Genomic DNA, 230,686 nt, shown 5'->3' on the forward strand with positions numbered 1-230,686 from the left:
GCGGACTCTCCTGGAGCCCTTCCGCCGGGGAGACAACCCGACCCAGAAGCTCGAGGAGGTCGACGACGTCGGCCTGCTCCGTCTCCCGGAGCGGATCCGGTGACCGCCCCCGCTCGCTGGGAAACGGGATCCTCGTTCCCGCTGATCCTCCCCGCCGCTGACGACGACCGGAGCGGACCGGCGGAACCGTGGCACCGGTACGGCTCGGGTCGGCAGGCGCTGCTGGCACTCCTGACGTTCGGTCGGGACGTGCTTGGATGGCGCACCGCCCACCTGCCCACGTACTTCTGCCCACCGGTGGCCGAGGCGGTCGCGACCGTCCTGCCCGTGCACCGATACCCCTGCGGCCCCGGCGGTGGGGCCGCTCCGTCCGGGCTCGGCCGCACCGATGCCGTCCTCGCCGTGTCGTTCTTCGGCGAACGACCCGTCGTACCGGAGGGCGACCCGGCCGTGGTCGTCGACGCCACCCACGACCCGCTGGCACCCTGGCTGCCCGACGTCGGAGCGGACTACGTCGTCGCGTCTCTGCGGAAGACCCTGCCGCTGCCGGACGGAGGGGCGCTCTGGTCACCGGCCGGCCGCCCGCTACCGGCCGAGCCGACACTGGGCAACGTCCATCGGGCCGCGGCCGGCGACGTGCTGGCCGCGATGTGCCTGAAGTCCGCCTACCTCGGGGGCACGGACGTCGACAAGCAGCAGTTCCTGGCGCTCTACGCCGAGGGCGAGGAGGCACTGACCTCAACCGCGGTAAGTGCCATGTCCTCGTACAGCGCGCAGGTGCTGCCTCTGCTGCCCGTCGCCCGGCACCGCCGGCACCGCATCGAGAACGCCCACCGCCTCGCCGACCGGCTCACCGGGCTACCCGGCCTCACTGCCCGCGCCCATCCCTTCGGCGTCGTACTGGAGCTCGACTCCCCCGGCCGCCGGGAGGAACTGCGGGCCGGGCTCATCCGACGACAGGTCTACCCGGCCGTGCTCTGGTCGCTGACCGAGGGGCAGGCGCCCGCCGACCAGGTCGACTTCTCCCGTCGGATGCTGTTTCTGCACACCGACGCCCGCTACGACGCTGAGGACATGCGGAGGACGGCGGAGATCGTCCGCGAACAGTCGGCCGCCCGGCCCGCCCTTCGACCCGCCCCGTTGCCCCCGCCGCCGTTCGGGGCCATTCCCGCCGCGGCCGGCCGGCCCGTTTCCATCGGCTCAGGAGATCAGCCATGACCGGTCTGCGGATCGTCGTCGTCACGAAGACCAACGAGGGTGGCGCCTGGATCGCCACCCAGGCGCGGACCCTGCAGGCACGTGGTCACGAGCCGGTGGTCATCCTGCCGGCAGGGCCCGGCCGGCTCACCGCACGCCTGGAGGAACTCGGCGTACGGACCGTGGCCTCCCCGTTCGACTTCCGGTTCCGCCCCACACCGGCAACCGTGGTCCGCCTGTGGCGACTTCGGCGGCTGCTTCGTGGACTCCGGCCCGACGTCGTGAACTACCACCTGTACGCCGCCGCGCTCGCCGTCCGGCTCGCCTCCCTGGGGCTCCGGTTCCGCCGGGTGCACACCGTGGTGGGGCCGCTCTTCCTGGAGTCGCCCGTCATCCGCGCGGTGGAGCGGGTGCTCTGCCGGCTGGACCATCTCGTCGTCTGCGGCACCGCCTACACCTCTCGGCGCTACGGGGAGCTCGGCCTGCCGGTCGAGCGCCGCCCCACGGTGACGGTGGGGATCGACATGTCTCACTACACACCGCCGGAGCGCCGGGAGAGCGAGCGAGCCAAGGCCCGAGCCGAACTCGGCCTGCCGCAGCAGGCGTTCGTGGTCATCATGGTCGCGTTCGTCTATCCGCCGCGCCGGTTGGACGGGGCCCGCCGCGGGATCAAGGGCCACGACGTGCTGTTCGAGGCGTGGCGGGTGTTCCGCACCCGGCGGCCGGACGCGCACCTGCTGCTGGTGGGCGGCGGCAACGGCCCGGGTGGCGTGGCATACCGGAACGAGCTGGTCCGTCGCTACGACGTCACCGCCGACTCGAGCGTGACGTGGCTGAATTCGGTCGAGGACGTACGGCCGGCCTACCGCGCGGCGAACCTCAGCGTCAGCCCGTCCCTGTCCGAGGGACACGGGGCTCCCGTGGAGGCCCATGCCATGTCGGTACCGAGCGTGGTGAGCGACGCCGGCGGGCTGCCGGAGACCGTGGACGGGCAGTCCGGCTGGGTGGTGCCACGCGGCGACGCGACCGCACTGGCGGAAGCGTTGGAGGCGGCGTACCGCGAGTACGCCACCGGGCGACTGGACGCCCACGGTGACCACGCCCGCCGGTACACCGAACGACACTTCGACCGCCAGCAGGCGGAACACCGGGTGGTCGATCTCGTCGAGGAGACCGTCGGGCGACGGCGAGCCACCGATCCGCGGCGGCTCTCACCCCTGGAGGCCGGCGAGTGAGGGTCGTGGTCACCACGGAGAGCAGATTCATCCGCACGCCGGACGGCGGGGTGTGGACGCCCACGCCACCCGACCACCGGTTCTGGCAGCGTTACCTCAGCGTGTTCGACCAGGTCCGGGTCGTCGCCCGGGTGCAGGACCAGCACGAGGTGCCGGCCGGCCTGCTGCGCGTGGACGGCGAGGCCGTGGAGGTCCACGCCGTGCCCCACTACGTCGGTCCGTGGCAGTACCTGCGCCGCAGTCGGCACGTACGACGCGCGGTCGAGGCCTCGGCCGGCCCGGACGACGCCGTGATCCTCCGGGTTCCGTCCGTCCTCGGTTCGGCACTGCGCTCGGCGCGGGTCCGGCACGGCCTGCCGTTCGCGTTGGAGGTGGTGGGCGATCCGTGGGACGTCTTCGCCGAGGGTGTGGTCCAGCATCCGCTCAGGCCACTGTTGCGCCGGCGGATCACCGAGAGGCTGCGGCAGGAGTGCCGGACCGCGGCCGCGGTGTCGTACGTGACGGAGGAACACCTTCAGACCCGCTATCCGACCGCACCGGGAGTGCCGGTCGCCGCGGTGTCCAGCGTCGATCTGCCGGATGATGCCTTCGTCACGCGACCTCGTCAGGTGGTCAGGGCGGCCGGCGTGGCACCCACCGTGGTCACGGTGGGCACCCTCGAGCAGATGTACAAGGGGGTCGACACCCTCATCGAGGCGGTGGCACTGCTCGGCGACGACGGAGTGCACGTTCGGCTCGTTCATGTCGGACAGGGCCGGTACCGGAGTCGACTGGAGCGCCTGGCGAGGGAGCGGGGCGTCGCCGACCGGGTCACCTTCGCGGGTTGGGTCGGCCCGGGCGAGCCGCTGCGGGAGCGACTCGACCGCGCGGACCTGTTCGTGATGCCGTCGCGGACCGAAGGGCTGCCACGCGCCCTGATCGAGGCCATGGCACGCGGGCTGCCGGCCGTCGGTACGCGGGTCGGGGGGATTCCGGAGCTGTTGACCGCGGACGACACGGTGGCCCCGGACGATCCTTCCGCCATGGCCACCGCCATCGCGCGAATGCTCGACGAACCCGCTCGGATGAGCGCCGCCTCGGCGCGGAACCTGACCCGGGCGCGACAGTTCTCACGGGAGACGCTCATCCCTCGACGTACCGCCTTCTACCAGTCGGTGAAGGACGCCATGGGTGAGCAGCGTCCGAACGCGACCGGGCCGCTGTCGGAGCGACCGGTCGACGCGGCGAGCCGCACCGGCCGGTGAGGGCGCGGCGGGCGACCGCCACTTTCCGCACCTGCCCTCGTTACTCCTCCGTCAACTCACCGGCCCGCACGAGGCGCCGCTGTCCCGGTTCTTCCACAAAACCGCCGCAGACCCGGTCGTGACAGACCGGGATCAGCGGCCTGGCAACGAGGAGTACGACGATGCCGAGAGCGACTCCGACGGATCCTGTCGCGCGCCCCGACCGGGGTGACACCGAGCGCCGGCAGCCCGGGACCCGCCGATGAGCACACCGGCCGGCCTCGTCGTCCCCACGGGTCCCGGAGTGCCGGGCAGGGCGGGCGACGGGCGGAAGCGGGCCTGGGACCTCCTCTGGGCGGGTGCGCTCACGTCAGCGCTCACCGTGGCGCTCGTCGTCTGCGTGCCGTCCCTGCGCCATTGGCTCATGGCGCCGGTGACGGTGAGCGGCACCATCATCGGGGCCGAGGCCGTCCGCTGGTTCCGTCGCGATGTCGACGTCCTCGAACCGCGGGCCTGCGCGGGCTTGTTCGGCTTCCACTTCTTCTACGTGGCGCCGGTGCTCACGGTCGCTACGCGGATCTGGGCGCCGAGCTACTACAACCCTCCCGACTGGCCGGACGCCATCGGCGCACTGTCGGTGCTGAATGTCGTCGGGCTCTGCATCTATCGCCTGGTGGTAGCCGCACCGCCGTGGCCGCGTCGGCGCGACCGCCCGGCCCGGGCTCTCAATTTCCGGGCGTTCTACGGGCTCGGAGCCGCGGCGGCGGCCGTCAGCCTGGCCCTCTTCTTCGGCTACCAGGTCCGTTCGTTCGGTGGCCTCCCGGGGTTCGTGGCCGCCATGACGAACCGGGCGGATCCGCCGGACCTGAGCGAACTTGGCCCCGTCGTCCTGATCAGTCAGGCGTTTCCGGTGCTGATCTTCACCGTGCTGCTGGTGCGGTGGCGCGACACGCTCGCCCGGAGCCCGGTGCGGTTGACCCTGCTCCTGGCCGCTCTGGTGGTCGTGCAGTTCTTCGTGGCCGGCCTCGGTGGCCTCCGGAGCAACACGTTGTGGCCCTGCGTGCTGGGCCTGGTGATGATCCATCTCGTCGTGCGGCGCCTGACCCGACGTGCGCTGCTGGTGCCCGCGGTACTCGTGCTCGTCTTCCTCTACATGGCCGCATTCTTCAAGGAGGGCGGCGTCGACAGCATCAACGAGATCCGGCAGACCGGTTCGGTCACCCAGGCCGAGTCGGAGACCGGACGGAACCTGTCCGTGATGCTGGCCGGCGACCTGGGCCGCACAGATGTCCAGGCGCTCATTCTGCATCGTCTCCTGTCCGGTCAGATGGAGCCCGAGTACGGCAAGACCTACGCCGCGCCGTTCCGGCTCTGGCTACCGAACTCCATCGCCCCGCTCGACTTCGAGACCAAGCGTGACGTTGGCGCTCGGTGGCTCTACAACCCGCTGTACGGACGGGGAGAGCGGATCTCCAGCAAGATCTACGGAATGACCGGCGAGGGGATGATGAATCTCGGGCTGCTCGGCGGCGTGCTCTCGTTCGCCGTGTACGGCCTGGTCATACGGCTCATCGGACGCCTCTATCGGGGAGCGCGAACAGGTCAGGCCCTGGCCCCCCAGCTCTGGGCCGCGATGGTGTGGCCGATGACGATCCTGGCCCTGAGCGCCGATCTCGGCAATTTGATCGACTTCAACATGGGCTTCACCGTGCTGGTCGTGCTGCTGGTCCTCCTCAGCAGTCGACGACTCGGCGGCAGGCGTCACGCCCCGGGCCTGCTCGGGGCCGATCCGCACCGGCCGCCCTGGGCACAGCCGGCCGGCCCGGCAGAGCGGATGCCGACGGCCCTACGCGAGCGGCGCAACATCCACGTCTGAGGATTGGTGGCAGATGAACCACGCAAGGGTGGGGCGCGAGCCCGGGCAGCGCAGGACCGACCAGCGGGGCGGCGCGGCCGGAAAGACCGTCACGACGCCATCGCCTGCTCGGTACCGGGTGGTGCAGATCTTCGGCGTCCTCGACGTCGGCGGGGCGGAACTCCGGGCGATCGAACTGCTGCCAGAGTTGACCCGGGCCGGCGCGGACATCCATTTCGTCACGCTCACCGGACGTCGAGGGACCCTGGCGCCCACGGTCGAGGGTCTGGGCGCCGAGGTGCACCCGATGCCCGTCGACATCCGGTTTCCGGTGCGCTTCGTCCGATTCCTCACTCGGTTGCGGCCACGTGTCGTGCACTCCAACGTCGCGACGTTCTCCGGGGCGCTGCTCCTGCTCGCCGCGGTGGCCCGGGTACCGGTGCGGATCGCGCACTTCCAGAGCGACGGCGACGAGCACGGGAGCAGCCTGCGACGCCGGGTCCAACGGTGGCTGATGCGCAAGCTCATCCACTTCTGCGCCACCGACATCGTCGGTGTGGCGCCGAATGCTCTCCGCCACGGCTACCGGGCCGACTACCCGGCCGATCGGCGGTGCCGGGTCCTTCCCAACGGCTTGAATCTCGATCGGCTCACCGGAGCGTCCGGCTACGACCTCCGCCAGGCGATCGACGCCGCCCCGGGTGACGTGGTCTGCCTGCACGTCGGCCGTCCCTCGCCGGCGAAACGCCGGTGGCTCGTCCCACCGATCGTGGCGGAGGCGCTGGCATGCGGTGTCGCCGTCCGGGGGGTGCTGGTGGGGGCCCGGGACGACGACGACGATCGGCGTGTGCTCGACGAGGCACGTGCCCTCGGTGTGGCGGAGCGCCTCCATCTGCTCGGTCCCCGAGACGACGTGGGAGCGCTGATGCGCCAGGCGGATCTGCTGCTGCTCCCGTCCGATCGGGAGGGTCTACCCAGCGTGGTGCTGGAGGCGCTGGCGGTCGGCACCCCCGTCGTCGGCTCCGACCTGCCGGGCGTCTGCTTCATTGCCGGTGAGCTGCCCGGAGTGGTCACCGTGCCCCGCGACGCCGCACCGTCGGAGTGGGCCACGGCGATCGCCGACCTGGTCAGCCGGGAGGGCGGAACGGGCGACCGCGCGGCGGCCGAGGAGAGGTTCCGGGCGAGCGTCTTCTCGTTGCGGGCCGCCGCCGCGGAGCACCTACGGCTGTACCGGGCGCTCCCGACGTCGCCGGCCGTCGACCACCATGACGACCCGGCTTCCCTCTCCCCTTCGCACTGAGGCCTGCCGAGCCGGTCTCGCAGCGCCAGATTCGGCGCATGGACGGCGCCCGGCGCCCCGTCCCCGGCCGTAGCTGTCAGGTGGGCGGCGTGCCGTGGACCGGTTCCATGCACAGGCGGACGTGGCGCCGGAGGACGTTGCTCACTGGACGGTCACGACGTCGTCCGGGGAACCGGCGAGGTCGCTGTCACCGCGACCCCGCCGGAGTCTGCGGCTTCGGCCGCCGCACCTCGGTAGCGGCGGATCGTCCGTCGGTAGCCGTACCACACGGCGGGTCCCACGGTCAGGGCGTACGCGGCGCAGCCGACGAACGGCACCGCGTTCAGGCCGTATCTGGTCGCGGCGAACCACTTGGCCGGGACGGAGGTCCCGAGGAACAGGATCTGCCCGACCAACTGAGGCCTCACCACACCGGCGGCGTTCTGCACCATGGCCATCACCGAGAACATCCCGACCAGGACGAAGTAGAGTCCGAGCCCCGCCAGCAACCATCGGCTGCCGCCCCCCAGCGGCATCGGCAGCCAGACGGAGAAGATCCAGTCCCCGACCAGCGCGAGGACCGCCGTCGGCACCGCGGTGGCGAGCAGCGCCAAGGTGACCATCCGCCGGACCGTCTGGTGGACCCAGGTCAGGTCACCCCGGGCGAGCGCGTCGCCGTTCGCCGGCCAGAGCGGCACGTTGATCATGGATACCAGCATCCCCACCAGGGACACCATCTTCGCCGGCAACGCGTACGCGGTGACGCTCTGCGGCCCCAGGGCGTGCGCGATGATCAGGTTGTCCGCGTTGTACGACACCGCGTACAGCACGAACACCACGAAGAACCCACCGCTCAACCGGATCAGGACGGTGCTCAGTCGACGATCGATCGCGGCAAGTCGCGGGCGAAGTTCGGGCATCCGCCGGCGGAAGATCCAGATACTGACCGCGAGGTTGGTCAGGAGCGGGCCCAGGGCCGTCGCGGTGACCACCGCGAGGGGAGCGTACGGGCCACGGGCGGCGAGCAGCACGACCGGGACCGTCGCCAACGTTCCCGCCGCCTGCCAGATGGCGCAGCTGGCGACCTGCTGGTAGGCGTACTGGACCCGGACGATCAGGGCCAACGGGATGTTGAGCAGGAACGCGGTCAGACAGATCATGACCACGGCCGTGGTCTCCCGGGAACCAACCGCCCCGGTGACGTTGAAGACCGCAGTCCAGGGGACGAGGCCGGAGCCTAGCCAGAGCAGGCCGCACAGCCCGACCGCCACCGAGCTCAACAGGGCGTAGGCGGTGGAGATATAGCTGCGGGCCTGCGCGGCGTCGCCGTTCGAGTAGCAGGGTGCCAGTTTGGTCATCAGGCCCGCACCGAGCCCGAGATCAGCGAAGGTGACCATGCCGGTGAGAGCGAGCACCGACATCCACAACCCGTACCGGTCAGGTCCGAGGGTGGCCAGGGACACCGGTATGAGCAGGAGTGGTGCCACCAGGGCCGCCCCGCGGGCGAGCACCGTCGTGACGAGCCCTCCGACGAGCCGACGGCTGCGCGACGAACCAGGATCGGCCCCGGACGCCTGTTGTCGCTTCGTCGAGGACGGCCGACGGTGGGACCCTACCGGCGAGCGGGGCGTGACTGTCATGGTCAGCGGGCGGCGAGCAGGCGGGCCGACATCCAGTCCACGGTCGCCTGGAGGCCGGCGCGCAGGGGGTACTTGCGCGCGGTGGGGAAGAGCTCCCGGAGTCGCGAACAGTCGGCCTGCGAGTCGCGGACGTCACCGGGCCGGGGCGGCTGGAACTCGACCTCCAGCCGGCGGCCGAGAACCGTCTCGAGCTCGGCGATGAGCTGAAGCAGGGAGACGCGCTCGCCGAATGCCAGATTCACCACGTCGGGAGCGCTGACCCGGTTGAGGACGGCGTCGGTGATGATCGAGGTGACACTGTTGACGAAGGTGAAGTCACGGGTCTGGAGTCCGTCGCCGTGGACCTGCAACTCCCGGCCGTGCAGCGCCGCCGAGACGAAGCGTGGCACGACCGCGGCGTACGCGTGGTCGGATGCCTGGCGCGGTCCGTAGACGTTGAAGAACCTCAACGGCAACACCGAGAGCCCGTAACACGCGCCGTACGCGACGGCGTAGGACTCCGTCGCGAGCTTGGAGACCGCGTAGGGGCTCATCGGGACGGGACGCAGCGATTCGACACGGGGCAGAACCGGGTTGCTGCCGTACACCGACGAGGAGGAGGCAAGGACGATCTGCGGGACCCGGTGCCGCCGGACCGCCTCCAGCACGGTGAGGGTACCGGTGGCGTTGGCATGGTGGCTGCGCAGCGGGTCGTCGATCGACCTCGGCACCGACCCGAGCGCCGCCAGATGGACCACGGCCGCCGATCCGGGTACAGCCTCGTCCAACACGTCCGGATCGAGGATCGAGCCGATGTGCAACGACAACGGCAGATCCGGCACGTTGTCCATGGACCCGGTGGACAGGTCGTCCACCACCGCGATCTCGCTCACGCCCGGCGTCTCGGCCAACTGCCGTACCAGGTTGGAACCGATGAAGCCGGCTCCCCCGGTCACCACGACCTTCATGACTGACTCCTCGTCTCCTTGCGGTTTCCGGGCGGGGTCTGGCACTGGGGCGACAGGCTTGGGCCTTCCGGTAGCACGGCGAGCGCACCGTTGACGCCTCCGAAGCCGACGACCACGCGACACACGTTCACTTCTTCGGCAACGAGACCTCAGCCGTGCCGTCGACGTCTCGGTAGAGGGCCTTCACCGTGTCGTTCAGGTCGTACGACGGAGCCCAGCCGAGTTCCGACCCGGCGAGCGAGACGTCCGCGCAACTCCACGGCATCCTCACGGTCCGGGCCGACGGCCCACCGGCGCCGGCCTCCGTGAGTGTGCCGGAGAACCCGGCCACCGCAGCGAGCGCCCGCACGGCCTCCCGGACCTGCACGGCGTTCCCGCTCCCGATGTTCAGCACCGGCACGGTCAGCAACGGGCGCCGCACGGCGGCGCGGACCGCGAGCGCCACGTCGCGCACGTCGACCAGGTCGCGATACGCGCTGAGCGGATCGACCACGACGGTGTCCAGGCCCCGCATCAGCGCGGTCGCGATCAGCCGGGCGGCGCGACCCAGCAGGCTCGCCCCGGACAGACCGGGCCCCACGGCGTTGAAGACCCGCAGCACCACTCCGTCCAACCGGCCGGACCTGACCGCCAACTCCACCAGTCCGGTGGCGGTCAGGTGACTCAGGCCGTATCCGTCCACCGGATCGACCGGGTCGGTCTCCCGAACCGGATGTCCGGCCGGCGTCGGCCCGTACTCGGCGGCCGAGCCGATGCGCACCAGCCGGGCTCGGGGCGCCGCCAGCCCGATCGCCTCGATCAGCTTGGCCGTCACCAGGGTGTGCGCCTGGACCATCTCGTGGTCGGTGCCACCGACCCGTCCGGTGCAGTTGACCACGGCCGTGGGCCTGGCCGTCCGGATCAGGTCGGCCAGCTGCGGCAGGGTCACCTTGACAAGATCGCAGTCCGACCGGGGCGGGCGGATCAGCGTCGCCTCCGGGGCCAGGGTCCCGCTCACATGGCGGCCAAGAAAGCCCGAGGCACCGAAGATTAGGACTCTGCTCATGCCGGGGCGCCAATGGTCACGGCCCGCTGAGGCGGCCCGAGGCGGTCGCCGGTCGGCGCAGCGATCCCCGGCGCCGCCGGCGGCTCCGGCGGTGTGATGGCGCACGGCCGCGGGCGGGCAGCGACGCCACGCACCATGACCACCACGTGCATGGTGCCTCCTCTTACGGATCGGGCTGCGACGCAACGCCGGCCGTTTCCCGGCCGGTGCCATGGCTAACGGAAGAAAGCCGACTAAGTTGCGCAAAGCTTCGGATGCCCGGTCGTCCTCCCGACCGGCACGGCCACCGGCGTCGTCCCGTCGGGTGCCTCCGCGGCCGGCACCGTGACCCCACTCCGGCAGCCGCCCCGGCCAGGGCGGCTCCTCAGCTTCCGGTATGCCCGACGGCCCGCCCGCCGCTGTGGTGAGCTGTACCGATGGCGGGCTATGTGTTCGGGCTGGTGCTGCACCCCACCCGGGACGTCTCCGAGGTGGTGGGGACGATCGCGCGCTGGGCGGCGCAGCACGGCAAGACCCTGGCCGTCCGCTGCGAGGACCGGCACCGCGTGCCGACCTCGGTGGAGGCGGTGCCCGCCTGCGACCTGGCCGACCACTGCGACGCGCTGATCAGCATCGGCGGCGACGGCACCATGCTGGGCGCGCTGCGGATGGCCGTCCGCGACCCGAAGCCGGTGCTCGGGGTGCACCTGGGACGGGTGGGCTTCCTGGTCGAGGTGGAGCCGCCGGACCTGCCCCGGGCGCTGGAACGGCTGGTCGCGCGCGACTTCACCATCGAGTCGCACGCCTGCCTGGCCTGCGACGTGTGCGGCGACGACGTGGTGGCGTTCAACGACATCGCGCTGGTCCGCCAGCCCGGCGCCGGTTTCGTCACGGCCACCCTGGCGGTGGACGGCCAGCGGTACGGCTACTACCGGTGCGACGCGCTGGTGGTGAGCACGCCGACCGGCTCGACCGCGTACAGCTACGCCGCCGGCGGGCCGTTGATCTCGCCGGCGACGGAGGCGCTGGTGGTGACGCCGTCGGCCCCGATGGCGGGGATCTCCCGCTCGGTGCTGCTGTCGCCGCACGAGAGCGTGCACCTGGAGCTGCGCCCGGACTCGGCGCCGGTGGCGGTGGAGATGGACGGGCTGCTGATCCGCGAGGCGGCGACCGAGGGTTCGGTGCACGTCCGGTACGTCCCGGACGCCGGTCGGGTGGTCCGCCTCGACCCACGCCGCTACCAGGAGCGCAATCAGCTCAAACTGAGCCTGCTTGACCTGCCGCTGCTGCCCGACCAGCTCCGCGAGCTGCTGCCGGACGGGTTGCGGGAGCAGCTCAACCGCCGGGAGCTGCCCCCGCCCCGGTGACGTCTCAGGCGCCGAGCACGCCGTCGACCAGCGACTTGGCCTCCTCCTGGATCCGGGCCAGGTGCTCCGGGCCCTGGAACGACTCGGCGTAGATCTTGTAGACGTCCTCGGTGCCCGACGGTCGGGCGGCGAACCAGCCCGACTCGGTGGTCACCTTCAGGCCGCCGATCGCGGCGCCGTTGCCGGGCGCGGTGGTGAGGACGGCGGTGATCGGCTCGCCGGCCAGTTCGGTGGCGGTGACCTGCTCCGGCGAGAGCTTGGCCAGGACGGCCTTCTCCTCGCGGCCCGCCGGGGCGTCGATCCGGGCGTACGCGGGGGCGCCGAAGCGGTCGGCCAGGTCGGCCCAGTGCTCGCTCGGGGTCCGCCCGGTGGTGGCGATGATCTCGGCGGCGAGCAGGCAGAGCAGGATGCCGTCCTTGTCGGTGGTCCAGGTGCTGCCGTCGCGGCGCAGGAAGGACGCGCCGGCGCTCTCCTCGCCGCCGAAGCCGACCGCGCCGTCGAGCAGCCCGGGCACGAACCACTTGAAGCCGACCGGCACCTCCAGCAGCGGCCGGCCCAGGTCGGCCGCGACCCGGTCGATCATCGAGGAGGAGACCAGCGTCTTGCCCACCGCCGCGGCCGGGCCCCACTGCTCGCGGGTACGGAACAGGTGGCCGATCGCCACCGCCAGGTAGTGGTTGGGGTTCATCAGCCCGCCGTCCGGGGTGACGATGCCGTGCCGGTCGGCGTCGGCGTCGTTGCCGGTGGAGACCGCGAACCGGTCGCGGGCGGCGATCAGCGAGGCCATCGCGTTCGGCGACGAGCAGTCCATCCGGATCTTGCCGTCGCCGTCCAGCGTCATGAACCGCCAGGTGGGGTCCACGGTCGGGTTGATCACGGTGAGGTCGAGGCGGTGCCGCTCGGCGATCTCCCCCCAGTACGCGACGCTCGCCCCGCCCATCGGGTCGGCGCCGATGCGCACCCCCGCGTCCCGGATCGCGTCGATGTCCAGCGCGGCGGGCAGGTCGTCGACGTAGCGGGCGAGGAAGTCGTACTCCCCGGTGGTGTCGGCGGCGCGGGCCCGCGCGTACGGGATGCGCTTCACCTCCTTGAGCCCGGCGGCGAGGATGGCGTTCGCGCGGTCCTGGATCCACTTCGTGACGTCGGTGTCGGCGGGGCCGCCGTTGGTGGGGTTGTACTTGAAGCCGCCGTCGGACGGCGGGTTGTGCGACGGGGTGATGACGATGCCGTCGGCGAGCGCCGAGGTGCGGCCCCGGTTGTGGGTGAGGATGGCGTGCGACAGGGCCGGGGTGGGCGTGTAGCCGTCCCGGCTGTCGCGCAGCACGGTGACCTCGTTGGCGGCGAGCACCTCCAGCGCGTCGGCCTCGGCGGGCGCGGAGAGCGCGTGGGTGTCGCGGGCGAGGAACAGCGGGCCGGTCAGGCCCTGCTCCCGGCGGTAGTCGCAGAGCGCCTGGGTCACGGCGAGGATGTGGTCGGAGTTGAACGCGTTGCGCAGGCTGGACCCGCGGTGCCCGGACGTGCCGAAGGAGACCTGCTGCGCCGGGTCGCTCGGGTCGGGGTGCTCGGCGTAGTAGGCGGTGACCAGCCGGGGCACGTCGACCAGGTCGGCGGGCTCGGCGGGCTGGCCGGCACGGGGGTGGGGCACGACGGGATCCTCCTCGGGGACCGGTGGGACGGGTCAGGGCTCGACGCGCTGACCCTTGCCGATGACGACGATGCCGTTGTCGGACACGGTGTAGCGCTGGCGGTCCTTCTCCAGGTCGACGCCGATCTCGGCGCCTTCCGGAACGTAGACGTTCTTGTCCAGGATCGCGCGGCGGACGACCGCGTGCCGGCCGATCTCGACACCCTCCATCAGGACGGCGCCGTCCACGTGCGCCCAGGAGTGGACCTTCACCTTCGGCGACACGATCGAGTTCTCCACCAGCGAGCCGGAGATCACCGAGCCGGGCGAGACCATCGAGCTGACCGCCCGGCCGACCCGCTCGCCCCAGGCGTGCACGAACTTGGCCGGCGGGTACGGCGGCTGCTCGGTGTAGATCGGCCACTCGAAGTTGTAGAGGTTGAACACCGGGTGCACGTTGATCAGGTCCATGTGCGCGTCGTAGAACGAGTCGAGCGTCCCCACGTCGCGCCAGTAGCCGCGGTCCCGGTCGGTGCTGCCCGGCACCTCGTTGTCCTTGAAGTCGTAGACGTTGGCCTCGCCCCGCTCGACCAGCATCGGGATGATGCTGCCGCCCATGTCGTGCTTGCTGGTCTTGTCCTCCGCGTCGCGTTCGACGGCCTCGCAGAGCGCCCGGGTGGAGAAGACGTAGTTGCCCATCGAGGCGTAGATCTGGTCCGGCGCGTCGGGCAGCCCGACCGCGTCGGTGGGCTTCTCGCGGAACGCCCGGATCCGCCGGCCGTCCTCGCCGACCTCGATCACGCCGAACTGGTCGGCCATCGACAGCGGCTGGCGGATGCCGGCCACGGTCACCCCGGCGCCGGAGGCGATGTGGTCCTCCACCATCTGCCGGGGGTCCATCCGGTAGATGTGGTCGGCGCCGAAGACGATCACGTGGTCGGGCTGCTCGTCGTTGATCAGGTTGAAGCTCTGGTAGATGGCGTCGGCCGAGCCGGCGAACCACCACGGGCCGCGCCGCTGCTGGGCGGGCACCGGGGTGACGTAGTTGCCGAGCAGCGTCGACATCCGCCAGGTCTTGGTGATGTGACGGTCCAGCGAGTGGGACTTGTACTGGGTCAGCACGACGATCTTGAGAAAGCCGGCGTTCGCCAGGTTGGAGAGGACGAAGTCGACCATGCGGTACATCCCGCCGAAGGGGACGGCCGGCTTCGCCCGGTCGGTGGTCAGGGGCATCAGGCGCTTGCCCTCCCCGCCGGCCAGGACGATCGCGAGCACCTTGGCAGCCATGCTCAGACGCTATCCACCCCGCCGCGACTTCACCACTCGGACGGCACACTTACGCACCGGGTGCGATCCGGCGCTCTGCACTAGGGTGCGGGCATGGCACCGATGCGCGTCGACCTGCTCACCCGCGAGTACCCGCCGGAGGTGTACGGCGGGGCCGGGGTGCACGTGGAATACCTGGCCCGCGAGCTGCGCCGACTCGCCGACGTGCGGGTGCACTGCTTCGGCGCGCCGCGGGACGAGGCGGGCGTCACCGCGTACGCCGAGCCGGCCGCGCTGGCCGGCGCGAACGCGGCGCTGCGCGTCATGGGTGTCGACCTGGAGATGGCCGCCGGGGCCGCCGGCACCGACGTGGTGCACAGCCACACCTGGTACGCCAACCTGGCCGGACACACCGCCAAGCTGCTGCACGGGGTGCCGCACGTGGTGACCGCGCACAGCCTGGAGCCGCTGCGCCCGTGGAAGGCCGAGCAGCTCGGCGGCGGGTACGCGCTGTCGTCCTGGTGCGAGCGGACCGCGTTCGAGGCCGCCGACGCGATCGTCGCGGTGAGTGAGGGGATGCGGCGCGACGTGCTCACCGCCTACCCGGCGGTGAACCCGGACCGGGTGCGGGTGGTCTACAACGGCATCGACACCGCGCAGTACGCCCCGGACCACGGCACGGACGTGCTCGACCGGCTCGGCATCGACCCGGGGCGGCCCAGCGTGGTCTACGTCGGGCGGATCACCCGGCAGAAAGGCCTGCCGTACCTGCTGCGGGCGGCCCGGGAGCTGCCCGCCGACACGCAGCTGGTGCTGCTGGCCGGCGCGCCGGACACGCCGGAGATCGGCGCCGAGGTCGAGGAGCTGGCCGCCGAGCTGCGGGCGACGCGCTCGGGGGTGGTCTGGGTGGCGGCCATGCTGCCCAAGCACGAGGTGATCCAGGTGCTCACCCACGCCACGATCTTCGTCTGCCCGTCCGTCTACGAGCCGATGGGCATCGTCAACCTGGAGGCGATGGCCTGCGAGACGGCAGTGGTGGCCACCGCCACCGGCGGCATCCCGGAGGTGGTCGCGGACGGCGAGACCGGGCTGCTGGTGCCGATCGAGCAGGCCGGCGACGGCTCCGGCACCCCGCTGGACCCGGAGCGCTTCGTGGCCGACCTGGCGGCGCGGATGAACGAGCTGCTGGCCGACCCGGACCGGATCGCGGCGTTCGGCGCGGCGGGGCGGCGGCGGGCGGTCGAGCACTTCTCCTGGGACGCGGTCGCCCGGCAGACCCTGGAGGTGTACCGCTCGGTGGGGGCGTAAGGAAGGGCCCCTTCTTAACGCCTGCGGTAGAGGAAGGGCCCCTTCTTAACAGCCCGCCAGCGGCACGCCGCAGACGTCGCCCGGTCGCGGCCCGCGGCGGATACAGTCGCCGGATGCCGGATGCGATCTTCGCCCATCCTCGGCTCGCGTCGGTCTACGACGCGTTCGACGGCGACCGGGACGACCTGGACGCGTACCTCGCGATCGCCGACGAGCTGGACGCCCGCGTGGTGCTCGACCTGGGGTGCGGCACCGGGAACCTGGCCCTCCTGCTCGCCCGGCACGGCCGTACCGTCGTGGGCGTCGACCCGGCCGAGGCGTCGCTGGACGTCGCGCGGGCGAAGGACGGCGCGGACCGGGTCCGCTGGATCCACGGCGACGCCACCACGCTGCCGCCGCTGCGCGCCGACCTGGCCACGATGACCGGGAACGTGGCGCAGGTCTTCCGCACCGACGACGACTGGGAGCGGACCCTGCGGGGCGTGCACGCCGCGCTGCGCCCCGGCGGTCACCTCGTGTTCGAGACCCGCCGCCCGGGGCGCCGCGCCTGGGAGGAGTGGGCGGACACCGCGCCCGTCACCCGGGACGTGCCGGGCGTCGGGCCGGTGGAACAGCGTCTCGAGGTCACCGCGGTCGACCTGCCGCTGGTGTCCTTCCGGTGCACGTACCGGTTTCTCACCGACGGCGTGACCCTCACGTCGGAATCCACGCTGCGGTTCCGCGACCGCGACGAGGTCGAGGCGAGCCTGGCCGCCGCAGGCTACCGGGTGCTCGACGTACGGGACGCGTCCGACCGCCCCGGCCGGGAGTTCGTCTTCGTCGCGCGCCGCGCGGAACAGCCGCGTGGATCAGCCGCGCGATGAGGTGCATCGCGGGTGCAGCCGAGCGCGAGAGGATCTCGCGCAGTAGGTTGAGCGGGTGACTGGACGGTTCCCGATCGAAGACGTCTCCCCCGTCGTCTCCTGCGGTCGCTACCCGGCCAAGGCGGTGGTCGGTGAGCTGGTGCCGGTGTCGGCCCGGGCCTACCGCGAGGGCCACGACGCGCTGGGCTGCAACGTGGTGTGGCGCGGCCCGGACGGCGCGGCCCGCCCGTTCACCCGGATGCGGCCCGGCGAGCCGGGCCAGGACCGGTGGCACGCCACCATCCGCCCGGACGCTGTGGGCGAGTGGCGGTTCACCGTGGAGGCGTTTCAGGATCCCTACCTGACCTGGCAGAACGCGGTCACCAAGAAGCTGGCCGCCGGCCAGGGCGCGGCCGAGCTGGCCAACGACCTGGCCGAGGGCGTACGCGTGCTCACCGCCGCGCTCGACCTGGTGCCGAAGGCCGACCGGGACCGCGTACGCGAAGCCGTGACGACGCTGCGTGACGAAGACCTGGAGCTGCCGCGGCGGGTGAGCCCGGCGCTCGACCTGGCCGACCTGCTCTGGGAGCACCCGGTCCGCGAGCTGGTCACCACCGGCGACGAGCGCACGCTCTGGGTGGACCGGCCGCGGGCGCTCTTCTCCGCCTGGTACGAGTTCTTCCCCCGCTCGGAGGGCGCGATCCCGGCCACCGTCGACGCGCCCGCCCGCTCCGGCACGTTCGCCACCGCCGTCGACCGCCTGCCCGGCGTCGCGGCGATGGGCTTCGACGTGCTCTACCTGCCGCCGATCCACCCGATCGGCCGGGTCAACCGCAAGGGCCGCAACAACGCGCTCACCGCCGGGCCGGACGACGTCGGCTCGCCGTGGGCGATCGGCGCGGCCGAGGGCGGCCACGACGCCATCCACCCCGACCTGGGTACGCCGGCGGACTTCCGCGCCTTCGTCGCGGCCGCCGCCGAGCAGGGCCTGGAGGTGGCGATGGACCTGGCGTTGCAGTGCGCGCCGGACCACCCGTGGGTCACCGAGCACCCGGAGTGGTTCACCACCCGGGCCGACGGCAGCATCGCCTACGCGGAGAACCCGCCGAAGAAATACCAGGACATCTATCCGCTGAACTTCGACAACGACCCCGAGGGCATCCGGGCCGCGGTGCTGCGGGTGGTGCTGCACTGGGTCGGCGAGGGCGTGAAGATCTTCCGGGTCGACAACCCGCACACCAAGCCGTTCGACTTCTGGCACTGGCTCATCGCCGAGGTCAAGAGCGTCGACCCGGACGTGCTGTTCCTCGCCGAGGCGTTCACCCGGCCGGCGATCATGCACGGGCTCGGCAAGATCGGCTTCACCCAGTCGTACACCTACTTCACCTGGCGCACGACGGCGGCCGAGATGCGGGAGTACTGCGAGGAGCTGGTCGCCTCCGCCGACTGGATGCGCCCGAACTTCTGGCCCAACACGCCGGACATCCTGCACTCGTCGTTGCAGCACGGCGGCCCGCCGATGTTCAAGATCCGGGCGGTGCTGGCCGCGCTGCTCTCCCCCTCCTGGGGCATGTACGCCGGGTTCGAGCTGTTCGAGCACGTCGCCCGCCCCGGCGCCGAGGAGTACCTGGACAACGAGAAGTACGAGCTGCGGCCCCGGGACTGGGACGGCGCGCTGGCGCAGGGGCGGTCGCTGGCGCCGTTCATCAGCACGCTCAACCGGGTCCGCCGGGACAACCCCGCCCTGCACCAGCTGCGCAACCTGCGCTTCCACGACATCGACAACCCGGCGCTGCTGTGCTGGTCCAAGCACGACCCGGAGAGCGGCAACACGGTGATCGTGGTCTGCTCGTTCGACTCCCGCACCGTGCAGTGGGGCAACACCACGCTCGACATGCCGGCGCTCGGCTTCGACTGGCACGAGCGGTTCACCGTGCACGACGAGCTGACCGGCACCGGGTACGACTGGGGGCAGCGCAACGCGGTGCGCCTCGACCCGTACCTGCAACCGGCGCACGTGCTCACCGTGCGCCGCCCGGCGCCACCGGCCGCCGCCGAGCCGGAGCACCCGGCCGCGCCGGACCTGACCGTCGAAGACGTACCCGCCGACCTCTCCGGCGGCACCGCCCCGACCGCACCCGCCGACAAGGACGACGCACGATGGACCAGCTGATCGCCGGCGAGATACACGACCCGCACGCCGTGCTCGGCGCGCACCCGGCCGACGGGAACACCACGATCCGGACGCTGCGCCGGGGCGCGGGCGAGGTGACGGTGCTCGTCGACGGCGATCGGCACCCGACCAAGCGGGTGCACGACGTCGGCGTCTTCGAGGCGGTGCTGCCCGGCGAGGTGCTCGACTACCGGGTCGAGGTCGACGGCACCACGCACGACGACCCGTACCGGTATCCGCCCACGCTCGGCGAGCTGGACCTGCACCTGATCGGCGAGGGGCGGCACGAGCGGCTCTGGGCGGCGCTCGGCGCGCGGGTCTTCGACGAGGGCGTGGCGTTCACCGTCTGGGCGCCCAACGCCCGCGGCGTGCGGCTCGTCGGCGACGTCACCGGCTGGGGCGCGGACGACGGCTGGCCGATGCGCTCGCTCGGCTCCAGCGGCGTGTGGGAGATCTTCGTGCCCGGCATGCCGGCCGGCAGCCGGTACAAGTACCGGGTGCTCGGCGCCGACGGCCGGTGGCGGGACAAGGCCGACCCGATGGCCGCCCGCACCGAGGTGCCGCCGGCCACCGCGTCGGTGGTGCACGAGTCACGGTACGAGTGGAACGACGCCGACTGGCTGGAGCGGCGGGCGAGGCGGCAGCCGCACCAGGAGCCGATGAGCGTGTACGAGGTGCACCTGGGCTCCTGGCGCCCCGGCCTGAACTACCGGGAGCTGGCCGAGCAGCTCACCGCGTACGTGCTCGAGACGGGCTTCACCCACGTGGAGTTCCTGCCGGTGATGGAGCATCCGTTCGGCGGCTCGTGGGGCTACCAGGTCACCGGCTACTACGCGCCCACCGCCCGGTTCGGCGACCCGGACGACTTCCGCCACCTGGTCGACCGGCTGCACGCCGCCGGCATCGGGGTGATCCTCGACTGGGTGCCGGCGCACTTCCCCAAGGACGAGTGGGCCCTGGCCCGCTTCGACGGCACCCCGCTCTACGAGCACCCCGACCCGCGCCGCGGCGAACACCCCGACTGGGGTACGTACGTCTTCGACTTCGGTCGCAACGAGGTGCGCAACTTCCTGGTCGCCAACGCGCTCTACTGGCTCGACGAGTTCCACGTCGACGGGCTCCGGGTCGACGCGGTCGCCTCGATGCTCTACCTCGACTACTCCCGCGAGGAGGGGCAGTGGGCCCCGAACGTGCACGGGGGCCGGGAGAACCTGGAGGCCATCGCGTTCCTCCAGGAGGTCAACGCCACGGTCTACCGGCACCACCCGGGCGTGCTCATGATCGCCGAGGAGTCCACCGCCTGGCCCGGCGTCACCAGGCCGACCTCCGACGGCGGGCTCGGGTTCGGGTTCAAGTGGAACATGGGCTGGATGCACGACACCCTGCTCTACACCTCGAAGGACCCGATCTACCGGCAGCACCACCACCACCAGCTCACGTTCTCCCTGGCGTACGCCTGGAGCGAGAACTACGTGCTGCCGATCAGCCACGACGAGGTGGTGCACGGCAAGGGGTCGTTGACCGGCAAGATGCCCGGTGACACCTGGCAGCGGCTGGCGAACGTGCGGGCGCTGCTGGCGTACATGTGGGCGCACCCCGGCAAGCAGCTGCTCTTCATGGGCTGCGAGCTCGCCGACGACCGCGAGTGGAGCGAGGAGCGCGGCCTCGACTGGTACCTGCTGCACGACCCGGCGCGCGCCGGGGTGCAGCGGCTGGTCGCGGACCTGAACCGCGCCTACCGGGCCACGCCGGCGCTGTGGGCGCAGGACACCGACCCGGCCGGCTTCCGCTGGATCGCCGGGGACGACGTGGCCAACAACGCGGTCTCGTTCATCCGGATCGCCCCGGACGGCCAGACCCTGGTCTGCGTGGCCAACTTCTCCGCGCTGCCGCTGGAGGACTACCGGATCGGCCTGCCCGCCGGCGGGACGTGGACCGAGGCGCTCAACACCGACGCGCACCACTACGGCGGGTCCGGGGTGGGCAACCTGGGCGCGGTGCACGCGGAGAACGTGCCGTGGCACGGGATGCCGGCGTCGGCCGCGCTGCGGGTCCCGCCGTTGGGCGTGCTCTGGCTGACGCACGCACGATGAACTATTGAACCTGGCTGCCACCAAACTCCGGAACTACTCGGAACTAACTGGAGGAATCGCCCTTCGAGTATGCCAATTCTCGCATTGCCTCAAAGAGCGGGTCCCCATCTTCAGCCTCCATAGAGTTCAGAAATTCTTCGAGTTCATCGACTCTGCCTTCCTCAGCAAGCAGCCATGCCTTCACTTGCCAAGTTGCGTAATCCAATCCCAGTTCTTGGTCAACGAGATCGCGCAGGAAGCTGCGGTCGAGCAGACGAACGAACCCGCCAACCTCCCGGTCAAGCACCCGCGCGAGGGCTTCCAGGACAGCTTCGGCAGCCGGGCCAGGTCTCATCTCCCACCGCGACGATCCATTTGCGGGCTCGGGCCGAACTCTTGTCTTCCAGATACATTCCTCAACCTTGGGCGCTTCCGCTAGATTGAAGTACGATCTATCCCAACTCCATCTTGACCACAGCGTGAAACCAACGTTGATGAAGAACCTTGGCCTCTCAGGGATTGAACCGTCCGACGGCTGCAAATCGACAACGAGCCAATCTCCCAATGAGGAGCGAAGCCGAAACAGCCGCCCGTTCGCCTGAAACCCGTAAGGGACTAACACGGCCTCCATTTGAGCGCTCACAACTTCCATCAGCGATGAATTCCTCATGCATGACCCCCTCAGCACAAACCGCCAGACCAATCGGGAGAGCTCGAATTTGCGCTAGGCCCACGTTCGCGGCCGACCGTGGTCGACCACGAACGTGGGCCTGCAAGCACCACTGCTCTAACCTATCCCATCAGAAACAAACCAGAATGGTCGGGCAAACCATAACAGGGGGCCGCGGGACAGGCAGCGGTCTCGCCGGGACCGGCACTCTGCCAGGACCGCCCTTAGGTACTAGCGGCGACCAAGATCCCGAGCCCGAGCCACAGTTGCTGGTCGTCAGAATTCCACCACAAGGCTGGTAGGCAGGGGCAGTCGCTGGAGCCTCGGCCGGCGAAGGCTGACCCCACACCGAAGCCGGCTTTTTAGTGCGGTACACCGCGTAAACGATCGCACCGGGGCCGGGCCCGTTGGCCGCAATGACAACCTCACCCCTTACTGGAGCGAAGACCGTGTTGGTCATTGCAAATCCTGCCCGGACATTCTTAAACTCTCGCCGCTTCTTGAGTGCTGTCACATATCCTTGCACTTCAACAACGGCCTTCAACGGCCCGTCACCCTTTTCGTCCGTCCCGGCAAACTTGACCTCCCAGACATAGATAGTGCTCGTCCTGCGGTCAATATAGACGATATCCGCTTTCCCTGCATGACCACACTCACCACCATGCGACTTCGTCTTACACCCCCCGGGAATACTGTATTCCGTCTCAACGTCGTCCGGATCCCCGCCCATCTTTCGCACTTGTTCGCGAATCTGTTCGGCCGCCGCATCCCGAGCAGCGTTATGCCGATAGTTCTGCTGGGATTTGATCCAGTCATCATTTTTGTTCTTTTTCTTCTTTTCATATTCGATCTTGGCCCACTCTGCCGCACTATATTCCGGTGGCCGCAGGCCCGAAGGATCAGAATATGTAGCGGGATTGCCGTAGGCATAACCGTATGCATTAAAGGTTGCCGGCTCAGCCCACTCAACAAGGGGATCAACGGACACGAATTGTCCAATCGCCGGGTCCAAGGCGCGGGCCCCAACAATTGTCAAACCTGTGGGGGTCATCGGCTTATTTAGGAAGCCTCGGTTGTCCGGTGCCGTGACGGCAGCGCCCCGAGCAGCCCCGTACGGCGAGTACTGCCGCCAGGTCGGACTCTGTGCCGTGTTGTCCAGGTACAGCGACGGCGTGCCCTGGTGGTCGAAGACGGCGAACGTGTAAGCGCTGCTGCTGCCGGTCCGGACACAGCTACCGCCGCCCGGCAGCTCGTAGTAACGAGCACCGTCGACGGCGTTGGTGCCGGTGTTCAGGGTGAGCTGCTGCCCGGGCAGGTAGAGCGTGTTCTTGCCCGGCTCCTTCTGGAGCATCAGGTTGCCGTCAACGTCGTAGATGAAGGCGTTTGAGCCGCTCGTGCCACCAGTGACACCGCTGAGCTTGCCCGCGTCGTCCCAGGTGAGAGTCTGGTTCCCCTGGGCCGCGTTGCGGCCGGTGGTGTTGCCGGCGCCGTCGTAGCTGTACGAGCTGGTGCTGGTGGTCGTCGTCCCCGTCTTGGTGGTGGCCGAGGTCAGGGTGTGGGGCTTGTTCTGCCCGTTGCCGTCGTAGGTGTAGTCGGTGACGATGTTGGCCGCCGTCCCCAGACCGTGCTCGGTCTGCTGGGTCCGGTTGCCGATGACGTCGATGCTCCAGCTCGTCCAGTACGCGCTGCCGCCGCCGATGGTGTTCCCGACCATGCCCTTGCTGGCGTCGGTCGGGGTGGCGGCGCAGTCGTCGGTGGCGGTCCACGCCTCGGTGAGTCGGGCGAGGCCGTCGTAGCCGTAGCACTGGGTCTCGGCCGGGGTGCTCGCCCCGTACCGCTTGCTGGTCTTGCGGGTGATGTTGCCGGCCAGGTCGTACTCGTAGGCCTGCTCGTCGACGGTGCTCGGCGTGGTCTTGTTCCGGGTGACGAGCTGGTTCTTCAGCCGACCGTTGTGCGTGTCGTAGGTGTTGGTGACGTAGGCGGCACTGGTGGTGCTGCCCAGCGTCTGCTGGTTGACCCGCCCCCACGCGTCGTAGGTGACCCCACTGGCGTAGGCGTTCGTTCCCGCCAGTGTGGTCGGCAGGTCGAGCACGCCCGAGTAGCCGTGCAGCACCATCTCCGACGGCAGGCTGCCCTTGGCCGGGTAGCTGTCGATCAGGGGCAGTCCCAGCACCGAGGTGTAGGTGTGCCCGAACACGTACGAGCCGGCCAGCGCACCTTCGCTGTCCGGAATGGTGACCGTGACGCCGAGGCTGTTGCCGAAGACGTCGAAGGCCTTCTGCTGGCTCGTGTACGCCTGGCCGTCGCGGTAGGCGACGGTCGTGGTCAGCTTCCCGGTGGCGTTGGTGACGCCGGCGACAGCGTTGCTGTTGTCGTAGACCCACGCCGCCCGCTGATTCGCTGCCGACTGGTTGGTCACCGACGAGGCGAACTCACTGGTCTTGCGGTCCAGCGCGTCGTAGGTGTACGACAGCGTCTTGCCCCGACCGTCGGTGGTCTGGGTCAGGTTGCCGTTCGCGTCGTAGACCATCGAGCTGTTCCCGGCGTCCGGGTCGGCCTTGGCCACCACCTGACCGAGCAGGTCGTAGGTCGAGGTCCACACGTTGTTCTTGGCGTCGGTCAACGTGGCCTGGTTGCCGTGACCGTCGTAGCCGTACTTGCTGACGGTCGTGGTGCCGCCGGTCACGGTGAAGGTGCCGGTGAACGTGTCCGCCGGCGTGGCCACCGTCGGCTTCGCCGAGTACTCGCGCACCTCGGTGTTGCGGCCGAGCGGGTCGGTGACGGTCGTCTTGACGACACCGCCGGTGGGCGGCACGACGGTGGTCCGGTCGCCGCCGTGGACGGTCGTCGTCTTGGAGACGGTCAGGCCGTTCTTGGCGGCCTCGACGATCACCGCGCGGCCGAGACCGTCGTAGGTGTTGGACGTCTGGTTGGGCACCTGCTTGCCGAGGTCCGCCGCCGACACCGGCATGCCGACGGTCGGCAGGGTGGCGTCGTCCCACCAACCGTTGTACGTCGCCCTGGTCCAGCCCCGGGTGTCGTAGAAGGTGTCCGAGATCATGCGGCCGCCCTGCGGAGTGACCGCCTGGGTCTGACGCTCCCGCAGCAGAGCGTCGTAGAGCAGCACCGTCTTCTGGTACCCGTTGGAGTTGTTCAGCTTCTCGGTGGTGACGGCGCTGACGCCGGTCTTCGAGACCGTGTAGGTGAACTTCTGGTTGGCCGCGGTGCTGGTGGCCCGGTTGTTCAACCACACCGCGGTGCTGCGCCCCAACGCGTCGTACTGCTGTCGGGTGACCACCAGGTTGGCGTCGGTCGCGGTCAGGGTGCTTCCCCGACGGGGGTTCACCGTGGTGGACGCGCTCTGTTGCAGGGCATTGGTGGTCGTCACACCGGTGACGAGATTGACCGCGTTCATGGTGTAGGCGGTGGTCGACTTGTTGCCCTTGCCGTCGAACGAGTCCTTGGCCCGGCCGTACGAGTCGTAGGTCGTCCGGCCCGCGGTCTGCCAGACGTAGGCGCCGGAGGTGTAGTCCGTCGCGGTCCGGGTCATGGTGACGTCGCCCTCGGTCGGGGCGGCAGTCTGCGGGAAAGTGGTGCTGAAGTTGGTGTCGTCGTCGTAGAAGGTGCGTTCGGCCTTGACCACCTGCGCCGGTCGGCTGACCGTGCTCGGAGCGGAGAGCGTGTTGACGCTGCCCGGTTCCGAGGCCGGCGAGCCCTGGGTGAAGCCGCCGCACGCCACCGACACCGTTTCGGTCTGGGCAACCAGGCCGACCAGGTTCTTGCCGGTGTTGACCGGCGCGTAGGTGTAGGTGGTGCACTGGTCGTAGGCGGCGTTGGTCGGCACCGTGTAGGTGTAGGTGTTCTTCATTTCGCCGAAGGTGGCGCTGGCGGTGTCGGCGTCGTAGCTGTTCTCCGACGCCGTGTAGCGCCACGTCACCGTGCCGCTGCTGGTGACCGCCTGGCGGGTGTAGGTCTTGATCGGCTCCACCCACTTGGCGGCCAGCGCGCTCAGACCGGTGCGGGAACGGGTCGCGGTCGCGCCGGAGACCCAGTACGAGGTGATGGTCGAGGAGTCCACCCGCCCGTTCTCGCCGAGGTAGGCGGTGGTTTCGAGTTCCTTGCCGGCGAGTTCGTCGACGTCCTCGTGGGTGCCGCCGGCGGAATCGGTCAGGCTGACCACCGTGGAGTTGTTGTTCCTGCTCATGCCGCGGTAGTAGGCGGTCTCGGACTGGGTGCGGCGGTCGTTGACCCCGTCACCGTTGAACGTCCGGACCTTCGCGTAACCGCGGAACTGGCCGTAGGTGCGGTACTTGGCCTTCACGACCTCGTTGTCGTCGTGATGCCAGGCCGCGCCGCCGAGGTACTCGTAGCTGGTCGCCGTCAGCGGCGCACCACCGGTCGGGTCGCTGCTGGTGACCCGGGTGACCGCCCACTTGTTGAACCAGTCCTTGGTCGGGTTCGTGAAACCGTCCGGGGTCCAGTACACCGGGTAACAGGACCTGGTGTTCGTTGCGGGATCAGTCGTCACCGGTGCCGTGCACGGCACCGGCAGCTCGTAGCTGGGTGAGATCACCGACCCGGTCTCGGTGGTGATCGTGGCGACCCGCCGGCGGTAGAAGTTCGGCAGTCCACCGGTGACGTCGACCCGGTTGGCGAGCTTGATGTCGGTGAACGACACCGACGGCAGGGTGATCGGCGCCGAGGATCCACCGGCGGACGTGTCGTGGCCCGTGCGGGTGATCGAGGACAGCCACAACGTCGGCGACGTGGCGTCGCCGGTGGCCGGCAGCGACTGCGCCAACGCGTACGAGTCGACCTTCTCGTACGCCGAGGTCGCGGTGTTGTACTGCCGCGCCTCGATCGACGTCAGCCGGACCGTGGAGAAGAACGACGGGCTGAAGTCGTCGCAGTTCGCCCCCGACGCGCAGATGAGGTCGAACGGCACGTCCGGCCAGTTGGCCTTGTTCGCCGCGTTGAGCGGCTGGCAGGTACCGGAGAGACAGCGGTCACCGGTGTTGAACACCACCTGGTTGGGTGCCGTGCCGTAGGCGTTGCCATCGGTGAACCCGTAGTCGATCCGCGACAGGTAGCTGTCCCGCACGTACGAGACGTCGGTCGCGCCCTTGTTGCGGCCGTAGAAGTTGGTGTCCTGCTTGTAGTAGTACGACATCGCGTTGCCGTGGGCGTCGTACACGTAGTCCAGGTTCCACCGGTAGGCCATGGTGCAGACCGACGACGAGAACCCGGCCGCGTTGTAGCAGGGGTCCCCCGAGTGCGACGAGTACACCGGCACGGTGTCCACCGAGTTCGTCTCGGCCTTGTTCGACGCCCATCCGGGCAACCGGTTCCGGCCGAACTCGTAGGTGGTGCCGTCGCGCAGCGTCACCCGCCAGTAGTCGGTGTTGTAGGTGCCGGTGCCGTTGTTCGCGTTCTCGACGTGGGTGACCTTCTCCCCGTTGTCGGACTCCGGCTTCCACACCTTCTTCGTCGCATCCCAGACCAGCGACGTCGACGATCCGTTGAGCGCGAGGGTCAGGATCGGCCCGTCGTAGCAGTGGTCGTACGTCTTCACCGGTGATGCGCTGCCGCCCGGGTCGTCCATGCAGGAGGCGAAGCTCTGCTCCACGAACGAGCGCGGCGTCGACCATCCGTCACCGACCCAGGATGCCTGCGCGTTCGTCGAGGCGGTCTGACCGTCCACGCTGCCCGAGTCGTAGGACAACGCCACGGTGGGCGCGAGGCCGGAGGCCGCCGGCGGCACCGTCAACGGGTAGGAGTAGGTGAACGAGCCGGTGTTGCCGCCGCCGGCCCAGGATCCGGACGGCTTCAGGTCGGTCGCCTCGTAGGTGCCTCCCGCGCCACCGCCCTCGGCGGTGGCCGCCAACACCGTCATTCCGGCCGCGGCCGCCATCGACACCTCGGCCGACACGGTCCGTGCCGCCGGGTCGTTGGTCGACATCAGCGGCGTCGCCGTTCGGCAGTTCGGCACCGACGGCGTGGTCAACGCACAGGCCGGCAGCGTGACCAACCGCAACCGGGAGCCGAAGTTGCCGCCGTACGCCTCGGCGAACGCCGCGTAGTCCACGCCGACGCGCACCGCGCCGGCCCCCGCGTCCGGCCGCACCGACACCAGGACACCGTCGACGCCGGCCGCCTCCGTCGCACGTCGGTCGGCAACGGTCACCGCCAACCGGCTCGGGCCCGTCGACCGGGCGTTCCTCGCCGCGACCGGCTGGACCCACACAGGCGTTCCCCCCGCCCGCATCCGGCCGCCGGCCGTCCGTGCGGTGCTCGCCGACGCGGTCAGGTCCAGATCCACCGAGGCTGCCCTCGGCCAGGTCGTCCGTGTCGGCTTGTATGTCGTCCTTGCCGTGTCCTTCGGGGAGACGAACCGGGTCGGCAACGGCTTCACGCCCTTGACCGAAGGCCCCGGCGACACGGCCGGCGGCTTCGCCGGCTCGCCAGCCTTCGGCTTCGCCGACGCCGGCACTCCCACCATGCCACCTACCAGTGACGCCGCAGCGACCATCGCAACCAGGCGTCTAGGACGAGTCCACAGTCGTGGACCCCCGCGCTCGACCATTCGCATCCTCACCTCTACCGGACAGCAGAATCCACGCAGGGTGACAGGTCGCGCACCCCCGTGGCGCGAACAATCTTTCACGTCCCCATCCATCGAAGATCACGAGATCATAACGATGCCCGTCAGACGTCGACCAAATGATCAGCAGTGACGACAAACCCGGCGATGAGTTGTGACGGGAGGCGTTTCCCCCGGATGGCTGGGCTGCTTCACTGTGCCCTCGTATCGGGCGCGGCCGCGTCCGAGTCCACGAATACGGGGAGTCAGCAGGTGCTGTCGAGATCCACGAGTTCACGACGGAGGCGGTTGGCCGCCTCCGTAGCACTGGCGGGACTGGTCATGACCACCGCGCCAGCCGTCCTCGCACCTCCGGCCGTGGCCACTGGTCCGGGGGGCACGAAGGTCGCCGAGGGAGATCTCTCGGTTGCCCAGGCGGCGGCGCAGGCGCGTCGGTCTGGCCGGGCGGTGGAGGTGCCGTCGGCGGGTACGTCGTCCTCGCGGTTGAGTGTGTTGCCGGACGGTTCGATGGAGTTGACGCAGTCGGCGGTACCGACGCGGGCGCGTGTGGACGGCCGGTGGCAGACGCTGGACCCGACGTTGGTGCGCACTGCCGACGGTGGCGTGTCGGCGCGGGTGACGACGAACCAGGTACGCCTGTCGCCCGGTGGCACCGGCCCCTTGGCGGAGTTGGTCAGCGGCGATCGGGCGGTGGCGTTCTCCGCACCGATGGCACTGCCGGCACCGGTGCTGTCGGGTTCGACGGCCACCTATCCCGAGGTGTTGCCGGGGATCGACCTGACGGTGCGGGTGAGTCCGGAGGGCGGGTTCTCCCACGTGTTCGTGGTGAAGACCCGGCAGGCCGCGTCGGACAGGCGTCTGGCCGCCCTGGAACTGACCACGTCGGGCCGGGGGGTGTCGTTGGCCGCGGACGCAGCGGGCAACATCACCGGACGCGACCGGGCCGGCCAGGCGGTGTTGACCGCCCCCGCACCGACGATGTGGGACTCCAGCGCATCCCCCGCGTCGGCGTCGGGCACCGCCGGGCGAGGCGCCCTGTCCAGCACCGTCGCCCCGGGACGGACGGCACGGACCGCCCGGGTCGGAGTGAGCATCGGTGCGGGCAAGCTGCGACTGACCCCGGACCGGGCCATGCTGACCGATCCGAAGACCGTGTTCCCGGTCTTCGTGGATCCGGCCTTCTCCTGGACACCGGCCGGGTCGAAGATGTCCGGCTGGGCGTCCATCTCCTACCAGCACCAGTCCACGAACTACTGGAAGTCCACACCGGACCTCATCGGGCGGATGCAGGTCGGCAACGCCGGAAGCCAGCGCTCCAACACGCTGATCAACTTCCCCGTCCCCTACGGCACTCTCACCGACGCCGAGATCTACGACGCCATCTTCAAGATCACCAACACCCGGTCCTGGTCCTGCGACGACAAGACCGTCAACGTCTACGGCCCCTCGACGGTCCTGTCCTCCTCGAACGCCACCTGGAACTACTGGGAAGGCGTCAGCAAGGGCAGCGTCATCGCCTCGGAGAGCTTCGCCCACGGCTACTCCGGCTGCGACGCCGACGCCGTGTCCTTCGACATCACCGGCCAGATCCGCACCGACGTCACCAACAAGAAAGCCACCCGCACCCTCTGGATGGTCGCCGCCAACGAGGCCAGCGACCCCGAGAGCTGGAAAGAGTTCCTCGAAACCAGCCCCACCCTCACCATCCGCTACAACCACAAACCCAACACCCCCACCGGACTGACCACCTCCCCGAAGACCGCCTGTGCGGGCGGCTCCACCGTCGGTGACGGCACCGTCACGCTCTACGCCCCCGTCTCCGACCGCAACAACGGGACTCTCGGCACCACCTTCAGACTCTGGAAGACCAGCGACGCCAGCCAGACGCCCATCGCCACGTCCGACCCCAATCTCCTCACGTCCAGTTCCGGCAGCACCGCGGTGCTGGTCGTACCGGTCGACAAGCTCCGCACGGCAGCCAACGGCGCCATGACGAGCCTGTCCTGGAAGGTCCAGACCACCGACTTCCGCACGCCCAGCGCCTGGTCGACCACCTGTACCTTCACCTTCGACCCCACCCGACCGGGGCAGCCCGTGGTCGGTGAGCCGTCCGCCGGGGCGACCATCGGGCAACCGGTGACGTTCACCGTCACCAAGGGCACCAGCACCACGGTCCCGAGCAGCTACGTCTACCAGCTCAACGCCGCCGCGCCGGTCGAGGTCGACGCCGACGCCACGGGTGCCGCCACCATCACCATCTCGCCCACCCGCTTCACCAACACGGTCACCGTTTCCGCACGCTCGGCCGGCGGCAACTTCGGCGACAGCGCGAGCAAGACCTTCATGGCGATCCCCGCCGCCACCGCAACCGACGGTGATCTCACCGGGGACGATGTCGCGGACCTGCTCACCGTCGGCGCCTCCAACAACATCCCCTCCGGCCTCTGGCTCGCCAACGGCAAGGGCAGCACCGGCATCGACCGGATCGGCACCAACATCGGCGCCCGAGGTAACGGTGTCACCGGGGACAACGCACCCCAGGACTTCGACGGGGCCCAGGTGATCACCGGTCGCTTCGGCGGCACCGGCATGCAGGACCTGTTCGTCTACTACCCCACCGGCGCAAACGCCGGCGGTGCCGGCGTGCTGCTCGCCAATGGTGACGGCTCGGTCATCCGACCTCAGGAAAGCGGCAACCAGTTCAGCGTCGTCTCCGACCAGCTGCGCGACGAACTCGGGAACTCACCCCGGGAACTGGCGAACGCGGGCGACAGCCGGCACGTCGACTCCGCCTTTCCCGATCTGATCGGCATCAGCGGAGACGCGGGCAACAAGTTCCACCTGACCTACTATCCGGCTACTTTTCCGATGATCGGCGGTTACTACGGCACCGTCCGGACGACCGCTCTCACCCCCTCCGGTGGCGACGACTGGCAGAACTGGACGCTGGCGACCGCCCAGATGCCGGACGGCACAGCGATGTTCCTGCGCAACCGGTCCACCGGCGCTCTTCACCTGTGGACCAACCTCAGCATGAACCCGGACACGCAGCAGCTCACCTACACCGCCTTCCAGCTCAGTGCGAGCTGGAACCCGGGTGTCCCGCTGGTCCTCCGCGCGTCCGACATCAACTCCGACGGCATTCCCGACCTGTGGGCGGTCGGTGCGCAGAGCGAGGTGACCACGTGGACGGTCTCCAACCTGAACGCCACCGCGGGAAGCGGTGTCATCTCGGCCGCGCCGAAGCAGAACCTGATCACCGCGAATCACGCGTGGCAGCTCGCCGACGGGGAAAGTGGTCCGGTCGTGAACGAGGCGGCGGCCGCGGACGCGGTCGGGAACCTGGACGCGAGTGGAAGTGCCGCGCGTTGGCAGACGGGTGACCTCTTCGAACCCAGCGTGCTCTTCGGCGGCACCAGCAGCGTGCTCGCCACCACTGGCTCGGCCTTCGCCACGAATGCGGACTTCACAGTCTCGGCCTGGGTGAAGCCCAACGCGGCGGGCGGCACGGTGGTGTCGCAGAGCGGAGCGAGCGCCGCCGGATTCAAGCTCTGGATCGATGCGTCCGACAACAGTTGGCGAGCGGCGATGCCTCAGAGCGACGCGGCCAGCCCGGTCTGGGACACGGTCACGGCGGGCGCGAACAGCGCCCGACTCGGGGTGTGGACGCACGTCACCGTCAGCTACGAGCGGGCGAACGGGCGTCTCGGTCTCTACCTGGGCGCCGTCAACAAGGGCGTCGGCATCCACACCAGTGCCTGGAACGCGACCGGACCGTTCCTGATGGGCGCGCACAAGACGTCGGCGACCGCCACCGGCGGTTGGTTCTCCGGGCAACTCAGTGAGGTGCTCGCGTGGAACCAGGTCGTCAGCCCCGTGCAGGCGAAGCCGGCCGGACCGAACCGGGACTTCGACGGTGACTCAATCCCGGATGTCATGGCTCGGTACACGCCCACCAACGACATCTTGCTCTACAAGGGTGACGGTGCCGGTCGCTTCCAGTCGGGCTCCACGGTCATCGGCGGCAACTGGGTCAACTTCCAGGCGGCCTTCTCCCCCGGTGACTTCGACGGCGACGGCTACTCCGACGTGATCGCCTGGCACAAGAGCACCAAGGATCTCTACCTCTACCGGGGCAACGGTCGTGGTGGATTCATCCAGGGATGGACCATCATCGGGGCGAACTGGTCCGCCTTCGACACCGTCTTCTCACCGGGAGACTTCGACGGCGACGGCAAGGCCGACGTGATGGCCCGCTACACCGCGACGAAGGACATCTGGCTGTACAAGGGTGACGGCCGGGGCCACATCATCACCGACTCCGTGTCGATCGTGGGATCGAAGTGGTCCGCCTTCGACACGATCTTCTCACCGGGAGACTTCGACGGCGATGGCAAGACCGACGTGATGGCGCGCCATGCCACCACCAAGGACCTGTACCTCTACCGCGGCACCGGCAGTGGGCGGATCGCCACCGGCTACAGCATCGTCGGCTCCAACTGGGCCTACGTCGACCGGATCTTCTCGGTGGGTGACATCAACATGGACGGCAACGCGGACGTGATCGCCCGGTACGCCTCGACCAAGGACCTGTACCTCTACGAGGGCAACGGCATCGGACGGTTCAGATCCGGATACAAGGTCATCGGAGCAAAATGGTCGGCCGTTGACCTGATCTTCTGACGCACCGCCCTTGACGGGAGGACGCGGGGGTAGCCCTTGGGGCTACCCCCGCGTCCTGTACACCAGACGCACCTCATCGATACGCGTGTCGTTCATGTGCTCCGCGCGCAACAACCCTCCTACTGATCCACGGGATCTGACTCCAGCGGCCTTGAGGGTCTCCAAGGCGGCGGTGGACATCCGGCGTCGAGAACCCAACAGATGTACGTCGAGAACGAGTCGTGGCACGGGGTGCTGGCTCTACCGTCCTGCGCATGCCTGGCGCGACAACGTCACGGACACCCTCGGTCCGGATGTGACGCTGGGTCATCAGGCCTACGCGAGGTTATCTCCCCGACACCCTTATCCCTGAGCCTCGCAACTCTCAGCAGCCTAATCAGCTCCCCGCATCACTCTGCGTCGAGGTCGAACGCTCCCTGACCCATCCGCCTGAACCGGCCTGGCTCGACTCCTCGTATCCCCATACGGATGCCGGACACCCGTGACGACGAGGCGGAGGAGCTTCGATGGCGTGGAGCAGGGGCACAACCAGGCGGCGTAGGGCGACGGCGGGCCCGTCCCGCAACCGGAAGATCGCCGGCGGGGTGGCGTTGGCGCTGACGGCGGGGGCGGCGTTCGCGGTCGCCACGGGCACCGGCCAGGCGGCCGAGAACTGCGCCGGCCTGGACGGCGCGCTGCGCAACAACCTCACCTTCATCGCGGACCAGCGCCGCGACCCGGACGCCAACTCGGCCGACCGGATCGCCAACCGGCTGGCGGTGGTCGACCTGATCCGGCAACGGCGTGCCGCGGCCGGCTGCGCCGGAACGGTCGAGGTGGCCGGCGCCGCCTGCCCGGGCGTCCCCTGGGAGCAGGCCATGGCGATCGAACTCGACCGGGCGTGGGCGGTCACCGAGCAGATGCGCGGCGAGCGCTCCGGGCAGCTGGTCGACCCGCAGCTGACCCAGGCCCGGGTCCAGCGGCTCGGTGGCATCTTCGGCGGCATCCGGGGCATCGCGCGGGGCGCCCAGCAGGCACAGGCCAGCGCCGCCGGCAACGGCGCCAACGCGGCCGATAACGGCGCGGCCGGCAATGGCGCGGCCGGCAATGGCGCGGCAGGCCCAGGTGCCGGTGCGGTGGGCGGCGCGGGACGGGCCGCCGGCATCATCAACGCGGTCGGCGGGCTGATCGGCCAGATCGCCGGGATCGTGCAGGCGGTCCGGGCCGCACGCCAGCAGAAGCAGCAGGCCGCCGCCGGACAGAACGCCCAACAGGGCGACGCGGACCAGGGCGGCGCGGACCAGGGCGGCGCGGACCAGGGCGGCGCGGACCAGGGCGGCAGGGCCCAGGACGACCCCCAGGCCGGCGCGAACGACCAGGCCGGCGGGGCCGGACAGCAGGGCGAGGCGGGTGCCGGCGGGCAGCAGGACGCGGCCGGTGAGCAGGCGGGCGACGCCGGTGACCGGGTGGCTCAGCGGATCCAGCAGATCCGGGCGCGGATCCAGCAGCTACGCGCTCTGATCCAGCAGATCCGCGCCGCCCGTCAGGCCGCCCGCGATCAGGGCGCGGGTCAGGACCAGGGCGCAGACCAGGAAGCCGCCCAGAACCCGGGAGACGCGGCAGGCGCAGCCGGAGACCAGGACGGGAACGCGGCGGGCGGGCAGCCGGGTGCCGATGCCGGTCTCGTCCCGGGCCAGGACCAGAGCGCCGACCAGAACCAGGCGGACGAGAGCCCGACCGACAAGGACCAGGCCGGCCAGGGACAGGCGGGCCAGGGACAGGCAGGCCAGGTGTACCAGGTCGCCGACCCACGCGTCCCCGGCTGCGCCCCCGGCGACCCCGGATCAGACGCCGTCACCCCCGCATCCGCCCCGCCGACCCGCTGACCCCTGACGTCGATCATGAGGTTGGCGGCACTCCAGAAGATCCACAAGGCCGTCAACCTCATGATCGACGCGGCGGAGGTTGAGATCTTGGTACGAAATGGTCCCTCTGGGGGCCGTTTCATACCAAGATCTCGGGGCTTCCCGGGTTTTGGATTGGTGGTCTCGATAGGTGGATGAAGTGGGTCGGACGAGCAGTGGCCGGCTCGCGGAGAGCACGGTCCGGGCACCACCACGGCGAGCCTCTCCCGTCCCAGCGAAAGCCACCGAGGACCACTACGGACCACCGCGGAACCCGAGCCCGTAGGGCCACCGCGGATCCCGGACCCCGCCGAGGAACACCGACGACCCCCACCCCGCCCCGGACCGTCTGGCCACCGCCGACCAGCCAAGGGCAGGGGCCGGGTCAGACCAGGTCGGCTTCGCGGAGGAGCTTCCACAGGCCGGCGCCGTCGGGGGCGCTCAGCCACTTCTGGCCCACCGGGCCGGACGAGGAGCGACCCGCGGGCGCGGGCAGGCTGCCGGCCAGCACCGACTGGGTCGGCGACAGCCGCCGGATCGCCACGCCGGCCACGTTGTCCGGGTGGGCGGCGGCGAACTCCCGGTAGATCTCCGGGTCGTGCTGGCCGTCGTCGCCGATGAGCAGCCAGCGCACCTCGGGGAACTCGCGGGCCAGCCGGGCCAGCGTGGCCCGCTTGTGCTCCCGCCCGCTGCGGAACCAGCGGTCGGCCGTCGGCCCCCAGTCGGTGAGCAGCAGTGGGCCGGCCGGGTAGAGGTGGCGGGAGAGGAACCGGGTCAGCGTCGGCGCGACGTTCCAGGCGCCGGTGGAGAGGTAGAAGACCGGCGCGCCGGGGTGGGCGGTGGCCAGGCGCTCGTAGAGCACCGCCATGCCGGGGACGGCGGTGCGGGCGTGCTCGTCGAGGACGAACGTGTTCCACGCGGCGAGCAGCGGTCGGGGCAGCGCGGTCACCATGACCGTGTCGTCGATGTCGGAGAGGATGCCGAACCGGACGTTCGGGTCGAGGATGCGTACCAGCGCCTCCACCGGCTCGGCGTCGGCGACGCTGAGGCGTACGCAGCCCCAGCCGGGGGTGAAGTCGCCCTCGACGACGGTGTCGACGAAGCCGCTGCGGTCGGCGGTCACCTCGTGGCGCACGCCGTTGACCTCGACGGTCACCCGGGCGTGCTTGGCCGGCAGGGTGGCGAAGCTGCGCCAGCCCCGCACCTTGTCCAGCCGGCCCCGCCGGCGGGTGTCCGGGCGGCCGAGCAGCACGCGGCAGAGCACCCGCGCCCAGCCGGGGGCGCCGTAGCCCGCGTACGCGATGATGTTGGGCTGCCACCCGGTGCGCCGCAGCCGGCGTTCCACGAGCCCGTGCACGGCGTCCTCGATGCGGGCGGCGCGGTGCAGTTGCGGCACGGCCAGCTGGTCCGGTGGTGTGGGTGGCACGTAGCAACACTGCCACAACCGACGGGGGCCGGCCACGCGAGTGATCTACGCCGATCCGCCCCGGGCGCCGGCCGGCAGCGTGCCAGACTGCGTCGTGTCGCAGGTGAAGCGGGACGCGATGGGCCGGCCGGACGCGCCGGCGCTGGTGGCGCTGCTGCTCGGCGCGGTCGGGGTGGGTTACCGGCTGGTGCTGACCGTGCTCACGGTGCCCGCCTCGAACAGCGACGAGGCCACGTTCGGCCTGGCCGCCCTGCACATCGCCGGCGGCCACGAGCGGCCGGTCTTCCTCTACGGGCAGCGCTACATGGGCGTGCTGGAGTCGTATCTGGCGGCGCCGTTGGTGGGCTGGGCCGGACCGAGTTGGCCGTTGCTGCGGCTGCCGCTGGTCGCGCTCTACGCGATCTTCCTGTGGCTGGCGTACCGGCTGACCCGCCGGCTCCTCTCCCCCTGGCTGGCCGTGGTCGTGGTGGGCCTGCTGGCGCTCGGGTCGGAACGGGTGGTCCGCGACCAGCTCACCGTGGTCGGCGGCCGGCCCGAGGTCAAGCCGGCGGTGCTGGCGTTGCTGCTGATCGCGGTCGCGCTCGGTGAGGACCGGATCCGGCACCGCTGGCTGGCCACCGGCGGGTTCGGGCTGCTGGTCGGGCTGGCGCTGTGGTCGGACTGGCTGATCGCGCCCTACCTGCTGGTGGCGGCCGTGGTGCTGGTGCTGGCGGTCCCCCGCGAGCTGGTCGGCTGGCCGGGCGTGCTGCTGGTGGCGGGTTTGTTGGTCGGCATCGCGCCGGTGGTGAAGGACAACCTGGTGGCGCCGCCGGGGCAGGACTCGCTGTCGGTGCTGCGGGAGGTCAGCACGAAGGAGGGCGTGGCGCCGACGATCGTCGACCGGGTGCGCGGCGGGCTGCTGGAGGGGGTGCCGTTGGCCTCCGGGCTGTGCCCGATGGACGGCTGCGCGCGCTGGGCACAGTGGTTCGGCGTGCTCTACCCGGTGCTGCTGGTGGCCGCCGCCGCGCTCGGGCTGGTCGCGTACCGCCGGGCCGTCGACCACGCCGCGCGGGTCCGGGCCGCGGCGGTCCTCGCGCTGGTCGTCGGCGCGGCGTTGACCCTGCTGGTGTACGTGCGCAGCCCGCTCGCCGCGACCGACCCGCTGGGCAACGCCCGCTACCTCTCGGTGCTGCAGATCTCGTTGCCGGCCGTGCTCTGGCCGCTCTGGCTGGCCGCCGCGCACGCGCTGCGCGCCACCGCGGGCCGGGTGGCCCGGCTGGGTGGTGTCACGGCCGCCGCGGTGCTGGCCGGGCTGACCGCCGCGGCGGTCGCCGGCACGGCGGCGTTCCTGGCCCACGCCCCCGGGGTACGGGCCGAGGAGCTGTCCGCCCGCCGGCTGGCCGACACGGTGCTGCGGTCCGGCCTGCACGAGGTGTACGGCGACTACTGGACCTGCAACCGGCTGATCTTCAACACCGGCGAGGCGGTGGCGTGCGGGGTGCTGGACGGCAACCTGACGCCGGGGCAGAACCGCTACCCGGCGTACTGGCAGCGGGTGGGGCGGGCGGACCGGCCCGGGTACGTGGTGGCGGTCGGCTCGTCGGCGGAACGCGGCCTGCGGCGGCTGCTCGGCGACCGGGCCGACGCGGCGCTGGTGGCCGAGGTCGGCGACAGTCGCGTCTACCACCCGGACCGCGCCGTGCGACCGTGGCGCTGAGTCCGGCCCGTACGCTGTGCCGGTGCTCATCCTGCTCCCCCCGTCCGAGGGCAAGGCCGAGGCCGGCACCGGCCGGCGGCTGGACCTGTCGCGGCTGTCCCTGTCGGAGCTGAACCCGGCCCGGGAGGCGGTACTGACCGCACTGGTCGACCTCTGCGCCGGCCCGGACGAGGCGGCGGCCCGGGACGCGCTGGGCCTGAGTGAGGGCCAGCGCGGCGAGCTGCGGCGCAACGCCCGGCTGCGGGTGGCGGCCACCGCGCCGGCCGCCCGGCTCTACACCGGGGTGCTCTACGAGGCGCTCGACCTGGCCACGCTGCCCCCGGCCGCGGAGCGGGCCGCCCGCCGGTCGGTGCTGATCAGCTCCGGCCTGTGGGGCGCGGTCCGCCTCAGCGACCGGATCCCGCCGTACCGGTGCCCGATCGGGGCGCGCCTGCCGGGCGTCGGGGCGCTGTCGGCGTACTGGCGCCCGGCGTTGGGGCCGGTCATGACGGCGGCCGCGGGCACCGGTCCGGTGCTCGACCTGCGCTCCGGCGCGTACGCGGCCACCTGGACCCCGCGCGGGCCCCTCGCCGAGCGCACGGTGACCGTGCGGGTGCTGCACGAGCGGGTGGTGGACGGGACGCCGACGCGCTCCGTGGTGAGCCACTTCAACAAGGCGACCAAGGGCCGCCTGGTCCGGGACCTGCTGCTCGCCGGCGCCCGCCCGCGTACCGCCGACGCGCTGGTGGGCGCGCTGTGCGAGCTGAAGTACACGGTCGAGGAGGGTCCCCGGGCCACCGGCCGACCCCGGCAGCTCGACCTCGTCGTCGCCGATCTCTGAGGGCCGGCGTTCGCGCAAATTTTGCTCAAGGCTCGGGCGCAGCGGTTCCCCGGCCCGGCGGGGCAGGCCACGGTAGAGGGGCCCCGACGCCGACCAAGGAGCTGTGCCGATGCTCTCCGAGCCCACCACGCTGCTCGACCGGCCCCGCCCGTCGTCGCCGCCACCACCGCTGGACTGGCTGACCCTGGCCGACGCGTTCGAGGTCGCCTGCATGGTGCGGTGCACGCCGCCCCCGGCCGCGGACGTCCGCCGGTTCGACGTCGATCCCTACCGGGGCGGGGTCGCGGAGTTCAACCGGGAGGACGCGGCGCAGCGGATGCGGCAGCTGCTGGGCCGCCTCGACGTGCCGGTGGAGCACGAGCTGACCACGGGCGGCCTGCGCCGACGGTTCGAGCTGCACCGGCTGTCGGTGCCCCTCGAGCACCGGCCGGCGTACGCGGCCGTGCTGGCGGCCGGCTGGCGGCAGGGCCGACGCGAACTGCTCGGCGGGCCGGTCCCCGGCGCCTCGACGGCGCGCCGGATCTGGCGTCCGCGCCTGGCCGCGGCGGCCTGGCGGGCGGCGCTGCTCGCCGGCGGCCGGCACGTACGCCGGCACTGCCTCGGCATCCGGCTGGCCGACCGCGACCTGGCGGCGGTGCTGGTCCGCGGCGCGGCCCTGCTGGAGGTGCCGGCGGCGCTGCGGCCCGGTTCCGGGTGCTTCCTGGTGAGCGTGCCCAACGGTGAGCACCGGGCCCGGATCACCGAGAGCGCCGAACTGGGCTGAGGACCCCGCCCGCGCGGGCGGGCTTGCGCGGCGGCGGGTGCACGGCGCAGAGTGCAGCCCGTGAGCCGACACTGGTCTGTGCGCGGCCGGCGCCGGACCGCGGCCCCGCTGGCCCTGTTGCTGCTGCTCGTCACCGCCGTCGCCGGCTGCCGGGACGAGCCCACCGAGCCGGTGCGGATCCGGATCGCCACCGGCAGCCCGACCGCCGTCTACCACGCGTTCGGCCAGTCGCTGGCCGCTTTGCTCAACCGGGAGCTGCCCGAGGTGCGGGCGGACGTCGTGGTCACCGCGGCCTCCGCGCAGAACGTCCGGCTGGTCGGCTCCGGCGAGGCGGAGCTGGGCTTCACCCAGGCCGACGTGCTGCCGCCCCGCGAACCGGAGCACCCCCGCGTGCTCGCCGTGGCGCGGGTCTACGACGACCTCCTGCATTTGGTGACCACCGCCGGTGGTCCGGTGCGCACGCTCGCCGACCTGCGCGACCGGCGGGTGTCGGTGGGCGCCGACGGCTCGGGCACCGAGGTGACCGCCACCCGGCTGCTGGACGTGGCCCAGCTCGACGGCGACCGGGTCCGGCAGGAGCACCTGGGGCTGGACGACTCGGTGACCGCCCTGCGCGAGGGCCGGATCGACGCGTTCTTCTTCTCCGGTGGCCTGCCCGTGCGCGGCGTCGCGGAGCTGGCCCGGCAGACCTCCCTGCGGATGGTCGACCTGGGCGACTGGACCGAGCCGCTGCGGCGCGCGTACGGGGAGGTCTACGTGACCCGGGACATCCCCCGCTCGGTCTACCAGGCGGATCCGGTCAGCACGGTGGCGAACCCGAACTACCTGATCGTCAGCGCCGAACTGCCCACCACGCTGGTGCGTGAGGTGACCCGGCTGCTGATGGAGCGGCGGGAGGAGCTGGCCGCCGCGCACCCGGCCGCGGGGCGGATGAGCCCCCGGTCGGCGATCGTCACCACGCCGTTGCCGCTGCACCCGGGCGCGGCGCAGTGGTACCGCGCGGCCAAGCCCTGACCGGGCTCAGGTGCCGACCGGTCCCTCGGCGCGCCGCGGGGCGGGCGGTTCGACCGCGCCGCCCGGGTCGTCGGGCGGCGCCGGGAACCACAGCTCGGCGACCAGCCCGCGCGGCTCGCCCTGGCGCATGGTGAGCCGGCCGTCGGACGCGTCGACGAGCACCGCGGCGATGGTCAGCCCGAGCCCGGCGCCGTCCACGTTCTGCGCGTCCGGCGCCCGCCAGAACCGCTCCGTGGCCTGGTCCAGCTGGCTGGCCGTCATGCCCGGGCCGGTGTCACGCACGGTCAGCGCCGTCCCGCCGTCGGCCGGTCGGACGGTCACCGTCACCTCTCCCCCGGCGCCGCTGAACTTGACCGCGTTGTCGATCAGGGCGTCGAGTGCCTGGTCGATCGCGGTCGGCACGGTCCGGGCGTACGCCGGCGCCTCGCCCGGGTCGAGGCGGAGGGTGACCGACCGGTGTCGGGCCAGGGGCAGCCAGGCCGCCACCCGGGACGCGGCCGCCGCCGAGGCGTCCACGGTGACCCGCTGGTTCTCCTCCCGTTCGGCCCGGGCCAGGGTGAGCAGCGCGTCGAGGACGGTGGCCAGCCGGTCGGTCTCCTCCAGCGCCAGTTGGTGCTCGGCCCGGCCGTCCGGGTCGGTGAGGCTGGGTCCCAGCTCCTCCACCCGCAGCCGCAACGCGGTCAGCGGGTTGCGCAGCTGGTGGCTGGCGTGCGCGACGAAGGCCCGCTGGCGGTCCATCACGTCGGAGACCGCGTCGGCCATGTGGTTGAAGCTGGTCGCCAGCCGGCGCAGCTCCGGCGGGCCGAGCCGGGGCCGGACCCGTGCGGTGCGGCGGCCCTCGGCGATCTCGTGGGTCACCGAGTCCAGCTCGGTGACCGGGCGCAGCACCCACCCGGCCAGCCCGAACGCGGTGGAGACGCAGGCCAGCACCGCGAGCAGGCCGATGCCGGCGAGCAGCAGCCACCACGCGGTGACGGTGTGGCGCACCGGGTCCGCCGGGGTGGTGGTGACCACGGCGCCGAGCACCTCGCCGCCGTCGTTGATCGGGACCGCCGTCACCAGCGGGCCGTCCACCCAGGGCCAGACCGACTCCGGGCCGCTGAACTGCTGCCCGGACAGGGCCGTGTCGAGCGCCGGGCCGGTGCCCGCACCCAGCTCCCACCGGGGCGAGGCGGCGACGGTACGCCGGTCGCGGTCCACCACCGCCGCGCCGATGCCGTAGAGGTCGTCGTAGGCGGCCAGCTCCCCGCCGAGCGGGCCGGGACCGCCGCCGCGCAGCGCCGGACCGGCCAGCGACGCGAAGCGGGTGGCGTCGGCGAGCCGGTCGGCGCGTACCCGGTCGGTCTCCCGGGAGGCCAGGGTGACCGCCAGCGGGGTCTCCAGCGCGAACAGCACCAGCACCATCAGCAGCAGGTAGCTGATCACCAGCCGGCGGCGCACCGGGGCCTCCTCACGCGCCGCGGAGCCGGTAGCCGACCCCGCGCACGGTCTCCACCAGGGTCGGGTCGCCGAGCTTGCCGCGCAGCGACCCGACGTGCACCTCGACGGTGTGCCGGTCGGCCCAGGTGGTGCCCCAGACGTCGAGCAGGATGCGGTCGCGTGGCACGGCCGCCCCGGGCTGCCGGGCCAGGGAGAGCAGGATGTCGAACTCCTTGCGGGTCAACGCCACCGCCCGGCCGGACACGGTCACCGTCCGGCCGCCCACGTCGATGCGGACCTCGCCCGCCTCGATCAGGTTGCGCTCCGGGACGGTGTGCGCGGCCCGGCGCAGCACCGCCTCGATCCGGGCCTGCAACTCCACCATCGAGAACGGCTTGACCACGTAGTCGTCGGCGCCCAGCCGCAGGCCGAGCACCCGGTCGCGTTCCTCGCCCCGGGCGGTGACCGCGATGATGCCGAGCTGGCTGCTGCGCCGGCGCAGCTCCCGGCACAGGTCGGTGCCGTCGCCGTCGGGCAGCGTGAGGTCGAGCAGGACCAGGTCGCAGGGGGCGGCGGAGAGCGCGGCGGCGACGGTGGCGGCGTGTTCCACCTGGTAGCCGCGCCGGGTCAGCGCGGACGACAGGGCCGCGGCGACCCGACGGTCGTCCTCGACCAGGAGGATCCGCACCCGTGCCCCCTCTCGTTCGACGCGTCGTCCCGCGAAATGGTGGCAGACGCGCCGCCGGGGCGCGAGGCCGCTCTAGGCTGCGGTCGTGATCTACAAGATTCTCGCCGACGACGAGTGGCGGCAGGCGCGGGCGGCCGGGCGGTTCACCGGCACCGCGCTGGACCGGCAGGACGGCTACCTCCACCTGTCCGCGGCCGACCAGGTGGTGGAGACCGCGCGCCGGCATTTCGCCGGGGTGACCGGCCTGACCCTGCTCGCGGTGGACGAGAGTCGGCTCGGCGACGCGCTGCGGTGGGAGGTGTCGCGCGGCGGCGCGGCGTTCCCGCACCTGTACGCGGCGCTGCCGGTGGACGCGGTGGTCGCGGCGCACCCGCTGCCGGCGGACCGGCCGGCCGCCGACGTGGTGGCCGAACTGCTCGGCTAGGGGCTCGTTATGCTGCGTCGAACCCGCCCGACGGCGCGACGCAGCGCCCTGCCACGATGCGAGTTGAGATGACTGACAGCAACGACCGGTCCGCCTCCGTCTTCGTCCACCCGACGGCCGACGTGGAGGACGGCGCCCGGGTCGGTGACGGCACCAAGGTCTGGCACCTGGCGCACGTCCGGTCGAGCGCCCAGGTCGGCGCCGGCTGCGTGATCGGCCGCAACGTCTACGTCGACGCGGGAGTCACCGTCGGCGACCTGGTGAAGATCCAGAACAACGTCTCGGTCTACCAGGGCGTGACCATCGAGGACGAGGTCTTCGTCGGCCCGTGCGCGGTGTTCACCAACGACTTCCGGCCGCGCGCCCAGAATCCGGACTGGACGATCACGCCGACGCTGGTCCGCCGGGGCGCCTCGATCGGCGCCAACGCGACGCTGGTCTGCGGCATCGAGGTCGGTGAGTACGCGATGATCGCGGCCGGCTCGGTGGTGACCAAGGACGTCAAGCCGTACCAGCTGGTGGCGGGCAACCCCGCCCGGCCGAAGGGCTGGGTCGACGAGAAGGGCGAGGTCGTCTCCCGCGACGTCGACAACCCGCCGCACCAGGGCTGAACGCGCAGCAGGGGCGACGGCCGGTCGGTCGTCGCCCCCGCGCGTCGGCGCGTCGGTCAGCCGCAGAGCCGGCCGATCTCGTCCCGGAACCGGTCCATCGGGTTGGACCCGGCCGGGCCGAGCAGGTACTCCTTCAGCTCCCGCCGCGCCTCGGCCATCGGGTCGTCACCGGTCCGGGTCACGTCGAGGATCTTCGGCAGCTCGCCGCAGTCGGCCGACAGCAGGTACGCCGCCCGGGCGGTGGGGAACTGCCGGCGGAACTCGTCCTCCGGCAGGCCGGCCGGGTTGGCCACCACGTACGGCCGCTCACTCTGCACGAAGTCGGAGACCACACTCGACACGTCGCTGACCAGCAGGTCGGTGGCGTTGAAGCAGTCGAACAGCGCCGGCGTGCGACCGGTGACCACCAGGTGCGCGGTGCCGTCGAGCGAGGTGGGGTCGGTCTGACCGCCGGCGGCCCGGATCCGGGCGACGATCCGCTCGTGGACCGCCCGCGCCTTCGCCGAGCGGGTGCCGGTGAGCGGGTGCGGCTTGTAGACCACCCGCAGGTTCCCGGCGGCCAGCAGCCCGGACACGATCCGCTCCCCCATCAGCACCAGCGAGGTGTGGTAGGGGTCGTCGTCCAGCCAGCCCTCCCAGGTGGGGGCGTAGAGCACGGTGAAGAGGTGGTCGGCGACGCCGGAGCCGAACGTGTGCACACCGGCCAGCTGCGGGCGGCCGACCTCCACGATGTCGCGGTCCAGCACGCCCACCGCGGCCCGGGCGTACCGTTCCCGGCCGGCCGGACCGGCCACCCACACCTCGTCGTACACCTTGCTGTACGGGTTGACGCTGGCCTGTTTGTCGCTGTCGCCGTGCCCGACGAAGACGTGCTTCACGCCCGGCTCGCGCAGCAGGTGGATGTTGGCCCCGACGTTGGCCGCGTAGAGGGCGACCCGCAGCGAGCCGAGGTCGAGGTTCATGAAGTCGACGCCGGCCGGCACGCAGATCACCGGCAGCCGGGTGTCGGCCAGTTCGTCGAACGCGTCCGCGGCCCGCAGCAGCACCACCGCGCGCCGTCCGGTCGCCTCCACCGGCGCGAGCCACATGTTGGCCTGGTAGACGTCCTTGGCCGGGCCGGCGAAGTAGAGGGCCACCTCGGGCTGCTCCCGGGCCAGCCAGTCGTGCACGGCGGGCAGCTCCCCCGGGGCCTTGCCCCGGCCGCGCAGCGCGGTCGACGCCAGCACCGCGGCGGTGACCAGTCCGGCGACGAGCGTGACGGCCGCGGTGACCACGACCGGGGCGACCCGGTCGACGGCGACGGCCACCACGGCGGCCGGCACCAGCAGCACGTTGAGCAGCGGCAGCCGCAACCCGGCCAGCCGGCGCGCCCAGGCCGGCGGCACCGGCACCCGGCTCAGCGCGCCGAGGTCGATGTTGCGGGTGTAGGCCGGCGGGTCGACCCGCCCGTCGATCACCTTGGTCACCGCCGACGTGGCCACCGCCACGGTCCAGAGCGCGGCCGGCAGCAGCAGCACCGCGACGTCGCCGCCCACCCCGGGACGGACCGCGGCGACCACCAGCAGGACGACCGACAGGTCCCGGACCAGGCGGCGGAAGACCTCGCCGAGGCCGGCCTTGTCGAGCAGCTCGGCGGTCCCGGCGTACCGGGTGGCCAGGGCCGCCTCACCGGCCAGGGCGACCACGGCGGCCACCGCGTACGGGACCACCAGGCCGAGGACCCCGGAGAGGATCATGACCGCGTAGCCGAGGAGCGTCGCGCCGACCGCGACGAGACCCTGCTGGCTGCGTACTCTGCTGAACAACGACACGCTCCCTGTCTGCCCGCCGGTGTCGAAGGGGCCCGATACCGGACGGCTGCGACCTTAAACGGGCCAAGTGACACAAGTATTGCCGGGGTGTCCGGCAGGTGAACGACGGACGACGACTTTCACCATCGGTGCGCGCCGGGCCACGACACGCAGCGGGCCCCGGCCGGTCACCGGCCGGGGCCCGCTGCGCGGACGGGATCAGCCGCCGATGACCACCCGGCGGACGCCGGTCCAGCGCGCCGGGTCGGTGACCCGGCGGCCGTCGACCAGCACCGTCACGCCCGGCAGGTCGGCCGGGGCGAGGCTGCGGTACTCGGCGTGGTCGGCCTGGATCACCGCGGCGCCGACCGGCTCGCCGTCGTAGCCGGGCAGGCCGTGCGCGGCCAGTTCCTCGTTGGTGTACATCGGGTCGGAGACGTAGGGGGTCGCACCCCGCCGGCGCAGCGCCTCCACGGTCGGGAAGACGCCGGAGAACGCGGTCTCCTTGACGCCACCCCGGTAGGCGGCGCCGAGCACCAGCACTCCCACCCCGGTCAGGTCGCCGTACGCGGCGGCGAGCAGGTCCACCGCGTAGTCCGGCATGGCGGCGTTGGCCTCGCGCGCCGAGCGGACCACGGTGGCGGCCGGGTCGTTCCACAGGTACATCCGCGGGTAGATCGGGATGCAGTGACCACCGACCGCGATGCCCGGCGAGTGGATGTGGCTGTACGGCTGGGTGTTGCAGGCCTCGATGACCTTGGTGACGTCCACGCCGACCGTGTCGGCGAAGCGGGCGAACTGGTTCGCCAGGCCGATGTTCACGTCCCGGTAGGTCGTCTCGGCGAGCTTGGCCAGCTCGGACGCCTCGGCCGAGCCCAGGTCCCACACGCCGTTGGGCCGGTCCAGGTCGGCGCGCTCGTCGAAGTCGAGCACCGCCTCGTAGAACCGCACGCCGTGCGCGGCGGACGCCTCGTCGATGCCGCCGACCAGCTTCGGGTAGCGGCGCAGGTCGGCGAAGACCCGGCCGGTGAGCACCCGCTCCGGGCTGAACACCAGGTGGAAGTCGGTGCCCGCGGTGAGGCCGGAGCCCTCGGAGAGCATCGGCGCCCACCGGCTGCGGGTGGTGCCGACCGGCAGGGTGGTCTCGTAGCTGACCAGCGTGCCCGGCTTCAGGCCACGGGCGATGGCCCGGGTGGCGTCGTCCATCCAGCCGAAGTCCGGCACACCCTCGGCGTCCACGAACAGCGGCACGACCACCACGACCGCCTCCGACTCGGCGACCGCGGCGGCGGTGTCGGTGGTGGCCGACAGCAGCCCGGCGGCCACCGCCTCCTTCAGCTTGACGTCCAGGTCGGCCTCGCCCGGGAAGGGCACGGCACCGTCGTTGACCAGCTGGACGACCCGCTCGGAGACGTCGGCACCGATCACCCGGTGCCCCTTCGAGGCGAACTGCACGGCGAGCGGCAGCCCGATCTTTCCGAGCGCGACGACGCAGATGTTCATGAAACTACTCTCCTCCTCGGGGGAGACGGCGCCGAAGGCGGGCCGCGACCCGGCGAAGCGTCACCGGCCAGACGGTGAACGCCAGTTGACCTTTGTGGTTGTTGTTGATCGTGACCAGGTGCAGTCGGCTCCCGTCGCGGTGCATCGTCCGGTGCCGCACCGGCGGCCGGAGCCCCCGCAACGGGACGGCGACGCTGCCGGCCACCCGGATGCGTACCGCCCGGGCCGTCCCCTTCGCGGTGAGTTCCGCCGCTACGTCCTGGAGCCGGAAGGTGGCCTCCACGGTCGTGCCCATCGGGTCGGCGGGCAACAGCCGCACCACCGCCTCCGCCGCGCCCACCTGCACCGACAGGTCGTCGCCCACGAGATCGGCGAGGTCGGGCCGAGGGCTGCGGGCGAGGATCTGCACACGGCGGTCGCCGTCAGCTCCAGTCACCCAGCGTACCGACACCGCGTTGAGCGCGGCGAGCCAACGGCTCGCCGTCGGCTTCACCTCGTACCACTCCTCGCTCAGGCCCGCGTCCGGCTCGCCGAAACCCGGGTAGGCGGCGAACCACCGCTGGTCGCGGACGACGGTCGGCGGCAGGCCGTCGCTCGCGGTCTGCCGGATGATCGCGAGCAGGTCGGCCGGACGGCCATAGGCGGCCGCGCCCACCAGCACCCGGGCGTCCGGGTCGAGCTGGTCGCGGATGCGGTCGGTGAGGTACTCCCGGACCAGCTTGCCGACTCGGACGCGGACCTGCTCCTGAGTGTCGGCGTCCAGCGCCAGGAAGTCGGGGCGGAACAGCTTCGCGATCTCCCAGGCGAAGTGTCGCCGCAGCACCGCGTCGCGCCGTTCGCCCGGCTCGACCAGCTCGGCGACGAACCGGACGATGCGCTCCACGCACTCCAGCCGGGCCAGGTGGTCGCTGCGGTAGGTGATGTTGGTGGAGTTGAGCCGCTTGACCGCGTAGTAGTAGTCGTAGTCGGCCAGCACCGAGATGCGGGCGGCCCGCACGCACGCCTCCACCGTGAACGGCTGGTCGCTGCCGACCGCCATGTCCTCCGGGAAGCGCAGCCGGTGTCGCTCGACCAGCTCCCGGCGGAACAGCTTGGTGTTCGACAGCGAGAACGGCAGCGGCGAGTCGTACAGGTCGACGTCGGAGCGGGTGCGGTCGAAGATCTCCTGGTGCACGTACCGCTTGTTCACGCCCACCATCCGGCCGAGCACCACGTCCGAGCCCCACCGGTCGGCGGCCGTCACCAGCCGCTCCAACGCCTCCCGGCCGAGGTGGTCGTCCGCGCCGATGAAGAAGACGTACCGGCCGGTGGCCACGTCGAGCGCCCGGTTGCTGGGCGCGGCCGGGCCACCGGAGTTGGCCTGGTGCACCACCGTGATCAGGGAGGGATAGGCCGCCGCGAACCGGTCCAGCTCCGCGCCGCTGCCGTCGGTGGAACCGTCGTCGACCGCGACGATCTCCAGCCGATCGTGCCCGATCGTCTGGTTCACCAACGACGTCAGACAGGTGGTCAGGTCCGGCATGGTGTTGTAGACGGCGACGACGACCGTCACGTCCGGTTGCCTCACCGGGCGACCGCCGTCCGGAACGAGATGCCGTCAGAACCCATGCCCGTCCGTCTCCGTGTGAACCAGCGTCGCACCCCGCGACCGACCGGAGCGAGTGTACGACAAGCGCCACGCCGGAGACCGCCGCCACCGCGGCTGCCGGACCGCGGTGTCGCCGTTGCTACCCTGCACCCGACCCCGGGCCGCGACGGCGCTCCCGTCGCCCGAGGAGCAGTCACCGGCGGGCCGACGGGCCGGCCGACACCACTCGGACAGGACCAGACATGACCGCGCCGACCCGCCGCGAGCTGCCGTCACCGGAGACGGCGACCGGCGGCCGCACCGACCCGGCCGGCCGGACCGCCTCCGGCTCCGGCTCCGGCAACCGTCTGGTGGCCGCGTTCCGGTCGGCCTTACCCGCTCTCGTCGGCTACCTGGCCGTGCGGTCGCTGGGCCTGGTCACGCTCTGGCTCTGGGCACGCGCGGTCGGCGCCCGACCCGGCGCGCTGCTGACCGAGTCCGACGGCGAGTGGTATCTGCGCATCGCCCAGCACGGCTACGACGGGTACGAACGCACCCAGAGCGACATGGCGTTCTTCCCGCTCTATCCGCACCTGGTCGGGGCGCTGGAGCCGCTGACCCCCCTGGGTACCCGTGCCACCGCGCTCGCCCTGGCCGGTGTCGCGGCGCTCGCCGCCGCGTGGGGCCTGTTCGCGATCGGCGAGCGCCTGTACGACCGACGGGTCGGCATCCTCCTCGCCGTGCTGTGGGGGGCGCTGCCGCACAGCATCGTGCAGAACATGAGCTACAGCGAGGGGATCTTCACGGCGTTCGCCGCCTGGTGCCTCTATGCGCTGTTGCGCGGTGACTGGCTCGTCGCCGGGCTGCTCAGCCTCGCCGCGGGCCTGACCCGACCGACCGGCTCGGCGCTGCTCGCCGTGGTCTGCGTCGCCGCATCGATCGCGGTTCTCCGCCGTCGCGACGGCTGGCGTCCCTGGGCGGCGCTGCTGCTCGCGCCGGCCGGCTGGCTCGGCTACCTGGCCTGGGTGGGCTGGCGCACCGGCCGGCCGGACGGCTGGTTCCACATCCAGGACGCCGGGTGGGGCACCACTTTCGACCTCGGCGTCGACACGGTGCGGGTCGGCCAGCGGGTGCTGGCCCACCCCTCGGCGTTGGCGATGTACGTGGTGACATTGGTGGTCCTGGTCGCGCTGGCCCTGTTCGTGCTCGGTGCGCTCGACCGGCAGCCGTGGCAGCTCCTGCTCTACAGCGGACTGATCCTGCTCACCACGCTCGGCGCCGCCGGCTACTACCACGCCAAGGCGCGTTTCCTGCTTCCCGCGTTCCCGCTGCTGCTGCCGGTCGCGGTCGCGCTGGCCCGGGCCGGCTGGGCGCGCGCGGTGACCGTGCTGGCGCCGCTGGCCATCCTCTCCGCCTACTTCGGCGGTTACGTGCTGATGATCTGGAACCGGTCGCCGTGATCCCGGCCGTCACCGGTTGAACGGCCGGACGTCCCAGAGCCACACGTCGTCGACCCGCCGGCCCGGGCCGTAGCAGGCGTCGAGCACCGCGCGCAACTGCTCCTGCCGCCGGTGCCGGGGCAGCGCCACCGCGTCCGCCCGCCAGTGCCGCGCGTCGGCGCGCGCCTGCGCCACCTCGGCCGGCGTCACCTCGACGCCCCGACGGCCCTCGGCCACGAGGGTGAGCAGCTTCGCGGTCGGCTGCGGCTCGACTCCCCAGCGCCCGGTCGGATCTGTCGGCGACACCGGCGCGAGGAAGTAGCCCTGCGGCACCGCGAACTCGGCGAGCGCCGCCGAGCCCCAGTAGACCGAGGTCATGTTGGCCACCGGCACCGGCACCAGGGTGCGGCCGGGAGCCACATGGTCCCGCCACTCGCCCGCGGTCACGAAGTGCGGTACCGACGGACGCTTCTGCACCGGCAGCGGGGTGGGCAGGACCGGCACCAGGGCGGCCAGCAGAGCGACAGCGGCGACGCGGACCAGCATCGGGTTCTCCACCCGGGTCCGCAGCACCCGGTCGCCGGCAAGCGCCAGCAGCACGCCGACGGCCACGGTGGTGATCAGGCCGAACCGGGCCACCACCACCGCGTCGAAGATCGGCAGGTGCTGCACCAGCGCGAACGGCGCCGGCACGGTGGTGCGCTCGGTGCCCCAGGTCCAGGTGGTGCCGATGGACAACAGCGCGCAGACCACCCCGACCAGGGTCAGCACGCGCACCGCGACCTCCCGCCGTAGCCACCACGCGGCGGCCACCGCCAGCACCACGAGCGGCCAGCCGTAGAAACTCGCCTGCTCGGTGGTGTTCGGGCCCCAACCCCCGGCGCTGGTCGCGCTGCCGGCGATCGACTCCGTGGCGTAGCGCACGTAGGAGCCGAGCTTCAGCGCGTACACGTCCGGCCCACCGGGATGACCGAGGCGGTGCTGCGGCCCGGCGAACTGCATCCACAACGGGTACGCGGTCACCACCGCGACGAGCGCGCCGGCAACGAGCAGGCCGCCGGCGAGTCGGGGAGCGCGCCGCACGGCGACCCGGGGCGCCACGGCGAGATGGGCGAGCACCACCATCAGGCAGCCGAGCGCCAGCAGGAAGAGGATCTCCACGCTGATGAAGAACTGGGCGGCGACCAGCGCGCCGAGCACCAGCCCGTCGCGCAGCACCCGACCGTCCCGGGCCAGCACCAGCACCCGCCAACCGATGAACGGCACCAGCCACTGCGCGGTGATGTGCGGGTGGCCGTTGCTGTGCGACACCAGCGCCGGCGCGAAGGCGCAGAACAGGCCGCCGACGAAGGCCGCCGCGCGGGAGTCCACCACGTGCCGGGAGAGCACGTGGTACCAGGCGTAGCCGGTGCCGGCCAGGTTGAGGGTGATGAGCAGCACGTAGGCGGTGGGAGCGCCGAACAGCAGGGTGACCGGCGACAGCAGGATCCCGGGGAGCTGCATGCCGACGTTGGTCATCAGGTTCACCCCGTCGGGGGCGTTCTGCGCCGTCGTGAAGAAGGGGTTCTCCAGGTGCCGGACCGCGTGCGCCGCGTAGGCCAGCATCCACTCGTTGAAGCCCTGGTCGTCGGGGCGGCTGCCGAGGAGTCGGCCGTCCACGTCGCGCCAGCCGCGCGCGGTCACCATGAGCGCGCCGAGCAGGTAGACCGCCGCCACCAGCGCGTCCCATCGGCTCCGGCGGCGGCGCGTCGGCCGGTCGTCCGGCTCGACGGCGGGCCGGACGTCGCGCTCCGGCACGGCCGGGAGCGGCCCGGCCGGACCCGCCGCCGCGTCGTCCGGCTCGCGGTCGCCGGGCGCGGCGGGCCCGGTGGGAGCTGGCTCGGAACGACGGGTGTCCGGTGCGGTCATGAGGCAGGAGTGTACGGCCGCGGCGCGGCCTCACCCGACTCCCCCCGCGCCGACGCACCGGCGCGTTCCCTCCGCCGGGTGAGCCCCGCGTCGAGCGCCGCCACCGCCAGCACCACGAGGCTGATCCGCAGGTAGATGGCCTCCTGAATGCCGAACCGGGTGTACTCGCCGGCGGACAGCATGAGGCTGGCCAGCACGCTCGCGACACTCACCAGCCCGCCGACGACGCCGATCGCGGTCAGCCACCGCCGCCGTCGCACGGCCCCGGTGGCCACGCAGGCCAGGAGCGCCAGCGCGGCGGCGCCGCCGATCAGGGGCAGGGCCAGGTGACGTGGCGGGTAGAAGACCGACCCGACCGCCTCCGGCAGCATCGTCACCGGGCGACCGTAGGTGTGCAGCTCGGTGCTGCCCAACGCCATCGGCAGGATCCGGTGCCCCATGATCTCGCGGTAGTGCTCCGGCTCGGCCAGCGCGTACCGGAAGCCGACCCCCAGTTCGTGCTCCTCGGCCCAGGTCTGCAGCTCCCCGCACCGGGCGTAGGCCTCGGAGAACTTCCGTACGTTCCACCGCCGCACCAGCGCCGGGTCCTCGATCGCCTGACATTGCGGCATGCCGAGCTCGTCGTGGTACGCCCGGTGCATCGCCGGGTCGCGCTGGACCTCGACCATCAGCCGGTAGAGGAACGTCTCGTCGGTCTGGGAGCGCCCGGAGGCGCTCCATCGGGAGAACGTCTGGTCGGTGGGGCCGAGCAGCGCCGCGTTCCAGGCCAGCCCGGCCAGGAGCGCGCCGAGTGCCACCACCGCCGGCCACCGGCGCGAGCGGTCGCGCCACGCCAACACCACCAGCACCGCCGGCACCAGCGCGATGAACAGCAGCATGTCCTGCCGGACGAACATCCACCACACCGTCACCAGCACCGTCGCGGCGAGCAGCGGCCACGACCGCCGGCGCGCCCACAGCGCCAGCAACCCGAAGGCGAGCAGACCCAGGCTGATCGAGAGCGACTCCGCCGTCAGGGTGTGGTCCCAGACGTACACCGCCCGGGTCAGAGCCAGGACGAACAGCGCGGTCGCGGCACAGACCCGGGCGGTGGTGGTGCGCAACGCGATCCACAGCGCCAGCACCAGCAGCACCCACGCGGCGGTGCCGATCAGCGCCTGGGCCCACGCCCGCGCCGGGTCGCTGCCGGCGAGCGAGTAGAGCAGCGGTGTGCCCCACAGCCGCGGCGCGTGCCCGGTGAAGGAGACCGTCGCGGTCGGGTTCGGGCCGTCGAGCAGCCCGGCGTAGGAACGCGTGTCGAAGGTGCGGAACGCCTCGACCCGCGCCGCGATGCTCAGCCGCGCGGCGACGAAGGCGACCAGCAGGACCGCCAGCAGTGAGCGGTCGCCACGAAGCCACGACCGGAACCGGCCGACACCACGCCGATTCGCCGGCTCGGGACGGCGTCGTTCGACGACGGAAGAGTCGACCACCATGGGGATTCCTCGCGCTCGCGCTGGCCCTGTCGGCATCCGGAAGCGGGACGCAGCGATGTTAGCCTAGATCGCCCGCGTGGCGGTGCACGGTCGCCGGCCGTCGCGCGCCGCCGGCCCGCGGGGCGGGCACGACGCCGCCCCGGTCAGCGGACAGTCAATCGGAGGGATCATTCACATGAAGGTCGTCAGCATCGTTGGCGCCCGGCCCCAGCTGGTCAAACTCGCGCCGATCGCCGCGGCGTTCGCCGCCACCGACCACGAGCACGTCATCGTGCACACCGGGCAGCACTACGACGCGGACCTCTCCGACGTCTTCTTCTCCGGTCTGGGCATCCCGGATCCCGACGTGCATCTGGGTATCGGCTCCGGCAGCCACGGCGTGCAGACCGGCAAGACCCTCTCGGCCCTCGACCCGGTGCTGGCCGCCGAACGGCCCGACTGGGTGCTGGTCTACGGCGACACCAACTCGACGCTGGCAGGTGCGCTGTCCGCGGTGAAGATGCACCTACCGGTGGCCCACCTCGAGGCGGGGCTGCGCTCGTTCAACCGCCGGATGCCTGAGGAGCACAACCGGGTGCTCACCGATCACTGCGCCGACTTGCTGCTGGCGCCGACCGAGGAGGCGGTGCGCCACCTGTCGGCCGAAGGGCTGGCGAAGCGAGCCGTCCTGGTCGGCGACGTGATGGTCGACGTCTGCCTGCGGGTCCGCGACGCCGTGCTGGCCGGTGGCCAGACCCGCCCGGAGCTGCCCGCCGGCATCGACCCGGAGGCCCCGTACCTGCTGGCCACGCTGCACCGGGCGGAGAACACCGATGACCCGCGACGGCTGGGGGCGCTGGTGTCCGCGCTCGCCGAGCTGCCGGTGCCGGTCGCGCTGCTGGCGCACCCGCGCCTGCTGGCCCGCGCCGAGGAGCACGGCATCAAGCTGGGTGGGGGCGCGCTGCACGTCGGTCGGCCACTGCCCTACGCCGGCATGGTCGCCGCGGTGCTCGGCTCGGTCGGTGTGGTCACCGACTCGGGCGGCCTGCAGAAGGAGGCGTACCTGCTGGACCGGCCCTGCACCACGCTGCGCCCGGAGACGGAGTGGGTGGAGACGTTGGTCGACGACTGGAACCGGCTGGTGCCCGAGCCCGCCGCCCTGGGCCGGGACGGCTGGGCCGACACGGCCACCCGTCCCCGGCCGAGCGCCGGTCGGGGCACCCCCTACGGCGACGGCCGGGCGGCTGAGAACGTCGTACGGGTCCTCGCCGAACACGCGCGCTGAAACCCGGCCCGTCCGGGTGACCGCCGGTCGGCCGTCACCCGGACGGCCGGTCAGGCCGCGGCGGTGATCTGCGCCAGCGGCGGCGGATCGAGCGACGTGGTGGCGACCACGCCCGGATAGCGGCGGGCCAACTGCCAGCCCAGCGTGATCGACAGCGCGTCGGAGGCCACGATCAGGTCGGCCGGGTCGCGGTCGAGGTCCAGCTCGGACAGTCGCTTGAGGGCGAGCTTCGACAGCACCATCGGACGCACGTTCGTGTAAGCCTTCATGAACACGCGCTTGTGGAACGCACGGCTCAGGCGCTCCTGCCGCCGGCGCAGCCCGCCGGCCACGCTCTTGCCGGCGAGCCGACCGAGCCCGCCGGCCACCCGCCGGGGCCCGCTGGTCACCACCAAGCGCTCGGCGCGCAGCAGCGGGTGCCGCTTCTCGGCGGCCCCGATGGTGAACAGACGCAGACCGGGCCGCCCGGCCAGTTCGGCCCAGTTGCCCTCGCTGAGCACCACCACGTCCAGCCGGGCGCCCTCGTCGAGCAGCCGCTCGGCCAGCGCCAGCACCCGGTCGTGCGGCCTGTGGTTGAACGCCAGCAGCAGTGCCCGCGGCTGCCGGGGCGCGGTCACCGTCGCGGTCCGGGCTCCGTCTCCGTCGGCGATCGTCACGATCCCACCTCTCCCGTCTCGATCTTCCGCCGGACCATCGACCGCAGCCGGGCCTCCAGCGGCGCGGTGACCGCCTGCCGGGTGAAGGTGTCGGCGTGGGCACGGGCCTCGGCCCGCTGCTTGGTCGACATGTCCCGGGCGGCCTTGCCCGCGGCGATCATCGATTCGGCGATGTCGTGGACGTCGAGGCTCTCCGGGTTGAACCAGAGCGGATAGCCGGCCAGCACGTCCTGCGCGGCGATGCCCGGCGCGTGCACCGAGACGATCGGACTGCCGCTGGCCATGTACTCGAAGATCTTGCCGGAGGTGACGTACCGCGCGCCGCCGGCGAGGAACACGAGGACGTCACTCTCCTGGTAGACCCGGCCGACCTCGGTCTTGGACACCGGGCCGCGGTAGTGGATGCCGTTGTCCGGCAGGGAGCGACCGTCCTCGTCCGCGGTCAACCCGAGCCGCTCCATGAGCGGGGCCTTGCCCTGCGCGAAGTATCCGAGGTGCCCGTGGATGTTGAGCTCGGCGTCGGCCAGGTCGGGATGGCGCCGGGCGATCTGGAACGCCTCGGCGAGCTGCTCCACCGGCTGGGTGCTGTTCATGGTGCCGAGGAACGTGAACCGCAGCGGCTGGTCCCGGTCGGTGCCGGAGGTCGGCGTGGACAGGTCGAGTTGGGTCAGCAGATCCGGGTCCCAACCGTTGGGCACCACCATCATCCGGTCCGCGGCGTTCGGGTAACGGTCGGCGTACCAGGACAGCAGCGGCTTGTTGACGAAGACGGACGCGGACGCGTCCCGGAGAATCCGCTTCTCCCAGCGCCAGGCCGGGTGACCGGGCTCGTACCCGTCCTCCTCGGTGAACATGTTGAGCGTCCAGGCGTCGCGGTAGTCGACCGCGAACGGCACCCCGGTCGCCTTGTGGATCATCCAGGCGGCGGCGAACGACGCGAACGGGTTACCGGTGGCGAGCACCACGTCGAACCGGCGCCGGGCGTGCATCCGCAACGCCTTGCGCACCGACGCGACCGCCCAGGACAGGTAGTGCTCGGGGAAGATCTTCTTCAGCCCGAAGTTGTAGAGGTTGCGCGCCATGATGGGCGACATGCCCCGGAACCGGCCGTACTCGCGCAGGTCGCGTTCCCAGGCGAAGTGGCTGATGGCGGGCCGCTCCACCCGGATCGACGGGTGGACGGTCTCGGCGAGCTGCTCGTCCACCGAGCCGATCACCCGGTGCAGGAACGACAGCGGCGACGCGAACGCCGTCACCTCCCAGCCGTGCTCGGCGAGGTAGTTGGCGGTCGCCCGAGCCCGGTAGACGCCGCTGGCCCGCGACGGCGGGAAGTAGAAGGACAGGTAGAGGATGCGCGGTCGGCGCGGCGTGCGCGTCCGGTTCATGGAGTGTCCCCCTGGGCGGAATCCGGGTCGTCGGTACGGTGCTGGCGATCGGTCGCCTCTCCAGAGTAGTCGTAGCTGAAGCAGACTCTCGGACTCGCGTGCCCGGTCCGGTTCCCCACCAGGCGGGCCGCGTACGGCATCGCGATCGGGTCCGTGACGACGAGCACATCCACCGGGGTACGGGCGAAGAGCTGGTCGATCAGCCGGGGGCGCTGGTCGCCGCGCACCCGTAGGAACGCTCGGTGCGCCGGGTCGGCGAGGCGCCGCTGGTAGGCCCGCTCGGTCCGCTTCGAGATCCGGCGCAGCGGGCCCCGGCCGACGAGGCGCAGCAGCTTGCGCGGCGCCTTGTAGAGCGCCGCCTGCTCGAACCGGACCGTCGGCAGGCGCCGCAGGAGGGCGTCCAGCTCGACGACCCGGACACCGGGCGCGAACGTCTCCCGGCTCCAGGGGCCCAGCCGGTCGACCACCACCGTGGCGGCGCCGCCGTCGGCGACGGCCTGGCGGGACTCCTCCACGACGGCGCGCCGCCGGACTCCCCCGACGGACAGGAAAAGGACGTGCATCTCACTCCATCAGCTGCGGCGCCCCGGCGTCAGCGCGCCGGCGCGGCCTCGTCGGAAAACCACAGACGGCGGTGCATGTCGGCGACCGCGCCGTAGCCGTACCGGGCGGCGAGTGACGTGCGAACGAGGGCGGGATCGAGGTCGTGCGGGAACCGCGAGCGCAGCCGCCGGTAACCGGCCACGATCGTGTCCGGGTCGTCCGTGACATCGATCATCTCGCCGGCCGCCGCCTCGATGCCGGACAGTGTCCGCTCCGGGCCGCCGCAGCGGGTGACCAGGACCGGCAGCCCGGCGGCGATGCCCTCGACCACCGCGACACCGAACGTCTCCCGACGGCTCGGGTGCACCAGCAGGTCGTGCTCCCGCATCAGCCGCAGCGCCTCCTGCGGCGGCACCGCGCCGGTGAACGTGACCGCCTCGGCCACCCCGAGCTCGGCTGCCCGCGCGGTCAGGCTGGTCAGCAACGCGCCCTCACCCACCAGGGTCAGCGTCAGCGACGGGTCGTCCCGCCGGCAGCGCGCGAACGCCTCCAGCAACAGCGGTACGCCCTTGAGCTCGGAGAGCGCCCCGACGAAGAGCCAACGCCGCAGCGCGGTGATCGGCGTCGACCGGGGTTCGTCGAAGGAGATCGGGTTGGCGACGGCGCCGATCCGGTCCGCGTGGTGCGGGAACGCCTCGACCAGGGGGCGGCGGACGCCCTCGCCGACGGCGAGGAAGCCGGCGCACCGGTGGAGCACCTCGTCGTACATCTCCCGCCCGCGCGCGGTCTCCAGCACCCGGTCCAGGAAGCTGGCGTGCTCGGTGACGAAGACGCGGGTCTCCGGACCGGCGTTGCGGATCGCGGCCCAGCCGCTGGGCAGTCCCACGTGGGCGTGCACCACCGGCGCGGTGAGCGGCCGACCGCCGAGGGCGGCCCGGAGCGCGTCGTCGTGCCGCTCGGCGATCTCGGCGTGGCCGAGGCCACGCGGCACGGGCACGGGCACGTAGACCAGGTCAGCGCCGCCGACCGTCGGGGTGCGGTGCTGCGCGTGGCGGAGGAGCACGTGGTGGGCGTCCCGAACCCGGCGCTCGCCGTCGCCGTCCAGCGCGGCGACCCAGGCGTCGCAGTGGTAGACGGTCATCCGGTCGGAAACCGGAGCGGTCGCGCCGACCATCGCCTGCACGAACGAGCCACGGAAGGGCAGTTCGCGGGTCGGATACCAGGGCGTGATCACGACGACGTCCCGTTCAGAAGTTGCCGGCACCCGAACCTTCCTCGCCGCACGTAGGGACCGCGCCACGTTAACATGCACGCTGTCCTGCGCGCCCCGCCGACCCGCCGCCCCCACCGCCGGCGGGGCGGGCCACCGATCCCCGCGTCCGCCCGTCGAAAGGATCCCGCCCTGATGGGTAGCAAGCTCGCAGCCGGCGTGCTGCGTCGCGTGACGGCTCCCCGGGTGGTGCGGCACCGCGCGGCGGCCCGCCTGATCCACGGTCTCGCGGCCGCGCCGCTACTGCCGACCGGGGCGCGTGCCGCCCTGGCCCGCCGGCTGCGCGCAGGCATGATCGGGGCGGGCTGGCCGGCCGGCGAGTCGCGGGCGGCGCTGGTCACGGTGGCGGGCGCGGTGGACCCGGCGGCCCGCGCCGACCTGCTCGCCCAGGAGGCCGCGGACGACCTGGCCGAGGGACGCACCCCGGCGCACCTGCTGGCCGCCGTCTCGGCCGATTTGGGCGAGGCCGACCGCGCGTACGCCCGGGGCGACGGCGCCGCGGCGGCTCGGCGGCTCTACCGGGTCCTGCACACCCAGTTCCACCGGGTGATCCACTTCGACCAGCTCACCTCTCCCCTGGTCGAGGATCCGGCCGCCTTCCTCGCGCCACTGCACGGCAGCGCTGTGGGCCGTGCACTGCTCACTCCGCGCGGCCGCGCGACACCGGCGGCCCCCGCGCCCACCGACCGACCGCTGCGCCTGTTGTTGATGCTCAACGGCAGCGCGCACTTTCTCGGCGCCGTGCGCGAGCGGTACGCCGACCATCCCGGGGTCGAAGTGCGCTACCTGCGGCTGGACGACGACCCGGTGGCCGGGCCGCTGACCCGGCAGAGCCGGGGCATGGTGACCGAGGCGCTGCTCGGCGGCACCGAGTACGGCGAGCAGATCGAGCGCTGGCTCCGCCCGCACCTGGACTGGGCGGACACGGTGTTCGTCGACTGGGCGGTGGCGACCGCGGCGATGACCAGCCTGGTCGATCCCGGCGACACCCGGATCGTCGTACGGCTGCACAGTTACGAGGCGTTCGGCCGGTGGCCGCACCTGATCGACTTCAGCCGGGTCGACGACGTGGTCTTCGTCTCCGACCATCTCCGCGACTTCACGCTGCGGGTGACGCCGGGGCTGACCGGCCCGGACGCGCCCCGCACCCACGTGCTGTGCAACGCGCTGGAGTTGGCGCCGTTCCGCCGCGCGAAGGACCCGGCGGCGCGGTTCACCCTCGGCCTGATCGGCACCAGCGCCGTGGCCAAGGATCCCCGGTGGGCGATCGAGGTGCTGCGACTGCTGCGGGCCGAGGACGAGCGCTACCGCCTGCTCCTGGTCGGCGGGGGCCTCGACATCCGCCGCAGCCGGGCGGCCCGGGACTACGCGACCGCGCTGGAGGCCGATCTCGCCGAGCTGGAGCCGACCGGCGCGGTGGTCCGCGTCGGTCACACCGACGACGTGCCCGGCGTACTCACCGGCATCGGAGTGGTGCTCAGCAGCTCGGTGCGGGAGAGCTTCCACTGCGCGGTGGTGGAGGGTGCGGCCAGCGGCGCGGTGCCGGTGGTCCGGGACTGGCCGTTCTTCGCCGACGGCGTGCACGGAGCCCGTACCGTCTTCCCGGCCGACTGGGTGGTCGACTCCCCGGCGGCGGCCGCCGCACGCGTCCGCGCGCTCACCGCCGACGAGCGGGTCTGGCGGACCGAGGGCGCGGCGGCGGCGGCGCATGCGCTGGCGACGTGGGACTGGTCGGTCAACGCACCGCACTTCGACCGCATGCTGGGGGTCGAACAGCGCTGACCCGGGGCGCCGGCCGGGCGTCCGTGGACGCCCGGCCGGGCGGGCGGATCAGGCCGACGCGGCGACGGGTGCGTCGCGCCCGGCGTCGGTCGGGCTGACGAAGACGGTCCGGCCGTCGGAGGCGGACTCCAGCAGACCGGCGGCGACCTGCACGGTACGCAGGCCCTGTCGCAGGGTGACGATGTCGCTCTGCTTGCCCTCCACCGCGTCCCGGAAGCGCTCGTGCTCGACCAGCAGCGGCTCACGCTTCGGGATGGCGTAGCGGACCATGTCGCCCTCGGCCACGCCGCGGAACGCGCGCAGCGCCTCCCATTCGGTGTCGATGGCGGCGTTGGCGTAGAAGGTGAGGTCCGCGGTGAGCGTGTCGGCGATGAAGCAGCCCTTGTCGCCGGTGACCACTGTGGACCGCTCCTTGAGCGGGCTCAGCCAGTTGACCAGGTGGTTGACCATCGTGCCGTCGGAGAGCTGGCCGACCACGGCGACCATGTCCTCGTGCAGCCGGCCGCTGCGCGAGACGGTGCGGGCGGAGACCGAGGTGTATTCCCGGCCGGTCACCCAGGCGGTCAGGTCGATGTCGTGGGTGGCCAGGTCCATCACCACGCCGACGTCGGCGATGCGGTGCGGGAACGGGCCCTGGCGGCGGGTGACCACCTGGAAGACCTCGCCCAGCTCGCCGGCCTCCAGCCGGGTCCGCAGGCTCTGCAGCGCCGGGTTGTAGCGCTCGATGTGACCGACGCCGGCGACCAGCCCGGCGGTCTCGAACGCCTCCACCAGCTTCGTGGCCGCGTCGACCGACTGGGCGAGGGGCTTCTCGATCAGCGCGCAGACGCCGTTGGCGGCCAACTCCAGGCCGATCGACTCGTGCAGCGCGGTCGGGCAGGCCACCACGGCGTAGTCGACGCCCAGCGCCAGCAGGTCGCTCAGCTCGGGTACGACCGGCGCGCGCAGCGTGCCGGTGACGTCGCCGGCGGGATCGACCACGCCGACCAGCTCGACACCGTCCAGGTTGGACAGCACCCGGCCGTGGTTGCGACCCATGGCGCCGAGGCCGATCAGCCCGGCCCGCAGCTTGCGGCCCCCGCTCATCGGGCACCGCCCGCGAGGTTCGCGCCCTCGGCGATCCGCTCCAGCTCGGCCTGGCTCAGCGACGGGTGCACCGGCAGCGAGACCACCTCGGCGGCGGCGCGCTCGGTCTCCGGCAGGTCCCACGCGCCCGGCTTGCCGTCCACCAGGTACGGCTTGAGCCGGTGGATCGGGGTCGGGTAGTAGACCGCGTTGCCGATGCCCAGCTCGGTGAGGCGGGCCTGGGCGGCGTCCCGGTCGCCCCGCACCCGCACCGTGTACTGGTGGTAGACGTGCTTCGCGCCGTCGGCGACCGGCGGGGTGACCATGCCGGTGATGGCGGAGTCGAGGAACTTGGCGTTGGCGCGACGCTGCTCGGTCCACCCGTCGAGCTGGCCGAGCTGCACCCGGCCGATGGCGGCGGCCACGTCGGTCATCCGCATGTTGGCGCCGACGATCTCGTTGGCGTACCGCTGCTCCATGCCCTGGTTGCGCAGCAGCCGCAGGGTGCGGGCGAGGTCCGCGTCGGCGGTGGTGATCATGCCGCCCTCGAGGGAGTGCATGTTCTTGGTCGGGTAGAAGCTGAAGCAGCCGGCGGTGCCGAAGGCGCCGACCGGGGTGCCGTTCAGCTCGGCGCCGTGCGCCTGGGCGGCGTCCTCGACGACGGCCAGGCCGTGCTGCTGCGCGATCGCCATGATCCGGTCCATCGCGGCCGGGTGTCCGTAGAGGTGCACCGGCATGATCGCGACGGTCTTCGGGGTGATCGCGGCGGCGACCGCCTCCGGGTCGACGCAGAAGCTGCCCGGCTCGATGTCCACGAAGACCGGCTCGGCGCCGACCAACCGGACCGCGTTGCCGCTGGCGGCGAAGGAGAACGAAGGCACGATGACCTCGTCGCCCGGGCCGAAGCCGAGCGCCATCAGGGTCAGCTGCAGGGCCGAGGTGCCGGAGTTGACGGCGACGCAGTGCCGGCCGGCGACCAGGTCACCGAACTCCTCCTCGAACGCCGCGACCTCCGGGCCCTGGACGACCCGGCCGCTCCGCAGCACCCGGACAGCCGCCTCGATCTCGGCCTCGCCGATGATCGGTCGTGCTGGGGGAATGAACTCTGGATGCGGCCCGACCATGGGGCTTCCTCCTGTCGACGCGTGACTCATGTGGGGGACGTTGGGGGATGGTAGCGGTTTGGGATGAAAACCGGTTGATCGCGGCCATTGTCCGGCCGGATGTCGTGCGCTGTTCATGATCGACGGGCGCTCCCGTCGGCGGGCGCCGGGGTCACACTTCCACCCCGTCGCGGACAGGCTCCACGCATGCTACCCGCAGGGCGGCGACTATCGCGGCGGCCAGGCGCGGCACCTCCGTGGGCTCCAGCGTGGCCCGGGAGATCGCCATCCGCCAGTAGACCGGCCCGACGATCAGGTCGACCGCGGCCCGCCGGTCGGTGTCCGGGGAGAGCTCGCCGCGCTCGACCGCCCGACCGATCAGGATCCGCCCGACGGCCTGCTGGTAGTCGTCCAGCGCGGCCTGTAGCTTCTCGGCGATCTGCGGGTTGCGGGACGCCTCGGCCAGCAGGTCCGGGATGATCTGCGCGGCCAGCCGGTGACGCAGCGCACGCGCCATCACGTGCAGCAGGATCTCCAGGTCGCCGAGGAGGCTGCCGGTGTCCAGCAGCGGGATGTTCCGGCCCGCCACCGCCGAGACCATGTCCAGCACCAGGTCGAGCTTGGAACGCCAGCGGCGGTAGATCGCGGTCTTGCTCACACCGGCCCGGCGGGCCACCGCCTCGATGGAGAGGCGGCCGTAGCCGACCTCGGCCAACTCCTGCATCACGGCGGCGCGGATGGCACTGGTGATCTCCCCGCGCAGCACCGCCGCGCCGGCCGGGGCACGCCTCTTCTCGGTCGTCACGTGGGACAATGTAGCGCAACGACGGTACGGTTGCGTCCCGACGTTCGGTGGACTACCTTCCATGCAGCAGCGAGGCGGCTCCTCCCCGCCCGGCCAAGCTGGATGTCTTCACCGCACTGCTCCCCATCACGCACGAAAGATCGGAGCGCCTGACCATGGCCAACACCGCGGTGGCCGACCCCGAATCCGGACTGACCCGGGCCGAACTGGCCCGGCGGTACGGGTTGCGGGTCGCCGGGGAACGACCGCCACTGGGCGAGTACGCCCGCCGGTTGTGGGCGTACCGGCACTTCATGACCGCGTACTCGCGGGCGAAGGTCGCGTCCTCGCTGAGCAACACCCAGCTCGGGCAGCTCTGGCAGGTGCTGACACCGCTCACCAACGCGGCGGTCTACTTCCTGATCTTCGGCGTGATCCTGTCCCAGAACCGGAACGTGTCGAACTTCATCGCGTACCTGTGCACGGGCGTGTTCATCTTCATGTTCACCCAGACCGCGGTGTCGAACGGCACCAGCGCGATCACCGGCAACCTGGGCCTGATCCGGGCGCTCCAGTTCCCCCGGGCCGCGCTGCCGATCACCGTCACGCTGGTGCAACTGCAGCAGCTGCTCATGTCGATGGTGGTGCTGGCCGCGATCGTGCTGTTCACCGGCGAGCCGATCACCTTCCGCTGGCTGTTGCTCGCTCCGGCCCTGCTGCTCCAGACGATCTTCAACATCGGGCTCACCATGATCATGGCCCGGATCGGCTCCAAGGTCACCGACCTCAAGCAGATCATGCCGTTCGTGATGCGCACCTGGCTGTACGCCTCCGGCGTGCTCTACCCGGTGGCGCTGTTCCGCCAGCACCTGCCGCACTGGGCCGCGAACCTCCTGGAGTGGAACCCGCCGCTGGTCTTCATCGAGCTGGCCCGGTACGCGCTGCTCGACTCGCACCAGGCCAACCTGGTGAGCTCGCCGCCGAAGCTCTGGGCCCTGGCTCTGTTCTGGGCGGTCGTCATGGGCATCGGCGGGTTCATCTACTTCTGGCGTGGAGAGAAGGAGTACGGCCGTGGCTGAGCAGACCCTGCCGCTGAACGCCGGCCCGGTGACCGACTCGGGTCGCGTCCCCACCGTCGTGGTGGACGACGTGCACGTGATCTACCGAATCCACAAGGGCGCGAGCGGCGGCGCCACCCCGGTCTCCGCGCTCAAGCGGATCGTCTCGCGCACCAAGGCTCCGAACATCCGCGAGGTGCACGCCGTCAAGGGGGTGAGCTTCACCGCGTACGAGGGTGAGGCGATCGGCCTGATCGGCAGCAACGGCTCCGGCAAGTCGACCCTGCTGCGGGCCATCGCCGGCCTGCTCCCGCCGGCCCGCGGCGCGGTCTACACCCAGGGCCAGCCGTCCCTGCTCGGCGTGAACGCCGCGCTGCTCAACGACCTGTCCGGCGAGCGCAACGTGGTGCTCGGCTGCCTGGCCATGGGCATGACGCCGGATGAGGTCAAGCGGATCGCCCCGGAGATCATCGAGTTCTCCGGGATCAACGAGCGGGGCGACTTCGCCTCGCTGCCGATGCGCACCTACTCCTCCGGCATGGGCGCCCGGCTGCGCTTCGCCATCTCCTCGGCGAAGAAGCACGACGTGCTGCTCATCGACGAGGCCCTGGCCACCGGCGACCGCAAGTTCCGCGCCCGCAGCGAGCAGCGGGTCCGCGAGCTGCGCGACAGCGCCGGCACGGTCTTCCTGGTCAGCCACTCGATCGGCTCGATCCGGGACACCTGCGAGCGGACCATCTGGCTGGAGAGCGGCGTCCTCAAGATGGACGGCCCCACCAAGGAGGTCTGCGACGCGTACGAGAACCAGAAGTAGCCGGACGGAGCGCACCGCCCCGGGTTCCCGCCCGAGCGGTGCGCTCCGCCGTACGCGTTAAGGTTTTCGGATCCATCCGCTTTTCACCCAGAGTGAGGTACGGCAATGACGCAGGACCACACCACCGCACCGGACGCCGCGCCGGCGAGCCCGGCACCCTGGCGCCCCACGCGTACGGTGGCCGTGATCCTCGCCGGGGGCACCGGGACCCGCCTCGGCCTGGGCATCCCCAAGCAGCTGCTGAAGATCGCCGGTAAGCCGATCATCGAGCACACCCTCGCCGTCTTCGAGGCCGCGCCGGAGATCGACGAGATCATCGTGCTGATGGCCACCGGCCACGTGGGCGACGCGGAGCGGATCGTCGCCGACGCCGGCTTCCGCAAGGTCACCAAGGTGATCGAGGGCGGCGAGACCCGCAACGACACCACCCGGATCGCGCTCGACGCGGTCGGCGAGGGCGACGTCAACATCCTCTTCCACGACGCGGTCCGCCCGCTGGTGAGCGCCCGCATCGTGCGGGAGTGCGTGAACGCGCTCTGGTCCTACTCCGCGGTCGACGTGGCCATCCCCTCCGCCGACACGATCATCCAGGTCGACGCGGACGACTGCATCACCGACATCCCGGTCCGCTCCCGCCTGCGCCGCGGCCAGACCCCGCAGGCGTTCCGCTCCGGCACCATCCGGGAGGCGTACCGCCGCGCCGAGGGCGACCCCGACTTCGCCGCCACCGACGACTGCGGCGTGGTGCTGCGCTACCTGCCGGGCACGCCGATCAAGGTGATCGACGGCTCGGACGAGAACATCAAGGTCACCCACCCGGTCGACGTGCACCTGGCCGACAAGCTCTTCCAGCTCGCCGCCGCCCAGGCGCCCCGGCTGACCCACGGCGGCTACGCCGAGGAGCTGACCGGCCGGACCATCGTGGTCTTCGGCGGCAGCTACGGCATCGGCCACGACCTGGCCGAGCTGGCCCGCCGCTACGGCGCCCAGGTGTTCCCGTTCAGCCGCTCCACCACCGGCACCCACGTCGAGCGCGCCGAGGACGTGGCCGCCGCGCTGAAGACCGCGTTCGAGGCGACCGGCCGGATCGACTACGTGGTGGTCACCGCCGGCATCCTGGAGAAGGGCGCGCTCGCCGAGATGGACGACGAGACGATGGACCGTCTCCTGCACGTCAACTTCGTCGGTCCGGTCACCATCGCCCGTCAGTCGCTGCCCTACCTCCAGCAGACGAAGGGCCAGCTGCTGCTCTACACGTCCAGCTCCTACACCCGGGGCCGGGCGCGCTACGCGCTCTACTCGGCCACCAAGGCCGCGCTGGTCAACCTGACCCAGGCGCTCGCCGACGAGTGGGCGGAGTTCGGCGTACGGGTCAACTGCGTCAACCCGGAGCGCACCGCCACCCCGATGCGGACCCGGGCGTTCGGCGAGGAGCCGGAGCACACGCTGCTCTCCTCCGAGGCGGTCGCCCAGGCCTCCCTGGACGTGCTGATCTCCGAGCTGACCGGCCAGGTGGTCGACGTGCGCCGGGCCCCCGGCGAGCAGGTGGCCGCCGCCGTACCGGCCCAGCCTGGCCCGCCCCGGTCCGAACTGTCCGCCGACGCCTGAACCCGACAGGACGTGCCAGATGCGTGGTGACCTGGTTCGCAAGTTGCTCGCCCGGGTGCTGACCACCGGGCTGGCGGTGCTGGCCTTCCTCGTCGTGGCGCTCACCGGCGCCACCGGCTGGGGCCTGGCCCTGGCCGGCGCGGCGCTCGCCGCCACCGCCTGGGAGCGCCGGGTCCGGCCGTCGGCCGACGGCCTCGCCGAGACGGTGCTCGTCGCCGCCGGCATCCTGGTCGGCTACGCCCGGCGCCTCGACGGCGGATTCGACCCCGCGCTGGCCGCCACCGCGCTGGTGCTGCTCGGCCTGGTGCTGCTGGTCGGGCCGCTTCGCCAGGCCGGCGCGCTGGAGATCCGGGCGGCCAACCTGCCGGTCCGCACGTGGACGCCGGTGGTCGCGGCGCGGCTCGGCGACGCCGTACTCGTGCTGCTGGCCCTGGTGGCGCTCGCCGCCGCGCTGACGCTGCCGGCCTGGCTCGCGCTGGCCGCGGCGCTGCTGGTCGCGATCGGTTGCGCCGCGGTGGCGCTCGACCTGGCCCGGCGCCGGTTCCGGCCGCCGGCCGGGGCGGACCGGTGGGCCGGGCACTGCGCCGGCACCAGCCCGAGTTCCTGCTGCACTTCTCCGCCCCGCCCGGCTCCGAGTACCAGGTCACCATGTGGCTGCCCTATCTGGAGCGGATCGGCCGGCCGTTCGTGGTGGTGCTGCGCGAGCCCGAGTTCCTGTCGGCAGTGGCCGCCGCGACCCGCGCGCCGGTGGTCCTCTGCCCCACGCTGACGGCGCTCGACGAGGCCCTGGTGCCCAGCCTGCGCGCCGCGTTCTACGTCAACCACGGCGCGAAGAACGCCCACTGCATCCGGTTCACCCAGCTCACCCACGTCCAGCTGCACCACGGCGACAGCGACAAGGCGCCGAGCGCCAACCCGGTGTCGGCGATCTTCGACAAGATCTTCGTGGCCGGGCAGGCGGCGATCGACCGGTACGCCCGGGCCGGGGTGGACATCCCCGCCGACAAGTTCGTCGTGGTCGGCCGCCCCCAGGTCGAGGCCATCGAGGTACGCCGGGAGCCGGTCCTCGCCTCCGCGCACCCGACCGTCCTCTACACCCCCACCTGGACCGGGCACCACGCCGACGCGAACTACTGCTCACTGCCGGTGGCCGAGACGCTGATCCGCCGGCTGCTCGACCGGGGGGCCACGGTGATCCTGCGCGCCCACCCGTACACCGACAAGAACCCCGCCTCGGCGCGGCAGCTCGCCCGGCTCACCGAGCTGCTCGCCGCCGACCGGTCGCGGACCGGCCGGGCCCACCTGTGGGGCGCGGCGGCCGCCCGGGAGCTGACGCTGACCGAGTGCGTCAACCGCGCCGACGCGCTGGTCTCGGACGTCTCCGGGGTCATCTCCGACTGGCTCTACTCCGGCAAGCCGTATGCGGTCACCGACACCGGCGCCGACGGGGCGCACTTCGTCGAGCGGTTCCCGTTGGCCGCCTCCGGCTATGTGCTGCGCCGCGACATGTCCAACGTGGACGACGTGCTGGGCGCGCTGCTCGACACCGACCCGAAGGCCGCGGAGCGGTGGGCGGCCCGCACCCGCTACCTCGGCGACTTCCCGGCCGACCGGTACGCCGAGGCGTTCCTCACCGCCGCCCGCCGCGAGCTGGAGCCCGAGTGGGCCGTGCCGGTCCCCCGCGCCGCCGTCTGAGGGGTCTTCCCGCTCAGGTGATCGCCGGCGACGGCCGCCCGTGATTCAGCGCGCGCGGCGGTAGTGCAGGGCGACCACGCCGTTGCGCAGCGGCTCCGCCGAGACCAGCTCGAGCCGGCGCGTGCCGGGCAGCCCGCCCTGGTGCAGCGTCGGACCGTGGCCGGCGATCCTGGGGTGGACGAGCATCTGATACTCGTCGATCAGGTCCAGCCGGTCGAGTTCGGTCGCGAGCCTGCCGCTTCCGAGGAGGACCCCGGCCGGGGTCGCGTCCTTGAGCCTCTGCACCCCGTCGCGCAGATCACCGGCGACGTGGTGGCTGTTGGTCCACGGGAAGCCCCGGCGCGTCGACGACACCACGTACTTGGGTTTGGCCTCCAGCTTGACCGCCCAGTCGCGCTCGGCGGGCGGCGCCTGCTCGTCGCGGGCCACGGCCGGCCAGTAGCTCTCCATCATCTCGTAGGTGACGCGCCCCCACAGCATTGCCCCGGCCTCGTCCATGAGACGGGTGAAGAAGGCGTGCGTCTCGTCGTCGGCGATCCCCTCCTGGTGGTCGACGCAACCGTCCAGGGTGAGGTTGAGGCTGAAGATGAGCGCTCCCATGGCCGGCGAGTCTAGCCACGACGGCGGCGGCCCAGGCGGACGTCGCCGGTTCGACACCCACGACGCCCTGGTTCACAGGTAGGCGTCCAGCAGGGCGAGCACCGCCGCCGGATCCTCCACATGCGCGTTGTGGCCCAGCCCGGGCAGCGTCGCCACCGGCACACCGAACTCCTTGAGCTGCGCGTCGCTCACCATCGGGTCCAGCTCGCCGCGGGCCAGCAGCACCGGCACGTCGGTGGCGGCCAGCAACGCGGGCAGCCGCGGCTCCCCCACCGCGAACGCGGCCGGGTCCATCGCCAGCCGCCAGCGGCCGTCCTCCCGGCGCAGCCCCGCGTCGACCACCGGATGGTCGGGGGCGAACAGTCCGGCGAGCCCGGAGACGCGCAGGTAGCGGCGGGCCGCCTCGTCCCGGCTGGCGAACCAGGTCACCGGCCGCGCGGCCAACTCGGCCGCCTTCGCCAGCTCCGCCGGCGACCAGACCACCTTGATGCCGAGGCCGACCACCGCGTCGACGGGCAGGCCCCGCTGCCGGGCGGCCAGCGCCAGCGCCACCACGCCCCCGAGCGAGTGCCCGAGCAGCACCAGCCGGTCCCGCGGACCGAATCGCTCGGTGACCGGCCCGAGCCCTTCCACCAGGCGCTGCGCCAGGCCCGCGAAGGAGTAGCCGGACAGCGGTGGCGACCAGCCGTGGCCGGCCAGGTCGGGGGCGAGCCAGCGGCCGGGCCAGCGCCGCTCCAGCAGCGGCGCCCAGGGCAGCCACACCTCGCCGGTGGCGCCCATGCCGTGCAGGAGCACCAGGTGACGGGTCCCCGTCGTATCGCCCATACGGCGCAGTCTGCCACCGGACGGACACGACGCGCGAGAGCCGACGCCTTCCGCAACCGTGGCACCCGCCGCCGGCGCGTCCGTCACCACGGGACGCCTTCCGGAGATTCGTCGACGATCGCGCCCTCGCCGAGGGCCCGTATCCTTCACGGTCTGTTTGCCACAACGGGTAGTCGTCGGCGGGCGTGCGGGGGACGGCACACCGCCTGGGCACCTTTCTCACCGCCGGGAGACGGCCACGGGCGCGGGCCGTGCTTCGTGGGCGTTGCCCGGCCTCGGACGGAACGGACTCTGGTACGGCGTGACACACCGATGGCGTTCCACTCGCGGCGTCGGCTCACGGTGGGTGGAACGGGGTGGGTGTCTACCGGACCGGGATGCACCCATGACGTTCCACCGACGGGGCTGGCGGGCGCTGGGTGGGACGCCATGGGTGTCTCCATGGCCGGGATACACCCACGGCGTTCCACCGACGGGGCTGGCGGGCGCTGGGTGGAACGTCATGGGTGTCTCCGCGGCCGGGATGCAGCCATGACGTTCCACCGACGGGGCTGGCGGCCGCTGGGTGGAACGTCACGGGTGTCTGCGGGTGTCCGGATGCACCCGTGGGCTTTCACCCGGGCGCCTGGGATGCGGTGGGGTGTCCGGTTCGGTGGTGGTGGGCGGCACCCTGGACGCGGAATCGGCGGTGGGTCGGCGGCGCTGTAGACGGGTGAACGACCGAGCAGGCAGCGAACCCCTGAGCCGCCGCCCCGCCCCCGGGGAATGACGGCAGGCCGCCGGTCGTTACACATCATCCCGGCGCCGCGACGAGGCCCCCGCCCCGCGAGCCAACCGGACATCCCCGGCCCCGTGAGCTGACCCCCAGGCTCCACGAGCGTGCCGGGTCCCCCCCCAAGACTTCTTGAGCGCCTGACGGTGCCCACACCCCCCCCGGGTGTGTTGACCCCCGAATGGAGCCCCCTCATGAACACGATCCTGCGCAAGAGCATCCTGGGTGTTGCTGGTCTGGCCTTCACCGGTGGTGTGTTCGCCGGTCCGGTCGCCGCCCACGCCGACACCGCCCATGCCGCCGCCGGCAAGCCCGTCGCGGTCGCGTCCGTGCAGGGTGAGCAGTCGACCATCACGCTGAACGACGAGCAGCTGGCCAACGCCAAGGCGATCATCGCCGCGACGAAGAAGGCCGGCCTGCCCGAGCGGGCCGCGGTCATCTCGATCGCCACCGCCCTGCAGGAGTCGAAGCTGGAGAACCTCGGGCACCTCGGCGACAAGAATGACCACGACTCGCTGGGCCTGTTCCAGCAGCGCCCGTCGAGTGGTTGGGGCACGCCGGAGCAGATCACCGACCCCGAGTACTCGACCCTGGCGTTCCTCAAGGGCCTGAAGCAGGTCGACGGCTGGGAGAAGATGCCGCTGACCGAGGCCGCGCAGACCGTCCAGGTCTCCGCCTACCCCGACGCGTACGCGCAGTGGGAGAAGCAGGCCACCGACATCGTGGCCCAGCACTGTGGACCAAGTAAGACTGAAGGCCGGCACCCCGAACACGGGGTGCCGGCCTTCGCGTGTAGCGAGAGGCGTCAGGCGGAGTAGCCGCGCGTCGCCATCCAGTTCGCCAGGTCGATGGTGGTGACCCAGTACGAGGGCAGCGACGGGTCGGCCGAGTCGGCGATCCGGACGGTCCGGCCGTCGTTCTTGTAGCCGACCACCGCGATGTAGTGGCCGCCCGGGAACGAGTGCCAGCCGCCGTTGGTGTCGGTGGCGTCGCCGGCGACGTTGGCGACGACCGCGCGGCCGTTGCTGACCGCCGTGACCACGTCGGCCTGAAGCCGGTCCATCTGGGCCGGGGTGGCCGCGCCCGGGATCATGCGGGTCCGGTACGGGTTGCCCTTGACCTGCTGGTTGAGCACACGGGTGGTGTCCTCGGCCGAGTTGGTGCCCATCTCGGTGGTGCCGAGGGCGAGGGCGAGCGTGTCCTGGCTCCGCTCGATGCCGGTGGCGCTGAGCGCGTTGCGCACCGCGGCCGGGCCGCAGTAGTAGTAGGTGGTCTGCGCCTGGTAGTCGTAGTCGAGCACCTTGCTCGCCGGCGGCTTCGGCTTGGGCTTCGGCTTGGTGTCCGGGTCAGTGGTGGCCTTGGCCGCCGGCTTCGCCGAGGGCGAGGCGGTGGGTGCGGCGCTGGGCGAGGCGCTCGGCGACGGGACGGCGATGCGGGCCTCGCCGCGGCTGGCGGCCTCGCCGAGGCGGGAGCCGAGTTCGGCGACCGCGACGGTGTTCTCCGACCGGGACGGGGTGTCGTCGGTGGCGGCGAGGGCGACACCGGTGCCGCCGGCCAACACGAGGGCGGCGGCCGAACCGGCGATGATCTGGTACGGGCGCTCGGTGGCGAGACGCCGCAGCTGACGCTTCAGGTGGTGCTTCACGGGTTCCTCCAGGGCGTGAGCGGCACACGCCGGCCCCACGCGCGGAGGACCTCACGCGCGTTCGACGGGGCGGGACGGCCGCGGGACGGAGCGCCCGGACAGCCGGGCGCACACGGGGGATCGGGTGGGCGTCGCCGTCAGGCGAGCGCCGGCACCACCGGGCCGTGGAGGTGGGGGGACGATCGGGGGGTGGTTCGCACGAGGAATGGAACTCCTTCCGTGGCCGCCGACCGGGTTAGCTGACGGATTCGGGCGGGAAGTACGCCCTACCGCGGGCCGTGGCTCGCGGATTCACCCCGGTGTTGCTGTGGGTCCCCGGTTCGTATGCACGATTAGGCGGGTCGGTGCGGCGTCGCCGTCTGCGATCGGAAACCGCACCGGACGCGCCGACACTACCGGTGGGTACGCCTCAAGCCAAGCGCTCCCACCTGCGGAAACGTCGTCCGCGACTACGGATATCGGAACAGCCGGTTACTGACTTCACTCAATGGGGACAAGGGTTCGAGCCGACATCTGAAGGCGAAAAGCGGGCATTCGACCGGCCGACGCCCCGCAATTGTCGGGTCGGCTGACCGGTTGTGCGCCGAGCGCCCGTTTCCGGGCCGCACGTGAGCGGGCTCACCGCATTCGGGTAACGATTCGGCGGAGACCGCCACTCAGCCGACCCGGGCCGGCCGCCAGCGGGCGCCGCGCACGACGGTGGGCACCCGGACGCGGGTGGCCGACGCAGCGCGGGGGGCGGGCGACGGCCGCACCGCAGCGGCCGCCGCGTAGGTCTCGGCGGCCAGCGTCCGCGCCGCGTCGGCGGCCAGTTCCGCGTCCCGCCAGGCCTGTCGCTCCCGCTCGGCGGCCGCCTCCCAGGCCGCCCGTCGGCCGTCACGGATCGTCCGGGCCAGCACGATCTCCTGCTCGGCCGGATGGCGACGCGGGTCCCACCCGTTGCGGTGGGCCAGCACGTCCGCGAGCTGCCGGGCGGTCAGGTCACCCCGCCAGTGCGCCGCCATGGCGGCGTGGTGCAGCCAGCGCTCCCGCGCCGCGTACTCGGACGGGGTGTGTGGCGTGCGCGGCGCGGGCAGCGCGGCGGCGCCGGCCAGGCGGCGGGCGGCCGCCTCCGCCTCGTCGAAGGCCACCCAGGCCCGCTTCGCCTCGTCCTGGACGGCCAGCCACCGCTCGCGTCGTCGGCGGGCGGTCTGGGCGGCTCCGGTGGCGGCCACCGCCACCTCGTCGGCGTAGCGGGCAAGGTCCGCCCGGTGCAGCGCCTCCGCGTCGACCGGATCGGGTTCGAGGTCCGCCGCGCCGTCGCGGTCGGGACGGGCGACGAGCACGGCGAGCAGGCCGAGGGCGAGCACGAGCAGGGCCGACCAGATCGCGGCGGCCTCGGGGACGGCGGTGAGGAAGTGGTGGAGAACGGTCTGCGACATGGTCGGCACCTCACGGAGAAGACGTGGCGGGAAGGTCGCACGCCGGTCGGGGCGGGGCGCGGCCGCGGAACGGGCGCCGCCGGGCCGCCGAGGCGGGTGCGGGGTGAGGTTCGGTGGGTGCGGGGACGGGCCGGGGACGGCCCGTGTGGTCAGCGGGCGGGCGGGGCCCGGGGGCCGACCGGCGCCGGGTGCCGACCGGCCGGGACCGGCTCCCGGTGGCCGGGCCGCGCGACCGCGTGCCGGGGCGCGGGCTCCGGGACGCCGGTGGAGGGGGCCGGCCGCTCGGCGACGTCGACACGCTCCGGCCGCGCGGCGACCGGCGTGCCCGTCGGGGTACGCGACGTCAGACCGACGGCCGGACCGGCCGGCGCCGGGGCGGCCGTGGCGACCCCGGCGGGCAGCGTCGTGGCGCCGAGCGAGCAGGCGACGACCACGGCCAGGCTGGCCAGCATGCGTGCCGCCCAGCGCGCCACCCACCACACGGGACAGGTGAGCGCGATCGGAAGCACGGGTACAAATTACCGCCGATCCCACCGCCGCGCACTCTCGGTCGGCGTGTCGTGACACCACCGACCAGGGTGGACGCGCTCAGTCGGGGCGGCGCCGCCCGGCGTACTCGATCGGGGTGGGGGTGCCGCCGTCGGCGGGCGACCTCGGCGCCGGCACGGACCGCGCCGGCGCGGCGGCGGCCGACGTGGGGCGGGGCCGGCGCGGGCCGAGACGCCGCATCATCGGCACCTCCACCCAGCGGTGCAGGGCGGCGGCGAGCGCCAGGTTGAGCAGCAGGAAGCCGAGCACCGCGAGCGGGCCCCGCCACCCGGGCAGTCCGGTGCCCCAGTCGCCGGTGAGCCGCAGCACGGTCACCATGACCAGCACGTGGACCAGGTAGAAGGCGAAGGAGACCTCGCCCAGCCAGACCATCGGACGGGATCGCCAGGGGGTCCACCGGCCCCGCACGTCGGCCTGCGCCGCCGCGGTGATCACCAGCAGGTACGCCACCGCGAGCAGCGCCGCCCAGAACTCGGCCCGGACCCAGAACGCGGCGACCACCCAGGTGCCGACGAAGAGCAGGCTGGCCACGGTCAGGTCGGGGCCGCGCCAGCGGTTGCGGCGCATCAGCTCGGCGGCGGCCGCGCCCATCCAGAACTCGAAGGACCGGGTGACCGGGAAGATCTGGGTGAACCACCACCGCTGCTCCTCGGGCACCAGCTGCTGCCCGGGCCACAGGGCGAGGATGAGCAGCGGCGCGGCGACCAGCACGACCCGGAGCGCCCCGGTACGGGCCCGACGCAGCCACGGCACCGCGAGCGGCAGGCACAGGTAGAAGGCCAACTCGCAGGAGAGCGACCAGCTCACGTTGTTGACGCTGTAGAAGTAGCCGCCGAACGGGATCCACGCCTGGACCAGGAAGAGGTTGCCGAGGGCGGCCAGCCGCGGCACCGGGTCGGCGAACCAGGCCGCCACGGCCAGCGCCGCCAGGAAGGTGACCACGTGGTTCGGGTAGATCTTGGCGACCCGGCGCCACAGGAACGTCCGCCCCGGCTCGCCGTCGCGGTACGACCACACCAGCACGAATCCACTGAGGATGAAGAAGAACTCGACCCCGGACAGGCCCAGGCTGAACGCCTTGTCGACCACCGCCTTGAGATGCGGCTCGGCGACGATCCGCATGGTGCCCGCGTGGAAGCCGAAGACCAGCAGCGCGGCGACCCAGCGCAACCCGGTCAGCGACGGCAGGCGCGGAGCGCGGGTGGTGGTCGGCGCACTGGTCATTCCGGGCACCCTACCCGCCGGGAGGAGCGGGGTGCCGAGGCCCGGCCGGGCCCCGGCGGGCGGCGGATAGGATTTCCGTTCCTGCCCGAGCGGGCGCCCACCCGGCCCGCCGGACACGCCGTGCCAGTACGGAAGGTGACCAACCGGATGCACCAGCGGATCCTGCTCCGCGCCCGCAAGGGCCCGTTCGACGTCCTCACGCCGGAGGAGACGTTCGCCGGCAACTGGATCGGCGACAACACGGGCAACCTGGTCTTCAGCCACGCCGCGCACAAGCTGCTGGCCACCTCCACGGCGGAGATCACCGCGACCCGCAGCCCGGCCGACCCGCGCCTCGCCGACGAGATCAACGAACGGTACGACGTGTTCGTGGTCCCGCTGGCCAACGCCTTCCGCCGCAGCTTCGTGCACCGCCTCACGCCGATGACCCGGCTGATCGAGCGCCTGAAGATCCCGGTGGTCGTCCTCGGCGTGGGCGTGCAGACCAACGTCGACGGCGACCGGGAGTACCTGCGCCAGATCGACGAGCCGGTCAGCGCGTTCTGCCGGGCCGTGCTCGACCGGTCGCACAGCATCGGCGTACGCGGCGAGGTGACCGAGAGCTACCTGCGGACGCTCGGCTTCTCCGCGGTGGAGCAGATCGGCTGCCCGTCGATGTTCCTGCACGGCGACACCTTCCGGCTGGACAAGCCCCGGGACGAGCTGAGCACCGACGACCGGGTCGCGCTGACCATCTCCCCGTACGTCGCCTCGATGGCCGCCGTCGTCCGCCACCACCGGGAGCGCTACCCGAACCTCTGCTACGTGCCGCAGGACCTGCGTACCCTGGGCACCCTGCTCTACGGCGACGCGCCCGAGCACCGGGGCAAGAGCGGCGAGATGCCGCTGCACACCTCGCACCCCCTCTTCGTGGAGGACAAGGTGCGGATGTTCGTCGACCCGTGGACCTGGATGGCGCACCTGGCCGACTACGACTTCGCCTTCGGCACCCGGATCCACGGCACCATCACCGCGCTGATCTCCGGCACCCCCGGCTACCTCTTCGCGCACGACTCGCGCACGCTGGAACTGGCCCGCTACTTCGACATCCCGCACCGGATCATGCGGGACGTGCCCGCCGACGTCGACGCCGCCGACCTCTACGCGGAGGCCGACTACACCGCGCTCAACTCCGGCCACAAGGCCCGCTTCGCGACGATCACCGCGTTCCTGGCCAAGCACGACCTGGGCACGTCGTTCGCCGACGGCGACAGCGCCGCCCGGTTCGACCAGCGGGTCCGCGAGACGGTGTTCCCGCCGGCCGTCCGCCCGGTCGGCGCCGCACCGCGCGAGGAGCTGCTGACCCGCATCGAGCGGCTGCGCGACGACAACCGCGCGCTCGCCGACACGGTCGCCGGGCTGCGCGGCCAGGGGCTGCGCGAGCGGATCAAGCAGGCCGTGCCGGGCCCGGTCCGCCGGATGCTGGGCCGCTGACCGTCGTACGCCTGTTCGACTCCGGGGTACGATCGGCGACGTGTCCGACGTCGCGTACCAGCCCTCGATGCTCGACCTGGCCGAGCAGGGCCCGGCCCTGGGCCCGCTCGCCGGGCCGACCGGGCCGCGCCGCCACGAGCTGAGCCGGGGCGCCTGGGTCGACCACCTGCCCGGCTGGGTGCGCGGCTCCGACGCGGTGCTCGACACGCTGCGGCGCGGCGTACCGTGGCGGGCCGAGCGCCGCACCATGTACGACACCGAGGTCGACGTGCCACGCCTGCTCTGCTGGTATGCCGCCGGCCGGCCGCTGCCGCACCCGGTGCTCACCGCCGCGCGCGACGCCCTCACCCGGCACTACGCGCCCGAACTGGGCGAGCCGTTCGTCACCGCCGGCATGTGCCTCTACCGCGACGGCCGGGACAGCGTCGCCTGGCACGGCGACACCCAGGGCCGCTCCGCGCACACCGACACCATGGTGGCGATCGTCTCGTTCGGCTCCCCCCGCCAGCTGCTGCTGCGTCCGCGCGGCGGCGGTGGCTCCAGCCTGCGCTTCCCCCTCGGTCACGGCGACCTGGTGGTGATGGGCGGCTCCTGCCAGCGCACCTGGGAGCACGCCGTGCCGAAGACCGCCCGCCCGGTCGGCCCCCGGGTCAGCGTCCAGTTCCGACCCGCCGGGGTGGCCTGACCACCGGCCCGGGCCCTCCCGTGGGCCGACTCCGTGCTAGAAACAACTCCCAGGGTCGATCACGCCCCCGTCACCCGACGACGGAAAGGGCGACCGATGACCCAGTCCCCCACCACCCGCCGGTCCCCGTGGGCCCTGCACGGCGACGGCCGCTCGGTCCGCCCCGGCGACGTGGTCCGCCCCGACGAACGGCTCTCCTGGCCGCGCACCGTCGGTGTGGGCGTGCAGCACGTCGTCGCCATGTTCGGCGCCACCTTCACCGTCCCGTTGATCACCGGCTTCCCGCCGGCCACCACGCTCTTCTTCTCCGGCATCGGCACGCTGCTGTTCCTGCTGATCACCGGCAACCGGCTGCCGTCGTACCTCGGGTCGTCGTTCGCGTTCATCGCCCCGGTCCTGGCCGCCAAGACCGGCGGCGGGATCGGCGCCGCGCTCGGCGGCATCGTCGCCGCCGGCGTCGCGCTCGCCCTGGTCGGTGTGGTGGTCCACCTGGCCGGCGCCCGCTGGATCGACGCACTGATGCCCCCGGTGGTCACCGGCGCGATCGTCGCGCTGATCGGCCTGAACCTCGCGCCGGTCGCCTGGGACGGCGGCGGCGCCGGCACCGGCGTCAAGGCGCAACCGCTGATCGCCCTGGTCACCCTGGCCGCGATCCTGGTCACCACGGTCGTCTTCCGCGGCTTCCTGGCCCGGCTGTCGATCCTGCTCGGCGTGGTGGTCGGCTGGGTGCTCGCCGCGCTGACCGGTCAGCTCGACCAGCAGGCGGTCAGCGGGTTGCGGCAGGCCGCCTGGGTCGGCCTGCCGGAGTTCCACACCCCGAGCTTCAGCCTCCGGGCCGTGGTCCTGGTCATCCCGGTGATCCTGGTGCTGATCGCGGAGAACGCGGGGCACGTCAAGGCGGTCGCCGCGATGACCGGCCGCAACCTCGACCGGGACATGGGCCGGGCTTTCCTCGGCGACGGTGTCGCCACCGTGCTCGCCGGCTCCGGCGGCGGCTCCGGCACCACCACGTACGCGGAGAACATCGGCGTGATGGCGGCCACCCGGGTCTACTCGACGGCCGCCTACTGGGTGGCCGGCGGCACCGCGATCCTGCTCGGGCTCTGCCCGAAGTTCGGCGCGCTGATCCTCACCGTGCCGGCCGGCGTGCTCGGTGGGGCCACCACCGCGTTGTACGGCCTGATCGCCGTCCTGGGGGCCCGGATCTGGATCGAGGGGCGGGTCGACTTCCACGACCCGGTCAACCTGCTGACCGCCGCGGTCGCGGTGATCGTCGGCGCCGCCAACTACACGCTCACCGCCGGGGACCTGTCCTTCAACGGCATCGCCCTGGGCACCGCCGCCGCACTGATGATCTATCACGGCATGCGCCTGATCGCCCGCCTGCGCGGCACCACCCCGGAGTCCCGCCGAGGCCCCGAACCCGAACTCTGACCGGAGCCGGCCGGGTCGGCCGGGCCGAGGCGGACCAGGCCGGGCCACGCCGGGCCACGCCGGACCAGGCCGGGCCACGCCGGACCAGGCCGGCTCCGCAGGGCCGGGGCCGCGGCGGCCCGCCTGCGCGAGGAACAGGTGCTCCGGGACCCGGACACCCACGGCCTCTCCCGCGGGACGGTTGACCATCTTCGGCCGATATACCGCTGAGTCATATTTATGACCCAGCGGTATATCGCTCTCTGGTGGTGTGCTCGCCCGCGCAGCTACCGGCGGTGAGCACTCCGCCCGACGGCTGCCGTGCGCGCCCGATGCGGGCACCGGTCGCGGGTCGGTTCGGCCGGTCGAGGATGGCGCTGAACCGCTGCTCGGCGAGGCCGAGCCCCGCCCGGCGGGCGGGTGCGGGTCAGTCGCGGTCGATGTGGTGGCCGACGACGGTGGGGCCGAGCATCACGGCGAAACCGGAGCCGTCGCGGCGCGGGTCGGCCGGCGGCAGCTCCACCGGGTCGCCGTTGGCCGTGGCGCCCACCGGGCGGGGGCCGATCCAGGCCACCGACAGGTCGGTCTCACCCTTGAGGAACCGCTGGGCCCGAACGCCGCCGGTCGCCCGGCCCTTCGCCGGGTAGGCCTTGAACGGCGTCACCTTCACCGTGGCGCCGGTCGAGGTGACCACCATCGGCTCGCCGTGCGTCGCGTCGTCGGTGCGAACGGCGCCGAAGAAGACCACCCGGGCGCCGGCCGGCAGGCTGATGCCGGCCATCCCGCCCCCCTTGGGACCCTGCGGTCGGACCAGGGACGCCGGGAAACGCAGCAGCGACGCCTCCGAGGAGACGAACGCCAGCGTCTCGGCGGCGTCGGTCAGCCAGGTCGCCCCGACCACCTCGTCGCCGTCGCGCAGCGAGATCACCTCGAACTCGTCCGAGCGGACCGGCCAGTCCGGTGCGCAGACCTTCACCACGCCCTGCCGGGTGCCGAGCGCCAGGCCGGGTGACCCCGGCGCGGACGGACCCAGCGGGGCCAGCCCGACGACCGTCTCCCCCGGCTCCAACGGCACCAGCTCGGCGGCCGACATGCCGCCACGCAGCGACACGGTGCCGGACTGCTCCGGCAGCACCGGCAACGGCAGGACGTCGATCTTGAACGCCCGGCCGGCGCTGGTCACCACCAGCACCCGGCCGCGGGCCGTGGAGTGGACGACGGCGCGTACCGCGTCGTGCTTGACCCGGCCGCTGCGCCGGCGCGCCTCGGCGGCCTCCTCCGACTCGGCCGCGGTGCGGGCCACCAGGCCGGTGGCGGAGAGGATCACCTGGCACGGGTCGTCGGCGACCTCCAGCGGGCCGGCCGGCACCGATGCCGCGAGGACCTCCTTGAGGTCGCCGTCCACGAGCGTGGTGCGCCGCTCGGCGCCGAACTGCCTGACCACCGCGGCCAGCTCGTCCGAGACCAGCTTCCGCAGCACCTTCGGGTCGTCGAGGATCTTCGACAGCTCGGCGATCTCGCCGCGCAGCTTCTCCTGCTCCGCCTCCAGCTCCAGCCGGTCGTACCTGGTCAGCCGACGCAGCGGGGTGTCCAGGATGTAGCCGGCCTGGATCTCGGAGAGCTTGAACTTCTGCATCAGGCCGTCCCTGGCCGCCTGGGCGTCCTCGCTCGCCCGGATCAGCTTGACCACCCGGTCGATGTCGAGCAGCGCCACCAGCAGGCCGTCGACCAGGTGCAGCCGCTCCTCCCGCTTGCGCTTGCGGTAGGAGCTGCGGCGGGTCACCACCTCGTAGCGGTGCGACAGGAACACCTCGAGCAGCTCCTTGAGCCCGAGCGTGCGCGGCTGGCCGTCCACCAGCACCAGGTTGTTCACGCCGAACGACTGCTCCAGCGGGGTGAGCCGGTAGAGGTCGGCCAGCAGCGCCTGCGGGTTGACGCCGACCTTGCACTCGACGACGAGGCGGGTGCCGTTCTCCCGGTCGGTCAGGTCCTTGACGTCGGCGATGCCGGTCAGCCGCTTGGTCTTGTTGACCTCGTTGGTGATGGCCGCGATGACCTTCTCGGCGCCCACGCCGTAGGGCAGCTCGGTGACGGTGATGGCCTGCCGGCCGCGGCTGCCCTCCAGCGGGCCGATCTGCACCCGGCCGCGCATCCGCACCACGCCGCGCCCGGTCTCGTACGCCCGGCGCACCTCGTCCAGGCCCAGCAGCAACCCGCCGGTGGGCAGGTCGGGCCCGGGCACGAACTCCATGAGCTTGTCCAGCGTGGCGTCCGGGTGGTTGATCAGCCAGCGGGCGGCCTGCACCACCTCGCCGAGGTTGTGCGGGATCATGTTGGTCGCCATGCCGACCGCGATCCCGGACGCGCCGTTGACCAACAGGTTCGGGAAGGCCGCCGGCAGCACGGTGGGCTGGGTCAGCGAGCCGTCGTAGTTGGGCTCGACGTCGACGGTGTCCTCACCCAGCTCGCCGGTGAGCAGCATCGCCTCCCGGGACATCCGGGCCTCGGTGTAGCGCGCCGCCGCCGGTCCGTCGTCCGGGGACCCGAAGTTGCCGTGCCCGTCGATGAGCGGGACGTTGAGCGAGAAGTCCTGCGCCAGCCGCACCATCGCGTCGTAGATCGCGGTGTCGCCGTGCGGGTGGTATTTGCCCATGACGTCACCGACGATCCGGGCGCTCTTGACGTGGCCCCGGTCCGGGCGGTGGCCCTGCTCGTACATCGACCAGAGGATGCGCCGGTGCACCGGCTTGAGCCCGTCCCGGGCGTCCGGCAGGGCCCGGGAGTGGATGACCGAGAACGCGTACTCCAGGTAGGAGTCCGAGACCTCGGTGACCAGCGGGTTGTCGAAGACCCGGGCGCCGGCCTGGTCGAAGGCGGAGAGGTCCGCCTTGGCGCGGTCGTCCTTGCGGCGTGCCATGGTGCAGCTTCCTTCCGAAACGAACCCGAGGGTCAGGCGTCGATGGCGTCGCGGTCGACGCGGTCGGCGGAGTCGATCAGCCAGTTGCGACGCGGCTCGACCTTCTCCCCCATGAGCAGTTCGAGGATCCGCTCGGCGGCCTCGACGTCGTCGAGCGTGATCCGCCGGACCGCCCGGGTGGCCGGGTTCATGGTGGTGTCCCAGAGCTCGTCGGCGTCCATCTCACCGAGGCCCTTGAAACGCGGGATCGGGGTGACGATCTGCTTGCCGGCCTTCTCCAGCTTGCGGACCGTCGCCTCCATCTCGGCCTGGGTGTAGGTGTAGACGGTCTGCGGGTTGCGCCCCCTGGTGGTGATCTTGTGCAGGGGCGGCATCGCCGCGTAGAGCCGGCCGGCCTCGATCAACGGTCGCATGTAGCGGGCGAACAGCGTGATCAGCAGCGTCCGGATGTGCGCGCCGTCGACGTCCGCGTCGGCCATGATCAGGACCCGGCCATAGCGCATCGTGGACAGGTCGAACGTGCGGCCGGAGCCGGCGCCGAGCACCTGCACGATCGCCGCGCACTCGGCGTTGTCCAGCACCTGCTGGAGGTTGGCCTTCTGCACGTTGAGGATCTTGCCGCGGATGGGCAGCAGCGCCTGGTATTCCGAGGAGCGGGCCATCCGGCTCGTGCCCAACGCGCTGTCGCCCTCCACGATGAACAGCTCGCTGCGCTCGACGCCGGTGGCCCGGCAGTCGACCAGCTTCGCCGGCATCGCCGCGCCCTCCAGCGCGGTCTTGCGGCGGGCGGCGTCCTTCTGCTGCTTCTGGGTGAGCCGGACCCGGGCCGCGTCGACGATCTTCTGAAGCACCGTGCGGGCCTCGGCCTTGGTGCGACGGTCCTCCAGCCAGCTCTTGAGGTGCGCCTCGACCAGGCCCTGGAGCACCTTGGTGATGCCGGCGGTGGAGAGCTCGTCCTTGGTCTGCGAGGTGAACTGCGGCTCCGGGATGCGCACGTGCACCACCGCGGTCATGCCCTCCAGGACGTCGTCCAGGGTGGGCGCGTCCTCCTTGGGCTTGAGCAGGCCGCGGGTGGCGCGGGCGGCGTCGGCCAGGGTGCGGGCCAGGGCCCGCTCGAAGCCCTTGCGGTGGGTGCCGCCGTGGGCGTTGCGGATGGTGTTGGTGAAGCACTCCACGGTGCGCTCGTAGCCGGTGCCCCAGCGGAACGCGATCTCGACCTCGGCCCGGCGCTGCACGTTGGACTGCATCACGCCGTTGGCGTCGGCGGCGTTCTCGCGGTAGGTGCCCTCGCCGGTGACCAGGAGCGTGCCGGAGACCGGACGGTCGCCGGCCGGGGAGAGGAACTCCACCATGTCGGTGAGGCCGTCGGGGAAGTGGAAGCGCTCCTCGACCGCCTCCTCGCCGGTCTCGTCGCGCAGCCGGTAGGCCACGCCGGGGACCAGGAAGGCGGTGTTGCGCAGCTTGAGCCGGACCGCCTCGGTGTCGAGCGCGGCCCCGGTCTCGAAGTAGCGGGGGTCGTGCCACCAGCGGATCGAGGTGCCGGTGCGCTGGCCGCGCTTCATCGCGCCGACGATCTGCAGGCCGGGGCCGGGGGTGAACGGCGCGTCCGGGCCGTCGCCGTCGAAGATCCCGGGTACGCCGTGGCGGAACGACATGGCGTGGACCTTGCCGCCGCGGCGGACGGTGACGTCGAAGCGGCGGGAGAGCGCGTTGACGGCGGAGGCGCCGACGCCGTGCAGGCCGCCGGAGGTCTTGTAGCCCGAGCCGCCGAACTTGCCGCCGGCGTGCAGCCGGGTCAGCACCAGCTCGACGCCGGAGATGCCGGACTTGGCGTGCACGTCGGTGGGGATGCCCCGGCCGTCGTCGTCGACCTGGACCGACCCGTCGGCGTGCAGGATCACGTCGACCTTCGTGGCGTGACCCGCGACACCCTCGTCGGTCGAGTTGTCGAGGATCTCGTTGACGAGGTGACCCACGCCACGACTGTCGGTCGACCCGATGTACATGCCGGGGCGTTTGCGGACGGCGTCGAGCCCCTCCAGGTGGGTGAGGTCGTCGGCGCCGTAGAGCGTCTCAGGCTGTGCGGTCAACTGGTCGTACTCCCAGGTCTCGGCGGTGGTGGTGCCGTTCACCGTGTGATCCCCCACGGCGATCGCCGGGCGCGGCGCGCCGGAGCGAGCCTAGCCCGGCGCTCCGACAGGTCCGTGTCACCGGGTGCGGTGCGTTGTCCGGTTACCCTGCGGGCCGGGTCGGTGCCGCCACCGGATACGGCGGCGCCCGGAGCGGGGAGGCGTCCATGCACGTCAACGACGCGAGCCAGGGATCGTCTTCCCGGCCGTCGGCCGAGGACGACGCGATCGGCCGGTTCGAGCGGCTCTACGCCGACGCCGAGCGGGGTGCGGCCGAGGTGCCCTGGGACCTGGCGGCGCCGCATTCCCTGCTCGCGGAGTGGACCGGGCGGGTGCGCCCGGACGGGTCCGGGCGCCGTGCGGTGGTGGTCGGGTGCGGCTTCGGCCGGGATGCCGAGCACCTGGCCGGCCTGGGGTTCACGACGGTGGCCTTCGACGTCTCCCCGACCGTGGTGCGGGCGGCGCGGCGGCGGCACGCCGGATCGCCGGTCCGCTACGAGGTGGCCGACCTGTTCGACCCGCCGGCCGACTGGGCGGGCGGCTTCGACCTGGTGCTGGAGAGCATGAACGTGCAGGCGTTGCCGGTCGGGCTGCGCGCGCGGGCCACGGCCGCGGTGGGGCGGCTGGTGGCGCCGCGCGGGATGCTGCTGGTGATCGCGGCGGGCCGACGCCCCGGCGAGGCGGTGGACGGTCCGCCGTGGCCGCTGACCCGCGCCGAGGTCGAGTCGTTCGGCGCGGCGGGGCTCACGCCGGGACCGGTCGAGGAGATCACCGCGCCGGACGGCGGGCTGCGGTGGCGCGCGGAGTTCCACCGTTCGTGAGCCCGTGTCGGGCCATTGACGCCCGTCACACGCCCGTGATCTGATCGCCTCCTTGAAGAATCTTTCACATTTCGATGTGTGAGGGGGAGGTCGGGCATGTCCGTGTTCCGTCGTACCGTGCTCGCGGCGGCGATGGCCGTCGCCGCGGTGGCACTGCCGGCCGCGGTGGCGCCGGCCCCGCCCGCCGCCGCGGCGCTGCCCACCGCCGCGGTGGCGTTGGGTGACAGCTTCATCAGCGGCGAGGGCGCCGGGGCGTACGCGCCGGTGGTCGACGTCAACGGGGTGACCCAGGGCTTCCCCGGCTGGTCGGCGGCGAACGCCAACGCCTACTTCTGCCACCGCTCGCCGAACGCCTCACTGTTCCGGGCCGAGCTGCCGGGCATCGCCGCCCGGTTCAACCTGGCCTGCTCGGGCGGGCAGCCGTACGACATCGCCAACGCCTCGGCCACCCGGGCGAAGGGTCGGCAGGTGGCCGCCCAGCTCGACCAGCTGCGGGCGGTGGCGCAGACCCACGACATCGACCTGGTGCTGGTCGGCCTCGGCTCGAACAACAGCTCGTTCACCTTCGGCAGCGTGGCGGAGAAGTGCGCCAACCGGTTCATCGCCGACGCGTGGACCGGCTGGTGGGAGTTCTGGGCGTATCTGGGCGGCCCGGTGGAGCAGAAGCCGTGCAGCGACGCCGACCTGGGCACGGCCGCGCAGTTCTCCGCCGCGACCGCGGAGACCACCGCCGCGCTGCGGCAGCTGCTCACCACGCTCGACCAGGTCGACGCCGACGGCCAGCACCGGGTGGTGTTCCAGGACTACACCAACCCGCTGCCGTCCGAGCTGGACCAGAGCTACTGGAGCGAGGACAGCCGGGACGACACCCGGGACAAGTTCCGCGCCCTGGGCGCCGAGCGGTACGCGGCCGGCTGCCCGATCCACCGGGCCAGCCTGGCGCCCGGCCAGCGGTTCTCCCAGGGGCTCGGCACGCTGGTCAGTTCGGTGCGTGGCACGCTGGCCGCCGAGTTCCCGACCGACGACCTGGTCTACCTCAACGTGCAACGCGCGTTCGACGGCGCCCGGCTCTGCGAGTCGGCGGGGAGCCCGGCGAACGCCCTGGCCACCCCGATCCGCCTGATGGACGGTCCGACCGGCGTCTTCGTCACCAGCCTCTCCGGCAAGGACAAGCTCGACATCCAGCGGATCGCGAACGCCTGCGGCACCTACTTCCAGACCTGCCAGGAGTCGTGGCACCCGAGCGCCGCCGGGCACCAGGTGCTCGGCCGGTGCCTGAGCGGCGCGGCGGCGACCGGCGCCCGCAGCGTGTCCTGCGTCCGCGCCCCGGACGGCACAGTCAGCGTCGGCTGACCCCGGTCGCCCGGCGTCCCGTTTCCCGGGGCGCCGGGCGGTCGGGCCCGGACGGCCGTGCCGAGCACGTGCGGCGAGGCCGGCGAGTCAGGCCCGGATCGCCGTGCCGAGCACGTGCGGCGAGGCCGGCGCCGGGAGCCCGGCCTCGGGAAAGCGGAACCGGTCCAGCCCGGTGACGGTGAAGCCGGCGGCGCCGATCGCCGCCACGGTGTCCCGGGCGGTGTGGCAGCCGGCGCAGAACAGCGGCCAGAGCGTCGCGTCGGCCACGCGTTGGGCCCGGCGCAGGCCCGGTGTCTGCGCCACCACGTGCTCGTAGAAGCGCAGCTCACCGCCGGGCCGGAGCACCCGGCGCGCCTCGGCCAGCGCCACCGCCTGGTCCGGCACCGAGCAGAGGACCAGGGAGAACACCACCGCGTCGGCGGCGCCGTCGGCGACCGGAAGCGCCTCGGCCAGGCCGGCGGCCACGGTCACCGGCACCCGCGCGGCGGGCGCGGCGGCGCGGGCCAGCGCGCGCAGGCGCGGCTCCGGCTCGACGGCGAGGACCCCGGTCACGGTCGGCGGGTAGTGCGGCAGGTTGCGTCCGTTGCCGGCGCCGACCTCGACCACCCGACCGCGCAGCCCGGCGACCAGCCGCCGCCGGTGCGCGGCGACGCCGGCCTCGTCCAGGGCGACGCTGGCCCGGGCGAAGAGCCGGGCGAAGATCGGGTGGGAGACGCCCATCAGCGACCCGCCGGCGGAGCGCCGAGGCTGAGCAGGAGCGGGCCGGCCGCGCCGTCCACCAGGTCGCCGAGGCGCACCCCGTCGAGGACGGCGAGGAACGCGGCCTGGGCGCGGCGCAGTTCGCCGCGCAGTCGGCAGCCGGCGACCAGCGGGCAGGCCGGCTCGTGGCAGTTGACCACCTCGTCGTCGCCCTCGAAGGCCCGGACCACCTGGCCCACGGTCAGCTCGCCGGCGTGCTCGGCGAAGGCCACCCCGCCGGAGCGGCCCCGGATGGTCACCAGGACGCCGAGCCGCTGCAACCGTTGCACCACCTTGGCGACGTGGCTGCGGGGCAGCGCGAGTCGGGTCGCGAGTTCGTCCACCGTGGCGCGGACCGGGGACGCGGCGGTCAGCATGGCGATGCGCAGCGCCATGTCGGTCGACCGGTTGAGCCTCACGCCCCGACCCTAGCCAGTCGACGCCGTCCGCGACACGGGCAGATCGCCGCGCTGTCGGGGTGACCGGCGCCACCTCGGCCCCGGGACCTTCGACCCTAAAGCGGAATCTTGGATTCCTGTTTCGTGGTGATCGACCCGTTCGACGCCAGAAGGAGACTCAGTCGTGCTCTCGGAATCCTCCGCCGCCGTGGTGACGGCGACCCTGCCCGCCGTGCGGGCACACGGCGAGGCGATCACCGGCCGGTTCTACCAGCGGATGTTCGACGCCCACCCGGAGCTGCTCGACCTGTTCAACCGGGGCAACCAGGCGAACGGGCAGCAGAAGGCCGCCCTCGCCGCCGCCGTGGCCGCGTACGCCGGGCACCTGACCGGCGACGCCGGCGCGCCCTGGGGGCCGGTGCTGGACCGGATCGCGCACAAGCACGCCTCCCTCGGGATCACCGCCACCCAGTACCCGATCGTCGGCCGGCACCTGCTGGCCGCGGTCGGCGAGGTGCTCGGCGACGCCGTGACCCCGTCGGTCGCCGCCGCCTGGGACGAGGTCTACTGGCTGCTGGCGTGCGAGCTGATCGCCCGCGAGGCGCGGCTCTACGCCGGGGCCGGCGTGCCCGAGGGCGGCCCGGTCTGGCGGGACTGGCGGGTGACCGGGCGGACCCGGGAGACCACCGACGTCGTCTCGTTCACCCTCGCGCCGGCCGACGGCGCCGTCGCACCCGACTTCACCCCCGGCAGCTACGTCTCGGTGGCGGTCGACCTGGACGGCGGCCGGGGTCGGCAGATCCGCCAGTACAGCCTCTCCGGCCGGCCCGGCGCCGACCGGTGGCGGATCACCGTGAAGCGGGTGCGCGGCACGGCCGGCGCGCCCGACGGGCTGGTGTCCGGACACCTGCACGAGCGCGTGGCCGTCGGCGACACGCTCCGGTTGAGCCCGGCCTTCGGCGAGGTCGACGCCACCGGTGACGGCGGACCGCTGCTGCTGGTCAGCGCCGGCATCGGGCTCACCCCGGCGATGGCGGCGCTGGCCCGGTTGGCCGACCGCGACCCCGGCCGCCAGGTGACGTTGGCGCACGCCGACCGGGCCCCCGCCGCGCACGCGTTGCGCCACGAGCTGCCCGCGTTCCAGGAGCGGCTGCCGAATCTCACCGTCCACCTCTGGTACGAGGACGCCGTCGGCGCGGACCTGCCCGGGCTGAAGGCGGAGGTGTCCCCCGGTCTGGTCGAACCGGAGCGGATCCCGGTCGCAACCGGGGTCTCGGCGCACCTGTGCGGGCCGATCCCGTTCATGAACGCGGTCCGTGGCGATCTGCTGCGGCGCGGGGTGCCGGCCGACCGGATCGCCTACGAGGTGTTCGGCCCGGGGATGCTGCCGGCCTGACCGACCCGGTGGGACGGGCGCCGGCCGGCGCCCGTCCCACCGACGCCCCGAAAACAGGACTCCACAGCCCCCTTTTCCAGCGACGATGGCCGTCCCGGCCGCGACCAGGGCTTTCCGGAACCTCCACAGCGGAGATACCACGTTGCAGAGAAGTCGATGACCTTCAGGTTAGGGGCGGATCGCCGGGGTAGGGGTCCTCCCATGCGTGTCCTGGGCATCAATGCGATCTTCCACGACCCGGCCGCCGCCCTGGTCGTCGACGGCCGGGTGGTGGCCGCCGCCGAGGAGGAGCGGTTCAGCCGTCGCAAGCACGGCAAGCGACCCGTGCCCTTCTCCGCCTGGGAGCTGCCCGAGCTGGCCGCCGCCTGGTGCCTGGCCAGCGCGAACACCGATGTGGACAGCCTGGACGCGGTCGCGTACTCGTTCGACCCCGGGCTCTGCCGCGACGCCGCCGACCTGGGCCTCGCCGACCCCTGGGACTGGCTGCGGGTCGACTACGCGCGTCGCGCCCCGCAGTTCCTCGCCGCCGCGCTGCCCGGCCTCGACCCGGACAAGGTGCGCTTCGTGCCGCACCACGTGGCGCACGCCGCCTCCGCCGGGCTGGCCGCGCCGCCGGCCGGGGACGACACCGCGGTGCTCGTGCTCGACGGGCGGGGCGAGGTCACCAGCCACCTGGCCGGCGTCTACCGGGACGGCCGGCTGACGCCGCTGCGCTCCCAGCAGCTGCCCCACTCGCTCGGCCTGCTCTACGAGGACCTCACCCGGCACCTCGGCTTCCTGCACTCCAGCGACGAGTACAAGGTGATGGCGCTGGCCTCCTACGGCACGCCGAAGCACCTGGACGCGCTGCGCGAGCTGGTCCGGGCCACCGACGACGGCGGCTTCCGGGTCGAGCCGGTCGACTGGGCGAGCCTGGCCAAGGCGGTCGCCCCCGGCACGGAGCCGGGCGAGGAGCATGCCGACCTGGCCGCGAGCGTCCAGCGGCGGCTGGAGGAGATCGTCCTCGACCTGGCCCGATGGCTCCACGACGCCTCCGGCGGCGCCGGCACGCTGGCCATGGCCGGCGGGGTGGCGTTGAACTGCGTCGCCAACGCCCGGATCGCGGCCGAGGGCCCGTACCGCGACGTCTGGGTGCAGCCGGCGGCCGGCGACGCGGGCACCGCGCTCGGCGCCGCCCTGCACGTCGCCGGCGAGCTGGGTGACCGGTCCGTTCCGATGACCGGGGCCGACCTCGGCCGGGGCTGGTCGGACGAGGAACTGGAGGCGGAGCTGCGTCGGGCCGCGCTGCCCTACACCCGGCCGGCGTCGATCGCCGCCGAGGCGGCCCGGGTGCTCGCCGACAACGGCGTCGTCGCCTGGTACCAGGGGCGCAGCGAGTACGGCCCGCGCGCGCTGGGGCACCGGTCGCTGCTCGCCCACCCCGGCGACCGGGACACCACCCGGCGGATGAACGACGTCAAGGGCCGCGAGCAGTTCCGCCCGATCGCGCCGATGGTGCGCGCGGAACGCTTCGCGGACCTCTTCGAGGGGACCTACCCGAGCCCCTACATGCTCTTCGTGCACCGGGTGAAGCCGGCGTGGCGGGACCGGATCCCGGCGGTGACCCACGTCGACGGCACCGCCCGGGTGCAGACCGTGCACCCGGAGACCGAGCCGCTGGTGGCCGAGCTGCTCGCCGAGTTCGAGCGGCGCACCGGCCTGCCGGTGGTGGTGAACACGTCCCTCAACACCGCCGGACGGCCCATGGTGGACACCCCGCGCGAGGCCATGGAGCTGTTCGGCTCCGCACCGGTGGACCTGCTCGCCCTGGGGCCGTTCGCGGTGCACCGCCCGGCGCTGGGCGGTGCCCGGTGATCAGCCTGGTGGTGCCGACGCTGGGCCGGCCCAGCCTGGCCGCCCTGCTGGACGCGCTCGCCGCCCAGCTCGGCGGCGACGAGGCACCGGCCGAGGTCGAGCTGCTGCTGGTCGACGACCGGCGCGACGACACCGGCGAGCTGGCGGTGCCGGGGGCGCTGACCGCGTACGCGAAGGTGCTCACCAGACGCGGCGCGGGCCCGGCGGCGGCCCGCAACCTGGGCTGGCGGGCCGCCCGCGGCGAGTGGGTGGTCTTCCTCGACGACGACGTGGTGCCCGCGCCGGACTGGATCCGTCGGCTGCGCGCCGACCTGGCGGTGCCCGGCCGGGTCGGCGGTGTGCAGGGCGTGGTGCAGGTGCCGCTGCCGGCCCACCGGCGACCGACCGACTGGGAACGCGGCACCGCCGGCCTGGCCGAGGGTCGGTGGATCACCGCCGACATGGCGTACCGCCGGGTCGCGCTCGCCGCCGTCGGCGGGTTCGACGAGCGGTTCCCGCGCGCCTACCGGGAGGACGCCGAGCTGGCCCACCGGGTCCGACGCGTCGGCTGGGAGCTGGTCCGGGGCCGACGGCGGGTGACCCACCCGGTCCGCCCGGAAAGCCGCTGGGTGAGCCTGAGCACCCAGCGGGGCAACGCCGACGACGCGCTGCTGCGCCGGCTCCACGGCCGCCGCTGGCGTGCCGAGTTGGACCTGCCGCCGGGTCGGCGGCCCCGGCACGTGGCGGTCACCGCCGCCGGCGCGGTGGCGCTGGCCGCCGTCGCGGCTCGTGCCGTCACCCGACCGTCGTCCCGGTCGCGGCGGGCGGTCGGCGGGCTCGGCGGGCTCGCCGCGCTGGGCTGGGCGGCCGGCACCGCCGAGTTCGCCCGGGCCCGGATCGCGCCCGGTCCGCGCACCCCGCACGAGGTCGCCACGATGGTCGCGACCAGCGCGCTGATCCCGCCGCTGGCGGTCGTCCACTGGGTACGCGGCTGGTGGCGCGCCCGCGCCCTGCCGGTCGGGGCCGGGCGCTGATGTTTACCTCCTTGTCCCAGGGCAACTGTTCGCCCATGTCATCCACCGGGCCCTCGCTGTACGACGCGGTGCTGCTGGATCGGGACGGCACGCTGGTGGAGGACGTGCCGTACAACGGGGATCCGGAGAAGGTGCGGCCGGTGCCGGGGGCGCGGCAGGCGTTGGACCGGTTGCGGGCGGCCGGGTTGCGGTTGGCCGTGGTGACCAACCAGTCCGGGTTGGCGCGGGGGTACTTCACCGCCGAGGACATGCGTCGGGTCCACGCCCGGGTCGAGGAGCTGCTCGGTCCGTTCGACCACTGGGCGATCTGCCCGCACGACGACGGCGACGGCTGCTCCTGCCGCAAGCCCGCGCCCGGCCTGGTGCACCAGGCCGCCGACGCGCTCGGCACCGTCGCGACCCGCTGCGTGGTGGTCGGCGACATCGGACGGGACATGACGGCGGCGCTGGCCGCCGGCGCCGCCGGCGTCCTGGTGCCGACAGCGGTCACCCGGCCGGAGGAGGTGGCCGCGGCGCCGGCCGTCGCCCCGAGCCTGACCGGCGCGGTGGACGAGATCCTGCGCCGGGTCCGGGCGGTGCGGGCGGCGACGCCCCGGACCACGCGGGCCGGCACGGTGCTCGTGGTCCGCAGCGACTCCGCCGGGGACGTGCTGGTCACCGGCCCCGGGATCCGCGCGGTCGCGGCCGGCGCGGACCGGGTGGTCCTGCTCTGCGGCCCCCGTGGCCGCGCCGCCGCCGACCTGCTGCCCGGCGTCGACGAGATCATCGAATGGGCGCTGCCCTGGATCGACGGATCCCCGGAGCCGGTGGACCCGGAGGACATGCGGCGTCTCACCGCCCGGCTCGCCGCCGTCGGCGCCGACGACGCCGTCATCTTCACCAGCTTCCACCAGTCACCCCTGCCCCTGGCCCTGCTGCTGCGCCTCGCCGGCATCCCCCACATCAGCGCCATCAGCGACGACTACCCCGGCGCCCTGCTCGACGTCCGCCACCGCGTCCCCGCCGGCGTACCCGAACCCGAACGCGCCCTCTCCCTCGCCGCCGCCGCCGGCTACCCCCTGCCCCCCGACGACCAACCCGGACTCCGGCTGCGCACCGACCTGGACGCGCCGGTCCCGGAGCGGCCGGCCGGCGACTACGTCGTGGTACATCCGGGCGCGTCGGTGCCCGCCCGGGCCTGCCCGCCCCAGCACTGCGCGGAGATCGTGGCCGCGCTGGCCGCCGCCGGGCACCGGGTGCTGGTCACCGGCGGTCCCGACGAGCGGGAGCTGACCGCCCGGGTCGCCGCCGCCGGTGGCGTCGACCTCGGCGGGACGACCGGCCTGGCCGGGCTCGCCCGGCTGCTGGCGGACGCCCGCTGCGTGGTCGTCGGCAACACCGGACCGGCCCACCTCGCCGCCGCCGTCGGCACCCCGGTGGTCAGCCTCTTCGCACCGACCGTCCCGTTCGGGCAGTGGGGGCCCTACCGGGTGCCCACGGTCCGCCTCGGCGACGCCGCCGCGCCCTGCCGCGGCACCCGGGCCACCGCCTGCCCGGTCCCCGGACACCCCTGCCTGGGCGGGCTCGACCCGGCCCGGGTGGTCGCCGCCGTCCGCACGCTGGCCCCCGGCTGACCCCGCCCGCACCACCACGCTCCACGACCACGACCACGACCACGACCGCAACCGCCCCGTCGCCGACGAGGAGAGAGATGAACGTTCTGCTGTGGCACGTGCACGGCTCGTGGACCACGTCGTTCGTCCACGGCAAGCACCGCTACCTGGTGCCCGTCACCCCCGACCGCGGCCCCTACGGACTCGGCCGCGCCCGCACCTACCCCTGGCCCGACAACGCCGTCGAAATCACCCCCGAGGACCTCGCCCACACCGACGTCGACCTGGTCATCCTGCAACGCCCCGAAGAACTCGACCTGGCCACCGAATGGCTGCGCCGCCGCCCCGGACGCGACCTGCCCGCGATCTACGTCGAACACAACACCCCCAAGGGCGACGTGCCCAACACCCGCCACCCCATGGCCGACCGCGACGACCTCCTACTCACCCACGTCACCCACTTCAACGAACTCTTCTACGACAACGGCGCCACCCGCACCACCGTCATCGAACACGGCGTCGTCACCCCCACCGCCGAATGGACCGGCGAACTCGACCGCCTCGCCGTGGTGACCAACGAGCCGGTACGCCGCCGACGGGTCACCGGCACCGACCTGATGCCACGCTTCGCGGCGGTCGCGCCGTTGGACGTGTTCGGCATGGGTGTGGCCGGGCTGCCCGAGGCGCTCGCCTCGGCCGGCGCGCCCGGCCTGCCGATGACCTGCCACGAGGACCTGCCGCAGCACGCCATGCACGCCGAACTGGCCCGACGCCGCGCCTACCTGCACCTGTGCCGCTGGACCTCACTCGGGCTCAGCCTGATCGAGGCGATGACCATGGGCATGCCGGTGGTGGCCCTGGCCACCACCGAGGCGGTGGACGCCGTGCCGCCGGACGCCGGGGTGCTCTCCACCCGGGTGGAGACGCTCGTCGACGCGGCGCGCTGGCTGACCGAGGACCGGGACGCCGCGCACCGGCTCGGTGCGCGCGCCCGCGACGTGGCCAAGCAACGGTTCGGCCTGGACCGGTTCCTCGCCGACTGGGACCGGATCATGGAGGAGGAGACATGCGCATCGCGATGATTTCCGAGCACGCCAGCCCGCTCGCCGTCCTCGGCGAGGAGGACGCCGGTGGGCAGAACACCCACGTGGCGGAACTCGCGTCCGCGCTGGTCGACGCGGGCCACGACGTCCGCGTCTACACCCGCCGCGACTCCCCCGCGCTGCCCGAGGCGGTCCCCGCGCCGGACGGCTACCAGGTGTGGCACGTGCCGGCCGGCCCGGCCCGACGCGTGCCGAAGGACGACCTGCTGCCGTACATGGGCGAGTTCGGCAGTTGGCTGGCGGACACCTGGCGCCACGGCGGCTGGACCCCGGACGTGGCCCACGCGCACTTCTGGATGAGCGGGCTCGCCACCGTGCACGCCGGTCGCCGTACCGGGGTGCCGACCGTGCTGACGTACCACGCTCTCGGCAGCGTCAAGCGCCGCCACCAGGGCACCCGGGACACCAGTCCACCGGGGCGGGTCGGCTACGAGCGGGCGCTCGGCCGGGCCGTCGACCGGGTGGTCGTGCAGTGCGAGGACGAGGTCCGCGAACTGGTCCGGATGGGGGTGCCGAGGTCACGGATGGCGCTGGTCCCCTCCGGCGTCAACGAGGCGGTGTTCCGGCCCGACGGCCCGGTCGCGCCGCGCGACCCGGCCCGCCGCCGCATCCTCACCGTCGGCCGGATGGTCGAGCGCAAGGGCTTCCTCGACGTGGTCCGGGCCCTGCCCGCCGTCCCGGACGCCGAGTGCGTGGTGGTCGGCGGGCCGCCCGCCGACCTGCTCCCGGCGGACACGTTCGCCCGCCGGCTGTCCGCGCTGGCCGAGTCGTGCGGCGTGGCCGACCGGGTCCGGCTGCTCGGTGGCGTGCCGCGCGAGGAGATGGGCGCCTGGTACCGCTCGGCGGACGTGCTGGTCGCCGCCCCCTGGTACGAGCCGTTCGGGCTCACCCCGCTGGAGGCGATGGCCTGCGGCGTGCCGGTGATCGGCACCGACGTCGGCGGCATCGCCGACAGCGTGGTGGACGGGCTGACCGGTGACCTGGTGCCGCCGCGCGACCCGCGCGCGCTGGGCGCCGCGCTGCGCCAGCTGCTCGCCGACAACGTGCGGCGGTTCGCGTACGCCACCGCCGCGCTGGACCGCATCCGCAGCCGGTACTCGTGGAAGCGGTGCGCCGAACAGCTCGGCGCGGTCTACGCCTCGGTGGCCGCCGCGACCCGTCCCGCGTCGGCGGTGGCCTGATGACCCCGCTCGACACGCTCGACGCGCACCTGTCCGGGCTGGCCGCGGCGCTGCTGCCGTACCGGCGGGAGGCGCAGCGGCTGGCGTCCTGGGGCAGCGAGCTGGCCTGGACGCTGGCCCGGGGCGGGCGGTTGCTGGTGGCCGGCAACGGCGGCAGCGCCGCCGAAGCCCAACACCTCACCGCCGAACTCGTCGGCAAACTCCGCCACGACCGCCAACCCCTGTCCGCCATCGCCCTGCACGCCGAAACCAGCGCCCTCACCGCCATCGGCAACGACTACGGATACGACGAAATCTTCGCCCGCCAGGTCCGCGCCCACGGCCGACCCGACGACCTCCTTCTCCTCCTGTCCACCAGCGGCACCAGCCCCAACCTCCTCACCGCCGCCTACGCCGCCCACGACAGCGGACTGCGCTGCTGGGCCTTCACCGGCCCCGCCCCCAACCCCCTCGCCGACCTCTGCCACGACGCGCTGGCCGTGCCGTCGGACGACAGCCAGGTCGTGCAGGAGCTGCACCTGGTCTCCACGCACCTGCTCTGCGAGTACGTCGACCAGGCGTTGCCGCTGGTCCGGCAGCTCCCCCGCGCGCCCTGGCGGGAGCCGGCCCGCGCCGGCCGGTCACCGGAGGGCGGGCGGGACCGGGCCGGCCGGGACGGCCTGGTGCTGGCCTCGGTCGACGGTGTCGCGCCGCTCGGCGGCGGGCACGGGTCGAACGGGCACGGCGCGAACGGGCACCACCGCAACGGCGGCACCACCGGCACCGGTTGGGTGGAGACGTGAGCGGCCCGCTGGTGGTGGTCGGCGACGCGCTGCTGGACCGCGACGTCGTCGGCACGGTCAGCCGGGTCTGCCCGGACGCCCCCGTGCCGGTGCTCGACGAACGCACCGCCACCGACCGGCCCGGCGGCGCCGGACTGGCCGCCCTGCTCGCCGCCGCCCAGGCCGGCGAGGTCGCGCTGGTCACCGCGCTCGCGGACGACGCCGGCGGCGCCCGCCTGGCCGAGCTGCTGGCCGGTGCCGGCGTCGAGGTCTACCCGGTGCACCTGCCCGGCGCCACCGCCGAGAAGATCCGACTCCGCTGCGGCGGGCAGACGCTGCTGCGGCTCGACCGGGGCGGCGATCCGCGGGCGCCCGGCGAGCCGTCGGAGGCGGTACGCGAACTGCTCGGCCGGGCGGGCGCGATCCTGGTCAGCGACTACGGCCGGGGGCTGCTGCGGCAGCCGACGCTGCGCGCCGCCCTGGCCCGGGCGACCGCCCCGGTGGTCTGGGATCCGCACCCGCGTGGCGCCGCGGCGGTGCCGGGCACCCGGCTGACCACGCCGAACCTCGACGAGCTGCGTCGGCTCACCGGCGACGCGGGCGGCGGCTCGCCGCTCTCCACGGCCACCCGCGCCGGGCAGGAGCTGCGCCGCCGGTGGCGGGTCGGCGCCGTGGCGGTGACGACGGGGCCGGACGGGGCGGTGCTCTGCCACGGGGGCGGGAGCCCGGTGGTGGTGCCACCGACGTCCGTGCCGGACCACGTCGAGGACACCTGTGGCGCCGGGGACCGGTTCGCGGCCACCGCCGCGCTGGCGCTCGGCGACGGCGCGTCGGTCACCGAGGCGGTCCGCGCGGCGGTCGAGGCGGCGTCGGCGTACGTGGCCGCCGGCGGTGCGGCCGGACTCGGCCGGGAACCGGCGCCGACGGCCCTGCCCGACGCCGCGCGCACCGCCGAGGACCTGGCCGGCACGGTACGCGCCGGCGGCGGCACCGTGGTCGCCACCGGCGGCTGCTTCGACATCCTGCACGCCGGACACCTGGCCACCCTGCGGGCGGCCCGCCGCCTCGGCGACTGCCTGATCGTCTGCCTCAACTCCGACCGCAGCGTCCGCGGACTCAAGGGCCCGGACCGTCCGGTCAACCCGGCCGAGGACCGGGCCCGGCTGCTGGCCGCGCTGGACTGCGTCGACGCGGTGGTGGTCTTCGACGAGTCCACCCCGCACCAGGTGCTGGCCCGGCTGCGCCCGGACGTCTGGGTCAAGGGCGGCGACTACGACGCCGGGGAGCTGCCCGAGGCGGAGCTGGTCCGCCGCTGGGGCGGACGGGTGGTCACCGTTCCCTATCTGGCCGGCCGGTCCACCACCGGCACCATCTCCGCCGCGCGCCAGCGCGGCCTGCACCTCGTCAGGGGAGTCGTATGACCAGGCAGTGGAAGGACCGGACCGTCCTCGTCACGGGCGGGTCGAGCGGGCTCGGCGCGGCGGTGGTCGCCGCCGTGGCCAAGGCCGGCGGTCGGCCGTACGTGCTGGACCGTCGGGCGCCGGCCGCCGGCGTGCCCTGGATGGAGTGCGACCTGGCGGACACCCGCGCCGCCGAGGCGGCCACCCGGCAGATCGCCGCGCGGGCCGGCGGGCTCACCGGCGTGGTCACCGCCGCCGGCATGGACGTGCCCGGCCGGCTGGCCGACGTCGACGGCGCCACCTGGGACCGGATCGTGGCGATCAACCTGCTCGGCACCGCCGCGGTGGTCCGGGCGGCCCTGCCCGAGCTGGAGCGGACGCACGGCACGGTGGTGACGGTGGCCTCGACGCTCGGTGTGAAGGCGGTCGGCGACGCGACCGCGTACTGCGCGGCGAAGTTCGGGGTGGTGGGCTTCACCCGGTCGCTCGCCGCCGAGCTGGCCGGCCGGGTCGGGGTGACGCTGCTGATCCCGGGCGGCATGCGGACCGCGTTCTTCGACGACCGGGACGACAAGTACAAGCCGGGCCCGGACGCGATCCTCAACGACCCGGCGGACACCGCCGAGGCGGTCATGTTCGCGCTGTCCCAGCCGCCCGGCTGCGCGGTGCGGGAGCTGGTGGTCTGCGCCGAGCAGGAGTCCTCGTACCCGTGATCCTCGTGCTGCGGGCGCTCGGCGTCGGTGACCTCGCCACCGGGGTGCCGGCGCTGCGCGCGCTGCGTGCCGCGTACCCCGGGGAGGAGCTGGCGCTGGTCGCGCCGCGCTGGCTGGCGCCGCTGGTCGACCTGGTCGGCGGCGTGGACCGGCAGGTCCACGCGGACGGGCTGGGCCACCTCGGGTGGTCCGGCCCGTCCCCGGAGCTGGCGGTGAACCTGCACGGACGCGGCCCGCAGTCGCACCGGATGCTGGCCGCGCTCCGGCCCGGGCGGCTGCTGGCCTTCGCCAACCCCGAGGCCGGGGCGGTCGACGGGCCGCCGTGGCGGGCCGACGAGCACGAGGTGGACCGCTGGTGCCGGATGCTGGCCTGGTACGGCACGCCCGCCGACCGGTCGGACCTGGCGCTGCGCCGCCCCGACCCGGGCCCGCTGCCGGTCGGCGTCACCGTCGTGCACCCGGGGGCGAAGGCGACGCGGCGGCGCTGGCCGGTGCCCCGCTTCGCCGCGGTGGCCCGGGAGCTGGCCGGGCGCGGGCACCGGGTGGTGGTCACCGGCAGCCCCGGCGAGCGGGACCTGGCCGCGGCGGTGGCCCGCGCGGCGGGGCTGCCGGCGGACGCCGTGCTGGCCGGCGCGACCGACGTGGGCGAGCTGGCCGCGCTGGTGGCGCACGCCCGGCTGGTGGTCTGCGGCGACACCGGCGTCGGGCACCTGGCCACCGCCTACGCCACCGCGTCGGTGCTGCTGTTCGGCCCGGTGGCGCCGGCGCACTGGGGACCGCCGCCGGACCGGCCGTGGCACGAGGCGCTCTGGGCCGGCCCGCACCCGTCCGCCGACGGTCCGGCGGTGCACCCGGCGCTGGCCGCGTTGGGCGTGCCGGACGTGCTGGCCGCCGTGGGCCGGGTGGAGACGGCCGCGGCCCGCCGCGCGGTGCCGGTCCAGGCGTCCGGCCCGCCACCCCTTGCTACCCGCCGGTAGCTTCGGCCCGTACGCTGGGCCGGTGAGCGGGGAGTACGCGCAGGAGTACGTGGACGTCGACGGGGCACGCCTCGGCGTGCAGATCTACCCGGAGCCGGCCGGGCCGCCCGGCGCGCCGATGGTGCTGATCTGGCCGGCCATGGGCGTGCGGGCCCGCTACTACCGGCCGTTCGCCACCGCGCTGCGCGACGCCGGGCTCGCCGTGGTCGTGGCCGACCTGCGCGGCACCGGGGAGAGCACCCCCTCCCCCGCCCGCACCTGCCGGTACGGCTACGCCGAGCTGGCCACCGACGTCGGCGCGGTGCTCGACGCGCTCAAGCCCCGGCTGGACGGCCGCACCCGGCTGCTGCTCGGGCACTCGCTGGGCGGGCAGGTCGCCGTACTGCACCAGGCGCTGCACGACGCCGACCGGGTCGACGGGCTGGCCCTGGTGGCGGTGGGCATCCCGTGGTGGCGCCGGTATCCGGGGCTGCGCGGCTGGGGCGTGCTGCCGTACACCCAGGGCATCGCGGCGGCGGCCCGGCTGCTCGGCGTCTGGCCCGGCTGGGGGTTCGGCGGCCGGCAGGCACGCGGCGTGATCCGGGACTGGGCGCACACCGCCCGCACCGGCCGGTTCCCGGCGCTGGACGGCGTGGACACGGAGGCCGCCGTGCGGCGGATCCGCACCCCGGTGCTCGCGATCAGCGTCGACGACGACCAGTACACGCCGCACGAGACGCTGGACCACCTCTGCGGCAAGCTGGCCACCGCGCCGGTGACCCGGCACCGCTACACGGTCGCCGAGGCCGGCGCGGCGCTGGACCACTTCACCTGGGTCCGGGCCGCCACGCCGCTGGCCGGCCGGGTCGCCGCCTTCGTCGACACGCTGCCGGCCCGCGATTCGCGGGCGTGAGCACGCCGAGGACGGGTATGCCGCACCGCCCGAACACGGCGGAGGGGGATCTGATGTCCGAACGGCACACCACGCTGCGCTCGATGCACGACCTGGGCCTGGCGGCCTGGTTCGGGGGCTCCCTGATGGGAGCGCTCGGCGTCAACGGCGCGGCGGCACGAATCGACGACTCGACCCAGCGACTGCCGGTGGCCTCGGCCGGGTGGGCGCGGTGGACGCCGGTGAACGCGGCGGCGATCGGCGCGCACCTGGCCGGCGCGGTCGGCGAGCTGGTCACCGAGAGCCCGCGGATGGCCCGACAGGCGGGGGTGGGGAAGGCCAGCGCGGTGAAGACGGGGCTGACCGTCGCCGCGCTGGCGGTGACCGGCTACAGCCGGCTGGTCGGCATGAAGCTGGAGAAGGCGGGCGGGCCGCCCGTCATGGGGACCACCGAGCCGCACCACCACACGCCGGCCAACGTCGCCGCGAGCCAGCGGCAGATGAAGATGCTCCAGTGGGCGATCCCGGCGCTGACCGGCGCGCTGGTCGTGGTGACCGCGTACATGGGCGAGCAGCAGAAGCCGGGGCAGGTGTTCCGCGGCATGCTCAACCGGGCCGGCGGGATGCCGAAGAACCTCGGCAAGATGGCCGCCATGGGCGCGGCCGGGCGTTCCCTGGTCGGCGCGGCCCGCTGACCACCGCGCGGCCGGCGACCCACGTCGGGTGGCCGCCGGCCGCGCGGTGCGGGCCCCGACCCGACGTGTTCCGGACGACCGGCGCCGGGCGATCCAGGCAGGGTGAGGTGAGACCATGACGAGCAGGGACGCCCCGGGCGAGGGGCGCGGGCCGGAGTCGGCCGCGCCGTGGGGCACCACCGACGGCTTCGACGCCGACCCGCCGTGGGGCGCGGGTGACCGCGACCCGATGGACGAGGGCAGTGAGGAGACCGCCGTACCCGAGGGCCGGCGCGGTGAGCGTCGCGCGGCCGGGGCCGGACCGGGCGGCCCGAAGGCGGGCCGGCACGGGTTCGGACCGGTCGAACCGACCCGGACGACCGAGGCGGGGCCGGGCGCACCGCCCGACCCGGCCCCGTCGCGACGGACGTTCCCGGACGACCGGGCGGACGGCGACCTCGGCGACAACGCGCTGGAGGAGGCGACCGGGATGCGCCCGGAGACGCACCCCTGAGCGTGACCGTCAGGAGCCGGTGCCGTCCTCACCCGGCCGGCCCGGCGCCGACGGCTCGTTGTCCGGCACCGGCGGGTCGGCCACCTGGTGCCCGGTGTCGTCCACCAGGTCCGGTGCCATGCTGCCGCCGTGCGCCTCCTCGGCCTCCCGGGTCGCCCCGGGGTCCCGGCCGGCCTCGTCGCGTCGTTCGTCCACGTCTCCCCCTCGCGTTTGTTCGTCGGCGACAGCGGCGGTACCCGGCGTCGGGGTGGGGAAACCTTCAGGCCCGGGCGGTGGCCGGGGCGACGTCGAGCAGGGCGGCGAGGCGGGCGGCGTCCCGCTGGGCCTGGTCGCCGCAGCAGTTGTTCATCAGCACGTGCAGCTCGGCGCACTGGTCGGCCAGCTCGCGCAGCAGCACCGACCAGTGCCGCAGCTCCCGCTCGCCGTAGGCGTAACGGAACCGGTCCTGCTTGTCGCCGCTCTCCCAGGCCGTGCTGTGCCCGTGGAAGCGGATCACGGCCAGGTCGGTGGTGGCGACGAGGATCGGTGGCACCGAGGAGGCGTGCCCCTGCGGCATGTCCACACAGGCGTACCCGAGCCCGTTCTCGCGCAGGAACGTCACGGTGTCCACCACGGCGTCCTCGGCGAACCACGAGGAGTGTCGCAGCTCGACGGTGACCGGCCAGGGCCGGCACCGCCGCGCCGCGGCCAGGATCCGCCGCCGGGCCGCGTCGCCCCGGGCCAGCCAGGGCGGGAACTGCAACAGCACCGCGCCGAGCCGGTCGGCCGCCGCGAGCGGCGCCAGCGCCGCGTGGAACCGGTCCCACAGCTCGTCGTACGCCCCGGCGGGCAGGTCACGCCAGCGGACCCGACTCGGCCCGCCGGCCGGTCGCAGGTCCCGGGGCAGCGCGTCGACCGGGGTGTGGTGGCCGGTGAAGAGCCGGAACGCCTTGACGTCGAAGGTGAACCCGGGTGGGGTGGCGGCGGCCCACGCCGCGGTCGTCTCCGGGGCCGGCACCGCGTAGTACGAGGTGTCCACCTCGACCAGACCGAAGTGCTCGGCGTACCAGCCCAGCCGGCCGGCCGGCGTGTTGACCCCGCGCGGGTACCAGCCGGAGCGGACCAGCATCTGGTCGGCCCACGAGGACGTGCCCACCTTGATGACACCCATGTCATTCAGTTCACCGCCACCCGGACGGATCGGCAACCGGAGGCTCCGGTGTGGAGCCGCGGAACTGTCGGTGCGAGGTCGTACGGTGACGTCGGGTCGTCGATCGGAAGGACGGGCGGCATGGACGTCAGCGACGAGGTTCTCACCGGGGAGCGGGCGGATCTGCTCGCCGCCCTGCGCCGGCACCGCGGCTTCCTGCGGCAGACGGTGGCCGGGCTCGACGACGAGCAGGCGGCGCGCCGGAGCACGGTCAGCGCGCTGTGCCTCGGCGGGATCGTCAAGCACGTGGCGATCACGGAGCGGATGTGGGCCCGCTTCGCGGTGGGCGGGGCCGAGGCGATGAGCAGCGAGCCGGTCGACTGGGCCGGCCAGTTCCGGATGGATCCGACCGACACGCTGGCCGGGCTGCTCGCCGAGTTCGACCGGGTGGCCGCCGGGACCGACGCCCTGGTCGCCACGCTCGACCTGGACGCGGCGCACGCCCTGCCCGACCAGCCGTGGTTCGAGCGCGGCGCCGCGTGGACGGTGCGCCGGGTGCTGCTGCACCTGGTCGCCGAAATCGCCCAGCACGCCGGCCACGCCGACATCATCCGCGAGTCCATCGACGGGGCGAAGACGATGGGTTGACCGGCCACGTGACCCACCTCACCGTCCCGGCGCGCCCGGTGGTGTGACACCAGCCCAGGTGGCGGCGCTGAGGGTCACGAGATGGACGCACCCCGCCTGGACCAGGAAACCGTCGAGCGGCTGCTCGTCGGTTCCGCCGACGGCCCGCGGGCGCTCACCCGTCTGCTCGACGCCGTCCGGGTCCCGCCCGGCACCGGCGAGGTCAGCGGTGAGGCCGCCGCGGTCGCCGCGTTCCGACAGGCGCGGGCCAGCGCGGTCGTGGCGGCCCGACCGGCCGACCGGCCGCCGATCGACGGACCGCGCGCGGCCCGGCCGACCGGCGGGTCCGGGCCGGTGGACCGGCGGCGGGCGGTCCCCCGGGGCGACACCGGGCGCCGGCCCGCACGACGGTTCGCCGGGTTGCTCGGCGGCAAGCTCGCGGTCGCCACCGTGCTCGCGTCGCTCGGCGGCGGCGTGGCACTGGCCGCCGCCACCGGGAGCCTGCCCAGGCCCGCCGGCGACCGGACGCCGGCGGACGGCGCCTCCGGCGGCAGCCGGCCCGTCGCCGGACCGCTCCCGACGACGAGCCCGGGCGGCCGGACCGGCGAGCCGACGCCCACGGCGGCCGACCCGCTCGCGTCGGCCCGGCTCTGCACCGCCTACCACCGTCTGGCGGAGCCGGAGCGCGGGCGCGCCCTGGACACCCCGGCGTTCGCCGGCCTGGTCGCCGCCGCCGGCGGCCCCCGCCGGGTGCCCGGATACTGCGCCGACCTGCTCCCCGGGGCGGCCGGTCCCGACGAGTCCCGCCCGCCCGTCGGCTCCGCGGAACCCGGACCCGACGGCTCCGGACCACCGGGTCCCGCGGGCTCCGGACCCCCGGGACCGGACGGCTCGGGCCCGCCGCCGCAGCCGACCACCGCCGGCGGCTCCGATCAACCGCTCGGCCCGGCCGGCCCGCCGACCGGCCGACGCCCGGGCTGACGACCGGCTGCTAACGTGCCCCGGTGACCCCCCGGCGTCGCCGACTGGCGATCCTCCTGCGCCTGGCCGTGGTGCTCGGCGTGGTGGCCGGCATCGTGCTGACCGCGCTCGGCCCGGCCACGATCACCGGCCTGCTGCCCTACTTCACCATCCAGAGCAACGTGGCGGTCGGCGTCTTCGCCGGCTACACCGCCTGGTGCGCGCTGCGCGACCGGCCGGAGCCGCCGAGCGTGCTCAAGGGTGCGGTTACGCTCTACATCACCATCACGGGCACGGTCTACCACCTGGTGCTGGCGAACCCGGCCAGCCCGTTCGCCATGGTCCAGCCGCACCGGGAGCCGGGCGAGTGGTGGGGCAACCAGTTCCTGCACACCGTGGTGCCGCTGCTCGCGGTCGCCGACTGGGCGCTGTTCGACAGGCGTGGGCGACTGCGTCCCCGATACGCCGCCTGGTGGCTGGTCTTCCCGCTGGCGTACCTCGGTTTCGCGCTGGTGCGCGGGCTGGTCGTGCACCGCTACCCGTACCCGTTCCTCGACGCGGGGCAGCTCGGCTACGACGGCGTCGGGGTCAGCGCGGTCGGCTTCGCCGTCGTGTTCTGGCTGCTGGGTCTGCTCTTCGTGGGCGTCGACCGGCTGCTCGCCCGACGCCGGGGCGCCGCCCCGGCGCCGCCGGCGCGGGAAGACCCGGCGGTACGGCAGCCCACCGCGTCCGGCTGAACTCCGACGGGTCAGGCGGCGGGCCGCACGTCCGCCTGGTCACCGACCCGGGCCCGCCGTCCGCCGCCCCGCTCCCGGCCGTACGAGTCGGTCCGGCCCCAGCGGCCCGGCACGTCGAGCAGCTCGATCCGGCCGTAGCCGGTCGGGATCGCGGGGTCGACCAGGAGGTTCTCCCCACACGGACGCAGCCCGAGCATCGTCGACAGCAGCATCAGCAGGCCGCCGGAGGCCCACGACTGGGGGCGACCCGCCGCCGGCAGCTGGACCGGGTACTTGGTGAGCGCGCGCGGGTAGCCGGCGATCACCTCCGGGACCGATCCGCCGAGTGTCTCGGCCGCGGCGAACACTCCGGCGGCGATCTGGGCCGCCTCCGCGTCGAAGCCGTACCGGCGCAGGCCGGCCGCGACGAGCGCGTTGTCCGACGGCCAGACCGCGCCGAGGTGCGCGCCGACCGGGTTGTACGGCCGCTGGCCGTCGGCGTAGGTGCGCACGCCCCAACCGGAGAAGAGGTCCGGCCCGCACAGGTGCGCGGCCAGCGCGTCGGCCCGGTCCGGCTCGACGATGCCGCTCCACAGCAGGTGTCCGAGACCGGAGGTGAGCGCGTCGACCGGCTCGCCGTCCGGGGTGAGGGCCAGCGCGTAGTAGCCCCGGTGCGGCAGCCAGAAGTCCCGGTTGAACCGCTCGCGCAGGCGCGCCGCGTCGGCCTCCAGCCGCTCGGCGTACTCCGGGTCGTCCCAGAACTCCCGGGCCAGCCGGGCGCCCCGGACCCGCGCGTCGTACGCGTAGCCCTGGAGTTCGCACGTGGCCCGGGGGAACGGGGGCTCGACGCCGGTGCGGTCGACGATCGCGTCCGGCGAGTTCCGCCAGGTCTGGTTCGCCACCCCGTTGACCGTGTTGCGCGGCTGGTAGCGCAGGTAGCCGTCGCCGTACGGGTCGCCGTAGTCGGTCAGCCAGTCCAGCGCCATCCGGGCCGGGTGCCGCAGCTGCCGGACCAGGTCGGCGTCGCCGGTCCACCGCTCGTACTCGTCGAGCAGCACGACGAACAGCGGGGTGGTGTCGGCCGCGCCGTAGTAGAGGGCGGTGGGCTGCTCGTCGAACGCGGCCGCCTCGCCGTACCGCAGCTCGCTGAGGATCTTGCCGGGTTCCTCGTCGTGGTAGTCGTCGAGCTGGCCGCCCTGCAACAGCGCGAGCATGCGCAGCGTGGCCGGCGTCAGCTCGGGGGTGAACGCCAGCGTCTCCAGGCAGGTGACCAGGGCGTCGCGGCCGTAGAGCGTCATCGCCCAGGGCAACCCGCCGACCGGCACCCGGTCGGTGTACGCCAGCGGCGTGTAGCGCAGCGCGGCCAGGTCGGCCAACGCCTGCCGGTACGCGGCGCCCAGGGCCGCCCGGTCGGCGACGAGGTGCGGCGCCTGGTCGAACCAGTGCCGCAGGTCGTCCCGCATGCCCTCGCGGACGTGCTGGCGGTGGGACTCGATGTCGGCGCGCAGGTCGCGTCCCCCGGAGCCGTGGATGACCATGCCGACGTGCAGGTCGGTGTGCCACTGGCCGTCGGGCTCGACCCGGATCCGGAACGTCATCCCGCGCCCGTCGACCTCCACCGGGGCGGTGCTGGAGACGTACGTCTCCCGGGTGAACCGGCCCCGCTCGTAGCGGATCCGCAGCTGCCGCCCGTCGGTGTCGGCGACGACGACCGCTTCGCGCCGCGCGGGTCGCAGGATCTCGGCGGTGTCGGCGAAGTCGCTGCCGATCTCCATCCGCACGGTGAACTCGGCCGGCCGGGCGGAGTGGTTCAGCACCGTGATCCGCTCGTCGAACGCCTCGTCGATGGAGCGGTGCCGGATGACCGAGACGTCCGCGTCGACGTAGTGGCTCGCGGTGCCGGGCACCAGCACGAAGCGGGTCTCGAAGTAGGTCAGGTCGTCGCGGGACAGCGCCTGCAGCCGCTCGCCGTCGACGGTCAGCACCCAGTGCGAGAGGAACCGGGTGTCGAAGGAGAAGAGCCCGATCGGGGCGCACGGGTCGGCCTCCATGTCGCCCTGCGCGTCGCCCATCGCGAACGCGTTGCCGTTGAGGACGGCGACCAGTTCCTGTTTCATCGGGCGCCCACCCGGTAGGGGAAGCCGGCGACGTCGCGGGGGTGCCGGGCGTCCGGCGGGCCGGGGAAGAGCCGCCGCAGCGTCATCAGCAGCTTCAGGTTGCCCTGCACGGTGAGGTCGTTGCGCAGCAGCGCGGCGGCCAGGTGCAGGCGTCCGGCCGCGATCCGGTCGAAGACCTCCCGGTCGGCGCGGACCACCAGCTCCGCCTCCTCGGCCAGCCGGGCCACCCGGACGTCCTGCCGGTCGACGGTCAGATACCAGTGCTCGGTGTGGCCACCCTCCCGCAGGTCCAGCCGGATCGTGCCGGAGGTGGTCTCGGGCAGCTCCGGATGCCGGCCGGCCGCTCCTCGGGCCAGGTGCTCCGCGGCGGAGGCGCTCATCCGGTCCCCTTCCTCGTCGTGCCGTTCCCGCAGCGTCCCCGGGAGGCGGGTGAGGCGAACTCACCCGGTGCGGGTGAGCCGGGCGGTCGCGCGGGGTACGAAACGGGCATGTGGACGACCGGGGACCCCACCGCCGACCGGGTGCTGTTCGCGCTGCTGGCCATGCAGCGGGAGTCCTGGGAGCAGGGGATCACCGGCCAGGCGCTGCTCGACCTCGGGCTGACGGAGGCGGCGGTGCTGGTCGCCGACGCGGCGGTGACCCGGCGGCGGCCGGACGGGCGGCTCGGCGAGTGGGCCGGCTCGGTGGGCGCGGTGAACGGCGCCGCGTGCGGCGAGGTGGTCCGGCACGCCGCCGTCGTGACCGGGGACCCGAGGTACGCCGCCGCGTTGGACGCGCAGCTCGACTGGCTGGCGCGCCGGGCGCCCCGGGCCGCCGACGGCACGCTGTTCCACCTGCTCGACGGCCGTCAGGTGTGGGCCGACACGGTCTACATGACGGTGCCGCTGTTGGCGTTGACCGGTCGCACGGAGCTGGCCGCCGCGCAGGTGACCGGGCACCGTCGGCGGTTGCACGACCCCCGCACCGGCCTGTACGCGGCCCGCTGGGACGAGGACCGGGGCGAGCTGGACCGGCCGGAGCCCTGGGGCACCGGCAACGGCTGGGTGGTCGCCGGAATCGCCCGGGCGCTGCGCCCGGCGGCGGCCTGGCCGGCCGGGCTCCGCGCCGAGCTGGCCGGGCACGCCGAGGAGGTGCTCACGGCCTGTCTGGCGTACCGGACCGACGACGGGTTCTTCCCCGACGTGCTCGACGACCCGGGCACGTTCCGCGAGGCGAACACGGCCCAACTGCTCGGGTACGCGGCGCTGACCGGGGTGGCCGACGGCTGGCTGTCCCGCTCGTGGCTCGACGTGGGGGCGGACCTGCTGGCCGCCGCCGCCCGCCGCGTCGACGGGTCCGGGCGGGTGACCGGGGTCAGCGGCGCGCCGGACTTCGCCGGCCCCGGCACCTCACCCGAGGCGCAGGCCTGTCATCTGCTCGGGCACGCCGCGCTGCGCCGTGCCCGGGACGCGGTCAGCGCCGGATGAGCCCGCGCACGTAAGCGGCCTGACCGACGTGCTGGAGGTCGTCGTCGAGCACGCTGACCAGCCGTACGCCGAGGGTGACCGGGGGGTCCCAGTTGTCGTCCACGACCCGGTCCAGGTCGGCCGGCCCCAACCCGCGCAGGTAGGCCAGGCTGCGGTCCACCACCGCCCGGTGGTAGTCGAGCAGCACGCCGCCGTCGTCCGGGCGGACCGCGGCGATCTGCTCGGGGCCGTGGCCGTAGCCGGTGTCGTCCGGGTCGGGACGCAGGCCGCACCTCCGCGCCCAGTCGCCGCCGACCCAGAGCTGCTCCTTGCCCATCACGTCGGTGACGTGGTGGTCCTGGATCCGGGTCAGGTGCCAGACCAGCCAGCCGACCGGGTTCGCCCCGTCCGCCGGGGCCTGCCGCAACTGCTCCGGGCCGAGCCCGTCGAGCGCGCCGGCGACCAGGTCGGGCAGCCGCCCGTACCCCTCGGTCAGCAGATCGTTCACGTCCACGTGCGCCTCACTCCCCACCGTCTCGTACCGTCCCCCGGGCAGTACCGCCCAGCGGGCGGGGCAAACCTCCGCTCTAGGGTGATCGGGTGGTCGCGGCGCTGGAGCTGTATCTCGACACCGACGCCACCCGGCGGGTCCGGGTGCTGTGGGACCTGCTGGAGTCCGAGGGGGTGCCGAGCATGCGCTCGCTGCTGGCCCAGCGGCACCGCCCGCACGTCTCGCTGGCGGTCGCGCCCCGCCTGGACCCGCGGCAGGTGGCCGAGGCGCTCGCCGGGACGGTGGTCGCCGCGCCGCTGCGGTTGGAGTTCCAGCACGCCGGCCAGTTCGTCGGACGCGTGCTGTGGCTCGGGCCGGCGCCCACGCCGGAGCTGCTGGCCCACCACGCGGACGTGCACGAGCGGCTGGTCCGGGCCGGGGTCGGCGTGGTGGAGCACTACCGGCCGGGTCGCTGGGTGCCGCACTGCACGCTCTCCATGCGGGTGCCGAACCCGCTGATGGGCGCCGCGGTGCGCCGTTGCCTGGAGGTGCTTCCGCTGACCGCCACCGTGGTCGGCGCGGCGGTGACCGACCACGCCCGGGACATCTCCCACCCGCTGCCCTGACCGCGCCGGCCGGCCGCCCACCACCGGGAATACACTGGGCCGATGAGGTGGAGCCGGTGACCGGCGGGGACGCGACAGGACCCGGCTACGGTCACGACTGTTTCGCCTACGCCGACCCCGCCGTGCTGCACGCGCTGGAGATCGTCCAGGTCACCGCGGGACTCGCCGCGGGCGAACAGGTCTGGCTGGTCGGCCCGGAGGAGCCCGAGGTGACGGCCCGGCGGCTGACGACGGTGCCCGGGTTCACCGCCGCGCGGCGTCGCGGCGACGTGCGGCTGCTGTCGGTGGGCCAGGCCTACCGGCACGACGAGGTGGTCGATCCCGGGGAGCAGGTCCGGGCCTACGTGCGGGCCACCACCGAGGCGCTGACCGCGGGCTACACGGGCCTGCGGGTGGTCGCGGAGGCGACCGGCCTGGTGCGCACCGCCGCGCAGCGGGACGCCTTCGCCCGTTACGAGCACCGCATCGACCACTGGATGCGGCACCGGCCGATGTCGGCGGTCTGCGCGTACGACCGGCGGGTGCTGGGCGACGCGGCGATCGCCGAGCTGGCCTGCCTGCACGCGCAGACCAACGCCGAGGTGCTGTTCCGGTTGCACGCCGGCGGCGACGACGCGACGGTGGCGCTCGGCGGCGAGCTGGACCCGTCCAACCACCGGCTCTTCGCCACCGCGCTGGAGCGGGCCGACCCGCGTCCGGTGGCGGGCCGGCTGGTGTTCGACGCGTCCCACCTGCGCTTCGTCGACCACCGCAGCCTGCTGCACCTGCGCGACCATGCCCACCGTCGGGACGCGGTGGCGGTGCTGCGCACCCGCTACCGGGCCCCGGCCCGGCTGGTGGAGCTGCTGGGTCTGACCGGCGTCCTGGTGGAGGTGATCCGATGAGGACCGGCGCCGGCGCCGGCCACACCGGCTACGTCCACGAGGCGCTCCTCTACGACTCCGAGGACGAGTTGCTGGGCGTGGTGCTGCCGTTCCTGCTCGGCGGGGTCGAGGCCGGCGAGATCGCCGCGGTGAGCCTGGACGTGCGCAACGCCGAGCTGGTGCGCCGCGCGTTGCCCGCCGGCGCCGAGGTCACCTTCCTGCCGGGCGGCGACGTCTACGCCCGACCCACCGCCGCGATCCGCGCCTACCGTGAGCTGTTCACCTCGTTCGCGGCCACCGGCACGTCGCAGATCCGGATGGTCGGCGAGCTGCCGCCGCTGCTGCTCGGCGCGACCTGGGACGCGTGGGCCCGCTACGAGTCGGCGATCAACCACGTCTACGACGACTTCCCGCTCTGGGGTCTCTGCGCCTACGACCGCCGGCTGGCGCCGCCGCACGTGCTGGCCGACGTGGCCCGCACCCATCCCCGGCGCGCCACGCCGGGGGGTGGACACGAGCCGACGGGCCTCTACACCGAGCCGGCGACCTATCTGGCCGAGTGCCGCCCCGCGCCGCTCGACCCGGTGCAGCACGCGACCCCGCTGGTCGAGCTCGTCGACCCGACACCCGCCCAGGCTCGGGACGCGGTCCGGGCCGCCGACGCCGGCCGGCTCCCGCCCGACGACCTCGACGACCTGGTGATCGCCGTGAGCGAGGTGGTCAGCAACGCGCTGCGGCACGGCACGGCGCCGGTGTGCCTGCGCCTGTGGCGTGCCCCCGACCGGATGGTGGTGGCCGTGCACGACCGCGGTCCCGGCCCGAAGGACCCGTACGCCGGGCTGCTGCCGGCGGGCGACGGGAGCGAGGGCGGCCTGGGCCTGTGGATCAGCCACCAGAGCTGTCACCACGTGACCCACCACCGGGACGCCGACGGTTTCACCATCCGACTGACGGTCGGGAATCCCCACTTCCCGGTCTGACTCGCGGATCAGGGGGCGGGGCGGGGCGAGACGCGCCCGCGGACACGGTACCGTAGCGCCTCATCGTGCCCTGCGGCCTGGCGCTGGCGAACCGACGGAGGATGGCGCATGTCCAACGGTGAGGAACCGTTCGCACCCCACGACGACGTGTCCGCACGCCCCCGGTTCGACCCGGCGCTGCGCGGCTACGACAAGCGTCAGGTGGACCGGTACGTCGAGCAGATGGACGGCGAGGTGAACGCGCTGACCGCCGCCCGGGACCGGGCGTTCGCGCAGGTGCGGGAGCTGACCGCGCAGGTGCAGCGGGCGCAGGCCGAGGCGGTCGAGCTGCGGGACCGCCCGACGGCGGTGGACCGGGCCTCGTTCCGCGACCTGGGGCCGATGGTCGACCAGATCCTCGACCTGGCCGAGAAGCAGGCCGGCCAGATCACCGAGATGGCCACCCGACGCGCGGAGGACCACCAGGCGCAGGCGGAGAAGGTGCTGACCGCGGCCCAGGAGCAGGCCGCCCGGGAGCGGCGCGAGCTGGACGAGGAGCTGTCCGCCCGCCGGGCCGAGCAGGAGCGGGTGGACGAGGAGCGGCGGGCCGCCGCGCAGGCGGAGCTGACCGCCGTGCGCGAGCTGGCGGAGAAGCTGCGCACCGAGGGCCAGGCCGCGCACGACCGGGCCCAGCAGGAGGCGAAGCGGATCACCGAGCAGAGCGCCCAGCAGGTCGAGCAGGCCCGGTCCGCGTCCGAGGCGCTGGTGAAGGCCGCGCGTACCCAGATCCAGCAGGAGGTGCAGGCCACCCGCAGCAAGGCGCAGCAGGAGCTGGCCCAGTGGCAGGCCACCATGGCGCGGGAGCTGGACGAGCGGCGGGCCGCGGCGGAGCAGGAGCTGGCCGACCGGGCGAGCGCCGCCGAGCGGGACATCGCCGCCCTGGTCGCCGAGGCCCAGCAGTACGCCACCGAGGTGCGGGAGCGGGCCGACGAGGAGACCGCGGCGCACCAGGAGCAGCTCGCCACCGTCCAGCGGGAGGTCCAGCAGCGGCAGGAGGCCCTGGCCCGGCTCACGTCCGAGCTGGAGACCGTCGGCACCCAGTTGGAGGAGACCCGCGGCGAGATCGCCGCGATCGAGCGGTCCGGCGCGGAGCTGGAGGAGCGGCTGGTCGGCGTCCGCCGGGACCTGGCCGCCGAGACCAAGCGGCTGGACGAGGCGCGACGCGCGGCGGAGCTGGCCGAGCAGCACGCCAAGGAGACCCGGGCCCGGGTGCAGCGGGAGGCCAAGCGGGTCGCCGACCTGGCCGCGGCGGCGGTGATGGCGGCCGCCGCGGGCGGCGGGGAGACGGCCGAGTACCCGCAGGTGGGCGCGCGTCCGGCCGCCGCACCGATGGTGGCGGCCGAGCCGGCGCGGGTCGATGCCGACCGGGCCGAGACGGACCCGGGCGACACCGATCGGCCGACCGCCGAGCCCTTCATCGAGCGGCTGGACGGGCCGAGCTTCGACGCCTTCGCGGTGCGGACGCCGGCGCCGCGCCCGGTGCCGGAGGCGGAGACCACCGGTCCGGAAACCGGGGTGCGTGCCCCGGCCTGAGCGGGACGCCGGACCTTGCCACCATCCTTTGCCATATGCAAATATCTGCATCGATGTGTAGGGCAGGACTCGATCCTTCACGGGGGTTGGTGGACATGCGAAAAGCATCCTCGATCGGCGCGGCCGTCGTCCTGACCGTCGCCGCGGCGGCTGTCGCGGTGGTCGGCTCGGCCGCACCGGCCAGCGCGAGTTGCAGTCACTCGCACTCCAACGTCGACCCGAAGTTCGGCCAGCTCTTCAACGCCACCAACGTCAACATCCGCACCGGCCCGCACACCACCTGCGGCTCCCTCGGCTACGGCCAGCTGAGCCACAGCGTTGACTTCCACTGCTTCGCCAGCGGCGACCGGGTCAGCGCGAACGGCCACACCACCTACACCTGGACCTACCTGCGGGACACCTCCACCGGCGTCTCCGGTTGGGTCGCCGACGCCCTGCTCGACAACCTCGGCGGCAACGTCGCCTGCTGACCGGTCCGCGCGGCGCGGGCCGGGCGGGCAGAATCAGCGGGCATGACCGGAGTCGGCCTGCACCCGCCCGTCGAGCCGTACGCCGTCCACCGCGTGCCGGTCGGCGACGGCCACGTCCTGCACGTGGAGGAGGTGGGGCGGCCGGACGGCGTACCGGTGGTCTTCCTGCACGGCGGGCCGGGCGGCGGCCTGGTGCCGGCGGCCCGGCGGTTCTTCGACCCGGCGCGCTACCGGGCGGTCCTGTTCGACCAGCGCGGCGCGGGTCGCAGCACACCGTTCGGCGGGCTGGCGGCCAACACCACCTGGCACCTGGTGTCCGACCTGGAGACGATCCGGCGGCACCTCGGGATCGCCTCCTGGATGGTCTTCGGTGGATCGTGGGGGGCCACGCTCGGGCTGGCCTACGCGCAGACCCACCCGGAGCGGGTGACCGGTCTGGTGCTGCGCGGCGTGCTGCTGCTGCGCCGCAGCGAGCGGGAGTGGTTCTACCAGGGCGGCCTGCGCCACCTGCAACCCGAGGAGTGGGACCGGTTCGTCGCCCCGATCCCGCCGACCGAGCGCGACGACGTGCTGGCCGCCTACCACCGGCGGCTGCACGGCCCGGACGAGGCCGAGGCCCGGGCCTACGCGCGGGCCTGGGGGCGGTGGGAGGCGGTCAACTCGTCGTTGCGGCCCGACCCGGAGCTGCTCGCCCACCTCACCGCCGACGAGCAGGCGCTGCCGATCGCCCGGATCCTGTCCCACTACGCGTTGAACGGCGGCTTCCTCGCCGAGGGGCAACTGCTCGACGGGGTGGACCGGATCCGCCACCTGCCCGCCGTGATCGTCAACGGCCGGTACGACCTGTGCTGCCCGCCGGTGTCCGCGTACGACCTGGCCCGGCGGTGGCCGGAGGCGGAGCTGCGGATCGTGCCGGACGCCGGGCACTCGGCGGCGGAGCCGGGCATCGCCCGGGAGCTGCTGCGCGCCACCGACCGGGTGGCCGACCTCGTCGGCTGAGCCGGCACGTCAGCGGGCCAGCAGGTCGCGGATCGGCTCGCCGATGGCCGGATCGACCGGGAAGCGGGACTCCAGCCAGTGGAGCATCGCCCGGGCGGCGGCGCGGTTGTGCCGGTAGCCGGGCACCAGTTCGGCCAGGGGCAGCACCTCCGGCGGGTACGCCTGCTCGACCCGGCGGCTCGGGTCGAACGGGTCCCGCCGGTGCGCGGCCGGCGTGGTGAGGCGCAGCAGGGCCAACGCCCGGTCCACCGCGTACGTCTGGATGAACCGCGCCGCGGTGAGCCGCTCGCCGCGCAGTTCGCGGTGCAGGCCGACGTACAGGTTGGTGAGCGCCTCGTTGAGGTGGAACTCGACCGTGTCGTACGGGGTGGGCGCGCCGGCCGGCGCGCCGGCGTCGGCGAGGCCGGGCGGCGCGTCGGGGCGCTGCCAGACCACCCGCGCCCCGGTGAACGGGAGCCGGGCCAGCTCGGCCACGGTGAAGATCGCGTACTCGACGAAGATGCCGTCGGCGTAGCGCGCCTTGCGGCCGTTGCGCTCGTTGGCGAAGCTGTACGCCACCGGACAGGGCGCGCCGAGCCAGTCGATGTCCTCCGCGTAGCGGGCCACCGCGCCGTCCGCGACGACCAGGAAGAAGTCGAGGTCGGAGTGGTCGTCGAGCCGGTCGTGGTCCACCCCGGCCGAGCCGAGGCCGAGCAGCGCCACGGCGTCCGGTCGGGTGGTGAGGTGGGTGGCGAGGTCGTCGAGCCGACGCAGCATCGGGTGCATGCCGTCGCCCCTTCCGTGAAGAGTCGACGTTTCATCCCGCTCGGCCCTGCACGCCGCCGGGGTCGCGACACCGATGCCGCCCATTGTGCGTCGGACCCCCGACACCGTGCCACCCGGAGCCTGGTCATCGGACGGCGCCGCTGGCAAGATCGACCGGGTGACGGGTGCGCTCTACGCGGTCAGTGACCTCCACGTGTCGTACGCGGAGAACCGGGCCGTGGTGGACGGCCTGCGGCCGGAGACGGCGGACGACTGGCTGATCGTCGCCGGTGACGTCGGCGAGGTGTTCGCCGACGTCGAGCGGACGCTGCGGCTGCTGCGCGACCGGTTCGCCACGGTCGTCTGGGCGCCCGGCAACCACGAGCTGTGGACCCACCCCACCGACCCGGTGACGCTGCGCGGGGTGGCGCGCTACGAGGCGCTCGTCGGGATGTGCCGCGACCTCGGCGTGCTCACCCCGGAGGACGACTTCCCGGTGTTCCGGGGCGTCGGCGGGCCGGTCACCGTGGCGCCGCTGTTCGTGCTCTACGACTACTCCTTCCGCGCCCCCGGCACCACCACGAAGGAGGACTCGCTGGCCGCCGCCTACGCCGCCGGCGTGGTGTGCACCGACGAGATGCTGCTGCACCCCGACCCGTACCCGGACCGGGAGTCCTGGTGCCGGGCCCGGCTGGCGGTGACCGAGCGGCGGCTGGCCGCCACCGACCCGGCGCTGCCGACGGTGCTGGTCAGCCACTGGCCGCTGGTCCGCCAGCCCACCGAGGTGCTCTGGTACCCGGAGTTCGCCCAGTGGTGCGGCACCGACCGCACCGCCGACTGGCACGTGCGGCACCGGGCGGCCGTCGCGGTCTACGGGCACCTGCACATCCCCCGCACCACCCGGTACGACGGGGTGCGCTTCGAGGAGGTGTCGCTGGGCTACCCGCGCGAGTGGGGGCGGCGGGGCGGCGAGCCCCGGCCGATGCGACGCGTCCTCGGCGACGACACGTGATCGAGGCGCTGCTGCCGGCGGGCACCGTCGCGGTCGAGGCGTACGCCGACGTGCCCGGCGAGCCGCCGTACCCCGGCGAGGAGGACCTGGTCGCCCGCGCGGTGGACGGCCGCCGCCGGGAGTTCGTCACCGCCCGGCGCTGCGCGCGGGAGGCGCTGGCCGAGCTCGGGTACGCGCCGGCGCCGATCCGCCCCGGCCCCCGGCGAGAGCCGATCTGGCCGGCCGGGGTGGTGGGCAGCATCACCCACTGCGCCGGCTACCGGGCCGCCGCGGTGGCCCCGGGCGCCTCGCTCGCCGGATTGGGCATCGACGCCGAACCGCACGAGCCGCTGCCCGACGGGGTCGCGGGCGCGGTCACCGCCGCCGGCGAGCCGGAGCACCTGACCGGCCTGCGGGCCGCCCACCCGACGGTGCACTGGGACCGGCTGCTGTTCAGCGCCAAGGAGTCGGTCTACAAGGCGTGGTACCCGCTGACCGGGCGCTGGCTCGGCTTCGAGGACGCGGAGCTGACCATCGATCCGGCCGGCCGGTTCGTCGCCCGGGTGCTGGTCGACGGCGCCCGGGCCGACGGGGGCCCGCCGCTGCGCCTGCTCCACGGCCGCTGGCTGGTCGCGCGCGGACTGGTGGTGACCGCCGTCGCGGTGTCCACCGGTTCGTCCTTGTTTGCCCGGCCCGACCCGGGGTAGGGGCCTGAGGACCTGGTCATTTCGCCGCAGGGAGGACAGGTCCTGATGGAATCCAGCAAGCCCGCCCAGGTCGTCAAGGGTGTCGTCGAAGCCGCCGTCGAGAAGGTCGGCGACGCGCTGGCCCCGGACGTGCCGGGCGCGCCGGGCAGCGCGCCGCCGTCGCTCGACGAGCCCACCGCGCCGCACGGCCCGCTGCCGCCCACGGACGAGCAGGGCGCACCGGACACCCGCACCCCGACCGGCGCCGAGACCGGCGTCCCGAAGATCGCCAAGGGACAGCAGGGGGCGTATCTCACCACCGCCAACGGTGCGCGACTGCGCGACACCGACCACTCGCTGAAGGCCGGGCCCCGCGGTCCGGTGCTGTTGCAGGACCACCACCTGCGCGAAAAGATCATGCACTTCGACCACGAGCGGATCCCGGAGCGGGTGGTGCACGCCCGGGGCGCCGGCGCGCACGGCGTGTTCGTCGCCTACGGCACCGCCGAGGAGGTCACCCGCGCCGGGTTCCTGAAGAAGGGCCGGGAGACGCCGGTCTTCGTCCGCTTCTCCACCGTGCTGGGCTCGCGCGGGTCGGCCGACACGGTGCGCGACACCCGGGGCTTCGCCACCAAGTTCTACACCGACGAGGGCACGTTCGACCTGGTCGGCAACAACATGCCGGTCTTCTTCATCCAGGACGCGATCAAGTTCCCGGACATCATCCACGCCGGCAAGCCGCACCCGGACCGGGAGATCCCGCAGGCGCAGAGCGCGCACGACACGTTCTGGGACTTCGTCTCGCTGCACACCGAGGCGCAGCACCACACCATCTGGAACATGTCCGACCGGGGCATCCCGCGGTCCTACCGGACCATGGAGGGCTTCGGCGTGCACACCTTCCGCCTGGTGAACGAAGCCGGCGCGACGGTGCTGGTCAAGTTCCACTGGAAGCCGAAGCTCGGCGCGCACTCGCTGGAGTGGGAGGAGGCGCAGCTGATCAACGGGATCGACCCGGACTTCCACCGCCGCGACCTCTACGACGCCATCGAGGCCGGCGCGTACCCGGAGTGGGAGCTGGGCATCCAGGTCTTCCCGGACACCCCGGAGGAGACGTTCGCCGGGATCGACCTGCTCGACCCGACGAAGATCGTGCCGGAGGAGCTGGCGCCGGTGCAGCCGATCGGCCGGCTCACGCTCAACCGGACCCCGCGCAACTTCTTCGCCGAGACCGAGCAGGTGGCGTTCCACGTGGGCCACCTGCCGCCCGGCATCGACGTCACCAACGACCCGCTGTTGCAGGGCCGGCTCTTCTCGTACCTGGACACGCAGCTGACCCGGCTGGGCGGGCCGAACTTCACCCAGATCCCGATCAACCGGCCGCACGCCGACGTCAACGACATGCTCCGCGACGGCTTCCACCAGCAGGCGGTGCACGCCGGGGTGGCGCCGTACCGGCCGAACTCGCTCGACGGCGGCAACCCGTTCCCGGCCGGCGACCGCGAGCACGCGTTCGTGGATGTCCCGGTGACGGTGGCCGAGGCGCCCAAGGTCCGGGCCGCGCCGGCGTCCTTCGACGACCACTTCAGCCAGGTCCGGCTCTTCTGGGCGAGCATGTCGCCGGTGGAGAAGGAGCACATCGTCCGGGCGTACACGTTCGAGCTGGGCAAGTGCTACCACCAGGCGATCAAGGAGCGGCAGCTGCAGAGCCTGGCCAACATCGACCCGGTGCTGTGCGAGCAGGTCGCCACCGGTCTGGGCCTGCCCGCGCCGCAGCCCACCGTGCCGCTGGCGGAGGCGCAGCCCAGCCCGGCGCTGTCCCAGGTCGGCCGGGAGTGGCCGGCCGACGGCCGGATGGTCGGCATCGTGGTCGACGCGGACGGCGACCTGGACGACGTCGCCGAGGTCCGGCGGGCGGTGTTCGCCGCCGGCATGGTGCCGCTGCTGGTCGCCGCGCACGGCGGCACGGTCGGCGGGCTGCCGGTGCAGCGCACGTTCGCCACCGCCCGCTCGGTCGAGTTCGACGCGGTCCTGCTGGCCGGCGCCCCGGCGCCGGCGCCGGACGCGCTGCCCGCCCGCGACGCCAAGGCCGGCGCGACGGGTTCGTCCACCGTCGACCCGCGGGTGCTGCTGCTGGTCGAGGAGGCGTGGCGGCACGCCAAGGCGATCGGCGCGTGGGGCGCCGGCGCGGAGGTGCTGCGGCAGACCGGGGTGGCCGGTTCGCCGGGCGTGGTCGCCGAGGGCTCCGGCGCCGAGGCGTTGGAGTCGGTGCAGCGGCTGATGGCGGCGCACCGGGTCTGGGAGCGGTTCCCGGCCTCGGTCGCCTGACCGACGCACCGGCGAGGGGCGGTCCGCCACGGGCGGGCCGTCCCTCGCCGCTTCTTTCATTGACCTGTCTCAGTATTGCAGCATGACGTCGCCCACTGCCATGATGACCGTCGATTTCTCCCTCTCTTCCGAAGGAACGGTCCCATGGCGCCCTCCCGCCGCACCCTGATCCGGTCCGCGCTCGCCGGATCCGCGCTCGCCGTGCTCCCCGACCTCGCGCTTCCCCCCGCTCCGGCCGCCGCCGCCAGCCCGCCGGGCGACGTGGTCGGGAAGGTCACCGTCGGCTACCAGGGCTGGTTCAGCTGCCCCGGTGACGGCGCCCCGATCGGCGGCTGGTGGCACTGGAGCCGGGACCGGTTCCAGTCCCCCTCACCGGCCAACACGACCATCGTCTCCTGGCCGGACATGCGCGAGTACGACCGCGGCTACGCCACCGCGTACCCGAACCGCGGTGACGGCCGACCGGCCACGCTCTTCTCCTCCTACGACCAGCAGACCGTGGACACCCACTTCCGCTGGATGCGAGAGCACGGCTGCGACACCGCCGCGCTGCAACGGTTCAACCCGTTCGGCGACGAGGGGCCGACCCGCGACGCCATGGCGGCGAAGGTCCGGTCGGCGGCCGAACGCTTCGGCCGCACGTTCTACGTCATGTACGACGTCACCGGCTGGACGGCCATGCAGTCGCAGCTCAAGGAGGACTGGGCCACCCGGATGTCGGCGCACACCGCGTCACCGGCGTACGCCCGGCAGAACGGCCGGCCGGTCGTCTGCGTGTGGGGATTCGGCTTCGCCGACGACGGCCGCCCCTTCGCCCCCGCCGCCTGCCTGGACGTGGTGCGGTGGCTCAGGGCGCAGGGCTGCTACGTGATCGGCGGGGTGCCCACCTACTGGCGGCAGGGGATCAACGACTCCCGGCCCGGCTTCGGCGACGTCTACCGGGCGTTCGACATGCTGTCGCCGTGGATGGTCGGGCGCACCGGCTCGCTCGACGGGCTGGACTGGTTCCACGACAACGTCAACGTCCCCGACCTGGCCGACTGCGCCGCCCACGGCATCGACTACCAGCCCTGCGTGATGCCCGGCGACCTGTCCGCCGGGCACCGACGGCACGGCGACTTCTACTGGCGGCACCTGTACAACATGGTGCGGCTCGGCGCCCACGGCCTCTACGTGTCGATGTTCGACGAGTTCAACGAGGGCAACCAGATCGCCAAGACGAGCGAGACCGGCGCGACCACCCCGGCGGGCGTGGGGATCCGGGCCCTCGACGAGGACGGCACCGCCTGCTCGGCCGACTACTACCTGCGGATCACCGCCGACGGCGGACGGATGCTCAAGGGACAGTTGGCGCTCACCGCGACGCGCCCCACCCCGCCGGTGGTCGGGGGTGGGCAGCCACCCGCCGACGACCTGGCGGCCGGCCGGCCGGCGACCGCGAGCAGCCAGCAGAACGGCCCGTACGGCGCCGGCAACGTCGTCGACGGCGACCGGGGCAGCTACTGGGAGTCGGCGAACGGCGCGTTTCCCCAGTGGTGGCAGGTCGACCTGGGCGCGAGCCACCCGGTCACCCGCCTGGTGCTCGCGCTGCCGCCCGGGTGGGAGGCCCGGACCCAGACGCTGTCCGTGCAGGGCAGCGTCGACGGCGCCGACTTCGCCACGCTCACCGGGCCGACCGGCGTCCGCTTCGACCCGGCGACCGGCAACGAGGCGACGGTGACCCTCTCCGCCACCTCCGTCCGCCACCTGCGGGTGCGGTTCACCGCCAACACCGGCTGGCCGGCGGGGCAGCTCGCGCACCTGTCCGCGTACGCCGGGTAGTTCATCGACGCACATCGTTGACGGCTTAGTTAATACTCTTTAATATTTGGTCCACCTCGAGGAAGACCCCCTGTCCACCCCCGTCCCCCGGGAAGGCCCCCTCGATGCCCAGACCCCACCTCCGGCGCCGCCTCGCCGCCGGTGCGCTCGCGCTGGCCACCACCGCCGCCACCCTCACCCTCGCCCCGTCCGCCGCCGAGGCGGTCGTGCTGCCCGGAAACTTCAAGAGCGTCGGCTACCTGCCGTCCTGGAGCGGCAGCGTCAACACCGTCCAGTACGGCAAGCTCACCCACGTCAACTACGCCTTCGTGCTGCCCAACGGCGACGGCAGCCTGCGCGCGGTGGAGAACCCGAGCAAGCTCTCCTCGCTGGTCTCGCTCGGGCACGCCAACAACGTGAAGGTCTCCATCGCGATCGGCGGCTGGAACGACGGCGACGACTCCGCGTTCGAGGCGCTCGCCGCCACCTCCGGCGCTCGCGGCGCGTTCGTGAACAACGTGGTCGCCTTCGTCAACCAGTACAACCTCGACGGCGTCGACATCGACTGGGAGTATCCCGACCCGGGCACGTCGGCCAACAACTACACGCTGCTGATGCAACAGCTCGGCAGCGCCCTGCACAGCCGGGGCAAGCTGCTCACCGCCGCGGTGGTCGCCGAGGGCTACTACGTCACCGGCGTCCCGACCGCCGTCTTCGGCTCGGTCGACTGGCTCAACATCATGGCGTACGACGGCGGCAGCCCGCACGCCAACTACGACTGGTCGATCGCCGCGGTCAACGGGTGGAAGGCACGCGGCCTGCCGGCGGCCAAGGTGGTGCTCGGCGTGCCGTTCTACAGCCGGCCCGGCTACTACACCTACGCCGCGCTGGTCGGCATGGACCCGGCCAACGCCAACCGGGACTGCACCACCGCCGGTGGCGCGCAGCAGTGCTACAACGGCGTCCCGACCGTCAGGCGCAAGACGCAGTGGGCCATGGCGAACGCCGGCGGCATGATGAACTGGGAGCTGTCGCAGGACACCACCGGCTCGACCTCACTGGTCGGCGCGATCTACGACACGGCCACCGGCGGCGGCACGCCGCCCCCGTCCGGGCGCACCGGGCCGATCACCGGCATCGCCGGCAAGTGCGTCGACGTCGCCGCCGCGGGCACCGCCAACGGCACCGCGATCCAGCTCTACGGCTGCAACGGCACCGCCGCGCAGAACTGGACCGTGGCCGGCGACGGCACGCTGCGGGCGCTGGGCAAGTGCCTCGACGTCACCAGCGCCGGCACCGCGAACGGCACGAAGATCCAGCTCTGGGACTGCAACGGCACCGCCGCCCAGGTCTGGCAGGCGCAGAGCAACGGCACGCTGCGCAACCCGGTGTCCAACCGGTGCCTGGACGCCACCGGCAACAGCTCCGCCGACGGCACCCGGCTGCAGATCTGGGACTGCTTCGGCGGCGCCAACCAGGTCTGGCGGCTGCCGGCCTGACCGCCCGACACGTCCCCGCCGCACCGTGCCGGTGTGGCGGGGACGCGTGTCACCAGCGGTTGCGCGCCTCCTCGGCCCAGCCGGTCAGGCCGTCGAGGTCGACGCGCTCGCCGTCGTCGGTGGCCGCCCAGCCGGTGAAGTGCCCGAAGCACTGGTGCGTCTCCCCGGCCAGCACGAGCAGGTTGGTGCGCGCCACCCGCTCGTGGAACGGGTGGAACGTGACGTCCACCCGGTCGCCGGTGATCCGCCACGGCCGCAGCCAGTCGGACCGGTCGTAGCGCCAGGTGAGATCGGCGCCGATCTTGTGCAACCGGCCGTCGACGAAGACCGCGTTCTCGGTCGAACCGGTGCCGTCGGTCCACTTCCCGCCGAGCTGGATCGCGCGACCCGGGCCGCAGCCGGCCGCCCAGTTCCAGCGCACCGCGTACGGCCACTTGCCGCGCCCGTGGTCGAGCACCGCGAACGAGTCGGCGCCGACCGGGTGGTCCGTGCCGTCGGTGCGGATCGAGCCCCGTACCGGGCGGCCGACGTCCTTGACCGTGTACTGGAACCGGCGGGTGCTCCACGGCACCACCACGCCGAGCGACTCGTGCCCCGGCGGCAGCGGCACCACCAGGTCGACCTCGACGCCGGGCGCCGTGGCCCGCACGGTGCTGCCGTCGACCCCCTGGTCGATGTCGATGGTCAGCCCGCCGCCGCGGGCCCGGACCCGGCCGGCGCCGCTGACCGGTGGGAACTCCGTACCCCGGGCGAACGGCACGACCGCCTCGGCGACGGTCTCCCGGCGGGTGCGCCGGTCGAGCAGGTAGAGGCTCTGCACGCCGGCGTAGTCCAGCGAGGACGCGACCAGGCCGAGGACGTGTGTCGGGGTGACCACGCCCCAGTGCTCCCACCGCTTGGCCCGACCCCAGCCGCGCAGGTGGGACCGGTGCAGGGGGCGCCGGCTCCAGCCGACCGCCGCCGGGTTCAGCCGGCCGTCCGGCCGGCACAGGTCGACCGGCTCGGTGATCTCCCGCTCGTGCGTCATCGCCGCAGGCTACCGGGCGGCCCGGCGGACCGGCGTCGGCCGTTCCGCCGGGCCACCGGCGGTCAGCGGCCCCGCTTGGCCCGGCAGATCTCCACCGGCAGGGCCGGCGCGCCGTCGACCGGCGCCGGGTCCTCCGGGGTGGCCGCGATGCCACCGGCCGCGATCCGGTCCAGCGTGGCCAGCCCGGCCGCGTCGATCTGGCCGAAGACGGTGTAGTTCGGGCGCAGCGCCGAGTCGGACTGGACCAGGAAGAACTGGCTGCCGTTGGTGTCCGGGCCGGCGTTCGCCATGGCCAGCGTGCCGCGGGCGTAGAGCCGGCGGACCCCGGTCGGATCGGTCGGCGCCGGCGGCAGGTCCGTGGGCAGCTCGTCGCGGTACCGGTAGCCCGGGCCGCCCTCGCCGGTCCCCGACGGGTCGCCGCACTGCAACACCTTCAACGTCGGGTACGCGGTGAGCCGGTGGCAGGGCGTCCGGTCGTAGAACCTGTGCCGGGTCAGGTGCAGGAAGCTCTGCACCGTGCAGGGGGCCTGCTCGCGGTCGAGGGTCAGCCCGATCGGGCCCTGGTTGGTGCGCAGGGTCACCCGTACCGTCCCCCGGTCCGGCGTGCGCCGCGGGTCGGGCGGCAGCGGCACCGGCCGGGCGGCCGGCTCGTCCGGCGTCGGCGTGTACGCGCACGGCCCCTTCGTCGGGGCGGGGTCGGCCGGCGCCGCGGTGGCGGCGACACCTCCGGCGGCGACCAGCGCGGCGGCGGTCACCGCCACCCCGGCGAGGCGGGCCAGCAGCGGTACGGCGACGTGCGGTCGGGTTTCGCTCGACACGTGGGTCCTCCCTGGACTCGTGGTACCAGAAAGACCGGAGTCTATGGATCCGGTGGCCCGATGTCGACGGTGCGAAAGTCGGTTGCCGGTCCCGTACCGGATCCGGGAGGGTGTCGGCATGACGTTCTGACGGACCGCACCCCGCCCGCAGGCCGAGCCGCCTGCCGTTCGCCGCTCTCCGCCCTTCCCAGAAACGAGCGTCTGTGTCCGTGCACCCCTCCGGGCGGGCCGCCGTGCCCGCCACCGTCTCCGTCTTCTCCTCCCCCGGCAGTTGGATCGAGTCCGCCGCGCTGGACCAGTGCCACCAGGTCGCCGCGCTGGACGGCATGGCGCACGTGGCCGCCATGCCGGACCTGCACCCCGGCAAGGGCGCGCCGATCGGCGCCGCGATGGCGTCGACGGTGCTCTACCCGTTCCTGGTCGGCTCCGACATCGGGTGCGGCATCGCGGTGTTCCCGATCGCGCTGCGGCGGGCCGTACCCGAACGACTGGCCGCCCGGTTCCCGGACCTGGACCGCGCCCTCGACCCGGAGCGGGACGCCGACGACCCGGCCTGGTCGGTGCTGGCCGGGGACGTGCCCGCCGGCCACCTGGACGGCCTCGGCACGGTCGGGCGCGGCAACCACTTCGTCGAGCTGGCGCGCGTCGGCCCGATCCTCGCGCCGGAGCACGCCGACCGCATCGGCCTGGCCACCGGCGACCTGGTGCTGGTGGTGCACTCCGGGTCGCGCGGGCTGGGCGAGCGGATCCTGCGCGAGCACACCGAGCGGCACGGGGCGGGCCCCGCGCCCGACCCGGACGCCTACCTGGCCCGGCACGACGCGGCGGTCCGGTGGGGCTCGCTCAACCGGCGGCTGCTCGCGGCCCGGGTCGCGTACGCGCTGGGCGCCGAGCCGACCGAGCCGGTCGTCGACCAGTGCCACAACCTGGTCGACATCCGCGACGGGCGCTACCTGCACCGCAAGGGCGCGGCCCCGGGCGACGGCCGGGACGTGCTGGTCGCCGGCACCCGGGGCACACCGTCCTACCTGGTGGCCGCGCACGCCGGCGCGGACGCCAACCACTCGGTCGCGCACGGCGCCGGCCGGAAGATGTCCCGGGCCGACGCGCTGCGCCGCGGCCGGGCCAAGCACACCGTGGAGGAGCTGCGCCGTACGCCGGTCGGGTCGCTGGTGGTGTGCGGCGACCGTCAGCTGCTGTTCGAGGAGGCGCCCACCGCCTACAAGCGCATCGAGCAGGTGATCGGGGACCTGGTGGCGCACGACCTGGCCACCCCGGTCACCACCACGGTGCCGCTGGTCACCTACAAGACCCCGGACGTCGGCGCGGGTCGCCGCCGGAGCCGGCGGTGACGGAGCTGTTCCTGTCCGCCGGGCGCGGACCGCAGGAGTGCGCGTGGGCGCTGGCCCGGCTGCTGTCCCGCCTGGAGGCCGACGCCGCCCGGCGCGGCCTGCGCGTGGTCCGGGTCGAGACGGTGCCCGGTGAGCGCCCGGGCACCCACCGGTCCGTGCTGGTCCGGATCAGCGGTGCGGGCGCGGAGGAGTTCGCCGCCGGTTGGACCGGCACGCTCTGCTGGCAGGCGGCCAGCCCCTACCGTCCGGGGCACGGGCGGAAGAACTGGTACGTCACCGCCCGGCCGCACCGGGCCGACGTGGCGGCGACCCCGTTCCGCGAGGCGGACGTCGCGATCGTGCCGTGCCGCACCGGCGGACCGGGCGGCCAGCACCGGAACAAGGCCAGCACCGCCGTCCGCGCGACCCACCGCCCGTCCGGCCTGACCGTGGTGGTGGACACCGAACGGCACCTGCACCTCAACCGGCGGATCGCCGTCGACCTGCTGCGGCGGCGGCTCGCCGAGGGCGACGACGCGGCCCGGCGCGCCGGCACGACGGCGCGTTGGCGGATCCACGACGAGCTGGTCCGGGGCGACCCGGTCCGGGTGGAACGACCGTGACCCGGGCGTTCCTGCGGCGCGACGACGTCCGCGACCTGGTCCGCGACCGGCTGGGCCCGGATCGGCGGGTCACCGCGCTGGACCGGCTCACCGGCGGGACCCGCAAGGGCGTGTACCGGATCGGGCTCGACGACGGCGGGTCGGTGGTCCTCTACGTCTGGTCGGCGGCGGAGAACTACTGGCCGGAGTCGGCGACGGTCCCGGACGACCCGTTCACCGAGGCGTCGGGGGCGGACCTGTTCGCCACCAACCACGCCGCGCTCACCGCCGCCGGGGTGCGCGTACCGCGCCTGATCGCGGTGGACCGCACCGGGCGTCACCTCGACGCCGATGTCGCGCTGGTCGAGGACGCCGGCGGGGTGACGCTGGAGGCGTTGCTGGCCCGCGACCCGGTCCGGGCCGCCGCGCCACTGGCCCGGCTCGGGCACGCGCTGCGGCGGATGCACACCACGGCCGGCCCCCGGTACGGCCGGCTCACCGACGCGCCGGGGGCCTCCGTCGCGCGGGCGGCCGAGGACGTCGTCCTGGACCGGGCGTTGGCGCACCTCGACGGGGCCGCCGCCCGGGACCCCCGGCCGGCGGCGGCGCGGGACCGGATCGCCGCCCACCTGCGCGAGCTGCGGGAGCGGGTGGCGCCGCGACGGGCGTACGCGCTGGTGCACGGCGAGCTGGGCCCGGACCACGTCCTCGTCACGCCGGCCGGCGAACCGGTGATGATCGACTTCGAGGGTCTGACCTGGTTCGACGTCGAGTGGGAGCACGCCTGGCTCCGGCTGCGTTTCGGCGGCGCGTACCCGGCGCTGCGGCCGGTCGCGCTCGACGCCGACCGGCTGGAGTTCTACCGGTACGCGCAGGTGCTGTCGTTGATCGAGGGTCCACTGCGGATCGCCGGGACCGACTTCCCGGACCGGCGGTGGATGCGCGAGCTGGCCGACCGGAACATCGCCGCGGCGCTCTCCGTGCTCTGAGCGGCTCACGCATGGTGACCCGCAGGTCACGGCACCGTCTCATTTCGCACCGATGAACGCCTGATGAACGGTTCGCCTCTTGACGACCGGGCGGCCCGGTCATTGAATTTCGACGTGGCGAGCTGCCCCGCGCGCGTGTCGTCCACACCGGCCGTCAGCGGGGGCGGGCCGGTCGCCCGAGCCCGTGCCCGCACCGGGGCGCCCGGCCGACACCCGCCCCGGCGGGCCGTCCGATGACCGAGCGACGCCGACGCACGCTGCTCAGCGCGGCGCTGCACGCCGTGTCGCACGCCGTCGCCGTCGTCTACTGCCTGACGACGCTCGCCGAGCCGCACCGGCCGCTGATGCTCGGGGCGTACGGCTGCGGTCTGGTCGCCGGCGTCGCGGGCTCGTGGGTCGCGACCCGGGTGACGTCGAAGACCTGGAGCTACCGGGTCTCCTCCACGCTGCTGCTGATCACGCTGGTGGTGGCCGCGGTGGGCGCGCTCGGCGACGGCGGGGTCTCCTCCCCCGCGGCGCTGGGCTTCGTCACCACCGCCGTCTTCGTCGCCAGCTACACCCCGCAGCTGCGCCTGATGCTCGGCTTCGAGGTGCTCATCCTCGGCACCTACCTCCTGGTCGCCGTCGCCGGGCCACCCGCGCCGCGCGGGCACGTCTTCGTCTACCTCGCCGGCATGCTGGTGCTCGTCTCGGTCTGCTCCACCCAGACCCGGGCGCTGGCCCGGCAGCGGTCCCAGCTGCGGGCGCTGGCGTCGCTGGACCCGCTCACCGGCGCGCTGAACCGGCGCGGCCTGGCCGAACTGGCCCGCTTCCTGTTCCGCGCGGGCTGTCGGCCCGGCCCGTCGCTGCTCTGCCTCGACCTGGACGACTTCAAGCTGGTCAACGACCGTCTCGGGCACGCCGCCGGGGACGACCTGCTGCGTCGGGTGGTGGCCGCGACGCGCGAGGTGCTGCGCGGCGGGGACGCCATCGCCCGCATCGGGGGCGACGAGTTCGTGGTGGTGCTCGCCGACGCCGACACGGAGGCGGCCCGCTCGACGGCGGCGCGGATCGAGGCGACGCTGCGCCCGCTCACCTCGGTCAGCGTCGGCACCGCCACCGCGCCCTTTGACGGCGACACCCTGGACCGGCTCCTGCACGCCGCCGACCAGCGGCTCTACCGGGTCAAACAGCAGCGCGGACGCGCCGGCGGCCGGCTGCTCGCCGACGGCGGCGGACGCGGCTGACCACGCCCCGGCTGCGGACCCGGCCGGGTGGAGGGCTCCGGGTCAGGCGACGAAGACGCAGAACGGGTGACCGGCCGGGTCGGCGTAGACCCGCAACGGCTCGTCCGGGTCGTCGACGCGGTCCAGCAGCAGCCGGCCGCCGAGCGCGAGCACCCGCTCGTGCTGCCGGTCCAGTTCCGCCACTGACGGCACGGTCAGGTCGAGGTGCAGCTGCTGCGGCACCTCCCCCTCCGGCCAGGTCGCCGCCGGCAACCGCTCGACCTGCTGGAACGCCAGCTGCGGGGCGCCCTCCGAGGTCCGCAGCACCAGCCAGTCACGGCCCCGCCCGTCGGGCTCCCCGGCCGCCGGGGGTTCGTCCCCGGGCCGGTAGACCAGGCCCAGCAGCGCGCGGTAGAACTCGGCCAGGGCCCGTGCGTCGGTGCAGTCGAGCACCACCTGGCACAGCCGCAGACCCGGTCCGTCGGTCACCGTCACCACCTCCGGACCTCCTCCTGCCCCGGGCGGGCCCGGCCCAATCCGCCCGCCGGGCGCTTGGATACGGTGGGCGCGGCTGCGACGCGGCGAGGGAGGACACCGGATGCGCCTGCACGTGGGCTGTGCGATGTGGACGCACCGGTCCTGGTCGGGGCGGTTCCTGCCGCACCCGTTGCCGGCCCACGAGCGGCTGCGCGCGTACGCCGGCTGGTGCGACGCGGTCGAGGGCAACACGACGTTCTACGCGACCCCGAGCCGGGAGACCGTCGCGTCCTGGGCGGAGCAGACCGACCCCGACTTCCGGTTCCTGCCCAAGCTGCCGAAGGCGGTCACGCACGGGCACCGGCTCACCGGCGGCGAGGGCGACCTGCGGGCGTTCCTGGACGCGGTCGAGCCGCTCGGCCCCCGGGCCCACATGCTCTGGGTGCAGCTGCCCGGCGCGTTCGCCCCCGACGACGTGCCCGTCCTGGACCGGTTCCTGCGCACCCTGCCCACCACCCACCGGTACGCCGTCGAGGTCCGCCACCCCGCCTTCTTCACCGACCCCGGCGCGGTGCGGGCGCTGGAGGACACGCTCGGCCGGCACGGCGCGGAGTGGGTCCCGTTCGACACCACCGCCTTCTTCCGGACGCCGCCGACCAGCGACGCGGAGCGGGAGGCGTGGACCCGCAAGCCCCGGCTGCCGCTGCGGACCCGCGCGTTGACCGACCGGCCGGTGGTGCGCTACCTCGGCCGCGACGACCCGGCCACCACGGTCGAGGGCTGGCAGCCGTGGCTCGACGTGGTCGCCGCCTGGCTGCGCGAGGGCCGCTCGCCGACCGTGTTCGTGCACACGCCGGACAACGCGGACGCGCCCGAACTGGCCCGCCGCTTCCACGACCAGGTGCGCGCCCGGGTGCCCGGGGTGGCGCCGCTGCCCGAGCCGGCCCCGGTCGGCCCGGCGACGCTGTTCTGACTGTCCGGCCGGTCAGGCCGGCGTCAGCGGCAGCAGCACCTCGAACCGGGTGTCCCCCGGCTCCGACCGCACCCGGATGTCGCCGTGGTGCTTGTTGACCACGATCCGGTACGAGATGTCCAGGCCGAGACCGGTGCCCTCGCCGACCGCCTTGGTGGTGAAGAACGGCTCGAAGATGCGCGGCCGCACCTCCGGCGGGATGCCCGGACCGGTGTCCCGGACCTCGACGGTCAGCCGGTCCTCGGTGCGCCCGGTCCGGACCGTCAGCGTGCCCTCGCCCGCCATCGCGGCGAGCGCGTTGTCGATGAGGTTGGTCCACACCTGGTTGAGTTCGGCGGCGTACGCCGGCACGGCGGGCAGGCTCCGGTCGTACTCCTTGACCACCCGCACGCCCGCCGGCACCTTCGCCTGGAGCATGACCAGCGTGGCGTCGAGCAGGTCGTGCACGTCCACCGTCTGGTAGGGCGCACGGTCGAGTTGGGAGTACTGCTTGGCGGCCCCGACCAGCCCGGAGACCCGGGTCACCGCGTCGTCGATCTCGCCCATCAGCAGCTCGGTGTCGATGGTGTAGGTGATCCAGTGGACCGCCGACTCCAGGTCGTCGCCGCCGACCGCCGCGTCGACCTGGGCGAGCCACCCGCTGTCGATGCCGCCCGCGACCAGCGTCGGGGCCAGCTCCCAGGCCCCCCGTACGCCGTGGTCGTCGAGCCAGTCGGCCAGCTCGTCCTCGGCGTCGCTGGCCGCCAGCGGCGACAGGCCCGGCGCGGCGGCGGCCCGCTTCACCGCCTCCTCCTGGAGGGCGACCAGGTCGTGCAGCCGCCGCCCGTCCAACCGCCCGTCGGCGATCATGGCGAGCTTGTGCCGCATCTTCGCGACCCGCCCGCGCAGCGCCGAGGTGGCCCGCACGGCGGCCGCCGCCGGGTTGTTCAGCTCGTGGGTGAGCCCGGCCGACAGCGCGCCCAGGGCCAGCAGCCGTTCCCGTTCGCCGACGATGGTCTGCGTGTTGCGCATCCCGACGAACAGCCCCTCCAGCAGGTGGGTGGCCATCGGGAACCAGCCGCGCATGGCGTCCGCGATGACCGCCGCCGGCAGGGCGAACACCGCGCAGTCGGTGACCGCGCGGAGGCTGTTCAGGTAGCGCTGCTCGGCCGGGTCCCCGACGTACGCCTGCATCGCGCCGCCGTAGACGCCGGGCTGGCTGGTCCGGCTCAGCTCCACCTCGTCGCCCTGGACCCGGCGGTGCATGGCGACCGTGCCGTCGAGCAGCACGTAGAAGCAGCTCGCCGGCTCGCCCTCGACGTAGACCGGCTCGCCGGCGCGGCGCCGCTCCACCCGGCCGTGCTCGGCCAGGTGGGACAGCTGCTCCGGGGTGAGCGACTCGAACAGGAAGAGCCGCCGCAGCTCGTCGACGGTGAGCCTGTCCGTGGTCACTGGGCCTCCTTCGTTCGCGACTGCGGGGCTCGCAAACCCGGCTCACTCCTCGCGCTCACTGGGCCTCCAAATAGCGGTGCACCAGCGAGACCGCCATCGCGCCCTCGCCCACGGCCGAGGCCACCCGCTTGACCGAGTCGGCCCGCACGTCCCCGGCGGCGAACACGCCCGGCATGCTGGACTCCAGGTGGTAGGGGTCGCGCGGCAACGCCCAGCCCGGCGGCCGACGCCCGCCCCGGGTCAGGTCCGGGCCGGTGAGCACGAAGCCCCGGCCGTCGCGGGCGACCGCGCCGCCGAGCCAGTCGGTGCGCGGCTCGGCGCCGATGAACACGAACAGCCAGGAGGTCTCCACCTCGCGGGTCGCGCCGGTGCGCACGTCCCGCAGCGTCACCCGTTCCAGGTGCTCGCCGCCGGCGCCGCCGACCACCTCGGTGCACGGGTGCACCTCGATGGTGTCGATCCGGGCGATCTGCTCGATCAGGTAGCTGGACATCGACCGGGTCAGGTCCTCGCCGCGGATCAGCAGATGCACCCGGCGGGCGTAGCGGGAGAAGTGCACGGCGGCCTGGCCGGCCGAGTTCGCCCCACCGACGATGTACACGTCCGACCCCGAGCAGCTCGGCGCCTCGCTGGCCACCGAGCCGTAGAAGCAGCCCCGGCCGGTCAGCTCGGCCAGCCCGGGCGCCGGCAGCATCCGGTAGGAGACACCGGTGGCGAGCACCACCGTGTGCGCGGCGACGCTGCTGCCGTCGCTGAACCGCAGCACCCGCGCCCCGCCCGCGTCCTCCAGCGACACCACCTCGCGCGCGCTGAGCAGCTCCGCGCCGAACCGCAGCGCCTGCCGGCGGGCCCGGTCGGTGAGCTGGGCGCCGGAGACCCCGTCCGGGAAGCCGAGGTAGTTCTCGATCCGGCTGCTCTGCCCGGCCTGCCCGCCGGTGGCCCGCCGCTCGATCAGCACCGTTCGCAGCCCTTCGGAGGCGCCGTAGACGGCGGCGCCGAGCCCGGCCGGGCCGGCGCCGACCACCACCAGGTCGTAGAACTCGGCCGCCGGAGTGGTGGCCAGCCCGACCTGCGCGGCCAGGTCGGCCGTCGACGGCTGCACCAGCGACTTGCCGTCCGCGGTCACCACCAGGGGTACGTCGTTCGCGGTGACGCCCGCGGCGGTGAGCAGCCCGGCGCCCTCCGGCTCGTCGGCGGGCACCCAGCGGAACGGCACCAGGTTGCGGGCCAGGAAGTCCCGGGCCGTGAACGACGGCGCCGACCAGCGGTGCCCGACCACGCGCAGCTCGGGGGTGGTGGTGGCGCCGTCGGCCGTCCACGCCTCCAGCAGTTGGTCCAGCACCGGGTAGAGCTTCTCCTCCGGCGGGTGCCACGGCTTGAGCAGGTAGTGGTCGAGGTCGACCACGTTGATCGCGTTGATCGCGGCGTCGGTGTCGGCGTACGCGGTGAGCAGCACCCGGCGCGCGGTGGGGAAGAGGTCCATCGCGGCCTCGAGGAACTCGATGCCGTTCATCTGCGGCATCCGGTAGTCGGCGATCAGCACCGCCACCTGCTCGCCGCGCAGCCTCAACTCGCGCAGCGCGTCCAGGGCCGCCTCGGCGGAGTCGGCGCGGACCACCCGGTAGCGGTCGCCGTAGCGGCGCCGGATGTCGCGGGCGACCGCCCGGGAGACGGCCGGGTCGTCGTCGACGGTGAGGATCGCGGGGTTGGGCATGGCCCCACTTAAGCACCACCGGCGGCCGACCCGCACCACCCGCCCGGTCCGGCTCAGCCCGGACGGCCGGGGTCGCGGGGCGGCACCGGGTCGGGTCGCGGGACGCGCGAGGCCGGCGACGGTGACCGGGGACCTTCAGGCGCGCCTCCCCCGCGTCGACACGAGCTGGTAGGACATCACCGCGAAGGCCGGGTCGCGCAGCAGCCGGCGGAACGCGTCCAGCTGCCCCGGCGACAGCCCGGCGTCGAGCAGCTCCGGTTCGAGCTGCCGGGAGTTCGTGCCGTACAGCGACGCGCCGAGCGAGCCGCCGGGCCAGCTGCGCGCGTGGACGACCGTGTCCACGTCGACCAGCCCGGCGGCGGTCAGCTGGGCGTGCACGTCCTGCGCCCAGGCCAGGTCCGCGCCGTGACCCTGGAGGATGCCGAGCATCGCGTCGGTCACCTGGGCGAACAGCTTCGCCGCGTCGTCGCTCGGCGCGGTCAGCACCCGCAGCGGCGCGGTGCAGTCGAACTCCTCGACCACCAGCCATCCGCCCGGCGCCAACGCGCCGGCCAGCGTACGCAGCACCCGGCGCCGCTCCGGCAGGTGCAGCAGCACCAGTCGGGCGTGGACCAGGTCGAACGGGTCGCCCGGCGGTGGCTCGTGGCGCACGTCGTGCCGGCGTACCTCCAGGTTGCCGCCCGGGCGCAGGTGCGCCAGGTCGAGGTCGGTCGCCACCACCCGGCCGGACGGGCCGACGGCGGCGGCCATGGCCCGGGCGACCGAGCCGCCCCCGGCGCCGACCTCCCAGCACCGGGCGCCCGGCGTGAGCAGCGGCGGCGCGATCCGGTCGGTGGTGATCGGGTCCAGGAAGGACTCCAGGGCGCGCAGTTGGGGCACCGCGTCGGCGGCGCCGGTGTCGAAGGCGTAGTCGGTCTCGGGGGCGTCGGTCGGCATCGCTCCTCATTCCTGTCCCGGGTTGTCGGTTCGCGGTCCCGGCGCCGCCAGGGAGCCGGACCGGGGCCGGGGAGCCGGCGGCTCCGCGACCGTGGCGACGCTGAGCAGCGCGGCCACCGTGCCCGGGTCGGCCCGGGCCTCGTCGGCCGGTCGGTCGTAGACCACCCGGCCGTACTCCAGCACGGCGATCCGGTCCGCGACCGCGACCGCGTGCCGCACCTGCTGCTCGACCAGGAGCACGGTCAACCCGGACCGGGCCAGCGACCCGACCAGCTCCCGCACCCGCGCCGCCAGGTCCGGCGCGAGCCCTTCGCACGGCTCGTCGAGCAGCAGCACGCGGGGTTGGCCGAGCAGCGCCCGGGCGATCGCCAGCATCTGCTGCTCGCCACCGGAGAGCTGGTCGCCGCGGTGACGCAGCCGGGCGCCGAGCCGGGGCAGCAGGTCCAGCACCCGGGCGACGGTCCAACCCTCGCCGCCGGGGGTGGCCGCCCGCCACGGCGCCGCCGCCAGGACCAGGTGCTCGGCCACGGTCAGCCGGGAGAACACCCGCCGGCCCTGCGGCACCAGCCCCACGCCGGCGCGGGCGATCCGGTGCGGCTGCCGGCCGGCCACCGGCACCCCGCCGATCTCGATCCGCCCGGCCTGCGGCCGGACCAGGCCGGCCACGCAGTGCACGAGCGTGCTCTTGCCGGCGCCGTTGCGGCCCACCACCGCCTGCACCGCGCCGGGTCGCACGTCGAGGCTCACCTCGTGCAGCACGGTGCCGCCCGCGTAGCCGGCGCAGAGCCGGTCGATGCGCAGCATCACGTCATCCCCTCCGCGTACGCTTCCCGGACCGGACCGGACGCGCGGATCTCGGCGGGCGAACCGGCGGCGAGCGTCCGCCCGTCGCGCAGCACGGTCACCGTGTCGCAGAGCGCGTAGACCAGGTCCAACCGGTGCTCGACGAGCAGCACCGCGACCGCGCGGGGCAGCCCGCGCAGGAACTCCACCAGCCAGCCGACCTCCGCCGCGGACAGCCCGGCGGCCGGCTCGTCGAGCAGCAGCAGCCGGGGCCGGCCGGCCAGCGCCACCGCGATCTCCACCTGCCGGCGCTGCCCGTGGGCGAGCTGCCCCGCCGGAACGGCGGCGAGATCACCGAGGCCCACCCGCGCCAGCAGGGCGTCCGCGGTACGCCCGGCCGCCCGTCGCCGCGCCGCCGGATGCCACCGTCCCGTGCGGACGGCCCGGGGCAACGCGGCGACCAGCACGTTCTCCCGCGCGGTCAGCGAACCCCAGACGGCGGGACGCTGGTGGATGCGGCCCACGCCGCGCCGGGCCCGGGCCGCCGGCCCGAGTCGGGTGACGTCCCGCCCGGCCAGGCGCACCCGGCCGGCCGCCGGCCGGGTGGCGCCGGCGAGCACGTCGAGCAGCGTGGTCTTGCCCGCGCCGTTCGGCCCGATCAGCGCGTGCCGTTGGCCGAGCGCGACGCGCAGGTCGACCCCGTCCAGCGCGGCCAGCGACCCGTAGCGCACGGTGACCGCCTCGGCGGTGAGCAGCGGGGTCACGCGCCCACCCCCGTGGGGACGGTCGACCGGGGCGTCCCGGCGGCGGGCCGCTCCCCCGGTGCGGGCGCCGCCGGGCGCCGGCGCGGCCGGCGGGCCGTGGGCAGCAGGTACGCGGCGGCGACGAACGCCAGCCCGAGCACCAGCGGCGCCTGCCCCGGCAGCGCGCCGAACAGCCAGTCCCGGGCGGCGACGACGAGGACCGCGCCGACCAGCGCGCCGCCGACCGAGGCGGTGCCGCCGACCACCACGCCGAGCAGCAGCAACGCGGAGGTGTCGAAGCCGAAGTCGGCCGGCGAGACGTACTGCTGGGCGGTGACCAGCAGCGAGCCGGCCGCGCCGGCGATCGCCCCGGCGGCCACGTGCACGCCCGCGACGTGCGCCGACACCCGGTGCCCGCCGGCCCGCAGCCGCGCCTCGTCGTCCCGGCCGGCCCGCAGCAGCAGCCCCACCCGGGTCCGCAGCACCAGCAGCACCAGCCCGGCGAGCACCGCCACCACCACCAACGTGTAGAGGTAGCGGGCCCGGTCGGTGGCCAGCGGCGGCAGCCCCCACAGCGGGCGGGTCGGGGCGATGCCGGCGAGCCCGTCGGTGCCGCCGGTCACCGCGGTCCAGCGACCGGCGAGCACCACCGCCAGCTCGCCGACCGCCAATGTGATCATCAGGAGCACCACGCCCCGGGCGGGGACCACCAGTGGCAGCGTCGCCACCGCCAGCGCGGCGCCGGCCGCCGCCGCCACGACGAGCTGCACCGGCCCCACGTCGGAGAGCTGACCGCCGACCACGGCGCCGGTGTACGCGCCGGCCGCGTACGGCGCGGTCTGCCCGAGCGTGGGCAGCCCGGCGACCCCGGTCAGCAGCGCCACGCCGACCGCGACCAGGCCGAGCGCCAGCGTGCGGGCGAGCAGCGCGACGGTGTAGTCGTCGACCGCCCAGGGCGCGACCACCAGCCCGGCCAGGACGGCCGCCCCGACGAGCCCGCGCAGCGCCCGTACGGCCCGGTCCCTCATGTCGCCCGCCGGACCGTGGCCAGCCCGCGCGCCCGCGCCGCGAGCACCACCGCCATGGCGGCGAACAGCAGGAACGGGGCCGCCGACGGGGCGAGCGCGACACCGAGCGTCTGGATCTGGCCGACCGCCAGCGCGGCGAGCAGCGTGCCGGTCATCGACCCGAGGCCGCCGAGGACCACCACGACCAGCGACAGCAGCAGCACCCCGTCGGCGGTGTCCGGTCCCGGGCCGATGATCGGGGCGCCGAGCACGCCCGCGGCCCCGGCCAGCGCCCCGGCGGCGGCGAGCACGCCGACCCGCACCACGGTCGGGCTCACCCCGAGCACGGCGACCATCTCCGCGTCGTCGACCGCCGCCCGCACCAGCATGCCGGCCCGGGTCCGGCGCACCACCAGGTGCAGCAGGACCGCGAGCAGCGCGGCCACCACGATGAAGACCAGGCGGTACGCGGCGTAGCGATGCCCCGCGACCGTCACCGACCCGTCCAGCGCGGCGGGCACCCGCACCGGTGGGTCGTCCGGCCCGAACGCGCCGACGAGCAGGCTCCCCCCGACCAGCGCGACGCCGAACGTCAGCAGCGCCTGGGTCAGGTGGTCGGCCGCCGCCGCCCGGGTGAGCAGCACCGCGACCAGGGCGCCGGCGGCGGTCGCGGCGGCCACGCCGACGAGCAGCGCCAGCGCCAGGCTGGGCCAGCCGCCGTCGAGCAGCGCGGCGGCGGTGTAGCCGCCGACGGCGAACAGGGTGCCGTGCGCCAGGTTGAGGATGCCGGCCACGCCGAAGCAGAGCACCAGCCCGGCCGCGGCGACGAACACCAGCAGCCCGTAGGCGACGCCGTCCAGCGCCGGCACGACGTACGGGTCGACCGGCACGCCGGTCATCCGCCCACGGTGGCGAGGTCGCCCACCACGGTGTTGGACAGCGCCCGCCCGTCCTGGCGGACCTGGCGCAGATACCACTTCTGCACCGGCGCGTGCGTGGTCGACGAGAACTGCCAGGTGCCGCGCGGGCTGGCGATCTGTCCGAGCTGACCGATCGCGGCGTTGATCCGCTCCGGGGTGGCGTCGTCGCCGGCCGCCGCGACCGCGCGGTCCAGCACCGCCGCCGCGTCGTAGGAGGCCATCGCGTACGTCGTCGGGGACCCGTCGTGCGCGGCCTTCCAGGCGGCCACGAACGCCCGGTTCTCGGCGTTGTCGAGGTCGGGCGAGTAGTTCAGCACCGAGTAGATGTCCCGGGCCGCGTCGCCCTGCGCGTCGAGTACGCCACCCTCGGTCAGGAACCCTGCGGCATAGAGCGGCACGTCCCGGATCTCCGACTGGGCGTACTGCTTGACGAAGTCGACAGCGGCGCTGCCGGCGTAGAACGTGTAGACCGCGTCCGCGCCGGACGCCTTGATCCGGGCGAAGTACGGGGTGAAGTTGGTGGTCGCCGGGAACGGCGTGAACGTGGTCTTCCCGTCCGGGTTGGCGAGCTGCCCGCCGGCCCTGGCGAACGCCTCGGTGAAGCCGCGCAGCTCGTCCCAGCCGCCCTGGTAGTCCGGGCCGATGGCGTAGACGCTGCCCTTGACGTCGTCGCGCACGTGCTGGGCGATCGCCTCGCCCGGCTCGTCGGAGAGGTAGGAGGTGTGCCAGACCCGGGACACGTCCTTGATCTCCGGCCGGCCGTTGGAGCCGACGAACGGCACCTTCGTCTCGGTGAGCAGCGGATGGACCGCGGCCACCGAGCCGCCGCCGACGATGCCGGTCAGCGCCACCACCCGGTCCTGCTTGAGCAGTTTGGTGGCGGCCGGCACGGCGGTCGCCGCGCCGTTGCCCTCGTCCGCCACGACCAGTTCCACCTTCTTGCCGCCGAGCTTGCCGTCGTGGGTGGACAGGTAGAGCTGGAAGCCGTCGCGGATGTCCTTGCCGACCGCCTGGTAGGTGCCGGACAGGGACGCGAGCAGGCCGATCTTGACGGTGCCGTCCGCGCCGCCGGCGGACCGGTCGTCGGCGCAGGCGGGCGCCGCGAGCAGGACGAGGGCGAGCAGCGCCGCGGTGCGGGCACGGCTGCGCCGGGGCAGGGTCAGGGACATGGTGTCTCTCCTGTGCGAGGGGGGGGAAGGGTCCGGCGGGGTGCCGGCGGTCAGCGGCCGCGGCTCAGGGCCGCCCGGGCCGCGGGGGTGAGCGCGTCGCCGATGCGGTTCGCCAGCTCGGTCATCTCGTAGGAGACCTTGCCGACGTCGCACCTCGGGTCGGCGAGGACGAGCAGCGAGGCGCCGTCGTTGAAGGCCATGGAGAACATGAAGCCGCCCTCCAACTGGGTGACGTTGGAGATCACCGCGCCGGCGTCGAAGAACGCCGCCGCCCCGCGCAGCAGGCTGACCAGCCCGCTGCCGGTCGCCGCCAGCTGGTCGGCCCGGTCCGGCGGGAGGCCGCGGGTGGCGGCCACCATCAGACCGTCGCTGGAGATGGCGATCGCATGGCTGACCTCGGTGGCGCGCTCGGCGAACGCGTCCAGCAGCCAGCCGAGATCCTGGTGGTCGGTCACGGGCACTCCCTCGTCGGGTCAGTGGGTGATCAGGTTGGCCCGGCGGCCGGCGACGCCGCGGGCGTACGCGGCCATGGCGGTGGCCACCCGGGCCGGGTCCCGGTGGTCGGTGGCCGGGCGGGGCGCCGGGACACCGCCGGGCACCAGGTGCTCCTGCGGCTGCCGCCGGGGCAGCCCGGAGGTGGTGGTGCCGGCGACCCGTGGCTCGTCGACCCGCGCCGCCGACTGCCAGGCGTCGTCCGCGGGACCGGACCACGGCGTGCCGTCGACGCCCGGCCGGTCGCCCTGGAACCAGTGGTTGACCTGCGCGAAGATGACCGGCTCCTCGGTCGGCGGGTCGCCGCCGCCGGGCGCGGCCCGGAACACCGGGGCGACCGGGAGCGCCCGCTCGGCGGCCGGTCCGCCGGCCCACGGCTGCGGGGCCGGCGGGGCGGCGGGCGCGACGGTGGCCCGCCCGGGCGGGTACGCGACCGTGGTGCGTGCCGCCCGCCGGGACGGCCGCTCCGGGCTGAGCAGGAACTCCTCGGGCGGCAGCGGCCGGATCAACGCGGCCGGGAGGGCCACCTCGGCGATGGTGCCGCGGCGTGGCCCGGACCGGAGCTGGACGGCCGCGCCCAGCCGGGTGGCGAGCTGCCCCACCACGACCAGCCCCATCGCCCGGACGGTGGCGACGTCGATGGCGGGCGGCCGGGCGAGCAGGTCGTTGAGCTGCTGCCGGCGGTGCGGGGGCAGCCCGACGCCCTCGTCGCTGATCTGGACGATCACCCGGTCGCCGAGGCTGCGGCCGGTCACCCAGGCCTCGGTGGCCGGCGGGGAGTAGCCGGTGGCGTTCTCCATCAGCTCGGCGAGCAGGTGCACCACCTCGTCGACGGACTCGGCGGCGACCGCGACGTCGCCGTCGACCAGGCCGAGGCGGATCCGGGCGTAGTGCTCGATCTGGCTCTGCGCGGCCTGGAGCACCTGGGGCAACGGCACGTCGTGGTGGCGTACCCGGCCGACGCCCACCCCGCCCAGCACGAGCAGGCTGGCGTTGATCCGACCCATCCGGGTGGCGAGGTTGTCCAGCGCGTAGAGCTGGTGCAACCGGTCGGGGTCGGTCTCGTCCCGCTCGACCCGGTCCACCTGGGCCAGCACCGCGTCGACCAGACGCTGCTCCCGCCGGCTGAGATGGATGAAGATCTCCGCGGTGTTGGCCCGCATCACCGCCTGCTCCGCCGCCGTCCGCACGGCCGCCCGGTGCACCGCGCTGAACGCCTGCCCGACCTCGCCGATCTCGTCGTCGCCGGAGACCTCCAGCGTGTCGACGGCCTGCCGGCGGGCCAGCTCGTCCGGGTCGACCGAGGCGCTGTCCGGTTCCTGGAGCCGGGCCACCACCTGGGGCAGTCGCTCGAACGCGACCGCATTCGCCGCGTCCCGCAGCCGCCGCAGCCGCCGGGTGATCTGGCGGGCCACCGCCCAGGTCACCAGCGCGGTCAGCAGCAGGGCCAGCACCGTGGCCGCGGCCTCGACGACGGTACGCCGCCGCTGGTCCGTGTGGGCCGCGCGGATGTCGTCGAGCACCGTCCCGTCGACCCGCAGGCGCAGCTCGGCCAGGCGTACCGCCCACTGCTGGGTGGCGGTCAGCCAGGTCCCCAGCTCCAGCTCCAGGCGGTCGCCCGCCGCCGTGCGGGCCACCTGGTCGAGCAGCCGTTGCAGCCGCAGCGCGCTCTCACCGCTGCCGGCCTGCTCCCACCAGCCCTGCCAGGCCGGCCGGGCCAACGCCAGGAACGCGAGGCTCGCCTCGGTGACACCGGTCCGGGCGGCGGTGATGTCCTGCTGCAACGCGGGGGTCACCTGGCCGGCGGTGACCGCCCGCAGCACCGCCACCTGCTGCTGGCCGACCGCCTCGGCCACCTTGGACAGCGCGGCCGAGGCCCGGATGCCGTCCGCGATCCGCGGGTTGACCACGCCGAGGGTGACGCTCTCGCGCAGGCCGAGCAGGTCGGCGATGACGATGCGGTAGCTGAACGTCATGGCCGACACCGAGGCGCGCTCGGCGGTGCGCACCTGGGCGCGCAGCGGGGCGAGGCTGTCGAGCGCCGCGTCTATCCGCGGCAGCACGGCCCGCTCGGCGGCGGCGCCGGACGGCACCTCGGCGCGCCGGCGACGGTAGCCGGCGACCGCGGCGTCGGTGGCCGTGGTGGCGTCGGCGAAGGCGTCCTGCTGCTCCGGGGCGCCCCGGGTCAGCAGGTCGGCCGCGACGATCCGTTCGTACTGCAACCGGTGGGCCAGGTCGCCGGCCTCGGCGCCGAGCTGGGCCAACAGGCCGAGGTCGCTGGCGCGGGAGGTCTGCCGGGCGCTCTCGGTGAGGGCCAGGCCGGCGAAGCCCATCACGGCGACGAGCGGCGCGGCCACGATGAGGCGCATCCGGCCGCCGATCCGCCACCGGCGGCGGCGGGTCGGGTAGGGTCGGGCCGCGTGGGACCTCGTGCTCGACGCCACTGCTGACTCCCCGCACTGATCGGCAAAGTTCTATCTGCATTTGCGGATTGCACGTCCCATTGCGCCGGACGGCGTGCGCGGAGGCCAGACCCGCTCGTGGTACAAACAGGCCGTACCAGCATCTGTACCCGGAGTTGGCGACGCCGGGGGCGGAGCCGGGGATCCGGAGGCGGCGGAGGTCAGTGCCGCCCGGCCGCCGACGGCGGTTGGCCCTCCGACCCGGGTTGTGCGAGCACCTGGCCGATCAGCTCCCGCAGCTCGTCGATGGCCGCCACCACGGCCTGCGGATCGCGGGGGTCGCGCCGCGGAGCCGGCGGCGGACCGGGCGGCTCCCAGCCCGCCACCTCAGCGGACCGCGGCCCCCGCCGCCCGTCCGCGGCCAACTGCTCCGCCGCGACGCGCGGCCACAGGTCCGCCAGCCGGCCGCCGGTGGCGAGCACCTCGTCGCACCGGACGGCGAACTCCTGGCTGCCGAAGCGCCGGCCCGACTCGACCGCCGCGACCGTCTCCCGGCTGAACCGCACCCGCTCCGCCAGCGTCCGCTGGGTCAGGCCACGTCGCGTCCGCCAGCGGCGCAGCTCGGCCCGGAACTGCCGGCTGGCGGCGGCGGGATCGGCGTTCGACGCGGGCGTGCGATCCATGTGCTCACCTTCGCGACGCCGGATCGGCGCCGGCAGCAGATCGAGGGCGGGTGATGACTGGGCGTTCGCAGGGGGTCATTCTTAACCCACGGACGTGCGGGTGTGAAGACACGACTGCGCTCCGTGTCCGTCGACGGTGGCCGGTCGACGTCCCCATCGGCGCGCGGTCACGCCGCCGGACGCGACTCGGAGCGCACCGCCGGATCCACCACCGCGGGCAGGCCGCGGTGCGCGCGGAAGGCCAGGTTGGGCCGGAAGACGCGGTCACCGCGGGGCGCCGGACGCAGACCGGGCAGCGCCGAGGCGAGGCGGGTGAGGGCGACACCCGCCTCCAGCCGGGCCAGCGCCGCACCGATGCAGAAGTGCGGTCCGTGCCCGAACGAGAGGTGGTCGTGCGCGTCCGGCCGACCCGGGTCGAACCGGTCCGGGTGCCGGAACACCGACGGGTCCCGGTTGGCGGCGCCGATCAGCAGCAGACACCGCGCGCCGGCCGGTATCGTGACGCCACCGAGCGTGACCGGCCGGTTCGTGATCCGCAGCCAGCCGTCGATGGCGGGCGCGAAGCGCAGCGTCTCGGCGAGGAAGGCCGCGACCTCGTCGGGCCGCTCGGCGAGCGCCCGCCACCGGTCCGGGTCGGACAGCGCGTGGTCGAGGGCGTGGGCGAGCAGCCCGGCGGTGGTCTCGTGACCGGCCACCAGCAGGTTGAACACGATGCTCGACACCTCGGCGACGGTGAGGACCGCGTCGTCGCCACCGCGGTACGCCAACAGCTCGTCCACGTAGTCGTCACCGCCTCGACCGTTCGTGGCGTGGTCGTCGAGCCGGCGCCGGACCAGGTCCTGGCAGTAGCGCCAGAACTCCAGCAGCCCGCCCGCCAGACGGACCTGCTCGGCCGGGTCCGGCCGCCCCCAGATCAACGCGATCTGCCCGTCCGCCCAGGCCCGGATCCGGGGCACGTCCCGGGCGGGCACGCCGAGGATGTCGAGCAGCACCAGCAGCGGCAGCTCGGCGGTGAACCCGGTGACCAGGTCCACCCGCTCGCCGGCCCGCGCGGCCAGCCGCGCCACCAGCTCGTCCACCCGGCGCCGGACGATCCGCCCGTACCGCTGCTCGACCCGCTCGGTCGTGTTGGCGAACGTGACGCGCAGCGCCCGACGGGTGCGCGGGTGCACCGGCGGGTCCGCCGCGGCCGTGGTGGGCGGGGCGTCGATCTCGGCGACCAGCGCCAACGCCTCGGGGCACATGTCGTAGACCGGGGCGAGCGTGAGGGCGTTGCCGAACGTACGCGCGTCGGCCAGCGCCCGCCGCACGTCGGCGTGCCGGGTGATCAGCCACAGCCCCAGCTCGTCGTCGTGGTGCACCCCGCCGCCGTCGGCCAGCAGTCGCGCCCACACGCCGGACGGGTCGGTGAGATGGGCCCCCGTGAACGGATCCAGTCGCATGGCCGCCTCCTCACGTACCGGTCACCTTCCTTACCGTGCGCTATCGGACGAACACGCGTCAACATCCGTCGACATCGATATATTTCTGCCGCTCCCGCGCAATCTGCACCCCGCTCCTTGCCCCCTGCGCCTCCCTTCCGGCGGTGAGGGGCGGGGGTGGGAGGATCGGGAGGTGCGTGCGGTGGTGGTCGAGGAGTTCGGGGTGGCGCCGGAGGTCCGGGAGGTGCCGGATCCGGCGCCGGCGCCCGACGGGGTGGTCGTGCGGGTCGGCGCGACCGGGCTCTGCCGCAGCGACTGGCACGGCTGGCAGGGCCACGACCCGGACATCCGCCTGCCGCACGTGCCCGGGCACGAGTTCGCCGGCGTGGTCGTGGCCGTCGGCACGGAGGTGCGCGGCTGGCGGCCCGGCGACCGGGTCACCGCGCCGTTCGTCTGCGCCTGCGGGCGCTGCCCCTCCTGCCTCGCCGGCGACCAGCAGGTCTGCGAGCGGCAGACCCAGCCCGGCTTCACCGGCTGGGGGTCGTTCGCCGAACACGTGGCCGTGCGCGACGCCGACGTCAACCTGGTCCGGCTGCCGGACGACCTGGACGACCTCACCGCCGCGGCGCTGGGCTGCCGGTTCGCCACCGCGTTCCGGGCCGTGGTCGGGCAGGGCCGGGTGGCCGCCGGGGAGTGGGTGGCCGTACACGGGTGCGGTGGGGTCGGCCTGTCCGCGGTGATGATCGCGGCGGCGAGCGGCGCCCGGGTGGTGGCGGTGGACGTGACGCCCGCCGCGCTGGAGCTGGCCCGGCGCTGCGGGGCCGCGGTCTGCCTCGACGGCGGCGCGCTGGGCGGCCCCGGCGAGGTGGCCGCCGCGGTCCGCGAGGCGACCGGCGGCGGCGCGCACCTCTCGCTCGACGCGCTGGGCAGCCACGCCACCTGCGTCGCCTCCGTCGAGAGCCTGCGCCGGCGGGGTCGGCACGTGCAGGTCGGGCTGCTGCCCGCGGCGCAGGGCCGGCCCGCGCTGCCGATGGACCTGGTGATCGCGTACGAACTGGAGCTGCGTGGCAGCCACGGCATGCCGGCGCACGCCTACCCGGAGATGCTGCGCCTGGTCACCGCCGGGGTGCTGCGCCCCGGCGAGCTGGTCACCCGCACCATCGACCTCGCGGCGGCGCCGCAGGCGTTGGCCACCATGGACCGTCCGACCGTCGCCGGGATGTGCCTCATCCGTCCCTGAGGACGGTCGCGGGCCGGCCCGACGTCGGGAGACCCCGACGCGGACCGGCCCGCGACCGACCGGCTCAGTCCGTCACGGTCACCGAGACGGTACGGGACGGCTGCTGGTACTGCCCGTGGTTGTCCATGCCGCGGATCGTCACCGTGTACGTGCCGGCCGGGACGACCGGCGACGTGTACGCGAAGTTCGACCCCGGCGAGCCCGGGCTGGTGAGGAACGCCGCGATCCACGGGTAGTTGCCCGCCGTGCCCGGCTTGCTGAACGTGCCGGACGCGTTCATCCCCTGCCCGGCGCTGTTCGCGATCTGCAGCTCCACCCGCTGCATCCCGACGTCGTCGACCGCCCGGCCGCTCACCACGATCCGGCCGCCGGTGTAGGCCTGCCCCTCGACCGGGGTGACGCTCGGCTCCAGCCTCGGGTCGAGGTCACCCGGGTAGACGAGGTACCGGGCGGTGGCGCCGGTGGTCGACCCGTCCTGCTGCCCCGCCGTGTCCACGGCCCACGCCTCCACGGTGAACGTGCCCTTGGTGGGCAGGTCGATCGCGAGCGTGAACGCGGTGTTCGTCGCGCCGGGCGCGGCCAGCGTCGCGTCGACGGTGGCGAACGCCGCCGCCATCGTGCCGTTGGGCTGCACGTACCGGCCGGTGTCCAGGTCGCGCAGCGCCACCCGGACCGCCCGGACGCCCTTGTCGTCGGTGGCGGTGCCGCTCAGGTCGAGGTGCAGCCGGTCGATGTCCTGGTTCACGCCGGTGAAGCTCAGCAGCCCGTTCGGGAAGGCGTCGCCGGGCACCTGCGCGGTGACGGTGAGCCGGCCCAGGTTGCCGGTGGACGTGGTCAGGCCCAGCTTGTCGGTGGCGCGTACCCGGAAGTCGTAGACGCCCGGGGTGAGCGGCACGGTGGTGAAGGACCAGTCGAACGTCGCCGCGTCGAGGTTCAGCGGGGAGATCCGGTGGTATGCGGCCACCGAGTCGGCCCCCCAGGTGCCGTCCGCCGCCAACGCCTCGCGGGTGGTGTTGTTGCGCAGGTAGATCTCGACCGACTTCAGGGCGTCGTCGTCGCTCGCCCGGCCGGCGAACGTGACCGTGGCGCCCGGCGCCACGGTCAGCGGCGCGGCGGCGGTCGGCGGGGTCATCGCCACCGGCGCCGTGATCGCCACGGTCGGCGGGACGCCGGTCGCGGAGACCGTCCAGTCCCGGGTGTCGCCACGCAGGTCGCTCTGCCCGGCGGTGTCGACGGCGGTGGCCGCCATCCGCCACTGCCCCTCGGCCGGCAGCGTCACCTCGAACTGCCACGTGGTGGAGACCGCGCCGATCACGTCCGGCTCGCCCCGGAAGGTGTTGTAGACCGGCGCGACGGTGCCGTCGTCCTGCAGGTAGCGGTTGTCCGAGGTGCGGAACGAGTAGACCAGCGCGTTGACGCCCTTGTCGTCGGTGGCGGTGCCGGTGGCCACGAAGCTCTTCGTCGCGAGCAGGCCGGCGGCCGGCGAGCTGATCCGGGTCGACGGCGGCAGGTCGTCGAAGCGGAACGCCTCGATCTTCTTGATCGCCTTGGTGGTGTCGCCGGCCTTGTTCCGGTCGAACGTCTTCGCCTGCAACTGGTACTCGCCGGCGGGCAGGGACACCGGCAGGGTCCACGTGGTGGAGGTGGCGTTCGGGCTGGCCACGGTCGCGAGGACACTGTTCGACGCGCCCCAGGTGGTCAGGTCGTCCTGGAGGTACCTGCGGCTCCTGCGGTCCAGGATCTCCACCTGGACCTTCGCCACGCCGGCCGGGGCGAGCGCCTGACCGCCGATGGCGAAGGACTCGCCGGCCTGCTTCACCGCGCCCTCGATCGGCGTGGTGATGGTGGTGTCCAGCGCCGCCGGCGCGGGCTCCCTGGAGAGGTCGAAGAACGCCACCCGGCCGGTGGTCTTGCCGCCCTTGGTGTTGCCGTCGCCGCCGACGAGCAGGCCGCGCGAGGTGGCCAGCATCGCCTTCTCCCCCTCGTACGAGTTGGAGCCGGGGTTCCACTCCAACGCCGTGCCGGTGATCGGGTCCAGCGCGCCGAGGTGGTCGCGGCGGACCACCTGGTCGCCGAGGCCGTAGCCGCTGAGCCCCTGACCGGTGCCGTAGCCGACGTTGTCCAGCCCGGGCCACGGCACGTTCGAGGTGGGCGACTCCTGCCAGCTGAAGTGCCCGCCGACGTAGACGGCGGTGGCGGTGATGGCGACCGAGTAGATGCTGTCGAAGTGCCGCGAGATCCAGAGCGGTTCGACGTGGTCGTTCCCGCTCAACGGGTACGCGATGGCGGTGTCGTTGATCGGCGGCCGGTCGCCGCCGGAGCCGCTGGTGACCACGAAGTACGAGTCGTCCGGCGCGATGTCGCCGGCGAAGACGCGCTGGATCCCGCCGACGAAGGAGAGATTGTCCTCCCACAGCCGGGTACGCCAGGGCAGCAGGGCCTTGCTGGCCGTACCGATCAGGGCCACGCCGTAGCGGTCCTGCCCGGCGATCTGCCGCCCGGTGTGCACGACCAGCAGCTTGCTGCGGTCGTGGGTGAGCTTGAGCTGCTGCACGGTGAGCATGCCGCCCACCCCGATGCCGCCGGTGAGCGGCAGGTTGAACGCGGTGTCGACCGCGCCGCTGGTGGGGTTGAGCGCGACCAGGCCGCTGCGGGCGACGCCGTTGACGGTGGCGAACTGACCACCGACGTAGACGGCGGTGGGGCTGACGGCCAGCGCGGTCCCCCGCGCGCTCGCGTTCGCGGTGAACGCCGCGACCGGCGCGCCGGTGGTCGGGTTGAGCCGGGCGATCTTGCGCTTGGTGACCCCGTTGATCGTGTTGAACGAGCCCGTGATGTAGAGCGAGGACCCGTCCGGCGACGCCTCCACGGCGGCGACCGCGCCGTCGATGGTCGGCCGGAAGCCGGTGTCCACCTTCCCGGTGTCCAGGTTGTACGAGGCCAGCGACTTCTGGGCGATCGCCGTCCCGCCGACGTTCGTGATCGAGGTGAAGGTGCCCGCGATGAAGACGCGGTTGCCGATCACCTCGATGTCGGTGATCTCGCCGTTGGTGATCTGCGGCGTGTCGGTGCGGGGCGTGGACGGCACCAGCCGGGTGTCCCCGGGGGTGACCTGCGCCCTGGTGGCGACCGTACGGGCGGCGCCGATCGCCGCGCTGCCACCCAACGTCTCCGCGCCGCCGCGTCCGGTGGCGCCGGCGTCCCGGACGGTGACGGTGCCGGCGATCGCCGGCACTCCGGCCACCACGACCGCGCCGGCGGCGAGCACCGCGACCGCGCGACTCCAAACTCGCATCGAGACAACTCTCCCTGTCCGCCGGGACCGCGCCCTCGGGTGGTTCCCGAGTCCATCCGTCCGCGTGCCGGACGTCACCGTAGGAGGCAAGGAGTTCTCGCGATACGCCGCCGCACCGGTAATCGACCGCCAGACATCAATTCCGCCCACACCGGTGGCCCCCCTCCACCGATCGGCCACCCCACCCCACCCACCCCCACCCACCCACCCCGTCGATCATGAAGTTGACCGCTCGATCCGCCCGATTCGTCACCGCCAACCTCATGATCGACGCCGCGGTGACGGGTGAGGTGGCGCGACGGTGGGTCAGGGGGTCTCCGGGGGAAGGAGGAGCTGGGCGTGCGGGTGACGGGCGGACGACTGACGGAGTGTCAAATGTCGACCGAAAACGGGGGACGCAAAGTGCTCCGAGGAGGGCGCGGATATCCGACCGGGCGGCGCACGCGACTGCACAATTGTCGACACAATCGCCGAAGAACGGCGCGATCGGCTCCGGCACGCAGATCACCGGTCGCGCCGCCGGGCCGGCGCGAGGATTCCTCGTGACGGTATGCCATCGAAGATCACCCTGTCAACGATCCACACCGGACGCGGCGTGAGCTGCGAAAACGCTCTTCAATGCGCCCACATAGACGTCATCGCCGCACGCATCAGGCAAATCCCTCCACAGTGCGGTGGAGGTGGCGGGAAAGGCGATGACCGACACGGGCGACATCACGGCGGTGGGCGACACGGGTGGCGACCGGACCGGATCGCAATCGCATTTCTTACCGGCGCGCGGGAATTGGCCGAACGTGCCGCCCCGGTCACCGAACGCATCGACTGCCGACACGATTCGGGGATCGGCGAGTGAAGATCGACGGTGACATGATGGGCGAGGTTCCCATCGAGGAATCCTGATCTTTTCCCACCATCCGGCTGACCGCACGGTCCGGCGCGGCGGCTGCCCGCGCCCGGACGCGGCCACCTCACGGCCGGGCAGCGACGAAGGCGGAGGCGATGACGGACGTCCTGCGGACCCGGCGACCGGTGCCCGCCCCACCGGCACGGCCCGACTCCGACCGGCCCGCGCCGGCCACGGCCGCCCAGCGCCAGATGTGGCAGTTGGACCGACTCGACCCGGGCTCGGCCGCCTACCTGGTGCCGCTGGCCTACCGGCTGCACGGCCCGCTCGACGTGGCGGCCCTGTCCGCCGCGCTCGACGACCTGGTGGCCCGGCACGCGGCGCTGCGCACCACGCTCGCCCGACCGCAGGCGCACGCCGGACAGCCGACCGGGCCGGGCGACGACGATCCGACCCGGGTCGTCCAGGTGGTGCACGCGCCGCGCCCCGGGCTGCTGCGGGTGCACGACCTCAGCGGGCTGCCGAGCTGGCAACGCGACCGGGAGGTCCAGGCCCGGCTCCGGGCCGCCGCGCGCGACCCGCTCGACCCGGTACGCGGACCGGTGCTCCGGGCCGACCTGCTGCGGTGCGCGCCGGAGGAGCACGTGCTCCTGCTGACGATCCACCACGTCGCCGTCGACGAGTGGTCGCTGGGCATCCTCCACGAGGAGTGGGAACGGCTCTACGCCGCACACCGCGCCGGGGTGCCGGCCGGGCTCGACCCGGTCACGCACGACTGCCGCGACCACGCGCTGCGGCAGCGGGACTGGCTCGCCGGGGCGGAGGCGGCCGAGCATCTCGACTACTGGCGCGGGCAGCTCGCCGGCGCCCCGGCGGCGCTGGACCTGCCCACCCGGGGGCCACGCCCGGCGGTGCCGTCCGACGCCGGCGCCACGCTGAGCGTGCCGCTGGACGTACCGGCCGAGGCGCTGGCCGCGTTCTGCCGGCAGGCGCGGGTGTCGCCGTACATGGTGTTGCTGGCCGTGCTGCACGTGCTGCTGGCCCGGTGGACCGGCGAGCGCGACGTGGTGGTCGGCACGCCGGTGGCCGGCCGGCGCGGCCCGGAGACCCGGCAGCTCGTCGGCCTGCTGCTCAACACCGTGGCGATCCGCGCCCGGCTGGACGACGACCCGTCCTTCGCCACGCTGCTGGAGCGGGTGCGCACCGCCGTGCTGGACGCGCTGAGCCGGGAGGAGCTTCCCTTCTCCACGGTGGTGGAGACGCTGCGCCCGCCCCGACGGGCCGGCTTCAGCCCGCTGTTCCAGGTGATGTTCGTCCACGGCCGGGAGGCGGCCCCGCCCCGCCTGGACGGTCTCGAGGTCAGCGCCGTGGAGGTGCCGCCCGCCACCGCGAAGTTCGACCTCACCGTGGCGGTCCGGGAGAACGAACAGGGTCTGCGGACCGTGCTGGAGTACCGCACCGAGCTGTTCGACGACGACGCGATGGCCCGACTCGCCGGGCACTTCCAGACGCTGCTGGCGTCGCTGCTCGCCGACCCGGGGGCGCCGGTCGGCTCGGCCGCGATGCTCACCGCCGAGGAGCACCGCCGGCTGGTCGACGAGTGGAACCGCACCGCCACGCCGGACGAGCCGGACGAGCTGGTCCACACGCTGATCGAGGAGCAGGCCCGGCGCACCCCCGACGGGGTGGCGGTGACCGACGGCGAGGGCGCGCTGAGCTACCGGGAGCTGCACGACCGGGCCGAGTCGCTGGCGGAGACGCTGCGCGGCCGGGGCGTGGGCGTCGGCTCCCTGGTCGGGGTGCTGCTGCCGCGCGCGGCGCCGTTCACCGTGGCGGTGCTGGCGGTGCTGCGGGCCGGCGCCGCCTACGTGCCGCTGGACCCGGCCAACCCGCCCGCCCGGCTGCGCCATCTGATCGGGGACACCGCCGCTCCGGTGGTGCTCACCTGCGCCGAGCTGGCACACCTCGTACCCGGGGACCGGGCGCTGCTGGTGCCGGGGCCGGAAGCGCCGGCGACGGAGGCCGGGCCGGCGCGCGGCGGCGGACCACGACGGCGGGCGCGTCGCCGGCCCACGCCGTCGGCCGACGAGCTGGCGTACGTCATCCACACCTCCGGGTCGACCGGCCGCCCCAAAGGCGTGATGGTCACCCACCGGGGCGTGGCGAACTACGTGCGCTGGGCCGCGCAGGCGTACCGGCTGCGGCCGGGCGACGTCGTGCCGCTGCACTCCTCGGTCGGGTTCGACCTGACCGTGACCAGCCTGCTGGTGCCGCTGGCCGCCGGCGCCACGGTCCGGATGATCGGCGAGCACCTCGGCCCGGCGGCGCTGGGCGAGGCGCTGCGCGACACCGCGACGCCGTTCGGCCTGGTCAAGATCACTCCGGCCCAGTTGGAGCTGGTCACGCACCAGCTGCGCCCGGACGAGCTGGCCGGGCGGACCCGGTGCTTCGTGATCGGCGGCGAGAACCTGCGCGCCGACCAGGTGGCGCCGTGGCGGCGGCACGCGCCGGAGACCGCGCTGGTCAACGAGTACGGCCCGACCGAGACCGTGGTCGGCTGCGCCGCGTACGAGGTGGAGCCGGGCACGCCCGCTGACGGTTCGGTGCCGATCGGCCGGCCGATCGCCAACACCGCGCTGCACGTGCTCGACCCGTGGGGCAACCCGGCGCCGGTGGGCGTGGCCGGCGAGCTGTACGTGGGCGGCGCCGGGGTGGCGCGCGGCTACCTCGGCCAGCCGGACGTCACGGCCGAGCGGTTCCTTCCCGACCCCTTCGCCGGGACGCCGGGCGCGCGGCTGTACCGCACCGGCGACCTGGTCCGCCGCCGACCGGACGGCGTCCTGGAATACCTGGGCCGCACCGACCGGCAGGTCAAGGTGCGCGGCTACCGGGTCGAGTGCGGCGAGATCGAGGCGGCCGTCCGGCGGCACCGGCCGGACGTCGACGTGACCGTCCACCTGCGCCACGACGACCCGGCCGACCCCCGGCTGGTCGCGTACCTGGCCGGCGGCGACGGGACCGATCCGGCCGACCTGCGGGCCGCGCTCGCCGCCGAGCTGCCGTCCTGGCTGGTGCCGGACGCGTTCGTCCGGCTCGACGCGCTGCCGCTGACCGGCAACGGCAAGGTGGACGTCGACGCGCTGCCCGCGCCCGGCCCGGCGGCGACCACCGCGCCCACGTCCCCGCAACCGGCGGCCACCGCCCGGACCGGGCCCGTCGAGCCGGTCCCGCCCGTCCGGTGGGACGGCGACCGGGTACGCCTGGAACGGCTGGTCGCCGAGGTGTGGCGAGAGGTGCTCGGCGTCGACGAGGTCGGCGTCCGGGACAGCTTCTTCGACCTCGGCGGGCACTCGATGCGGCTGCTGGCCGTGCTCGACCGGCTGCGCGCCCGGCTCGGTGACGTGCTCACCGCCACCGACCTGTTCCGCCACCCCACCGTCGAGTCGCTGGCCGCGTACCTGGTCTCGGTGACGACGACCGGGACGGAGCCGGAACCCGCGCCGCAGGCCCCGCCGCGCGCCGGGGCCACGGTGGCCGCCGGCCCGGCGGAGGCGCTGGTCGCCGTCGTCGGCATGGCCTGCCGGTTCCCGGGGGCGCGCACGGTCGACGAGTTCTGGGCCAACATCCGCGACGGGGTGGAGTCGGTCCGCGAGTTCACCGTCGAGGAGATGCTCGCCGACGGCGCGGACCCGGCCCGGATCGACGACCCGGCCTACGTGCGCGCCGGCACCCACCTGCCCGGCATCGACGAGTTCGACGCGGCGTTCTTCGGCTTCACGCCCCGGGAGGCGGAGACGCTCGACCCGCAGCACCGGCTGCTGCTGGAGTGCGCCTGGCACGCCCTGGAACACGCCGGGCACGACCCGTCCCGCCACCCCGGCCGGGTCGGCCTGTTCGCCGGCTCGGGCCGCAGCTCCTACCTGCTCGACCACCTCAACGGCCGGAAGGAGCTGACCGGCGCGCTCAGCGAGCACCAGATCTCCCTCGGCAACGACAAGGACTTCCTGCTCAGCCGCGTCGCCTACCAGCTCGACCTGACCGGTCCGGCGGTCACCGTGGCCACCGCCTGCTCCACCTCGCTGGTGGCCGTGCACCTGGGCCGGCAGAGCCTGCTGGCCGGCGAGTCGGACGTGGTCCTGGCCGGCGGCGTCAGCGTCTTCCCGGCCCAGCGACGCGGCTACCTGCACCACGACGGGGGCATCTACTCCCCCGACGGGCACTGCCGGCCGTTCAGCGCCGACGCGCGCGGCAGCATCGAGTCCAGCGGCGTGGGCGTGGTGGTGCTCAAGCGGCTGGCCGACGCGGTGGCCGCCGGCGACACGGTCTACGCGGTGATCCGCGGCTCGGCGATCAACAACGACGGGGCCCGCCGCACCGGCTACACCGCGCCGGGCGTCGCCGGGCAGGTCGAGGTGATCAGCAGCGCGCTGGCCGCCGCCCGGGTGGACCCGCGTTCGGTGGGTTACGTGGAGGCGCACGGCACCGGCACCACGCTCGGCGACCCGATCGAGGTGGCCGCGCTGACCGAGGCGTTCCGGCGCGGCACCGACGAGCGCGGCTTCTGCGCGCTCGGCTCGGTCAAGGCGAACATCGGCCACACCGACGCGGCGGCCGGGGTGGCCGGTCTGATCAAGACGGTGATGGCGCTGTGGACGCGGACGCTGCCGCCGACGATCAACGTGGAGCGTCCCCACCCGGGCATCGACTTCGCGTCCGGCCCCTTCCGGCTCGACGGCACGGCCCGGCCGTGGCCCGGCGACGGTCCGCGCCGGGCCGGGGTCAGCTCCTTCGGCATGGGCGGCACCAACGCGCACGTGGTGCTGGAGGAGCCGCCGGCACCGCCGGTCGCGCCGCCGGCCCCGCCCGCGCCGGGGCCCCGGCTGCTGACGCTGTCGGCGCGTACCCCGGCCGCGCTGGAGAGCGCCACCCGGCAGCTGCGCGACCACCTCGACGCCCACCCCCGGTTGGTGCTCGCGGACGTCGCGGCGGCGCTGGGCCGCCGGGCGGCGATGCCCCACCGCCGGTACGTGGTCGCGGCGGACCGCGCCGACGCGGTGGCCGCGCTCGACGCCCCGCAGCGCCGCCTCACCGGCGTCCACCCGGGTGGCCGGCGGACGCTGGCGTTCGCCTTCCCCGGGCACGGCGCCCAGCACGTGGCGATGGGCGCCGGGCTCCACCGGGCCGAGCCGACCTACCGGGCCGTGGTGGACGAGTGCGCCGAGCTGCTCGGCGGCGACCTGGCCCGGGACCTGCGGGCCGTGCTGTGCCCGGAGCCGGGCGGGCACGCGGCGGCGGAGGAACTGCTGGCCCGCCCCCGCCTGGTGCAACCCGCGCTGTTCGTGACCGGCTACGCGCTGGCCCGGACGCTGCTGGCGCGCGGCGTCACGCCGGACGTGATGGTCGGTCACAGCCTCGGCGAGTACGTGGCCGCCTGCCTCGCCGGGGTGTTCTCCCTGGACGACGCGCTGCGCCTGGTGCGGATCCGCGGCGAGCTGGTGGACCGCACGCCGGTCGGCGCGATGCTCGCGGTCGCGCTGCCCGAGTCGGCGGTGACCGCGCTGCTCGACGAGGGCGTGTCGCTGGCCGCGGTGAACGCCCCGCAGCTGTGCGTGGTCTCCGGCGACCCGGCGGCGGTCGGCCGGGTGCGGGAGCGGCTCACCGCCGACGGTGTCGTCTGCCGCCCGCTGCGGGTGGCCCGCGGCTACCACTCGGCGCTGCTCGACCCGGTGCTCGACGAGTTCGCCGCGCACGCCGCCCGGGTCCGGTACGCCGAACCCGAGCGCCCCTACCTGAGCAACCTGACCGGCGATCCGGTCACTCCGGGGCTGGTCACCGACCCGGCCTACTGGGTACGGCACCTGCGCGAGCCGGTCCGCTTCGCCGCGTCGGCCGCGTTCCTCGCCGAGCAGGACGCGACGGTGGCCGAGGTGGGGCCCGGGCACGCCCTCGGCGGCCTGGTCCGGCTGGCCGGGCTGCGGCCGGCGCGGGCGGTGGCGATGATGCGGCACCCCCGCGCCGAGGCCGACGACGTCGACACGCTGCTCGACGCGGTGGGCCGGCTCTGGCTGACCGGGGTGCCGGTCGACCTGGAACGGTTCGCCGGCGACGGGGACCGGCGGCTGCCGTTGCCCGGCTACCCGTTCGAGCGGCACCGCTACTGGATCGCGCCGGCGCCCCGGCCCGGCGCGGTCGCCCCGACGCCGCTCGCGACGCCGGTCGACGCCCCGGCGCCCGCGCCGCTGGACACCGGCAACCGGCCGGAGCTGGGCACCGCGTACGTCCCGCCGGCCACGCCCGCGCAGGAGTGCGTGGCGGAGATCTGGTCCGACCTGCTCGGCATCCGGCCGGTCGGCGCGCACGACGACTTCTTCGCGCTGGGCGGGCACTCGCTGCTCGCCACCCAGGTGGTGGTGCGGCTGCGGGACCGCCTCGGCGTCGCGGTGCCGCTGGAGACGGTCTTCGCCCGACCCACCGTCGCCGGTCTCGCCGCGGCGTTGCCCGCCGGCACGGCCCCCGCGACCTCCGCGCCCACCGGGGACGGCGCCGCGGCCGGGTCCGCGACCGGAGCCGGTGGCGCGGCAACGCCACCGGCGCCGGTCGCCCCGGCGGCGACGGCGCTCGCGCGCATCCCCCGCGCCGATCCGGACGCCGGACCCGCGCCGCTCTCCTCCGGGCAGCACCGGCTGTGGTTCCTCGACCAGGCGTACGCGCAGAACGCCTACACCGTCGGCACCACGCTGCTGCTGGAGGGCGTGCTCGACCGGGACGCGCTGCGCACGGCGCTGGCCGGGCTGGTGCGCCGGCACGAGGCGCTGCGGACCGTGTTCCCGATCGGGCCGGACGGCGACCCGGTGCAGCGGGTGCTGCCGGCCGGGCCGGTGGAGCTGCCGGTCGTCGAGGCCCCGGCGGAACCGGACGCGCCCGCGCCCGTCAGCATCGTCGAGCCGGCCGTGGCCGAGGCGGTGCCCCGCTGGGTGCACGCCGCCCTCGCCGCCGACGTGCGGCGACCGTTCGACCTGGCCACCGGCCCGCTGTTCCGGGCCGTGCTGCTGCGGGTCGCCGACGAGAAGCACGTGCTGTCGCTGACCATGCACCACGCGGTCTCCGACGGCTGGTCGCTGGGCGTGGTGGCCCGGGAGGTGGCCGCCGGTTACGCCGCCGCCCGCGCGGGACGGCCCGACCCGCTCCCCGAGCTGGCCGTCCAGTACGGCGACTACGCGCGCTGGCAACGCGACCGGCTGGCCGACCCGGACAGCGCGGACCTGCGGTACTGGCGCGCGCAGCTCGACGGGGTGGCCGCCGTGCTGGAGCTGCCCACCGACCGGCCCCGCCCGCCGGTGCAGACGTTCGACGGCGCGGTCCGCACGCTGGTCCTGCCCCGGGAGACCGCCGACCGGCTCCGCCGGTTCAGCCAGGAGCACGGCGCCACGCTGGCGATGACGCTGCTCGCCGCGTTCAAGGCGGTGCTGTGGCGCTGGACCGGCCAGCGCGACGTCTGCGTCGGCATGCCGGTCGCCGGCCGGGTCCGGGCCGAGCTGGAGCCGATGGTCGGCTTCTTCGTCACCATGCTGCCGCTGCGCACCGTGCTCGACGGCGAGTGGACCTTCACCGAGCTGCTCCGGCAGGTCCGGCGCACCGCGCTGGGCGCGTACGACCACCAGGAGGTGCCGTTCGAGCGGCTGGTGGACCTGGTCGACGCGCCCCGGGACCTGAGCCGCAACCCGCTGTTCCAGGTGATGTTCAACCTGCTCAACGTGCCCGAGCAGCGGGACGTGGACGCGGCCGGGGTGCGGATGACCCCGTTCGCGGTGGAGCCCGGGATCGCCCAGCAGGACCTGGCGCTGTACGCGTACGAGGTGGCCGAGGGGCTGCGGTTCCGGCTGGAGTACAACACCGCGCTCTTCGACGCGAGCACCGCCGAGCGGATGATCGGCCACCTGGACACGCTGCTCGCCGCGGCGGTCGCCGACCCGGGCGCCCGGCTGGCGGAACTGCCGGTGCTGACCGGCGCCGAGCTGGCCCGGTTCGCCGAATGGAACGACACCGCCGCGCCGGCGGCGTGGGACGCCGCGCCGGACCGGGTGCCGACCCTGGTCGACCTGTTCGCGCACCAGGTGGCCACGAACCCGGACCGGCCGGCCGTGACCTTCGGCGGGACCACGCTCAGCTACGCCGCGCTGGACGCCCGGGCCAACCGGCTCGCGCACCGGCTGCGCCGGGCCGGCGTCGGGCCGGACGTGCCGGTCGCGGTCTGCCTGCCCCGCTCGGCCGAGCTGCCGGTCGCGCTGCTGGGCGTGCTGAAGGCGGGCGGCGCGTACGTCCCGGTCGATCCGGAGTATCCGGTGGAGCGGCAGCGGTACGTGCTGACCCACAGCGGCGCCACGGTGCTGGTCACCGACGCGGCCCTGACCGACCGGTTCGCCGGCTTCGCCGGCGCGGTGGTGACCGCCGGCACGGCCGACGGGCCGGACACCGCTCCCCCGGTGACGGCCGGGCCGGACCACCTGGCATACCTGATCTACACCTCCGGCTCGACCGGCCGGCCCAAGGGCGTCCGGGTGACCCACGGCGCCGTGGTCAACACGCTCGCCGCGATGCGCGAGCGGCCCGGCCTGACCCGCGACGGCACCATGCTGGCGATGGCCAGCTTCGCCTTCGACATGTCCGTACCGGAGCTGTTCCTGCCGCTGGTGGTCGGCGCCCGGATGCTGCTGGTCGACCGGGACGTCGCCTACGACGCGGCCCGCCTCGCCGCGCTGCTCGCCACCGAGGGCGTCACGCTGGCCCAGGGCACGCCCACGACCTGGCGACTGCTGATCGAGTCGGGGTGGACCGGCACGCCCGGGCTGACCGCCGTCTGCGGCGGCGAGGCGGTGCCCGCGCCGCTGGCCCGGCAGCTCGCCGAGCGGGTCGAGGCGCTGTGGAACCTGTACGGGCCGACCGAGGCCGCCGTGTGGGCCACCATGGACCGGATCACGCCGGACGAGACCCGGCCCACGATCGGTCGTCCGATCGGCAACATGCGGGCGCTCGTGCTCGACGCGCGGCTCGCTCCGGTGCCGGTCGGCGTGCCGGGCGAGATCTACCTGGGCGGGCCGGGGCTGGCCCGCGGCTACCACGACGACCCGACGCTCACCGCACAGCGCTTCGTGCCCGACCCGCACGGCGACGGGCGGCTCTACCGCACCGGCGACCTCGGCCGCCGGCTGGCCGACGGGCGGATCGAGTTCCTCGGCCGGGGCGACTCGCAGGTCAAGGTGCGCGGGTTCCGCATCGAGCTGGGCGAGATCGAGGCGGTGCTGCGCCGGCACGACGCGGTCCGCGACGCGGCCGTGGTGGTCCGCGAGGACGCGGGCGAGAAGGCCGTGGTGGCGTACCTGACCCTGACCGGCGGGCCGGAGCCGGACACCTCCGGCGAGGTGACCGCCGACTTCGCCGCCGACCCGGCGCCGTGGCGGGCGTTCGTGCGCACCTGGCTGCCGGACTACATGGTGCCGTCGGCGTTCGTGCCGCTGGACCGGATGCCGCTCAACGCCAACGGCAAGGTCGACCGGTCGGCCCTGCCCGCGCCCCGCCGCGAGCGCGCCGAGGTCGGCGCCGGCACGCCGGACACGCCGCTGCGGGAGGCGCTGGCGCGGCGCTGGGCGGAGGTGCTCGGCTACGAGCGCGTCGGCATCGACGACGACTTCTTCGACCTGGGCGGCGACTCGTTCCGCGCGATCAAGGCGCTGGCCGGCACCGACCCGGCGATCAGCGTGCTCGACCTGTTCCGGCACCCGACCATCCGCGGGCTCACCGCACACCTGGCCGAGACCGGCGGTTCGGCCGGCCGGCTGCTGCACGAGCTGACCCCGGCCCGGCCGGGCACGCCGACCACGCTGACGCTGCTCTGCGTACCGTTCGGCGGCGGCAGCGCGATCACCTTCCAGCCGCTCGCGGACGCCCTGCCGGCCGGGGTGTCGCTGTACGCGCTGGAACGCCCCGGGCACGACCTGAACCGCCCGGACGAGCCGATGCTCGACCTGGGCGAGCTGGTGGACCGCTGCGTGGCCGAGGTGGTCGGACAGATCACCGGCCCGGTGGCCGTGTACGGGCACTGCGTGGGCGGCGCCGAGGCGGTCGAGCTGGCCCGCCGGCTGGAGGCGGCCGGCGTCGAGGTCACCGGCGTGGTGATCGGCGCGCATTTCCCGGCCCCCCGGCTGCCCGGCCGGGTGTTCGGCTGGCTGCGCCGGTGGTTCCCGGTGGAGCGGTGGGCGTCGAAGCGGCGGACGCTGGAGTCGCTGCGCGCGATGGGCTTCTTCACCGAGGTCTTCGACTCCGCCGAGAAGGACTTCGTGATGCGGGTGGTCCTGGCCGACTCGGCCCGGGGCGAGGACTACTACACCGACGTCTACGCGCGGGGCCTGCCCCGCAAGCTGTCCGCGCCGCTGGTCTGCGTGGTCGGCAGCGGCGACCGGGCCACCGAGCTCTACCAGGAGCGCTACCTGGAGTGGGAGTTCTTTGCCGACCGGGTGTCGCTGGCGGTGATCGAGGGCGCCGGCCACTACTTCGCCAAGCACCAGCCGGCCGAGCTGGCCGACGTCATCCTGACGCACTGCGCCGCCGCGCCGGACGGCGCCAGCACCGGACCCGCGCCGGCGGACGCGGCCCGGCCCGCCGCCGTACCTGCAGAGGCACGGGCGGCCCGGACCGCCCCGGCCCCGGCGGACGTCCCGGCGCGGCGGACGGCGACCCCCAGCCTGGCGGTGTTCTACCTGGTCGCGATCGGTCAACTGGTCTCGCTGATCGGCAGCGGCCTGACCGCGTTCGGCATGGGTCTGTGGGTCTACCAGCGGACCGGGTCGGTGTCGCTGTTCGCCACCGCCACCGTGCTGGCGCTGCTGCCGGCCGTGGTGCTCTCCCCGATCGCCGGCGCGCTGGCCGACCGGTGGGACCGCCGAAGAATCATGGTCCTCGCCGACTGCCTGGCCGCCACCGGCACGGTGAGTCTCGCGCTGCTGCTCTGGTTCGGCCAGTTGCGCCTCTGGCACATCCTCACCGCGATCACCGTCACCGCCGTGGCCACCGCCTTCCAGCAACCCGCCTACCAGGCGGCCGTCACCCAGCTGGTGCCCAAGCGCTACTACGGGCGGGCCAACGGCATCGTCTCGCTCGGCACCGCCACCAGCACCGTGCTGGCGCCGCTGGTCGGCGGTGCGCTGGTCCTCGCCGTCGGACTGCGCGGCATCGTGGTGATCGACCTGGTCACGTTCGTCGTGGCGGTGACCGTCACGCTGTCGGTCCGCTTCCCCGACACGCTCTTCGTCCGGCGGGAGGAGCCGTTCCGCCGCGAGGTGCTGGGCGGCTGGCGGTTCATCGTCCGCCGGCACGGGCTGGTCGCGCTGGTCGTCCTGGTGGCGTCGCTGAACTACTTCTTCGCCATGGTCGAGGTGCTGGTCACCCCGCTCACGCTCTCCTTCGGCGACCCGGCGGTGCTCGGCCGGGTGCTCGCCGCCAGCGGCGTCGGCATGGTGGTCGGGTCGGTGCTGATGGGCGTCTGGGGCGGCACCGCCCGGCGGACCACCGGCATCCTGGCCAGCGTCGTGCTGCTCGGCGTCTCGCTGCTCACCGTCGGGCTGCGGCCGGACCCGCTGTTCCCCGCCCTCGGGCTGTTCGGCATGGGCCTGGCCACCGCGCTGGTGAACACGCACTGGCTGGCGATCGTGCAGGCCAAGGTGGGCCTGGAACTCCAGGGCCGGGTGCTGGCCATGGCGCAGATGCTGTCCTGGCTGATGGTGCCGGCCGGTTTCCTCAGCGCCGGCCCGCTGGCCGAGCACGTGCTCGCCCCGCTGGCCCGGCCGGACGGCCCGCTCGCCGGGCTGGTCGGCACCGGTCCGGGGCGCGGCATGGCCCTGGCCGCGATCCTGGCCGGCCTGTGCGCGCTGGCGCTGGCCGCCGGCGGCATCGCGTACCGGCGGATCCGGCGGCTGGAGGACGAGTTGCCGGACAACGACCCGGGCAGCGTCGTGCTCGCCGACAAGGACCGCATCCAGGAGGAGGCGGACCGTCGCCTCGCCGCCGTGGGTGGTTCCCGGTGAGCGCGCCCGCCCGGCCCGCCGGACCGACCCGCCGCACCGCCACCCGGCGGGCCGGCGGCGGCACCACCGTGGACTGTCTGCACCGGATGGTCGCCGCCCAGGCGGCCCGGACCCCGGACGCGGAGGCGGTCCGGCACGGCGACACCACGCTCTCCTACCGCGACCTCGACGCGGCGGCGAACCGGCTGGCCCGGGTGCTGCTGGCGCGCGGCGTCGGCCTCGGCGACCGGGTCGGCGTCTGTCTGCCGCGCACACCGGAACTGGTGGTCGCGCTGCTGGCCGTGCTCAAGGCCGGCGCCGCGTATGTGCCGCTGGACCCGGCGTACCCGGCGGCCCGGGTGGCGTTCATGACCGCCGACTCCCGGGCCCGGCTGGTGCTGACCCGGGCCGACCTGGCCGACCGGTTCACCGGCCCGACCGTGCTCGTCGACCGGCTCGACCCGGACGGCGACGGCACCGACCCGGCGACGCCGGTGACGCCCGGGGACCTGGCGTACGTCATCTACACCTCCGGATCCACCGGGCGACCCAAGGGCGTCGCCATCGAGCACCGCTCGGCGGCGGTGCTGCTGCACTGGGTCCGGCAGACCTTCGACGACACCGAGCTGGGCGGGATGCTCGCCGCCACCTCGGTCTGCTTCGACCTGTCCGTCTTCGAGATCTTCGGCCCGCTGGCCTGGGGCGGCCGGGTGGTGCTGGTCGACGACGTGCTGGCGCTGGCCGCGCCCGGCGCGGACCGGCTGCCGGTGACGCTGGTCAACACCGTGCCGGCGGCGATGGGCGAGCTGCTCACCGCCGGGACGCTGCCGCCGGGTGTGCGTACGGTCTGCCTGGCCGGCGAGCCGCTGACCGCCGCGCTGGCCGCCCGGGTGTGGGCCCGTCCGCACGTCCGCCGGCTGTGCAACCTCTACGGCCCGTCCGAGGACACCACGTACTCGACCTGGGCCGAGGTGCCGCCGGACGAGACGGAGCCGCCGATCGGCCGGCCGCTGCCGGGCACCCGGGCGTACGTGCTCGACCCGGACGGGCGACCGTTGCCGCCCGGCGAGGCGGGCGAGCTGTACCTGGCCGGCGCCGGGTTGGCCCGGGGCTACCTGGACCGGCCGGCGGAGACCGAGGCCCGGTTTCGGCCGGACCCGTTCCGCCCGGGCGAGCGGATGTACCGCACCGGGGACCGGGTCCGGCTGCGCCCGGACGGGCAACTGGCCTACCTCGGCCGGTTGGACGACCAGGTGAAGCTGCGCGGCTACCGGATCGAGTTGGGCGAGGTGGCCGCCCGGCTCGCCGCGCTGCCCGGCGTACGCGAGGCGACCGCCGCCGTCCGGCCCGGCCCGAGCGGGGACCCGCTGCTGGTCGGCTACCTGGTCGGCGAGCGGCGCGACGACGTCCGGGCACGTCTGGCCGAGGTGCTGCCGGGGCCGCTCGTGCCGGCCGCCGTGGTCTGGCTGGACCGGCTGCCCACGCTGCCCAACGGCAAGGTCGACCGGGCCGCCCTGCCCGCGCCGGCGCTCGGCGGTGACCCGGACGGCAGCGGTCCGGACGACGGGACGCTCGGCCCGACCGCCGTCGCGGTGGCGACGGTGTGGCGGCAACTGCTCGGGGTGCCGGTGACCGGCCCGGACGACGACTTCCTCGCGCTCGGCGGCGACTCGCTGCTGGCGGTCCGCTGCGCCACCCGGCTGGCCGCCGCCACCGGCCGCCCGGTGCGCCCCGGTGACCTCTTCGCCCACCCGACGCTCGCCGCGCTCGCCGCCCACCTCGACGCGCCGTCCACCCCGGACGCCCACCCGACGGATACGCCCGACGGCAGCGGCGCGGACCCGGCCGACGGTGTGACGGCGACCGGCGGGCCGGACGGTGGCGGGCCGGCGCCGCTCTCCCCCGCGCAGCGGCGGTTCTGGTTCCTGCACCGGCTCGACCCGGCCGACACGTCCTACCTGCTGGCGTTCGCGGTCCGCTTCGCCACCCCGCTGGACCCGGAGCGGCTGACCCGGGCGCTGCACCGGGTGGTCGACCGACATCCCGCGCTGCGCACGGTCCTGCCCGCCGGGCCGGACGGTCCGGTGCAGGTGGTGCTGCCCGACGCCCGACCCGACCTCACCGTCGCGCCGCCCGACCCGGGCGTCCCGCTCGACGACCGGCTCGCCCGGCTCGCCGCCCAGGTCACCCGTACCCCGGTGGACCTGGCGGTGGGGCCGCTGCTGCGGGCGTGCCTGCTGCCCGACGCCGCCGGCCGGGCCGAGGCGGTGCTGCTGGTCGTACACCACGCCGTCGCCGACGACTGGTCGTTCGGGGTGCTGGTCCGCGACCTGGCGTCGGCCTACGACGACCCCGACGCGCCACCCGGTGAGCCGGCGCCCGGACCGGCCGCCGTCGCCGCCGCGCAGCGCGCCTGGCTGGCCGGGCCGGCCGGACGGCGGGCCGTGGACGAGTTCCTGCGCGAGCTGCACGGCGCCCCCACGGTGCTCGACCTAAAGGCGCGGCGGGAAGGCCGCCCGACGCGTCCGGGGACCCCGCTCGACGGTCGGGCGCTGCGGACCACAGTGGACCCGGCGACCGCGACGGCGGTACGCGAGCTGGCCCGCGCCCACCGGGCCAGCCTGCACATGGTCGGGCTGACCGCGTTCGCCGCCCTGCTCGGCGCCGCCACCGGCCGGGACGACCTGCTGGTCGGCGTCGCCTTCGCCGGACGCACCAGCGTGGCCGCCGAGCAGAGCGTGGGCTGCCACGTCAACACGCTGCCGCTGCGCCTGCGACCGGCCCTCGACCGTTCGTTCGCCGACCTGCTCGCCGAGGCGCGGCGGGTCACCCTGTTCGCCGCCGCCCGCCAGGACGTCCCGTTCGACCTGCTGGTGGAACGGCTGAACCCGGCCCGCCGGCCGCACCGCAACCCGCTCGTCCAGGTCGCGTTCGGGGTGCAGAACGCGCCGGCGGCCCGGCACCGCAGCACCGTCGGCGGCGAGTTCACCGGCGTGGAGCTGACACCCGACGCGGCCCGCCTCGACCTGACGCTCTGGCTGGACGACCGCCGGGGCGGGCTGGACGCGCTCTGGACCTACCGCACCGACCTGTTCGACCACGACGGGGTGGCGACGTGGCACCGCCGCCTCACCGCGCTGCTGCGCGCCGCCGCCGTCGACCCCCGGCGCAGTCTGGCCGACTGCGTCGACACCGCTGGGAGTGAGAGATGACCGATCAGACCCGGGTCGCACGGCCCGTCCCCCGTCGCGGCCGGGACCGGAACCTGGTGGACGTCCGGCCGGACTGGCCCGGCGGCCCGCTGCCGGCCCTGGTCCGCGCCAACGTCCCCGACGTCGACCTGGCCGGCTGGCTGGCCGGGCACCGCGCCGACGTCGACGAGCTGGCCCGGCACGCCGGCGCGGTGCTGTTCCGCGGCTTCGCCGTGGCCGGCGCCGACGACTTCCGCACCGTGATGGCGGCGCTCTCCGGCGACGTGCTGTCCTACGGCGAGCGTTCCTCGCCGCGCAGCCGGGTCACTGAGGGCGTCTACACCTCCACCGAGCACCCGGCCGACCAGCCGATCGTGCTGCACAACGAACAGTCGTACACGGTCACCTGGCCGCTGCGCATCGTGTTCCACTGCGAGGTCGAACCGGCCGCCGGTGGGCGTACGCCGCTGGCGGACAGCCGTCGGGTGCTGGCCCGGCTGCGCCCGGAGACGGTCGCCGAGTTCGAGCGCCGTGGCGTGCTCTACCGGCGCAGCTACCTGCCCGGGATCAGCCTGAGCTGGCAGACCGCGTTCCAGACCGACTCGCGCGCCGAGGTGGAAGCGTACTGCGCCCGCGCCCTGATCGACGTGGAGTGGGTGGGCGAGACACAGCTGCGGACCCGGCAGGTCCGCCCGGCGGTACGCCGGCACCCGGTCACCGGGGAGCGGACCTGGTTCAACCACGCGCTGTTCTTCCACGTCACGTCGCTGCCCGAGGACGTCAGCGCCGGGCTGCGGGCCGCGCTGGCCGAGGAGGACCTGCCCTACCAGACCGCGTACGGGGACGGCACGCCGCTGCCGGACGACGTGCTGGCCGAGCTGCGCGCCGCGTACGCCGCGGAGACCCGCTCCTTCGCGTGGCGGCAGGGGGACGTGCTGCTGGTGGAGAACATGCTCGCCGCGCACGCCCGGGAGCCGTTCACCCCGCCCCGGCGGATCCTCACCGCGATGTCCGACCCGGTCGCCGCCCCGGAGCTGGTCGGGCGCCGCACCCGGGACGGTGCCGCGTGAGCGCCCCGGGGCCGCGCCGGCGCGGCAGCGGTGGCACCGTCTCCGCGCCGGTGACCCGGCGCACGCTCGGCGCTGACGACTTCGTGCTGCTGGTCGAGGCCGCCGTGCCCGACCTCGACCTGGCCGGCTGGCTCGCCGGGCGGCGGGCCGAGCTGCTGGCCGACCTGGACCGGCACGCGGCGGTGTTCTTCCGCGGGTTCGACGTGCGCAGCGCCGACGACTTCGGGCGCGCGGCCCGCGAGATCGGCCCGGAGCTGCTGGGCTACCTGGAGCGGGCCGCGCCCCGGCACGAGGTGGCGGACAAGGTGTTCACCTCGACCGAGTTCAACGCCGCCCAGTGGATCCCGCTGCACCACGAGATGTCGTACTCGCACAACTGGCCGACGCACCTGTTCTTCTACTGCGCGCAGCCGGCCACCGGCGACGGCGGCGCGACCCCGCTGGCCGCCGAACGGGTGATCACCCCGCTGATCCCGGCCGAGGTGCGGGAGCGGTTCGGCCGCGACGGCGTCCGCTACGTGCGCAACTACGGGCCGCACCTGGACCTGCCCTGGCAGGAGGCGTTCCAGACCACCGACCGGGCGGAGGTCGAGGCGTACTGCGCCGCCTCGGCGACGGAGTTCACCTGGCTGGGCTCCGACGGGCTGCGGACCGTGGCGCGCCGGCAGGCGACGGCGACGCACCCGCGTACCGGGGAGACGGTGTGGTTCAACCACGCCCACCTGTTCCACGTCTCGAACATGCCGCCCGAGGTGGCCGGCGCGCTGCTGCGCGAGTACGGCCCGGAGGGGCTGCCCCGCAACGCCTACCACGGCGACGGCGAGCCGATCGCCGACGAGGTGGTCACCGGCATCCGCGAGCTGTACCGGCAGCACGCCCTCTCCGTGCCCTGGCGGCGCGGCGACGTGCTGGTGGTGGACAACTTCCTGGCCACCCACGGCCGGGAACCCTTCACCGGCGACCGGCAGATCCTGGTCGCCATGTCCGACCTCTACGTGAACCGGAGTGTGCTGTGAACGGTTACCGTCTGTCCCCGGTCCAGCGGCTGGCCTGGTCCGGCAAGCAGGACCTGGTCCGGGCGCGGGTCCAGCTGGACCGGCCGCTCGACCCGGCCCGGTTGCAGGCCGCCGTCGACACGGTGGTGGCCCGGCACGAGGCGCTGCGGCTGACCCTGGTGCACCACCCCGGGCTGCGGGTGCCGTTGCAGGACGTGGACGACGACCGCGCGGTCACGGTCGGCGCGCAGGGCGAGCTGTCGGTCACCCTCACCGACGACGCGTTGGAACTGGCCGCCACCCCGCTGATCGCCGACCCGGCCGGCCTGCGCCTGGTCCTGGCCGACCTGGCCCGCGCCTACGCCGGTGACCTGCCGCCGGCCGACGAGGAGGCGTTGCAGTTCCTCGACGTCACCGAGTGGCAGGTGGAGGAGCGGGAGGCGGCCCCGGCCGCCGCGCCGGGCGCGCCGGCCGCGCGGCTGGTCGAGCCGCACGGGGACGACCCGGTCGCCACGGTCACCGCGACGCTGCCCGCCGCCGAGCTGGCCGAGGTCGCCCGCGTCGCGGACACGCCGGTCGGCACGGTGCTGCTCGCCGCCTGGGCGCTCGCGGTGTCCCGGCGGGCCGAGGCGCCCGACGGGGCCGAGGAGGCGGACCTGGTGCTGGCCCGCTGGCACGACGGCCGGCACGCCGAGGGCACCGCCGGCGTGGTCGGCCCACTGGGCGGCTACGGACCGCTGCGACTGGCGCTGCCGCTGCCGGCGGAACCCGCCGCGCTGTTGACCGCCGTGCGCGCCGCCGAGACGGTCGCCGACGAGACGTTCCACCTGGTCGACCCGGTCGACGAGAGCACCGGAGCGGTCGCCGGGTTCGCGCTGGAACCGGCCGTCGCGCGGGCCGTGGTGGCCGGTCTCGGCGGCACGTCGGCGGACGTGCCCGTCCCGCCGGCGCCGGCCGGGCCGCGGCTCACCGTGCGCACCGGCGGCGACGAGGTGACACTGCGGGTGACCGGGGGGCGGTGGCTGCTCGACTCGGTCGTGGCGGTGCTGCGCAGCCTGCCGGCCGCGCTGGCCGGCGACGCCCCGCTCGCCGTGCTCGGCGCCGGGGAGGCCGGGTGGCTGGCCGAGGCCGGCGGCACGGTGGGCGCGACGCCGGGGCGTACCCTCGTCGACCTGATCGACGCGGGCCTGGCCGGGATGGACCGGGGCGCCACGGCGGTGTCGGCGGCCGACGGCGCGTACCCGGTCGAGGAGCTGGACCGCCGCGCCGCGCGGGTGGCCGCGGCGCTGGCCGCGCGCGGCCTGGCCGGCGCGCCGGTGGGCGTGCTCGCCGCCCGTTCCCGGGACACGGTGGTGGCGTTCCTCGGCGTGCTGCGCGCCGGCGCGGTGTTCGTGCCGCTCGACCCGGACGCCCCGGCGCCGCGTCTGACCGCGCAGCTGCGCGCGGTCGGCGCCGACTGCGTGCTGGGCGTCGGCGGCCCGGCGACGGTGTCCGTCGAGGAGCTGGTCGCCGCCGGTGGCCCGGCGCCCGCCACCGCGCCGGCCCCGACCGACCCGGCGTACGTCATCTTCACCTCCGGCTCCACCGGCACGCCCCGCCCGGTGCGGGTGTCGCACGCCGCCGCCGCGCACCTGGCCGGCGCGCTGGAGGCGACCGTGTACGCGGGCAGCCCGCCGGGCCTGCGGGTGGCGGTGAACGCGCCGCTGACATTCGACGCCTCGGTGAAACAGCTGGTGCAGCTCGCCCACGGCCGCTCCCTCCACCTGGTGCCCGACGACGTGCGCCGCGACGGCGCGGCGCTGGCCGCGGCCCTGGCCGAGCACCGGGTGGACGTGCTCGACCTGACCCCCTCCCAGCTGCGCATCCTGCTCGCCGGCGCGGGCGACGGCCGGCTGCCCGGGCTGCTGCTGCTCGGCGGCGAGGCGGTCCCCGAGGACCTGTGGACGGCGGTCGCGGCGCTGCCCGGCGTGCGCGCGGTCAACCTGTACGGGCCCACCGAGTGCACGGTGGACACCACCGTCGCGGAGATCCACGCGGACGAGCCACCGACGATCGGCCGGCCGCTGCCCGGCGTCTCGGTCCGGGTGCTGGACGAGCGGCTGCGCCCGGTCCCGCCCGGCGTCGCCGGCGAGCTGTGCGTGGCCGGTCCGCAACTGGCCGAGGGCTACCCGGGCGACCCGGAGGCGACCGCCCGCCGGTTCGTCGCGCTGCCGCTGCCCGCCGGCGGCACCGAGCGGGTGTACCGCACCGGCGACCGGGTCCGCTTCGACGCCGAGCGGCGGCTGCGCTACCTGGGCCGGCTCGACGACCAGGTGAAGATCCACGGCTTCCGGGTGGAGCCGGGCGAGGTCGCCGCCGTGCTGCGCGACCACCCGGAGGTGGCCGACGCCGCCGTGGTCGCCCGCGACGACGACGGGTACGGCGACCGACTGGTCGCCTACGTCCGGCCGCGGCCCGGGTCCGCCCCGCTCGACCTCGGGCGGGTGACCGGGATCAACCCGCACGAGACCCGCTACCTGTACGACGAGATCTTCGTCCAGCGGGTCTACCTGCGCGACGGGATCACGCTGCGCCCCGGCGCGACGGTGCTCGACGTGGGCGCGAACATCGGCATGTTCTCGCTCTTCGTGCACCAGGTCTGTCCGGACGCGACGATCCACGCGTTCGAGCCGGTGCCGGCCGTGGCCGACGCGTTGCGCCGCAACGTCGCCGAGTTCGGCGTGCCGGCCACGGTGCACGCCCACGGGCTGTCCCGGGCCGCCGGGGAGGTCTCCTTCACCTACTACCCGGGCTACTCGATGATGTCCGGGCACGCCGCGTACGCCGACCCGGACGCCGAGATCGGCGTGATCAAGCGGTACCTGGCCAACGAGCGCGACGCCGGCGCCGGTGAGCGGGACGTGCTGCTCGACCGGGCCGACGAGCTGCTCGCCGAGCGGTTCGCCGGCCGGGAGCTGACCGTGCCGGTCCGGCCGCTGTCGGCCGTGCTCGACGAGCTGGCCCCGCAGCGGATCGACCTGCTGAAGATCGACGTGCAGCGGGCCGAGGCGGACGTGCTCGCCGGGCTGGACGACCGGCACTGGCCACTGGTCGCGCAGGTCGCCATGGAGGTGCACGACGCGCCCGGCACCGCCACCGCCGGCCGGCTGGCCGAGCTGGTGGCACTGCTGGAGGCGCGCGGGTTCACCGTGGTCACCCGGCAGGACGACCTGCTCGCCGGCACCGACCGGCACACCCTGCACGCGGTCCGCCCCGAGTACGCCGCCGCGTCGGAGGGGACGCCCGCCGCCGACGCCGGGCCGGCGCCCACCGTCCAGGAGTGGCTCGCGCAGCGGCTGCCGGCGCACCTGGTGCCGGCCGCCGTGGTGGTCCTCGACGAGCTGCCGCTGACCCGCAACGGCAAGCTCGACCGGGCGGCGCTGCCCGCGCCCCGGGTGGAGCGGCCGGCCGACGACCCGGCGACGGCCCCGGCCAACCGGGCCGAGGAGATCCTGGTCGAGGCGTGGCGGGAGGTGCTCGGCGTGGCCTCGTTCGGCGTCACCGACAGCTTCTTCGCGCTCGGCGGCGACTCCATCCGCAGCATCCAGATGCAGGTCGCGGCGCAGAAGCGCGGATTGTCGTTCCAGCTCAACGACATCTTCACGCACCAGACGATCCGGGAGCTGGTCGCCCACGGCCGGATCACGCTGGACGGCGTCGCGGCCGGGCCGGCCGCCCGGGACGACCGGTTCTCCCTCGTCGGCGTGGCCGACCGGGAGCTGCTGCCGGACGGGCTGGTGGACGCGTATCCGATGACCGCGCTCCAGCTCGGCATGGTCTACCACGGCGAGTTGACCGGTGACCCCGCCGTCTACCACAACGTCACCGCGCACGAGGTGGCCGCGCCGCTGGATCCGGCGGCGCTGCGCCGCGCGCTGACCGTCCTGGTCGACGCCCACCCGGTGCTGCGCACCGGCTTCGCGCTCGGCGCGTACGCCGAACCGCTGCAACTCGTGCACGAGCGGGTACCGGTCGACCTGCCGGTGACCGACCTGTCCGGCCTGGACCCGCAGGCCCGCCGCGACCGGATCGACGCGCTGGTCGCCGAGGAACGTCTGCGCCCGTTCGACCTCACCCGGCCGCCGCTGCTGCGGCTGCACGCGCTGCGCGCCGACGGGGACACGTTCACGCTGCTGGTCGCCGAGCACCACGCCGTCCTCGACGGCTGGAGCCTGCACCTGTTCCTCACCGACCTGCTCGGCGCGTACGACCGGGAGCGGGCCGGCACACCGGCCGCCGCCGATCCAGGTCTGCCGTTCCGGGAGTACGTGACGGCCGAGCGGGCGGCCCTGGCGGACCCGGCGACCCGGCGGTTCTGGCGCGACGGCGCCGGCGCCGCGCCGCCGTTGCTGGTCGGCGGGGCGCAGCCGAGGACCACCACCACCCAGCGGGTGCCGCTGCGGGCCGGCACCACCGAGCGGGTCGCCGAGGTGGCCCGGGACGCCGGGGTGCCGGTCAAGTCCTGGCTGTTCGCCCTGCACCTGCGCCTGCTCGGCGAGCTGGCCGGCCGGGACGACGTGGTCAGCGGCCTGGTGGTCGGCGGCCGACCCGAGGGCGAGGGCAGCGACGCCACGCTCGGGTTGTTCCTCAACACGCTGCCGGTGCGGGTCGCGTTGGGCACCCGGTCGGTGGCCGAGCTGGCCGCCGAGGCGTGGCGGGCCGAGCGGGAGCTGATGGGTCACCACCGCTTCCCGCTGGCCGAGATCGTCCGGGCCGGCGGCGCGGGTCCGCGCTTCGACCACTTCTTCAACTGGACGCACTTCCCGGCGCGGCCGGCCGGTGCCGGCAGCCGCATCGTGGACAGCCGGGGCGTCACCGTGGACGTGGCGTTCAGCCTCGCCGTCGACGCCGAGCTGGACGCCGGCCGCCTCGGGCTGATGATCCAGTACGACCACCGGCACGTGCCGGCCGAGCGGGTGGACGCGCTCGCCGACGGCTTCCGCCGGCTGCTGGCCGCCGACCCGGCCGCACCCCTGCCGGCGGTGGCGTCCCCGGCGGCCGGCGGGGACGCGCGGCAGCGGTGGGCGGACCGGGTGGCGGCGGCCTGGCAGGAGGTGCTCGGCGCCGCGCCGCGTGACCCGGCGACCGACTTCGTCACCGCGGGCGGCGACTCGCTGCGCGCGCTGCGTCTGGTCACCGTGCTGCGACAGCGCCACGGCAGTGACCTGACGCTGCCCGAGTTCACCGCGCTGGGCAGCTACCGGGCGTTGGTCGACCGGGTGGCCCGCGGATGACCGGGTTCGGCACGATCGCGGTGCACGGCGACGACGGCCTGGTTCCGGGCGGGTCGGTGGCCCCGCCGATCGTGCAGAGCGCGACGTTCAGCGCCGAGTCCGACGAGCGGTTCACCGAGATCGCCACCGAGGCGCGGGGCAGCGCGTTCTACACCCGCTACGGCAACCCCAACCACGCCCAGGTGGCCGCCGTGGTCGCCGAGCTGGAGGGCGCGGAGACCGGGTTGGTCACCGCGTCCGGGATGGGCGCGATCAGCACCGTCGCGCTGACCCTGCTCGCCGCCGGCGACCACGTGGTGGTGCAGCGCAGCACCTACGGCGGCACCACGTCGCTGGCCACCGGCCTGCTGGCCCGCTTCGGCGTCACCTGCACGCAGGTGGACCAGACCGACACGGACGCGTTCGCCCGGGCACTGCGGCCGCAGACCCGGCTGGTGCTGGTGGAGACGCCGAGCAACCCGCTGCTGGAGCTGACCGACCTGGCCGCCGTGGTGGCGACCGCGCACGCGGCCGGCGCGCTGGTGGTGGTGGACAACACGTTCGCCACCCCGGTCAACCAGCGTCCGCTGGACGCCGGGGCGGACCTGGTGTGGCACAGCGGCACGAAGTTCCTCGGCGGGCACTCGGACGTGTCCGCCGGGGTGGTGGTCGGCGGCGCCGAGCTGATCGAGCGGGTGTGGCGCACGGCGATCGTCACCGGCGCCACGCTCGGCCCGGTCGACGCCTGGCTGTTGTTGCGCGGCCTGCGCACGCTGGCGCTGCGGGTGCAGCGGCACAACGCCAACGCGCTCGCGCTGGCCGGGGCGCTGGAGGCCCACCCGGCGGTGGCCCGGGTCCGTTATCCGGGGCTGCCGTCGCACCCCCAGCACGCGCTGGCCCGCCGGCAGATGACCGGCTTCGGTGGGGTGCTCGGCGTCGAGCTGGCGGCCGGGCGGGCCGGCGCGGCGGCGCTGCTGGCCGGGCTGCGCCTGGGCAAGCGGGCGGCCAGCCTCGGCAGCGTCAGCACGCTGGTGGTGCACCCGCGCTCGATGTGGGCCGGCATCGTGGACGCCGACCAGCTCGCCGCCGCCGGGATCGGCGCGGGCCTGGTCCGCGTCTCCACCGGCATCGAGGACACCGACGACCTGGTGGCCGACTTCCGGACCGCGTTGGAGCGGGTGCCGGCCTGACGGGTCAGGAACCCAGATACCGCAGGATCGCCAGCACCCGTCGGCTGTAGCCGGTGGCGTCGGAGAGGTCGAGCTTGTCGAAGATGGCGTTGACGTGCTTCTCCACCGCGCTCTGCGAGACGTGCAGCCGCTGGGCGACGGCGGCGTTGGTGTGGCCCTGCGCCATGTGGTGCAACACGTCGCGTTCTCGTGGGGTGAGACGGCTGAGCGGATCGGTGCGGCTCGTGCCCGACATGAGCTGCCGCACCACCTCCGGATCGAGCGCGGTGGCGCCGGCGGCGACCCGGTCGAGCGCGTCGAGGAAGTCCTCGACCTGGGCGACGCGGTCCTTCAGCACGTATCCGACGCCCTCGGAGCGGTCGGCGAGCAGCTGCGCGGCGTAGCGCTTCTCGACGTACTGGGACAGGACCAGCACCGCGACGGTGGGGAACTCGCGGCGGATCTCCAGCGCGGCCCGCAGCCCGTCGTCGCTGTTGGTGGGCGGCATCCGCACATCGGTGACCACCACCTCGGGACGGTGCCGCGCGACGGCGGCGACCAGGTGGTCGGCGTCGCCCACCGCGGCCACCACCTCGTGCCCCTCGTCGACCAACAACCGGGTGAGCCCGTCGCGGAGCAGCGTCGAGTCCTCGGCCAGGACTATTCGCACGGGAGCGTCACCCGGATCGTGGTCGGACCGCCCGGCGGGCTGGACACGTCGAGGTTGCCGTCGAGAGCCGCGGCCCGCCGGGCGAGGCCACGCAGCCCGCTGCCGGCGGGATCGGCCCCGCCCCGGCCGTCGTCACGGACCCACATGTCCACTCCTCCGTCCCCGGCCCTGATCTCGATGTCGATCACGGTAGCGCCGGCGTGCTTCGCCGCGTTGGTTATCGCCTCGCAGGCGATGAAGTAGAGCACGGCCTCGACCGGACGCGGCGGACGGTCGGGCAGTGCGTGGCTGATCCGCACCGGGATCGGGGTGCGCCGGGCCACCATGGTCAGCACCTCGTCCAGCGGGCTGTGGTCGAGCGCGGACGGGTAGACCTGCCAGGCCACCTCCCGCAGCTCGTCGAGGGCCCACTGCACGTCGGCGTGCGCCTGGTCCAGCAGGGCCCGCGCCCGGTCCGGGTCGCGGCTGCGCCGCGCGCGACCCAGGAGCATGCCGAGCGCGACGAGACGCTGCTGCACGCCGTCGTGCAGGTCCCGCTCGATCCGGCGGCGCTCCGCGTCGACCGCCGCCATGACGCCGGCCCGGCTCTCGGTCAGCTCGTCGATCCGGCGCCGCAGCGCGTCTTCGCCGTCGGGCTCCAGCATGCGGCGCGCGAGATGCCGGTCCAGCGCGCCGACGCTGGCGACCGCCTGGAGGTTCACCAGGAGCAGGCCCGACCCGATCACGAGTTGCAGCAGCAGATCGGGCACGGCGACGCCGCCGGTCACGACCGCACGGAGGAGAACGGCCGCGAGCACCACGCCCACGGCCAGCACCCCGACGGTGAGCGCACCGAGCAGGCCCGGCACGACCCGTAGCGCGAGGTAGCCGACGGCCCGCCGGCCGGTGGCGCGCAGAGGGGCGGACGCCGGGCGGTTCGCGGCCCAGGCCAGCCGCCGCCGCTCCCACCGGGCGGCCACCGGGGCGTACCGGAGGACGGCGGCGAGGACGCGGCGGCGCAGCACCGGAGCCGGCACGGTGAGCGTCAGCAGCAGGCCGGCCGCGACCAGGGACGCCACCTCGACGACGGCGGAGACGACACCGGCGGCGACGCCGACCACGGGCCGCGCCCACCGGCCGACCCGCACGCCTCCGGTCGGCACCCCCGTCACCACCATCCGTCCCTCCCCGCCGGCCTGCCGGTGCCGCCGCTCAGCGATCCTCCCCCAGGTGACCCCGGCTGCGGTACACGGTGCCGGATCGCACCGGCCGGTGCGGACCGCCACGCGGAGTCGGATCGCCGGCGACCTCCGCGGCGACCGGACGTCGCCGCTGCCGGAGCAGCCCGGCCACCACGAGCGCGCCGAGCACCAGCGCGCAGACGACGATGACGACGTTCTGGAACGCCCCCGCCCATTCCTCGACCACGTGCCAGTTGGCGCCGAGCTGGTAGCCGGCGAGCACGAACACGGTGTTCCAGACGAGGCTGCCGAGCATGGTGTAGAGCAGGAACCTCCCGATCGGCATCCGTTCCACGCCGGCCGGAACGGAGATCAGGCTCCGGAAGATCGGGATCATGCGCCCGAAGAAGACGGTCGCCGTGCCGTGCCGGGCGAACCACGCCTCGGTCCGGTCGAGGTCGCTGAGCTTGACCAGCGGGAGTCGCTGGACGATGGCACGTACCCGGTCCCGGCCGAGCACCACGCCGACCTGGTAGAGGACCACCGCGCCGACGACGGAGCCGAGCGTGGTCCAGGCGATCGCGGCGACCAGGCTCATCCGACCCTGGCTGGCGGCGAAACCGGCCAGCGGCAGGATCACCTCGCTCGGGATCGGCGGGAACAGGTTCTCCAGCGCCACCGCCAGCCCGGCGCCGGGAGCGCCGAGGCGCTCGACCAGGTCGGCCGCGAATCCGGCCAGGCCGCCGGTGTCACCGGGCGTCGGCGCGGCGGCGGGGGTCGTGAGGTGCCATAAATCGATCATGTCCCGACGCTATGGCCGTGGCGGGGCGCGGACCATGAGGGTGAACGCATGCCTGAGCGGGTCGACCGGAGCGCGACCCTGGGGTTTTCCGCACCCCCGGTCAGGGTGCCTCGTCGCCGCGTTTCTCCTCCTGCGCCAGCACCGCGTCGCGGCGCTGCGGGTCGGTGCGCTCGGCCAGTGCGGCGGCGAGGCGCGGGTCGGCGGAGAGCCGCTCCCGGTTGCGGTGCAGGAACGGGTCGAACCCGGCGGTGTACGGGCAGGCGTCGTCGCCGAGCGCCGCTGTCGGCTCGTACCGGCAGCCGCCGCAGTAGTCGCTGATCCGGTCGACGTGCGTGCCGTCGAACGCCCAGGGGTGGGTGTCGATGCGGGCCAGGTCGGCGTACTGGCTCATGCCGATGACGGTGGCGTTCATGACCCAGTCGGCGCCGTCGACGAAGCTGCGCTGGAACCAGTCGGCCAGGTCGGCGGGGCGCCAGCCGCGTTGCAGGCCGTAGTTGCCGAGCACGGTCAGCCGTGCGGTCTGACTCGCCCAGCCGGTGTCGCGGACGCCGCCCAGCACGTCGGCCAGGCAGCGCGCCTCCACCGCGTCGGCGTCGAGGCGGTCGAACCAGTCCGGCAGCGGCCGGGTGGCGGCGAGCCAGCCGACGCCGCGGAAGCGCGGCGCGAAGTACCAGTAGAGCTGCCACAGGAACTCGCGCCACCCGAACAGGCCACGGACGAACCGGTGCACCGCCGCGGGCGGCGCCGTGCCGTCCCGGCCGGCGCGCTCGGCGGCCCGGATCGCCGGCTCCGGGTCGAGCAGCCCGAGGTTGAACGAGGACGACAGCACGCTGGACGCGAGGCGGCCGTCGCCGTCGACGAGCAGGCCGTCGGTGTCGGCGTACCAGGACAGCCGGTGGTCGAGGAAGTGCGTGAGCCGGGCCCGCGCCTCGGCGTGCGTGGCCGGGTGGCGGCGCGGCGCGTCCCGGCCGACGAACCGGATCCCCTCCGCCGCCCACCGGTCCAGGTCGCGGCGGACCTGCGCGTCGATGTCGTCCTCGACGATCGCCGGCGGTGCCGGCACGTCGGTCGGTGGCCGCCGGCGGGGCCGGCGCGCCGGGGCCGGCAGGTCGCGCAGCAGGTCGTGGCGGTCCAGCGCGTACCGGTAGAAGTCGGCCATCCGCAGCTGGCCGCGCCGCCGGTCGGCCCAGGCCGCGAAGTCGGCGCGGTCGGTGACGAATCCGCGCGGCGGCAGCACGGTCAACCCGTCGACGGTACGGGCGAACGCCAGCGCCGCCCGCGACGCCGGGTGCACCACCTCGACCGGCTCGCCCAGCCCGGCGAGCGCCTCGCGGAACGTGTCCGCGCGTACCAGCCGGGCCCGGTCGCCGAGTTCGGCGGCGCGGTGTCGCAGCGCGGACAGGATCAGGTGCGCCTTCTGCCGGTGCAGTCGCCGGTGGGCGAACAGCGACCGGGTCTCCACCAGCAGGACGCGTTGCGCGTCGTCGTCGAGGAAGTGGGGACCCACCTGGTCCGCCAGGAGCCAGCGCCAGCGTGACATGTCCGGGAGATGCCCCTTTCGGACTCGACGAATCGTGCGGACGGAATCGTGGGTCAGTCGCCCCGGACCGGCGGGCGGCGGTGGTCGGTCAACCGCAGGCCGACGCCGCGTACCGCGACGACGGTGACCCCGGTGCCCAACCCGTCGAGCTTGCGGCGCAGCCGCTTGACCAGGGACTGCACGTCGGCCCGGCGCTGCGTCGCCGCGTCGTGCCAGACCGCGCGGTGCAGCTCGGCGTAGCTCCACACCCGCACCGGCTCGGCGGTCAGGCAGGTCAGCAGGTCCCGCTCCAGCCGGGTGAGCGCGACCTCCCGGTCACCCCACCGGGCGGTGGACCGGGCGGCGTCGATCACCAACGCGCGGTCGGGCGAGGGCTCCCGGATGTCGGGCGGGGGCCCCGCCACATCCGAGAGCGCCAACGGGGGACCCCGCCGGACACCCTCACCGGGATTGATCAACTCGCGCAGCTCGTCCAGGTCGGCGACGATGAGCAACGGCGCGACGCCGTCCAGCAGCTCGGTGAGCCGCAACCGTTCCGCCGGTGACGGCGTGACGCCGATGACCAGCGAGAAGGGACGCTCCGCCGGGTCGGTGCCGGCGGTCGTCGCGCTCGTGTCGTCAGTCGTCACCGCACCCCACCGTGACAGTCACTGTCAACCGGTCCGCGATCAGGGGGCCTGTTGGTGACAAGTTGCTCACGTACGGTCATTGATCGTCCTTCGGTGTCGATCATAGTGTCCATTCAGGTGGCCGGCGTAGACCCGCACGGCGCCTAGGGGGCCTGGGGGGTTCGTCTCAAACCGGAGTGACCAGTCGGGAGCGCAGCTCCTGGCCCTTCTGTCATGGCTCGAACATCCGCGGGTCATCGGAGGAGGAGGCAGCACCGATGCTGAGACGTCCACACCGAAGGGGCCTGGCCCGGCGGCTGGTGAGCGCGGGGGCCGCCCTGGTGCTCGCCGCGACCGCACTGGCCGCCACCGGCACCGGAGCACAGGCGCAGGCCGGTACGGGCGCCGGCGCCACGGCCGGCGACAAGATCCGCCCCGAACTCACCCGGCAGCTCCAGGGCAAGAGCGAGGGCGACTTCTGGATCCACTTCTCCGCCCGGGCCGACCTGGGCAAGGCCACCGCGCTCAAGGACTGGAACCAGCGCGGCGCCGCCGTCGCGGCGGCGCTGCGCAAGACCGCCGCCGACAGCCAGGGGAAGATCCGCGCCGAGCTGGACCGCTCCGGCACGAAGTACCAGACGTTCTGGGCGACCAACGCCATCAAGGTCACCGGCGGCTCGCTGACCATGGCGCAGAACTTCGCCGCCCACGCCGAGGTGGACGGCATCTACGCCCCGGTCGAGTACAAGCTGCCCGAGACCACCCCGGGCACCGACGAGAAGGCGCCGAACGCCCTGGAGTGGGGCATCGCCAACATCAACGCCGACGACGTCTGGTCCCAGTACGGCGTCAAGGGCGCCGGCATCACCGTGGCCAGCATCGACAGCGGGGTCCAGTTCGACCACCCGGCGCTGGTCAACTCCTACCGGGGCAACAACGGTGACGGCACCTTCGACCACGACTACAACTGGTTCGACGCGGCCGGCGAGTGCGCCACCGCGCCGTGCGACTCCGACGGCCACGGCACGCACACCATGGGCACCATGGCCGGCGCGGACGGCGCGAACCAGATCGGCGTCGCCCCCGAGGTCAAGTGGATCGCCGCGAACGGCTGCTGCCCGACCGACGCCGCGCTGATCTCCTCCGGGCAGTGGATGCTGGAGCCCACCGACCTCAGCGGCCAGAACCCGGACGCCAGCAAGCGGCCGAACATCATCAACAACTCGTGGGGCACCACGGCGCCGTCCAACGAACCGTTCATGGAGGACGTCACCGACGCGTGGACCGCCTCCGGCATCTTCGGCGTCTGGTCCAACGGCAACAACGGCCCGTCCTGCCAGACCAGCGGCTCGCCGGGCAGCCTGGCCAGCAACTACTCGGCCGGGGCGTACGACATCAACAACAACATCGCCAGCTTCTCGTCCCGGGGCACCGGGCAGAACGGCGAGATCAAGCCGAACATCTCGGCCCCCGGCGTGAACGTCCGCTCCAGCGTGCCGACCAACTCGTACGCCAGCATCAGCGGCACCTCGATGGCGGCGCCGCACCTGGCCGGCGCGATCGCGCTGCTCTGGTCGGCGGCGCCCACCCTGGTCGGTGACGTCGCGGCGACGCGCGCCCTGCTCAACGACACGGCAACCGACAAGGCCGACACCCAGTGCGGCGGCACCGCGGACGACAACAACGTCTACGGCGAGGGTCGGCTGGACGCGCTCGCGCTCATCGCCGCCGCCCCGATCGGGGACAACGGCACGCTGGCCGGCACGGTCACCGACGCGGCCACCGGCGCCGCGATCGCCGGCGCGACGGTCACCCTGACCGGCGCGGCGGACCGCACGCTGACCACGGGCGCCGACGGCACCTACTCCTCGCTGCTGCCGGCCGGCGACTACCAGGTGGTCGTCTCCGCGTTCGGCTACGCGAGCCGCACCCTCTCCGCGACCGTCACCAAGAACACGACCACCACGCTCGACGTGGCGCTGAGCGCGGTGCCGAGCGTCACGATCGGCGGGCAGGTCACCGACGGGTCCGGCCACGGCTGGCCGCTCTACGCGAAGGTGAGCGTCGAGGGCACGCCGATCTCCGACTACACCACGCCCGCCACCGGCCGCTACAGCCTGACGCTGCCGTCCGGGTCGACCTACCGGCTCACCGTCGAGTCGCAGTACGCCGGCTACCTGACCGTCACCAAGGAGGTCACGGTCGGCACCGGCAACCTCACCGCCAACATCGAGGTGCCGGCGGACCCGGAGGCGTGCACCACGGCGCCCGGCTACACCGTCAGCTCCGACGGCGAGTACGAGACGTTCGACGGCACCGGCGTGCCGGACGGCTGGTCCGTGGTGGACAACGCCGGCACCGGCCAGGTCTGGGAGTTCAGCGACAGCGGTGAGCGCGGCAACCTGACCGGCGGCAGCGGCACCTTCGCCATCATCGACAGCGACAACTACGGCAGCGGCGGGCAGCAGGACACCTCACTGGTCAGCCCGGTCGTCGACCTGACCGGGGTGAGCGCACCGGTGATCCGGTTCAACCAGGACTACAACTGGCTGAACAGCGACCGCGCGGACGTGGACCTGAGCCTCGACGGCGGCGCCACCTGGAGCAACGTGCTCCGGCAGGCGGCCGACGTGCGCGGCCCGAAGGTGACCGAGATAGCGATTCCGCAGGCGGCGAACCAGTCGCAGGTGCAGGTGCGCTTCCACTACTACAACGCCAGCTGGGAGTGGTGGTGGGAGGTCGACAACGTCCTGATCGGCAGCAAGCTCGTCTGCAAGCCGGTCGCCGGCGGCCTGGTGCTCGGCCACGTGCGCGACAAGAACGACAACGGCTACGTCAACGGGGCCACCGTGACCAGCAAGGACCGCCCGGCGGAGAAGGCCACCACGGTCGCCACCCCGGACGACACCGAGCTGCCGGACGGCTTCTACTGGATGTTCTCGTCGCTGACCGGCAAGCACCCGTTCACCGCCAGCGCCGGCAACTACGTCAGCCAGACCAAGCAGGTCACGGTCGAGGCGGACTGGGCCACCGCGGCGAACTTCCAGCTCGCCGCCGGCCGGCTGTCGGTGCAGCCGACCTCGCTGACCGGAACGGCCCGGATGCCGAGTGGGAAGGTCAGCAAGACGTTCACCGTGACCAACACCGGCGGGGCGCCGGTCGACGTCGAGTTCGGTGAGCGCGACGGCGGGTTCGTCCTGCAACGGGCCGACGGTTCCCAGCTGTCCGAGCAGGCGCTGCTCGGCTCGACCGGCGCGCCGGCGCAGCGGCTGACCGCCGCGACGTCGTTCGCCGCCCGCTCGTCCGGCAAGTCGTCCACGGGCGTGACCCCGGCGGCCGGCCCGCAGGCGGACCCGTGGACCGCCATCCCGGGTTACCCGGCGAACGTGATGGACAACCGGGTCGTCACCGTCGACGGCAAGGTCTACTCGATCGCCGGCGGCGACGGCACCACCTCCAGCGCGAAGAACTACCGGTACGACCCGGTCGCCCAGACCTGGTCCGCCATCGCCGACCTGCCGGGCGCGCGTAACGCGATGACGGTGGGCGTGATCGACGGCAAGATCATCGCCACCGGCGGCTGGGGCGCCTCGGGCCCGGACGGCACCACCTGGTCGTACGACCCGGCGGCGAACACCTGGACCGCGCGGGCGAGCAACCCGGCGCCCCGGGCGGCGGCGGGTCAGGCGGTCGCGGGCGGCAAGCTGTACGCGATCGGCGGCTGCACCACGGCCAGCTGCCTGCCGATGTCCAACTCGGTGGTCCGCTACGACCCGGGCGCGAACACCTGGGAGACGTTGCCCGCCTACCCGAAGTCGGTGGCGTTCCTGTCCTGCGGCGGGATCGACGGCACCGTCTACTGCACCGGCGGCAACGACGGGACGGTGTCGCAGAAGGCCGGGTACGCGTTCGACCCAGGCGCCAACGCCTGGACCCCCATCCCGGACGCGCCGGCCGACAGCTGGGCCGCCGCGTACGCGGTGGCGAACGGCAAGCTCCTGGTCGTCGGCGGGTCGCAGGGCGGGGCCATCACCAACGCCGGCTTCGCGTTCGACCCGGCAACCGACTCGTGGGCCAACCTGCCCAACGCCAACGCGCCCCGCTACCGGGGTGGCGCGGCCTGCGGGTTCTACAAGGTCGGCGGCTCGTCGGGCGGCTTCACGGCCACCAAGGACAGCGAGGTCCTGCCCGGCTTCTCGGAGTGCGCCGAGGGTGCGGCCGACGTCAGCTGGCTGACCGTCGACAAGTCGAAGGTCACCCTGGCGCCCGGTGAGAAGGTCACCGTCACGGTCGGCATGACCGCGAACGTCGACCAGCCGGGCACCTACTCGGCGTCCGTGGTGATCAAGGAGAACACGCCGTACACGGTGCCGCCGGTGGCGGTCACCATGATCGCGCAGCCGCCGACCACCTGGGGCAAGCTGTCCGGGACGGTCTCCGGCAGGAGCTGCCAGGGCGCCACGGCGCCGCTGCCGGGCGCGACCGTCCAGGTCGACTCCTGGGCGAACTCCTACACCTTCACGACCGACGCCGACGGCCGGTACGCCTACTGGATGGACCGGCGCAACAACCCGCTCACGCTGATCGTCGCCAAGGACGGCTGGAAGCCCCAGACGCGCCAGACGAAGATCAGCTCCGCCACGCCCACCGTGGAGGACTTCACCCTCTCCCCCACCCGCTGCTGACCCGAGCGGCAACCCGATCGGCCCGCCCGGTGCCCCGCACCGGGCGGGCCGATCCACATCCACCCACCCCCGTTCACCCCTCGCCGCACCTCGCCCTTCACCCGCGCCCCGACCGGCGACCCGGCGATCATGGAGTTGTGGCACCTAAAAAAGGCGCGCAAATCCGGGCGAATCAGGTGCCACAAGTCCAAGATCGACGGAACGAGCCGGCGCGACACGGCACGCGGGCGCCCGGCGGGCGGTGCACGGGGGCGCCGCGCCAGGGGTCAGGACGGGGTGAGGCGGAAGCCGACACCCCGGACGGCGTGGATCGTCGCGGGGGCGCCCAGGCGGCCGAGCTTGTGCCGGATGCGGCGGACCACGGAGTGCATGTCGGAGCCCCGGCCGAGGTGGTCGTTGCCCCACACCGCCCGGTGCAGCCGGGCGTACGTCCAGACCTGGCCGGGGGTCCCGGCGAGACAGACGAACAGGTCGTGCTCCAGCGGCGTCAGCCCGACCTCCCGCTCCCGCCAGCGCAACACCCGCCGGTCGGAGTCGACGGCCAGTTCCAGCCCCGGCGTCGCTGCGGCGGGCTCGGCGTCCCCGGCCGGGGCGAGCGACGCCGGCGGCCGGCGGACCAGATCGAGGAATCGGCGCGCCTGGTTGGCGCTGGAGACGATCAGGAACGATTCGGTGCCGCCGAGCAGTTGGGCGAGCTGCCGGCGCTCGGCCGACGAGGACGCGATGCCGATGACCAAGGACGGTATCCCTGTCATCCGTTCCCACCTTTCCGGCAGGCCGTGGCGCAGCGCCGAGCAATTACCCGCGCCCATTCCGGCGCCGGCGATCGGGCCGTTCACCGGGCGCGGCGGCTGCGGGGGCGCCGGGCGCGGCGAACGACGTGAGGCGTGCTGGAGCTGCGGTTTCGTGAGGCTTCGGGGTGAGCTACCGGGGATCATATAGCCGTGCACCGATGATTGGTATAGCAGTTAACGTCGATGTAACTGCGGTCGGCAAGATGACCGGGAGAAATTGCGTCACCCGCCTGCCGGGGAGCCGACGGGGCGGGTACCGATGAGAACCGGGCCGCCCCCCGGTCCAATCCGCGTGACCACGCTCCTGCTCGTCCTGGCCGGCGGCACGCTGACCCGCGCGGACGTGGCCGTCCGTTGTGCCGAGCTGGCCGAGGCGCTGCGGGGCCGGGGCGGCGGCGTGGTGGTCTGCGACGTCTCCGGCGTGACCCGGCCGGACCTGGTCACGGTCGAGGCGTTGGCGCGGCTGGGCCTGACCGCCCGCCGGTTCGGGTGGCGGCTGGAGGTCCGGGGCGCGAACGTCGACCTATGCGACCTGGCCGGCCTGCTCGGGCTGGCCGGCGCCCTCCTCGAGCCGGGCCGGCAGGCCGAAGAGCGGGAACAGGCGGTCGGTGTCGAGGAAGTGGTTGAGCGACGTGATCCGGCCGCCGGAGAGCCCCAACACGATCAGCGACCAGGGCACGTGCCCTGAGTCGGGGTCGCGCCGGTACTGCCCGAACGCCGGCATGCCGTTGGCCGCCACCGGCACCAGGCGGGAGCCGCGGCAACCGCTGCCCGTACCGGTCATCCAGGCCGTGATGTCGTCGGGACCGCGCAGCCACAGCGGCACCGGCGGCATCGACAGGGTCGCGTCCTCGTGCAGCAGCGCGGTGAGCGCCGTCAGGTCGTACGCCTCGAACGCACGCACGTAGCGGGCCAGCAGCGCCTGCTGCTCCTCGTCGAGGGGGCGGCGCGCCTCGGCGCCGGTGTCGGCGGACGCGATGGTGGCCCGGGCCCGCTGCAGGGCGCTGTTGACGCTCGCCACCGAGGTGTCGAGCAGCTCCGCGACCTCCTGGGCCGACCAGGCCAGCACCTCGCGCAGGATGAGCACGGCGCGCTGCTTCGGCGGCAGGTGCTGCAACGCCGCGACGAACGCCAGGCGGACCGACTCCCGCCCGGCGACCACCTCGGCCGGGTCGCCGGCGGAGGGCAGGACCCGGTCGTCCGGCACCGGGCCGAGCCAGATCTGCTCCGGTCGTGGCTCGCCGGGGTGGGTCGCCGTGCCGCTGCCGGCAGGGCCGAGGTCCATCGGCCGGACCCGGCGCTGCGCGCTGGCGGTCATGTTCAGGCAGACGTTCGTCGCGATCCGGTACAGCCAGGTCCGCAGCGCGGACCGCCCCTCGAACCGGTCGAAGTTGCGCCAGGCCCGGACAAAGGTGTCCTGCACCGCGTCCTCGGCCTCGAAGGCCGAGCCCAGCATCCGGTAGCAGTAGCCGGTCAGCTCCGGCCGGTACGCCTCGAGTTGCGTCTCGACAGGGACGCTCGCCACGTCGCTCACCCCGCCGAAACTAGCCCACATGCTGCGCGAACGCGAACACCCGAAGATCCGGGGCGTGGGCACCGATGAGTCCGCCCGTCCCGGCCGGTCCACAGTTCGTCAGCACGGAACACACGAGGAGCGCGAGATGAGCACGACGCAGCACAGCGCCGAGACCACCGCCCCGGGGCGGTACGCCGACGTCAACGGCGTCCACCTCTACTACGAGACGCACGGGTCGGGCCGCCCGATGATCCTCCTGCACGGCGGCCTGATGTCGGGCGAGCTGTTCGCGCCGATCCTGCCCACGTTGACCGCCACGCACCAGGTGATCCTGGTCGACCTGCAGGGCCACGGCCGCACCGCCGACGTCGACCGGCCGCTCGACATGGCGCTGATGGCCGACGACATCGCCGCGCTCATCGACCACCTCGGGCTGGACCGGCCCGACCTGGTCGGCTTCTCCCTCGGCGGCGGCGTCGCCATGCACGTGGCCTTCCGGCACCCGGAGAAGGTGGGCCGGCTGGTCTCCGCGTCGGCGCACATCCGGCGTGACGCCGTCCACCCGGAGCTGCTGGTGCAGCAGGGTCAGGTCACCGGCGCGGCGGCCGAGTTCATGAAGGACACCCCGATGTACGAGCTGTACCAGCGGGTCGCGCCGCGCCCGGAGGACTTCCCCCGGCTGCTCGACAAGATCGGCGAGGCGATGGCGCAGGACTTCGACCTCACCGAGCAGGTACGCGGCCTCCGGGTGCCGACGCTGATCGTCGCCGCCGACGCCGACATGGCCCCGCCGAGCCACTACGTCGAGGTGTTCAAGCTGCTCGACGGCGGCCTGCGGGACGGCGGCTGGACCGGCGAGGGCCGCCCGGCGGGCGGGCACGCGCTGGCGATCCTGCCCGGCCTGACCCACTACGACATCGACCAGTCTCCGCTGTTCGCCGCCGTCACCCTGGCCTTCCTCGACCAGCCCCGCTGACCGTGAGCACCCCGGGTTGCCACGGGTCGGCCGCGCCGCCGTCGTGCCCTTCCGACCGCTCCGTCGATCATGGAGTTGTGGCACCGCGCGAAGACCGCGAAGAGGGCATCCGAGACACCGCAAGTCCAAGATCGACGGGTTCGGGCGCGAGGACCGGGGGCGGTCGGCACTAGTATGCGAGCGTGGCTCGGGTTCGGAGTCCGTACGCGTTGGTGGCCGCCGCTGTGGCGGTGCTGCTCGGCGCGGGCGTGGCCTGGGGTGTCGACGACGCGTTGGGGCTGAGCCACACCCCCGCCGACGTGCCACGGGAGACGGTCGTGGCAGCGCCGCTTCGACCGGCCGCGCCGGTGCCGCCGCTGTCCTCGATCGTGGTGCCCGATCACGTCCGCGCGCACAAGGCCGCCGCAGCGGTGGCGGACGCGCTGTCCGCACGGGGCCGTCCCCGCCCCACCGTCACCTGGACCGCACCGGAGAGGGTCGTGCCACCCGCGCCGACCACCGGACCGAGTACCCGCCCGGATCCGGCGAGCACGCCGCCCGCGCCGACCACCGGCCCAGGCGCGGGGAACACGTCGGCGGTGACCACACTCCGGGCGGAGCTGCGTGCCGGCGACGCGCCGGAGTCGTACCGGATCGGTGTGCGGCGCGCGGAGTTGACGGTCACCGGCGACCTCGCGGGTGTCACGGCCGGGCTCTACCGGCTGGCCGACCGGATCCGCTCCGGCGCTGACGTGCTGCCGGCGGCGGAGACGGGCCGCCCGGTCGCGCCCCGCCTGGGGCTGCGGTTGACCGACGCCGGGTCGGTCGGCCGCGAACCGGATCCGGCGGCGTTCGCGGCCGGTGACGACTACAGCCTGAACACCGACGTGGTCGCTCCGGCACTGCTGCCCCGGGCCCCCTGGGTGGACGCCGCCGCGGTGGCCCGGATCGACGCGCAGTTCCGGCAGTTCGTCGACCACGCCGTCGCGCAGGGCTACAACGGCGTCGTGGTGCCGGGCTTCCTGGAGTACGTCACGTTCGCCGGCGTCGGCGACGGGCACGCCGTCTATCCGGCCGGGGACCCGCACGTCGACCGGGCGCGGGCCATGGTCGCGGCGTTCGGCCCGGTCTTCCGGTACGCCGACGAGATGGGGCTGCGGGTCTTCCTGCTCACCGACATGCTCGCGGTCTCGCCGCCGTTGGCGGCGTACCTGAGCAGGACGGTGGGCGGGCTGGACACCACCGACTCCCGCCTCTGGGACGTCTACCGGGCCGGGCTGACCGAACTGTTCGGCAGCATGCCGTTCGTCGCCGGCCTGATGGTCCGCATCGGCGAGGGCGGCGAGGTGTACGCCGGCAGCGGCTGGGACTACACGTCGAAGCTCGCGGTCACCACGCCCGCCGGCGTCCGCGCCATGCTGCGGGCGCTGCTCGACACGGCGGGACCGGCCGGCAAGGAGATCATCTTCCGGACCTGGACGGTCGGCGTCGGCGCGGTCGGCGACCTGCACACCAACCCCGACGCGTACGCCGAGGTGCTGGGCCGGTTCGACGACCCGCACCTGATCGTGTCCACCAAGTACACGCTCGGGGACTTCTACAGCCACCTGCCGTTGAACACCACGCTGCTCGGCGGCACGCACCGGCGGATCGTGGAGTTCCAGGCCCGGCGCGAGTTCGAGGGGTTCGGCGCGCTGCCCAACGACCTCGGCCCGCTGCACCGCGACGCGCTGCGCGCGTTCCTCGCCGCGAACCCGCGCGTCGAGGGCGTGTGGAACTGGACCCAGGACGGCGGTCCGCTGCGCGCCGGGCCGATGTCGCTCTACCTGCGCACCGGCTTCTGGCAGCTCTACGACCTGAACACGGACGCGGTGGCGCGGCTGGCCTGGGACCCGGACACCGACCCGGCCCAGGTGACCGCGGAGTGGGCGTACCGGACGTTCTCCGCCGACCCGGTCACCGTGGCCGCGATCGGGCAGGCGATGGCGCTGTCCCGGGCGGCGGTGACCACGGGCCTCTACGTCGGCCCGTACGCGGACACGTCGGTGCGGGCCCTCGGGCTGGAACCGCCGCCGATGATGTGGATCTTCGAGTGGGACATCCCGACCGGTGACTCCGCCGCCCTGGACAGCATCTACGCGGTCGCCCGCGACCGGGTCGACGCGGCGGTCGCCGAGGGCGACGAGGCCGTCGCCACGGCCCGGCGGATGCGCGAGCTGGTGGCCGCCACCGACCCGGCCACGTGGCGGGACGCCGGCCTGCGGCAGCGGTTCGTCGACACACTCGACTACCAGGTGGACCTGTTCGTCACGCTCGGCGCGTACCGGGCCATGGTGCTGCGGCACGCGCAGTGGCTGGACACCGGCGCCGACGCCGCGTACGCGCGCTGGCGGTCGGCCGCCGACGCGTACCGGGAGGCGCGGGACCACCACCGGCAGCGCTACGGCGGGGACCTCGACCTGCCGGCGTACCGCTTCACCGCGGCCGACCTCGGCGCGCAGCGGGCGGACCGCGACCCGGCGATGGCCTGGGTGGCGCGGGCGCTGCTGGTCCTGGTCGCGGTCGTGGTGGGGTGGGGCCTGCGGGGGCGCGGGCCGGGCGGCGCGGCGGCCCGGGCCCTGCTGCTCGGCGCGCTGCGGCCGTGGCGGCTGGCCGCGTTCCCGGCGCCGGCGTCCCGGCTGGACCGGGTGCTGGTCTGGCTTGTGCCGGCAGTGGTGCTGGTGGGGAGCCGGCTGGCGTTCACCTGGTTCGCCGCGCCCGCGCACCTGCTGGTCACGCTCGGCGGGTGGGCGCTGTTCGCGCTGGTCGTCCGGCTGGCGGTGGGCCGGCGGGATCCGTTCGCCCTGTGGGCGGTCCTCGGCGGGGTGGCGGTGCTGCGCAGCGCCCTGCTGCTGGCGGTGCTGGCCGGGCGCGGGCCGGGCCGCTACTGGTTCGTGTTCTGGACCGCGCCGGCCCGCCGGGCGGTCTACCTGACCGTGGCGGTGGCGGCGTTCTGCTGGCTGTTCGTGGCGACCGCCGTGGTGCTGCGCGACCGCTACGGGCTGGCCCGCCGCCGCGCCGTGGGGCGGACGCTCACCGCCGCCGGGGTGCCGCTGGCGGTGCTCGCCGGGCTGGTCGCGTCGGTCGGCGCGGAACGGGCGCTGACCGTGTGGAACGACCAGATGGCGCTGCTGCCGTGGGGGTTGTCCCGGATCCTCGGCATCACCGTCTACCTGGGCGTCCCGGTGGAGCTGCCCGAGTACGCGGCCGGCGCGGGGGTGGTCCTGGCCGTGGCCGGGCTGCTGCTGTCGGTCGGTCGTCAGGTGAGCGGGGACGGCGACTCCGCGCCGGGCAGCAGCAGCCGGGGCGTGCCGGAGCCGTCGGCCGGCACCGACCAGACGTCCGGGCTGCCGTCGTCCCGGCGCAGCGTGTAGGCCAGCGTCGCGCCGTCCAGCCAGGCGGCCTGGTCGTCCACGCTCGCCCGCTCGGCGGTGGCGGTCACCCGCATGGTGCGCAGGTCGAGCACGGACAGCCGCCAGCCCTTCGCCGGGTCGGCGTCGACCGCCTCCTTGAACGCGATCCGGGTGCCGTCCGGCGACAGGGACGGGCACTCGACGTTCTCCCGTACCGTCGTCACGGTCCGGGCGGCGGCGTCGCCCCGGACCAGCCAACGCTTCCCGGCGGTGGACATGGTGGCGTAGAACGCGTTGTCGTCGCCCGCGAACGTGACGCCCCAGAAGTTGACGTCGGCGCTGCGGTAGGGCCGGCCGTCGCGCCGGATCGTGAAGTCCTCCAGCGTGGTGACCGTCGCGCCGGTGCGGGTGTCGAGGAAGCCGGTGCGGGTGAAGAAGCCGCTGCTGGTGTAGGAGTCCCCGCCGACGAACGTGGTCCAGGAGACCATCCGGCCCGAGGCCGACACCCGGGCCCGGTTGGGCAGCCCCGGCACGTCCAACCGTCGGGTCGGGCGCAGCGCCGCGTCGAGCACCACCACCTGGTACGACCACGGACTGCTCGGGGCCAGGCAGACGCCGGTGCCGGCGGCCGCGTACACCCGCAGGCACTCCGTGTCGGAGACGGCGCGCGGGCCGGCGGGGTCGGCCAGCGCGGCGGTGGAGACGTGCCGGTCGGTGACGGCGAGCAGCCGGGGTCCGGGGCGCAGCGTGACCGCGCGGTCGGCGGCCGACGCGGGCGCCGGGGCGGGACGCGCCGACACGACGGCGTAGCCGGCGGCCGACGCCCCCAGGACGACCACCGAGGCGGCCAGCGTGGCGAGCTTCGCGCGCATCGACGTCATCGGGGCGACCTCCCGGGCAGCGGGGCGAGCAGGAACACGCTGACCAGCAGCGCGACGACGACGGCCAGGGCCGCGACGCCGCTGGCCGCGCGCGGGCCCCAGACCTGCCAGGCGAGGCCGAACAGGACCGAGGAGACCAGATACGCCAGCGCCTGACCGGTCTGCACGAGCGCGATGCCGGTGGTGCGGACCCGGGCCGGCAGCACCGGGCCGGCGAGCGCGATCAGCACACCGTCGGTGGCGGCGTAGAACAGGCCGTAGAGCGCGAGCGTGAGCACGAGCAGCGGCCAGCCGTGCACCGGGCCGGCGAGCAGCAGGTAGGTCCCGCCGAGCGCGACGTAGCCGCCGACCACCACCGGCAGCCGGCCGATCCGGTCGGCCAGCGCGCCGAGCGGGCCGGCGAGGAGCAGGTAGGCCAGGCTGGTGCCGACCGCGAGCAGCGGGAACCAGCGCAGGTCGACGTCCGCACGCCGTTGCAGCAGCAGGTAGACGAAGCCGTCGCCGATGGTGGCGAGGCCGAGCAGCGCGGCGGCCAGGACCAGGCGACGGACCGGACGGTCGCGCAGCAGGCCGGCCGCCTCGCGTACGGTGACCCGCCGCTCGTCCGTACCGCCGGCGGGCCCGACCGGCGCCGGCCGTTCCCGCACGAAGAGCACGAGCACGACGACGGCCAGGGCGGCGACGCAGAAGCTGGTCACGAAGACCGCGTCGTAGTTCGGCCCGACGGCGACCAGGACCGCGAACGCGACCAGCGGGCCGAGGAACGCGCCGACGCCGTCCATCGCCCGGTGCACGCCGAACGCCCGGCCCAGCGCGTCGGGCGGGGTGGCCAGCGTGATCAACGCGTCGCGGGGCGCGGTGCGGATGCCCTTGCCGAGCCGGTCCACCGCGATCACCGCGCCGATCGCCGGCACCGACCGGCCGGCGAGCAGCAACCCGAGCTTGGCCACGGCGGAGAGCGCGTACCCGGCGCCGGCGACGAGCTTGCGGCGCCGGAAGCGGTCGGCCACGAAGCCGCCGACCACCCGCAGCACGGCGGTGGCGCCGGTGTACACGCCGTCGAGCACGCCGAACGCCAGCGGGCTGAGGTTGAGCCCCAGCACCAGGTACAGCGGCAGCACCGCGGTGACCATCTCGGCGGACACGTCGGTGATCAGGCTGACCGTGCCGAGGGCGAGGACGGTGCCGCCCACTCCGGCGAGGCGGCGGCGCGGCCGGTCCCCGGCGGGCGGGTCGGTCGCCGGCCGGGACACGGTCGACAGGTACACGGGCGGTCCCCTCCGGCTCGACGACGGAACGAGCAGCCATCGTGCGGGCGGGGGCCGGACACCACAACGGACGGTCGGTGCCGGCCAGGCGTGCGGCGGACGAACGATCCGCAAACATCGAGGAGTTTCCCTGCCAGGGGGTGTCGTTCACCCGGCCGTCAACCGCCGGTCCATCGACCTTCCTACATTCCGTGGGCTGTCATCACCCCCATGGAAGGGGCCCTGGATGGGCATTCGACTCCCCCGCCCGCCGGTCACGCTGGGCGCGGCCGTGCTGCTGGTCGCCGCCGGCACCGCCGCCGTGCTCACCGGTCCGGGCGCCGCGTCGGCCGCGAGCGTCACGTTCACCCCGGTCGCCGACACGTACGTGCAGAGCGACGCGGCCGGCACCAACTACGGCACCGCCACGCAGATCGTGGTGGACAACTCCCCGGTCCGCCGGATGTTCCTGCGGTTCACGGTCAGCGGCGTCAGCGGCACGATCACCAACGCCACGCTGCGGCTGCGCACGATCAGCGGCAACGACGGCAGCAACGTCGGCGGCACGGTGCGGGCGATGTCGTCCACCTCCTGGTCGGAGACCGGCACCACCTGGAACAACCAGCCGGCCGTCGACGGCGCGACCATGGGCTCGATCGGGTCGGTCGGCGCCGGCAGCTGGTACGAGGTGGACGTCACCGCGGCGGTCACCGGCAACGGCACGTTCAGCTTCGGCGCCACCTCCACCAGCAGCGACGGCGCCTACTACAGCTCGCGGGAGAGCGGCGGCAACGCCCCGCAGCTGGTGATCACCACCGGCAGCACCCCACCGTCGGGTGACCCGGTGCTGGTCGGCGCCGGCGACATCAGCAACTCCGGATCCGGCGACAGCGCCACCGCGGCACTGCTCGACGGCATCCCCGGCACCGTGTTCACCACCGGTGACAACGTCTACAACAGCGGCACCGCGCCGGAGTTCAGCACCTACTACAACCCCACCTGGGGCCGGCACAAGGCACGTACCCGCCCGTCGCCGGGCAACCACGACTACAACACCTCCGGCGCCAGCGGCTACTACGGCTACTTCGGCAGCCAGGCCGGGCCGAGCGGGCGCGGCTACTACTCGTACGACCTGGGCAACTGGCACGTGGTGTCGCTCAACTCCAACATCAGCATGTCCGCCGGCTCGGCGCAGGAGCAGTGGCTGCGGTCGGACCTGGCCGCCAGCACCAAGCCGTGCACGCTCGCCTACTGGCACCACCCGCTCTACACGTCCAGCTCCAACCACGCGCCGTCGACCGGCACCCGCCCGCTCTACCAGGCGCTCTACGACTACGACGCGGACGTCGTGGTGTGGGGACACAACCACGTGTACGAGCGGTTCGCGCCGATGAACGCCAACGGGGGCCTGGACACCGCCCGCGGCCTGCGCAGCTTCGTCGCCGGGATGGGCGGGGCCGGCCACTACGGCTTCGGCACCATCCAGCCCAACAGCGAGGCCCGCAACAGCAGCGCGTACGGGGTCCTGAAGTTCACCCTGCACGCCGGCACGTACGACTGGCAGTTCGTGCCGGTGGCCGGTCAGACGTACCGCGACAGCGGCACCGGCAGCTGCCACTGACCAGGCCCGCCGCCCGGCCGGGCTCCCGGCCGGGCGGTGTGCCACCTCCCGTCCCGGGGTACCGCAGAGTCAGGAGCACCGGTGAGGAGGACGAGATGACCGACCCCAGGTACGCACCGATCGGGCTGGCCGCCGCCGGGCGGCTGGTGCCCGACGACGGCGAGACCGGCGGTGGCGAGGTCGTCGGCGCGGACGACGCGGCGGCCGACGCCGCCCGGGCCGGCGCCGACGTGGACCTGTCCGCGGCCACCCGGGACAGCGACGGCACCCCGGTCGGGGCCGCCGACGCCGAGGCCGACCGCGAGCGGGCCGCCGACGCGTGACCGACCCCTGGGCCCCGCCACCGGTCGACGGTGGCGGGGCCTTTCACCTGTCGATCGGCAGTTCCACCTCGGGCAGGTGGCCCAGCGCCCGCACGGCGGTCACCGCGGCGTAGCCGTCGGCCAGCCACGCCAGGTCGGTGCCGGGGACGGCCCGCACCGCGTTCTCCTCCACCGCCGTCCGCACGAAGCCCTCGCCACGCTCGGCGACGGACACCTGCACCTGGCCAAACGGGGCCAGGGTCGCCTGCCGCAGCCCGGCCACCTGGTCGGCCGGGAGGTCGGGCACGTTCAGGTTGAGCACCGTGCCGGGGTCGGCGTCGAGCAGCCAGGGCAGCAGCGTGGCGGCCAGCTCGGCGGCGGTGGACCAGTGCCGGGACTCGTCGTCCACGGTGTCGAGCACCGCGATCGCCGCGCCGCCGCTGCCGGCGCTCGCCGCCGCCGGGGTGAGCACGTCCAGCGAGACGGCCAACGCCCGGATGCCGCTGTTGCCGGCGGTCAGCGCCGCGCCGACGGTGCCCGAGTGCAGGATCGCGTGGCCCGCGTTGGCGCCCCGGTTGATGCCGGACAGCAGCACGTCCGGGGCCGGCCCGAACACGCCGAGCCCGGCCAGCACCGCGATGTACGCCGGCGACGCGGCCACCGCGTACGCCGGCACGTCGGGCAGCCCGTCCAGCTCCGTGCCGGTGAAGACCAGCCGCCCGTCGTCGGTGACCGCGGACAGCGCCGCGCTCATCCCGCTCGCCTCGGCCTGCGGCGCGGCGACCACCACGTCGAGCCCGCGCTCGTGGGCGGCCCGGGCCAGTTCCCGGATGCCCGGGGCGTGCACGCCGTCGTCGTTGGTCACCAGCACCCGCGCCGGCCGGTCAGCGGTCATCGTCGCCGCCCTCCAGCGGGGTCAGCCGGACCCGGCCGGCGAGTTCCCGCACCGCCTCGGCCCGGCCGGTGCCCAGTCCGTGGCGGGTCACGTTGAGCGCACCGGCGGCGGCGGCGACGGGCAGCGCCGCCCGCATGTCACCGCCCCGGGCCAGCACCGCGGCCACGCCCGCGGTCATCGAGTCGCCGGCGCCCCGGTGGTCGGCCAGCTCCAGCGGCGGCGCGTGCACCAGCAGCGCCTCACCGTCGTCGAGCAGCGCCAACGCCGGTTCCCCGGCCCGACTGATCAGGACGAACTTCGCGCCCCGCTCCTGGCACCGGCGGCCGGCGGCGCGCAGCGCCTCGACACTGTCGTCGGTGGCCAGCCCGTCGTCGAGAAGTTCCTCGTGGCTGACCTTGAGCACGGTCACGCCGCCGTCGAGCACCGCCTCCAGGTACGGGCCGGACAGGTCCGCCACCACGGTCCCACCGTTGGCGGTCAGGTCGGCGGCCAGCCGGCGGTAGATGTCCGGGTCCACCACCTGCGGGTCGGCGGGGCCGCTGAGCACGCTGACCGGTGCGCGCAGCCCTTCGGTCAGCGTCACGGTGTACAACTCGTCGATGTCGTGGCGCACCATCGGCGCGCCCGGGTGCTCGGCGATCTCGGTCCGCTCGCCGTCGCGCCGGTCGTGCACGTACCAGCCGGTGCCCGACTCCCGCCGGACCACGCGGACCGTCACGTCCTCGTCGTCGAGCAGTTTGCGGACCGCGTCGCCGACCTCGCCGCCGAGACCGACGCACATCGTCACCGGCACCCCGAGCGCCGCGATCATCCGGGTCTGCCACACCCCCTGCCCACCCGGGTGCAGATGCAGCTCGGTCGCGCCGGCCTGCTGCTCGATGGTCACGGTCAACAGCGGGGCCGGGGCGAACACCATCACCTTCTGGTCCATCAGCCTGTGATGCCCGCCGACCGGCCCCGGTAACCCCCCAGGTCAGCGCGGACGCGCGGCGGAACGGCGGCGCCGCAGGTACGGCAGCGCGAACAGGTAGAGGCCGCTGACCAGAAGCAGGGCGAGCGGGAGCAGCGGCACGTAGGAGACCCACACGATCGGGTCCTTCCGGGCCAGCGCGACGAAGGTGATCACGACGGTTACGGTGAAGGCGACGGAGAACCAGCGGTGCAGCTGACGGATGCGCGTGTCCATGGGTGGTGGCCTCTCGCCGGTGGCCTCCCCGGCGGGACGCCCGTGCCGGAAACGCTAGGCCCGCCCACCCGCCCGAGGCTTCTCGATTCCTGACCGGTCCACGCCGCGCCGCCGCCCGGCCGCACACGCGACGGGTTGCCCGCCAGCCCTACCCTGCCGACAACAGCAGCCGACGCCACGGGGGCAGGCATGCAGATCATCGAACACAGCGTCGTCGGCACCCGGTCCGCCGTGCTTCGTCTGCGCCGTCCCGGCAGCCAGTTGCAGTTCCTGGTGTTCCCGATGCTCCACGTGGCGAGTCCGGGGTTCTACGCGGCGGTGACGCAGCGGCTCCGCGGGTGCGACCTGCTCGTCGTCGAGGGCATCGGCGGCCGGTCGGCTCTCGGCTCGGCGTTGACGCTCACCTACCGGGCCATGCCGGCCAACCGGCGCTCCGGCCTGGTGACCGATCCCATTCAGTATTCGTCTCTCGGCGTCGAGGTGCTCAACCCGGACGTGACCGCGGCGGAGTTCGCCCAGGGCTGGCGGGCGATGCCGCTGCGCTACCGCCTCCAGATGTGGCTGATGATCCCGGTGGTGACCGTGATCCAGTTCTTCGGCGGCACCAGGCGGCTGCTCTCGCCCGAGATCGAGATGAGTGACCTGCCGTCGCCCACCGACGAGCGGTACGCCGACCACGAGTTCACCGAGCACGCCGAGCGCGCGTTCGGCGGCGCACGCGACGAGCGGCTCCTCGCCGCCCTGTCCGAGCTGATCCGTAGCCGGTCGGAGGAACGCATCGACGTGGCGGTCGTCTACGGCGCCGGGCACGTGCCGGCGATCGTGCGCGGGCTCTTCGAGCTGCACGGCTACCGTCCACGCGCCGCGGAATGGCTCACCGTTCTCGAGCGGTGAGCGCCCACCGCACCGGCGTCACCGGCGGACGGCGCGGGCGAGGTTCCCCAGGGCGACGACGGTGGCCGCGCAGGCGGCGACCATCAGCAGGACCGTCGCCGGCTGGACGGTACGCATGTGGTCGGCACCGTTCGACGAGGCGAACCCGTACCACCCGAGCGCGAGCGGGTTGAGCAGCACCGCGGCGAGGGCCGTCCACCCGGCCGCGGGCGGCCGCTCCCCGGCGGTCCGGGCCGGCCGACGGACGGCCCACGTGCCGACGGCGGCGAACGTGACGAGCAGCGTGAGCAGCAGCAGGCCGACCATGGCGGGCAGCAGCTCACGCAACGGCACCAGGTGGTCGAGCAACTCCGCCACGAAGCCGGCGCCGTCGTGGGTGACCAGGCCGATCCGGTAGCTGTAGTTCGAGAGCGCGACGACCGTGTATGCGATGTGGACGGTCGTCAGGGCGGCGATGGCGGCCAGGGCGGCACGGCGGGCGAGCACCGGCCGAGGATAACGTCCGCTCCGTCAACCCACGGTGCCCCTGATTTGGCCAGGCAGTCCTCGACCGGCCGAACGGTCACGGCCACGAACTGGCCCACCGTCCTGGAGCGGTGACCGCCGTCCGACGGCCGGCCGACGCGTGCACATCCCGAATCCGGGTCACCCTTCGTCCTACCCTCGCAGGCATGACGATTCAACGCATGGACAACGTCGGCATCGTCGTGGACGACCTCGACGCCGCGATCGCCTTCTTCACCGCGCTCGGCATGGAACTGGAAGGCCGGATGCCGATCGACGGGAGGTGGGCGGGACGGGTCGTCGGGCTCGACGACATGCGGAGCGAGATCGCGATGATGCGGATCCCGGACGCGCCCGGCAAGCTCGAACTGGTGCGATACCACTCCCCGACGGCGATCATCCCGGAGCCGAGTGTCGCCCCGGCCAACACGCTGGGCCTGCACCGCGTCATGTTCGCCGTCGACGACATCGAGGAAACGCTCGCCCGTCTCCGCCCGCACGGCGCCGAACTCGTCGGCGAGGTGACGCGTTTCGAGGACGTCTTCCTGCTCTGCTACCTGCGCGGGCCGAGCGGCATCATCGTCGGGCTGGCCGAGCAGCTGACCTGATCAACCGACGTCGTCAAGCCGGTTGGCGCCGGGGAGCCGGACGGTCGGCGCTCCCCGGTCCCGTTTCCGCTCCGGCCGACAGGGCCAGGTCCGCCACCTCGGCCGCGCACCCCCAGGAGAGCGTCACCCCCGCCCCGCCGTGCCCGTACGCGTGCACCAGCCGCCCGTCCGCCGGGTCCACCTCGACCCGAGGCCCGCCGTGCCGCGCCGGCCGCAGCCCGATCCGCTCCCCCAGCACCGGCGCGTCGGCCAGCCGGGGCACCAGTGCGACGCAGCGACGCCGGATCGCCACCGCCGCCTCCGGGCCGGGCCGGGTGTGCGCCACCCCGGGTTCGTACGTGCCGCCGAGCACCACGTCGTGGCGGCGCGGATGCACGTAGGTGATGCCGGCCGGGTCGTCCTCGTCGCGGACCGAGACGGTCAGGCCGGGGTTCGCCACCAGCAGGACGTGCCCGCGGACCGGATGGACCGCCGGGTCGTCGGCGAGCCGGCCGGCGGCCAGGCCGGTCGCGTTGACCACCACCGGCGCGATCTCGTACGCCTCCGCGAGCGTGTCCACCGGGCGGCGGACCACCCGCCCGCCACCGTTCTCCACCTGCCGGTACAGCCAGGTCAGGTATCGGTTCATCTCCACCGTCGGGGCGGTGAAACGCAACAGCGTGGTGTACGGGGGCCGGGCCGGCTCGGCCACCAGGTCACCGCAGGCGTCCGCCCACCACGGCGGCCCGTCGTACGGGTGGCGCAGCCACATCCGGGTGGGCCGGTCGACCACCCCCGGCACGCCGTCGACCGCCTGGCGGCGCAACTCGGCGTGGGTGTCCCGGGCCCAGCGCAACACCCGGGGGTCCTCGTCGGTGTGGCTCGGGTACCAGACCGCGGCGGCCACCGCGGACACGATGTCCGCCGGGTCGTGCGCGGTCAGCACGGTGACCCGGGCGCCCCGCCGCTGAAGGGTGAGCGCCGTCGTCATCCCGACGACCCCGCCGCCGACCACCACCACGTCCGCTGCCGTCATCGTCCGCTCCCGTCGCCCGTACCGTCGGTGTTCCGTCGATGGTGACCGCCCGGACGGCGTCCGGTCCAAGACGAATCGGGGAGCCGGCGATAAGCGGCGCTTATGATGGCGGCGTGGCGGAGACCCCGGGCGCCTGGTCGGACCTGCGCCGGCTGCGCTCCTTCGTGGTGCTCGCCGACGAACGGCACTTCACCCGCGCGGCGGCCCGGCTGGGCATCGCCCAGCCCGCGCTCAGCCAGCAGATCCGGGCCCTGGAGCGGCAGCTCGGCGTGCCGCTGGTGCAACGCACCAGCCGGGGCTGCACGCTGACCGAGGTGGGCGCCCGGGTCGCCGACGAGGCCGGCCGGATGCTCGCCGACGTGGACGCCGCCGCCGCCCGCATCCGTGACCTGGTACGCGGCCGGGGCGGGCGGCTGCGGCTGGCGTACACCCGCTCGGCGCGCGGTGGGCGCGTGGACGCGCTGGTCGCCCGCTTCCGGGCCGCCCACCCGGACGTCGAGGTGGTCGCCGAGACGGCCTGGACCGCGCCGAACGTCGCCGGGCTGCTCGCCGGCCGGCTGGACGCGGCGTTCGTCCGTCCCCCGGTGGACGAACCGGCACTGGCCTGCCGCACGGTCGACACCGAGGAACTGGTGCTGGCGCTGCCGGCCGGTCATCCCCTGGCCGCCGGCCGCCGCCGGATCGGCCGCGCCGAGGTGGTCGACCTGCCGGCGGTGATGTGGCCCCGGGAGAACGGGCCGGGCATGTTCGACCGGACCATCGCGCAGGTGTGGCCGCGCGGCGGCTTCCGGCTGGTCCGGCAGGAGCCGGACGACGAGCAGTTGCTGCGCGCGGTGGCGCAGGGCGACGTGGTCGCGGCCGTGCCGGCCGGTCGGGCCCGGGCGTTGCGGCTGCCCGGCGTACGGCTGCGCCGGTTCACCGCCCCGACGCCCACTGTGGACGTCGGTTTGGCCTGGCCGGCGGAGAGCACCAACCCGGCGCTGCACGCGCTCCTGGCCCTGCTCGACTGAGCGCGGGGCCGATCGGCGTGTCCGCCTCGGTTACGCTCGGGACGCTCGGCCTTGGGGAGGGCTCATGACTGCGGATCCTTCGATGAGCGGCGACTTCACCCGCATGCTCGACGCGACGATGGCGGCACTTCGGACGGTCGGCCCGCCGCCCGGCGACGACGCGGACACACCGGCCGTCGGCGAGGCCGCCGACGGCCAGGTCCGCGCGGAGATGGGGCCGGACGGCCGGCTCCGGTCGCTGCACGTCGAGCCGCGGCTGATGCGGCTCGGCTCCGAGGAGTTGACCGCGCACGTCGTCACCGCGGTCAACGCGGCGATCGACGGGTTGCGTACGACGCCGGCACCGCAGGTGGCGGACATGTCGCAGCTGCGCGAGCAGTTGCGGGAGGTGCGGGACACCGCCGTACCCCGGCTCGGGTCGTTCCTCGACGCGCTCACCGAGGCGCAGGAGCGGCTGGCGCGGGGGACACAGCGGTGAGCGGCGACGGGTTCGAGGTGCACCCGCCGCTGATCCGGGCCGCCGGCAAGGGCGTCGCCGACCTCGCCACCCGCTTCTCCGGCGAGCTGGAGGCGTTCGAGGCGCGGATGCGGGGCTACGGCGAGCCGTGGGGCGCCGACGACATCGGCTCGCTCATCGGCATCGCCTACACCGAGGTGGCCAACTACATCGTCGACTGCGTGGGCATGGCGACGGAGGAGTTCACCTCCGCCGGCGCCGACATCACCGGCATGGCCGACGCGTACGAGCGGGTCGACGACGACGGCGCGGGCACCATGCGGTCGCTGGCCGGCGAGTTGGGGTGACCGGTGGGACTGCAACTGCCCGGTGAGCTGATCACCGCGCTCGGCTGGATCGGCTACACCTGGCCGGAGGCCGACGAGGTGAAGCTCTTCGAGATGGGCCAGGCGTGGATCGAGTTCGCCGGCCGGATCGGGGCGGCGGCCGGTGAGGCGGACGCGGCGGCGGCACAGGTGTGGACGCAGAACGTGGGGCCGGCGGTGGCCGCGTTCCAGAAGTGGTGGGGCGGCGAGCAGAACGGGCCGCTGGTGCTGCACGACAGCATGCCGGCGGCCGTGCTGCTCGGCGCCGGGCTGATCATCTGCGCGGCGATCGTGCTGGCGTTGAAGATCGCGGTGATCGTGCAACTGGCGATCCTCGCGTTCGAGGTGGCCCAGGCGATCGCCACCGCCGTGGTCACGTTCGGGGCGTCGCTGGCCGAGATCCCGATCTTCCAGGTGATCACCCGGGAGATCGTCGGCGCGCTGATCGACCAGGTCATCGGCCGGCTGCTCGATGCCTAGCCCGAGACGCGGCCGGGGCGCCGCCGCGAAGCCGGCCGCCGGCCGGATCGTCCGCAAGGCGGTCGAGAAGCTGGAGAAGCCGATCGTCCGGGTCACCGGGCCCAACCGGAGCCTGCCCACCAGGGTGGTCCGGGTCGAGCGCCGGGACTTCCACGCCACCGCCCAGTTCCGGCGCAAGATGGCGGCGCTCAAGAAGCTCAGCGACGAGGGCAAGCTCTACAAGGCCACCAACCCGGTCCAGCGGGACAAGAGCATCACCGACGGCTACAAGGAGCGGATCCGGCAGAAGATCTGGGACAAGTACTGGCCGCACGACAAGGACCTCGCCAACCGGCTCAGCCAACGACTCAGCGACTACCACCCCGACCACGTGTGGGAACTGCAGCTCGGCGGGCCGGACACCGTCGACAACCTCAAGCTGCTGCATGGTAGAACCAACACAGACATCGGCTCCCAGATCTGGGGGCAGATCCAGAATCTGCCGGACGGGACCCCGATCCGAATAGAGGTAGTGGATTGACTCCCGATCTTGCGCAGCTGCTCGACGAACTCCGCGCCGACCTGGCCGAGGAGGAGCCGGCCAGCCTCGCGTACGCGCGGATCGGCGACCCGGCCGACGAGGGTGACGTGCCGGCGGAGCTGCCGACCGGCCTGCGCGAGTTCCTGCTCGTCGCCGACGGCCTGCGGGCCGGCGCGATCGAGCTGGCGTCGACCGGCCGGCTGGCCGCGGTGCAATACTTCCTCGACTACGCGCCCGACTTCTCCCCCATCCCCCAGGACAAGGCCGGCTGGCTGGTCGTCGGCACCCGCAGCGACGAGCCGATCTTCCTGGAACGCGCCACCGGCGCGGTCTGGTACTTCCCCCCGACCGGCACCGAGTGGTTCATGGGCGACGCCTTCGCGGAGCTGGCCCCCGACCTCGACTCGTTCGTGCACTACTACGTCCTCGGCCCCGGCTACGCCGAGCTGGTCACCGACGACGACCAGTGGTATGCGTTCCTGCACCGGCAGGGCCTGCTCGACGAGGCGGACGAGGACGACGAGGCACAGCCGTGACCGTCACCCGCGAGCAGCTCACCGCGCTCTGGGGTGAGCGGGGCGTCGTCTACTTCCCCGACCAGCGCTTCGACGCCGTCCTCGGGCCGCTCGGCCCGGAGGTCTTCCCGCCCGACGGCGCCCTCCCGGTCGAGGTGCCGATCCTGTTCACCGTGGACGTCACGGTCCCCGACGTCGAGCTGTTCTCCACCCTGGCGATCGAGCTGGGCGACCAGGGCCCCCGCCCGTACGTCGTGCTGGGCTGCTCCCCGGAGGATCCCGCGCTGCTGTTCTGCCTGGACGCGGGCACCGGCGAGGTGCTCCTGCTCGACCTGGACACGCCCAACCTGGAGACGGTGAACCACACCTTCGCCGCGTTCGTGGAGTTCCTCTACCGGTTGGGGCAGCTCATCGCGACCGACCCGGGCGGGCGGGAGCGGGCCGCCCGGGCGGCAGCGATCCGGGAGGACCTGCGCACGGTCGACCCGGCGGCGTTCGCCGACCCGGAGTCCTGGTGGAACATGGCCTTCGACGAGCTGGAGTCCACCGCCTGACCGGCGCCGTCACCTCGGCCCCGAACCGATGGTGACCACCCGCGCCCAGTCCGGCGGTGACGTCGGCACCCGGTCGCCGTGTTCGCTCCACCGGGTGCGCCGGGGAAAGAGCCCCACGACCGTCCGGCAGGCAGGCCGCGCGGCGGGCCACGGCGTCTGCCCGTCGGTCAGCACGACGACCACGTCGGGGCGGCGGCCGTCCCGCAGCGCCCGGGCGAAACCGGCACGCAGGTCCGTGCCCCCGCCACCGACCAGCGGGAGGTCCTCGGCCCGGCACAGCGCCAGCACCCGGTCGGCGGCGGCGTCACAGGACAGCACGCTCACCAGGTCACGACGGCCACCGACGGCGCGGGCGATCGCGGTGACCTCCAGCAGCGCGCTGCCCAGCTCGCTGTCGCTGACCGAACCGGAGGTGTCGACGACGACGCAGACGCGTGGCGGTCGTCGGCGCAGCGCCGGCAGGACGACTCCGGGGACGCCGGTGGACCGCCGCGACGGGCGGCCGTAGGTGTAGTCGTCGCCCGCGCCGGAGGCGGAGACCGCCGACCGGACGGCGGCGCCCAGAAGCTCCCGCCAGGGCTGCGGCGGATGGAACACCTCCTCCGCCCACCGTCGCCAGCCCCGGGGCGCGGTCCCGGGGCGGCCGGTGATGCCCTCGGCGACGCGGAACCGCACGGCGTCCCGTTCCTGCTCGGTCAGCCCGTGCGCGCCGTCCGGCCCGAGGTCCCACTCCCGGTCGAGACCGTCGGCGCCGCTGCCGCAGTCCAACCAGGCCAGGTGCTGGGTGAGCGGGCCGAGCCGGAACTGCCGCAGGTACTCCTCCATCAGCTCGCCGTCGGGCAGCCGCAGGCTGCGGGGTTCGACGGCGCCCTCGGGCTTGACCAGCCCGTCGCCGTACGCGTCGTCGTTGATCTCGCAGTCCGCGGCGATGTTGATCCGCAGCCGCTCCGCCGGCCCGGTCAGCCCCTGCTCCCGAACCACCCGGTCGCCTCGACCGTGGTGGTCCCGCAGCAGGTGGGACACCTCGTGCACCCACACGCCGGCGAGGTCCTCGACCGGCGTCCGGTCCACGAACAGCGGTGAGACGTAGCACCGCCAGTGCCGGTCCACGGCCATGGTGGGGACGCGTCGGGACTCGACCACGTGCAGCGCGAACAGCGCCGTCGCGAGGTAGGGGCGGGCCCGTGCGGCGTAGAGGCGCGCGGTGAGCAGCTTGTCCCGGTCGAGGACCGTCGCCGCGGCGGTCATCGGCGGGCTCCGGTGGTCGCCGCGACCCGCTCGGCCGTCTCGTCGGCCCGCCGGGCCAGCGACGCCACGGGCATGACCCGGTCGATCACCGCCGGCACGTCCCATTCCTCGCGGCGCAGCTTGGCCAGCGTGGCCGCCGGGACGACCACCAGGTCCGGCGCGCCGGTCTCCACCGCCCGGCCGAGCACCGTCCAGGCCGCGTCCCAGCGGGACCGGTCCGGGCGTCGGCGGACCGCCTCCACCACCGCGTCCAGCACCGCCTGGCGCAGGTCTCCCCGCTCGGGCAGGACGGCGGCCGCCGGGTCGGCCAGCAGATCCTCGGGGTCGGGCAGGTCCATCCGGTCCAGGCTGGCCAGCAGTTCCAGCCCCGGACCGTCGCCGACGGCACCCCGGACCAGGGTGGACAGCACGTCCCGGGAGGTGCCCGCCGCCTGCGCGAAGGCGATCAGCCGCAGCGCCATCTCCCAACTGCGCGGCGACGGCCACGCGCCGCCGCGACCGGCCTCGCTGGTGGGCAGCCGGTGCACCAGCGTGGGGCGCGCCGACAACAGACCGCACACCGCGCGCCGGGCGTACCCGACGGCGTCGGTCAGCCGCGCCGGGTCGAGCCGGGGCATCGTGGCGCGGGGCCACGTCCCGCCGAGACCCCGGACGACGACCTCGTGGTCGTGGCTCCACTGCAGGTGCACGAAGCGGTTGGCCAGCGGCGGGCTCAGTTCCCAGCCGTCCGCGGCCGCGCTGCGGGGGTTGGCGGCGGCCACGATCCGGACCTCCGGTGGCAGGCGCAGGCTGCCGACGCACCGTTCGAGGACGAGGCGGAGCAGGGCCGCCTGCACCGCCGGCGGGGCGGTGGACAGCTCGTCCAGGAACAGCAGCCCCCGGCCGGCGCGGACCAGGCGGACCGCCCAGTCCGGTGGCGCCATCGGCACGCCCTGGGTCGCCGGGTCGTCGCCGACCACCGGCAGTCCGGCGAAGTCGGACGGCTCGTGCACGCTGGCGATGACGGTCGTCAGGGGCAGATCCAGCGCGGCGGCGAGCTGGGTCAGCGCGGCCGTCTTGCCGATGCCGGGGGCGCCCCAGAGCAGCACCGGCAGGTCGGCCGCCACGGCGAGGGTCAGCGCCTCCAGTTGCGGATCGGGACGCGGCTCGGTGGCGGTGTCACCGAGCAGGGTGAGCAGGTCGGCGGCGACGTCGAGCTGCGTCGACGGCGGGCAGGCGGGCATGGTGGAGCGAGCAGGCATGGTGATCACCGAGGTTGTGCGGGGCCGGGTCGCGGCCGGGGGGTCAGCGGGCGTGGGCGTGGCGGGGACGGGAGCGTCGCGCCGGGGCGGTCCGCCGCCGGTCCCGCGCGGACGGGGGCGGGCAGTGCCCGGCCAGTCCGGCCCGGAACAGCCCGTGCGTGATCCGCCGCAGCGCGGCGGTCTCCAGTTCGGTCCTCAGGTCGCCGGGGCGCAGCAGCGCGTCCGGCCCGAGCAGCGCCTCGACGGTCGCCACCGCGCCGGCCAGGTCGCCGTGGTCCAGGCGCGCCCGGATCTCCGGGAGGGACCCGGGACGGCGGTGCGCCTCGTCGACGGCCCGCAGGCAGGGCAGCGGCGTGCCGGTCAGCGCGGCGAGCAGTTCCTCCCGGCGGATCTCCGCCGGGTCGTGGTCGAGCGGCGTGAGGACCCCGTCGACCAGGGCTATCCGGTGCCGGGCACCTCGGCAGGTCACCAGGCCGGGCGGGTCCGCGGGCGGACCGGCGACCGCGGGGACGGGCCGGCTCTCCGGGGCCAACGCCGACGCGACCAGCGGGTGCAGCCGCTCCGCCTCGATCAGCCCGTGGCGTAGCAGGTCCAGGTCGGGCGACGTCCAGGTCGCCGCGTCGGGCAGCGCCGGCACCTCGGCGACCCGGCCCGGCCGGACCGGTCGGGCGGTCCATCCGCCGGCCCCGTCGGCGGCCAGGAGCAGCCGACGACGCGGTCCGAGCCGCACCGACACCGCCCGACCCGCCGGGTCCTCCGTCCGCAGCAGCCTCGCCGCCTCGTCCGGCCACCGGTGCACCGCGTACCCCCGCGGCGGCACCGTCGGGCCGAACGCCGGCGCCTCGTCGGCCGGCCGGTCGGCGCCGGACCGGGTCCGCAACTCGGGGGCGCGGCGCGCGTCCCACAGGTGGCGGTGCAGGTCCAGCCGGTAGCGGCGGTCGGGGCGGGGGTGCGGGTGGGCGCGGACGTCGTCGCCCGGCCCGCTCCACACCGCCAGGCTGATCCGCTGCCCGGCGTCCGCCCAGGACGGCGGTGTCCGCGCCACCAGGTGTACGGCGCCGGCCCCGCCGGCGGGACCGTACCGCGCCAGCGAGACGGTCAGCCCGGGACGCAACAGCCCGTCCGGGGCGACCCTCGGCAGGTGCCAGCGCAGCAGGTCGGGCGCCAGATGTCGAAGGTCGGAACGGAGCCGGGCGGCCACCTCCCGACCGTGCCGGTCGGTCACCGCGCGCAGGCTCAGGTCGACGTCGACGCGTGCCGCCGCACAGGCGCCGGCCCAGTCACCGACCCGCCGACGCTCGGTCGCGGTCTGGATCATCGACGGCGGGACGGCGTACCCACGCACCCGCAGCCAGAGGGAGAGACGGGATTCCGCGTTCGCGGCCGGGGAGCGCATCAGCACTCACCTTGCGCGAACCGGGCCCCCAATCTGCACGAGAGAGTCATCGCGGTGGAGCGTAACCGCGCGCCCGCGTGACCGCCAGTGCTAATCCGCCTGTCCGACCACCAGGGAGGGCGCCGCCGGCTCGTCGCGGTCCGCACCGCGGAGGCCGACGACGAGCAGCAGGTACGCGGTGAGTTCCACCGCCACGGTCAGCGCCGGCACCGGTTGCGGCATGGCCGACGTGGGCGTGATGGCGTGCCAGGCGAACAGTTCGGTTCCCTCGCCCGGGAAGCCGGACAGCGGCACGGCGCCGATGCTGCTGTCGGTCAACGGCAGCGCGATCACCGCCAGCAGGGCCGCGCCGGCCGCCGCCAGGAGCCGGCCGTGCCCGGCCAGCAGGGCGGCCAGGGTCAGCGCGAGGGTGGCCAGGGCCACCGACGGCACCACCGCGAGGATCACGGCGGACACCGGGTCGGCGCCGTCGGCGTCGCGGGCGTGGGCCGGGTCGCCGGCGGCCAGGTCGCGCCAGATGTCGACGACCCGGACGACCGCGTACCCGACGACCGGTGCCGCCGCCGCGCCGGCCGCGACCACCCAGCGGGGCGGGACCGGGCCGCGCCACCGGAGCAGCAGCACGGCCAGCGCGCCGAGCGTCGCCCAGCAGGCGGTGAGCCCGGCGTCGAGGCCGGCCGTCAGCTCCACCCGGACCTCGTCCGGCCGGAGCACCTGCCAGCCGATGTCGGCCGAGCCCGGTTCCGGCGGCATGGTCCGCAGCGCGTCCGCGGCCAGCAGGGCCAGCGCCGCCGGCGTCACGAGCGCCGTCCGCGTCGCCCACCGACCGGCCGGGGGCCCGCCGACGAGCGCGTACGCGAGGAGCAGCACCAGGGCGAGCACCTCGGCGCCGCGCCAGACCGGCCGGGCCACCAGCACGCCGACGACGTGCAGGGCCACGCACACCACGGCGGCGCTCAGGAGCAGGGGTCCGCGACGCACCCGGCGGATCTTGTCACAGGGGACGGTCGGCCGCTGCCCCCTCGACCCGTCAGCTACCGGCCGGTACCTGGTCCTTGATGTCGTCGTAGCCGACCGCGCCGGGCGCCTCGGCCGGCGCGTAGATCACCCGGATCACGCCGGTCGGGAACACCTCGGTCGCGGTCACCCGCAGGTGGTAGGCGCCGTCGCCGTCGTCGAACAGCCGACGGCCCTTGCGCGCCGCGACCGGGTGGATCAGCAGCCGCAGTTCGTCGACCAGACCGGCGGCGAGCAGCTGCTGCACCACCGAGATCGAGCCGGGGATCAGAATGCCCTTGACGCCGGCGTCGGCCTTCAGCGCGGTCACGGCGTCGACGAGGTCGCCGTCGACCAGCTCCGAGTTGCGCCAGGAGAACTCCAGCGGCTGCCGGGACACGACCACCTTGCGCATGTCGCCGAGCTGCTTGGCGAACGGCGCGTCCTCGCCGCCGGCGGCCTCCCGGTCGGGCCACGCGCCGGCGAAGCTGTCGTAGGTCTCGCGCCCGATGAGCAGCACGTCGGAGGTGTCGTAGTCCTCCGTCACGGCGCGGCCCATGTTGTCGTCGAAGTAGGGGAAGTGCCAGTCGGGGTCGATCTCGGCGACGCCGTCGGCCGAGATGAACAGCGTGGAGATGACCTTGGCCATCGCAGTGCTCCTTTGCGTCGGGGATGTCGACGGGTTGACCGCCGCAGCATGCCAAACTCATCGGCCGCGACGGGGGACGTCGGCGCCGGGCGCCGCCCAAAGCCGTCGCGTCGGGCGAGGGGCCACCGGTACGGTGCCACGACCGACCATGGAAGGGGCACGAGGTGACGGAGACGACGACGCTGTGGCGCCCGACGGGACCGCAGGAGCTCGACCTCGTCCGCGCCTCCGGTTGGCGCGCCTGGCCGCCGCGGCTGCCGGACCAACCGATCTTCTACCCGGTGCTCAACGAGCAGTATGCCGTCATGATCGCCCGGGACTGGAACGTGCCCGCCTCCGGCGTCGGCTACGTCACCCGCTTCCACGTACAGCGCGCCTTCGCCGCCCGCTACCCGGTCCGGCAGGTCGGTGGGCGGGACATCCTGGAGCTCTGGGTGCCGGCCGAGGACCTCGACGAGTTCAACCGGCACATCGTCGGACCCATCGAGGTGATCCACGAGTTCCGGTCGGAGCAGCGGGCGGGCTGACCGGCAGTGGACGGCGGTGCACGGTCGGTCCGGATTGGACACCTGCTGGCCGCACGACCTCAGGCGTCCCGGTCCGCCGCTCGTCGCGGACTGTCGGACCGTTCCGGCATGATCAACGGCCGTGACCGATCACTCGCTTCTGCTTGACCGCCTCACCCGTCGGGTCCGCGCGGACGAGCCCGAGTCGCCGCTGCCCCCGCCGCTCTCCGCCGCCCGGATCGCCGAGGCCGAGCGCAGGCTGGGCTTTCCGCTGCACCCCCTGCTGGCCCTGATCTACCGGGAGTTCGCCAACGGCGGGTTCGGGCCCGACTACCAACTGCTGAGCCTGGTCGACGGCCCGACCGACGAGCAGGCGGTCGACTCCTATCTGGAGGCCCGCGCGGCCGACGGGGGCAGCGACTGGGCCTGGCCCGAGGGGGTCCTGCCGATCCTCGACTGGGGCTGCGGCATGTACGCGTGCGTCGACTGCCGCACCGAGGAGGGCACGGTGCTGCTCTTCGAGCCGAATCCCGGCGATCCGGACCTGGCCTGGTGGGTGGACTCGCCGAGCCTGGCGCAGTGGCTCGACCACTACGTCGAGGACACCGGCTGGTGGGTACGCGCGGAGGACGGCGACGACGTGGGCGAGATGCCGCCGTGGCCGCACGCCCGGGCCCGCGCCGCCGGGTGACGGCACCCGGGTCTGTCGGTGGGGCCTGCCACGATGCCGGCATGGAGCCGACGGAGGTCGTTCAGGAGTTGTGGGACCGGATGCAGGCCCGTGACTGGGTCGGGCTCGGCGAGTTGCTGGCCGACGATCTGGTGGTGGAGTGGCCGGTCAGCGCCGAGCGGATCGTGGGGCGGGACAACTACGTCCGGATCAACGCGGAATATCCGGAGGGCTGGTCGATCCGGGTGCTCCGGATCGTGGCCGACGGGGGCTCGGTGGTCTCCGAGGTCGAGGTCCCGCACGATGCCGTGGGGCTGCACCGCGTGGCGTCGTTCTGGACGGTGCGGGACGGCCGGGTGATCGACGGCCGGGAATACTGGACCTGTCCGGGTTCGGATCCCGCGCCGGCGTGGCGGGCCCGCTGGACACAGCGGGCGGGCAGCTGATCAGGAATCGAGAAGCGGCCGGCCGGCGCCACGCCATACCGTTTCCCTCGGGCGGTCGGCACCACGCGGACCGCGGTTGACGAGGGGGAATCGAGATGTCCGAGGGCTTCAGCGCCGAGGAGCGCGCCGCGATGAAGGAGCGCGCCGCCGAGCTGCGCGCCGAGGGGAAGAAGGGCGCCAAGAAGGCGGACGAGTTGCAGGCGCTGCTCGACCGGATCGCGCAGATGGCGCCGGACGACCGCGAGCTGGCCGAGCGCGTGCACGTGACGATCACCGCCGCCGCCCCGGAGCTGTCGCCGAAGACCTGGTACGGCATGCCCGCGTACGCCAACGCGGCCGGCAAGATCGTCGTCTTCTTCCAGGACTCGGGGAAGTTCAACTACCGCTACTCGACGGTGGGTTTCCAGGACGCGGCCAACCTCGACGAGGGTGACCTCTGGCCGGTGGCGTACGCCCTGACCAGGTGGAGCCCGGAGGTGGAGAAGAAGCTCGCGGAGCTGGTGCGGGCGGCGGTCTCCTGACGCCGCCGCCCCGCTAGGCCGGCGGCGCGCCCAGGGCCAGCGCCGCGGCGTCGCGGGCACAGCCCCAGGACAGCATCACGCCGTTGCCCGCGTGACCGTAGTTGTGCACGACGAGCGCACCGCCGCGCCGCTCGGCCTCCACCCGGGGCGCCGCGCGGCCGGGGCGCAGCCCGACCGTGTGCTCCAGCACCTCGGCGCCGGCCAGGGCGGGCTCGATCGCGGCGCACCGCGCGAGGATGTCGGCCGCCTCGGCCGGGTCGGGGGTGGTGTCGTCGCTGCGCCGCTGCGCGCCGCCGAGCACCACGTGGTCGCCGTGCGGGAAGATCGACGCCCAGGTCGGCGCCATCGGCGCCTCCATGAAGAACCGGTCGAGTCCAGGGTTGCGCACCACGATCCGGGGGCCCCGCACCGGGTGCAGGTCGGGATCGCCGGTCAGGGCCCGCGCCGCCAGCCCGGTGCAGTTGACCACCACCGGGGCCAGGACCGCCGCCTCGTCGAGCGAGCCGACCGGCTCCTCGCGGACCGCACCGCCCGCCTCCCGGAGGCGGCCCAGGAGGTATGCCAGGTAGACCGGCATGTCGACCAGGGGCAGCCGGACGGCGAACGCGGTGCCGAACCCGGCCGGCCGCTCGTCGTCGGCGAGCGGCCGGAAACCCGGCGTCCGCTCGGCGAACGGGGGCGTGGCCCCGGCGGGTCGGGCGGCGAGCGTGCCGTCCCGCACCGCCACGCCCGGCATCGACTCGGTGCACAGCACCCGCAGCGTCTCGTCGGTCCACGCGTGCTGCGGGTCGTCGGGCGGCGACAGGTTCGGCCCGACCATCGCCGAGGCCAGGGCCGAGGTCGTCCGCGCGGGCGGCGCGGCGGTGCGCACGAGGACCCGGGCGCCGCCCTCCGCCAGCCGGATGCCGGTGCTGAGGCCGATCACGCCGGAGCCGAGGACGACGACGTCCGGACGTACGGTCATGGCGGACCTCCATCCACTCGGCGGCACGGGCCGCGACGCCCATTCTGTCCGGTGCGAATCCACCCGTCTGTCCCCCGATCCTCGCGGTGGGCCCTCCTCCGGTCGGGGTCGCCGGTGGCGTCGCGTATCTGCTCCTACGCCGGGTGGCCGGCGCCGGCGCCGCTGGGGCCCGGTCGGTCTCACCGCTGCCAGGAGTCGAGGCTCCGGACGGTGGCGCGGGCGAAGTCGTCGGTGAGGTCGGGGTTGTTGCTGGTGCCCTCCCAGCCCTGGTCGTGCACGACGGACACCGCGTCCGCCACCTTGACCACCGTGATCTGGCTGGTGGCGGTGCCGCCGGTGCGGGTGCCGTCCAGGCCGGTCGCCGGCCGGGTCAGCGTCACCAGCAGGGCGTCGTCGCCCACGCCCGCCATCGGCTCCGACCGGACGGTGACGGTGACCTCCGACTGCGGGAAGCTGCGGCACGACGTCACCGCCGCACGGACGCGGCGGAGATAGTCCGTGGCGCCGGTGTCCTCGAACGCGAAGACGGTCTGGTGGAGCGTGCCGTAGGGAACGTTCTCGGGCCGGTCCGTCGGCTGCTTGTAGATGGCGGTCATGGCGGCGCTCGCGGTGACCGAACGCCCGCCGCTGGCGAACTCCTCGGCGCACAACCGGGGCAGGGCGTCGGTCACCTCCATCGGCTGCGAGGCGCTCTTGCGCAGGTCGCCGGGAAGGTCGACGAAGGCGGACCGGGGAATCGTCACGGGCCCGCGGCCGGATGACGAGGGCGAGGGCGTGCCGGAGGTCGTCGGTGTCGGGGCAGGCGTGGAGGTCGGGCCCTGTCCCGCGTCGCCCCCGCCGTCGGCACACGCGCCGGCCAGCAGCGCGGTGGCGAGCAGCGGCAGACCCAGCAGTCGTCGGTTGCGCCGTCCCGGTTCCGTCACATCGACCTCCGTGTCGCGCCGTCCCCTCGACCTGCCCGATGCCGCTGCGCGCGAAACCGGCACCTGCTGTCCCAACGCGCCGGCGGCACCTGGCGCCACGCCGAACTCGATAGGAAAACATACGCTTGCACAAACGGGCGTTTGTTGTACGGTGACGGCATGCCCTCCCCCGCCACGTCGGATCCGGACCTCGACCACGCCTTCGCCGCCCTCGGCGACCCGGTGCGTCGCGCGCTGGTCACCCGGCTCGCCCGCGGCGAGGCCACCGTGGGCGAGCTGGCCGAGCCGTTCGACCTGACCCCGCAGGCGATCTCGCACCACGTCGGGGTGCTGCGGCGCTGCGGCCTGGTCGAGCAACGACGCGACGGCACCCGGCGGCCGTGTCGGCTCCGGGTCGACCAGCTCGCGCTGCTCGGCACCTGGATCGACGACCAGCGCCGGACGTGGAACGACCGGCTCGACGCCCTCGACGCCCACCTGGGCGGCCGGACGGACCCGCGATGACCGCCCGCGCCGAGCGGCACGGCGACGAGTTGATCGCCCACCGCCGCCTCGCGGCCGGGCCCGACCGGGTCTGGGCGGCCTTCACCTCGCCGGCGAGCATCGCGGCGTTCTGGGGCGGCTCGCACGCCACCGTGCCGCCCGGGTCGGTGACCGTCGACCTGCGTCCCGGCGGGGAGTTCACGCTGGACACCCGCGCGCCGGACGGCCGGACCCGACGACTCCGCTTCGTCTACGTGAGCGTCACCGCGCCGCACGAACTCGTCTTCGACGAGCCGGTCACCGGCCTGCGCACGACCGTCACGCTCCGGCCCGCCGGCGACGGCACGGAGCTCACCGTCCACCAGCGACGGCTACCTCCCGCGCTCCGCACCGACCAGGCGGCCGACGGGCTCGCCGCGATCCTGGACGCCCTCGCCGCCCACCTGCGCGACGACGAGCCATCCGAGAAAGGTGACGAGAATGTCCCGACCGAGCCAGCGTGACCTGGTCGCCGAGTATTTCGCCGGCTTCCGGGCGAGCGACCACCGACGCATCCTCGCGACGCTCACCGAGGACGTGGAGTGGGTCATCCACGGCCACCGCACCACCCGGGGCCGGGCGGAGTTCGACGGTGAGATCGAGAACCCGGCCTTCACCGGCAGCCCACGACTCGACGTCCAGCGGGTGCACGAGGACGGTCCGGTCGTCGTGGCCACCGGCGAGGGTCGGGGGATCAGCGTCGAGCACGGGCCGTTCCGCTTCGCCTTCAACGACCTGTTCACCTTCCGCGACGGCCTCATCGCCCGCGTCGACTCCTACGTGGTCCCGCTGCCCTGACCCGCACCGACCCGGCTGCTCGGGGCCCGCCTCAGTGGCAGACCGTGAGCAGCCTCGCGGCGAGGCAACAGGCAACGGTCAGGGCCAGCAGGACGGCGGCGACGGCCCGCAGCGCCACCTCCCCCGCGCCCCGGTTCCGCCAGGCCACCGGCAACGCCTGCTCCACCAGCACCGCCGCCAGCCAGGCGAGGAGGACCAGCAGGAACGCGAGGTCGTACCGCTCGTCGCCGAAAGCGCTCGCGTTCCCGCTCCCGCCGTAGTTGGGGCAGTCCCGCGCGTCGAGGACCGGGTCGAGGATCACCAGCGCGACCGCGACCGCGATGCCGCCCCCGACCAGCGACCGGAAGCCACCGGCCCACGCCGGCCGCCGGCCGTCACCCCCTCGCCGGGCGCTCCCGACCGCTCGCCCGTGGTCACGACGCCGGTGTCCGCCCGCTCCGGTCGAGATCCGCGCGGGTGAACAACGCGTGCAGCGTGACGCCCTCGGCGGCCAACGCCTCCGCCCCGCCCTCCTGGCGATCGATCACACAGACGGCGGCGTCGACCCGGGCGCCCAGGTCGCGCAGGTCCCGGGTGGAGAGCACGACCTGCCCGCCCGAGGTCACCACGTCCTCCACCACGAGCACGGTCCGGCCGTTCACCGCCGCGCCCTCGGCCAGGCGGGCCGTCCCGTAGGACTTCGCCGTCTTGCGCACGAACGCGCAGGGCAGGCCGGTGTGGCGACCCAGCGCGGTCACCACCGCGATGCCCCCCATCTCCAGGCCGGCCAGCACCTCGGTCCCGTCCGGCACCAGGTCGGCCATCCGCTCCGCGAGCCCGTCCAGCAGCACCGGGTCCGCCTCGAACTGATACTTGTCGAAGTATTCGTGGGCGACCCGGCCGGACCGCAGGGTGAAGTCACCGGTGAGTCGGGCGGTGGCCACGACCTGACGCGCGAGATGGTCACGTTTCACGCCACGGATCCTGGCACGCGACTGTCGTTTCCGTACAAGACAGGGGCGTGCGCGGATTCCTAGCATGGCCGCATGCGTGATCTTGTGTACACCGGTTTCATGTCCCTGGACGGCGTCGTGGACTCCCCCGGCGGCGGGCCGGGCGAGGACCACCGCAGCGGCGGGTGGGTGGTCAAGGACATCGAGTTCTCGCCGGAGGCCTTCTCGCTCAAGGGCGAGGAACTCGCGGACACCACGGCGCTGATGTTCGGCCGGCGCAGCTACGAGGCGTTCGCGCCGACCTGGCGCGACTCGGAGGACCACGCCCCCTACCGGGAGCTGCCGAAGTACGTGGTCTCCACCGGCCTGGCCGAGGACGCCCTGGTCGACGGCTGGGGCCCCACGACGGTCCTGCGCTCGACCGACGACGTCGCCGCGCTGAAGCGGGGCGAGGGCGGCGCCATCTTCATCCACGGCAGCGCGGAACTCGCCCGCCGCCTGTCCGAGGCCGGCCTGATCGACCGCTACCACCTGCTCGTCTTCCCGGTGCTCCTCGGCGCCGGCAAGAGCCTGTTCGGCCAGGCCGACCGGGACAAGCAGCTGCTGCGGCTGCGGGACTCCGCCACCTACCCGAACGGCATCGTCAAGCTGATCTACGACGTCACCCGCTGACCGAGGTCCAGGGCGATCGCGCCACCGTCGCCCGCGCGTAGCTGCCGCGCCGTGCGCCCCACGTAGCGGCGCAGCGCGCGGGCCAGGTGCGGCTCGTCGACGTACGCGAGCCGCACCACCGCCTCGGCGACCGGGATGCCGGCGGCCAGCAGCGCGGCGGCCTCGCGGGCCCGCTCGATCTGCCGGACCGCGCCCTGGGTCAGCCCGGTCGCGGCCCGGAACCGGCGCTCCACGGTACGCGGGGAGGCGTACGGCGGGTCGCCCCGACGCACCTCGGCCACCAGCGGGTCCCGGACCACCGCGCCGGCCCGCACGAGCCGGTCGACCAGGGCTTCCGCGTCGTCCGGGCCGGGCGTCTCCCACCGGGCGCCGTCGAGCCGGAACGTGTGGCGGGTGACGTCGGGCAGCTCGGCGCCGCGGTCCACCAGGGCCGGCGTGGGAACGATCCGCAGCGCCGTGCCCACGGCGAACTCGATGCCGACGAAGGTCGCACCCTCCGGCACCGGCGCCGTGCCGGTGCCGGTCTCCGGACCGGAGACGCTCGCGTACGCCCGCCCGTCGCGCTGCCAGAAGACCAACCCCCAGCACGGGGTCGCCACCGAGGTCATCTCCGCGACCCGGTCGCTCGCGCAGGTCCAGACGGTGTCGACCCACGCGGAGTCGGACGCCCGGGTGGTGAACCGCAGCTCCACGGCAGGAGGATACGGCGGCCGTCGCCGCGTCGTCGCCCTACCGGGCGGCCGGCTCCTGGCCGTTGCGCCGGTCGGTCGCCCCGTCCCGGGAGGGGTAGCCGAGCACCTCGGCGAGGTCACCGGCCGCCCGGAGGTAGGCGGCGTGGATGTCGTCGTCGAAGTGGTTGCGCCAGTCCCCGGCCGCGCCCTTGCGGTAGTGGGAGATGCGCCCGGGGGTCTCCTTGTCCTTCTTCATCTTCGTGAAGCTGTAGCGGGCCAGGAGCGCCTGCAGCTCGGACGGCGGCAGGACGATCCCGCAGTGGCGCATCAGACGGTCGACCTCCTCCGCCTGCCCCTCGCCGGTCAGGTCCTCGTAGCGGAACAGGCGGAACGTCTCGGACGGCGGCGCCACCGCCCAGGACCGCATCTGCCCGAACTGCTTCTTGTCCCGGAGGCGGTCGATGACGTACAGCATCCCCTCCTTCTTCGGCAGTTCCTGAAGGGCCTTGCGGGCCTGCGGGATGTCACCCATCGGGGCGTGCGAGTTCCGCAGCGAGAAGTAGCTCGACACGACCACGTCACGCGGGTCGCGGATCACGAAGAACGCCCGGTACGTGCCGGCCTTCGGGACGGCCTCGAAACGCTTGTGGGAGAGGAAGATGGCCAGGCCCACCCGGCCGGCCGGGACGGGCGCGGTGGCGCCGCCCTTGTAGAAGCGCGGGTCGTAGGGCAGCAGACCGGAGTGCCGGTAGACGGTCGGATCGCTGAACAACGCCTTGATCCACTGACTGCCGGTCTTCCGGACGGTGCAGTGGAAGATGTTGTCGAATTCATTTCGGGCGACCACCGGAACGGAAAGCCGCATGCGCGCGTTGCGCGCGTCCATCTGCGCCCGCCGGGCCGCGACGCGCATGGAATTCGGCGTATTGTGCTTGGCAAATTCGACAGCGCGATTGATCACTTTTCCAAACCCAATCCGCACCCTGCGGCGCAGGGGCAACACGGCGTTTTCCGCGCGCGTCGCGCAGGTGGGATCCGCAGTCCCCGCCTGCTCCGCCTGCGCCCCGACGCGCCGCTAGGAATATCCCCGACCGTCCAATTAATGTCAATCCCGACAACCTGGGAGTCGGCTGAAAATCCGCAATTTCCATAGGAATTGCGGGAGACGACTCCCGGGTCGACGAGTGCGCCGCCCCCTGCGGCACAGCGGCGAGCGAGCCGAAATCGCTGGACGTCCCACGTGGGCCGAGCTGATACTGGCCGGCTGGTCTGCCTGACCGGCGCTCGGGGGCCGGTCGCGCCCACGAGGCGGTCGTGGGAGAGGCGAGGTGACCCGGTGGCAGCCGAGAAGCGCTCGGAGATCGAGATCCTGCGCCGGCTGCACCGCGGGCTCCGCGAGCGTCGGCCACCGCAGGACGTCGTGCTCGACCTCGTGGAACTCGGGGCGGAGCGGTGGTTGAGCGCGGCGGGCGCCCGTGACCTCTACGCGATGATGCGCCACGAGCGGGCCCGACGAGCGGCGGAGCCGTGGACGCGGTGGGAGGGCCCGGTGGGTTCGTCGATGCCGACGACCTGGCGGCACCATCCAGGGCTCGCGCGGGCGTACGCGACGGCCGCCGTCGCCGTCACGACGGTCGCGGTCGACGCGGGACGTCCGGTCCCCCGGGACGCGGACCCGGCCGATCCGGCGTCCCTGCGCGAGTGGCTCGGTGCGGCGCTGGCGCTGCTCGGCCTGCCCGACGACGAGCCGCCGCCGGCCCGTTCGAGAGTCCCACGCCGGCCGGCGGCGGTGACCTGGTCCGGCGGCACGTACCACCGTCGCGGGAAGCCACGGGGCGCACGGGGCGAGCGGGGTGGGCACGTCGACGCGCGGGATCGGATGGATGCCGCCACGCGCCGGGAGCGCCTGCCGGGTGTGTCGGTCCGGGCGTACCGGCGCGCGGTCCGGGTCGTGCTGCACCTGCAACAGCGCACCGACGTCCTGGCCGCCGAACGCGACCGGGAGGCCGCGGTGGCGTTCGGCAAGGCGCGGCTGGCGCACCTGGTGACCGAGGAGGACTTCGTCGCATGTCCGGCCACTGCCGCCTTCACCGCCTACTACGTGGCCCGGTTGGCCATGCGGACGCGGTTCACGTCGGGGCGTCAGACCCGGCCGATGGACACGTTGGCGGAGGAGTTGCTGTCCGGGGCGCTGGCCGCGCCGACGCTGCGGCCCCGGGTGCTGGCCTCGGTGCTCACCCGCTGGCGGGTGCTGGACCTGCTCGACGACGCGCAGTGCGGCGAGCTGATGGGCCGCTACTACGAGCAGCTCGCCGCGTCGGCGCGGTTGCTCCGGGCCGGCTTCGACCCGCACCGGGACCCCACCCACATGATCATGCGAATGGGTGACGACACCTCGACCTGGAACATCGCCTCGCGGGCGTTCAACCAGGCCCGGACCGGTTGGCTGAATCTGACCCGCGCGCTCGGGTACGACGACGTGGTGGAGGCGAGTTGCCCGGGCAAGGTGCCGGCACTCGTGGCGTCGGATGTGGCAGCGTGGCACCGGCTGGACGGGCACGACCAGCACGTGGACGTCAAGGTCTGGGCCGAGCTGCCCTATCCGTGGGATGTCGTGCTGGGTGACGACGAGTGCCCCGCCGAGCTGGTCCGGCAGGCGTGCCGACGGCACGGTATCGACCCGGAGGCGGACGGCTGGACGCAGCCGTACCGGCAGGACCTGGCGGAGCTGCCGGCGCCGGACCTGGTGCACGGGGTGACGGTGTCCTCGCCGTTGCTGGCGGGGGCACTGCGACGGATCGGCGTGTTCTCCGGGCAGGCGCAGTCCGCCGGGACGTCGCCGGGGCGGTGAGGAATGGCCTTGCGGCGGGCGGGCCCGATCGGTGAAGCTGTCCGCGCACGGCGGTAGCTCAGAGAGCCGGAGGAGGCTCCGGCCCGGCAGAGCGGGCGGCTCACCGACCTTCCGCCCCGTCCCCGTTTCGACCACGGGTCGCCGTGCTCGTCGGCCCGGCGCGCGGTCGGTCTCCGCCCGCGCGCCGGCCCCGGGCCTTACGTCGGCGTCCCGTCAGGAGCGGCACCTGGGACGCCGAGCTGCCCGCCACCACCGGGTGACGGGCCGCTCGGACGACGTTCCGGTCAGCAGTTGCGCAGGCAGCGCACGAAGAGGTGCTCGTGACCGTCGCCCGGGTCGACGCCCAGGTCGGTGGCGCTGGACCGGAAGACCACGCGGCTGCCGTTGGCCGAGGCGACCCCGTCGAAGCTCGCGCGGTTGCCGGTCGTGCCGTCGGCGCCGGCGCTGACCGCGGTGGTCCGGCCGGTGCTGAGGTCCCGCACGAACACGTCGTTGGTGTTGCCGTTGACGTCCCGGGCGACCAGGTCCGTGGCCTCGGAGTAGAACGTCACGTACCGGCCGCCGGCGGTGAGCCGACCGGAGTAGCTGAAGCTGTCGCCCGCGCCGGTGCCCCTGCGGTTGGCGGTCACCAGCGTGGTCGTGTCGGCGATCAGGTCGCGGACGTAGACGTCGCCCCGGTCGTTGGTGTCCGCCGCGACGTACGGCGAGGACGACTCCCAGGAGACCCGGGTGCCGTCCCGGTTGATGCTCGGATTCGTCGCGTCCAGGAGGCCGTCGCCCGTGGCCGGTCGGTTCGCCCGGACGGTGGCACCCGAGACGAGGTCGTGCACGAAGACGCCGGTGCTGGTGCCGCCGTCGCCGACCCAGTCACCGGCGCCGCTGAACACGACTCTGGTGCCGCTGCCCGAGATGGCGACCTGGAACGCCGACAGGTCCGTCCCGCCGTCGGCCTGGACGCTGACCCGGGTGGTCCGGCCGGTCCGCGTGTCGTGGACGAACGCCGCCTGACCGTTCAGCGGGGCGCCCGCGTCGTCGACCTCGCCGTACGCCGTCGTGATGAACGCGACCCAGCGACCGTTGTCGGAGATCGTGGCGGCGCTGCTCAGGCCCCGGATCTGCCGGCCGCCCGCGAAGACGCTGGCCCGGGTGGTGACGCCGGTGTCGCGGTCGTGGACGAAGACGTCGCGCTCGTTGTTGGTGTCGCCGGGGACCAGGTTGGACGCGTACGAGGTGAAGGCCACGTACCGGCCGTTGCCGGAGACGGCGGCCGTGTACTCGGCCCAGTCGTCGGCCGGCTGCCCACCCGTGCCCCCGCTCACCAGCGTGGTCGTGCCGGTGAGCGTGTCCCGGACGAAGATGTCGGTGGCGTCGTTGACGTCGCCGGGGACCAGGTTGTCCGAGGTGGAGGCGAACGCCACGTATCGGCCGTCGTCGGAGATGTCGGAGCCGCCGACCCCACCGTTGCCGGGTGCGCCGTCCGGCGCGGCGTCGATCAGGGTGAGCGTGCCGGGCTCGGCCGCGTACGCCGGCACGGGAGTGAGGATCAGGACGGCGAGGCCGGCGGTGGCCAGGCAGGCCCGGGTTCTCCTGGGGGTGCGCATGGCCGCAGATGCTAGCGATCCGGGACGGTCGGTGATGCCCCGTCAGGCCACTTCGGACCGTCGGATCGCCTCCGCCACCGCGCCGAGGTCGTCGTTCATCTGGTGGTCCGCCCCGGGCAGCCGGTGCACCCGGGCCTGCGGGACGGCACCGGCCCAGAGGTCGGCGTGCGACGGCGGGGCGGTCTCGTCGCGCAGCCCGTGGAAGACGTGCACCGGCACGTCGCGTGGCAGTCGCGCGCCCAGGTCGGGTGGCAGCGTGAACTCGTCGCCGGGCCACCCGCCCGGGCCGACGAACGGGGCGGCGATCAGCACGACTCCCCCGAGTGCCCGCTCCGGCGCCCGTTCGGCGAGCGTGTTGACCAGGATCGTCCCGCCCACCGAGTGCCCGACGACGATCACGCCGTCGTCCAGGGTGGTCAGCTCCCGCCGGACGGCCGCGCTCCACGCGGCGTACGTCGGGTCGTCCTCGTCGGGCATGCGGGGGTAGCGGATCTCGTAGCCCGTACCCAGCTCCCGCCGCAGGCTGTCGACCAGCTTGTCGTCCCACTCGTCGTGCGTGCCGGCGCCGGCGCCCTGGACGAACAGGATCTGCCGTGGCTGCGTCACCACACCCTCCCCGGATCGCTCAACGTCGGCCGTGCGACGTCCATCCTCGCCGGTGCAGCCGTTCGACGCCGTCCAACAGCAGGTCCAGCGCGAACTCGAACTCGAACTGGTCGTCGCAACCCGACCCCACGACGGAGTCGTCGTCGTGCGACGCCGCCGCCGCGACCGCGGCGAGGTGCGGGAAGCGGGCGGCGGCCTCCGGGGGCAGGGCGGCCGGCGGGCCGGACTCGACGGCGCCGGAACGCCCGGCGCGCCGGGCGTCGTCGAACAGCTCCTGACTGAAGCCCAGGACCCGGCTGCCCATCGCGTGCATCACGTGGTGGGTGAGGTCGACCGAGAGGCCGCCGGCCCGCAGCGTCCCGACCACCGAGTCGAGGTACGCGAGGACGGCGGCCGTCGCCATGTTCCGTGCCTCGATCGCGAGGGGCGCCCAGGGGTGGCGACGCATCACCTGTCGCGCCGCGAGCACGCGGCGGCGCAGCGCGGGCTTCCAGTCGGTGTCGGGCTCCGGCGGCTCGATCTCGCCGACCACGACGTCGATCATGCCGTCGAACAGTTCGTCCTTGTTGGCCACGTGCTTGTAGAGCGCCATCGGCACGACGCCCAGGTCCTGGGCGAGGTTGCGCATGCTGAGCGACTCGATCCCGGCCCCGTCGGCGAGCGCGACGGCGGCGCGCAGGATCCGGTCCCTGCTCAGCGGCGCGCGGCGCAGCACCTCTGCCTGCTCGGCCATCTCGTCCCCGTCCTCCGGTGGCGGTGTCTGCACCCTAACCGTCTTGACAGGTGTACGCCGTACACCCATCCTGACAAGGCAGGTGTACGCCGTACACCGAGGGAGGAGTCACGATGAAGGCGATCGTCCAGGACCGGTACGGCCCACCGGAGACCCTCACGCTCGCGGAGGTCGACACGCCGACGCCCGCACCCGACGAGGTGCTGGTGCGGGTCGAGGCCGCCGCGCTCAACGCCTACGACTGGCACGCCGTGCGGGGCGACCCGTGGCTGGCACGCCTGTCGATGGGACCGGCCCGACCCCGGGCCCGCATCCGTGGCCGCGACGTCGCCGGCCGGGTCGAGGCGGTCGGCGCGCGGGTGCGCAGGTTCCGCCCGGGCGACGCCGTCTTCGCCGACCTGGGTGACGCCAACGGCGCGTTCGCCGAGTACGCGTGCGTGCCCGAGGACGTGGTCGCGCCGTCGCCGACGAACCTCACCCCGCAACAGGCGGCCGCCCTGCCGCTGGCCGGCACCACCGCGCTGATGGGGCTGCGCGACGTCGGGCGGGTCGAGCCCGGCCACCACGTCCTCGTCAACGGGGCGTCCGGCGGCGTCGGCACCCTGGCGGTCCAGCTGGCCAAGGCGTTCGGCGCCACCGTCACCGGCGTGTGCAGCACCCGCAACGTCGACCTGGTCCGCTCGCTCGGCGCCGATCACGTCGTCGACTACACCCGGGCGGACTTCACCCGCCACGGGCGCCGCCACGACGTCCTGCTCGATCTGGTCGGCAACCGCTCGCTCCGTGCGCTCCGCCGGGCGCTGACCCCCACCGGGACGCTGGTGCTCTCCGGTGGCGGCGTCTACCGCGGCGGCAACCTCGTCGGCCCGGTGTGGCTGATCGCGCGCGGACGCCTGTCGGCGCCGCTGGTCCGGCACCGCGTCGCCGTGCTCACCGCGACGCCGAGCCGGCCTCACCTCGACCTGCTGCGCGCCCACGTCGAGGCCGGCCGTCTCACCCCGGTGGTCGACCGCACCTATCCGCTCGACGAGGTGCCGGAGGCCATCCGCTACCTGGAGGGCGAGCACGCGCGGGCGAAGGTCGTCATCACCGTCGGGAGCACGCGGACCGGCGGGTGAAACGGGTCACCGGAATCGGGACGACGGCGGGGCCGCCCGACCGCCTAGCGTGAGTGCCACACGGTCCGCTGGCTCCCGACCCGCCGGAGAGGACGATGACCGGTCGACCCACCCCCGTCCCGCCGCCCTCGGCGGCTCCTCCCCCTCGCCGGCTCCTCGCGCGGCTCAAGGCGCTGCCGCTGCCCGGCTTCGTCCTGGTCCACCTGGCGCTCTACTGCGCGTTCCTCGGCATCGGCACCGTCGTCGGCTACCGCCGGCTGGCGAACGACCCGAGCGTCGAGGGGTTCGTGGTCGAGGCGACCCTCGCCGCCGCGTACATCGGGCTGGCCTCGGTCCTGCCGTTCGCGGTCGCGCTCGGGGTGCTCTTCCTGTTCCGCGACGTCGGACCCGTCTGCTTCCGGGCGGCCGCCGTGGTGCTGTGCTGCCTGCCGTCCGTCTGCACGCCCGAACCGCGGCAACTCGCCTACTACCTGCCGATCCAGGTGCTGGTGGCGCTGCTGGTCAGACAGCCGTACGACCCGGACCGGGACCGGGTGGGGGTCCATCACCAGGGGTCCGGGACGGGCGCCCCACCGCCGATCGGCGGCCCACCCGGTCGATGAGATGTTGATACATTCGCGCTTCGCCAAGCGTCGACAAGAGGATTGAGCATGTCCGACACGGGGGCCGGATCGGAATTCGGATCGACGGAGGAGCAACCCGAGCAATCGCAGGTGCCACCACCACCACACGCGCCACCCCCGGCCGGCCAGCCGTACGGGCCGCCGATGGCGGTCCCTGCGTACGGACCGCCGTTCGGGGCCGGCCCGCCGGGACCGGGCCGGGCCCATCGTGGCCTGATCATCGCCGTGGTCACGCTGGGCGTCCTGCTGTTGCTGGCGTGCACCGGCCTGGTCGGCGGCGCCTTCCTGCTGCGCGCCGGCGCCGACGATCCGGCCGAGCCCGTGCCGGCCACCTGGCCGTCGACCACGACCGGCAGTCCGCCGGCGCCCGACCCGACCGGGAGCGCGGAGCCGGCGCCGCAGGGACCCCAGGCCAGCGACTTCGCCGCCGCCGAGATCACCGACCTGAACAACGTGTGCGACGGCGTCCTCTACTACCCCCAGTCGCCGAAGCGGGCCGGGAAGGCCCCGCACCCGGTGGCGCTGCTCATCGGTGACACCCCGGGCGGGCAACGCCGCCAGGACAACGGCTACTACTACGACGAGGGCCTGTCCAAGCAGGTGGAACGGATCTGGGCGGCGGAGGATCCGAAGACCGTGCAGATGGTCGCCTGCCTCGACCGGGTGAGCACCGGCGCGACGATCCGCAAGTGCCGCTACGACGACCCGAAGCCGGACACGTTGACGCTGCTGAAGGCGACCTACCGCCTCCGGGTCCACGAGGTGGCGACCGGCCGGAGGCTGCTCGACAAGACCCTGGGCGGCGACGACCAGGCCTGCCCGTACGTCGTGCTGGTCGGCGCGGACAAGAAGATCTACGCCGAGGTCAGCGACCGGTCGCTGCTCGCCGCGCTGCGCAACCTGGTGAAGCGGTAGGGCCACCGGGCGGCCGGTGGCCCTACCGGCCGCCCGGTCGCCGGCGGCGGGCAAAGCCGGATGCCGGCCGCCCCGTTGTGGTGTTCACTGTCTCCCCGTGGATCGTCAACGGCTCAGCAGCATCGCGCACTCGCACCACCCGATCGCGGCGCCGATCTCCGGCGTCAACGTCAACCGGCTCCTGCGCCGGGCCGACCGGCGACCGTCCGCCCGCATCCTCGACCTCGGCTGCGGCGAGGCGGCCTGGGCGTTGCAGGCCCTCGCCCACCACCCCGACGGGCACGCCGACGGCGTCGACATCAGCCGGTACGCCCTGGAGCGCGCCGCGACCGCCGCCGCCGAACGTGGCCTCGCCGACCGACTCACGCTGCACGAGCGCGACGCCCGCGCGTACGTGCCGGACGGCGACCACGACCTGGTGATGTGTGTCGGGTCGACGCACGTCTTCGACGGATTCGCGGGGACGCTGCGGCTGGCCGGGCGACACGTGCACCCGGACGGGATCCTCCTGGTCGGCGAGGGCTTCTGGCAGGCTCCGCCGACCCCGCAGGCGCTGGCGGCGCTGGACGCGAAGCCGGAGGACTTCACCGATCTCGCCGGTCTGGTGGCCGTCGCCGAGGAGGTCGGGTGGACCCCGGTGTACGCGCACGTCAGCGACGCCGCCGAGTGGGACCACTACGAGTGGTCCTGGGTCGGGTCGCTCACCGAGTGGGCGCTCGACAACCCGGGCCACCCGGACGCCGCGGAGGCGCTGGCGGTCGCGCGCGAACACCGGGACCAGTGGCTGCGCGGATACCGCGACGTGCTGGGTTTCGCCACCCTGGTCCTGCGCCGCGCCTGAGGCCGGCTCACCTCCGGCGAGGAATGTGCCCGTTACGTCGATCCGATCCCGGTTTCCGCCGCGTCGTCGATGTTCGGGTGCGACGATGGACGGCGTGGGAACCGCCAAGACCGCCATGCCTTCCATCTCGCCGCTGTCCGGCGAGCCGATCAAGCGTGCCGACGCCGAACGGCTCGCGGGGGTGCTGAAGGCGTTCGCCGACCCGGCCCGACTGCGGCTGCTCAGCCTCATCCAGTCCGCCCCGCAGGGCGAGGCGTCGGTGAGTGACCTGACCGCCCCGCTCGGGCTGTCCCAGCCGACGGTGAGTCATCACCTCCGGATCCTCACCGAGGCCGGCCTGCTGGAGCGCGAGAAGCGCGGGGTGTGGGCCTACTACCGGGTGGTCCCCGCCGCGGTCGCCGCGATCGCCGACCTGTTGACCCCGCCCCGCAAGCGGGCGACGAAGAAGGCTCGCTGAGCGAAGCCGCTGGTGCGCGGCGGCTCCGACCGCCGGTCCGCCGGGTGCCGGCGCCCGGCGGGACTCCCCGTCACTCCCGGAGTGTGCTCTAATTACCGGCGTCGATGTTTGCGATAACATCGGTGACCGGCAGGCCACCACCGTCGGCATTTCCGACCCCGCCGCCTGCACGATCTCCGTCCCGAGGTCGTGGTTCCAGCGGTTGAGTCGACGCCGCGACTGTTAGCGTTTCCATCGACGGCAATCCACCACCCGCGAGGCTTCTCGCCGGCACGGACGGTCCGGGAGCCTCGCGTACCCGAGGAGCCGTCATGGTCATCTCCCGTCTCCGGCCCGGCCGGGCCGGACGCTCCCATCCGCTCGTCGTGCCCGCCGCGGCCGACCCGGTCGCCGGCGGTCCGGGGCGACGGAGAGCGACGTCAGCCCGGTCCCGGCATCGGACCAGGCGCCGGATCGCCCTGGTCGCCAGCCTGCTCGCCCTGCTGGGGTTGTTCCCGGCGATCGCCCGGGCCGACAACCCCATCGTGCAGACGATCTACACGGCCGACCCGGCGCCGCTGGTCCACAACGGCCGGGTCTACCTCTACACCGGTCACGACGAGGACAACTCGACCTGGTTCACCATGAAGGAGTGGCGGGTCTTCTCGTCCGACGACATGGTGAACTGGACCGACCACGGCTCCCCGCTCAACATCGCCAGCTTCAGCTGGGCCAAGTCCGACGCGTGGGCCGGCCAGGCGGTCTACCGCAACGGCAAGTTCTACTGGTACGTGCCGATGACCGTACGGGCGACCGGCCAGATGGGCATCGGCGTGGCGGTCTCGGACAGCCCCACCGGCCCGTTCCGGGACGCGATCGGACGCCCGCTGGTGAGCAACGGCGAGATCGACCCCACCGTGTTCATCGACGACGACGGCCAGGCGTACCTCTACTGGGGCAACCCGCGCCTGTGGTACGTGAAGCTGAACGCGGACATGACCTCGTACGCGGGCAGCCCCACGCAGATCCCGCTGACCACGGCGGGCTTCGGCACCCGGACCGGGGACGCGACCCGGCCGACCCTCTTCGAGGAGGGGCCCTGGGTCTACAAGCGCAACGGCCTCTACTACCTGGTCTACGCGGCCAAGTGCTGCTCGGAGTTCATCGCCTATTCCACCGCGCCCGGCCCGTTGGGGCCGTGGACCTACCGCGGAACGGTGATGCCCACCCAGGGCAGCAGCTTCACCAACCACCCCGGGATCGTCGACTTCAAGGGCGGTTCGTACTTCTTCTACCACAACGGGGCACTACCGGGCGGGGGCGGCTTCACCCGCTCCGTGGCGGTGGAGAAGTTCTCCTACGGCGCGGACGGTTCCATCCCGACGATCAGCATGTCCACCGCCGGCGCCCCGCAGGTCGGCACGCTGAACCCGTACGTCCGGCAGGAGGCCGAGACGATCGCCTGGGGCTCCGGGGTGGAGACCGAGCCGAGCAGCGCCGGCGGGATGAACGTCGGATGGATCGACAACGGGGACTACATCAAGGTCAAGGGCGTGGCCTTCGGCACCGGCGCGGCCTCGTACACCGCCCGGGTGGCCTCGGCCGCCGGCGGGGGCACCATCGAGGTCCGCCTCGACAGCGCCACCGGCACCGTGGTGGGCACCTGCCGGGTGTCCGGCACCGGGGGGTGGCAGACCTGGACCGACACCACGTGCGCGGTCAGCGGCGCCACCGGCACCCACGACCTCTACCTGCGGTTCACCGGTGGCAGCGGCTCGCTGTTCAACGTCGACCACTGGCGGTTCACCCCGACCGGCGGCGGCACGCCGCCGACCAGCCCGCCGCCGACGACCCCGCCGCCCACCACCCCGCCGCCGACCACCGACGCCTGCACCGCGAGCTACCGCACCACCAGCACCTGGTCCGGTGGCTTCCAGGGCGAGGTGACCGTCACGGCCGGCGCCGCGGCGATCAACGGTTGGACCGTGGGCTGGAGTCTGGCCACCGGGCAGAGCGTCAGCCAGATCTGGGGCGGCACGTTGAGCACCAGCGGCTCCGCCGCAACCGTGCGCAACGTGTCCTACAACGGCTCCGTGCCCGCCGCCGGCTCGACCACGTTCGGCTTCCTGGCGAACGGCTCCCCGTCGACGCCGTCCCTGACCTGCACCAGTCCCTGAGAGGAACAGTCATGCGAACGAGGGCAGGAGCGTGGCTCGCCGCGCTGGCCATGACGGTCGCCGGCCTGCTGGTCCCGGCCGGTCCGGCGGGCGCGGAGTCCAACGGTGGGGTCCGGGTGATGCCGCTGGGTGACTCGATCACCGAGGGCACCCAGGTCCCCGGCGGCTACCGGATCGGTCTGTGGCAGCGGCTCGCCGGTGCCGGCTACCGGGTCGACCTGGTCGGTTCCCAGTTCAACGGGCCGGGCAACCTCGGCGACCACGACCACGAGGGTCACCCCGGCTGGCGGATCGACCAGATCGACGCGAACATCACCAGCTGGCTGAACAACTACCGGCCGCGCACCGTGTTGCTGCACATCGGCACCAACGACATCCTCCAGAACTACAACGTCGCCGGCGCGCCGAACCGGCTCTCCGCGCTGATCGACCGCATCACCACGACCGCGCCCGACGCCGACGTGTTCGTGGCCCAGATCATCCCGCTGGCCAACCCGGGCCAGGAGTCGGCGGTACGCACGTTCAACGCCGCCGTCCCCGGCATCGTCCAGGCCAAGGTGAACGCCGGCCGGCGCGTACACCTGGTCGACCAGCACTCGGCGCTGACCACCGCCGACCTGATCGACGGCGTCCACCCGACCGCCACCGGCTACGACAAGATGGCCGCCGTCTGGTACCGCGCGCTCCAGTCGGTGTCCGGCAGCATCGGTACGCCGGGCAGCGGCGGGAGCACCTACCAGAACGTGCAGGTGGTGAACACCGGGTCGGGCCGGTGTCTGGACGTGCCGAACGGCAGCACCACCAACGGCACCGCGGTGCAGCTCTACGACTGCTGGGGCGGCACCCCGCAGCGCTGGACCTACACCTCCGCCAAGCAGTTGCAGGTGCTGGGCGGCAAGTGCCTGGACGCCAGCGGGCGGGGCACCGCCAACGGCACCAGCGTGATCGTCTGGGACTGCACCGGTCAGGCCAACCAGCAGTGGAATTTGAACGCGAACGGCACGATCAGCGGGGTCCAGTCGGGGCGCTGCCTGGACGCCGCCAACTACGGCACCGCCAACGGCACCAGGATCAACCTCTGGGACTGTCACGGCGGCGCCAACCAGCAGTGGAGCATCCGCGCCTGACCCGCCGGAACCGGTCCCGCGGGTCAGCGGGCCGTCCGGGCCGAACGCCCGGGCGGCCCGCTCGTGACTCGACCGCCGTCCGGCACTAGGCTCCGCCGCCATGGCGAATGCGATACGGCTCGGTGAGCCACGACAGGCGGCGCCGGCGGACGACCGCTCGGCCGCGTCATGAGGCTGGCCGCCCGCCGCGCCCGCGACCTGGGCATCGTGGTCGGAGGGCTACCGACCGGGGGCCACAACGGGATCACCGACGTTGCCGGCGTGTCGGTGGGGCACACCACCGTCGACGACGGTGTCGAGCTGCACACCGGCGTCACCGCGGTCGTGCCGGCGCAGCTCGGCCCGCAACGGTGGTCGCTGCCCGCGGCGGTGTACACCGGCAACGGGTACGGGAAGCTGGTCGGCTCCACCCAGGTGGACGAACTCGGCGTGTTGGAGTCGCCGATCGTGTTGACCGCCACGCTGTCGGTCTTCCGGGCGGCGGACGCGGTGCTGACCCACCTGATGCGGCGCCGACCGGACGGGCTGTCGTTCAACCCCCTGGTGGGCGAGACCAACGACGGTCATCTGTCGGACATCCGCCGACGTCCGATCACCGAGGGGCACGTGCTCGACGCCATCGACCGAGCCTCCGCGGGGCCGACACCGGAGGGGTGTGTGGGTGCCGGCGCCGGCACCACGGCACTGGGTTACAAGGCCGGCATCGGCACCTCGTCCAGGGTGGTGGGCGCGCCGGACACCCCGGTGACCGTCGGCGTTCTGGTGCAGGCCAACTTCGGCGGTGTGCTGACCGTGCTCGGTGTTCCGCTGCCGGTGGACGAGCTGGTCCCGCAGGCCGACCGCGCCGAGCCGCCCGGCAACTCGTGCATGATCGTGGTAGCCACCGACGCCTGCCTGGACGCACGGCAGCTCAGGCGGCTCGCCCGCCGGGCGGTCTTCGCCATGGGCCGGGTCGGCGCCGCGTACGCCAACGGCAGCGGCGACTACGCGATCGCCTTCAGCACGGCGGAACCGGGCCGACCGGCCATTCCCGACGCGCAGCTCGACCCGGTCATCGCCGCGGTCCTGGACTCGGTCGAGGAGGCCGTGCTCAACTCGCTGTTCACCGCCACCACCACGTCCGGGGCGGGTGGCCGTACCAGCCATGCCGTGCCGCACCAGGCCGCGGTGCGACGGCTGGTCGACGCCGGCCGGATCCCCGGCGGGCGCGCGGTCGCCGGCGCCGTCGGGCGGCCGGCGACCCGCCCGAGCCGGTGAACCACCGGCGCCGGGCCCCGCACGGCGGCTCTCAGTACGTCCGGGTGTTGCGCAGCGCCACCCGCAGGTTCTCGCCGATGTCGCGGGTCAGCGGGTCGTCCGGGCCGAACGCCCGGGCGGCCCGCTCGTAGCTGGACCGCAGCAGGTCCAGCGCGGCTCCGGCGTCGCCGGCCATGAACAGCGAGACGCCGAGCGTCTTGGCCGTGGCGAGGGTCTGCGGGTGGTCCTGGCCGAGCCTGCGCCGCTGGCGGCGCAGCGTGTCCTCCAGCAACGGCAGGCCCTCGCCCCACTGGTGCATGACCACCAGCGCGCACCCGAGGTTGTAGGCGTAGACCAGCGTGACCGGGTCGCCGGCGCCCAGGCCGGCCGCGGCCCGGTGGTGGGCCTCCCGGTGCCGCTGCGCCGACTCGCCGAGCCGACGCAGGCGGAACAGCGCGGACCCCCACCGGTCCAGGGTGCGCAGCGTCTCGGGATGGGCCGGGCCGAGCTGCCGCTCGCAGTCGGCGAACAGCGTGCGCCAGGCGCGCTCGGCGGCCGCGTACTGGCCGGCCTCGAAGAGGGCCAGGCCGGAACGCGCGCGCCGCTCCAGGTCGGCGGGGATCGGTCGAGATCGGGACGGCAGGAATCTCACGGCTCCTCCTCCGGTCGGTCACCTCGCTGCGGCCGCCCCGACTCTATCGATGGATGTCTACCCTGGGTGGCGCACCGGACACGCGGCGCCGCCGAGGTGGTCAGCCCGCCGGTGCGCCGATCGCGTCCAGCTCGGCGAGCGCGTCGGCGGGCAGGTCCAACGCCGCGCCGGCGACGTTCTCGCGCAGGTGCGCGACCGAGGACGTGCCGGGGATGAGCAGGATGTTCGGCGAGCGGTGCAGCAGCCAGGCGAGCGCGACGGCCATCGGCGTGCTCCCCAACCGCTTCGCGACCCGGTCCAGGACGTCCGACTGCAACGGCGAGAAGCCGCCCAGCGGGAAGTACGGCACGTACGCGATGCCCTGCCGGGCCGTGCTGTCGACCACCTCGTCGTCGCCACGGTGGGCCAGGTTGTAGAAGTTCTGCACGCACACCACCGGGGCGATCGACTGCGCCTCGGCAAGCTGCTCCGCGGTGACCGTGCTCAACCCCAGGTGCCGGATCAGCCCCTGGTCGCGCAGCTCGACGAGCGCGCCGAACTGCTCGGCGATCGAGCCGGGCTCGGGTGCGTCGAGGCCGCCGACCCGCAGGTTCACCACGTCCAGCGCCGGCAGGTCGAGGCGACGCAGGTTGTCGTGCACCTGTCGGGTCAGCTCGGCCGGGGTGCGGGCGTGCGGCCATCCGCCCTGCTC

The 230,686-nt window shown here is 73.9% G+C and carries 187 protein-coding genes, 2 pseudogenes and 1 riboswitch (2 of these 190 cut by a window edge); of the genes and pseudogenes, 104 read left to right on the plus strand and 85 right to left on the minus strand.

All coding sequences use genetic code 11. From position 1 onward, the window contains the following. From CO540_RS09000 to CO540_RS09025, 6 genes are all read left to right on the plus strand, one after another. Positions 1-103: the end of a sugar transferase gene (locus CO540_RS09000; protein ID WP_099161670.1), read on the plus strand. The gene continues 524 nt to the left of window position 1, outside the view; only the last 103 of its 627 coding nucleotides appear in the window; its start codon lies beyond the left edge, outside the window; its stop codon occupies positions 101-103. Then, complete coding sequence (locus CO540_RS09005; RefSeq protein WP_099161671.1) at positions 100-1,218, plus strand: hypothetical protein; 1,119 nt, start codon at positions 100-102, stop codon at positions 1,216-1,218. The genes CO540_RS09000 and CO540_RS09005 overlap by 4 nt, the downstream gene beginning before the upstream one ends. Next, positions 1,215-2,432: a glycosyltransferase gene (locus tag CO540_RS09010; protein ID WP_099161672.1), complete on the plus strand. Its 1,218-nt coding sequence runs from the start codon at positions 1,215-1,217 to the stop codon at positions 2,430-2,432. Before CO540_RS09005 ends, CO540_RS09010 begins: the two co-directional genes overlap by 4 nt. Before the next feature lie 5 nt (positions 2,433-2,437). Beyond that, positions 2,438-3,676, plus strand: coding sequence for a glycosyltransferase (locus CO540_RS09015; protein WP_253866564.1), 1,239 nt, complete (start codon positions 2,438-2,440; stop codon positions 3,674-3,676). Between the two features lie 241 nt (positions 3,677-3,917). Next, positions 3,918-5,531 carry a hypothetical protein gene (locus CO540_RS09020; RefSeq protein ID WP_157779086.1) on the plus strand — a complete coding sequence of 538 codons (1,614 nt, stop codon included), beginning with the start codon at positions 3,918-3,920 and terminating at the stop codon, positions 5,529-5,531. Positions 5,532-5,544: 13 nt separating this feature from the next. Next, on the plus strand, positions 5,545-6,810 hold the full coding sequence (locus tag CO540_RS09025; RefSeq protein ID WP_099161675.1) for a glycosyltransferase family 4 protein: 1,266 nt from the start codon (positions 5,545-5,547) through the stop codon (positions 6,808-6,810). A 152-nt stretch (positions 6,811-6,962) separates the two neighbouring features. On the opposite strand, the gene CO540_RS09030 is transcribed toward CO540_RS09025, so the two are convergent. The 3 genes from CO540_RS09030 to CO540_RS09040 form a co-directional block, all read right to left on the minus strand. After that, positions 6,963-8,210, minus strand: a complete 1,248-nt coding sequence (locus CO540_RS09030) for a lipopolysaccharide biosynthesis protein (RefSeq protein ID WP_157779087.1) — start codon at positions 8,208-8,210, stop codon at positions 6,963-6,965. 221 nt (positions 8,211-8,431) lie between these two features. Next, positions 8,432-9,376 (minus strand): NAD-dependent epimerase/dehydratase family protein, encoded by a 945-nt coding sequence (locus CO540_RS09035; RefSeq protein ID WP_099161677.1) that lies wholly within the window; start codon positions 9,374-9,376, stop codon positions 8,432-8,434. Between the two features lie 127 nt (positions 9,377-9,503). After that, positions 9,504-10,421, minus strand: coding sequence for an NAD(P)-dependent oxidoreductase (locus CO540_RS09040; RefSeq protein ID WP_099161678.1), 918 nt, complete (start codon positions 10,419-10,421; stop codon positions 9,504-9,506). Positions 10,422-10,837: 416 nt separating this feature from the next. Between CO540_RS09040 and CO540_RS09045 the strand changes: the two genes are divergently transcribed. Continuing rightward, positions 10,838-11,767 carry an NAD(+)/NADH kinase gene (locus tag CO540_RS09045; protein ID WP_091578530.1) on the plus strand — a complete coding sequence of 310 codons (930 nt, stop codon included), beginning with the start codon at positions 10,838-10,840 and terminating at the stop codon, positions 11,765-11,767. Between the two features lie 4 nt (positions 11,768-11,771). Here the strand turns inward: CO540_RS09045 and pgm are convergent, their stop codons facing one another. Next, complete coding sequence (gene pgm, locus CO540_RS09050; RefSeq protein WP_099161679.1) at positions 11,772-13,412, minus strand: phosphoglucomutase (alpha-D-glucose-1,6-bisphosphate-dependent); 1,641 nt, start codon at positions 13,410-13,412, stop codon at positions 11,772-11,774. A 33-nt stretch (positions 13,413-13,445) separates the two neighbouring features. Further along, on the minus strand, positions 13,446-14,678 hold the full coding sequence (glgC, locus tag CO540_RS09055) for a glucose-1-phosphate adenylyltransferase (RefSeq protein WP_099161680.1): 1,233 nt from the start codon (positions 14,676-14,678) through the stop codon (positions 13,446-13,448). A 93-nt stretch (positions 14,679-14,771) separates the two neighbouring features. On the opposite strand from glgC, the gene glgA reads away from it, so the two are divergent. The 4 genes from glgA to glgB all read left to right on the plus strand — a co-directional run bounded on the left by glgA (position 14,772) and on the right by glgB (position 21,073). Further along, the gene (glgA, locus tag CO540_RS09060) at positions 14,772-15,965 is read left to right on the plus strand and encodes a glycogen synthase (protein ID WP_099161681.1); all 1,194 of its coding nucleotides are present in this window, start codon (positions 14,772-14,774) and stop codon (positions 15,963-15,965) included. 113 nt (positions 15,966-16,078) lie between these two features. Beyond that, positions 16,079-16,828: a class I SAM-dependent methyltransferase gene (locus tag CO540_RS09065; protein WP_099161682.1), complete on the plus strand. Its 750-nt coding sequence runs from the start codon at positions 16,079-16,081 to the stop codon at positions 16,826-16,828. 55 nt (positions 16,829-16,883) lie between these two features. Further along, positions 16,884-18,980 carry an alpha-1,4-glucan--maltose-1-phosphate maltosyltransferase gene (locus CO540_RS09070; protein ID WP_099161683.1) on the plus strand — a complete coding sequence of 699 codons (2,097 nt, stop codon included), beginning with the start codon at positions 16,884-16,886 and terminating at the stop codon, positions 18,978-18,980. Then, positions 18,968-21,073: a 1,4-alpha-glucan branching protein GlgB gene (gene glgB / locus CO540_RS09075; protein ID WP_099161684.1), complete on the plus strand. Its 2,106-nt coding sequence runs from the start codon at positions 18,968-18,970 to the stop codon at positions 21,071-21,073. The genes CO540_RS09070 and glgB overlap by 13 nt, the downstream gene beginning before the upstream one ends. A gap of 43 nt (positions 21,074-21,116) precedes the next feature. On the opposite strand, the gene CO540_RS09080 is transcribed toward glgB, so the two are convergent. Together CO540_RS09080 and CO540_RS09085 are read right to left on the minus strand one after the other, a co-directional pair. After that, complete coding sequence (locus CO540_RS09080; RefSeq protein WP_172967814.1) at positions 21,117-21,704, minus strand: DUF4304 domain-containing protein; 588 nt, start codon at positions 21,702-21,704, stop codon at positions 21,117-21,119. A 148-nt stretch (positions 21,705-21,852) separates the two neighbouring features. Further along, on the minus strand, positions 21,853-28,221 hold the full coding sequence (locus tag CO540_RS09085; protein ID WP_253866566.1) for an RHS repeat-associated core domain-containing protein: 6,369 nt from the start codon (positions 28,219-28,221) through the stop codon (positions 21,853-21,855). A gap of 423 nt (positions 28,222-28,644) precedes the next feature. Here CO540_RS09085 and CO540_RS09090 point away from each other — a divergent pair, with 423 nt between their 5' ends. Both CO540_RS09090 and CO540_RS09095 read left to right on the plus strand, forming a co-directional pair. Continuing rightward, on the plus strand, positions 28,645-33,006 hold the full coding sequence (locus CO540_RS09090) for an FG-GAP-like repeat-containing protein (protein ID WP_172967816.1): 4,362 nt from the start codon (positions 28,645-28,647) through the stop codon (positions 33,004-33,006). A gap of 506 nt (positions 33,007-33,512) precedes the next feature. After that, positions 33,513-34,871 (plus strand): hypothetical protein, encoded by a 1,359-nt coding sequence (locus tag CO540_RS09095; RefSeq protein WP_157779089.1) that lies wholly within the window; start codon positions 33,513-33,515, stop codon positions 34,869-34,871. A 403-nt stretch (positions 34,872-35,274) separates the two neighbouring features. On the opposite strand, the gene CO540_RS09100 is transcribed toward CO540_RS09095, so the two are convergent. Continuing rightward, a complete protein-coding gene (locus CO540_RS09100; protein WP_253866568.1) occupies positions 35,275-36,315 on the minus strand; it encodes an App1 family protein in 1,041 nt (346 codons plus the stop codon). A gap of 118 nt (positions 36,316-36,433) precedes the next feature. On the opposite strand from CO540_RS09100, the gene CO540_RS09105 reads away from it, so the two are divergent. From CO540_RS09105 to CO540_RS09120, 4 genes are all read left to right on the plus strand, one after another. Continuing rightward, positions 36,434-38,011, plus strand: coding sequence for a hypothetical protein (locus tag CO540_RS09105; protein WP_172968002.1), 1,578 nt, complete (start codon positions 36,434-36,436; stop codon positions 38,009-38,011). Positions 38,012-38,027: 16 nt separating this feature from the next. Further along, entirely contained in the window at positions 38,028-38,831 is an 804-nt protein-coding gene (yaaA, locus tag CO540_RS09110) for a peroxide stress protein YaaA (protein ID WP_099161690.1), read from the plus strand. 109 nt (positions 38,832-38,940) lie between these two features. Next, positions 38,941-39,594 carry a hypothetical protein gene (locus CO540_RS09115; protein ID WP_099164675.1) on the plus strand — a complete coding sequence of 218 codons (654 nt, stop codon included), beginning with the start codon at positions 38,941-38,943 and terminating at the stop codon, positions 39,592-39,594. Positions 39,595-39,654: 60 nt separating this feature from the next. Continuing rightward, positions 39,655-40,608: a TAXI family TRAP transporter solute-binding subunit gene (locus tag CO540_RS09120; RefSeq protein ID WP_099161691.1), complete on the plus strand. Its 954-nt coding sequence runs from the start codon at positions 39,655-39,657 to the stop codon at positions 40,606-40,608. Positions 40,609-40,614: 6 nt separating this feature from the next. Here the strand turns inward: CO540_RS09120 and CO540_RS09125 are convergent, their stop codons facing one another. Both CO540_RS09125 and CO540_RS09130 read right to left on the minus strand, forming a co-directional pair. After that, the gene (locus tag CO540_RS09125; protein WP_099161692.1) at positions 40,615-42,048 is read right to left on the minus strand and encodes an ATP-binding protein; all 1,434 of its coding nucleotides are present in this window, start codon (positions 42,046-42,048) and stop codon (positions 40,615-40,617) included. A gap of 10 nt (positions 42,049-42,058) precedes the next feature. Then, positions 42,059-42,715 (minus strand): response regulator transcription factor, encoded by a 657-nt coding sequence (locus tag CO540_RS09130; protein WP_099161693.1) that lies wholly within the window; start codon positions 42,713-42,715, stop codon positions 42,059-42,061. An 85-nt stretch (positions 42,716-42,800) separates the two neighbouring features. On the opposite strand from CO540_RS09130, the gene CO540_RS09135 reads away from it, so the two are divergent. Further along, the gene (locus CO540_RS09135; RefSeq protein ID WP_099161694.1) at positions 42,801-43,139 is read left to right on the plus strand and encodes a DUF952 domain-containing protein; all 339 of its coding nucleotides are present in this window, start codon (positions 42,801-42,803) and stop codon (positions 43,137-43,139) included. Between the two features lie 68 nt (positions 43,140-43,207). Beyond that, positions 43,208-43,750 (plus strand): acyltransferase, encoded by a 543-nt coding sequence (locus tag CO540_RS09140; RefSeq protein ID WP_099161695.1) that lies wholly within the window; start codon positions 43,208-43,210, stop codon positions 43,748-43,750. 56 nt (positions 43,751-43,806) lie between these two features. On the opposite strand, the gene CO540_RS09145 is transcribed toward CO540_RS09140, so the two are convergent. The 3 genes from CO540_RS09145 to CO540_RS09155 form a co-directional block, all read right to left on the minus strand. After that, positions 43,807-45,555 (minus strand): CDP-glycerol glycerophosphotransferase family protein, encoded by a 1,749-nt coding sequence (locus tag CO540_RS09145; protein ID WP_099164676.1) that lies wholly within the window; start codon positions 45,553-45,555, stop codon positions 43,807-43,809. 204 nt (positions 45,556-45,759) lie between these two features. Further along, positions 45,760-47,043 (minus strand): nucleotide sugar dehydrogenase, encoded by a 1,284-nt coding sequence (locus CO540_RS09150; RefSeq protein WP_091578570.1) that lies wholly within the window; start codon positions 47,041-47,043, stop codon positions 45,760-45,762. Positions 47,044-47,047: 4 nt separating this feature from the next. After that, entirely contained in the window at positions 47,048-48,610 is a 1,563-nt protein-coding gene (locus CO540_RS09155) for a glycosyltransferase (RefSeq protein WP_099161696.1), read from the minus strand. A 263-nt stretch (positions 48,611-48,873) separates the two neighbouring features. On the opposite strand from CO540_RS09155, the gene CO540_RS09160 reads away from it, so the two are divergent. Next, complete coding sequence (locus tag CO540_RS09160; protein ID WP_253866570.1) at positions 48,874-50,070, plus strand: hypothetical protein; 1,197 nt, start codon at positions 48,874-48,876, stop codon at positions 50,068-50,070. Positions 50,071-50,079: 9 nt separating this feature from the next. Here CO540_RS09160 and CO540_RS09165 read toward each other — a convergent pair whose 3' ends face one another. Together CO540_RS09165 and CO540_RS09170 are read right to left on the minus strand one after the other, a co-directional pair. Next, a complete protein-coding gene (locus tag CO540_RS09165) occupies positions 50,080-51,957 on the minus strand; it encodes a hypothetical protein (RefSeq protein ID WP_099161697.1) in 1,878 nt (625 codons plus the stop codon). Beyond that, complete coding sequence (locus tag CO540_RS09170) at positions 51,954-53,432, minus strand: hypothetical protein (protein ID WP_099161698.1); 1,479 nt, start codon at positions 53,430-53,432, stop codon at positions 51,954-51,956. Before CO540_RS09170 ends, CO540_RS09165 begins: the two co-directional genes overlap by 4 nt. 175 nt (positions 53,433-53,607) lie before the next feature. On the opposite strand from CO540_RS09170, the gene wecB reads away from it, so the two are divergent. After that, positions 53,608-54,696, plus strand: a complete 1,089-nt coding sequence (gene wecB / locus CO540_RS09175; RefSeq protein WP_099161699.1) for a non-hydrolyzing UDP-N-acetylglucosamine 2-epimerase — start codon at positions 53,608-53,610, stop codon at positions 54,694-54,696. Positions 54,697-54,746: 50 nt separating this feature from the next. On the opposite strand, the gene CO540_RS09180 is transcribed toward wecB, so the two are convergent. From CO540_RS09180 to CO540_RS09195, 4 genes are read right to left on the minus strand one after another with little or no spacing between them, the layout of a single operon-like run. Continuing rightward, positions 54,747-55,352 (minus strand): hypothetical protein, encoded by a 606-nt coding sequence (locus tag CO540_RS09180; protein ID WP_099161700.1) that lies wholly within the window; start codon positions 55,350-55,352, stop codon positions 54,747-54,749. After that, entirely contained in the window at positions 55,349-56,737 is a 1,389-nt protein-coding gene (locus CO540_RS09185) for a glycosyltransferase (RefSeq protein WP_253866572.1), read from the minus strand. Before CO540_RS09185 ends, CO540_RS09180 begins: the two co-directional genes overlap by 4 nt. Continuing rightward, positions 56,734-57,300 (minus strand): hypothetical protein, encoded by a 567-nt coding sequence (locus CO540_RS09190; RefSeq protein ID WP_216642358.1) that lies wholly within the window; start codon positions 57,298-57,300, stop codon positions 56,734-56,736. Before CO540_RS09190 ends, CO540_RS09185 begins: the two co-directional genes overlap by 4 nt. A 29-nt stretch (positions 57,301-57,329) precedes the next feature. Further along, positions 57,330-58,544 carry a glycosyltransferase gene (locus tag CO540_RS09195; RefSeq protein ID WP_253866574.1) on the minus strand — a complete coding sequence of 405 codons (1,215 nt, stop codon included), beginning with the start codon at positions 58,542-58,544 and terminating at the stop codon, positions 57,330-57,332. Between the two features lie 141 nt (positions 58,545-58,685). Between CO540_RS09195 and CO540_RS09200 the strand changes: the two genes are divergently transcribed. After that, positions 58,686-60,332, plus strand: coding sequence for a glycosyltransferase (locus CO540_RS09200; protein WP_099161701.1), 1,647 nt, complete (start codon positions 58,686-58,688; stop codon positions 60,330-60,332). Between the two features lie 48 nt (positions 60,333-60,380). Here CO540_RS09200 and CO540_RS09205 read toward each other — a convergent pair whose 3' ends face one another. The 3 genes from CO540_RS09205 to CO540_RS09215 all read right to left on the minus strand — a co-directional run bounded on the left by CO540_RS09205 (position 60,381) and on the right by CO540_RS09215 (position 63,305). After that, positions 60,381-61,418 carry a Gfo/Idh/MocA family protein gene (locus CO540_RS09205; protein WP_099161702.1) on the minus strand — a complete coding sequence of 346 codons (1,038 nt, stop codon included), beginning with the start codon at positions 61,416-61,418 and terminating at the stop codon, positions 60,381-60,383. Further along, positions 61,415-62,521 carry a DegT/DnrJ/EryC1/StrS aminotransferase family protein gene (locus tag CO540_RS09210; protein ID WP_099161703.1) on the minus strand — a complete coding sequence of 369 codons (1,107 nt, stop codon included), beginning with the start codon at positions 62,519-62,521 and terminating at the stop codon, positions 61,415-61,417. The genes CO540_RS09205 and CO540_RS09210 overlap by 4 nt, the downstream gene beginning before the upstream one ends. A gap of 151 nt (positions 62,522-62,672) precedes the next feature. After that, on the minus strand, positions 62,673-63,305 hold the full coding sequence (locus CO540_RS09215) for a TetR/AcrR family transcriptional regulator (RefSeq protein ID WP_099161704.1): 633 nt from the start codon (positions 63,303-63,305) through the stop codon (positions 62,673-62,675). Positions 63,306-63,460: 155 nt separating this feature from the next. Here CO540_RS09215 and CO540_RS09220 point away from each other — a divergent pair, with 155 nt between their 5' ends. The 4 genes and pseudogenes from CO540_RS09220 to CO540_RS09235 all read left to right on the plus strand — a co-directional run bounded on the left by CO540_RS09220 (position 63,461) and on the right by CO540_RS09235 (position 68,459). Beyond that, positions 63,461-64,363: an ABC transporter permease gene (locus CO540_RS09220; protein ID WP_099161705.1), complete on the plus strand. Its 903-nt coding sequence runs from the start codon at positions 63,461-63,463 to the stop codon at positions 64,361-64,363. Continuing rightward, entirely contained in the window at positions 64,356-65,156 is an 801-nt protein-coding gene (locus CO540_RS09225) for an ABC transporter ATP-binding protein (protein WP_099161706.1), read from the plus strand. The genes CO540_RS09220 and CO540_RS09225 overlap by 8 nt, the downstream gene beginning before the upstream one ends. A 105-nt stretch (positions 65,157-65,261) precedes the next feature. Then, positions 65,262-66,764 (plus strand): bifunctional cytidylyltransferase/SDR family oxidoreductase, encoded by a 1,503-nt coding sequence (locus tag CO540_RS09230; protein WP_099161707.1) that lies wholly within the window; start codon positions 65,262-65,264, stop codon positions 66,762-66,764. 19 nt (positions 66,765-66,783) lie between these two features. After that, positions 66,784-68,459, plus strand: a pseudogene (locus tag CO540_RS09235) (CDP-glycerol glycerophosphotransferase family protein). Between the two features lie 45 nt (positions 68,460-68,504). On the opposite strand, the gene CO540_RS09240 reads toward CO540_RS09235, so the two are convergent. Further along, positions 68,505-69,059, minus strand: a complete 555-nt coding sequence (locus CO540_RS09240; RefSeq protein WP_099161708.1) for a dihydrofolate reductase family protein — start codon at positions 69,057-69,059, stop codon at positions 68,505-68,507. 72 nt (positions 69,060-69,131) lie between these two features. Beyond that, the gene (locus CO540_RS09245) at positions 69,132-69,884 is read right to left on the minus strand and encodes an alpha/beta fold hydrolase (RefSeq protein ID WP_099161709.1); all 753 of its coding nucleotides are present in this window, start codon (positions 69,882-69,884) and stop codon (positions 69,132-69,134) included. A 966-nt stretch (positions 69,885-70,850) separates the two neighbouring features. On the opposite strand from CO540_RS09245, the gene CO540_RS09250 reads away from it, so the two are divergent. Beyond that, positions 70,851-71,474: a hypothetical protein gene (locus CO540_RS09250; protein WP_253866576.1), complete on the plus strand. Its 624-nt coding sequence runs from the start codon at positions 70,851-70,853 to the stop codon at positions 71,472-71,474. Here the strand turns inward: CO540_RS09250 and CO540_RS09255 are convergent. The 4 genes from CO540_RS09255 to CO540_RS09270 all read right to left on the minus strand — a co-directional run bounded on the left by CO540_RS09255 (position 71,462) and on the right by CO540_RS09270 (position 75,495). After that, positions 71,462-72,301: a C39 family peptidase gene (locus CO540_RS09255; protein WP_099161710.1), complete on the minus strand. Its 840-nt coding sequence runs from the start codon at positions 72,299-72,301 to the stop codon at positions 71,462-71,464. The genes CO540_RS09250 and CO540_RS09255 overlap by 13 nt on opposite strands. A 209-nt stretch (positions 72,302-72,510) precedes the next feature. After that, positions 72,511-72,650, minus strand: a riboswitch (cyclic di-AMP (ydaO/yuaA leader). A gap of 307 nt (positions 72,651-72,957) precedes the next feature. Further along, positions 72,958-73,722, minus strand: coding sequence for a hypothetical protein (locus CO540_RS09260; protein ID WP_099161711.1), 765 nt, complete (start codon positions 73,720-73,722; stop codon positions 72,958-72,960). Positions 73,723-73,871: 149 nt separating this feature from the next. Then, positions 73,872-74,231 (minus strand): hypothetical protein, encoded by a 360-nt coding sequence (locus CO540_RS31190; protein WP_099161712.1) that lies wholly within the window; start codon positions 74,229-74,231, stop codon positions 73,872-73,874. A gap of 79 nt (positions 74,232-74,310) precedes the next feature. After that, positions 74,311-75,495, minus strand: coding sequence for an acyltransferase (locus CO540_RS09270; RefSeq protein WP_099161713.1), 1,185 nt, complete (start codon positions 75,493-75,495; stop codon positions 74,311-74,313). Positions 75,496-75,642: 147 nt separating this feature from the next. Here CO540_RS09270 and CO540_RS09275 point away from each other — a divergent pair, with 147 nt between their 5' ends. From CO540_RS09275 to CO540_RS09285, 3 genes are all read left to right on the plus strand, one after another. Then, positions 75,643-76,968, plus strand: a complete 1,326-nt coding sequence (locus tag CO540_RS09275; RefSeq protein ID WP_099164680.1) for a polysaccharide pyruvyl transferase family protein — start codon at positions 75,643-75,645, stop codon at positions 76,966-76,968. A gap of 40 nt (positions 76,969-77,008) precedes the next feature. Next, the gene (locus CO540_RS09280) at positions 77,009-77,653 is read left to right on the plus strand and encodes an alpha-ketoglutarate-dependent dioxygenase AlkB (protein ID WP_099161714.1); all 645 of its coding nucleotides are present in this window, start codon (positions 77,009-77,011) and stop codon (positions 77,651-77,653) included. 96 nt (positions 77,654-77,749) lie between these two features. Beyond that, a complete protein-coding gene (locus tag CO540_RS09285; protein ID WP_099161715.1) occupies positions 77,750-79,087 on the plus strand; it encodes a uracil-xanthine permease family protein in 1,338 nt (445 codons plus the stop codon). A gap of 406 nt (positions 79,088-79,493) precedes the next feature. Here the strand turns inward: CO540_RS09285 and CO540_RS09290 are convergent, their stop codons facing one another. Both CO540_RS09290 and CO540_RS09295 read right to left on the minus strand, forming a co-directional pair. Further along, complete coding sequence (locus CO540_RS09290; RefSeq protein WP_099161716.1) at positions 79,494-81,983, minus strand: DNA topoisomerase (ATP-hydrolyzing) subunit A; 2,490 nt, start codon at positions 81,981-81,983, stop codon at positions 79,494-79,496. Between the two features lie 32 nt (positions 81,984-82,015). Next, positions 82,016-84,115 (minus strand): type IIA DNA topoisomerase subunit B, encoded by a 2,100-nt coding sequence (locus CO540_RS09295; protein ID WP_172967818.1) that lies wholly within the window; start codon positions 84,113-84,115, stop codon positions 82,016-82,018. Positions 84,116-84,279: 164 nt separating this feature from the next. Here CO540_RS09295 and CO540_RS09300 point away from each other — a divergent pair, with 164 nt between their 5' ends. Both CO540_RS09300 and CO540_RS09305 read left to right on the plus strand, forming a co-directional pair. Beyond that, positions 84,280-84,933: a bifunctional 2-polyprenyl-6-hydroxyphenol methylase/3-demethylubiquinol 3-O-methyltransferase UbiG gene (locus tag CO540_RS09300; RefSeq protein ID WP_099164681.1), complete on the plus strand. Its 654-nt coding sequence runs from the start codon at positions 84,280-84,282 to the stop codon at positions 84,931-84,933. A gap of 96 nt (positions 84,934-85,029) precedes the next feature. Further along, a complete protein-coding gene (locus CO540_RS09305; RefSeq protein WP_099161717.1) occupies positions 85,030-86,286 on the plus strand; it encodes a hypothetical protein in 1,257 nt (418 codons plus the stop codon). 87 nt (positions 86,287-86,373) lie between these two features. Here CO540_RS09305 and CO540_RS09310 read toward each other — a convergent pair whose 3' ends face one another. Together CO540_RS09310 and CO540_RS09315 are read right to left on the minus strand one after the other, a co-directional pair. Further along, positions 86,374-87,006: a class I SAM-dependent methyltransferase gene (locus tag CO540_RS09310; RefSeq protein WP_099161718.1), complete on the minus strand. Its 633-nt coding sequence runs from the start codon at positions 87,004-87,006 to the stop codon at positions 86,374-86,376. Then, a complete protein-coding gene (locus CO540_RS09315) occupies positions 87,006-87,443 on the minus strand; it encodes an Rrf2 family transcriptional regulator (protein ID WP_091578643.1) in 438 nt (145 codons plus the stop codon). Before CO540_RS09315 ends, CO540_RS09310 begins: the two co-directional genes overlap by 1 nt. Before the next feature lie 163 nt (positions 87,444-87,606). On the opposite strand from CO540_RS09315, the gene CO540_RS09320 reads away from it, so the two are divergent. The 13 genes from CO540_RS09320 (at position 87,607) to CO540_RS09380 (ending at position 101,471) form a co-directional block, all read left to right on the plus strand. Beyond that, positions 87,607-88,818, plus strand: coding sequence for a globin domain-containing protein (locus CO540_RS09320; RefSeq protein WP_099161719.1), 1,212 nt, complete (start codon positions 87,607-87,609; stop codon positions 88,816-88,818). Positions 88,819-89,019: 201 nt separating this feature from the next. Further along, positions 89,020-90,672 (plus strand): carbamoyltransferase C-terminal domain-containing protein, encoded by a 1,653-nt coding sequence (locus CO540_RS09325; protein WP_099161720.1) that lies wholly within the window; start codon positions 89,020-89,022, stop codon positions 90,670-90,672. After that, positions 90,669-91,685, plus strand: coding sequence for a glycosyltransferase family 2 protein (locus tag CO540_RS09330; RefSeq protein ID WP_099161721.1), 1,017 nt, complete (start codon positions 90,669-90,671; stop codon positions 91,683-91,685). Before CO540_RS09325 ends, CO540_RS09330 begins: the two co-directional genes overlap by 4 nt. A 35-nt stretch (positions 91,686-91,720) precedes the next feature. Next, positions 91,721-93,298 (plus strand): HAD-IIIA family hydrolase, encoded by a 1,578-nt coding sequence (locus tag CO540_RS09335; protein ID WP_253866578.1) that lies wholly within the window; start codon positions 91,721-91,723, stop codon positions 93,296-93,298. 77 nt (positions 93,299-93,375) lie between these two features. Then, complete coding sequence (locus CO540_RS09340) at positions 93,376-94,359, plus strand: glycosyltransferase (protein ID WP_099161722.1); 984 nt, start codon at positions 93,376-93,378, stop codon at positions 94,357-94,359. Further along, positions 94,344-95,561: a glycosyltransferase gene (locus CO540_RS09345; RefSeq protein WP_099161723.1), complete on the plus strand. Its 1,218-nt coding sequence runs from the start codon at positions 94,344-94,346 to the stop codon at positions 95,559-95,561. Before CO540_RS09340 ends, CO540_RS09345 begins: the two co-directional genes overlap by 16 nt. Then, the gene (locus CO540_RS09350) at positions 95,561-96,343 is read left to right on the plus strand and encodes an SIS domain-containing protein (RefSeq protein ID WP_253866580.1); all 783 of its coding nucleotides are present in this window, start codon (positions 95,561-95,563) and stop codon (positions 96,341-96,343) included. The genes CO540_RS09345 and CO540_RS09350 overlap by 1 nt, the downstream gene beginning before the upstream one ends. Next, positions 96,340-97,743, plus strand: coding sequence for a D-glycero-beta-D-manno-heptose 1-phosphate adenylyltransferase (gene rfaE2, locus CO540_RS09355; protein WP_099161724.1), 1,404 nt, complete (start codon positions 96,340-96,342; stop codon positions 97,741-97,743). The genes CO540_RS09350 and rfaE2 overlap by 4 nt, the downstream gene beginning before the upstream one ends. Then, the gene (locus CO540_RS09360; RefSeq protein ID WP_099161725.1) at positions 97,740-98,435 is read left to right on the plus strand and encodes an SDR family oxidoreductase; all 696 of its coding nucleotides are present in this window, start codon (positions 97,740-97,742) and stop codon (positions 98,433-98,435) included. Before rfaE2 ends, CO540_RS09360 begins: the two co-directional genes overlap by 4 nt. Further along, positions 98,432-99,412 carry a glycosyltransferase family 9 protein gene (locus CO540_RS09365; RefSeq protein ID WP_099161726.1) on the plus strand — a complete coding sequence of 327 codons (981 nt, stop codon included), beginning with the start codon at positions 98,432-98,434 and terminating at the stop codon, positions 99,410-99,412. Before CO540_RS09360 ends, CO540_RS09365 begins: the two co-directional genes overlap by 4 nt. A gap of 22 nt (positions 99,413-99,434) precedes the next feature. After that, positions 99,435-100,304 carry an alpha/beta fold hydrolase gene (locus tag CO540_RS09370; protein WP_099161727.1) on the plus strand — a complete coding sequence of 290 codons (870 nt, stop codon included), beginning with the start codon at positions 99,435-99,437 and terminating at the stop codon, positions 100,302-100,304. Between the two features lie 53 nt (positions 100,305-100,357). Next, complete coding sequence (locus CO540_RS09375) at positions 100,358-100,978, plus strand: hypothetical protein (RefSeq protein WP_099161728.1); 621 nt, start codon at positions 100,358-100,360, stop codon at positions 100,976-100,978. A 115-nt stretch (positions 100,979-101,093) separates the two neighbouring features. Then, a complete protein-coding gene (locus CO540_RS09380) occupies positions 101,094-101,471 on the plus strand; it encodes a hypothetical protein (protein ID WP_099161729.1) in 378 nt (125 codons plus the stop codon). Positions 101,472-101,480: 9 nt separating this feature from the next. On the opposite strand, the gene CO540_RS09385 is transcribed toward CO540_RS09380, so the two are convergent. Beyond that, on the minus strand, positions 101,481-101,666 hold the full coding sequence (locus CO540_RS09385; protein WP_099161730.1) for a GTPase activator: 186 nt from the start codon (positions 101,664-101,666) through the stop codon (positions 101,481-101,483). 64 nt (positions 101,667-101,730) lie between these two features. After that, complete coding sequence (locus CO540_RS09390; protein WP_099161731.1) at positions 101,731-102,621, minus strand: DUF72 domain-containing protein; 891 nt, start codon at positions 102,619-102,621, stop codon at positions 101,731-101,733. Positions 102,622-102,741: 120 nt separating this feature from the next. Between CO540_RS09390 and CO540_RS09395 the strand changes: the two genes are divergently transcribed. The 3 genes from CO540_RS09395 (at position 102,742) to CO540_RS09405 (ending at position 104,924) form a co-directional block, all read left to right on the plus strand. Further along, positions 102,742-103,248: a DinB family protein gene (locus CO540_RS09395; protein ID WP_091578675.1), complete on the plus strand. Its 507-nt coding sequence runs from the start codon at positions 102,742-102,744 to the stop codon at positions 103,246-103,248. A gap of 81 nt (positions 103,249-103,329) precedes the next feature. Beyond that, positions 103,330-104,208 (plus strand): hypothetical protein, encoded by an 879-nt coding sequence (locus tag CO540_RS09400; protein ID WP_099161732.1) that lies wholly within the window; start codon positions 103,330-103,332, stop codon positions 104,206-104,208. Positions 104,209-104,231: 23 nt separating this feature from the next. Continuing rightward, positions 104,232-104,924 (plus strand): Pr6Pr family membrane protein, encoded by a 693-nt coding sequence (locus CO540_RS09405; protein ID WP_099161733.1) that lies wholly within the window; start codon positions 104,232-104,234, stop codon positions 104,922-104,924. 11 nt (positions 104,925-104,935) lie between these two features. Here the strand turns inward: CO540_RS09405 and CO540_RS09410 are convergent, their stop codons facing one another. Then, entirely contained in the window at positions 104,936-107,020 is a 2,085-nt protein-coding gene (locus CO540_RS09410; protein ID WP_099161734.1) for a glycogen debranching N-terminal domain-containing protein, read from the minus strand. After that, positions 107,017-107,400: an SCP2 sterol-binding domain-containing protein gene (locus tag CO540_RS09415; protein ID WP_099161735.1), complete on the minus strand. Its 384-nt coding sequence runs from the start codon at positions 107,398-107,400 to the stop codon at positions 107,017-107,019. The genes CO540_RS09410 and CO540_RS09415 overlap by 4 nt, the downstream gene beginning before the upstream one ends. Positions 107,401-107,508: 108 nt before the next feature. Here CO540_RS09415 and CO540_RS09420 point away from each other — a divergent pair, with 108 nt between their 5' ends. Continuing rightward, a complete protein-coding gene (locus CO540_RS09420) occupies positions 107,509-108,486 on the plus strand; it encodes a glycoside hydrolase family 88 protein (RefSeq protein WP_099161736.1) in 978 nt (325 codons plus the stop codon). Here the strand turns inward: CO540_RS09420 and CO540_RS09425 are convergent. Next, on the minus strand, positions 108,473-108,979 hold the full coding sequence (locus tag CO540_RS09425; protein ID WP_099161737.1) for a DinB family protein: 507 nt from the start codon (positions 108,977-108,979) through the stop codon (positions 108,473-108,475). The genes CO540_RS09420 and CO540_RS09425 overlap by 14 nt on opposite strands. 86 nt (positions 108,980-109,065) lie before the next feature. On the opposite strand from CO540_RS09425, the gene CO540_RS09430 reads away from it, so the two are divergent. From CO540_RS09430 to pip, 6 genes are all read left to right on the plus strand, one after another. Further along, the gene (locus CO540_RS09430) at positions 109,066-109,581 is read left to right on the plus strand and encodes a 2'-5' RNA ligase family protein (protein WP_099161738.1); all 516 of its coding nucleotides are present in this window, start codon (positions 109,066-109,068) and stop codon (positions 109,579-109,581) included. 56 nt (positions 109,582-109,637) lie between these two features. Beyond that, positions 109,638-110,465, plus strand: a complete 828-nt coding sequence (locus CO540_RS09435) for an MEDS domain-containing protein (protein ID WP_099164683.1) — start codon at positions 109,638-109,640, stop codon at positions 110,463-110,465. Next, positions 110,462-111,424, plus strand: a complete 963-nt coding sequence (locus tag CO540_RS09440; protein ID WP_099161739.1) for an anti-sigma factor RsbA family regulatory protein — start codon at positions 110,462-110,464, stop codon at positions 111,422-111,424. Before CO540_RS09435 ends, CO540_RS09440 begins: the two co-directional genes overlap by 4 nt. Before the next feature lie 108 nt (positions 111,425-111,532). Then, positions 111,533-112,996, plus strand: a complete 1,464-nt coding sequence (locus tag CO540_RS09445; protein WP_099161740.1) for a hypothetical protein — start codon at positions 111,533-111,535, stop codon at positions 112,994-112,996. A 95-nt stretch (positions 112,997-113,091) separates the two neighbouring features. Beyond that, complete coding sequence (locus CO540_RS09450) at positions 113,092-113,466, plus strand: hypothetical protein (protein ID WP_099161741.1); 375 nt, start codon at positions 113,092-113,094, stop codon at positions 113,464-113,466. Positions 113,467-113,508: 42 nt separating this feature from the next. Then, a complete protein-coding gene (gene pip / locus CO540_RS09455; RefSeq protein WP_099161742.1) occupies positions 113,509-114,465 on the plus strand; it encodes a prolyl aminopeptidase in 957 nt (318 codons plus the stop codon). 9 nt (positions 114,466-114,474) lie between these two features. On the opposite strand, the gene CO540_RS09460 is transcribed toward pip, so the two are convergent. Beyond that, a complete protein-coding gene (locus CO540_RS09460) occupies positions 114,475-115,230 on the minus strand; it encodes a hypothetical protein (protein ID WP_099161743.1) in 756 nt (251 codons plus the stop codon). Positions 115,231-115,387: 157 nt separating this feature from the next. On the opposite strand from CO540_RS09460, the gene CO540_RS09465 reads away from it, so the two are divergent. The 5 genes from CO540_RS09465 (at position 115,388) to CO540_RS09485 (ending at position 122,513) form a co-directional block, all read left to right on the plus strand. Continuing rightward, positions 115,388-116,221 carry a metallophosphoesterase gene (locus tag CO540_RS09465; RefSeq protein ID WP_099161744.1) on the plus strand — a complete coding sequence of 278 codons (834 nt, stop codon included), beginning with the start codon at positions 115,388-115,390 and terminating at the stop codon, positions 116,219-116,221. Next, the gene (locus CO540_RS09470) at positions 116,218-116,907 is read left to right on the plus strand and encodes a 4'-phosphopantetheinyl transferase (RefSeq protein WP_099161745.1); all 690 of its coding nucleotides are present in this window, start codon (positions 116,218-116,220) and stop codon (positions 116,905-116,907) included. The genes CO540_RS09465 and CO540_RS09470 overlap by 4 nt, the downstream gene beginning before the upstream one ends. 45 nt (positions 116,908-116,952) lie before the next feature. Next, the gene (locus tag CO540_RS09475) at positions 116,953-119,214 is read left to right on the plus strand and encodes a catalase (RefSeq protein ID WP_099161746.1); all 2,262 of its coding nucleotides are present in this window, start codon (positions 116,953-116,955) and stop codon (positions 119,212-119,214) included. 144 nt (positions 119,215-119,358) lie between these two features. Further along, positions 119,359-121,035 (plus strand): discoidin domain-containing protein, encoded by a 1,677-nt coding sequence (locus CO540_RS09480; protein WP_099161747.1) that lies wholly within the window; start codon positions 119,359-119,361, stop codon positions 121,033-121,035. Between the two features lie 104 nt (positions 121,036-121,139). Next, on the plus strand, positions 121,140-122,513 hold the full coding sequence (locus CO540_RS09485; RefSeq protein WP_099161748.1) for a glycosyl hydrolase family 18 protein: 1,374 nt from the start codon (positions 121,140-121,142) through the stop codon (positions 122,511-122,513). 49 nt (positions 122,514-122,562) lie between these two features. Here CO540_RS09485 and CO540_RS09490 read toward each other — a convergent pair whose 3' ends face one another. Beyond that, positions 122,563-123,540, minus strand: coding sequence for a DUF2804 domain-containing protein (locus tag CO540_RS09490; RefSeq protein WP_099161749.1), 978 nt, complete (start codon positions 123,538-123,540; stop codon positions 122,563-122,565). A 62-nt stretch (positions 123,541-123,602) separates the two neighbouring features. Next, complete coding sequence (locus tag CO540_RS09495; RefSeq protein WP_099161750.1) at positions 123,603-124,358, minus strand: peptidylprolyl isomerase; 756 nt, start codon at positions 124,356-124,358, stop codon at positions 123,603-123,605. Between the two features lie 203 nt (positions 124,359-124,561). Here CO540_RS09495 and CO540_RS09500 point away from each other — a divergent pair, with 203 nt between their 5' ends. From CO540_RS09500 to CO540_RS09515, 4 genes are all read left to right on the plus strand, one after another. After that, positions 124,562-125,710 carry an RNA ligase RtcB family protein gene (locus tag CO540_RS09500; protein ID WP_099161751.1) on the plus strand — a complete coding sequence of 383 codons (1,149 nt, stop codon included), beginning with the start codon at positions 124,562-124,564 and terminating at the stop codon, positions 125,708-125,710. Beyond that, positions 125,707-126,312, plus strand: coding sequence for a peptide chain release factor H (gene prfH / locus CO540_RS09505; protein ID WP_099161752.1), 606 nt, complete (start codon positions 125,707-125,709; stop codon positions 126,310-126,312). The genes CO540_RS09500 and prfH overlap by 4 nt, the downstream gene beginning before the upstream one ends. Next, complete coding sequence (locus tag CO540_RS09510; protein ID WP_099161753.1) at positions 126,309-127,280, plus strand: phosphotransferase family protein; 972 nt, start codon at positions 126,309-126,311, stop codon at positions 127,278-127,280. Before prfH ends, CO540_RS09510 begins: the two co-directional genes overlap by 4 nt. A 233-nt stretch (positions 127,281-127,513) precedes the next feature. Continuing rightward, positions 127,514-128,506 (plus strand): GGDEF domain-containing protein, encoded by a 993-nt coding sequence (locus CO540_RS09515; protein WP_099161754.1) that lies wholly within the window; start codon positions 127,514-127,516, stop codon positions 128,504-128,506. A gap of 42 nt (positions 128,507-128,548) precedes the next feature. Here CO540_RS09515 and CO540_RS09520 read toward each other — a convergent pair whose 3' ends face one another. After that, positions 128,549-128,974 (minus strand): VOC family protein, encoded by a 426-nt coding sequence (locus CO540_RS09520; protein WP_091583820.1) that lies wholly within the window; start codon positions 128,972-128,974, stop codon positions 128,549-128,551. A gap of 133 nt (positions 128,975-129,107) precedes the next feature. Here CO540_RS09520 and CO540_RS09525 point away from each other — a divergent pair, with 133 nt between their 5' ends. Then, a complete protein-coding gene (locus CO540_RS09525; RefSeq protein ID WP_216642387.1) occupies positions 129,108-129,935 on the plus strand; it encodes a DUF72 domain-containing protein in 828 nt (275 codons plus the stop codon). 12 nt (positions 129,936-129,947) lie between these two features. Here the strand turns inward: CO540_RS09525 and CO540_RS09530 are convergent, their stop codons facing one another. The 12 genes from CO540_RS09530 to CO540_RS09585 all read right to left on the minus strand — a co-directional run bounded on the left by CO540_RS09530 (position 129,948) and on the right by CO540_RS09585 (position 143,657). Next, positions 129,948-131,366 (minus strand): ATP-binding protein, encoded by a 1,419-nt coding sequence (locus tag CO540_RS09530; protein ID WP_099161756.1) that lies wholly within the window; start codon positions 131,364-131,366, stop codon positions 129,948-129,950. Between the two features lie 55 nt (positions 131,367-131,421). Next, positions 131,422-133,080, minus strand: a complete 1,659-nt coding sequence (locus tag CO540_RS09535) for an FAD-dependent oxidoreductase (protein WP_099161757.1) — start codon at positions 133,078-133,080, stop codon at positions 131,422-131,424. A gap of 135 nt (positions 133,081-133,215) precedes the next feature. Next, complete coding sequence (locus tag CO540_RS09540; protein ID WP_099161758.1) at positions 133,216-134,016, minus strand: methyltransferase domain-containing protein; 801 nt, start codon at positions 134,014-134,016, stop codon at positions 133,216-133,218. Positions 134,017-134,022: 6 nt separating this feature from the next. Then, positions 134,023-134,820, minus strand: a complete 798-nt coding sequence (locus tag CO540_RS09545; RefSeq protein ID WP_099161759.1) for an ABC transporter ATP-binding protein — start codon at positions 134,818-134,820, stop codon at positions 134,023-134,025. Next, entirely contained in the window at positions 134,820-135,563 is a 744-nt protein-coding gene (locus CO540_RS09550) for an ABC transporter ATP-binding protein (RefSeq protein WP_157779090.1), read from the minus strand. The genes CO540_RS09545 and CO540_RS09550 overlap by 1 nt, the downstream gene beginning before the upstream one ends. After that, positions 135,560-136,570 (minus strand): branched-chain amino acid ABC transporter permease, encoded by a 1,011-nt coding sequence (locus CO540_RS09555; RefSeq protein ID WP_099161760.1) that lies wholly within the window; start codon positions 136,568-136,570, stop codon positions 135,560-135,562. Before CO540_RS09555 ends, CO540_RS09550 begins: the two co-directional genes overlap by 4 nt. Next, positions 136,567-137,448 (minus strand): branched-chain amino acid ABC transporter permease, encoded by an 882-nt coding sequence (locus CO540_RS09560; protein ID WP_099161761.1) that lies wholly within the window; start codon positions 137,446-137,448, stop codon positions 136,567-136,569. Before CO540_RS09560 ends, CO540_RS09555 begins: the two co-directional genes overlap by 4 nt. After that, positions 137,445-138,638: an ABC transporter substrate-binding protein gene (locus CO540_RS09565; RefSeq protein ID WP_099161762.1), complete on the minus strand. Its 1,194-nt coding sequence runs from the start codon at positions 138,636-138,638 to the stop codon at positions 137,445-137,447. Before CO540_RS09565 ends, CO540_RS09560 begins: the two co-directional genes overlap by 4 nt. Before the next feature lie 50 nt (positions 138,639-138,688). Further along, a complete protein-coding gene (locus tag CO540_RS09570) occupies positions 138,689-139,093 on the minus strand; it encodes a roadblock/LC7 domain-containing protein (RefSeq protein WP_091578763.1) in 405 nt (134 codons plus the stop codon). 18 nt (positions 139,094-139,111) lie between these two features. Then, complete coding sequence (locus CO540_RS09575) at positions 139,112-141,574, minus strand: nitrate- and nitrite sensing domain-containing protein (protein ID WP_157779091.1); 2,463 nt, start codon at positions 141,572-141,574, stop codon at positions 139,112-139,114. Positions 141,575-141,753: 179 nt separating this feature from the next. Beyond that, on the minus strand, positions 141,754-142,215 hold the full coding sequence (locus CO540_RS09580; protein ID WP_099161764.1) for a helix-turn-helix transcriptional regulator: 462 nt from the start codon (positions 142,213-142,215) through the stop codon (positions 141,754-141,756). 167 nt (positions 142,216-142,382) lie between these two features. After that, a complete protein-coding gene (locus CO540_RS09585) occupies positions 142,383-143,657 on the minus strand; it encodes a cytochrome P450 (protein ID WP_099161765.1) in 1,275 nt (424 codons plus the stop codon). 172 nt (positions 143,658-143,829) lie between these two features. Here CO540_RS09585 and CO540_RS09590 point away from each other — a divergent pair, with 172 nt between their 5' ends. Continuing rightward, on the plus strand, positions 143,830-144,876 hold the full coding sequence (locus CO540_RS09590; protein WP_099161766.1) for a zinc-dependent alcohol dehydrogenase family protein: 1,047 nt from the start codon (positions 143,830-143,832) through the stop codon (positions 144,874-144,876). Between the two features lie 64 nt (positions 144,877-144,940). On the opposite strand, the gene CO540_RS09595 is transcribed toward CO540_RS09590, so the two are convergent. Continuing rightward, positions 144,941-148,171 (minus strand): Ig-like domain-containing protein, encoded by a 3,231-nt coding sequence (locus CO540_RS09595; RefSeq protein ID WP_099161767.1) that lies wholly within the window; start codon positions 148,169-148,171, stop codon positions 144,941-144,943. A 571-nt stretch (positions 148,172-148,742) separates the two neighbouring features. Further along, the gene (locus CO540_RS30140) at positions 148,743-149,003 is read right to left on the minus strand and encodes a hypothetical protein (RefSeq protein WP_157779092.1); all 261 of its coding nucleotides are present in this window, start codon (positions 149,001-149,003) and stop codon (positions 148,743-148,745) included. 167 nt (positions 149,004-149,170) lie between these two features. Between CO540_RS30140 and CO540_RS09600 the strand changes: the two genes are divergently transcribed. From CO540_RS09600 to CO540_RS09625, 6 genes are read left to right on the plus strand one after another with little or no spacing between them, the layout of a single operon-like run. After that, positions 149,171-161,092 carry a hybrid non-ribosomal peptide synthetase/type I polyketide synthase gene (locus CO540_RS09600; protein ID WP_099161768.1) on the plus strand — a complete coding sequence of 3,974 codons (11,922 nt, stop codon included), beginning with the start codon at positions 149,171-149,173 and terminating at the stop codon, positions 161,090-161,092. Further along, positions 161,089-164,283: a non-ribosomal peptide synthetase gene (locus CO540_RS09605; protein ID WP_099161769.1), complete on the plus strand. Its 3,195-nt coding sequence runs from the start codon at positions 161,089-161,091 to the stop codon at positions 164,281-164,283. Before CO540_RS09600 ends, CO540_RS09605 begins: the two co-directional genes overlap by 4 nt. Continuing rightward, the gene (locus CO540_RS09610) at positions 164,280-165,332 is read left to right on the plus strand and encodes a TauD/TfdA family dioxygenase (RefSeq protein ID WP_099161770.1); all 1,053 of its coding nucleotides are present in this window, start codon (positions 164,280-164,282) and stop codon (positions 165,330-165,332) included. The genes CO540_RS09605 and CO540_RS09610 overlap by 4 nt, the downstream gene beginning before the upstream one ends. Continuing rightward, positions 165,329-166,348 carry a TauD/TfdA family dioxygenase gene (locus tag CO540_RS09615; RefSeq protein ID WP_098745567.1) on the plus strand — a complete coding sequence of 340 codons (1,020 nt, stop codon included), beginning with the start codon at positions 165,329-165,331 and terminating at the stop codon, positions 166,346-166,348. Before CO540_RS09610 ends, CO540_RS09615 begins: the two co-directional genes overlap by 4 nt. Beyond that, the gene (locus tag CO540_RS09620; RefSeq protein WP_099161771.1) at positions 166,345-171,600 is read left to right on the plus strand and encodes a non-ribosomal peptide synthetase; all 5,256 of its coding nucleotides are present in this window, start codon (positions 166,345-166,347) and stop codon (positions 171,598-171,600) included. Before CO540_RS09615 ends, CO540_RS09620 begins: the two co-directional genes overlap by 4 nt. Then, entirely contained in the window at positions 171,597-172,769 is a 1,173-nt protein-coding gene (locus CO540_RS09625; RefSeq protein WP_099161772.1) for a PLP-dependent aspartate aminotransferase family protein, read from the plus strand. Before CO540_RS09620 ends, CO540_RS09625 begins: the two co-directional genes overlap by 4 nt. 4 nt (positions 172,770-172,773) lie before the next feature. Here the strand turns inward: CO540_RS09625 and CO540_RS09630 are convergent, their stop codons facing one another. The 5 genes from CO540_RS09630 to CO540_RS09650 all read right to left on the minus strand — a co-directional run bounded on the left by CO540_RS09630 (position 172,774) and on the right by CO540_RS09650 (position 177,549). Next, positions 172,774-173,418 carry a response regulator transcription factor gene (locus CO540_RS09630; RefSeq protein WP_098745571.1) on the minus strand — a complete coding sequence of 215 codons (645 nt, stop codon included), beginning with the start codon at positions 173,416-173,418 and terminating at the stop codon, positions 172,774-172,776. Then, positions 173,409-174,575: a sensor histidine kinase gene (locus tag CO540_RS09635; RefSeq protein ID WP_099161773.1), complete on the minus strand. Its 1,167-nt coding sequence runs from the start codon at positions 174,573-174,575 to the stop codon at positions 173,409-173,411. The genes CO540_RS09630 and CO540_RS09635 overlap by 10 nt, the downstream gene beginning before the upstream one ends. Before the next feature lie 34 nt (positions 174,576-174,609). Then, positions 174,610-175,380 (minus strand): DedA family protein, encoded by a 771-nt coding sequence (locus CO540_RS09640; protein WP_099161774.1) that lies wholly within the window; start codon positions 175,378-175,380, stop codon positions 174,610-174,612. Positions 175,381-175,480: 100 nt separating this feature from the next. Continuing rightward, the gene (locus tag CO540_RS09645; RefSeq protein WP_099161775.1) at positions 175,481-176,920 is read right to left on the minus strand and encodes a cryptochrome/photolyase family protein; all 1,440 of its coding nucleotides are present in this window, start codon (positions 176,918-176,920) and stop codon (positions 175,481-175,483) included. Between the two features lie 53 nt (positions 176,921-176,973). Beyond that, on the minus strand, positions 176,974-177,549 hold the full coding sequence (locus CO540_RS09650; RefSeq protein WP_099161776.1) for a winged helix-turn-helix domain-containing protein: 576 nt from the start codon (positions 177,547-177,549) through the stop codon (positions 176,974-176,976). A gap of 257 nt (positions 177,550-177,806) precedes the next feature. On the opposite strand from CO540_RS09650, the gene CO540_RS09655 reads away from it, so the two are divergent. Continuing rightward, positions 177,807-182,213 (plus strand): S8 family serine peptidase, encoded by a 4,407-nt coding sequence (locus CO540_RS09655; RefSeq protein WP_099161777.1) that lies wholly within the window; start codon positions 177,807-177,809, stop codon positions 182,211-182,213. A gap of 266 nt (positions 182,214-182,479) precedes the next feature. Here the strand turns inward: CO540_RS09655 and CO540_RS09660 are convergent, their stop codons facing one another. Beyond that, entirely contained in the window at positions 182,480-182,968 is a 489-nt protein-coding gene (locus CO540_RS09660; RefSeq protein WP_099161778.1) for a winged helix-turn-helix domain-containing protein, read from the minus strand. Between the two features lie 298 nt (positions 182,969-183,266). Between CO540_RS09660 and CO540_RS31300 the strand changes: the two are divergent. Then, a pseudogene (locus tag CO540_RS31300) lies at positions 183,267-183,500 on the plus strand (hypothetical protein); the annotation flags it as partial. A gap of 30 nt (positions 183,501-183,530) precedes the next feature. Here the strand turns inward: CO540_RS31300 and CO540_RS09670 are convergent. Beyond that, the gene (locus CO540_RS09670) at positions 183,531-184,562 is read right to left on the minus strand and encodes a sigma-70 family RNA polymerase sigma factor (RefSeq protein WP_091578811.1); all 1,032 of its coding nucleotides are present in this window, start codon (positions 184,560-184,562) and stop codon (positions 183,531-183,533) included. 106 nt (positions 184,563-184,668) lie between these two features. On the opposite strand from CO540_RS09670, the gene CO540_RS09675 reads away from it, so the two are divergent. Both CO540_RS09675 and CO540_RS09680 read left to right on the plus strand, forming a co-directional pair. Next, positions 184,669-185,499 carry an alpha/beta fold hydrolase gene (locus CO540_RS09675; RefSeq protein ID WP_099161779.1) on the plus strand — a complete coding sequence of 277 codons (831 nt, stop codon included), beginning with the start codon at positions 184,669-184,671 and terminating at the stop codon, positions 185,497-185,499. Between the two features lie 182 nt (positions 185,500-185,681). Further along, positions 185,682-188,891 carry a hypothetical protein gene (locus tag CO540_RS09680; RefSeq protein ID WP_157779093.1) on the plus strand — a complete coding sequence of 1,070 codons (3,210 nt, stop codon included), beginning with the start codon at positions 185,682-185,684 and terminating at the stop codon, positions 188,889-188,891. On the opposite strand, the gene CO540_RS09685 is transcribed toward CO540_RS09680, so the two are convergent. Next, positions 188,777-189,751 carry a PD40 domain-containing protein gene (locus CO540_RS09685; protein WP_099161780.1) on the minus strand — a complete coding sequence of 325 codons (975 nt, stop codon included), beginning with the start codon at positions 189,749-189,751 and terminating at the stop codon, positions 188,777-188,779. The genes CO540_RS09680 and CO540_RS09685 overlap by 115 nt on opposite strands. Further along, positions 189,748-191,019: an MFS transporter gene (locus tag CO540_RS09690; protein WP_099161781.1), complete on the minus strand. Its 1,272-nt coding sequence runs from the start codon at positions 191,017-191,019 to the stop codon at positions 189,748-189,750. The genes CO540_RS09685 and CO540_RS09690 overlap by 4 nt, the downstream gene beginning before the upstream one ends. Before the next feature lie 226 nt (positions 191,020-191,245). On the opposite strand from CO540_RS09690, the gene CO540_RS09695 reads away from it, so the two are divergent. Both CO540_RS09695 and CO540_RS09700 read left to right on the plus strand, forming a co-directional pair. Beyond that, positions 191,246-192,619, plus strand: a complete 1,374-nt coding sequence (locus CO540_RS09695) for a DNRLRE domain-containing protein (protein WP_099161782.1) — start codon at positions 191,246-191,248, stop codon at positions 192,617-192,619. A gap of 95 nt (positions 192,620-192,714) precedes the next feature. Next, positions 192,715-192,942 (plus strand): hypothetical protein, encoded by a 228-nt coding sequence (locus CO540_RS09700; RefSeq protein ID WP_099161783.1) that lies wholly within the window; start codon positions 192,715-192,717, stop codon positions 192,940-192,942. 43 nt (positions 192,943-192,985) lie between these two features. On the opposite strand, the gene surE is transcribed toward CO540_RS09700, so the two are convergent. Genes surE through CO540_RS09715 form a run of 3 tightly spaced genes read right to left on the minus strand, consistent with a single transcriptional unit; the run spans position 192,986 to position 195,002 of the window. Beyond that, positions 192,986-193,816: a 5'/3'-nucleotidase SurE gene (surE, locus tag CO540_RS09705; protein WP_099161784.1), complete on the minus strand. Its 831-nt coding sequence runs from the start codon at positions 193,814-193,816 to the stop codon at positions 192,986-192,988. Further along, entirely contained in the window at positions 193,806-194,747 is a 942-nt protein-coding gene (locus CO540_RS09710) for a 1-phosphofructokinase family hexose kinase (RefSeq protein WP_253866583.1), read from the minus strand. The genes surE and CO540_RS09710 overlap by 11 nt, the downstream gene beginning before the upstream one ends. Positions 194,748-194,789: 42 nt before the next feature. Continuing rightward, positions 194,790-195,002, minus strand: a complete 213-nt coding sequence (locus tag CO540_RS09715; RefSeq protein WP_099161785.1) for a hypothetical protein — start codon at positions 195,000-195,002, stop codon at positions 194,790-194,792. Between the two features lie 189 nt (positions 195,003-195,191). Between CO540_RS09715 and CO540_RS09720 the strand changes: the two genes are divergently transcribed. Beyond that, entirely contained in the window at positions 195,192-195,896 is a 705-nt protein-coding gene (locus tag CO540_RS09720; RefSeq protein WP_099161786.1) for a hypothetical protein, read from the plus strand. 18 nt (positions 195,897-195,914) lie between these two features. Here CO540_RS09720 and CO540_RS09725 read toward each other — a convergent pair whose 3' ends face one another. Next, on the minus strand, positions 195,915-196,382 hold the full coding sequence (locus tag CO540_RS09725; protein WP_099161787.1) for a hypothetical protein: 468 nt from the start codon (positions 196,380-196,382) through the stop codon (positions 195,915-195,917). A gap of 185 nt (positions 196,383-196,567) precedes the next feature. Between CO540_RS09725 and CO540_RS09730 the strand changes: the two genes are divergently transcribed. After that, positions 196,568-197,008 carry a VOC family protein gene (locus CO540_RS09730; RefSeq protein ID WP_099161788.1) on the plus strand — a complete coding sequence of 147 codons (441 nt, stop codon included), beginning with the start codon at positions 196,568-196,570 and terminating at the stop codon, positions 197,006-197,008. 13 nt (positions 197,009-197,021) lie between these two features. Here CO540_RS09730 and CO540_RS09735 read toward each other — a convergent pair whose 3' ends face one another. Beyond that, complete coding sequence (locus tag CO540_RS09735; RefSeq protein WP_099161789.1) at positions 197,022-198,023, minus strand: FAD-dependent oxidoreductase; 1,002 nt, start codon at positions 198,021-198,023, stop codon at positions 197,022-197,024. A gap of 113 nt (positions 198,024-198,136) precedes the next feature. On the opposite strand from CO540_RS09735, the gene CO540_RS09740 reads away from it, so the two are divergent. The 7 genes from CO540_RS09740 (at position 198,137) to CO540_RS09770 (ending at position 201,924) form a co-directional block, all read left to right on the plus strand. Further along, positions 198,137-199,033: a LysR family transcriptional regulator gene (locus CO540_RS09740; protein ID WP_253866585.1), complete on the plus strand. Its 897-nt coding sequence runs from the start codon at positions 198,137-198,139 to the stop codon at positions 199,031-199,033. Between the two features lie 64 nt (positions 199,034-199,097). Further along, positions 199,098-199,511 (plus strand): YbaB/EbfC family nucleoid-associated protein, encoded by a 414-nt coding sequence (locus CO540_RS09745; protein ID WP_091578840.1) that lies wholly within the window; start codon positions 199,098-199,100, stop codon positions 199,509-199,511. Beyond that, positions 199,508-199,837 (plus strand): hypothetical protein, encoded by a 330-nt coding sequence (locus CO540_RS09750; protein ID WP_099161791.1) that lies wholly within the window; start codon positions 199,508-199,510, stop codon positions 199,835-199,837. Before CO540_RS09745 ends, CO540_RS09750 begins: the two co-directional genes overlap by 4 nt. Positions 199,838-199,840: 3 nt before the next feature. Continuing rightward, positions 199,841-200,335 (plus strand): hypothetical protein, encoded by a 495-nt coding sequence (locus tag CO540_RS09755; protein WP_091578845.1) that lies wholly within the window; start codon positions 199,841-199,843, stop codon positions 200,333-200,335. Beyond that, on the plus strand, positions 200,328-200,855 hold the full coding sequence (locus CO540_RS09760) for an endonuclease (protein ID WP_099161792.1): 528 nt from the start codon (positions 200,328-200,330) through the stop codon (positions 200,853-200,855). Before CO540_RS09755 ends, CO540_RS09760 begins: the two co-directional genes overlap by 8 nt. Continuing rightward, positions 200,852-201,391 (plus strand): SUKH-4 family immunity protein, encoded by a 540-nt coding sequence (locus tag CO540_RS09765; RefSeq protein ID WP_099161793.1) that lies wholly within the window; start codon positions 200,852-200,854, stop codon positions 201,389-201,391. Before CO540_RS09760 ends, CO540_RS09765 begins: the two co-directional genes overlap by 4 nt. Then, a complete protein-coding gene (locus CO540_RS09770) occupies positions 201,388-201,924 on the plus strand; it encodes an SUKH-4 family immunity protein (protein ID WP_099161794.1) in 537 nt (178 codons plus the stop codon). Before CO540_RS09765 ends, CO540_RS09770 begins: the two co-directional genes overlap by 4 nt. Positions 201,925-201,933: 9 nt before the next feature. Here CO540_RS09770 and CO540_RS09775 read toward each other — a convergent pair whose 3' ends face one another. The 5 genes from CO540_RS09775 to CO540_RS09795 all read right to left on the minus strand — a co-directional run bounded on the left by CO540_RS09775 (position 201,934) and on the right by CO540_RS09795 (position 207,454). After that, positions 201,934-203,172: a VWA-like domain-containing protein gene (locus CO540_RS09775; protein ID WP_099161795.1), complete on the minus strand. Its 1,239-nt coding sequence runs from the start codon at positions 203,170-203,172 to the stop codon at positions 201,934-201,936. Further along, positions 203,169-204,413 carry an AAA family ATPase gene (locus CO540_RS09780; protein ID WP_099164686.1) on the minus strand — a complete coding sequence of 415 codons (1,245 nt, stop codon included), beginning with the start codon at positions 204,411-204,413 and terminating at the stop codon, positions 203,169-203,171. The genes CO540_RS09775 and CO540_RS09780 overlap by 4 nt, the downstream gene beginning before the upstream one ends. 43 nt (positions 204,414-204,456) lie before the next feature. Next, complete coding sequence (locus CO540_RS09785) at positions 204,457-205,809, minus strand: hypothetical protein (protein WP_157779094.1); 1,353 nt, start codon at positions 205,807-205,809, stop codon at positions 204,457-204,459. Between the two features lie 90 nt (positions 205,810-205,899). After that, positions 205,900-206,790: a hypothetical protein gene (locus tag CO540_RS09790; protein WP_099161797.1), complete on the minus strand. Its 891-nt coding sequence runs from the start codon at positions 206,788-206,790 to the stop codon at positions 205,900-205,902. A gap of 49 nt (positions 206,791-206,839) precedes the next feature. Continuing rightward, positions 206,840-207,454 (minus strand): dihydrofolate reductase family protein, encoded by a 615-nt coding sequence (locus CO540_RS09795; RefSeq protein ID WP_099161798.1) that lies wholly within the window; start codon positions 207,452-207,454, stop codon positions 206,840-206,842. 164 nt (positions 207,455-207,618) lie between these two features. On the opposite strand from CO540_RS09795, the gene CO540_RS09800 reads away from it, so the two are divergent. From CO540_RS09800 to CO540_RS09815, 4 genes are all read left to right on the plus strand, one after another. After that, positions 207,619-207,981 carry an ADP-ribosylation/crystallin J1 gene (locus tag CO540_RS09800; RefSeq protein ID WP_099161799.1) on the plus strand — a complete coding sequence of 121 codons (363 nt, stop codon included), beginning with the start codon at positions 207,619-207,621 and terminating at the stop codon, positions 207,979-207,981. A gap of 121 nt (positions 207,982-208,102) precedes the next feature. Further along, positions 208,103-208,651: an SMI1/KNR4 family protein gene (locus CO540_RS09805; protein WP_172967819.1), complete on the plus strand. Its 549-nt coding sequence runs from the start codon at positions 208,103-208,105 to the stop codon at positions 208,649-208,651. Positions 208,652-208,692: 41 nt separating this feature from the next. Continuing rightward, the gene (locus tag CO540_RS09810) at positions 208,693-209,076 is read left to right on the plus strand and encodes a nuclear transport factor 2 family protein (RefSeq protein ID WP_099161800.1); all 384 of its coding nucleotides are present in this window, start codon (positions 208,693-208,695) and stop codon (positions 209,074-209,076) included. 95 nt (positions 209,077-209,171) lie between these two features. Beyond that, positions 209,172-209,597, plus strand: a complete 426-nt coding sequence (locus CO540_RS09815) for an iron chaperone (RefSeq protein ID WP_091578872.1) — start codon at positions 209,172-209,174, stop codon at positions 209,595-209,597. A gap of 13 nt (positions 209,598-209,610) precedes the next feature. Here the strand turns inward: CO540_RS09815 and CO540_RS09820 are convergent, their stop codons facing one another. Together CO540_RS09820 and CO540_RS09825 are read right to left on the minus strand one after the other, a co-directional pair. Next, positions 209,611-210,561 (minus strand): FAD-dependent oxidoreductase, encoded by a 951-nt coding sequence (locus tag CO540_RS09820; RefSeq protein ID WP_099161801.1) that lies wholly within the window; start codon positions 210,559-210,561, stop codon positions 209,611-209,613. A gap of 179 nt (positions 210,562-210,740) precedes the next feature. Further along, positions 210,741-211,484, minus strand: coding sequence for a hypothetical protein (locus CO540_RS09825; protein ID WP_253866587.1), 744 nt, complete (start codon positions 211,482-211,484; stop codon positions 210,741-210,743). A gap of 159 nt (positions 211,485-211,643) precedes the next feature. Here CO540_RS09825 and CO540_RS09830 point away from each other — a divergent pair, with 159 nt between their 5' ends. From CO540_RS09830 to CO540_RS09840, 3 genes are read left to right on the plus strand one after another with little or no spacing between them, the layout of a single operon-like run. Beyond that, positions 211,644-211,988: a helix-turn-helix transcriptional regulator gene (locus CO540_RS09830; RefSeq protein ID WP_099164689.1), complete on the plus strand. Its 345-nt coding sequence runs from the start codon at positions 211,644-211,646 to the stop codon at positions 211,986-211,988. Continuing rightward, complete coding sequence (locus CO540_RS09835; protein ID WP_099161802.1) at positions 211,985-212,470, plus strand: SRPBCC domain-containing protein; 486 nt, start codon at positions 211,985-211,987, stop codon at positions 212,468-212,470. Before CO540_RS09830 ends, CO540_RS09835 begins: the two co-directional genes overlap by 4 nt. Continuing rightward, entirely contained in the window at positions 212,448-212,804 is a 357-nt protein-coding gene (locus tag CO540_RS09840; RefSeq protein WP_099161803.1) for a nuclear transport factor 2 family protein, read from the plus strand. Before CO540_RS09835 ends, CO540_RS09840 begins: the two co-directional genes overlap by 23 nt. 31 nt (positions 212,805-212,835) lie before the next feature. Here the strand turns inward: CO540_RS09840 and CO540_RS09845 are convergent, their stop codons facing one another. After that, a complete protein-coding gene (locus CO540_RS09845) occupies positions 212,836-213,105 on the minus strand; it encodes a hypothetical protein (RefSeq protein WP_253866589.1) in 270 nt (89 codons plus the stop codon). A 112-nt stretch (positions 213,106-213,217) separates the two neighbouring features. Further along, positions 213,218-213,757 carry an orotate phosphoribosyltransferase gene (locus CO540_RS09850; RefSeq protein ID WP_253866591.1) on the minus strand — a complete coding sequence of 180 codons (540 nt, stop codon included), beginning with the start codon at positions 213,755-213,757 and terminating at the stop codon, positions 213,218-213,220. A 72-nt stretch (positions 213,758-213,829) separates the two neighbouring features. Here CO540_RS09850 and CO540_RS09855 point away from each other — a divergent pair, with 72 nt between their 5' ends. After that, entirely contained in the window at positions 213,830-214,408 is a 579-nt protein-coding gene (locus CO540_RS09855) for a dihydrofolate reductase family protein (protein WP_099161806.1), read from the plus strand. Here CO540_RS09855 and CO540_RS09860 read toward each other — a convergent pair. Then, complete coding sequence (locus tag CO540_RS09860) at positions 214,390-215,100, minus strand: helix-turn-helix domain-containing protein (RefSeq protein WP_099161807.1); 711 nt, start codon at positions 215,098-215,100, stop codon at positions 214,390-214,392. The two genes, CO540_RS09855 and CO540_RS09860, sit on opposite strands and share 19 nt — an antisense overlap. A gap of 37 nt (positions 215,101-215,137) precedes the next feature. Further along, the gene (locus tag CO540_RS09865) at positions 215,138-216,040 is read right to left on the minus strand and encodes a sulfotransferase domain-containing protein (protein WP_099161808.1); all 903 of its coding nucleotides are present in this window, start codon (positions 216,038-216,040) and stop codon (positions 215,138-215,140) included. A gap of 375 nt (positions 216,041-216,415) precedes the next feature. Between CO540_RS09865 and CO540_RS09870 the strand changes: the two genes are divergently transcribed. Then, on the plus strand, positions 216,416-217,930 hold the full coding sequence (locus CO540_RS09870; RefSeq protein ID WP_099161809.1) for a hypothetical protein: 1,515 nt from the start codon (positions 216,416-216,418) through the stop codon (positions 217,928-217,930). A 284-nt stretch (positions 217,931-218,214) separates the two neighbouring features. On the opposite strand, the gene CO540_RS09875 is transcribed toward CO540_RS09870, so the two are convergent. The 3 genes from CO540_RS09875 to CO540_RS09885 are packed head-to-tail and all read right to left on the minus strand — an operon-like array spanning position 218,215 to position 220,870. Beyond that, on the minus strand, positions 218,215-219,531 hold the full coding sequence (locus tag CO540_RS09875; protein ID WP_099161810.1) for a hypothetical protein: 1,317 nt from the start codon (positions 219,529-219,531) through the stop codon (positions 218,215-218,217). Positions 219,532-219,573: 42 nt separating this feature from the next. After that, complete coding sequence (locus CO540_RS09880) at positions 219,574-220,137, minus strand: alpha/beta fold hydrolase (RefSeq protein WP_099164690.1); 564 nt, start codon at positions 220,135-220,137, stop codon at positions 219,574-219,576. A 19-nt stretch (positions 220,138-220,156) separates the two neighbouring features. Continuing rightward, on the minus strand, positions 220,157-220,870 hold the full coding sequence (locus tag CO540_RS09885; RefSeq protein ID WP_099164691.1) for a TetR/AcrR family transcriptional regulator: 714 nt from the start codon (positions 220,868-220,870) through the stop codon (positions 220,157-220,159). A gap of 113 nt (positions 220,871-220,983) precedes the next feature. Here CO540_RS09885 and CO540_RS09890 point away from each other — a divergent pair, with 113 nt between their 5' ends. The 8 genes from CO540_RS09890 (at position 220,984) to CO540_RS09925 (ending at position 229,364) form a co-directional block, all read left to right on the plus strand. Beyond that, the gene (locus tag CO540_RS09890; RefSeq protein ID WP_099161811.1) at positions 220,984-221,988 is read left to right on the plus strand and encodes an NAD(P)-dependent alcohol dehydrogenase; all 1,005 of its coding nucleotides are present in this window, start codon (positions 220,984-220,986) and stop codon (positions 221,986-221,988) included. A 95-nt stretch (positions 221,989-222,083) separates the two neighbouring features. Beyond that, the gene (locus CO540_RS09895) at positions 222,084-222,590 is read left to right on the plus strand and encodes a hypothetical protein (RefSeq protein WP_099161812.1); all 507 of its coding nucleotides are present in this window, start codon (positions 222,084-222,086) and stop codon (positions 222,588-222,590) included. Positions 222,591-222,755: 165 nt separating this feature from the next. Next, the gene (locus CO540_RS09900) at positions 222,756-223,526 is read left to right on the plus strand and encodes a hypothetical protein (RefSeq protein WP_253866593.1); all 771 of its coding nucleotides are present in this window, start codon (positions 222,756-222,758) and stop codon (positions 223,524-223,526) included. A gap of 97 nt (positions 223,527-223,623) precedes the next feature. After that, the gene (locus CO540_RS09905) at positions 223,624-224,367 is read left to right on the plus strand and encodes a cyclopropane-fatty-acyl-phospholipid synthase family protein (protein WP_099161813.1); all 744 of its coding nucleotides are present in this window, start codon (positions 223,624-223,626) and stop codon (positions 224,365-224,367) included. Positions 224,368-224,452: 85 nt separating this feature from the next. Further along, complete coding sequence (locus CO540_RS09910) at positions 224,453-224,824, plus strand: helix-turn-helix transcriptional regulator (protein ID WP_091578905.1); 372 nt, start codon at positions 224,453-224,455, stop codon at positions 224,822-224,824. Positions 224,825-225,135: 311 nt separating this feature from the next. Beyond that, a complete protein-coding gene (locus CO540_RS09915) occupies positions 225,136-226,980 on the plus strand; it encodes a family 43 glycosylhydrolase (protein ID WP_099161814.1) in 1,845 nt (614 codons plus the stop codon). A gap of 11 nt (positions 226,981-226,991) precedes the next feature. Continuing rightward, a complete protein-coding gene (locus tag CO540_RS09920) occupies positions 226,992-228,107 on the plus strand; it encodes an RICIN domain-containing protein (protein ID WP_099161815.1) in 1,116 nt (371 codons plus the stop codon). 168 nt (positions 228,108-228,275) lie between these two features. Further along, positions 228,276-229,364, plus strand: a complete 1,089-nt coding sequence (locus CO540_RS09925) for a P1 family peptidase (RefSeq protein ID WP_099161816.1) — start codon at positions 228,276-228,278, stop codon at positions 229,362-229,364. A gap of 31 nt (positions 229,365-229,395) precedes the next feature. Here CO540_RS09925 and CO540_RS09930 read toward each other — a convergent pair whose 3' ends face one another. Next, positions 229,396-229,995, minus strand: coding sequence for a tetratricopeptide repeat protein (locus tag CO540_RS09930; protein ID WP_099161817.1), 600 nt, complete (start codon positions 229,993-229,995; stop codon positions 229,396-229,398). Between the two features lie 100 nt (positions 229,996-230,095). Next, positions 230,096-230,686 carry the 3' portion of an aldo/keto reductase family oxidoreductase gene (locus CO540_RS09935; protein WP_099161818.1) on the minus strand. The gene runs 285 nt beyond the window's last position, so 591 of the gene's 876 nt are visible here — the last part of the coding sequence; its start codon lies beyond the right edge, outside the window; its stop codon occupies positions 230,096-230,098.

The sequence above is a fragment of the Micromonospora sp. WMMA2032 genome, from assembly GCF_002688545.1.
GTDB classification, from domain to species: Bacteria; Actinomycetota; Actinomycetes; order Mycobacteriales; family Micromonosporaceae; genus Micromonospora; species Micromonospora sediminicola.

Coding starts and splice junctions, on each gene's coding strand:
- CO540_RS09640 (WP_099161774.1), bottom strand. CDS start 175,380: ATGATCGATTTATGGCACCTCACGACCCCCGCCGCCGCGCCGACGCCC.
- CO540_RS09290 (WP_099161716.1), bottom strand. CDS start 81,983: ATGGCACGCCGCAAGGACGACCGCGCCAAGGCGGACCTCTCCGCCTTC.
- CO540_RS09095 (WP_157779089.1), top strand. CDS start 33,513: ATGGCGTGGAGCAGGGGCACAACCAGGCGGCGTAGGGCGACGGCGGGC.
- CO540_RS09840 (WP_099161803.1), top strand. CDS start 212,448: ATGTCCCGACCGAGCCAGCGTGACCTGGTCGCCGAGTATTTCGCCGGC.
- CO540_RS09695 (WP_099161782.1), top strand. CDS start 191,246: ATGGGCATTCGACTCCCCCGCCCGCCGGTCACGCTGGGCGCGGCCGTG.
- CO540_RS09325 (WP_099161720.1), top strand. CDS start 89,020: ATGCGTGTCCTGGGCATCAATGCGATCTTCCACGACCCGGCCGCCGCC.
- CO540_RS09150 (WP_091578570.1), bottom strand. CDS start 47,043: ATGAACATCTGCGTCGTCGCGCTCGGAAAGATCGGGCTGCCGCTCGCC.
- CO540_RS09815 (WP_091578872.1), top strand. CDS start 209,172: ATGTCCGAGGGCTTCAGCGCCGAGGAGCGCGCCGCGATGAAGGAGCGC.
- CO540_RS09335 (WP_253866578.1), top strand. CDS start 91,721: ATGTCATCCACCGGGCCCTCGCTGTACGACGCGGTGCTGCTGGATCGG.
- CO540_RS09260 (WP_099161711.1), bottom strand. CDS start 73,722: ATGTCGCAGACCGTTCTCCACCACTTCCTCACCGCCGTCCCCGAGGCC.
- wecB (WP_099161699.1), top strand. CDS start 53,608: ATGAAGGTCGTCAGCATCGTTGGCGCCCGGCCCCAGCTGGTCAAACTC.
- CO540_RS09250 (WP_253866576.1), top strand. CDS start 70,851: ATGAACACGATCCTGCGCAAGAGCATCCTGGGTGTTGCTGGTCTGGCC.
- CO540_RS09675 (WP_099161779.1), top strand. CDS start 184,669: ATGAGCACGACGCAGCACAGCGCCGAGACCACCGCCCCGGGGCGGTAC.
- CO540_RS09410 (WP_099161734.1), bottom strand. CDS start 107,020: ATGAAACAGGAACTGGTCGCCGTCCTCAACGGCAACGCGTTCGCGATG.
- CO540_RS09625 (WP_099161772.1), top strand. CDS start 171,597: ATGACCGGGTTCGGCACGATCGCGGTGCACGGCGACGACGGCCTGGTT.
- CO540_RS09730 (WP_099161788.1), top strand. CDS start 196,568: ATGACGATTCAACGCATGGACAACGTCGGCATCGTCGTGGACGACCTC.
- CO540_RS09660 (WP_099161778.1), bottom strand. CDS start 182,968: ATGACAGGGATACCGTCCTTGGTCATCGGCATCGCGTCCTCGTCGGCC.
- CO540_RS09395 (WP_091578675.1), top strand. CDS start 102,742: ATGGACGTCAGCGACGAGGTTCTCACCGGGGAGCGGGCGGATCTGCTC.
- CO540_RS09875 (WP_099161810.1), bottom strand. CDS start 219,531: ATGCGCACCCCCAGGAGAACCCGGGCCTGCCTGGCCACCGCCGGCCTC.
- CO540_RS09310 (WP_099161718.1), bottom strand. CDS start 87,006: ATGGGCGTCTCCCACCCGATCTTCGCCCGGCTCTTCGCCCGGGCCAGC.
- pip (WP_099161742.1), top strand. CDS start 113,509: ATGACCGGAGTCGGCCTGCACCCGCCCGTCGAGCCGTACGCCGTCCAC.
- CO540_RS09170 (WP_099161698.1), bottom strand. CDS start 53,432: ATGGTGGTCGACTCTTCCGTCGTCGAACGACGCCGTCCCGAGCCGGCG.
- CO540_RS09645 (WP_099161775.1), bottom strand. CDS start 176,920: ATGTCACGCTGGCGCTGGCTCCTGGCGGACCAGGTGGGTCCCCACTTC.
- CO540_RS09720 (WP_099161786.1), top strand. CDS start 195,192: ATGCAGATCATCGAACACAGCGTCGTCGGCACCCGGTCCGCCGTGCTT.
- CO540_RS09540 (WP_099161758.1), bottom strand. CDS start 134,016: ATGCCGACCGACGCCCCCGAGACCGACTACGCCTTCGACACCGGCGCC.
- CO540_RS09710 (WP_253866583.1), bottom strand. CDS start 194,747: ATGGACCAGAAGGTGATGGTGTTCGCCCCGGCCCCGCTGTTGACCGTG.
- CO540_RS09900 (WP_253866593.1), top strand. CDS start 222,756: ATGGCGGTCCCTGCGTACGGACCGCCGTTCGGGGCCGGCCCGCCGGGA.
- CO540_RS09655 (WP_099161777.1), top strand. CDS start 177,807: ATGCTGAGACGTCCACACCGAAGGGGCCTGGCCCGGCGGCTGGTGAGC.
- CO540_RS09030 (WP_157779087.1), bottom strand. CDS start 8,210: ATGTCGGTGCTCGCTCTCACCGGCATGGTCACCTTCGCTGATCTCGGG.
- CO540_RS09475 (WP_099161746.1), top strand. CDS start 116,953: ATGGAATCCAGCAAGCCCGCCCAGGTCGTCAAGGGTGTCGTCGAAGCC.
- CO540_RS09340 (WP_099161722.1), top strand. CDS start 93,376: ATGAACGTTCTGCTGTGGCACGTGCACGGCTCGTGGACCACGTCGTTC.
- CO540_RS09585 (WP_099161765.1), bottom strand. CDS start 143,657: ATGCGACTGGATCCGTTCACGGGGGCCCATCTCACCGACCCGTCCGGC.
- CO540_RS09535 (WP_099161757.1), bottom strand. CDS start 133,080: ATGCCCAACCCCGCGATCCTCACCGTCGACGACGACCCGGCCGTCTCC.
- CO540_RS09775 (WP_099161795.1), bottom strand. CDS start 203,172: ATGACCGCCGCGGCGACGGTCCTCGACCGGGACAAGCTGCTCACCGCG.
- CO540_RS09020 (WP_157779086.1), top strand. CDS start 3,918: ATGAGCACACCGGCCGGCCTCGTCGTCCCCACGGGTCCCGGAGTGCCG.
- CO540_RS09025 (WP_099161675.1), top strand. CDS start 5,545: ATGAACCACGCAAGGGTGGGGCGCGAGCCCGGGCAGCGCAGGACCGAC.
- CO540_RS09270 (WP_099161713.1), bottom strand. CDS start 75,495: ATGACCAGTGCGCCGACCACCACCCGCGCTCCGCGCCTGCCGTCGCTG.
- CO540_RS09240 (WP_099161708.1), bottom strand. CDS start 69,059: ATGGGAGCGCTCATCTTCAGCCTCAACCTCACCCTGGACGGTTGCGTC.
- CO540_RS09610 (WP_099161770.1), top strand. CDS start 164,280: ATGACCGATCAGACCCGGGTCGCACGGCCCGTCCCCCGTCGCGGCCGG.
- CO540_RS09555 (WP_099161760.1), bottom strand. CDS start 136,570: ATGAGGGACCGGGCCGTACGGGCGCTGCGCGGGCTCGTCGGGGCGGCC.
- CO540_RS09245 (WP_099161709.1), bottom strand. CDS start 69,884: ATGGGCGATACGACGGGGACCCGTCACCTGGTGCTCCTGCACGGCATG.
- CO540_RS09700 (WP_099161783.1), top strand. CDS start 192,715: ATGACCGACCCCAGGTACGCACCGATCGGGCTGGCCGCCGCCGGGCGG.
- CO540_RS09450 (WP_099161741.1), top strand. CDS start 113,092: ATGCGAAAAGCATCCTCGATCGGCGCGGCCGTCGTCCTGACCGTCGCC.
- CO540_RS09895 (WP_099161812.1), top strand. CDS start 222,084: ATGACCGGTCGACCCACCCCCGTCCCGCCGCCCTCGGCGGCTCCTCCC.
- CO540_RS09040 (WP_099161678.1), bottom strand. CDS start 10,421: ATGAGCAGAGTCCTAATCTTCGGTGCCTCGGGCTTTCTTGGCCGCCAT.
- surE (WP_099161784.1), bottom strand. CDS start 193,816: ATGACCGCTGACCGGCCGGCGCGGGTGCTGGTGACCAACGACGACGGC.
- CO540_RS09515 (WP_099161754.1), top strand. CDS start 127,514: ATGACCGAGCGACGCCGACGCACGCTGCTCAGCGCGGCGCTGCACGCC.
- glgB (WP_099161684.1), top strand. CDS start 18,968: ATGGACCAGCTGATCGCCGGCGAGATACACGACCCGCACGCCGTGCTC.
- CO540_RS09065 (WP_099161682.1), top strand. CDS start 16,079: ATGCCGGATGCGATCTTCGCCCATCCTCGGCTCGCGTCGGTCTACGAC.
- CO540_RS09440 (WP_099161739.1), top strand. CDS start 110,462: ATGAGGACCGGCGCCGGCGCCGGCCACACCGGCTACGTCCACGAGGCG.
- CO540_RS09760 (WP_099161792.1), top strand. CDS start 200,328: ATGCCTAGCCCGAGACGCGGCCGGGGCGCCGCCGCGAAGCCGGCCGCC.
- CO540_RS09525 (WP_216642387.1), top strand. CDS start 129,108: ATGTGGACGCACCGGTCCTGGTCGGGGCGGTTCCTGCCGCACCCGTTG.
- CO540_RS09485 (WP_099161748.1), top strand. CDS start 121,140: ATGCCCAGACCCCACCTCCGGCGCCGCCTCGCCGCCGGTGCGCTCGCG.
- CO540_RS09300 (WP_099164681.1), top strand. CDS start 84,280: ATGCACGTCAACGACGCGAGCCAGGGATCGTCTTCCCGGCCGTCGGCC.
- CO540_RS09080 (WP_172967814.1), bottom strand. CDS start 21,704: ATGGAAGTTGTGAGCGCTCAAATGGAGGCCGTGTTAGTCCCTTACGGG.
- glgC (WP_099161680.1), bottom strand. CDS start 14,678: ATGGCTGCCAAGGTGCTCGCGATCGTCCTGGCCGGCGGGGAGGGCAAG.
- CO540_RS09795 (WP_099161798.1), bottom strand. CDS start 207,454: ATGGCCAAGGTCATCTCCACGCTGTTCATCTCGGCCGACGGCGTCGCC.
- CO540_RS09190 (WP_216642358.1), bottom strand. CDS start 57,300: ATGCACGTCCTTTTCCTGTCCGTCGGGGGAGTCCGGCGGCGCGCCGTC.
- CO540_RS09635 (WP_099161773.1), bottom strand. CDS start 174,575: ATGGTGGTGACGGGGGTGCCGACCGGAGGCGTGCGGGTCGGCCGGTGG.
- CO540_RS09185 (WP_253866572.1), bottom strand. CDS start 56,737: ATGAACCGGACGCGCACGCCGCGCCGACCGCGCATCCTCTACCTGTCC.
- CO540_RS09285 (WP_099161715.1), top strand. CDS start 77,750: ATGACCCAGTCCCCCACCACCCGCCGGTCCCCGTGGGCCCTGCACGGC.
- CO540_RS09810 (WP_099161800.1), top strand. CDS start 208,693: ATGGAGCCGACGGAGGTCGTTCAGGAGTTGTGGGACCGGATGCAGGCC.
- CO540_RS09915 (WP_099161814.1), top strand. CDS start 225,136: ATGGTCATCTCCCGTCTCCGGCCCGGCCGGGCCGGACGCTCCCATCCG.
- CO540_RS09375 (WP_099161728.1), top strand. CDS start 100,358: ATGTCCGAACGGCACACCACGCTGCGCTCGATGCACGACCTGGGCCTG.
- CO540_RS09745 (WP_091578840.1), top strand. CDS start 199,098: ATGACTGCGGATCCTTCGATGAGCGGCGACTTCACCCGCATGCTCGAC.
- CO540_RS09205 (WP_099161702.1), bottom strand. CDS start 61,418: ATGAGCGGGGGCCGCAAGCTGCGGGCCGGGCTGATCGGCCTCGGCGCC.
- CO540_RS09420 (WP_099161736.1), top strand. CDS start 107,509: ATGTGGACGACCGGGGACCCCACCGCCGACCGGGTGCTGTTCGCGCTG.
- CO540_RS09140 (WP_099161695.1), top strand. CDS start 43,208: ATGACTGACAGCAACGACCGGTCCGCCTCCGTCTTCGTCCACCCGACG.
- CO540_RS09780 (WP_099164686.1), bottom strand. CDS start 204,413: ATGCCTGCTCGCTCCACCATGCCCGCCTGCCCGCCGTCGACGCAGCTC.
- CO540_RS09105 (WP_172968002.1), top strand. CDS start 36,434: ATGGGCCGGCCGGACGCGCCGGCGCTGGTGGCGCTGCTGCTCGGCGCG.
- CO540_RS09580 (WP_099161764.1), bottom strand. CDS start 142,215: ATGGATCGCACGCCCGCGTCGAACGCCGATCCCGCCGCCGCCAGCCGG.
- CO540_RS09670 (WP_091578811.1), bottom strand. CDS start 184,562: ATGTGGGCTAGTTTCGGCGGGGTGAGCGACGTGGCGAGCGTCCCTGTC.
- CO540_RS09360 (WP_099161725.1), top strand. CDS start 97,740: ATGACCAGGCAGTGGAAGGACCGGACCGTCCTCGTCACGGGCGGGTCG.
- CO540_RS09600 (WP_099161768.1), top strand. CDS start 149,171: ATGACGGACGTCCTGCGGACCCGGCGACCGGTGCCCGCCCCACCGGCA.
- CO540_RS09560 (WP_099161761.1), bottom strand. CDS start 137,448: ATGACCGGCGTGCCGGTCGACCCGTACGTCGTGCCGGCGCTGGACGGC.
- CO540_RS09115 (WP_099164675.1), top strand. CDS start 38,941: ATGCTCTCCGAGCCCACCACGCTGCTCGACCGGCCCCGCCCGTCGTCG.
- CO540_RS09685 (WP_099161780.1), bottom strand. CDS start 189,751: ATGACGTCGATGCGCGCGAAGCTCGCCACGCTGGCCGCCTCGGTGGTC.
- CO540_RS09390 (WP_099161731.1), bottom strand. CDS start 102,621: ATGGGTGTCATCAAGGTGGGCACGTCCTCGTGGGCCGACCAGATGCTG.
- CO540_RS09785 (WP_157779094.1), bottom strand. CDS start 205,809: ATGCGCTCCCCGGCCGCGAACGCGGAATCCCGTCTCTCCCTCTGGCTG.
- CO540_RS09400 (WP_099161732.1), top strand. CDS start 103,330: ATGGACGCACCCCGCCTGGACCAGGAAACCGTCGAGCGGCTGCTCGTC.
- CO540_RS09165 (WP_099161697.1), bottom strand. CDS start 51,957: ATGACCGCACCGGACACCCGTCGTTCCGAGCCAGCTCCCACCGGGCCC.
- CO540_RS09200 (WP_099161701.1), top strand. CDS start 58,686: ATGGGTAGCAAGCTCGCAGCCGGCGTGCTGCGTCGCGTGACGGCTCCC.
- CO540_RS09085 (WP_253866566.1), bottom strand. CDS start 28,221: ATGGTGGGAGTGCCGGCGTCGGCGAAGCCGAAGGCTGGCGAGCCGGCG.
- CO540_RS09460 (WP_099161743.1), bottom strand. CDS start 115,230: ATGCACCCGATGCTGCGTCGGCTCGACGACCTCGCCACCCACCTCACC.
- CO540_RS09415 (WP_099161735.1), bottom strand. CDS start 107,400: ATGAGCGCCTCCGCCGCGGAGCACCTGGCCCGAGGAGCGGCCGGCCGG.
- glgA (WP_099161681.1), top strand. CDS start 14,772: ATGGCACCGATGCGCGTCGACCTGCTCACCCGCGAGTACCCGCCGGAG.
- CO540_RS09210 (WP_099161703.1), bottom strand. CDS start 62,521: ATGGTCGGGCCGCATCCAGAGTTCATTCCCCCAGCACGACCGATCATC.
- CO540_RS09345 (WP_099161723.1), top strand. CDS start 94,344: ATGCGCATCGCGATGATTTCCGAGCACGCCAGCCCGCTCGCCGTCCTC.
- CO540_RS09010 (WP_099161672.1), top strand. CDS start 1,215: ATGACCGGTCTGCGGATCGTCGTCGTCACGAAGACCAACGAGGGTGGC.
- CO540_RS09090 (WP_172967816.1), top strand. CDS start 28,645: ATGACCACCGCGCCAGCCGTCCTCGCACCTCCGGCCGTGGCCACTGGT.
- CO540_RS09715 (WP_099161785.1), bottom strand. CDS start 195,002: ATGGACACGCGCATCCGTCAGCTGCACCGCTGGTTCTCCGTCGCCTTC.
- CO540_RS09230 (WP_099161707.1), top strand. CDS start 65,262: ATGACGCAGGACCACACCACCGCACCGGACGCCGCGCCGGCGAGCCCG.
- CO540_RS09735 (WP_099161789.1), bottom strand. CDS start 198,023: ATGACGGCAGCGGACGTGGTGGTGGTCGGCGGCGGGGTCGTCGGGATG.
- CO540_RS09820 (WP_099161801.1), bottom strand. CDS start 210,561: ATGACCGTACGTCCGGACGTCGTCGTCCTCGGCTCCGGCGTGATCGGC.
- CO540_RS09910 (WP_091578905.1), top strand. CDS start 224,453: ATGGACGGCGTGGGAACCGCCAAGACCGCCATGCCTTCCATCTCGCCG.
- CO540_RS09595 (WP_099161767.1), bottom strand. CDS start 148,171: ATGCGAGTTTGGAGTCGCGCGGTCGCGGTGCTCGCCGCCGGCGCGGTC.
- CO540_RS09480 (WP_099161747.1), top strand. CDS start 119,359: ATGGCGCCCTCCCGCCGCACCCTGATCCGGTCCGCGCTCGCCGGATCC.
- CO540_RS09160 (WP_253866570.1), top strand. CDS start 48,874: ATGACCGCGCCGACCCGCCGCGAGCTGCCGTCACCGGAGACGGCGACC.
- CO540_RS09890 (WP_099161811.1), top strand. CDS start 220,984: ATGAAGGCGATCGTCCAGGACCGGTACGGCCCACCGGAGACCCTCACG.
- CO540_RS09545 (WP_099161759.1), bottom strand. CDS start 134,820: ATGCTGCGCATCGACCGGCTCTGCGCCGGCTACGCGGGCGGCACCGTG.
- CO540_RS09045 (WP_091578530.1), top strand. CDS start 10,838: ATGGCGGGCTATGTGTTCGGGCTGGTGCTGCACCCCACCCGGGACGTC.
- CO540_RS09920 (WP_099161815.1), top strand. CDS start 226,992: ATGCGAACGAGGGCAGGAGCGTGGCTCGCCGCGCTGGCCATGACGGTC.
- CO540_RS09855 (WP_099161806.1), top strand. CDS start 213,830: ATGCGTGATCTTGTGTACACCGGTTTCATGTCCCTGGACGGCGTCGTG.
- CO540_RS09350 (WP_253866580.1), top strand. CDS start 95,561: ATGACCCCGCTCGACACGCTCGACGCGCACCTGTCCGGGCTGGCCGCG.
- CO540_RS09830 (WP_099164689.1), top strand. CDS start 211,644: ATGCCCTCCCCCGCCACGTCGGATCCGGACCTCGACCACGCCTTCGCC.
- CO540_RS09035 (WP_099161677.1), bottom strand. CDS start 9,376: ATGAAGGTCGTGGTGACCGGGGGAGCCGGCTTCATCGGTTCCAACCTG.
- CO540_RS09275 (WP_099164680.1), top strand. CDS start 75,643: ATGCACCAGCGGATCCTGCTCCGCGCCCGCAAGGGCCCGTTCGACGTC.
- CO540_RS09220 (WP_099161705.1), top strand. CDS start 63,461: ATGGCCAACACCGCGGTGGCCGACCCCGAATCCGGACTGACCCGGGCC.
- CO540_RS09885 (WP_099164691.1), bottom strand. CDS start 220,870: ATGGCCGAGCAGGCAGAGGTGCTGCGCCGCGCGCCGCTGAGCAGGGAC.
- CO540_RS09565 (WP_099161762.1), bottom strand. CDS start 138,638: ATGTCCCTGACCCTGCCCCGGCGCAGCCGTGCCCGCACCGCGGCGCTG.
- CO540_RS09445 (WP_099161740.1), top strand. CDS start 111,533: ATGTCCAACGGTGAGGAACCGTTCGCACCCCACGACGACGTGTCCGCA.
- CO540_RS09490 (WP_099161749.1), bottom strand. CDS start 123,540: ATGACGCACGAGCGGGAGATCACCGAGCCGGTCGACCTGTGCCGGCCG.
- CO540_RS09835 (WP_099161802.1), top strand. CDS start 211,985: ATGACCGCCCGCGCCGAGCGGCACGGCGACGAGTTGATCGCCCACCGC.
- CO540_RS09380 (WP_099161729.1), top strand. CDS start 101,094: ATGACGAGCAGGGACGCCCCGGGCGAGGGGCGCGGGCCGGAGTCGGCC.
- CO540_RS09925 (WP_099161816.1), top strand. CDS start 228,276: ATGAGGCTGGCCGCCCGCCGCGCCCGCGACCTGGGCATCGTGGTCGGA.
- CO540_RS09305 (WP_099161717.1), top strand. CDS start 85,030: ATGTCCGTGTTCCGTCGTACCGTGCTCGCGGCGGCGATGGCCGTCGCC.